This is a genomic window from Dongia sp. agr-C8, assembly GCF_054658695.1.
On record NZ_BAAGHZ010000003.1, the window covers coordinates 1 to 218,789 of the forward strand.

Here is a 218,789-nt window from a genome sequence, read left to right on the forward strand (position 1 = left end):
ATCCACCCGATGTGCGCCGCGCCGTCCCCGCGGCAGCAACGGCTCAATCCGAGCCCACTCCGCATCGCTCAGCCAAGTGATCCCCTTCATTCCAAGCCTCCAGCTGTTTGGAAGCTTGAATCACAATATCAATAATCAGGGAATCCCCAATTGAGTACGGACCCTAGCCCTCCGAAACCGGACGCGGCCGGAGCGCGCGGACGAAATCCGCGAACACCATCAGCTTGTCGACCCGCGCGTCGCTGCCGCAGGGCAGGATCACCGCCTCGATGAACAGGAAGTCCTTGTGCGGGCCGACGTAAGGCGGGCGCAAGAAGCGGGGGGCCGCATGCTCGACCACCCAGGCCTGATGCGCCCAGATCACGCTGTCCGCGCGCTGGTAGGCGACGCTCGACATGCGCACGCCGGTGAGATCCTGCATCAGGTGCATCCGTATCTTCGAACCGATCAGGCGATAGACGAAGTCGAGCGGCTCGCGCAGCACGTCGAAGAGGATGATGTTCGGAATGAGCCGCGGGACCTCCAGCGGCGGGTCGAAATCGCTGCGTGACGGCAAGGCGCGGTCGCGCTTGCGGGCCAGCCAATAGGCATGCCCCGCGCGGACGATTTCCGACTGGATGTCTTCGACCTTGTCCACGGCATATCCTGCCGTCCCCCGATCGACTATGCCGGAGAACGGCGGCTTTGTCAGCCGACGCTCAGCGCGCGCTCAGCCGACCCTGGGCACGCGCAAGGTGAACCGGGCGCCGCCGCCCGGATTGTCATCGACCAGCAGCTGCCCATGGTGGGCCGCGGCGATGCGATGGGTGATGGCGAGGCCCAGGCCGGCGCCGCCGGATTGCCGGCGGTCGGCGCGCCAGAAACGCTGGAACAGCAGCATGCGCTGCTCCTCGGGGATGCCGGGGCCGCGGTCCGACACCGAGACGCCGCCGCTCGGATCGACCTCGATCTCGACCTCGGTGCCGGGCGGCGTGAATTTCAGCGCGTTCTCGACCAGGTTGCGCAAGGCCTGATAGAGCGCATCGCGGTTGCCGCGCACCGGCACCGGATGCTCGGCGTTGAGCACGGCCACGTTGCGCCCGGCCTTCACGGCGAGCGGGGCCATCAGGATGGCGACTTCGGCGGCGATCTCCGAGAGGTCGGCCTGCTCGTCCGGTCGGATGGTCAAGGCTTCCAGTTGCGCCACCACCAGCAGCTGGCCGACCAGCTTGGTCATCCGCTCGACGTCGGCGCGCAAGGCGGCGGTCCGCGCCGGGTCCTGCATGCTGTCGAGATGCGCGGCGAGAATCGCCAGCGGCGTCCTGAGCTCATGCGCGGCGTCGGCCAGGAAGTCGCGCTGCGCCTGGAAGCCGCGGTCCAGGCGCTCCAGCGCGCCGTTGACCGCCTCCACCGCACCCAGCAACTCCTTCGGCAGATCGTCGGTCGGCAGGCGCACGCCGGTCTGCGCCGGATTGATCGCGCGCGCATAGCGCATCAGCCGTTCCAGCGGCTTCATCGCCCCGCGCAAGGTGAAGATCAGCGCGAGGATCAACACCAGCAGCATCGGCAGGGTGACCGGGAGATATTCGCCCAGCCACTCGTAGAACAAAGCGTCGAGCGCGGTCGAGGTGCGCGAGATCCGCCGCGTCACCTGCATGACCAGGGTGTCGCCGTTGATCTCGAACAGCTCGGAGAGGCTGCATTGGCGGTTGCGCGGGCGGGCGCGCTGCGGCCGCTCCTTACCCGCCAGGCGGCAGCTTTCGGTGACCTCGTCGATGGCCGGAGTTTCGATCGCCTGCAACTCGTCGGCATGGCGGCCGCCGGACAGCTTCACCGAGCCGTCCAGCGAGCGCACCATGTAGCCGATGCTGGGCGAGAGCATAGTCTCGTCCACTGTCACCCGGCCACCGTTATCGACGGCGACGGCGAGCTTCAGGGCGTGCAGGTCATCGATCAGCACGTCGAACGGAATCTCTTCCGAATCGGTGTGGTAGATCAGGAAGACCACCATGCCCGCGACCACGAAGAAGGCCACGAACACGGCGCAGAGCCGAAGGATCAGACGTGCTTGCAGCGAGGCGCGGTTGGAGCCCATGGCGCCCAATGTAGCGCCCGGGCCCGAGGACGGCGACCGGTTCAAGAGGTTTTCGGCGCGCGGAGTCGTCCCCCGCGCGCCAATCCCGTCAGCAACCACCGGGTCCGATCACCCGCGGTCCATGGCCATGTAGCCGACGCCCCGCACGGTGTGGAGCTGGATGTCGGCGCCGACCGAAATCAGCTTCTTGCGGAGCCGGGAAACCAGCACCTCCAGCGCGTTGGAGCCGACGTCGTCGTTGAAGCCGTAGAGCCCGTCCTCAATCGCGTTGCGGCTGACCACCTTGCCCGGCCGGCGCAGCAGGATCTCGAGCAGGGTGACTTCACGCCGGGTGAGCGAGACCGGCTTGCCGGCGACGGTGAGGTTGGGGCCGGTGGTGTCGAGGGTGACGTTGCCGAGGGTGAGCTCGACACCGAGCGCGGCGCCGGGGCGGCGCAGCAGGGCCTTCACCCGTGCGATCAGCTCTTCCATGGCGAAGGGCTTCACCATGTAGTCGTCGGCGCCGCCGTTGAGGCCGCCGACCCGGTCGTTGAGCGCATCGCGCGCGGTCAGGATCAAGACCGGGGTCTGGTCGCCGCGGGTGCGCATGGACTTCACGAGGCCGAGGCCGTCGCCGTCGGGCAGGCCGAGATCCATGATGGTGGCGTCGAATTTCACGCCGGCCAGGGCTGCGTCGGCATCCTGCGCGCTGGCGCAGCGATCGACGGTGAAGCCGCTGTCGTGCAAAGCCTTTTCCAGGAATTCCGAGAGACGATCGTTGTCTTCAACCAGCAGGAGCCGCATGTTTTTCCTAACTCCGATATATAACTGCCCCGCCGGTGCGCCCCGCACCGTCTCGATGTCCCGGCCGTCTCCCTCTCAAGGGGTCCGCGACCGGCCGTTCGAACCCGTGAACTGGCTGTAAGCTAACCGTCGTGCCTGACAGAATCCTTACGCGCTTTTCACATAGCCGGCCGGACCGGGCCGCACCCCAGGCGGCGCGCCCGATGCCTTCTTAACCTTTTGATTATGCAGACTCTTCCAATCGATCCCCTGCTTCCGCAGATCCGCGAGGCCTTGGCCCGGCGGGTCAATCTGGTGCTGTCAGCCCCGCCCGGGGCGGGCAAAACCACCCGGGTGCCGCCCGCCTTGCTGTCAGCGGCCTGGGCGGAGCAAGGCAGCCGGATCATCCTGCTCCAGCCACGCCGGCTGGCGGCCCGGGCGGCGGCCCAGCGCATGGCGGAGCAGCTGGGGGAAGCGGTGGGCGAGACCGTCGGCTACCGGGTCCGGCTGGACCGGCGGGTCGGGCCGAAGACCCGGATCGAAAGCGTCACCACCGGCCTCTTCCTGCGGCAGCTGCAGGGCGATCCCGAGCTCAAAGGCGTCGCCGCGATCCTGTTCGACGAGTTTCATGAGCGCACGCTCGACGCCGATCTCGCCCTCGCGCTGGCGCTGGAATCGCAACAGAGCCTGCGGCCCGATCTCAGGCTGGTGGTGATGTCGGCGACGCTCGACACCGCCGCGATCGCCGCCCTGCTGCCGGATGCCGAGACTCTTGCCAGCGAAGGCCGGACCTTTCCGGTCGAGACCCGGCATCTCGGCGACGGATCGGGACGCATGGTCGAGCGGATCGAGGACCGCGTCGTCAAAGCGGTGCTGCAGGCCATGCGGGAGGAGACCGGCGACGCGCTGGTCTTCCTGCCCGGCCTCGCCGAGATTCGGCGCGTGCAAACCGGCTTGGCAGAGCGACTGGCGCCAGATGACTTCGCGATCCTGCCCTTGCACGGCGACCTGCCGCTGGCCGAGCAGGACCTCGCGCTGAAGCCCGATCCCAAGGGCCGGCGCAAGATCGTGCTCGCGACCTCGATTGCCGAGACTTCGCTCACCATCGACGGCATCCGGCTGGTGGTCGACAGCGGGCAGAAGCGGCTGCCGCAATTCGATCCCACGACGGGGATGACGCGTCTCGGCACGGCGCGGGTTTCGCTCGCCGCGGCCAACCAGCGGCGCGGCCGCGCCGGACGCACCGCGCCCGGGATCTGCTATCGGCTGTGGAGCGAGGCCGGCGAACGCGCCTTCGCGCCCTATGACCCGCCGGAGATTCTCTCCGCCGATCTGACGCCTTTCGCGCTCGAGCTCGGCACCTGGGGCACCACCGATCCCAGGCAACTGGCGCTGCTCGATCCGCCGCCGGAGGCGCCGCTCGCCCAGGCGCGCGATCTGCTGCGCCGGCTGGGCGCGCTGGACACGCAGCACCGCGCGACGGCACATGGCAAGGCGATGGGCGAGCTCGGTACCCATCCGCGGCTCGCGCATATGATGCTGAAGGCGAAGGACCAGGGGTTGGGCTCGCTGGCCTGCGATCTCGCGGCCTTGCTCTCGGAGCGCGACCTGGTGAAGGGCCGCGCCGAGGACGCCGATCTGCGGCATCGGCTCGACCTGCTGCATGGCGAGGGGAGCTCCGAGCGCGGCGCGCGCGACCGGGTGCGCCGCTCAGCCGAAGCCTGGCGCAAGCAGCTCGGCATTGCGCTCGATCGCAATCCCTCGCGCGCCGCCGTCGGTGCGGTGGTGGCGCTGGCCTATCCCGATCGCCTGGCGCAACGTCGCGGCGGGCCGGGGCAGTATCGTCTCTCCAACGGCAAGGGCGCGCGGCTCGCCGAGACGGACCCGCTGGCCCGCGAAGACTTCCTGGCGGTCGCGGCGCTCGACGGCGACCGGCGCGAGGCGCGGGTCTTCCTCGCCGCGCCGCTGACCCTGGCGGAGCTCGAAAGCGACTTCGCCGAGGCGATCGAGACGGTCGAGGCGATCGCCTGGAATGCCCGCAGCGAAAGCGTGGAGGCGAAATCCGAGCGGCGGCTCTGGTCGCTGGTGCTGGAGGAGCGCGCCTTGGCGACAGCGTCGGGCGAGGCGGTCGTCGCGGCGATGATCGCCGGCATCCGCGCGATGGGTCTCGCCGCCTTGCCCTGGACGCCGGAGATCGAGGCCTGGCGCCAGCGCATCGCCTTTCTGCGCGCGGCCGAAGGCGAGGCCGGCGCATGGCCCGACCTCGGCGACGCCGCGCTGCTGGCCGGTCTCGAAGACTGGCTGGCACCTTTTCTTTCCGGGATCACGCGCCGCAGCCATCTCAGCCGCGTCGACCTCAAGGCGGCGCTGGAAGCCCGGCTCGACTGGAAGCTGAAGAAGAAGCTGGACGAGGCGGCGCCGACCCATGTCGCCGTGCCCTCCGGCTCGCGGATCGCGATCGATTACAGCGATCCCGCCGCGCCGGTGCTGGCGGTGCGGCTGCAGGAGATGTTCGGCGCGGTCGATACGCCGCGGCTTGCCGGCGGCCGCGTGCCGCTGTTGCTGCATCTGCTGTCGCCGGCGCGGCGGCCGGTGCAGGTCACGCGCGATCTCGCCAGCTTCTGGAAGAACGGCTATGCCGCCGTGCGCGCCGATCTCCGCGGCCAGTATCCGAAGCACTTCTGGCCGGAGGATCCGCTGCAGGCGGAGCCCACGGCAAGGGCGAAACCGCGGCCGCGGTAGATTGGATAGAATCTTTTCGGGGCTCCCAGCCTCCCCCGAAGCCCCCGCGGACGAATGTCCGCATTCGCGGACGGGGGAGGGGCGCACCGCGCTTGCCTCTTCCTCCCCGCCGACGCATCTCGGCCTTCGCCGACGGGCTTCGGGGGAGGTGAGGTGGGGGTGCCATAGACTCGATGCGGCTTAGAGTCCCGCCTGGTCCTTCAGGTCGCCATACTCGCCGGGTGGATTCACGAAAGGCGCGAAATGGGCCTGGCCGGCGACCTCGCGGTCATGGCCGAGCGCCCAATGCACCGAGGGAAAGGCGAGCTCCTTCCAGGGAATCTCGTCGAAGGTGAACATCCCGACTTCCGCGCTCTCGGGCCCCGGCGCGATGCCGGGCGCGGCCAGATGCGCGCGGTAGATCAGCTGCACCTGGCTCAAGCGCGGGATGGAGTAGACGGCCAGCAAAGCCTCGATCGCGATCTTCGCATTCGCTTCCTCGAAGGCTTCGCGCATCGCGCCTTCCATCGTGGTCTCATGCTGCTCCATGAAACCGGCGGGCAGGGTCCAGAAGCCCTTGCGCGGGTTGATCGCGCGGCGGCAGAGCAGGATCTTGCCGCCATCATGCACCACCGAGCCGACGACGATCTTCGGATTCTCGTAGTTGATGAAGCCGCAATCGACGCAAACCAGGCGCTCGAGGCTGTCGCCCTCGGGAATGGAGCGCTTGAAATTGCCCTTCGCCTGAGAAGCGTCGTCGCTCATTGTCTCTTCAGGGCGGCGACGCCGGGCAGGTCCTTGCCCTCCAGCCATTCCAGGAAGGCACCGCCCGCGGTCGAGACATAGGAGAAGTCGTCGACCGCGCCGGCATGGGCGAGCGCCGCGACCGTGTCGCCGCCGCCCGCGACCGAGAGCAACGATTTCGACACGGTGAGCGCGGCGGCGGCCTTCGCAGCCGCGGTCGTGCCCTGGTCGAAGGGCGGCGTCTCGAAGGCGCCGACCGGGCCGTTCCAGACCAGGGTCTTGCAGGTCTTCAGGAGATCGCCGATCTCCGCCGCGGATTTCGGCCCGATGTCGAGGATCATCTGGTCCGCCGGAACCGCGTTGATATCGACGGTCTTGGTGGCGACGCCGGCCTTGAACTCGCCGGCTGTCACCGCGTCCACCGGCAGCACGATGCGGCAATTCTTCTGCTTCGCCTGCGCGACGATCTTGCGCGCGGTCTCCGCCATGTCGCGCTCGGCCAGCGACTTGCCGACTTCCTTGCCCTCGGCGAAGAGGAAGGTGTTGGCCATGCCGCCGCCGATCACCAGGAGGTCGACCTTGCCGACCAGATTGCCGAGCAGGTCGAGCTTGGTCGAAACCTTGGCGCCGCCGACGATCGCCATCACCGGGCGCTTCGGGTTGCCGAGCGCGGCGCCCAGGTGGTCGAGCTCCGCCTGCATCAGGCGCCCAGCGACCGCGGGCAGGAGATGCGCGATGCCTTCAGTCGAGGCATGGGCGCGGTGCGCACACGAGAATGCGTCGTTCACGTAAATATCCGCCAGCGCGGCCAGCGCCTTGGCGAAGCCGGCGTCATTCGCCTCCTCCGCATCGTGGAAGCGGAGATTCTCCAGCAACAGGACGTCGCCGTCCTTCAGCTTGCCGACCGCCGCCTGGGCCGGCGCGCCGATGCAGTCGTCGGCGAAGGCGACCGGACGGCCGAGCGCTTTCGCCAGCGGCGCGACCAGCGGCTGCAGCGAGAATTCCGGCGCGCGCTTGCCCTTGGGCCGGCCGAAATGCGCCATCACGATCACCTTGGCACCCTTGCCGACCAGTTCCTTCAACGTGGCCGCGGACCGGTCGATGCGCGTCGAATCGGTGACCTTGCCGTCCTTCATGGGGACATTGAGGTCGAGGCGCACGATCGCGCGCTTGCCACGAAAGTCGAGGTCGTCGAGGGTGCGGAATTCGCTCATGGTCGCTCGGTTCCTGGGTGGATATCCATCTGGCCGGAAGGGACAAGCATCGCCCTGGGCCAAGTGCCATAGACGGCGGTAGATTGCAACCGCGCCACTCTGAAAGCTAAGATTCGCCCGTCATGGGGAGTATTTGATGGCGTTTCGCTCCGCGTTGATCACCGGTGCCTCCAGCGGCATCGGCGAGGCTTTCGCCCGCGGCCTGCCGCGCACGACGGCCTTGCTGCTGGCCGGGCGCGACCGCGATCGCCTGAGCAAGCTGGCCCAGGAGCTGACCTCGCCGGGCCGCGTGGTCCGGATCGTCACCGCCGATCTTTCGGATGACCAGGAGCGCGGCGCCGCGATCGCGGCGGCGGAGAGCGCCGCGGTCGACCTCGTGGTCAACAATGCCGGCATCGGCCGGCTCGGCCGGGTGATCGAGAACACGCCGGAGCGGGAATCGGAGATCGTGAAGGTGAACGCGCTGACCCCGGTCGAGATCTGCCGCGCGCTCATCCCGGGAATGCTGCGCCGCGCCGAGGCGCGGCAGAACGAGCCGGGCGCCCGCGCCGGAATCATCAACGTCTCCAGCGCCGCGGCTTTCGGCCCGATGCCGTACTTCGCCACCTATGCCGCCAGCAAGGCCTTCCTGTTGCATTACACCGAGGCGCTGGCGGAAGAACTCTCCGACCGGCCGATCGACATCCTGGCACTCTGCCCCGGCGCCACCAAGACGCGCTTCTTCGAACGCGCCGGCATCGAGCATCTCGGCTTCACCATGCACGAGCCGGACCGCGTGGTGCGCGAGGGGCTGCAGGCGCTCGGCCACCGCACAGTGCATATCGTCGGCCCCGGCAACTATCTCGCCACCGCCGCGATGCGGTTTCTGCCCCGGCGCATGGTCACCGCCGCGGTCGAAAGCGTGACAAGGAAGTGGAGCTGAGCGGCGGCGCTCAATCCAACGGATAGAACGCGATCTGCTCGGGGTTGAGGCCGGTCGGTTGCTCCGGTGGCTTGCCGTCGAATTCCAGCGGGCGGTAGACGCTGGCGCCGATGATGCCGTCACCGAGCGCGCCGTCTTCCGCCAGCGGCATCATGATCCGCTCGCCGGAGAAGTTGCGGTTGACCCGGCTGTAGATGAGACCGGTGCCGCGCAGGAAGGCCGGCTCGGTGACGATGCGCCGGTGCCAGGGGAAGAAGACCTGGTAGACCTCGGGCGTGAAGAACTCGGTCATATTGAGGCCGCGCGGCGACTTGCCGAAGGCGCGCACGATCTCCTCGCCGGCAAGCCGGCCGGTGAATGTGTCGGTGGCGCGGTCGTATTTCCATGACCAGACGTAGCGCAGGTTGCGGCCGATCGCGACCGGGTCGATGTCGCCCCAGGCCGGCATGCGGCGCGTGCCGCGCGCGTGGTCCCAGTGGCCGGCGATGGCCCGCAGCTCCGGCGCCGTGATGCTTTCGAAGAAGGCCTGGAAGCTCATGGCGCCCCGTCCGGGTCAAGGGGATAGAAGGCGACCTGCTCCGGCGTGAAGTCCGGACCGAGCGGAAGATTCTCGTTCGCGGGCGGCAGCGCGGTGTAGAAGGTGCCGCCGATGATGCCGTCGCCGGTCACGCCGTCTTCCGACAGCGGCAGGCTGATCCGCTCGCCGGCCATCGTGTAGCCCATCTGCGCAAACACCATGCCGGTGCCGTGAAAGAAGCAGGGCTCGGTCACCACGCGGCGGTGCCGCGGGAACACCAGGGCATAGACATCCGGCGTGTAGAACTCGGCCATCTGCATGCCGCGCAAGGACTTGCCGAAGGCACGGTCGATCTCCTCGCCGGCGAGGCGCCCGAGGAAACTGTCCGCTGCACGATCGTATTTCCAGGCCCAGACATAGCGCAGATGCCGGCCGATTCCGACCGGATCGATGTCGCGGAAGGCCGGCATGCGTCGGCCGCCACGCGCCGCCGCCCATTGCCGGGCGAGAGCGCGCAACGGCTCGGACTGGATGGACTGGAAGAAGGCCTCGAAGCTCATTGCCGGAGGTATGGCATGGCGGACCGGAAAATGCACCCCGGGGCCGGGCGGAAGGACGGGGCCAAATCGGTGAGTGACTTCTGTTTCAGAAGTCACTAGGATGGACCGATGCGCTGGGACGAGATCGACGATTCGCTTTGCGGACTGGCCCGCACGCTCGGCGTGATCGGCGACCGCTGGACCATGCTGGTGCTGCGCGAATGCTTCCTCGGCACGCGGCGCTACGACGAGTTCCAGCTGAACCTGGGCGCGGCGCCGCATATCGTCGCCGCGCGCCTCAGGAAGCTGGTCGAGCACAAGGTGCTGGAGAAGCGGCGCTACCAGGACCATCCGCCGCGCTATGAATACCGGCTGACCGAGCGCGGCCTCGAGCTCTATCCGGCCTTCATCGCGCTGATCGGCTGGGGCGAGAAATGGCTGAAGTCGCCCCAGGGCCCGGCCACGATCCGCACCCACAAGAGCTGCAACCACCGCCTCCACGTCGTCACCACCTGCGCCGCCTGCGGCGAGGCGATCACCGCGCGCGACGTCAAGGCGGCGATGACCCCGCGCTTTGCCGCCGAACGCGCCAAGCGCCTGGCCGCGGCAAAGAAAGCGAGCGCATGATGTCCCGCTTCAGCACGCCCTCTTTCATCACGCCGGGTCGCGTCGTCGCGGCCGGCGCCATCGTCTCGCTGATCGGCTATGGCGTGCGCGCCGATTTCGGCCTGTTCCAGGACCCGATGCTGGAGACCCGCGGCTGGAGCCGCGAGACTTTTGCGCTGGCGCTCGCCATCCAGAACCTGATGTGGGGCTTGGGCCAGCCTTTCGCCGGCGCCATCGCCGACCGCTACGGCGCCGGCCGGGTGCTGGTGGGCGGCGCCTTGCTCTATGCCGCGGGCATCGCGCTGGGCGCCGTGGTTGGAGGTTCCTTCGCCCTGCATCTGACGCTCGGCGTCATGACCGGGCTCGGGCTTTCGGGCGCGTCGATGTTCATCGTGCTCGGCGCCTTCGGCCGGCTGCTGCCGCCCGAAAGACGGGCCTGGGCCTCGGGTGTCGCCACCGCGGCGGGGTCGCTCGGCCAGTTCCTGTTCGCGCCGGTCGGCCAGGGCTTCATCGCCGCCTGGGGCTGGCCGGTGGCCCTGATGCTGCTCGCAGCGGCCGCCTTGCCGATCATTCCGGTCGCCTTCGCCTTGCGCAGCCGCAGCGAGCCCGCTGCGATGCCGCAAGCGGAGCAGAGCCTCGGCGCTGCCCTGCGCGAAGCCTCGATGCACCGGAGCTACTGGCTGCTCATTGCCGGCTTCTTCGTCTGCGGCTTTCACCTCGCCTTCATCCAGGTGCATATGCCGGCCTATATCGCCGGCTTCGGCTTGAGCCCCGCCGTCGGCGCCTGGGCGATCGGCTTCGTCGGGCTGTTCAACACGATCGGCGCCTATGCGGCCGGCGTGCTCGCCGGGCGCCGCAGCAAGAAGAACCTGCTCGCGGCGATCTATCTCGGCCGCGCGGCGGTCATTGCGCTCTTCGTGCTCACCCCCGTCTCGGTGCCAAGCGTGCTCGCCTTCTCCGCCGCCATGGGATTGCTCTGGCTTTCGACCGTGCCGCCGACCTCGGGCCTGGTCGCGCTGATGTTCGGGCCGCGCTACATGTCGATGCTGTTCGGCGTGGTCTTCTTCAGCCACCAGATCGGCGCCTTCATCGGCGTCTGGCTGGGCGGCTGGGCCTATGACGCCTATGGCTCCTATGCCCTGGTCTGGTGGATCAGCGTCGGGCTCGGCGTCGCCTCCGCCGCCTTGCATTGGCCGATCGCCGAACGGCCGGCGCGGACGGCGCTGCAAGTTGTCTGATGGGGCCGATCACCGCTTTGCCCTGAAGCTGCTGGCCTGGATCGCCGGGATCTGGCTCGCCGGGATGGCGCTGCTCATCGAAGCCGCCGCGCTGCCACCCGAAGCCAGCGGCAGCGTGATCGTGCTCTATCCGATCGGCACCAACAGCGCGGCGGCGGTGGCGGCGAGCGCTGCTGCAGGTGCGAAGCTGGTCTCGGCATCCTGGTTCGACAATGTGCTGGTGGTGGCGGACGATGCACCGGGTCTCGCCGGGCGCTTGGAAGAGCAAGGCGCGCTTGCGGTGTTCGAGAACATGTCCTTCGCCAGCTTCAGCTTCGCCGGCTGTATCGGCGCGACGGCGCGCGGAAATTAACCATTAATTTGCCTTCAGTTGGCGAGGATGGGAGACTTGGCCTTCCGCCATCGCTCCCGGGGGAGAGTTGGACGGCGGAACACGGAGACTGCATGGATTCCGCCGCGCCGTCCTATCCCTGGCTGAAGCATTATCCGTCCGAGGTCGACTGGGCGGCGCCGTTGCATGCCAAGCCGGTCTTCGCGCTGCTGGAGGAATCCGCGGCGCTGTTTCCCGAGAACGACTGCATCGAGTTCCAGGACAAGCGCCTGAGCTATGCCGAGGTCAAGGCCCTCTCCGACCGCGCGGCCAAGGGGCTGATCGCGGCGGGCTTCAAGCCCGGCATGAAGCTCGGCCTGTTCCTGCCGAACTGCCCCTGGTTCGTCGTCTTCTACTATGCGGGCCTCAAGGCCGGCGGCGTGATCGTCAATTTCAACCCGCTCTACGTCGAGCCGGAGATCGCGCGCCAGATCGAGGATTCCGAAACCGACTTCATGGTGACGCTCGATCTTGGCATTCTGCTGCCGAAGATCACGCACCAGATCGGGACCACGCGGCTGAAACACGTCGTCGTCTGCCCGATGGCCGAGCAGCTGCCCTTCCCGCAGAACTACCTGTTCCCGATCGTGATGCGGAAGTCGATCGCGCATATGCCCGAGGACAGGGGCTGCATCGCAATGAAGGACCTGATCGACAACGACGGCAAGATCGAGCTGCCGCTGATCGATCCCAAGACCACGCTCGCGGTGCTGCAATATACCGGCGGCACCACCGGCGTGCCCAAGGGCGCCGCGCTCAGCCACGCCAACATCTATATCAACGCCCGGCAGATCCAGCTCTGGTTCCATGCGCTGGACAAGCCGGAGACCAGGATCGTCGGCGTGCTGCCGCTGTTCCATGCCTTCGCCATGACCTGCGTGATGAACCTGGCCTTGGCCTTCGGCGCCTGCATGCTGCTGGAGCCGCGCTTCGAGGCGCTGAAGCTGCTGCGCCTCATTGCCCGCAAGCGCCCGAATGCGATGGCCGGCGTGCCGACGCTCTACAACGCGCTGCTGAACACGCCGGGCGCGGAGAATTTCGATCTCTCCTCGCTGGAGATCTGCATTTCCGGCGGCGCGCCCCTGCCGCGCGAGGTCGCCAAGGCCTTCAAGACCAAGACCGGCGCCGCCCTGCTCGAAGGCTATGGCTTGAGCGAGACCTCGCCGGTCACCTGCATCAACCCGCCGGCGCTGGGCTCCAAGCCGGGCTCGATCGGCCTGCCGGTCCCGGGCACGATCTGCGAGATCGTCTCGCTCGAGGACCGCAAGACCCTGCTGCCGACCGGAGAGACCGGGGAGATCTGCTTCCGCGGCCCGCAGGTGATGCTTGGCTATTGGAACAAGCCCGAGGCCACCGCCGAAGTGATCATCGACGGCCGGCTCCACACCGGCGATGTCGGGCATATCGACGAAGAGGGCTATGTCTTCATCACCGACCGCTTGAAGGAGATGATCAACTGCTCCGGCTTCAAGGTCTATCCGCGTCTCGTGGAGGAGGCGATCTACCAGCATCCCGCGGTCCGGGAATGCGCCGTGATCGGCGTGCCCGATGCCTATCGCGGCCAGACCGTGAAGGCGATCGTGGCGCTCAAGGCCGACGCAAGCCTGGGCGAGGAACAGCTCGCGCATTTCCTGGAAGACAAGCTCTCGAAGATCGAGAGGCCGACCCAATATGAATTCCGCGCCGATCTGCCGAAGACCGCCGTCGGCAAGATCCAGAAGAAGATTCTGATCGATGAAGCCGCGGCCGCCTATGCCGCCGCGAAGGAGAAAGCATGAAAGAGGCCGTCATCGCCGGCTATGTCCGGTCGCCCTTCCACTTCGCCAACAAGGGCGATCTCAGCAGGGTCCGACCGGACGACCTGACCGCCGCCGTGGTCAAGGCGCTGATCGCCAAGACCGGCATCGACGCGAAGGAGGTCGAGGACCTGCTGCTCGGCTGCGCCTTTCCCGAGGGCGAGCAGGGTTTGAACGTCGCGCGGCTGATCGCGCTCATCGCTGACTTGCCGCAATCGGTGGCGGGCGCCACGATCAACCGCTTCTGCGGTTCCTCGATGCAGGCGATCCACTCGGCGGCCGGCGCGATTGCACTCGGCGCCGGTGAAGCCTTCATCTGCGCCGGAGTCGAAAGCATGAGCCGGGTGCCGATGATGGGCTTCAACCCGATGCCCAACCCGGCGCTGAGCGACCGCCTGCCCGCCGCCTATATCTCGATGGGCACCACGGCGGAGAATGTCGCGAAGAAATACGGCATCAGCCGCCAGGAGCAGGACGCCTTCGCGGTCGAAAGCCAGGCCAAGGCCACGGCGGCGCGCCAGGCCGGCAAGCTCACCGAGGAGATCACCCCGATCCAGAACGGCAAGGACCAGGTGGTGAGCGACGGCTGTATCCGCGAGGGCACCACGCTCGAAGCCCTGGCCGGGCTGAAGCCGGCTTTCGACGAGAAGGGCGTGGTCACCGCCGGCACTTCCTCGCCGCTGACCGATGGCGCCGCCGCCTGTCTCGTGACCTCGGCGGACTATGCCAAGGCGCATGGCTTGAAGGTGCTGGCCAAGGTGAAGAGCATTGCCGTCGCCGGCTGCGCGCCGGAGATCATGGGCATCGGCCCGGTCGCCGCCACGCAGAAGGCGCTGAAGCGCGCCGGGCTCACCATCAACGACGTAGACGTGATCGAACTCAATGAGGCCTTCGCCGCCCAGGCCTTGGCCTGCATGCGCGACCTCAGGATCGATCCGGCGAAGGTCAATCTCGACGGCGGCGCCATCGCGCTCGGTCACCCCTTGGGGGCCACCGGCGCGCGCATCACCGGCAAGGCCGCGGCCTTGCTGAAGCGCGAAGGCAAGCAGTTCGCGCTCTCGACCCAATGCATCGGCGGCGGCCAGGGCATCGCGACGATCCTGGAGGCGGTGTGATGGCCACTCCCTTTTCGTCGTGCCCGGGCTTGACCCGGGCATCTCACGCCGCATGGGCACCAGACCCGCGGGTCGAGCCCGCGGGTGACAGCGTATGGAAGGAGGCGGTGTGATGACCATCGAGAAGGCCGCCGTCATCGGCGCCGGGCTGATGGGCAGTGGCATCGCCGCGCAGATCGCCAATGCCGGGGTCCCGGTGCTGCTGCTGGACATCGTGCCCAAGGATGCAACGGATCGCAGCGCCATCGCCAAGGGTGCGATCGACAAGCTGTTGAAGGCCGACCCGGCGCCGCTGATGTCGAAGGCGGCGGCGAAGCTGATCACGCCCGGCAATATCGAGGATGATCTCGCGCAGCTGAAGGACGTCGACTGGATCGTCGAGGCGGTGATCGAGAAGCTCGACGTCAAACAGAGCCTCTATCGCAAGATCGAGCCCTTCCGGAAGAAAGGCTCGGTGGTCTCCTCCAACACCTCGACCATCCCGCTGCAGACCCTGGTCAAGGACGAGCCCGAGAGCCTGCAGCGCGACTTCGTCATCACCCATTTCTTCAACCCGCCGCGCTACATGCGCCTGCTGGAGGTGCTGGGCGGCGCCAAGACCCGGCTGGATGCCGTGGCGGCGGTCAGCGATTTCGGCGACCGGCGCCTCGGCAAGGCGATCATCGCCGCCAAGGACACGCCGGGCTTTGTCGCCAACCGGATCGGTGTCTTCTGGATGCAGGCCGCGGTCAACGCGGCGCTCGACCTCGGCCTCACGGTCGAGGAGGCGGATGCGATCATGGGCCGGCCGATCGGCGCGCCGAAGACCGGCATCTTCGGCCTGCTGGATCTGGTCGGCCTCGACCTGCAGCCGCATGTCGACAAGTCGATGCGCGAAGCGCTGAAGCCGGACGACCCCTACCAGACCGTCCGCCGCGACTTCCCGCTGATGCAGAAGATGATCGACGACGGCTATACGGGGCGCAAAGGCAAAGGCGGTTTCTATCGCCTGCAAAGGAACGGCGCGGAGAAGATCAAGGAATCGATCGATCTCAAGACCGGCGAATACCATGTCTCCGACAAAGCGCGGCTTGAATCCGCCGACGCGGCCAAGGGCGGCTTGAAGGTCCTGGTCACCCATAAGGACAAGGGCGGGCAATATGCCTGGGCGGTGCTGTCGAAGCTGCTGAGCTACGCCGCCTCTCTGGTGCCGGAGATTTCCGACGACGTCGCCAATGTCGATCTCGCCATGCGCACCGGCTTCAACTGGAAGCGCGGTCCATTCGAGATGATCGATCAGCTCGGCGCCGCCTGGTTCGCCGAGAAGCTCGCCGCCGAGAAGATGCCGGTGCCGCCGCTGCTGAAGCTCGCGGCGGAGAAAGGCGGTTTCTACCGGGTCGAGGGCGGCCGGCTGCAGTTCCTCGGCACCGACGGCGGCTATCATGATCTCAAGCGCGCCGCGGGCGTGTTGCTGCTCGCCGACATCAAGCGCGCGTCGAAGCCGATCCTGAGGAACGGCTCGGCCAGCTTGTGGGATATCGGCGACGGCGTCGCCTGCCTCGAGTTCCACAGCAAGATGAACTCGATCGACCCCGACACGCTGGACATGGTGAAGAAGTCGGTCGCCCATGTCGGCAAGAGCATGAAGGCGCTGGTCGTGCACAACGAGGCCGACAATTTCTCGGTCGGCGCCAATATCGGCTTGGCCCTCTTCGCCGCCAACATCGCCATGTGGCCGATGATCGAGGACCTGATCGGCCAGGGCCAGGCCGCCTATAAGGCTGTGAAGTTCGCACCCTTCCCGGTGATCGGCGCGCCCTCCGGCATGGCCTTGGGCGGCGGCTGCGAAATTCTGCTGCACTGCGCCGCCGTCCAGGCGCATGCCGAGACCTATATGGGCCTGGTCGAGGTCGGCGTCGGTTTGATCCCCGGCTGGGGCGGCTGCAAGGAGCTGCTGCTGCGCAACCAGCCCGGCCCGAAGGATCCCAAGGGACCGATGCCGCCGGTCGTCGCGGCCTTCGAGACCATCTCGCTCGCCAAGGTCGCGAAGTCGGCGGCGGAGGCGAAGGAGCTCAAACTGCTGCGGCCGAGCGACGGCATCACCATGAACCGCGACCGGCTGCTGTTCGATGCGAAGCAGCGCGCCCTGGCCATGCTCGCTGCAGGATACAAGGCGCCGGAACCGCAGGAGCTGCGCCTGCCGGGACCGACGGCGAAGACCGCGCTGCAACTCGCCGTCGACGGCTTCCGGCTGCAAGGCAAGGCCCTGCCCCATGACGTCACGGTCTCGAACGCGCTGGCGGATGTGCTTTCCGGCGGCGCCACGGATTTCACCGCTGTGGTGACGGAAGACCAGATCCAGAAGCTGGAGAAGAAGGCGTTCATGAGCCTGCTCCGCACCGGCCCGACGCTCGCCCGCATGGAGCACATGCTGACCACCAACAAGCCGCTGAGGAATTGAGCGTGGCGCCCTTGCTGGTGACTCGCACCCCCACCCTAACCCTCCCCCGATTCGGGGGAGGGAACTGCACCGAGCTCCTCCTTCCCCCTCCCCCGAATCGGGGGAGGGCCGGGGTGGGGGTACGACGCATCGTTCGGAGTTAGATCATGCCCGCCTACAAAGCCCCGCTCCGCGAGATCAAGTTCGTGCTCTACGAGCTGCTGAAGGCCGACTCGCTTTCCAACACCGTACCGGCCTATGCCGAGGCGACGCCGGAGACGATCGACGCCATCCTCGAAGCGGCCGGGCAGTTCTGCGAGGAGGAGCTGCAGCCGCTCAATCATTCCGGCGACGAGGAAGGCTGCCATTTCGACAACGGCGTGGTGACCACGCCGAAGGGCTTCAAGGAAGCCTATGCCAAGTTCGTCGAGGCCGGCTGGCCCGGCCTGCCCTGCGATCCGGATTACGGCGGCCAAGGGCTGCCGAAGCTGATCAACTTCGCGGTCGAGGAGATGATCTGCTCGGCCAATCTCTCCTTCGGCATGTATCCCGGGCTTTCCAACGGCAACTACAACGCCATCCATGCCCATGGCTCGGATGAACAGAAGGCGCTCTATCTGCCGAAGCTGGTCTCCGGCGAATGGTCGGGGACGATGTGCCTGACCGAGCCGCATTGCGGCACCGATCTGGGTCTGTGCAAGACCCGCGCCGAGGCCAATCCGGACGGCTCCTACAATCTCTTCGGCACCAAGATCTTCATCTCGGCCGGCGAGCATGACCTGACCTCGAACATCATCCACCTGGTCCTGGCGCGAGTGCCGGACGCGCCGGCGGGAATCCGCGGCATCTCGCTCTTCGTCTGCCCGAAATTCCTGGCGACGGCCGATGGCGGCGTGGGGCCGCGCAACAAGGTCGCCTGCGGCTCGATCGAGAAGAAGATGGGGATCAAGGCCTCCTCGACCTGCGTCATCAATTTCGACGGTGCGCAAGCCTGGCTGGTCGGCAAGCCGAACAAGGGCATGTCGGCGATGTTCACCATGATGAACACCGCGCGGCTCGCCGTCGGCATGCAGGGGCTGGGCATCGCCGAGGCCGCCTACCAGGGCGCCGTCACCTATGCGCGCGACCGGCTGCAGATGCGGGCCCTTTCCGGCGCCAAGTTCCCGGAGAAGCCGGCCGATCCGATCATCGTCCATCCCGACGTGCGCCGCATGCTGCTGAAGATGCGCGCCCTCACCGAGGCCTCCCGCGCCCTCTCCTACTGGATGGGCATGGAGCTCGACATCGCGTCGCATCACCCGGATCCGGAGCGCCGCGCGGCAGCCGACGATCTGGTGGCGCTGCTGACGCCGATCGTGAAGGCGTTCCTGACCGATCACGGTTTCGACGCCGCCAATCTCGGCGTGCAGGTGTTCGGTGGCCACGGCTATATCCGCGAATGGGGCATGGAACAGCTGGTCCGCGACGCCCGGATCACGCAGATCTATGAAGGCACCAACGGCATCCAGGCACTGGACCTGGTGGGGCGCAAGCTCGGCACCGGGGTGGGGCGGATGGCGCGCCGCTTCTTCCACCCGGTCTCGGAATACATCGAGGCCACGAGCGAGAAGGCGGAGCTGCAGGAATTCGTCCTGCCGACCGCAAAGGCCTTTGCGAAGCTGCAGCAGGCGACCGCCTGGCTGGCGCAAGCCGGCATGGCCGATCCCGAGGAAGCGGGCGCCGCCGCGACCGATTACCTGCGGCTCTTTGCGCTGACGGCATTGGCTTACATGTGGTGCCGCATGGCCGAGATCGCGCTGGAGAAGAAAGGCGGCGACGAAGCCGCCTTCTACGAAGCGAAGCTCGCCGCCGCGCGTTTCTTCATGGCGCGGCTGCTGCCGGAGACCAACAGCTTGTTCACCATGCTGACCGCCGGCAAGTCGACCCTGATGGCGCTTCCGGCGGAGGCGTTTTGAGGGGTCGCTCGGCTCGACCGCATCTTACTCCGCCGCCCGGCCTTCTTTCCACGGCACTTGCGGAAACTCGCGGGCGGCTTCGTTGCGCTCCCAGTCGAACATGTAGTCGCGGGTGATCGGCACGGTGTTGATGCCGCGCGCCATCTGGATCTGGAACACCATGTTGTAGTCGTAGCGGAAGGAGAGCTCGCTGCCGATCAGGTAGAATTCCCACATCCGGCAGAAGCGCTCGTCGTAGAGCTTCTTGATCTCCTCGCGGTGCTTGTCGAAATTCGCGCGCCAGGCCTTGATCGTCTCGGCGTAATGCAGCCGCAGGATCTCGATATCCGTCACCCAGAGCCCGGTCTTCTCGATCCAGGGCGTTACTTCCGACAAAGCCGGGCTGTAGCCGCCGGGGAAGATGTATTTGCGGAGCCAGGGATTGGTGTAGCCCGGCCCGTCGCGGCGGCCGATCGCGTGCAGCAGCGCCGCGCCGGCGGGCTTCAGCAGCTTCTCGACCTGCTGGAAGAACTCGGGATAATGCTTGATCCCGACATGCTCGAACATGCCGACCGAGACGATGCGGTCGAAGCGCTCCGGCACCAGGCGGTAATCCTGCAGGCGGAACTCGACCTGGCCCTCCAGCCCGGCATCCTTGGCGCGTTGCTGGGCGACCTCGAGCTGCTCCTTGGAGAGGGTCACGCCGATGACCTTCACGCCGGCGGTCTTGGCGAGATAGATGCCAAGCGCGCCCCAGCCGCAACCGATGTCGAGCACCAGTTGGCCCGGCTCCAGCATGAGCTTCGAGGCGATATGGCGCATCTTGGCCTGCTGCGCCTCGCCCAGCGTGATGTTGAGCTTCGGCCAATAAGCGCAGGAATACTGCAGGCTCTCATCGAGGAAGAGCGAGAACAGCTTGCGGCTGAGGTCATAATGGTGCGCGACGTTCTCGCGCGCCCGACCGACCGGATTGTTCTGGTGCCACCAGCGCAAGACCCGGTTGAGCCCGTTGCTCAGCGCCTGGGTCCAGGCGCCGCTCAACTCATTGGTGTTGGCGAGCCCGATATCCATCAGGTCGTAGAGCGTGCCCTGCTCGATGGTGAGCCGGCCGTCCATATAGGCCTCGCCCACCTTGAGCCAGGGATTGAGCCCGATCTCCCAGCCGATCCGCGCGTCATTCAGGCGCAAAGTCACCTCCGGCGTGCCCGCGCCGTAGGAGGTCTTGCGGCCGTGGTGATCGATCAAATGGATGCGGCCCTGTTTCAGGCCGTGCTTCAGCAGGGTTCCGAACATTTCCCCATCATCCCCAAGATGGATAAGCGCCCTTGGGTGAAACACTAATTTAACCAAATCCGGCGCGTCAACGTGCCAGCCATGCGCCCCGCTCCAGGCTGATAACGGGTTGATGCAAGGGCGGTTTCCAGGATTCGAAACCTGGAATTCCGGGCGAGCGGGCAAATAAAACCCCCGGGGCCAACGGCTTGACACCGGCCGCCGAAACCCGCACAGATGCGCCCGCAATCGACGTTTTGGCTGGTCTTGGCGGCCCGGCAGTCCCCGCCGGCGGTTCTTCAAGCTTCCCATCACTGGTTGTTTGTGTGTGGACCATGCCGTGTCGCATGGTTGTTTCAAGCTTGAGGAGGCCGTTATGGCTCAGGGTACTGTGAAGTGGTTCAACTCCGTGAAGGGCTTTGGTTTCATCCGCCCGTCCGACGGATCCAGCGACGTGTTCGTGCATGTGACCGCGGTCGAGCGGGCCGGCATGAGCGGCTTGGCCGAAGGCCAGAAGGTCAGCTATGACCTCGCCACCGAGCGTGGCAAGACCGCCGCGGTCAATCTGAAGGCGATCTAAGCCCGACCGAGTGCTTCAAACGGGCGGTCGCCTTCCGGCGGCCGCCCGTTTTCTATTGGGGCGCGGCCGCCCGTATTCTTTTTCGGAGGCGGATGCCGGACTGATGCGCGAAGCCGAACTGCTGCAGCGCCTGCTCTATCGCGACGGGCTCTGCCTGATCATCGACAAGCCAGCGGGCCTGCCGGTCCATGCCGGCCCCGGCGGCGGCGACAACCTCGAAAAGCATCTCGACGCCTTGCGCTTCGGCCTGCCGCATCCGCCCGGGCTCGCGCATCGGCTCGACCGCGACACCAGCGGCTGCCTGGTGCTGGGCCGCCACCGCAAGGCGCTGTCGCGGCTCGGCAAGCTGTTCCAGAGCGGCGGGGTCGAGAAGACCTATTGGGCGGTGACCGCCGGCGTGCCGGCGGAAGCGCAAGGCGTCATCGACCGGCCGCTGAAGAAGGTCACCAACCGGACGGGCGGCTGGAAGATGGTGATCGATCCGGAAGGCCAGGCCTCGGTCACCGAATATCGCGTGCTCGGGACGGGTGACGGCCCCTCCGGTGGAAAGCTGGCCTGGATCGCGTGCCATCCGAAGACCGGCCGCACGCACCAGATCCGCGTGCACCTGGCGGCACTCGGCGCGCCGCTGCTGGGCGACCCGCAATACGGCGACAAGACGCCGGGCGAGCGGCCGCTGCATCTCCTCTCCCGCGCGGTCTCGTTCAAGCTCTATCCGAACAAGCCGCCGGTCAGCGCCGAGGCGCCGGTGCCGCCGCATATGCGCGCCGCGCTCAAAGCCTGCGGCTGGCGCGAGACGGTCAGTTGAACGGCGGCTGCTCGACCGGCTGCATATTGCGCTCGCGCTTGATCCGGTCATAGGCGTCGTTGACCGCCATCGCCCGCCGGGTGGCGAGCTCGACGAAATCCTGCGGCAGGCCGAGCGCCTGGATGTGGTCGGGATGCACCGAGGCGATGGCGCGGCGATAGGCGTCGTGCACTTCCTTGTCGCTCGCCTTCGCCGAGACGTCGATGATGTCGTAAGGATCCTTGGTCGCCGTGCGCTCGGCCGCGAACAGCTCGGTCAGGCGCTTGATGGCGTGCTTCTTGTAGATGACGATGGTGCCGTCGGTGGTTTCGAACGGAATGAACATCCGCTCGTCGTTCAGCATGTCGATGACGCGCATGTCGGGCGCCACGAAGACGAACAGGGTCTGCACCTTGCCGTCATCGAGCTCGACTTCGACCGCGTATTTGTTGCGCGCCTTCTTCTGCCCTGGGCTGAACATGGCGAGATACTAGACCGGCGTGCCGTTGCGGGTCATCCCGATTTGCAGAGAATTCGCACAAATTTTTCCGCTAAGTGCTTCATCGGTCTCACCGAATCGACAAACGTCACCGATCCAACGCTTGAATTTTCGGCGCGCCGTGGCGATAGTTCCAGCGACCGATAGATTATCGCACAACGATATTATGCCCAAGAACACCAGGCCGCACCCCAACGAGGTTGCGGATGTCCGGCTCTCACAGGATGCTCTGCGTCGCCTCTATCAGTTCCACTCCGCCTATGTTGCCGGCCGCCAGGGCGGGCGGCGCGCGATGCTGCGCCGCTGCAATCTCGGCGGGCTGGATTTCAGCCATATGAATTTCAGCGACGCGATCTTCATCGACTGCGACTTCACGTCGATCGAAGCCCGCGGCGCAAAGTTCACCGGCTCGATCCTGCGCAGCGCCCGGTTCGACAAGGCCGACCTGACGGCAGCGGACTTCGCCCGCGCCGATCTGCGCGGCGCCTCCTTCCTGGACGCACAGCTGGTCGATGCCGTGCTCGACCGGGTCGATCTCCGGATGGATTCCGAATCCGGCGATGAGAACGGCAGCTCGTTCAAGGGCGCCAATCTGACGCGGGTGAACTTCGCGGAAGCGAAAATGCGCAACGCCGACTTCTCCGGCGCGCTGCTGTCCGCGACCAACCTGATGGCCGCGGATCTGCGCGGCGCCAACTTCGCGCATGCCGAGATCAGCGACGCGGTGGTCGCCGGTGCGCATATGGGGGACACCGATTTCTCCGGCGCCATCATCGCCGGCAATATGAGCACGCGGCTGGACGTGTTGCGGATGAAGGGGCCGGAGTTCCGCCGCCTGAAGCCCGAGGACGTGGCACGGATGGTGAGCGACCACGCGATCTGGGTGAAGAGCCAGGGCAGCGAAGGCGCCCGCGCCGACTTCTCCTGCGCCGACCTGACGGCGGCCGATTTCTCCGGCCAGAATCTCTGCCTCGCCGATCTTTCCGGGGCGCTCCTGGCGGAAGCGCAGATGAGCGCCGCCCTGCTGATTGCCGCGAACTTCCGCGGCGCCAACCTGACCCGCGCCAACCTCGCGCATGCCGATCTGCGCGGCGCGAATTTCCAGGATACGCATCGCCGGGACATCGACCTCAGCAACACCAAGGTCGGGCCGATTCCCGGCCTTCCTCTCGCGACCCGCGGACTGTCCTAGGCTACCAGCAAAGCCCGACATAGCGGCCGCCCGCCTGCGCCGCGGCGGGCAGGCGCACGAGGTCGATCACGGTCTGCTCGGGCCGCAGCTTCGGGAAGGAGGCGCCGCCGAGATCGGAATGGGTGACGACGATGGTGTCGCCGTGGCGTGCCACCGCGTTCAGGTCGTCGGTCAGCCGCTCGGAGAGATGGGGGATATGCTGCTGGATATAAGAGAGGTTCGAGCCCATCAGCTTGGCGTAGTTGACGTTGGCGTCGAAGATCTTCAGGTCATAGCCCTTGCCGAACAGCCGCTCGGCCAGGCCAACCGCCGGGCTCTCGCGCAAGTCGTCGGTGCCGGCCTTGAAGGAGAGGCCGATCAGCCCGACCTTGCGGCTGCCGGCATTCATCACCAGCTCGGCCACGTTCTGGATGCTGAGCTCGTTCGATTCCGAGAGCGCGTTCAGCATCGGCAAATGGAGATCGCGGGCGCGCGCCCGGTAGCGCAACGCCCGGAGATCCTTCGGCAGGCAGGAGCCGCCATAGGCGAAGCCTGGTTTGAGGTAGGCGGTCGAGATGTTCAGCCTGCGGTCGGCGCAGACGATCTCCATCACCTTGTGGCTGTCGATGCCATGGGCCTTGCAGAGCGCGCCGATCTCGTTGGCGAACACCACCTTGGTCGCGTGCCAGGCATTGTTGGCGTATTTGACCGCCTCGGCGGTGCCGAGGTCGGTGACGTGAACTTGGCCGGGCACGTCCTTGTTGATCTCCTTCAAGACGCGCTCGGTCTCCGGGTCGGCGACGCCGAAGATCACGGCGCCGGCCTCGCGATAGTCGCGGATCGCCGAGCCTTCGCGCAGGAATTCCGGGAAGATGGCGAGACCGAAATCGCTGTCGGCGCGTTTGCCGGAGCTCCGCTCCAAGGCGGGCTTCACCACCTCGGCCATCGAGCCCGGCAGCATGGTGGAGCGGATGATGACCACATGGAAGTCGCTCTTCTTCGCCAGTGCCGCGCCGATGCTCTCGCAGACCCGTTCCACCTGGGCGAGATCGAGATTGCCGTTCCCGAGGCTGGGCGTGCCGACGCAGACCAGCGAGGCGGCACTGCCCATGACCGCCTCGGACGCGCTGGTGGTGGCGCGCAGCTTGCCGCTGCGGGCCCCTTCGCGCACCAGCTCGGCGAGGCCGGTCTCGACGATCGGCGCGACACCGTCGTTGATCATCTTGACCTTGGCGGGATTGGTATCGACCGCGACGACGTCATGGCCGTCGCCCGCCAGGCAAGCGGCGGAGACGGCACCGACATAGCCGATGCCAAAGACCGAAATGCGCATAGAGACCCCGAGAACGAGACGTTGAGATGATATTCGACGCGCGGCGGAGGCCTGTCTAGAAGGCATTCTTCCCGAAGACGCAGGCGGCGCTGGTCATGGCCAGGATCTTCAGGTCGAGCCAGAGCGACCAGTGGTCGATGTAATAGAGATCATAGGCGATCCGCGACTTCAGCGCCTCGGCGGTGCTGACCGCGCCGCGATGCCCCTTCACCTGCGCCAAGCCGGTAATGCCGGGTTTCACCCGATGGCGGAACGCGTATTCGGCGACGATCTCGTAGTTCAGCCGGTCGTCGACCCGCATCTGCAGCGGGAGCGGGCGCGGCCCCACCAGCGACATGTCGCCCTTGAGGACATTGATCAGCTGCGGCAGCTCGTCGAGGCTGGTCCGCCGCAGCAGGGCACCGAACGGGGTCACGCGCGGATCGTTGCGCTCGGTCTGGCGCCGGCCGCTCGGATCGTGCAGCGCCGTGCGCATGGTGCGGAACTTCAGCACCCGGAAAACCCGGTTGCCGAGACCGTGGCGCTCCTGCCGGAAGAATACCGGGCCGCTGCCGGAGAGCTTAACGCCCAAAGCCAGCATCAGCAGCAGCGGCGCCAGCAGGAGCAGCAGCAGCGCGGCCAGCGAGCGGTCGAACAGGTCCTTGATGAAGCGCTGCGAGGCGCGCAGCGGCCGTTGCGCCAGCGAGCGCATCTGCAGGCCGGCCATCTCCGAAGTTGTGGAATCCGGCACGCGGAAGCCGACCAGGTCCGGCGCGAGCGCGATATCGACCGGCAGCTGCTTCAACCGCTGCAGGATCGCGAGCAGCCGCTCCTCGGCGTGGTGCGGCAGCGCGATGATGATCTTGTCGATCGGCGCCCGGCGATAGTATTCGATGAGATCCTCGGTCGTGCCGCAGATGAGATGCGAAAGTCCCACCCGGTCCGGCCCGCGGCCGCGGCGGTCGTCGAACAGGCCGACCACCTGCACCACGTCGTCGGCATTGGCTTCGAGCCAGTTCACCAGCCGCTGTGCCGGCTCGCCCGAGCCGACGATCGCGACGCGATGCCCGGTAAGGCTCGCCTGCCGCCAGTGCTGCACCACGGGTCGCGCCAGGATCTGCAGCGCCAGCGCGCCGCCGCCGCTCCAGGTCGCCCAGGCCAACAGCCAGGAGGTGACCGGATGCGCTGCCGGCGCGTCGCCGGTGAGCACGCGGCAGATCAGCAGCAAGGCGAGGACCGGACCGGCGGTCCCGATCAGACTGAGCGCGACCTGCGCCGGCATCGAGCGGCGCATGATCTTCAGGCCGTCATGGATGTCGAAGGCGCGGGCCGCCGCGAAGAAGAAGGCGGTCGCGAGGCAGAGCGCGAGCCCGGTCTGCATGGTTGCCGGGCTGTCCGCCGTCAGCAGGCCGGCGCGATTCGCGAGCAGCAGACCCGGAATTGCGAACAGCGCGATATCGAGCACCAGGAACAGCAGGCCGAGGATCGGCGGTTCGATATAGAAGCGCGCGGACGGTGCCCCGGCGGCGTCTCCCACCCGACGCTTCTGCGCCGCCTGAAGAAACCACCCATCCATCCCAACCCACTCCCCGATCCAATGCGCCGAAGCCCCATGGCGGCTTGATCTTCGGCAAAATCCCGGCCGCGCGACTGACTGAGCCAGCTTCCACTGGCTAACGATTTAGAGCATGACGTTCACGCCGAGTGTGATCGTCGCGTGAACGAAACTCGCATACCATAATGTATCGCATCGTGGAATCCGTCTCTGGTGGCCTCCCCGCCCGGATGCGACGCGCCTATTCTGCCCGCGAAGACACACGGGCGAGGCGCGCTGTTCCTGCGCCTCCCCGGACGGAATTCCATCCGTCGGAAGCGCGTGTTTTCGTTAAGGAATCTGCGGCAAAACGGGTACAAATGAGCGCCGCCGACCGGGAGCGCGTCCCGGATGATCAGCTTGGGGAGAGATGAGCTTGAGTGCTTTGCCTTCGGTTCGGGAATTGCTGGCCGCGGTCTTCCGCAATGTGCGGTGGATCGCGCTCGCATTGATCGCACCGCCGGTGGTCGCCGTCATCCTGGCCTTCACCCTGCCAAAGGTCTACCAGGCGGACGCGAAGCTGTTGATCAAGCCGGGCCGCGAGTTCATGCCGGCCGCGAGCATGGGCCAGAACGAGTTCGCCCTGCCCTCCTCCTCCATGGCCGAGATCGTGAAATCCGAGGTCGAGATCCTGAACAGCAAGGATCTGGCCGAATCGACCCTGAAGAAGGTGTCGGTCGGCAGCCTCTACCCCGATCTCGCCGCGGCCCCGGAAGACGTGGCGCTCGAGCGCGCGGTCATGCGCTTCGAATCCCAGCTCCGGGTCGATCCGATCGACCTTTCGACCGTGGTCAACGTCGGGTTCCGGAGCAAGGATCCGGAGATCGCCACCCGGGTGCTGACGGCGCTGCTGACCGATTTCCAGGCGCGTCACGTCAACGTCTACAGCACGGGGCAGATCCAGCCGATCCAGGAGCAGATCGCCGCCAAGCAGAAGGATCTCGAGGCGCTCGACGCCAAGCGCATCGCCTACCAGAACCAGACCGGGGCTTTCTCGATTCCCGAGCAGCGCGCCAGCCTGATCACCCAGCGCGCCGCGGTGCAGACCCTGCTGCATGACGCCGAGATCAAGGAAAGCGCCTTGGAGCAGCAGGTCGCCTTCCTGAAAAAAAGCAAGGCCAACACGCCGAAGATGGCGGCGCTCGAGAGCGAGACCGATCCTTCGTCGCAGACCTCGAGCGAGGCCCTGCAGCAGTTGATGGCGCTCCGCCAGAAGGAGCAGGAGATGCTGGAGCGCTACCAGCCGACCGCGCCCGCCATGGTGCAGATCCGCGCGCAGATCGCCCAGGCCGAGCAGTTCGTGAAGCAGGCGCAATCGCCGAGCTCGACCAAGACCCGGACCGGCGCCAACCCGCTGCTGGCCTCGATCGACCAGCAGCTGCTGACCGCACAATCGGAGTTGACGCCGATCACCTCGCAGATCGAGGGTTACAAGAGCCAGATCGCCAATTTCGACGACCAGCTGAAGCAGCTCCAGGCGAGCGAGCTCGAGGTCAACAACCTGGAGCGCCAGATCCAGAGCCTGACCGCCGACCTGCAGACTCTGCGCACCAACCTGGAGCAGGCGCGGCTGGCCGAAAACATGGACCAGGCCAAGGTCTCCAGCGTCTCGATCATCGATGCGCCGCGACTGGAGCCCCGGCCGGTCTTCCCGAAGAAGACCTTCTTCGGCCTGGCCGGCGTCGCGATCGGCTTGGTGATCGCCGGGCTGATCGCGCTGATGTCGCTCTCCTTCGGCAACACGATCATCACCGTCGAGGGCGCGGAACGGATCTTCAGTGTCCCCGTCGTCGCGGCCCTGCCCGATCTGAAGCCACTGCCGGCGAAGTAGGCCGGCTTCTCCAGAAACGAGGCTCGATTGGACTTCGGTTGGTATCTCCGCCGGCTGCGCCGGATGTCGCTCGCCGAGATCGCCTGGCGCGCACGCACGGCCGCGATCCAGCAGGCCTGGCGCTTCGCCACGCCTAGGGGGCCCGCCGTTGGCAGCATCGCCTGGAGCGGCGCCAAGCTGCCCGCCCTGGTCGACGTGGGTCCGAGCGCCAGGCAGGGCGTGCTGCGCGCAGCGCAGGAGATCCTGGCCGGGCGCTGGAATATGTTCGGGCACAACTTCGACACCGCCACCGCCGATCCGGACTGGCATCGCGACGTCCGCACCGGCATCCGCTCCGATCCTCGGCGATATTGCTTCGCCGTGCCCTATCGCGACCCGGGGCAGGTCGGCACGGTCAAATATGTCTGGGAGCCGTCGCGGCTCCATCATGTCACGGTCCTGGCCGCCGCCTACCGGCTCTCCGGCGAGACGCGTTTCGCGCAACACGCGGCGACGCATCTCCGATCCTGGTGGCGCGCCAATCCGCCGCTCCAGGGCATCCACTGGCTGAGCGGGATCGAGATCGGCATGCGGCTGATCGCCTTCGTCTGGACCCGGCGGTTGCTGGGCGATTGGCCAGGCGTCGCCGATCTCTTCGAGCGCAATCCCGATTTCCTGCTGCAGCTGCATCACCACGAGCGCTGGCTGGCGGTGCTGCACAGCCGCGGATCCTCCGCCAACAACCACCTGATCGCCGAGGCCGCCGGCCTCTTCGTCGCCGCCACCGCCTTCTCCGGCACGCCGCTGCAGACGCGCTGGGCGGGCCTCGCCGCCGGCATCCTGGAACAGGAAGCCATCACCCAGACCTTCGCCGACGGCCTCAACCGGGAACTGGCCTTCGGCTATCACGGCTATGTCCTCGGGCTGTTTCTGCTGGCGGCGGCGGAAGGCGAGGCCGCCGGGCGGCCGCTCTCCGACGATTTCCGGCGCGTGGCAACACGGATGGCGGATGCGCTGGCCGCGAATCTCGGACCCGGCCTCGAGGCGCCGCGCCAAGGCGACGGCGACGACGCCGTCGCGCTGATGGTGGATGCGCCGGAGACGGGGCCATGGCCGCCGCTGCTGGAGCTCGCCGCGGCCCTGCTCGGGGCTTGCGACTGGTGGCCGAAGGTTTCGGGCGGTTCTGTCCTGGCGTCGGTCGTGGCGCCGCTTGTCGTCCATCGGCATCGCGGCGAGCTTCGACCCGGCAAACGCCCGAACCATTTCAAGGAGGCGGGCATCACCTTCCTGCGCACCGCCGACGACGCGATCTCGGCCCGCGTCGATCATGGACCGCATGGCTTTCTTTCGACCGCGGCCCATGGGCATGCCGATGCGCTTGCTTTCGAGCTCTGGATCGGCGGCCGGCCGGTGCTGGTCGATCCCGGCACCTATTGCTACCAGGGCGAACCGGCGTGGCGGCGCTATTTCCGCTCGACCCTGGCGCATAACACGCTGGAGATCGCGGGCGTCGATCAGGCGCTGCAAGCCGGTCCCTTCCTCTGGTCCACGCAGCCGACGACCTGGGTCGAGGCGATGAGCGGCATCGAGGCCGGCGATCGGGCGGAACTCACCGCCGCCCATGACGGCTATCGCCGCCTCGCGGCCAAGGTCACGCATTTCCGCAGCTTCGCCCTGGATCGGCCGGCGGAGACTCTCGTCATCATCGACCGGATCGAGGCTGCGGCGCCGGTGCCGGTGCGCCTCGCCTTTCACCTGCATCCCAGCGTGCAGGTGGCGCTCGCCGGCCATCGGGCGGCTCTCCATTGGCCGGGCGGTGCCGCGGTCATCGATCTGCCGGAGAAACTGTCATGGGCCTTGCACCGCGGCGAGGAGCGGCCGCCGCTCGGCTGGTTTTCGCCGGCATTCGGTGAGAAAATGCCGACCGCCGTGTTGATCGGATCGGGTGAGATGTCCGCAGGGGAAAGTCTCGAAACCAAGCTCGCGAACGGCGCTGCAGAAGCGCCGCGCGGCGCCAGTAGCTTTGGGAAGGTCTCCGCGTGAGCAAGAACCGCGTGCTGATCGTCGTCCAGAACCTGCCGGTGCCCTTCGACCGCCGGGTCTGGCTCGAGGCGACCACGCTGGCGAAGCACGGCTATCGGGTCAGCGTGATCTGCCCGAAGATGCGCGGCTTCAACGCCGGCCGCGAGACGCTCGAGGACATCGACATCCACCGCTATCCGCTGCCGATCGACGCCCAGGGCAAGCTGGGCTTCGTGCTGGAATTCCTCTGGTGCTTCCTGGCGACGGCGCTCTTGAGCCTGAAGGTGCAGATCGCGGGCCGCGGCTTCGACGTGCTGCACGTCTGCAATCCGCCGGAGACCTACTGGCCGCTGGCCTGGTTCTGGCGCGCCTTCGGCAAGCGCTTCATCTTCGACCATCACGATCTCTCGCCGGAAATGTTCGCGGTCAAGTTCGAGCGGCCGGCGACCCGCGAGGAAGGCGGCGCCCTGTTCAAGGCGCTGCTGTTCCTGGAGCGCATGACCTTCCAGGCGGCACAGATCGTCATCACCACGAACGAGAGCCACAAGCGCATCGCCGTCGAACGCGGCGGCAAGCGGGCGGAGGATGTGTTCATCGTCCGCTCCGGCCCCGATCTCTCGCGCTTCAAGGTCTACGAACCCGACCCGAAGTGGCGCCAGGGCAAGCCGTTCCTGATCGCCTATCTCGGCGAGATCTGCAAACAGGACGGCGTCGATCACCTGGTGCGCGCGGTGAAGATCCTGCGCGACGAGCTGAAGCGGACCGACGTGCATTGCATCTTCATGGGCGGCGGCCCGCACCAGAAGGCGATCGCCGACTATGCCGTCGAGATCGGCGTCCAGGAGATGTGCAGCTTCACCGGACGCGTCAGCGACGAAGATCTCTGCCGGGTGCTCTCGACCGCCGATATCGGCGTCGACCCCGATCCGAAGAATGCCTGGTCGGACCAGAGCACGATGAACAAGGTGATCGAATACATGTTCTTCGGCCTGCCGGTCCTCTCCTACGACCTGCACGAGACCCGCATCTCGGCCGGCGATGCCGGGATGTTCGTCACCGCCAACGACGAACGGGCCTTGGCGCAGGGCATCGCCGCCTTGCTGGACGATCCGGAGCGCCGCAAGCGGCTCGGCGCCGCCGGCCATGCGCGGGTGCGCGCCGTGCTGGCCTGGAACTATTCGGTGGCGCCGCTGCTCGCGGCCTATCGCGCGGTCTTCGGCGATCGCACGACTGTGGTCGCGCCATCGGAAGCCGCCAGCGCGGAGTCCGAGCCCTGATCCCCTTTCGCCTCTCCCTCGGCCATTGGTCGCCGGTCATCCGCCGCATCGACACCCCCGGCGAGATCGCGATCACCTTCGACGACGGGCCGGATCCCGCCACCACGCCGCATCTCATTGCGGCGCTCGCAGCGGCCGGCGCCCAGGCGACCTTCTTTCTCTGCGGCGTGCGCGTCGAGCGTCATCCGGATCTCGTGGCGGCCCTGGTCGCCGCGGGACACACGGTCTATGCCCATGGCTGGGATCACCAGCGCTACGGCCCGGCGCAAGCCGATGACGCCGCGCAGGCCATGGCGCGCACCGAGGCCCTGCTCGCAAGGCATCGGCCGACGCCGGCCACTTATCTCATCCGCCTGCCCTACAATGCCGGGCTGCGCGCCGCCGCGATCCACCGCGCGATGCGGCGCTTCCATCCCGATGTTCAATTCGCCTGGTGGAGCCACGCCATCGCCGATTATCGGATCGCCAGCCGGCCGCGACCGGAGGCAGAGATCCGCCAGGCCTGTGCGGAGACAACCGCGCGGCTGATGGAATCCCGCGACCTCGAAGGCGGCATCCTGCTGCTGCACGACGCCGCGATCACCGAGCCGCAGGAGAGCGCCATCGCTGCGACACTCCTGCTGCTGCCGGAAGTGCTCGCAGCGTTGCAGCAGCGCGGGTTGCGGGGCGTGAACTTGCAGCCCAAGCAGGCGACCTCGTCCACCGCACGCTTCATCTTCCGCTCGGCGGAGCCGGTGACGATCCAGCCTAGCTTTGCGGCATAGCCGCGCGCCAGCAGGCGGCGAGCTTTTCCATATATGGCGTGAAGTCGAGTTGCTGCGCGAAGCAGGCACGAGCATTGGCGCCGAGCTGGCGGCGCAATGCCGGATCGGCGATCAGGCGCTGCAACGCGCCGGCCAGGGCTTCCGCATCGCCGACCGGGATCATCAGCCCTTCGATGCCGTCATGCAGGATGTCCGGGGTCGACCCGACCGGCGTCGATATGACCGGCACGCCCCAGGCGAAAGCCTCGACCACGGCCATCGGCAGGCCCTCAGCCTCGGAAGGCAGGACCAGGACCGCCGCGCGGGATAGATGCGCATGCGCCTCGGGCTCGCCGAGCCAGCCGGGGAAGGTCACGCGCCCCGCCAGCCCCAGCCGTTCGACCTCGGCACGATAAGGCGCGGCATCGCCGTCGCCGGCGATCACCGCGCGCCAGTCCAACCCGCGCGCCGAGAGCAGGCCGAGGGCCTTGACCAGGACCGGCACGCCCTTGCGTTCGCCCAACCGGCCAAGAAAGAGAATCTCAGGCGGCACCGCTTCCGGCGCCCGCGGCGGCCGGGCGGCGCTGGCATTCGGCAGCACCAGGATGCGCGCATCGGGGAGATGGAAGGTCTCGGCGACGAAGTTCCGCCAGACGCTGCCGAGCACGATGACGCGCGCGGCGTCGCGGAACATGCGGTCGATCTGCGCGCGCTGAAGGGTGCCGACGCCGCGGTGGTATTCGTGGAACAGCGCGCCGTGCAGATGGATGACCGTGGCATGGCCCAGCCGGGTCGCGAGCCCGGTGAGGAACAGCTTGCGCAAGGTGCTGCCCATCGAGGCGAGGTTGACATGGCAAAGGCAGCGCCCGCGCGTCAGCCGATACCAGATGAGCGCGAGCGCCGCGGCGGCGCAGTAGAACGGCGAGAGCAGAATGTGCCCCTGGCCGCGGGTGGTGAGGAACTTGACCTCGAGATCGGGTGCCGCAGTGGCAGAGCGGCGGCGGATCTCGTCCATCAGGCGGTCGATCCCGCCCATGCCGCCGCGCCCGAGCGGCGTCAGGACCAGCACAGTCTGGCGCGCGCTCATGCGCGCGCGAGATTGCTGATGAAGACCGGCGCCTTGCCGTTGGCCAAGCGGTGCGGCGTGTCACGCACCTCGACCCGCACCTTCACCGTGCGCGGCGCCCGCTGATAGAAGTTGTGGCGGATCACTTCCAGGGTGTTCTCGGAGAACTTCCCGTTCGGCACCACCACCACCACCGCGGCGTCGAGCGACTCCTGGATGAGCTGCACCGTCGCCGCGCCGGTCACGCCGAGCGGAACTTGGTCCATGGTGTAGATCCGCGAGCCGTCGGCCAGCAGGAAATAGTCGGTGGTCCGGCCTTCGATGCCGAAGAAGGGATCGAGGCCGAGGGCAATGCGCTCCAGCTGTTCGGCGGAGATTCCCCCCGGCAGGAGCGCGATGTCGTCGGTGTCGTAGCGGCGCAGCGGCTGGCAGCGATTCCAGAAGCTGGTGCCGAGGATGCGGTAGCGCCCTTCCTCGATCTTCAGCAGCTCGGGCAATCCATAGGGAAAGATGAAGCGGTAGAGTCCGTCTTCAGTCGAGTAGGCGGCGCAGACCCGCTCGGCCATGCCGTAATAGTCGATCAGCGCGGCGCCGAAGCAATGCTTCACCCGCGCGCGCAGCCCCGGTCGGAGCATCTCCGACGAGGTGATCACCAGCTTCAACCCGAACGGCGCGCCGCGCTCGCTGGCGAGGTCGGTCAGCAGTTCGAGACTGCTGGGCAAGGCCAGCAGGACATCGGGGCGGAACTCCTTTAGCGCCCGCGCGAAATCCGGGTAGCGCTTGGCATTGAGATGCATCGAGGAGAGCACCAGCCGCTGCGGCCCGGACTGGCGCCAGAACGGCGGGGTCTCGTCATTCGGGTCCTTGATGCGGTCGATCCGGAGCACCGCGATCTTGGCGCGCGGCAGATCGATCCCGGCCTTGGCGGCCAGGTGATCGATCATCGCCTGTTCCATGGTCAGCGACTGCAAGGTGCGCACCAGCCGGAGCGGGACGCCGGTCGAGCCGCCGGTGGCGGCATGGGCGACCGGCAGCCAGCTGCGCGCCTGAAACGCGTCGGCGCGGCTCTGCAAAGTTTCCTTGACCAGGATCGGCTGCTCGCTGAGCGGCTGTTCGAGATTGCAGCCGGCATAGCCCGGCAGCGACTCCGCCCAGGCCCGGTTGCGCGCCAGCAGTTCTGCCGCCATGGCACGGCGCTCGGCGAGGGTCGCACTCTCGCCCTCGGCCAGCAGCCGGCGAAAGCGCCGGTAATAGAGCGGATTTCTTCGGATCAGGCGATCCGCCAGCGGAATGCTTTTTACGAAGGCACTCATCCATCCACCCTTACCGAGCGGCTCCCCCCGGAGCGCCGACCACCGGGCGCCGCCACTCGCCCGATAATCCGGTGAGAGATATAGTCACTTAGTCCTGCGCCGCACGCCGAAAATGCGGTCGGTGACGAAAAACTGATCGGCCTCACACGCTGGAACGGTTCCGGCCCGCGCCGCGCCTACTGCGGCTCGGGTGCCGGAGCGGAGAACAGAGGCGCCGCGGGACGATTCTCGTTGGTCTTCAGCGACCGCACGAAGACCACGTCGCCCGGCAGCATCGGTATGTCGTTGGCCGTGTTCACGCCCTGCAGCGCGTCCTGGAGGTTGACCACGGTGACCAGCGGCTTGCCGCCGGTCGAGTGGCGCACGATCGTGACGTTGCGGATATCGGCGGTCGGCAGGAAGCCGCCGGCCTGGCTGATGATCTGCAGCAGCCGCGCATTGCCGATCAGCGGGATCTGCGCCGGATTGCGGACCTCGCCCTGGACCACGACGGCGCTGGCGCCGAAAGTCTTCACGATGACGGCGAGGTCGGGGTTCTTCAACTCCTTGGTGTAGATCTTCTTCAGCTCCTCGGCGGCCTGGTCGGGCGTCATGCCGGCGATGGGGAAGTCGCCCACCAGCGAGAGCTGGATCTTGCCGTCGGGCCGGACCGGCACCGAGGTCGCGTTGTATTCCGGCGTGTAGAAGAAGGTGATGTCGAGCGTGTCGCCCGGCTGGATCTGATAGCCCTGGCTCTTGACCCGATCATATTCGGCGTTGAATTGGTTAATCGTGTTGGTCTTCACCTTCGGCGCGCAGGCGCCGACACCCAACATCAGAACCGCCAAGACCAGAACAATCGCTTGCCGCATTCGAGCGCCTCGCTCTCCGTGCATCAGGGTTAATGGAGGTTGTCGCCTTTTCCTCCACCCGGTCCTTTTGCACGCGAAGCCCTCGTTGCACAAGCAGGTGGCGGAAGACCGCGGGGCAGGCCTTGTCAGGAACCTGCCATGCGCGGGTGCAGGTTTTCACATTTCCCGCCGTTTCACCAGAACCTCGCAGACCGTCACGCCATCATGCCAACGCCCCTGACATTGGGGCTTCCGCGCGTGGGAAGTGCACCACCGGCGCGCTGCACCATGGTGATAGAAAAGGGGATTAGGGCGGGTTTCGGAGGTCGGTTTCTTGACGCCAATTCTGCGCTTCGTTAGAAACCTGAGGCTCCTTACTGTCGTTCCGGAGTTCCTTGCATCCGCCGGTGTCCATGATCGAACTTGGAACTTCGCCGCTCTCGAGTCAGGCGCCGGCATGTTTTTGTTCCTGAAACAGATCCCCGCCGCCGAACGGCTGATCAAGCGGAATCCCTTTTTCTACTCTGAATTTCGCGACGCCCTCGAGCAGATGGAGGACGCCGACCTCGAGACGCGGCGTGCCATGGCGGAAAAGCTGCGCGCCCGGGTCGCGCGCTGGGCCGCAAGGCTGCCGGGCTATCGCGATTATAATTTCGCGCGGCCGTTCGGCGAATGGCCGCTGTTGTCCAAAGCCCGGCTGCAGAACGAAGCCGGAGATTTCCAGCGCCGCACCCTGGTCCCCCAGGTCGATGTGGCGACCAGTGGAACCACCGGCCAGCCGCTGCGTTTGAAGCGTTCGATCCAGTCCCTGGCAGTTGAGCAGGCGATGTTCGATTGGATGGCCGCGAAAGTCGGCCTCGATTACGGCAACAGCCGGATCGCCGTGCTGCGCGGCGACGAGGTGAAAGACCCGAACGATCCCGCGCCGCCCTATTGGGTCGATGTCGGGCGCAACAAGGTCGTCTTCTCCTCGGTGCATCTCACCAACCGGACCTTTCCGCATTACGAGCGCAAGCTGCAGGAATTCCAGCCGGAGATCCTGACCTGCTATCCGAGCAGCCTCGAGTTGTTGACGCATCTTGCCGAGCCCAGGAACTCCTCGATCCGCTTCAAGCTCTGCATCACCTCGTCGGAGACCTTGGGCACCGGCCTGCGCGAACGCGTGAAGCGCGTCTTCGGCGCGCCGCTGCTGGACTATTACGGCCAGACCGAGCGCAGCTGCGCCGCCTATTCGCTCGAGGACGGGGTCTACCGGTTCATTTTCCCCTACGCCTATCCGGAGCTCATTCCCGGGCCGGACGGCAAGTGCAGCATCGTCGGCACGCCGTTCTGGAATCGCGCCCAGCCGCTGCTGCGCTATGACATCGGCGACATCGCGGTGCTGCCTGAGCAAGCCGCGGAGAGCGAAGGCGAGCGGGAGAAGATCTCGCTCGGCCTCTCGACCTTCAACGGCATCGAAGGCCGCCGCTCGGATTGCCTGAAGCTTGCCGATGGATCGCGGGTCTTCGGCCTCGACCGCGTGCCCTCCGGCGTCGATGGCGCGGCCTCGGTGCAGATCGTGCAGCTCGACCCGGCCGCGGTGCTGATGGTGGTGGTGCCGAATGCCCAGTACAGCGAGGAGACGCTGGCGATCCTCAAGCGCAAATTCTATCTCAAGGTCCCGCACAACGTGGACCTGCGGATCGACATCCGCGAATCTCCCTACCGGCTGGCCAGCGGCAAGGCGCCGGTTTTCATCAGCCAAGTACAAGAAACTGCTTGCTGATTTCTCTTTTGTGCAGTGCAATAGACTGCATTCAGTAGCGCCTGTAAACTTGCTCACCACCCTTCATCCCGACCGGAAAGGATGACCGTGTCCGAACCCAATCCGCGCCAGACCGTCCGCCCCGTGCCGCCCGTCATTCCGGTGATCCTCGCTGGCGGCGCCGGCAACAGGCTCTGGCCGCTCTCCCGCCAGGAATACCCGAAGCAGCTGATCGCGCTGATCGGCGACCGCTCGCTGGTCCAGGATACGGCGCTGCGCTTCGCCGATCGCAGCCGCTTTGCGGCACCGCTGGTCATCACCAGCGAGGCGATCCGCTTCACCATCGCCGACCAGCTGCAGGCGGTGGACGTGGCGCCGCTGGCGCTGGTGCTGGAGCCGGTCGGCCGCGGCACCGCGCCCGCCGTCGCGATCGCGGCCTTGCTGGCGCTCGAGGAGCATGCCGATGCGACGATCGTGGTGGCGCCCTCCGATCATTCGATCCGCGACGTCGCGGCCTTGCATGGCGCGCTCGACATCGCGGTGGCCGCGGCGCGGCAAGGCCTGCTGGTGACCTTCTCGATTCCGCCGTCACGGCCGGAGACCGGCTATGGCTATATGGAGCACGGCGCCGGCGTGGCGGGCGTCGACGGCGCCTTCCGGGTCGCCTCCTTCGTCGAGAAGCCGGATGCCGCGCGCGCCGAGGCGATGCTGCGGGGCGGCCGGCATTTCTGGAACAGCGGCATGTTCGTGTTCGGCGCCGCCTTCTTCCTCGCCGAGCTGGCGCGCCACGCGCCGGAGATCCTGGAAGCCGCCAAGGCGTCGCTCGCCGGCCGCACCTCGGACCTCGACTTCCTGCGCCTGGATGCCGAGGCTTTCGCCAAGAGCCCGTCGGATTCGATCGACTATGCCGTCATGGAGCGCACCGATCGCGCCGCCACTGTGCCTTTGCGCGCCGGCTGGTCCGACGTCGGCGCCTGGTCGGAGCTCTGGGCCATCTCGGAACGCGATCAAGACGGCAACGCGATGCGCGGCGACGTGGTGGTCGAGGATGCGAAGAACTGCCTGGTTGTGAGCGACCGCCAGCTGACCACGCTGGTCGGCGTCGAGAATCTGGCCGTCGTCGTCACCGACGATGCGGTGCTGGTCTCCGATCTCGCCAAGGCCCAGGACGTGAAGAAGCTGGTTGCGAAGCTGAAGGAGGCCAATCGCGACGAAGTGCAGAACCACAAGGTCGTGCATCGGCCCTGGGGCTTCTACCAGGGCCTGCACGACGGCGACGGATTCCAGGTGAAGCGCCTGACTGTGAAGCCGGGCGGCCGGCTTTCGCTGCAGAAGCACTTCAAGCGTTCGGAGCATTGGACGGTGGTCGATGGCATCGCCACGGTCACGGTCGGCGACAAGACCTTCCCGCTCGCGGCCAACGAGGGCGCCTATATCCCGGTCGGGACGCAGCACCGCCTGGAGAACAAGACCGACAAGATGATGACCCTGATCGAGGTCCAGTGCGGCTCCTACCTCGGCGAGGATGACATCGTTCGGCTCGACGACGTCTACGGCCGCAAGGACGAGGCGCCCGCCAAGGCCTAAGTTTCCTGGGGCCTAGGCGAAGCGCGCGAGGCGCCGCTTCACGACGCTGCGCAAGTTCATCGCGTCGAGCGCCAGCAGCACGGCGCCGTAGACCGCGCCGCCGCCGATCACAGCGGCCATGAGCGACAGGAGATCGTCGCGCCCATAGAACGGCCAGAGGAAGAGCGCCATTGCCAGCACGGCGACGGCGGTCTTCGCGGCATCGCGCCAGGCGATCGGCATCGCCATCACCGAACGCGCCGCCCAAGCCGCCGCCGCGAGGCCGATCGCGCCCGCGATCAGGTTGGCGATGGCGACGCCGACCGCGCCATAGCGCGGGATCAGCAGAATCTCGAGCAGCAGGTTGACCGCGGCGGTGACCGCGACCACCGCCAGCAGCCGGTGCGTCTTGTGGCCGAGCTGGAAAGCGTGGTCGAGGTAGTTGGCGCGGAAGCCGAAGAAGAAGGCGGCCAGCGCCATCCAGGCGGTCATGCTGGCGACCGGCCCGACATAGTCCGGGCCGACGAAGAGCTTGGCCAAGGTGGGCGAGACCATCGCCGCACCGACCGATGCCGGCAGCAGCAGCGCCAGAAGCAAAGTGCTGTTGCGCGAGAGCTGCCGTTCCAAGGCCGCCGCGTCGCCGCTTTCGACCGCGCGCACCGCGAGCGAATAGGTGGCGGAGCCGATCCCGGCGCCGATGGTGATGATCGTGGTCTGCGCCAGCTGGTAGGCCGCGGTGTAGAAGCCGACCGCGTCGGTGCCGATCATGAACTCCAGCAGGAAGCGGTCGGCCGCGAAGGACGCCGCGCCCAGCGCCCGCACCAAGGCCATCGCCCAGCCGAAGACGAAGAGCCGGCGCGCCATGTCCATGTCGAAGCGCTTCGGCAGCAGGCTCCAATGCGGGATGCGGAACAGCAGCCCGGCGACCAGCATTGCCAGGAAGCTGCTGGCCAGCACCGGATAGGCGCTGTGCCAGGCCCAGGCGGCGGCCAGGCCGAAGGCCAGGATCAGGATGTTGCGGATGAGATTCATCCAGAAATATCGCTTCGGGTTGAACCGCGCGACCTGGACCCGCGCCGCCAGCTCGAACCAGGCATAGGCCCAGCAGCCCGGCAGCGAAATCGCGATCAGCCATTCGTACTCGCGGTCCGGCGCGCCGAAGATCGCGGCGCCGATCAGCAGCACCGGCGGCACGATCACCAGGCTGGCGAGACAGAGAAGCAGGAAGGTCTGCACCACGGTCGGCATGAAGCGCGGGTCTTCGGCATTGGCCTGGAAGAAGCGCATGAAGCTCAGGCCGTGCCAGTCGAAGAAGATGCCCGCCACCAGCACGACGATGGTGAGCCCGAGGCCGTAGAGACCGAAGGCGTGCGGCGTCAGCAGCCAGGTCAGCGCCATGCCGGTGACGAAGCCGAGGCCGCTCGGCACCACCCGGCTCAGGATGTAGATGGCGCTGTCGCGGAGCATGAAGGGGTGGGTTTCTTTCTCGAGCGCAGGGCTGCGGTGCGGCGGGACGTAGGATACGCCCTAGTCATTGAGATCTAAGGCGAATTTCCACGATGGTGTGCAGATCGCCACTTTGGCCGTGATCCGTCGGCCGACCCCGCTTGCAGTATCGAAATTTTCATTGTTTTCCAGCAAGGTCGGTTTCGAAGTCATTATTTCGCAAACGCACACCGCGATTGGCCAAGCCGGGTCGAACGGATATAAAGCTTTTCACAATGGCAATCAAAGTAAGCCGGGGCAGTACGCCGAGGGGAAGGTTCGCGTGAGTAGTCAGAGCAAGCGCGTCCTGGTCACCGGCGGCGCCGGCTTCCTCGGGTCGCATCTTTGCGAACGGCTGCTCGCCGACGGCGCCGAGGTGCTGTGCGTCGACAATTTCTTCACCGGCCGGCGCTCCAACGTCACGCATCTCCTCAGCAACCCGCTGTTCGAGCTGATGCGCCACGACGTCACCTTCCCGCTCTATGTCGAGGTGGACGAGATCTACAATCTCGCCTGCCCGGCCTCGCCGATCCACTACCAGCTGGACCCGGTCCAGACCACCAAGACCAGCGTCCATGGCGCGATCAACATGCTGGGCCTGGCCAAGCGCGTGCGCGCAACCATCTTCCAGGCCTCGACCAGCGAGGTCTACGGCGACCCCAGCGTCCATCCGCAGCCGGAAACCTATTGGGGCAATGTCAACCCGATCGGCCCCCGGAGCTGCTACGACGAGGGCAAGCGCTGCGCCGAGACCCTGTTCTTCGACTATCACCGCCAGCATGGCCTCAAGATCAAGGTCGGGCGGATCTTCAACACCTACGGCCCGCGCATGCATCCGCAGGACGGCCGCGTGGTCTCCAACTTCATCATGCAGGCGCTGCAGGGCCGGCCGATCACGCTTTACGGCGACGGCGCGCAGACCCGCTCCTTCTGCTATGTCGATGACCTGATCGAGGGCTTCGTGCGCCTGATGGCGACCGATCCGGCGGTGACCGGCCCGGTCAATCTCGGCAATCCGAACGAGTTCACCATCCGCCAGCTGGCTGACGTGATTCGCGAAGTCGTCGGCAATGCGGTGCCGATCGTCGAGCTGCCTTTGCCGAAGGACGATCCCAAGCAGCGCAAGCCCGATATCACGCTGGCCCGCCAACTGCTGGATTGGGAGCCGACGGTGCAGCTCCGCCAGGGGATCGCGGCGACCGTCGCCTATTTCGACCAGCTGCTCTCGGCGAAGCTCGACCGGTCGCAGCCGCCGGAATTGCGGCAGGTGATCTAGCATGGCCGACGAGACCCATCTGCCGATGACCCAGGGCGCCGGCGCCAACCAGGTGGCGACCACGGCCGGCGCGCAGCTGCCGCAGTTCCGCGAACGCCACACCATCATCGAGAAGAAGATGGTGGATCGCGAGGCGCTGAGCGATATCGGCCGCCACCTCTTGAGCGTCACCGCCGCGGTCAATGCCTATGCCATCGAGAAAGGCTCGGTGATCCTGGCGATCTACGCGTCGCAGGCCGGCGAAGGCGCCTCGATCGCCGCCCGGGAGCTGGCGGTGTCGGTCTGCCGCTCGCCGACCAATTCGGTGCTGCTGATCGACGGCAATACCGGCCCAGCCGATCAGTGCAAGCATTTCGGCCTGACCTCGTCGGAGACGCTTTGGGCGGCCGCCCGCGGTGCGCCGATCCGCACCGTGCGGCTGACGGTGCCGCGGGGCGGCGCCTTCGACCTGGCCGCCCTGCCGATCGACGGCGCCAATGATCCCAGCGAAATCGATCTCCGCCTGCTGCCGTCGCTGTTCAACCGGCTGCGCAATGTCTTCAACATCGTCATCATCGACTGCCCGCCGGTGATGACCGGCGCCAGCTATGTCAGCGCCTCGGGCCTCGCCGATTCCTGCCTGCTGGTGGTCGAGGCGGGCCGCACCCGCATTCCGGTGGTGAAGCGGGCGATGGAAGAGATCGAGGCCGCCGGCGGCAAGCTCCAGGGCGTGGTGCTGAACCGACGCAAGCACTACATTCCGTCCTGGATCTACCGCCACCTGTAGCGGATTCCGCGTTCATGGCCAGTCCCGTCGCAACGGCGCCTCTCCCCGGCGCGGAAGCTGAATCCTCGCCCGCACTGCATCCGAGGCTGGCGCAGCCGGAGCTCTCCGTCGTCATCAAGGCGCTGAACGAGGCGGAGAAAATCGAGGCCTGTTTGCGCTCGGTGATGGCGGCGACCGATCCCGCGACCACCGAGATCATCGTCGCCGACAGCCTCTCCGAGGACGCGACGGTGGCCGTCGCTTCGCGCTTTCCGGTCAAGGTGGTGCAGCTCGCGCGGGTCGAGGACCGCGGCTGCGGCAGCGCCGCCCAGCTCGGCTTCCAATATGCGCGCGGCAAGCGCCTGCTGCTGCTCGACGGCGACATGGAGCTCGACCCCGGCTTCCTGCCGGAAGCGCATGCCGCGCTCGATGCCGACCCCAAGCTCGCCGGCGTCGCCGGCATGGTGGTGGACCGGGTGATGACCCTGGAGTTCCGCCGCCGCAAGGGCAGGCAATCCGGCAGCGACACGCCGGGCATCCACGACCACCTCAACGGCGGCGGCCTGTTCCGCATGGAAGCGCTGCGCCCGTTCGGCTATTTCACCGACCGCAATCTCCATGCCTGCGAGGAGCTGGAGCTCGGCATCCGCCTGACCGCGGCCGGCTGGAAGCTGCGCCGGCTGGACCGGCCGTCGGTCTATCACTACGGGCATTCTACCGCCGCCTTCCCGCTGCTGTTCCGGCGCTGGAAGACCCGCTACCTGCACGGCCATGGCGAGATCGTGCGGGCGAAGCTCGGCACCAAGCTCTTGCGGCGCTCGATGCGCGGCGCCTGGCTCTATTGCGGCGTGATCCTGTGGTGGCTGGCGCTGATCGGGTTGCTGGCCGGCGCCTTCTTCTCGCCGCTGCTGGAGATCTTCAGTGCGGTGCTGGCGCTGGTGCTGGCCGTGCCGATCCTGGCGCAATGCTGGCGCAAGCGCAGCGCGGTGATGGGCCTCTATTCGGTTGCGCTCATCAATTTCCACGCCGCGGGCATGATCGTGGGTTTTCTGACCCCACGCATAGACCCTCGGCAGCCGATCGACAGCATCGTCCGGCATCCTGAATCGTGATGTCGGAGTTCCAGCCGGACGAAATCGCGAAGCTGCAATCCGCCGGCACCAGCCTGGCGGGCCGGATCGCGACCGGCGCCGGCATCGCCACGCTGTTTCGCCGTCCGGTCGGCCGGCTCTGGCCGGAGATCGTGTCGGATACCGACCTTCGCCTCGCGATCGACGGCTACCTGGTTCATGACGGCAGGTTCCGGGTCGGCAGTGACGATGAAGCCCGCAGCGTCGCGCGCGCCTTTCGCGCCGACCCGGCAATGTTCATGGCCGGGATCGACAATGGCTGCTGCAACCTCGTGGCCCATGACGACGCGCGCAAGATCACCGTCATCGCCAACGACCCCACCGGTTGCCTGCCGCTCTATATCCATGTCGGCCGCGACAGCGTCACTTTCGCCAACGACTTTCCCGGGCTGCAGGCGATCTCGCCGCCGCTCGAACGCGATCCGCTGGGCTGCGCCGAGCTCTACTGGTTCGGCTACCAGATCGGCAACCGCACCATCTTCCGCGACGTCTTTCGCACCCCGCCGGGATCGATCCTGACCGTAGACTGGCGCGACGGCCGGATCGCGACCGAAACCTGGGCCAGACCGGCGACACCGCCGGCCCCGGCCGATGACGATGAACTTTGCGAGGTCGCCGCCGCGCTGATCGACGCGATGCGCACCGCCTGCCGCCGTCTCCACGTGCCGGAGCGGAACTACGGCATCAAGCTCAGCGGCGGCATGGACAGCCGGCTGATTGCAGGAAGCTGGCAGGATCCCGGCCTGCGCGCTTTCACCTATGCGGCGCCGCATACGATCGAGGAGCGGATCACCGGGCGGCTCGCCCGGGCGCTGGCGATCCCGCTCGAAACCGTGACCGTCGAAGGCGACTTCTTCTCCGGACTGCACGCCCCGCTCTACCCGAAGCATGCGCTGGCCGAGTTCTTCCACCAGGCGCTGACGCCGTCGATGCGGGAGGCCGGCATCGATTGCGCGCTCGACGGTCTCGCCGGCGACGTGCTGTTCGGCGGCCTCGCGCTGAAGCGCAAGGGCGGCTTGCGCGCCGCCATCCGGAATGTCTTCGGCATGGCGGGGCCGTCGCTCGGCACCGATGTGTCGAATGCGGAAGCCGCCGAGATCATCTTCAACCAGATCCGCGTGCCGGACGGCAGCCTGCCGGTCCTCACGGCCGGGGCGAGACAGGCGATCGAGGCATTGAAGCCAGAGGCGCTCGACGACATCGCCCGCGAGTTCCCGAACTGCGAGCCCGGCCTGCACTTCGACCGCCGCTACATCCGTTTTGCGATCCGCAACCGGATGCGCCGCGACGTGGCCTTGCAGGGTTCGCTTTGCCGACCGGAGGTGGAGACGATCTATCCCTTCCTCGACCGCGACGTTCAGGCGGTGGCGGCGCGGATCAGCAGCGCCCAGGCCGCCGGCAAGCGGTTCTATCGCCGGCTCTATCGCGAGCAGCTGCCCCGGATCGCGGGCGTGCCGCTCGATGATTCGCTGCTGCCGCCGGGCGCGCCCAACGCCGCGCATGTCTTCGCCCGCATCCTGCGCTACGGGCTCGAGACCGCGGGCTTTCGCGCAGCGTTGATCGCGGGGCGGAATCTCCGCTTCGGCCGGGTGAATGCGGTGCAATGGCCGCGCTGGATCGCCTTCGATCGCGACTTCATCGCCGGGATTCGCCGCTTCATGCAAACCACCGAGGCCTTCGATGCGGCCGGCTTCGACGCGGCGATCGAGCGGGTGCGCCGGGGTGCGCCGCTCGGCGGCAGCCGCATCATGCTGACCGCGAGCTACTGCGGGCTCGATAAAATCTTCGACAAATCAGCCGCTTAGAAGCGCTCGCGGGCTTGTGACCACCGTCACTGGATATCCGCCGCGGCAATACCAAAATCAAGTGTGTCGGGCGGTGTGCGCCGCCCGGCAGAGTGAGTGTTCCCTAAGTTTGCGATTGACTGTGAGGGTTTGGTGAAGGGGTCTCTGGAAGGACCCTGAAGCGCAAATCCCCGCCGGCGGGCATCAGCCCCCGATCGCCCGCCGGCGATCTTTTCCTTCCCCCTGAAATTCGAAATGCTGCCGCGCTGTGGAGGATGCCTCCACGTCACGAGGCGTCATGCCAAGACGAGTTTGCAGCGGTGTTACGGCTTCACCGCCACCAGCGCGAAGCCTTCCGGCAGGCTGGCGCCGTCGAGCTTCAGCGCGTCGCCTTCGAGCGGGATCTCGATCTTGGTCTTTTCGTCCAGCGTGAGGCGCACGGTGAGGCCGGTGAAGAGCTTCGCCGGGTCGTCGTCCTTGCGGTCGATGAAGACGCGGTCGGTGCCGTCCGGCTGGTCCTTCGAGACCAGCTCGAGCTTCGGCGCCCAGTCCAGCGCGGCATCGCTTTCGATCAGCGCCGTCGGCATGGTCACCAGGACCCGCTGCAGCGGCTTGGTCGTGGTCGCGTAGGAAATGACGATCTGCGCGTTCTCGGCACCCTTCAGCACGGTATCGTCCGCCGCGGTCGGCGCGGCGTGATAGGCGAGGATGCGCTCGTTCTTCCAGCCGCCCTGGGCGCCCAGGGTCGCCCATTGGCCGGATTCGCCGGCGCCGGTCGCGTTGAAGAGATAGGCGCCGTTCTCCAGGCTGTAGACGGCATAGGTCGGCTGTTCGACACAGCAGCCATAGCGCGTGACGGTGAGATAGGGACCGCTGGCCTTCGCCTCGTTGCCATCGGCCTCGATGGTGAACTTCGCCGCGCTCTTGCCGTCCTTGGTCATCGGGAAGGCGGTCACCTTCACCTGGGCCGAGACCGGCTCCGGTTCGGCTTCCAGACCTTCCTTGCTCTCATGCGCCTCTTCGATCAGCAGCAGCTGATAGAGGATCTCCGGCCCGCCGAGGGTCGAGGCCATGATGTTGGTCTCATAGCGCCGGTTGGTGATCGCGATGTCGAAGACATCGCCCTTTGCGGTGATCTTGATGTCCGAGGGCGCCTGTTCCTTGACCAGGTCCTCGGCGAGAGCCGGGACCGAGAGCATCAGGACGGAAGCGAGCAGGCTGGCCCGGAAAGCGGAAGAGCGCGACATGATAGTCCCCGAAAGTGGAATGCCCCGTTGGGTCGCGGGACCATCTCACTTCGTTCAAGGGGCTGCAAGCTGACCGCCCGGCTAATGCATGGCCCGGTGATCCGCGTCACTCCGTTGGGATTCAGCGGCCGAAGGCGTCTTCCAGGCCGAACTTGACGTAGGCGCCGCGCAGATAGACCGGCCGGAGGTAGGGCAGCGGGAAGCGCGGCGGCTGCCGGCGCAGCATCTTCGGCGCTTCCGGATTCCCGGCGCCGATCAGCCGGGCGATGGCGCGGCCGGACCAGGTGCCGAATGCAACGCCGTTGCCGTGATAGGCCAGCGCATAATAGGTCCCCGGCTCGTCCTCCCAGGCGCCGACATGCGGCACGAGATCCATCGCCAGGCAGACGAAGCCCGACCAGCGGTGGGTGATCTCGACCGCGCTCCAGGCCGGGTAGTAGCGCCGGAACGCCGCCTCGATCCGCGCCGACTGCTTCGCCAGCGCGCCCGGCTCCGCCGAGACGCCGCCGCGCCCGCCGAACATGAAGCGGCCATCGGGCAGCAGGCGGAAGTAATGCAGCAGGTTCAGGAGATCATAACTCGGCGCGGTCGAGGTCCAGCCGGCCTCGTTGCGCTCTGCTTCGGTCAGCGGGCGCGTCACCACGATCGAGGAGAGCGCCGGCAGCAGGCGACCGCCGAACTCCGGATGCAGATCTTCGGGCGTGTAGCCATTGGTCGCGATCAGCACCTTCGCCGCGCGCAGGCTGCCCTGCGGCGTGGTGAGCCGGTGGCCATAGGTCTCGCGCTTCCAGCCGATGACGGGACTCTGCGAGGTGAGGATCGCACCGCGCGCAGCGGCGGCGCGGGCGAGGCCGGTCACGTATTTGTAAGGGTTGAGGCCGAAGCCGACCTCGCCGGCGACGCCGCCGTGGAAATGCGGCCCGGTCAGGCCGCGCGCCCTCAGGCCGTCGCGATCGAGCAGCGTGGATTTCGCGCCGAAGGCATTGGCCATGAACTTCGCTTCCGTGGCGAGCTCGGCCACCATCGACTCGCGGTGCGCCAGCGCGACGTCGCCGGCGCCGGTACGATCGGCGTCGATGCCTTCCACTGCCAGCAGGTCCGCCACCAGCCCGACCGAATCCGCCTGGGCCTGGTAGAAGGCGCGCGCCTCCTCCAGCCCGTAGGTGGTGATGATCTTCTTCCAGCCGAGCTTCGAGCCACCCATGCAGCAGAAGCCGCCGTTGCGCCCGGAAGCGCCCCAGCCGGGGTGGGCGCGTTCCAGCACCACTGCCTTGATGCCGAAATCCTTGGCAAGGTGGTAGGCGGCGGAAAGCCCGGTGTAGCCGCCGCCGATGATCGCGACTTCGGTCTCGACCTCGCCCTGCAGCGGCGCGTAATCGGCGGGCGAAGACGCGACGGAATCGCGCCACCAGCTCGGCGCCGGCGTCGAAGGATCGAGCGCGGTCGGGTGGTAGAGGTGCTTCATTTCTCTTCCCGCGTCATCGCCGGGCCCAGCGGACGAATGTCCGCATTCGCGGACGGGGCCGGCGATCTTTCTCCGGCGGCGCGAGATGCCCGGGTCAAGCCCGGGCATGACGAGCTTGGAGTCATCGAATCATATAGACCTTGCGCACGGTCTCGTGGACGCGGCAGGTGCCTTTCCAGTCCTTCGGGAAGAAGGCGATGGTGTCCGGCTTGATCTCGATGACTTCGCCGCTCTCATGGGTGTAGGTGCAACGGCCCAGCAGAAAGTGGCAGAACTCGTCGCGGGTGACGTGGCAGTTCCAGTAGCCCGGGGTGCAGACCCAGATGCCGGTCTCGTTCTCGCCGTTCGGCCCCTTCGAGAGCAGCACGCCCGAGGTCATGGACTGGCCCTCGATCATGGTCGGCACCGGGCCCCAATCCTTCAAGGGTGCCGCGGTCTTCGGGTCGTAGAGAACAGGCGTGGTCACGGTTTCAAACTCCTAGCGCAGCATATAGGCATTGCGGATGGTCTCATGGACGGTGCAGACGCCCGACCAGCCCGCGGTGAAATGAACACAGGTACCGGGGCGGACCTCAATGACCTCTCCATCATCGCGCACATAGGTCGCACGGCCGGCGATGAAATGACAGAACTCATCGCGCGGAATCTTGAGCGGCCATTTGCCCGGCGTGCAGACCCAGAGGCCCGTCTCCGGCGAATTGCCGCCGACCGATGGATCCGGCCGCTTGTAGAGCAGGCGGCCGGAGGATTTCGACACCCCTTCGATGGCATCCGGCTGGACGCCCCAGTCGGCGAGGTCGTCGAAAGTGGTCGCGTCGGTGATATGCGGGGCGGAGGACGCGAGGTTGGTCACGGCTTGTAGGTCCCCGTGGTCGCGATCTCGGCCAGGATCTTGGCCGCCTTGTCGGTACCCTTGGCGGCCTGCATGTGCTTCGACACGTCGGCGAGCTTGGCGGCCATGGCCTTGTCCTTCAGCAGGCGGTCGATCATCGCGGCCAGCTCAGCTTCAGTCCAGGTATAGCGCGGCAGCTGGTCGCCATAGCCGGTGTCGTGGATGCGCGCGGCATTGTCGAGCCCGTCCCAGCAGAACGGCATGATGATCGCGGGCTTGGCGAAGAACAAAGCCTCGTTGAAGCTGTTGTTGCCGCCGTGGTGGATGAAGAGATCGACATGCGGAATGACGGCCGGCTGCGGATACCAGCTTTCCAGATGCACGTTGCCCGGCACGTCGCTGTATTCGCCGATATAGTCGCCGACATTCATCAGGAAGCGATAGGGCAGCTTGGCGAAGGCCGTGATCAGCCGCTTGTAGAGATCGACATCGGCCGCGCCCAGCGAGCCATAGGATACATAGATCAGCGGCTTGTCGTTGTTGACCTTGAACTGCGGCACCTCGTACTGGCCCTCGTCGCGCACGCAGCCTTCGAGATACTGGAACTGCTTCGGATCCAGCGGCATGCGTCGCTTGAAGGCGAGCGGCTTCGGGTAGAGCAGCAGGTTCATATGCGGCGAGGCCTCGAAGAACTGGCCGAGCGGATAGGGTTCGTGGCCCACTTTCGCCAGGAACTCGTTGAATCGCGCATGGACCGGCTTCACCAGCTCCAGGAAGCGGTCTTCGAAAGCCTTGAAGCCCGCCTTGTCGTTCTCGTGGCAGCCGGAGAGATGCGGCGGGATGTCGGGATCGGGGATCTCGTTTTCCGAGCAGGAGATGATCCGCCCCCAGGGACAGCCGGCGCGCTTGATCGCGGGAAAGAGAATCACGTTGTCGACCGCGACCAGGTCCGGCTTGATCCGCTGCAGATGCGCGTTCAACCCGTCCTCGGCGATGATTGCGCTGTCGACGATTGCTTCCCAGACCGGGATCACATAGGTCGGCAGCTGCTCGATCGGCGAGAGGCGGAAATGCGGCTGCTTCTCGGCGATGAAGTTGGCCCAGAACTTGGCGATCTCCTCGTCGGACATGCCGCCCGACATATCGACCAGGTTCTCCTCGAAGCCATACTTCGCGAAGACGCCCTTGAAGCCCTTGTCGCAGACGAAGACCGGGTTGTGGCCCTCGGCTTTCAGCTTCTGCGCGATGCCGACGCAGTTGAGAGCCGGGCCGAAGGCGGCCTCCGGAAACAGCACGATCGTCTTACCCATTCGGTCTCCCCTTTGGCCCGCCCCGGCTGATTCCCTGGCGGGCCGCCACAATAGTCGAATGCTGCGTCATTTCACCAGCAGGCGCGCATGCTCCGCGGCCCAGCTGCAATGGACCTGACGGCCATTTTCCACGCCCGCCGCCAGCCGGTGCGCCGCCGGCAGCCGCGCCACCAGCGGCAAGCCGCTGCCCGCCAGCGCCAGATGCACGATCATGTCCTGGCCCATATAGGCGGAGCCGATCACCTCGGCCGCCAGGGTGCCGGGCTGCGCGGTCTCGGACAGGATCACCCGCTCCGGCCGCACCGCGAGGCTGGCGGCGGTGCCTTCCGGCAAGGCATCGAGGCCCTGCACAGGCAGCGCCCCGAGTCCGCGGACCTCGAAAGCGCCGCCGCGACGATGGCCCTCGAAGAAATTCATCTGCCCGACGAAATCCGCGACGAAGCGGCTCTCCGGCCGTTCGTAGAGATCCCGCGGCTTGCCCAGTTGCGCGATCCGGCACTGGTCCAAGAGCGCGATCCTATCGGCCATGGTGAGGGCTTCCTCCTGGTCATGGGTCACGACCAGGAAGGCGATGCCGGTTTCCTGTTGCAGCCGTTTGAGCTCGATCTGCATCTTCTCGCGCAGCTTCTTGTCCAGCGCACCCAGGGGCTCGTCGAGCAGCAGCAGCTTCGGCCGTTTGACCAGGGCGCGGGCCAAGGCGACGCGCTGCTTCTGTCCGCCGGAGAGCTGATGCGGCTTGCGCGCGGCCTGGTCTATCAATTGGACGAGACCCAGCGCCTGCTCGACCCGCGCCTTCAGCCCGACGCCGCGCAGGCCTTCCATCTCCAGGCCGTAGGCGACATTGGCGAAGACCGTCATATGTGGGAACAGCGCATAGGACTGGAACATGAGATTGATCGGCCGCTTGTTCGGCTTCACCGCGGTGATGTCGATTCCGTCGAGGCGGATGGCGCCGCGGTCAGGATGCTCGAAGCCGGCGATCAGCCGCAGCAAGGTTGTCTTGCCGCAGCCGGAGGGCCCGAGCAGGGCGAAGAACTCGTTCGGCGCCACGCCAAGGTCGATGCCGTCCACGGCGCGGATGGTGCCGAAGCTCTTGGCGACGCTGGAAATCTCCAGAACCGCACTCATGCCTCGGCCTCGCGGTTGAGACGCTGCGAGAGAAACACCAGCACGAAGGAGACTCCCAGGACGATGGTGGCAACGGCGTTGATCTCCGGCGTCACCCCGAAGCGGATCATGGCGTAGATCTGCATCGGGAAGGTGGTTGAGCTGGAGCCGGCGCCCGCGGTGAAATAGGCGATGATGAACTCATCGATCGAGAGCGTGAAAGCGAGGAGCGCGGCGGCGATCACGCCGGGCGCGATCACCGGCAAGGTCACGCGGCGGAAGGTGGTGAACTGGTTGGCGCCGAGGTCGATCGAGGCTTCGACGATGGATCGGTCGAAATGCTTGAACCGCGTCCGCACCACGGTGCAGACGAAGGCGATATTGAAGACCGCGTGGGCGAGGATGATGGAATGCAGCCCCAGGGTCATCTTCAACAGCGAGAAGAAGGAGAGCAAGGCGATCGCCAGCACGATGTCCGGGATGATCATCGGCGCCGCGACCAGCGCCTCGAGCGCGGGATGCGGCCGGCGCTCCTCCATGCCCATCGCCAGCAAGGTGCCGATCACGGTGGAGATGATCGTGGAGACTAAGGCGACGATCAGCGAGTTCTGCACGGCGGACAGGATCTTGGCGTTGGCGGCGAGCTTGCCGTACCACTCGGTCGAGAAGCCGGTCCAGGCGGTCGGCAATCCGGCGCGGTTGAAGGAGAGCACGATCAGCACGACGATCGGGCCGTAGAGGAAGAGATAGACCAGGCCGAGATGCGCCTGCAGCCAGCGCTGCGCCGTGTTCATGCCCGCGCCTCTTCGTTGCCGCCGGCACGATGCACGAAGATCGCCTGCAAGGTCAGCAGCAGCATCATCAGGGCGACCAGCAGGAAGGCGAGGGTCGCGCCGAACGGCCAGTCCCGGGCGGTCAGGAATTGGTCGTAGATCAGGTTGCCGAGCATGGTCCGCTTGCCGCCACCGAGAAGATCCGGCGTCACAAAGTTGCCGATCGAGAGCACGAAGACGAAGACCGAGCCCGCGGCGATGCCGGGGAGCGTCAGCGGCAAGGTGATGCGCAGGAAGGTGCGCAGGCCGTCGGCGCCGAGATCGGTGGAGGCCTCGGCAAGCTCCGGCCCCAGCTTCGAGATCGAGGAATAGAGCGCCAAGATCATGAACGGCACATAGCCATAGACCAAGCCGGTCACGATGGCGAAGTCGTTGTAGAGCAGCGGCAAGGGCTCGGCGATCACGCCCATGTTGGCGAGTGCGCTGTTGATCAGGCCTTCGCGGTTCAGCAGCACGATCCAGGCATAGGTGCGGATGAGATAGTTGCTCCAGAACGGCATCATCACCAGGATCAGCAGCGGGATCTGCCGCGATTTCGGCGACTTGGCGATGCAATAGGCGGCGGGATAGCCGAGCAGCAGCGAGACCAGCACGGCGGTCAGCGCAATCCGCGCCGAATAGAGGAAGATGCCGGCGTAGAGCGGATCGGCGGCGCGGACGAAATTCTCCGTGGTGAAGGTGTAGTCGATCCCGCCATAGACCCCGCGCTCGAAGAAGCCGAGCACGAAGATCAGCGCGCAAGGGAGGATCAGCAGCGCGGTCAACCAGGCGAGGCCGGGGCCGAGGAGAAGTGCGCGGCGGGAGGTCATCGCATAATCCGGCACGAGACCCCCGGGTCAAGCCCGGGGGTGACGCATTCCTTTGGGTCGTCATTGCCGGGCTTTACCCGGCAATCTCTCACCAAGTGTCTCAATTCGAGGACGTGATCTCGGTCACCGTCTTCGACCAGAGCTTCTGCGCGTCGCCGAGGTCGCGCATCTGCTCGAACTTCAAGAGCTCCGCCGGCGTGATGCCGAGGTTCGGGTATTGCTGGACCAGCTTCGGGTCGAGGCCGTCCATCGCCGCCTTGTTCGGCACCTTGTAGAGGATGTTCTCGGCGACCCAGCGATGCACCTCGGGGCGGAGGATGTAGTTGATGAAGGACTGCGCCGCGTCCTTGTGCTCGCTGGCCGCGGTCACCACCATGGCATCGACCCACATGTCGCTGCCTTCCTTGGCGATCGCGTATTTGATCGCCGGGTTCTCGGCGATGCCGTAGTTGCACCAGCCGTCCCAGGCCTCCACCAGCAGCGCCTCGCCGGAGACCAGCTTCGAATAAAAGGTGGTGTCGTCATAGGCGAGCAGGGTCTTCTTGGTCTCGATCAGCAGCTGCTTGGCCTTGGCGACCTCGTCCTCCTTCGGCGTGTTGATCGAATAGCCGAGCGAGAGCAGCGCCGGGACCATCAGCCAGCGATCGGTCGCCAGCATGGTGGTCTTGCCCTTCACCGTGTCGTTGGGCTTCAGGAGGTCGTTCCAGCTGGTCGGCTCGGTGCCGACCTTGTCGCTGCGATAGCACAAACCCGTCGTGCCCCAGGAATAGGGCACCGAGAATTTCAGGCCCGGATCATGCGGCAGCTGCATTGCTTCCGGATAGAAATTCGAGAGATTGGGGATCTTGCTGTGGTCGAGGTCCGCCACCAGTCCCAGCTTGTGCAAAGCCTCGGCGAAGGGCGAGGAGACGAACAGCACGTCATAGCCCTTGCCACCAGAGGCCGTGACCTTGCCCATGATCTCTTCATTGGTGGCATGGACCGAAAGCTCGGCCTGGATGCCGGTTTCCTTGGTAAAGTTCGCCAGCAGTTCCGGCGGCATATAGGCGTCCCAGTTGGAGATGACGATCTTCTCCTGGGCCGATGCGGCGCTCGCGGCGAATGTGAACGCGACCGCGACGGCCGCGCCGAAGTGATGCTTTTTCATAATTCTCGTCCCTGTCTTGCTGCCCCGTTTGGTTCTTCCGCGCCGTCCCCGGAGCCGGAGGCCGCGCGCTGTTGTCAGCATTATTGCCGGCGGTGAAAATCGACACAAGAGTTTCACATCCGCCGCGGCACGGCGCGCCGGATTCCCGTGGCGGAACTTGCCCTTAGTAGATCGGCGGGGTGATCGCCCAGATCACGCGGGTGGTCTGCTTGCTGGCGCTCTCGAAGCGATGCCGCCGGGTGCTCTTGAAGCGGAAGGAATCGCCCTCTTTCAGGATATAGGCCTGGTCTTCGATCCAGAGCTTCATCGCCCCGGCGATGACGACACCCGCCTCCTCGCCCTTGTGCACGTAATGCTCGGCGCCCGAGGTGCCGCCGGGATCGAGGGTCACCAGCAGCAACTGGAGCGTGCCCGGCATCATCGGGGTCAGCAGTTCCTTGTGGCAGCCGTGCTTGGAAAGATTGAGCGTCGGCCGCGCCTTCCGCCGCAGGATGGTGCCGAGCTCCGACGCCGGCGGCAGCGCGCGGGTCTGGAACAGATCGGCGATCGGCACCTTCAGGCATTCGCTCAAACGCTGGAGCGAACGCACCGAGGGCGAACGCACGCCGCGCTCGATCTGGCTGAGATTGCCGATCGAGAGATCGGACCGCTCGGCGAGCTGCGCCAGCGACAGCTTCTGCGCCCGGCGCAGGGCGCGGATCTGCTGGCCCAGCCAGAGATCCTGGGCGCTGCCCGCGCGCGCGGCATCACGCGGCGCCCTGCGCCCGTTCGGGCGCTGCTCCTCGCCGTTGATCGTGACGACGGTTTCGCTGCGTTCCATCCCTCGGGCATAGCACAGGGCCGCGCATCCGGGCAAACGCTGACAAACGTCATGGTTGTCGAGCTGTATATTGGTCAATCGTCGAAGATTGTCAGCGCGCCGCAATCGGAATCGGCGACGAAGATCGCCATGATCTCCGCGGTGTCGGTCGGGCTGGGATTCTCGACCATGCTGTGGATGGTGCCCGGCGGCTCGAACCAGGTGCCGCCGATGCCGAAGCTGCCGACCGGCCCGTCATTCAGCTGAGAGCGCAGCGTGCCCTTGGTGACGTAAGCCGTGACCGAGCCTGGATGCCGATGCCGCGGCGTGAAGGCGTTGGGCGTGAACTCGACCAGCAATGTCGTGATCGACTTCCCCGGCACATTGGGCAGCTTCTCGCAGGCGATCGGATGCTGCACCGCGCGCGGTCGCGCCATGGCGTTGCTCTGTGCGCCGGACATCTCAACTGTGTGGCGGAGAGGCGGCCGCATCGCGCCGGTGACGGCGCGGCCACCGATCAGGACGGTGAGGCCGATGAGTGCGGCCGCAGCGATCGGCCAAGCCGAACGCGCGGGATCAAGAGCCGGTTCGAATCGTTGTTCCACTGACATGCCCCTCTCCTTATCTGCCAACCTAAGACGGATCGGTTCCGCCGCTTGTGACGGCTGCGGGCGCTTCGACTTTAACGCCTCGTTTACCATCACGGCCCTCGCTCGCACCGAGATGTGCGGAGTCTTCGGCCGAGCCGTCGACCGGCCACGTCATGTGATGTAGCTTAAGAACCTATCGGGAATCCCAGGCTGCAACCCATCGCGCCCGTATCATGGTGCAAGACCGAGGCATCTTCCTGTCGATCATGCCGGCGAGCCGAGGGGAGCGCCGGCTGGCGCTCACCATCCTCGCCGTCTCGCTCGGCGTCTTCGCGCTCTGCGTGCCCTTCGCGAAGACCGCGCTCAAGCCCATCGACGCCTTCATCCCGGCCTATGAATCCGCGGTCACGATCAACGACCTGATCACCACCGTCCTGCTGTTCGGCCAGTTCACCCTCCTCGGCAAGCGCGGACTCAAATACCTCGCCTGCGGCTATCTCTTCACCAGCCTGATGGCCTTCTGCCATCTGCTCTCCTTCCCCGGCCTGCTGACGCCGGCCGGATTCTTGAGCGGCGGCACGCAGACCACGGTCTGGCTCTACATGTTCTGGCATGCCGGCTTCCCGCTGATGGTGCTGGCCTATGCGCTCAAGGGCGATGCGGAGACGGACGGATCCGGCGTGCCGCGGGCGGTCGGCGCGGTTCTGGCAACGGTGGTCGCGATCGTCGTCACCACCACGCTCGGCCATGACCTGATGCCAGTCTTGCTGCAGATCGCCGAGGGCGCACCGCCCACTTACACCTTGGCCTATCGTGTCATCGTCGGCGCCATCGCCGGCTTGAGCCTGTTCGCATTGCTGGCGCTGTGGCGCCGAAAGGCGCGTTCGGTGCTCGACATCTGGTTGATGGTGACGATGTGCGCCTGGGTCTTCGACATCGCCCTCAGCGCCATGCTGAACCAGCGCCGCTTCGATCTAGGCTTTTATGCCGGCCGGATCTACGGCCTGATGGCGGCCAGCTTCATCCTGCTGGTGCTGCTGCTGGAGACGCGCGCGCTGTTCGCCCGCCTCGCCGGCTCGCTGGAGCGGCGCAACGCCGCCTTGCGTGAGAGCCAGGAACGGCTGCGGCAGCTGAACGAGACCCTGGAGCAGCGCGTCGAAGAGCGAAGCCGCGCGCTCGAGGCCGAGGTCGCCGAGCGCCAGCGCATCCATGAATCCATGCGCGAGACCCAGAAGCTGGAGGCGATCGGCCAGATGGCGGGCGGCATCGCCCATGACTTCAACAACCTGCTCACCGTGGTCATGGGCAATGCCGGCTTCCTCGAGGACCGGCTGGCGCCGGGGCTTGAACGCCAGGCTGCCGGCACCATCACCCGCGCCGCCGAGCGCGGCGCGCGGCTGGTGCGCCAGATCCTCGCCTTCTCGCGCCGGCAGGCGGTGAAGCCCGAGGTGATCGCGCTCAACGAGCGCTCGACCGAGCTGGTGGACATGCTGCGCCGCTCGACGCGCGGCGATATCCGCATCGTCGCCGATTTCGCCGCCGACCTCTGGCCGTTCGAATGCGACGCGGCGGAGCTCGAGCTGGCGCTCATGAACCTCTGCGTCAATGCCCGCGACGCCATGCCCTCGGGCGGCCTGGTGCGCGTCCATGCCTGCAACTGCCCCGGCGGCGCCGCACCCGATGCCGCCGCACCGGGCAACCGCGTCGGCGGCCTGGTGCCGAATGCCGACGGCACGCCGCTCGGCGATCATGTCCGGATCTCGGTGACGGATAGCGGGACCGGCATCGCACCCGAGGCGCTGGCCAAGGTCTTCGAGCCCTTCTTCACCACCAAGGAGGTCGGCAAGGGCACCGGTCTCGGCTTGAGCCAGGTCTACGGCTTCGCCCAGCAGGCGCGCGGCGCCGCCGAGATCACGAGCGCAATCGGTATCGGCACCACCGTCTCGATCATCCTGCCGCGCTGCACCGCGGCGGCCGAGGTCGAGGCGGCCGACCGCAAGGCTGGCAGCGATGCGGCCGCGCCCGGCACCGGCACGGTGCTGCTGGTGGAGGACGACGAGGACGTTGCCGCCGCCGCCATGACCATCCTCGGCATGATCGGCTACAAGGCGCAGCATGTGCCGAATGCCGGGACCGCTCTGGCGCTGCTGATCGGCGGCGCGCGCTTCGATCTCATGCTCTCCGACATCGTGATGCCCGGCGGCATGAGCGGCTTCGAGCTGGCGCAGAAGGTGCGCCAGCATTTCCCCTGGCTGCCGATCCTGCTCTCGACCGGCTATGCCAAGCCCGCCGCCGAGGTCCACCAGGCCGGCTTCGAGATCATCGCCAAGCCCTATAACGCCGCGTCGCTGCTCGACGCCGTCACCCGCGCCAGGCAGAACGCCGCCGGCGCGAGCGCGGAGATGGCTTAGCCGACGGCGTACACAGTCTGCGCTGCCGCGTGCCGCGTGCCGGCAAACGCCGGTCATGGCTCACGAGCCTGCGGGCTCGCGACGGCGGGTGCTAGGCCGCCAGTGAGGCCTCGAACAGCGCGCCGGGAATGCGCAGCCGCACCGTGGTGCCTTGGCCCGGCGTGCTCTCGATGTCCAGACTGCCGCCGAGGAGCAGCATGATGCGGTGAGCGAGGTAGAGTCCGAGGCCCGAGCCTTCGTGCCGGCGATCGAGCCCGCCGCGCACCTGGGAAAAGGCCGAGGTCACGTGCTTCAACGCCGCCGGCGCGATGCCGATGCCGTCATCGACGACCTCGAAGACAATGGCGTTGTCGGCCGAGGGCGCGGCCCGCAGCAGGATGTCGCCCTTCGGCCCGGTGAATTTGATCGCGTTGGAGAGGAGCTTCGCGATGACCTTGGCCAGCGCCTGGCGGTCGGATTGGATCGCCTCGGCGCCGGGCAGGACCTCGAAACGCAGCTGCTTCTCGCCGCAGGCCTCGGACTCGCGCGCGGCGAAGCAGCAGGCGCCGAGCAGGCTGCGCACCTCCACCACATCGGGCCGGATCTCGTATTGCTCGGCCTCGATGCGGGTGATGTCGATGATATCGTTGACCAGTTCCAGCAGGCGCTTGCCGCCGCTGTGGATGTCGCGGGCATATTCCACGTATTTCGGATTGCCGACCGCGCCCAGGCTCTGGTCGCCGATCATGGTCGAGAAGCCGATGATCGCGGAGAGCGGCGTCCGGAGTTCGTGGCTGATTCGCGCCAGGAACTCGTTCTTCGCCGCGGTCGCCGCCTGCAGCTCGCGCAACGTCGCATCGCGCGCCGATTCCATGGCGCGCTTGGCGCTCTCGTCGCGGAAGGTGACGATCCAGAAGGACTGTTCGTCACCGTTGCCCGCGCCGGACTGCGAACGGGTGATGGAGACCGCCAGGCCGAGCGCGCGGCCGCTCGGGGTTTCGACGGTGATTTCCGCCGCCGCGTCGGGCGCCAGGACCAGGCCCTTGAGGACCGTCTCGACCTTGTGTCCCGCCAGTGCGGAACGCGCCGTCTCGAACATGCGGGCGGCGGCGCCGTTGGCGACCAGGATGCAGCCCTCCTCGCTGGCGATCAGGATGCCGTCGGAGCTGTCGTTGAACACGCCCTCCATCAGCGCTTTCTGGCGCGCGGCCGAGGCGCGGTGCAACATGGCCGCGCGGGCATGGCGGCGCGCAGCCTGGATCAGCGAGAGCAAGGACCAGCCGGCGATGGCCGCCAGCCAGGGTGCGACGGCGAGCGAGACCGCGAAGGCGATCTGCAGCAGGCTGCCCAGTCCGAGCACGGCGAGCGCGGCGATGCCGGCGACCATGCGGGGCCGGCGCAGGCCGCGGGCGTCGAGCCAGATGCCTGCGATCATGAGGATGCCGAGGCCGAGCAGGGTCCAGATCCGGCCCGCGGGCACGATCATGCGGCCGCCGGCGACGCTGGAATAGGCCAGCGCCTGAACCTCGACGCCGGCAAGCATGGTGTATCTCGGCACGGCGAAGCGGTCGCCGAGTTCGAGAGCGGTGGCGCCGACCAACACCTTCTTGCCCTGGACCAGCGCGGGATCGAAGCGGCCCAGCATGATGTCGATGTACGAAAGCCGCGGGATCGAGCGCGGATCGATGCCGTAGTCGATCATGAATGCATTGGGTCCGGCGACGCGGGATCCGGCAAGCGCCAGAGCCATCGACCTCGGGCTGTTCGACAGCCGATCTTCGATCAGCCGATAGTGACGCAGCTTGCCGTCCTGATCGCCGATCATGTTGACGGAAGCGACCTCGGCATGCGCCTGCAAAGCCGGCAGTGGCCGGTTGACGACATAACCGTCGCCGCTCGGCTGCGCAAAGGAGACCAGCACCACCGGCGTGGCCGATTGTGCCATGGCCTCGGCAAGCGCCGCATCGGCGCTTGGTGACGATTGCCCGCTGAAGTCCACGTCGAAGGCGATCTTCGCGGCGCCGGCTTGCGCAAGACGCTGGATCAGCGCCGCATGATAGGCGCGCGACCAAGGCCACTTGTTCAGCTTCTGCAGGCTCTTGGCGTCGATCTCGACCAGGATGAGATCGCCGGCCGCCGGCCGCGACCAGAGTGAGTAGTTGAGATCGCCGAGCAGGCGATCGGCCTGCGTGAATGCCCCCGCGATCGTCAGCAGCGCCAGCGCCGGCCCGAAGCAGAAGCATGCCAGGCCGCGCCAGGAAAGCGCGGCCCAGGATCGAAGCTTCAGAACCGGATGGGCAGGTTCAGGCATGGCCCTGACGCGATACCCCAGCGTCGACGGTGGGCCTAACTGTTCTTGCCCTTGCCGGCAGGCTTGCTGTTGCTGCCATTCCCGCCGCCGTTGCCGTTGTTGCCGTTCCCGTTGTTGCCATTCCCGTTGTTGCCGTTCCCGTTGTTGCCATTGCCGTGACCGCTGTTTCCATTGCCTCCGCCGTTGTTACCATTGCCGGAATTACCATTGCCCCCGCCGCTTCCGTTGCCGTTGCCGGAATTGCCGCCACCTTTGCCGTTGCTGGAATTGCCGCTGCTGTTGCCGTCGTCACCGGAGCCGCCGGAGGCATTGTTGCTTGCCGGGGCCTCGGACGCGGCCTTGCCCGGCGCATTGCCGACATCGACGCCGCGATCGCGGGTCTCGACCGCGCCGCGCTGACCGGCACCGACAGAAGCGGAAGCGCCGGTGCGGCGGTTCTTCGCCTCGACGCGGCCTTCGCTCACGGTGACGGAGCTCTTCGATTGGCTGGCATCGACCGAGAAGGTCGTGCCCTTGACCACGGTCGCGAGCAGGGGCGCATCGACCTGGAAATGTGGCACCTTCTCCTTGGTCACATGGTATTCGACATGGCCGTAAGGCTGCTCGATCAACGTCGTCGAGGTCGGCTGCGGGTTGACGATCTCGATCCGGCTGTTCTCGGCCATGGTGACGAGGTCCTCGCCGCGGGTCAGCACCAGCGCGCCGCCTTCACCCGTGGTGAGGCGATCGCCGGGAGTGACATTGGCGCCCATGACGACGGTGACGGGCGCATCGCCCTTGCCGTGATCGACGAAGGCGTTGTTCGCCACCACCACCGACCATCCGGTGGTCTGGCTCGCCATCAGCGTGGGCGCGCAGAGCGCGGCGAATGCGAGAGCCACGGCGACGAGCGGATACAGGCGGGTATGGCGACGATGCATCTCTGAATCCTTGGCTATTCGCTCGAAACCGGGTGCCGCGTTCCGGCGACCGCTGCGATTCCGACAACAGCAGGCAATTTGTCCCACCAATCGCTAAAGCAGACTTAATTCCCGGGGCCGAAAAACCCGAATAACGGGCTGAAATGACGCTATAAATTTGGTCTGCATTTTAGCGATCGGGCTCCCGTCTCCCCAAGCCGCAAGCCGCCTGCTATGACAAGCCCATGGGATTGCTGGACAGAGTCATCACCCCGGGCATCGACCGCGCCGCCCTTGCCGAGCTTCGCGCGCAGGAGGAGGTCGCGTTCAGCGCACGCACCCCGAAATCCCGCGCCTGGCTGGAAGCGGCGCGGGCCAGCATGCCGAATGGCGTGCCGGTGGCCTGGATGGCGGGGCTCTACCGGCACAATTCGATCGTCGCCGCCGGCGGCGAGAGTGCCTTCTTCCGTGACATCGACGGCAACCGATATTGCGACTTCAACGTCTGCGACCTCGCGATGACCATGGGCTATGGCCCGAAGCCGATCGTCGAGGCGGTCAGCCGCGCGGTCGCGAACGGCGCGCACTTCCTGCTGGCCGTGGAAGACACCCGCTCGGTCACCGAGGAACTGGCGCGGCGGGTCGGGCTGCCGGCCTGGCAGTTCACCCTCTCCGCCTCGGCGGCGAATACCGAGGTCATGCGGATCGCCCGCTTCATCACCGGCCGCGCCAAGATCCTGATCTTCGACGGCCAGTATCACGGCCATATCGACGAATCGCTGGTGACCCAGCGCGGCGATGAAACGGTGCCGATCCAACCGGGCATCTCGGCGCGGATCGCCCGGGATTCGATCATCGTGCCGTTCAACGATCTCGCCGCCGCCGAGGCCGCCCTGAAGGCCCACGAGATCGCGCTGGTCATCACCGAGCCCGCGCTCACCAACTGCCTGCTGGTCGCGCCGAAGCCGGGCTTTCTCGAAGGCCTGCGCGCGCTCTCGACGCAATATGGCGCCCTGCTCTGTCTCGACGAGGCCCATACCTTCCAGTTCGCCTATGGCGGTCTCACCGGCAGCCGCAAGCTCGAATGCGATTTCGTGACCCTCGGCAAGGGCCTCGGCACCGGCGTCTCCTTCGCGCTCTACGGCATGACCCGCGCGATCGCCGACGTGATGGAGAAGCACCTCGACAGCGATATCGGCCTCGACATCGGGTCGAAGGGCCTGGCGACCGGCGGCACGACCTATGGCAGCGCGATTGCCGTGGCCGCGGCGAAGGCGGCCCTGGAACAGGTGCTGACGCCCGAGAACTATGCGCGGGTCGATCGCCTCGGCCGGACGCTGGCGGACGGGCTCGAGACCGTGTTCCGAAGACACGGGCTCGACTGGTGCGCCTTCCACCTCGGCCCGCGCTCCGGCTATTGCCTGAAACCGCAGTTCCCGACCAATGCCGAGGAAGCCTCCGAATCGATGGACATCGAGATGATCGACACGCGCCGCGTCTTCATGGCCAACCGCGGGGTCTGGGATGCGGTCGTCTCGGCCGGGCCGCAGGTCTCGTTTGCCCACGGCGCCGAAGACATCGCCCGCTATGTGAGCCTCGCCGACGATTTTCTTTCCGAGATCGTGCGGTAGACCATGATTGACCGACGGCCGCCCATGACCAGCAACGAGTTCGACCTGATCATCATCGGCGCCGGCGCGGCCGGGATCGCCGCGGCCCATGCGGCGCGCGATGCGGGCCTGAACGCGATCGTGCTGGAGGCGCAGGATCGGGTCGGCGGCCGGGCCTTCACCGATTTCGAGAGCTTCAGCCAGCCCTTCGACCACGGCTGCCAGTGGCTGCATGCCGCCAGCATCAACCCGCTGCGCCCGATCTGCGACCGCCTCGGCTTCCGCTATCGCCGCGGCGAGATCGATTTCCGGATCCATGACGGTCATTGGTGGCTGAACGATTCGATCGCGGCCGAATATGCCGCGATGTATACCGCGACCTACGAGCGGATCCACGAGACCGGAGAGGCCGGCGAGGATGTGTCCTGCGAGAGCTGCATCGATCCGGCGAGCCGCTGGGCCCAGCTCTTCCGCCAGAGCTTCGCGCCCTATATCTCGACGGAACCCCGGAACGCCTCGACGCTCAATCTGGCGCGCTATCGCGACACCGGCGAGAACTGGCCGGTGGAAGACGGGCTCGGCGCGCTGGTGAAGACCTTGGCCGAGGAGGTTCGGCGCGGGATCGAGATCCGCGTCTCCTGCCCGGTGAAATCGATCGACTGGGGCAGCGAGGCCGTCATGGTCGGCACGCTTGACGGCATGCTGTTCGCTAAGGCCGCGCTGGTGACGGTCTCGACCGCGGTGCTGGCCGGCGAGCGGTTGAAGTTCTTCCCGCTGCTGCCCGACTGGAAGCACGAGGCGATCGCCAAGCTGCCGCTGGGCTACGCCGAGAAGGTCGCCTTCGAGTTCGCAGGCGATCCCTTCGTCGGGCTGGAGTCGCATTTCGCGATGATGGATTGGCCCGACGCGCCGATGGGCTCGTTCCACATCCATCCCTTCGACCGGCCGATGGCGACGCTCTATCTCGGCGGCGTGCAATGCCGGGACCTGGCGCTGGCCGGCGAGGCGGCGATGCTCGACTACGGCCGCGAGACGGTGGCCAAACTGTTCGGCGCCGACGTCCTCAAGGACATCCGCCGGGTGAAGGCGACGAGCTGGACTACAAATGCCTGCATCGGCGGCGCCTATTCGGTGCTGGTTCCGGGCGGGGGCGAGGCCCGCGCCGCGCTGGCGCGGCCGATCGACGACAAGCTGTTCTTCGCCGGCGAGGCAACCTCGCCCGACGCTTTCCAGACTGCGCACGGCGCCTGGCAGTCGGGCCTTGATGCGATGAAGCAGATCCTGGCGACGGCGCAATTCGCCCGCTAAAGGGCCGCGCGCTAATCGTCGAGGCGGTCCAGCAGGGCGGCGAAGACCGGGCGGATCCGGCGCAGTTCCTCGATATGCGCGGTCGAGAGCTTGGTCAGCAGGCGCCGGCCCTTGGGGGTCAGCGCCAGCAGTACCTTGCGCCGGTCGGCGGCATCAGGCTGACGGGCCACCAGGTCGAGCTCCACCAGGCGATCGACCAGTTCCACCGTCGAATGGTGCTTCAGCAGCAGGCGCTCGGCCAGGAAGCCGACCGTGACCGACTGCCCTTCCGGCGCTCCGATGATCGACAGCATGGCCTGATGCTGCTGCGGCGTGAGCCCGACGCCCTTGGCGGCGCTGCCGCTGAACTCCAGGAACTGGCGCAGGGCATAGCGGAAATTGGCCAGGGCCCGATAATCCGCGGCCTGCGGCTTGCCCCGATCGGCCGCAGTCCCCTTCCCCTTGATCTCCGTCATCTCGCGGCCCGACTCTTTCCAATGCGCCATAAAACCCCGGCCCGGCCTTGCGTTGCAATGGTGGAAATTGGGGTACGGCCTTGCCGCAGCGGCCATTTCAAATTATATCGCATTACGATATAAATGTCCCGGAGCCGAGGCGCGACCATGCAACACCCCGCCGACACGCTGCGCGACTTCAGCACCGACCGCCGCCTCCTGCTGCTCGCCGCCATGGCGCTGGCGATCGGCTCGGCCGGGGCGGGCGCCGCCTGGGCGTTGACCCGGCTGATCGCGGTCGCCACCAACCTCGCCTATTACGGCCGGCTCTCCGCGGCGCCGGTCTCGATCGCCGGCAACCAGCTCGGGTACTGGGCGGTTCTGATGCCGGTGGCAGGCTGCCTGATCATCGGCCTGATGGCGCGTTACGGTTCGGAGAAGATCCGGGGCCACGGCATCCCGGAGGCGATGGAGGCGATCCTGATCGGCCGCTCCCGGATCCAGCCCAAGGTCGCGGTCTTGAAGCCGCTCTCCTCGGCGATCTCGATCGGCAGCGGCGGTCCGTTCGGCGCCGAGGGTCCGATCATCATGACCGGCGGCGCGATCGGCTCGCTGTTCGCCCAGCTCTTCCATCTCACCAATCAGGAGCGCAAGACGCTGCTGGTGGCCGGCGCCGCCGCCGGCATGTCGGCGACCTTCGGGACGCCGATCGCCGCCATGCTGCTGGCGGTCGAGCTGCTGCTGTTCGAGTGGAAGCCGCGCAGCTTCGTGCCCGTCGCCATCGCCGCCGCGGTGGCCGCGGCATGGCGGCCCTATCTGCTGGCCGGTGGAGTCCTGTTCCCGATGCCGGAAAGCGGCGCGCTGGATCCCTTCGGCCTGGGCCTCGCGGCGGCGCTCGGCATCGGCGCGGGACTTGCCTCGGGTCTCCTCACCGCGATGGTCTATGGCTGCGAGGATTTCTTCCAGCGCCTGCCGATCCATTGGATGTGGTGGCCGGCCTTCGGCGGCCTGGTCATCGGCCTCGGCGGACTGATCGATCCCCGGGCGCTCGGCGTCGGCTATGACAATATCCAGGCGCTGCTCGACGGCGACATGGATGCCCAATCCGCCTTCATCCTGATCGTGGTGAAGGCGGTGATCTGGGCGGTGGCTTTGGGTTCCGGCACTTCGGGCGGCGTGCTGGCACCGCTGCTGATCATGGGCGGCGCGCTCGGCGCCATAACGGGCGACATACTCCCCCTGAGCCCCGCTGGCGCCAATGGGGATGGCCTCTGGGCCCTGGTCGGCATGGCGGCGATGATGGGCGGCACCATGCGCTCGCCGCTGACCTCGATGATCTTCGCGCTGGAGCTGACCCACAACATCGGCGCCTTCCTGCCGCTCGCCGTCGGCTGCACCATGGCGCATGCCACCACGGTGCTGCTCCTGAAACGCTCGATCCTGACCGAGAAGGTGGCGCGGCGCGGGCATCACGTGCTGCGGGAGTACATCGTCGATCCCTTCGAGATCATGCGGGTCGGCGAGATCATGGCCCGGCCGGTCGACACCCTGCCGGCGCAGATGAAGATCGGCGAGGCGATGGCCTTCTTCACCGCGCCGGAATCGCCGCCCCGGCACAAGAGCTATCCCGTGGTGGACGCGCAGAACCGGGTGGTCGCCATGGTCTCGCGCGCCGACGCGCTGCGCTGGACCATGGAAGGCTGGGACAGCGAGAAGACGCTGGGCGAGCAGCTGCTCGGCCAGAACCTCATCGTCGGCCATGCAGACGAGCTGGCCGGCGCGCTGGCCGACCGGATGGCGGAAAGCGAGACCGGCCGGGTGCCGATCCTCGATCGCAGCGACGGCAGCGCGGTCGGCCTGGTGGCCCGCCGCGACCTGCTGCGGGTACGCGCCGAGGTGATCCGGCATGAGCGCGAACGCGCGCGGCTGATCCGGCTGCGCAACAATCCGGAGCGCATGAAGGGCGCGGCACGGCCGTAGAAGCAGAAGAGACAGCTTCGCCATGCCCGCTACCCCCCAAGTCCGCGGGCATCCATGGGTCTAAACCCGACCGCTAAAGAAGCCCATGGGTCTCCGCCCCGGTCCCCTGTCGAGCCGGGTGCGGAGACGGCGACCCCCATGCGGCTGCTCGGAATCAGCATTAGCCCTCTCTTAACGATCTCCCCGGCAAGCTTCTGCGTTTTTTCGGGGAGATCGGGGTCATGAACCGCAGCGCGCGGGCAAGCGAGGAGCGAGGCGAAGCAAGGCGGCTGCTGCCGCTGCGGATCTCGTCGCTGATCCTGATCTTCGCCGCGGTGCTGATCGCGGTCTTCACCTGCGCCATGCTTTATGTCGGCCGGCTCTCGTCCCAGGAGGCTGACCAGCAGGCCCGGGCCAGCGAGGTCAATCTCTTCCGCCACGTGCTGGCCAGCCGCTTCATCATGCTGGCGCGCGACCAGACCCAGGAATCGATCTGGGATGAATCGGTCCGCAACATCAGCCTCGACTTCGACCCGGACTTCGTCACCGACGAGACGGTGACGGCGCTCTGGTACAACTACGGCCTCGACCGCACCCTGCTGGTCGGCCCCGGCTACAAGCTGCTGGCCTATGCGCGCGGCAGCGAGGTCGATTTCAGCCCGACCGCCTTCACCCTCGACGCCGACCTGCAGGCGCTGATCGACCAGGCGGTCGCGCAATACATGAAGAACCGCATCACCATCAAAGGCGGCTTCAGCGCCCGCGCGGCGACGGTCGGTGACCGCGCCATCATGCTGAGCGAGATCGGCGAGATCTTCTCCGGCGCGTTCCAGACCATCGAGGGCAAGCCGGCGCTGGTAAGCGCCACCGCCATCGTGCCCTATGAAAACGAGGTCGCGCTGCCCGACGGACCGCCTGTGATCCTGGTCAACGCCAAGTTCATCGACACCGACGAGGTCTCCTATCTCCGCAGCCAACTCGGCTTCCAGTCGTTGGATTTCGTCGCCGCCGGCGGCGGCGACGCCCTCTCCGGCACGCGTGAGGACATCAAGACCCTGAGCGGCGAGGTGGTCGGCACCTTCGTCTGGCAGAATCCGGCGCCCGGCGCGCATATCTGGTCGGTGATCCTGCCGATCGTGGCGGTGATCGGCGGGCTGGTGGCGATCGCGGCCCTCTTCATGGCGCAGCGGCTGGGCAAGATGTCCAATCAGCTCGAGACCAGCGAGCGCCGCACCCGGCACATGTCGCGGCATGACGCCTTGACCGGCCTCGCCAACCGTCTTGCCTTCGGCGAGGCGCTGGAGGAAGCGGTGGCGGGCCTGCCCGACAAGGCCTTCGCGGTGATCGCCTGCGACCTCGACCGCTTCAAGGCGGTCAACGACAGCTTCGGCCATGCGGCCGGCGACACGGTCATCCGCAACGTCGCCGAGCGGCTCGCCAAGGAAGTCGGCGAGAGCGGCGTGGTCAGCCGCACCGGCGGCGACGAGTTCATCATCCTCATTCATGCCTTCACCGATAAGCGCCGCCTGAACCTGCTCTGCTCCGGCATCATCGACGCGATCCTGAAGCCGATCCGCTTGGACGGCGGGCAGCAGACCGATGTCGGTGTCAGCCTCGGCGTCGCCCAGGCGCCGCTCTGCGGCATCACCGGCTCGGCGGTGATGCGCGCCGCCGACGAGGCGCTCTATGCCGCCAAGCAGATGGGTCGCGGCCGCGCGGTCTTCGCCGAAGCGCTGGAGACGCCGGAGGATCCCGAAGCCACGCCGATCAAGGCGGCGGAGTAGCAAAGCAGACGCCCTCGGGCTGTCTGTGTGCATTAAGCGATTGTTTCGGCGGAGAAATCTGGCTTTCGAGCGGTTCTAGATTTTTTTCTTTGTCTGCGTCCGGTCTGCGATGCGGTGCACAAAAAGCCGCTACCTCCTTCACCACGCCGGCAACGAATCGTACTCTTTTTGTTCGCCCCGATCAACGCCGGCGGGCTTCGCGAAGTTTCCGCAATCTCGCCACAGAAGCGGCCCGTTGCCGGGCGATAACGCGAGCGGCAGGCTTCCTGCCGCCTTCTCCCAACATTCAAGGAAACCCCATGATCAACCGGCGAAGCTTCGGCCTTCTCGCGGGCGCCTCTCTCACGATGCTGGCACTCGCGCCGCGCCGGCCCGCGCTGGCGGACGCGGCCAGCCTGCGCGCGGCGATCGACGCCGCGGTGAAGCCGGTGATGGCGCAGTACGGCATTCCGGGCATGGCGGTCGGGGTGACGATCGACGGGCGGCGGCATTTCGCGGAATTCGGCAGCGCCTCGCCGCAGCAGAAGATCCCGGTGACGAACGCGACGTTGTTCGAGCTGGGTTCGATCAGCAAGACCTTCACCGCCACGCTCGCCACCCTGGCCGAGATCGACGGCAAGCTGACGCTCAGCGACACGGTGGGCGATCATGTCGCCGAGCTCAAAGGGAGTCCGATCGGCGCCGTGCGACTCGTCGATCTCGGCACGCATACGGCGGGCGGCTTCCCGCTGCAGCTCCCGGAGAGTGTGAAGACCGAGGCGGAGCTCATGGCATGGTATCGCGCCTGGAAGCCGAAATACCCAGCGGGCACGATGCGGGTCTATGCCAACCCGAGCGTGGCGCTGCTCGGCATCGCCGCGGCCCGTGCCATGGGCGAGAGCTTCACCCAGCTCGCCGATGGCCGCCTGTTTCCGTCGCTCGGCCTCAAGCGCACCTTCGTCAACCTGCGCGACGCCAAGGCCTATGCCTGGGGCACCAGCAAGAATGGCAAGCCGGTGCGTGCGGGCCGCGGACCGATCGCCGCCGAGGCCTGGGGCGTGGTCTCAACCAGCGACGACATGCTCCGCTATCTCGAGGTTGAGATGGGCATTGCGCGAGATGTGCCGGAGCCGCTCGCCCGCGCCGTCGCCGCGACCCATACCGGCTATTACCGCGCGGGACCGTTCATCCAGAGCCTGATCTGGGAGCAGTATCCGGCGCCGGTCGCGCGCGACGACATGCTGCGCGGCAACTCGACCCAGCTGATGGGCGCCAATCCCAACCCCGCGACGCCGATCGACCCGCCGATGCCGCCGCGCGCCGACGTCATCTTCAACAAGACCGGCTCGACCGGCGGCTTCGGCGCCTATCTTTTCGCCGCGCCGGCGCAGAAGCTCGGCATCGCGCTGCTGGCGAACCGGTTCTATCCGAATGAGGTTCGGACGAGGATGGCTTGGTCGGTGATGGAGGAGATGGTCGGGCGCATCAAGAACTAATCGAACGCCGCCACCATCGTTTCGATCGGCAGGAACAGCATGCGGCTGTCGGCGGGGCGCTCGATGAATTCCGCGCAGGCGAGGTAGAAGCGTGATGCCAGGGCGATGCGGCGCAGCGCATCCGCCAGCATGTCGGCGCCGAGGCCCCGGCCGGCATGATCGCGGCTGACCGCGAGCCGGCCAGAGATCGAGACGGGGATCACGTCCGGCGCATTGCGACGGACCTTGCCAGGGGCCGCGGCCCGTCCTTGGTCATGGCGACGAATACCACCACGTATACACACACTGCACTGTCAATACACGATAGCCGCACCCTATCGCCGCTTCCCCACCTCACGCGCCACGTCCAGGAAGGCGCGCAGCGCCGGGGGGACTTTGCGGTGGCCGGGGTAGTAGACGGCGACGCTCTCGGCGTATTGCAGCCAGGGGGCGAGGACTTCGCGCAACTGCCGAGCCTTCAGCGCCGGGGCGGCGGCGGGCGCGAGGACATAGGCGATACCCAAGCCCCGCACGGCGGCGTCAACCATCAGGTCTTCGTCGTCGAGCACGACGGCGGCGGGAACGTCGAGGGTGAGCGCCTGGCCGGCGCGCTCGAATTCCCAGCGGTAGAGCTTGCCGCCCGGCAGGCGGTGGCCGATGCAGCGATGATGCCGGAGGTCGTCCGGCGTCTTCGGGATGCCGGCCCGTTTCAGATAGGCCGGCGACGCCACGCAGAGGAAGCGCAGCGGCGCGCCCAGCGGGACGGCGATCATGTCGCGCGGGACCGAGCCCAGGAGGCGGACGCCGGCATCGAAGCCGCCGGAGACGATGTCGATGAGCTTGCCTTCGGCGACGAGATCGACGGTGACGTCGGGATGTCGCTCGGCCATCGCCGGCAGCACGCTGCGAACCAGCAGCGCCGCCGCCAGGCGTGGGGCGTTGATGCGGACGGTGCCGGCGATCTTGCCGCGGAAGGATGCGACACCGTCGAGCGCGTCGTCGACCGCGGCGAGCGCGGGCTGCAGATTCCCGAGCAGGCGGAAGCCGGCCTCGGTCGGCGCGACGCTGCGGGTGGTGCGGTTCAGCAGCCGCACGCCCAGCCGCTCCTCCAGCCCGCGCATCGCGTGGCTGAGGGTCGAGGGCGCGGTGCCGAGCTCGTCGGCCGCCCCGCGGAAGCTGCGGTGGGTGGCGACCGCCACGAAGGCGGTAAGGTCGTTGAGCGAGGGCCTGGGCATTGCTGTGGATTTTGCAGTAGCTTGTGCGGATTTCAACGCCTAATCGGCGGAATGCGGAGAGGCTATTTCTGCCTTCTCTCCGGCACGGCATAAGAAGGACCCAAGCCCATGTCACAGATTTCCAAACGCGACGCGATCTTCCCGGCGAACCGGCATGCGCTCTATGACCTGCACCGCTATTCGGCGGCGATCCGCTCCGGCGACCTGTTGTTCGTGTCGGGACAGGTCGGCAGCCGTGCCGACGGCTCGCCGGAGCCGGTCTTCGCCGACCAGGTGCGGCGGGCCTTCGCCAACCTGCGCGACGTGCTGGCGGCGGCGGGCTGCACGTTCGACGACGTGGTCGATGTCACCAGCTTCCACACCGATCCCGCGACACAGTTCGAGACCTTCATGGCAGTGCGCGCCGAGGAGATCGGCGTGCCGCCCTATCCGAACTGGACCGCGGTCGGCGTCAACTGGCTGGCCGGGTTCGACTTCGAGATCAAGGTGGTGGCTCGGATTCCGGCGACCTCCGCTCCGACATCCTCCGCCTAGAGCGGAGGAGCTTACTTGCGCAAGCGGCTGTCGAGGCTGAAGGCACCCGGGCCGGCGAAGACGAAGTAGAGGAAGACGAAGCAGTAGAGGATCGCCGCGTCGCCGCCGTTGTTGACCGGAAAGAAGTTCTGGCTCGCATGCGCCATGAAGTAGGCGACGGCCATCGTGCCGGAGGCGAGGAAGGCGGCGGGGCGGGTGAAGAGACCGAGCGCGATCAGCGCGCCGCAGACCAGCTCGATGATGCCGGCGAAGGCCGCCGGGCTGGCGAAGGTCAAACCGTATCCCGCCATCTCTCCCGCCGGAAAGGAGAGGAACTTCTGCGTCCCATGGGCCAGGAACAGCAGTCCCGACATGATGCGAAGAAGGCCGTGCATCTTGGGGGCGTGGGCGGCGAGCTGGCTGCTCATCATCGTCGGGCTCCTGTCGTCGGACTGGAGGCGACTCGGCGGCGCCGCGTCGCCAGGATACCCTACCTAATTGATTCGCAATTGCCGTGGCAAGCAACCTGACGGCCAGCGCCAGAGTGAGACCGCCGCACAGTTTCGCTCAGGGAAAGCTTTGCTTCGCCTTGCCTTCGGCCAGGGTCTCCCCGCCAGCGTCGAGGGCCTTGACGATGAACTCGTAGGTGTGGCTCTCGCCGCCCGGCGGGCAGGGCCCGTTATAGCCGTCCGTCAGCGCGCCCTTCGGGATGATGCCGGAGGGATCGGCGGGCACGGTGCCGCCGCCGTGGTTCCAGCTGCCCTTGTTGCGGTCGCGCAGGCGCACCTTGAAGCTCACCGTGCCGGCCGGCGCGTTGCCGACCCGGATCTCCGGCGAGTTGTGCGAGCAGCGGTCGCCGGCGTCGAATTTGAAGGTGACGGCAAGGTCGGCGGCGCGCGCGGCAGGGGCTGATAGGGCCGTGCAAGCCAGCGCGAGGCCGATGGCGGCGATCGACAGTCTCAGCATGATCTCCTCCCCGTTCCGCCGATACGTTGACGGGTCGGAGGGCGATCGCGCTTTGATTCAGCGCAAAGCCGGGAGCGCCGTGCCGGTTACTTCCCGAGCTGGCGGACGTCGGCGAGCTTGCCGGTGATCGCCGCGGCCGCGGCCATCGCGGGGCTCAAGAGATGCGTGCGGCCGCCGCGGCCCTGGCGGCCTTCGAAGTTGCGGTTCGAGGTCGAGGCGCAGCGCTCGCCGGGCTTCAGCTTGTCGGGATTCATCGCCAAGCACATCGAGCAACCGGGCTCGCGCCATTCGAAGCCGGCTTCAATGAAGATCTTGTCCAGGCCCTCGGCTTCGGCCTGCTGCTTCACCAGACCGGAGCCGGGGACAACCATCGCGTTGACGTTGGACGCCACCTTCTTGCCCTGGGCGATCTTCGCGACCTCGCGCAGATCCTCGATGCGGCCGTTGGTGCAGGAACCGATGAAGACGCGGTCGATCGCGACGTCGGTCAGCTGGGTGCCGGGCTTGAGGCCCATGTAATCCAGCGCGCGTTCCATGGCGCGGCGCTTGTTCTCGTCGGCGACGTCGCCGGGGTTCGGCACCTTGCCGGTGATCGGCAGCACGTCCTCCGGGCTGGTACCCCAGGTGACTTGCGGCGCGATGTCGGCGGTCGAGAGCTTGATCTCGGTGTCGTATTTGGCGCCGGGATCGCTGGGCAGGGTCTTCCAATAGGAGACCGCCTGCTCATAGGCGCCGGCTTTCGGGGCCATCGGGCGGCCCTTCAGGTAATCGAAGGTGACCTGGTCGGGAGCGATCAGGCCGGCGCGGGCGCCGCCCTCGATCGACATGTTGCAGACCGTCATGCGGCCTTCCATCGAGAGGCCGCGGATCGCGTCGCCCGCATATTCGATGACGTAGCCGGTGCCGCCCGCGGTGCCGATCTTGCCGATGATCGCCAGCACGATGTCCTTGGCCGTGCAGCCGAAGCCCAAGCTGCCGTTCACCTGGATCAGCATGTTCTTGGCCGGGCGCTGGATCAGCGTCTGGGTGGCGAGCACATGCTCGACTTCCGAGGTGCCGATGCCGAAGGCGAGCGCGCCGAAGGCGCCGTGGGTCGCGGTGTGGGAGTCGCCGCAGACGATGGTCATGCCGGGCTGGGTCAGGCCCTGCTCCGGGCCGATGATGTGGACGATGCCCTGGCGGATGTCGTCCATCGAGAAATACGGCACGCCGAAGTCGCGGCAGTTCTGCTCCAGGGTCTCGACCTGGATCCGGCTCTCCTCCTCGGTGATGCCCTTGGAGCGGTCGGTGGTCGGCACATTGTGGTCGGCGACCGCGAGCGTCGCCTGCGGCCGGTGCACCTTGCGGCCGGCATTGCGCAGCCCTTCGAAGGCCTGGGGACTCGTCACCTCATGCACGAGGTGGCGATCGATGTAGATGAGGCACGTCCCGTCATCCTGACGGTGCACCAGATGGTTTTCCCAGATCTTGTCGAAGAGCGTTTTCGGCATGGCAGTTGGGTCCAGAAGTTACTCGGATAGAGCCTTCGACCCCTCACCCCAGCCCTCTCCCGCAGGGGGAGAGGGGGATTCTCTTCGCTGCGGCGCCAGACGGACCAGAAAGGCTACCGCAACAGCGTCCCCTCTCCCCTTGCGGGAGAGGGACAGGGTGAGGGGTCGATGACTGCCTCAGTATTGATCGCCGACCGAAACGGTCAACGCCGCTCACAGCACTGCTGCCATGAGCGGAGCGCGTTACTCGCCGCTCGCCTGGGTGTTGTCCACGCGCTCGGAAATGCGGGCGGCCTTGCCGCGGCGGCCGCGGAGATAATAGAGCTTGGCGCGGCGGACGTCGCCGGAGCGCACCACCTCGACCGAGGTCAGGCGCGGCGAGTAGAGCGGGAAAATACGCTCGACGCCCTCGCCGTAGGAGATCTTGCGCACGGTGAACGAGGAGTTCAGGCCGGCATTCTTGCGGGCGATGCAGACGCCCTCGAAGGCCTGCACGCGCTCGCGGTCGCCTTCGACGACCTTCACGTTGACCTTCAGGGTGTCGCCGGGACGGAAGTCCGGCAGCTTCGCGGTTTCCTTCAGCTTGGCGACCTGCGCCGCTTCGATCTTCGTCAGGGTGGTCATTTCAGTCTTCCTTTCGTCTCGAACTCTTTTGTCTCAATGGTCTCTGTTTCTCATAGGCGGCCCATAGATCGGGCCGCCGCAATTTCGTCGCCGCTTCGGCCTGCGCCAGACGCCAGGCCCTGATCTTCTCGTGGTGGCCGGAGAGCAGCACCTCCGGCACCGTCCGCCCGTTCCATTCCGCGGGCCGCGTGTAATGCGGGTACTCCAAGAGGCCCCGCTCGAAACTCTCCTCCTCCAGCGTCTCCTCGGCGCCCATGACGCCGGGCAGAAGGCGGACGCAGGCATCGATCATCGCCAGTGCCGCCGGCTCGCCGCCCGAGAGGACGATGTCGCCGAGGCTGATCTCGAGCAGGCCGCGGGCTTCGATCACCCGCTCGTCGAGCCCCTCGTAGCGGCCGCAGACCAGAACCATCCCCGGCCCCGCGGCCCAGTCCCGCACCAGCGCCTGCTCGACCCGCTGGCCGCGCGGCGTGAGATAGATGGCCGGGCCCAATCCGTCCTGCGTCGCCGCTGCCAGCGCCGCATCGACCACATCCGGCCGCATCACCATCCCCGCCCCGCCGCCGAACGGCGTGTCATCGACGGTCTTGTGCTTGTCGGTGGCGAAGCTCCGGATGTCCGAAGTCTCCAGCCGCCACAAACCCTTCTCCAAGGCCTTGCCCGCGAGGCTCTGCCCCAGCGGGCCCGGAAACATCTCCGGGAAAAGGGTCAGCACCCGCGCCGTCCAGGGCCGACGCTGCTCAGTCACCTCCCTCTTCCTCCGCATCGCGGGCCGGGGTGACGAAGAAGTCTTCAGGCAGATCGACGACGATCTTCGACGCCGCGAGATCCACGACCGGGACGAAGCGGTCGGCGAAGGGCAATTCGAAATCGCCTTCCGGACCGCCGGCGATCGCGATGATCGCACCGGCGCCGTAGTCGGCGAGATCGACGACCTTGCCCAAGTTCCGCCCCGAGCGATCCTCGACCTTGAGGCCGATCAGATCGTGGGCATAGAACTCGGACTCGTCCTCGATCGCCGGCAGGGCCTCGCGCGGCGCGTAGAGCCGCTTGCCCTTCAGCGCCTCAGCGGCGTTGCGATCGGCGATGCCGTCGATCTTCGCAATCACGATCGTGTCCTTTGCCGCCTTCTGGCTGAGCTTCAGGTCGAAGCGGCGGCCGTCATCGTCGTAGAGCGGACCATAGGTGGCGATCGCCAGGGGATCGGCGGTGAAGGATTTCACCTTCACCTCGCCCCTGACGCCATGCACACCGGCGATCGCGCCCAACAGGATCATCTGCCTCTTGTCCTTCATCGCTCCGGATGAAAGGGCTTAGCTGGCCGGCGCTTCGGCGGCCTTGCCGGCGGCCTCGGCCGCGGCCTTGGCGCGCTCCTGAGCCTTCGCCTTCGGCTTGTCCTGCTTGGTCTGCTCGTGGCGCTTCGGCGCCTCCATCAGGCCGGCCTTGTGGAAGAAGTGCTGCACGCGCTCGCTGGGCGTCGCGCCCTTGGAGATCCAGTACTTGGCGCGCTCGGCGTCGAGCACGACGCGCAGCGGGTCTTCCTTGGTGAGCATCGGGTTGTAGGAGCCGATGCGCTCGACGAACTTGCCGTCACGGGCGAAGCGGCTCTCGGCCACGACGATCCGGTAGAACGGGCGCTTCTTGGCGCCGCCGCGGGCCAGACGAATCTTCAACGACATGGTTATTAGTCTCCTTTGGGAATCGAAACGTTGTGTTCAGGGTTCGGGATGGTGACTGCAGGCTTCGATCTTGTTGCCGTCGGGATCGAAGGCGAAGGCACCGTAGTAGTTCGGGTGATAGTGGGGACGCAGGCCCGGCTTGCCGTTGTCCTTGCCGCCGGCCTTCAAGGCCGCGGCGTGGAAAGCGTCGATATCGGCGCGGCGCTTGGCTTCGAAGCAGATATGCGCGCCGCCCTGAGCGTTCGCATGCGCATCGAGGCGCTCCGGCACGCCGATCCAGAAACGGGGGTGGTCGCTGCCGATCTCGCCATAGCCATGGGCGACGACACCCTCGCCGGGAATGTCCACGGTGAAGATGCAGGTGCAGCCGATGGTCGCCAGCACGTCGTCGTAAAAGCGTTTCGCGCGGGCGAGATCGGAGACGCCGACCGAGAGATGATCGATCATCGCAGCCCGCCCATTCCGCCGCCACCCAGGCCGCCGCCACCCATACCTCCCATGCCACCCTTCATCAGGGCGCCGAGGCCGTGGCGCATCAGGCCCTTCTGGCCGAGCTTGGAGACCTGCTTCAGCATGCGCTGCATTTCCTGATGCTGCTTCAGGAGCTTGTTCACTTCCTGCACGCTGGTGCCGGAGCCGGCGGCGACGCGGTTCTTGCGCGAGGCCTTGATGAGATCGGGGTTGCGGCGCTCCTTCGGCGTCATCGAGGAGATGATGGCGAGCGAGCGCTTCACATGCTTCTCGTCCACCTTGCCTTCGAGCTGCTTCTGCATCTTGCCGATGCCGGGCAGCATGCCCATGACGCCGGCGAGGCCGCCCATCTTCTGCAGCTGCTTCAGCTGCGAGGCCATGTCGTCGAGATCGAACTGGCCCTTCTGCATCTTCTTGGCGAGACGCTCGGCCTCCTCGGCCTCGGTCGTCTCGATCGCCTTCTCGACCAGGCTGACGATGTCGCCCATGCCGAGGATGCGGCCGGCCAGGCGGTCGGCGTGGAAGTCCTCGATCGCGTCCAGCTTCTCGCCGGTGCCCAGCAACTTGATCGGCGCGCCGGAAATCTGGCGCATGGAAAGCGCGGCACCGCCGCGCGCGTCGCCGTCGATGCGGGTCAAGACGATACCGGTGACGCCGACCTTCTCGCGGAACGACTTGGCGACGGTGACCGCGTCCTGACCGGTCATCGCGTCGGCGACCAGCAGGCTCTCATGCGGATGCACGGCGTCGCTGACCGCCTTCACCTCGGCCATCAACTCCTCGTCGATGGCGAGGCGGCCGGCAGTGTCGAGGATGACGACGTCGAAGCCTTCGAGGCGGCCCATCTGCATCGCCCGCTTGGCGATGGCAACCGGCGGCTCGCCGGGAACGATCGGCAGCGTCTTCACCATGGTCTGCTCGCCCAAGACGGCGAGCTGCTGCTGGGCGGCCGGACGGCGCACGTCGAGCGACGCCATCAGGACTTTCTTGTTCTGCTTCTCGGTGAGGCGCTTCGCGAGCTTCGCGGTGGTCGTGGTCTTGCCCGAACCTTGCAGGCCCAGCATCAGAATGGGAACCGGCGAAGGCGCGTTGAGCGAGATGCCGGGTTCTTGGCTCTCGCCTGCGGAAAGGGTGCGCGCGAGCTCGTCATGGACGAGCTTCACCACCATCTGGCCCGGCGTCACCGATTTGACGACCTTCTCGCCGACCGCGCCGACGCGGACGCGGTCGATGAAATCCTTCACCACCGGGAGCGCGACGTCGGCTTCGAGCAGGGCGACGCGGACTTCGCGCAGGGCCTCGTCGACATCAGCTTCCGACAGCGCGCCGCGCCGGGTCAGCTTGTCGAAGACACCACTCAGTCGTTCGGAGAGTTTCTCGAACATGCGCCTTTGAATCCGGGGCCAATTGCCCAAAACACGAATGCGCCCGCGCACGAAACTCGTGGACGGACGGAGCCCCTCGGGGCCAGCGGCCTAACAATTCCTGGGTTAAGCGGGGCGGAAACTAGGGGTTCGGGCGGCGGAAGTCAACCGCGGCAGGCGCGACAGAAAGACGTTATGGCGCAACGTCTTACCGCTGGTGCCAGATCATCCAGGCGGGCCAGCCGGAATTGACCGGCTCGGCATCCTCAGGCGAGGCAGGGAGCGTCTGCGCCGGGCGGGCGCCGCTGGGGTACTGACCGCCGGTGCTCAACACCGTCCCGTTCTCCCCCGTCGCGCCGTTGGCGAGATTTTCCAGCACTTCATCGGGGTCGCTGTACTGGCTTTGGGCACCGGGTCCGGGCGCGGGAGTGTCGGAGAAGGCCAGGGCGGCAGCGCTGGCGAGCCCCAGGGCAAGCGCGGAAAACAGGGCGAAAGCGGTCATTCGTATCTTGCAAAACTCCGAGTCCGAACCCCGGGCGCCTCACACCGCGAGCCACCGGCCGGCGCGGATCGTCGCAGCGACAGCTAACTAACTCCTTACAGTATCGAGATTTTCCGAATCTTAACCCGAAAAGGGTTGCATGGCCGCAGAACGTGCGCTGATGATGGCCCCAGTCGAATCCCAGGGGAGCTGGCAGCGGCGCGCAAGACCGGTCCAGCGGGAGACGGAAAAATGAGACCATGGTTGTTTGGCGCCCTGCTCGTTGGGGGTGCCCTTGGCCTTCAGACAGGGATGGCAAGCGCGGAAGACCTGCGCGATCAGCCCCTGGCCGAAATCCAGCAGCTGGCCGATGCCGGCCGGGCCGACGCGCAGCGCGAACTCGGCATCCGCTACGGCCAGGGCACCGGCCTGGAGCAGGACTACCGCAACGCGCGCTCATGGGCGAGCAAGGCCGCGAGCCAGGGCGATCCCTGGGCGATGCGCATCATGGGCCTGATCTATCTCGAAGGGCTCGGCGTCGATGCCGACAAATGGCGCGCGGTCGATTACTTCAAGCGCTCGGCCGATGCCGGCGACCTCTATGCGCAATACAACCTCGCGGTCATCTATTACGAAGGCACGCTGACCCAGCAGAGCTACGACAAGGCGATCGCCTGGTACAAGCGCGCCGCCGACCAGGGCAACACCATGGCCCAGCACAATCTCGGCCTGATGTACGCCAACGGCATCGGCACCGCGACCGATCGCGTCGAGGCCTATAAGTGGTTCATGCTGTCGGGTTCCGGCGACGCAATCGCCGCCACCACCGAGATGCAGGCGATCGCCCCGCGGATGACCAAGACCGAGATCGCCTCGGCCCAGGAGCGCGCCGAGCTTTGGCGCGCGAACCTGGAATGGGTGCCGTAGGCGGCGCTTCTCCGTTTCAACAACACCGTCTCCCGGCACTGGGTGCCGGGATCCACGCCTGGGCGGCTGAAGAAGGAAAGGCGTGGATCCCGTGACCAAGTCACGGGATGACGACCCCACTTATCAGCAACAGTGAGCCCTACGCCGCCGGCAGACGCGTCTGCGTGGTGGCGAGCGCGGTGCCGGTCGTGCGTGGCTGCGGCGGGGCGCGGCGCAGCGTGTGCAGTTCCATCTTCGCGTCGTCGAGGTCGCGCTTCACGGCGCGGAGCTGGCGGCGCTGGTTTGCGCCGGTGAACCACATCACCAGGACGCCGAAGCAGAAGCCGAACAGGATCAAGAGCAGGGTCAGCAGGAAGACCGGCACCGCGAAGTCCCAGGGCAAGGGCCAGAGATTGAGCGCCACCTCCTGGCGGTTCATCACCGCGAAGGCGGTGACGATGGCGATGATCGGAAGCGTCACGATCCAGGCGAAACGGCGCATGTCGATTCCTGCCCGATTGAACTCTGCCCACGCGGTCTAAATGCGGCGTGCCGGGATGGCAAGCTTAACCATGCCGCAGGTGGCTGCCGCATTCTACAGCCGGGGCTTGTCGAAGGGCTGGAGGCTATTCGCCGCCGGCAACCGGCGGCTTGCTCGCGGCCGGCCCTGATTCCGGTGCCTTCGCCGGCGTGGCCGTCTCGATCTTCGAGTTGAGGCGATCGCGTAACTCTTTGCCGGTCTTGAAGAAAGGCACAACCTTCTGATCGACCGCGACGGTCTCGCCGGTGCGGGGGTTGCGGCCCTTGCGGGCATCGCGCTGTTTCACCGAGAAGGCGCCGAAGCCGCGCAGCTCGACCCGATCGCGCTTTGCCAAGGCGTTGGTGATCTCTTCGAAGATCGTGGTGACGATCCGCTCGACATCGCGATGATAAAGATGCGGATTAAGCTCCCCGATCCGCAGAATTAGTTCGGATTTCGTCATCCTGTCCCCGCACGCCCGCCGCGTGAGGCAAAAAACTTGCCCGCGACCGGCCTTCCCCTGGTCACCCCGGGGGGCCGACCCCAGGAGTTTCAAAAGCGTGCCAAGGGAATCGAGCGCCGTCAAGGATAAGTCGCTCATTTTAATACGTTTTTTGGGCCTGGATCCGATTCCCCCGGATTCAGGCAGAAAAAAGGGCCGGAAGGGATGCCCTTCCGGCCCAAACACGCACTATTTTGTAATTTTGTTGCTGAGTGAGAGGCTTAAGCCGCCGGCCTCACTCCTCGTCCTTCTTGCCCTTCTTGCCCTTGGCCAGGGCCGCACCAAGGATGTCGCCCAGGCTGGCGCCGGAATCGGACGAGCCGAACTCCGCCATCGCTTGCTTGTCCTCTTCGACCTCGCGGGCCTTGATCGAGAGCGAGACCTTGCGGGTCTTGGCATCGATCTGGGTGATCTTGGCATCGACCTTCTCGCCGACGGCGAAACGGTCCGGACGCTGCTCGCTGCGCTCGCGGCTCAAGTCGTTCTTCTTGATGAAGCCGGTGAGGCCGTCGCCGACCGAGACCTCGACGCCGCCCTCGTTGATGGCGGTGACGGTGCAGGTCACGACCTCGCCCTTCTTCAGGGCGGTCGAGGCTTCAGCGAAGTTGTCCTTCTTCAGCTGCTTGATGCCGAGGCTGATGCGCTCCTTCTCGACATCGACGTCGAGCAGCTTCACCCGCACCATGTCGCCCTTCTTGAAGTCCTGCACCGCTTCCTCGCCCGGGCGCTCCCAGTCGAGGTCGGAGAGGTGGACCATGCCGTCGATCTCCGGCGTCAGGCCGACGAACAGGCCGAACTCGGTGATGTTCTTCACCTCGCCCTCGAGCTCGCTGCCAACCGGATGCTTGTCGAGGAAGCCCGACCACGGATTCTCCATGCACTGCTTCAAGCCGAGCGAGATGCGGCGCTTCACCGGATCGACGTCCAGCACCATCACTTCGACTTCCTGCGAGGTCGAGACGATCTTGCCCGGATGGACGTTCTTCTTGGTCCAGCTCATTTCCGAGACGTGGACGAGACCCTCGATGCCCGGCTCCAGCTCCACGAAGGCGCCGTAATCGGTGATGTTGGTGACGCGGCCCTTGAAGCGGCTGCCCACCGGATACTTTGCCTGCACGCCCTCCCAGGGATCCGCCTCGAGCTGCTTCATGCCGAGCGAGATACGCTGGGTCTCCGGGTTGAAGCGCACGACCTGGACGTTGACGGTCTGGCCGATGTGCAAGGCTTCCGACGGGTGGTTGATGCGGCGCCAAGCGATATCGGTGACGTGCAGCAGGCCATCGACACCGCCGAGGTCGACGAAGGCGCCGTAATCGGTGATGTTCTTCACCACGCCTTGCAGGACCTGGCCTTCCTTGAGGTTCGCAACCAGCTCGTTGCGGGCCTCGGCGCGGCTCTCCTCGAGCACGGCGCGGCGGGAGACCACGATGTTGCCGCGGGCGCGGTCCATCTTCAGGATCTGGAACGGCTGCGGCGTGCCCATCAGCGGGCCGACGTCGCGCACCGGACGGATGTCCACCTGCGAGCCCGGAAGGAAGGCCACGGCGCCGTTGAGGTCAACCGTGAAGCCGCCCTTCACGCGGCCGAAGATCACGCCGTTGACGCGCTGGTTGTCCTTGAACTGCTTCTCGAGCTGGGTCCAGGCCTCCTCGCGGCGCGCCTTGTCGCGCGACAGCATGGCTTCGCCGTTCTTGTCTTCCATGCGCTCGAGATAGACGTCGACGACGTCGCCGACCTTGAGCTCGGCCTTCTGGCCGGGCAGCGCGAATTCCTTCACCGCGACGCGGCCTTCGGACTTCAGGCCGACATCGACCAGGGCGAACTCGCCGTCGATCGAGACGACGGTGCCGGAGAGGACGCTGCCTTCGAGACCCTGGGCGGCGCCCAAGGTTTCCTCGAGCAACGCGGCGAAGCTCTCGCTCTCGACGCGCTCCTTGGTGACGCGGGCGGCTGCAGATTTAGCCATGTGGTATCAGTTCCTTTCAAAAACTATTCAGGCCAACCGGTTGTGTCCGGCGGTCTTGAATGGTGGATGCACGACGTGCGGGATTGCACGCCGGTGCGGGTTCAGATTTTGCGCGCGATGTAATCTTGGGCGAGGCGAAACACCTGATCGGCATCCAGTGCCGAAGTGTCGATGATCAGGGCGTCTTCCGCCGGCCGCATGGGAGCTGTCGAACGGGCCGTATCCCGGGCGTCCCGCTCCCGCATATCCTCCAAAACTCGCGCGTATATAGCGGCCTCGCCCTTCTCTTGCAACTCCTTGAATCGGCGCATCGCCCGGGCTTCGTCGGAGGCGGTGATGAAGAGCTTAACCATTGCGTCCGGGAGTACCACGGTGCCGATGTCCCGCCCGTCCAGCACCGCCCCCCGCTTGCCCGCCGGGGGGTGGGCGGCGAAATCCCGCTGCCAGTCCAGCAGCGCCGCCCGGACCGCGGGGATGGCGGCCACCTTGGAGGCAAGCCGGCCGGTGGCCTCGGCCCGGAGCTCGGGATCGGTCAGCAGCTCGGGGCGGAGCCGTTGCGCCGCCGCGACCGCCTCGGTCTCCGGCAGGTTGTCGCGCAGCAGGGTCAGGGCGGTGCCCCGGTAGAGCGACCCGGAGTCCAGATAGGCGAGGTTGTATTGCGCTGCGAGGCGCCGGGCGAGCGTGCCCTTGCCGGCTGCCGCGGGGCCGTCGATGGCGATGGTAAGAGTCATCGATTCTGGAGCCGGATGCCGGTGCCGATGCCGTTCATCAAATCGACGAAGGTCGGGAAACTGGTGTCGATCGGCGAACCGTCGTCGATGCTGACCGGCCGCTTTGCCGCGAGCCCCAGGATCAGGAAGGACATCGCCGGGCGGTGGTCGAGATTGACTGCGATCTCGGCACCGCCGGCCGGCGGCTTGCCATTGCCCTTGACGCTGAGCCAATCGGGACCTTCGGTGACCTCGACGCCGCAGGCCTTCAAACCGCGCGCCATGGCGCCGAGGCGGTCGCTCTCCTTCACGCGGAGCTCGCCGAGGCCCAGCATCCGGGTCTCGCCCTCGGCATAGGCGGCGATCACCGAGAGGATAGGGTATTCGTCGATCATCGAGGGCGCTCGCTCCGGCGGCACGGTGACGCCCTTCAAGCTGCCGTGCTTTACCTTGAGATCGCCGACCCGGTCGCCGCCTTCCACCCGCTCGTTCTCGACGGTGATGTCGGCGCCCATCTCCAGCAGGGTCTCGATGAGGCCGATCCGGTGCGGGTTGAGGCAGACGTTCTCGATCGTGAGCTCGGAGCCCGGCACCACCAGCGCCGCGGCGATCGGGAAGGCCGCGGAGGACGGGTCGCCCGGCACCACGATCTTGCGGCCGGTGATCTCCGGCTGGCCGATCAGCGAGACGGCGCGGCCCTCCTTGGTCTGCTCGACGGTCAATTGCGCGCCGAAGCCCTTCAGCATCAGTTCGGTGTGATCGCGGGTCGGCTCGGGCTCGATCACCGTGGTCACGCCGGCGGTGTTGAGACCGGCGAGCAGGATCGCGGATTTCACCTGCGCCGAGGCCACGGGGAGCTTGTAGGTGATCGGCAGCGGATCCTTGGTGCCGATGACCGCGAGCGGCGGACGGCCGCCGCTCCGAGACACGATCTGCGCCCCCATCAGCCTCAGGGGGTCCGAGACGCGCGCCATGGGGCGCGAGCGCAGGCTCGCATCGCCGGTGAAGAAGGTCACCATCGGGTATGCAGCCACCAGGCCCATCAGCAGCCGCGTGCCGGTGCCGGCATTGCCGAGGTCCAGCACCTCGGCCGCCTCGCGCAGGCCGCCGATGCCGCGCCCGCGGGCACGCCAGACGCCGTCCGAGCCGCGGGTCGCCTCGCCGCCCAAGAGGCGCATGGCCTCGGCGGTGCGCAGCACGTCCTCGCCTTCCAGCAAGCCGTGAATCTCGGTCTCGCCCAGCGCCAGGGCGCCCAGCATCAGCGAGCGGTGGGAGATCGACTTGTCGCCGGGCACGCGAATCCGGCCCCTGAGACCTTTCGAAGCGGTTCCGGACTGGAGCGGCCGGGGGAGAGAATGGGACTTGCTCATGGGCTCTTATGTCAGCTGCGGCCTTCAAGGCGCGCCTCTCTAGCATAAAGGCCGGGCGGGATGGAAATTCGGAACCGCGACACCGGCGGCATTTTGCCGGTTTTTTTGCCGCCATCCCCCATTGGCCATCCCGTGTTGACAGCGCCATTGTCACATGGCAAACGGCACCCCGACCCGCGGGGGTGCGGCGCCTCGAAACCGGCCTCCCCGAAATCGAATATGGAGAGGCCGAAGTGACCAAACCGGAATGGGGCACGAAGCGCACCTGCCAGAGCTGCGGCGCCCACTTCTACGATCTCCGGAAAGACCCGATCGTCTGCCCGAAATGCGGCGCCACCTATGACCCGGAGGCGATCCTGAAGAGCCGCCGCCGCGCGCCGGAGAAGGTCGTGGCGGTGAAGCCGGTGAAGGAGCCGGAGCTTCCCGATCCCGAAACCGATGTGGAGACCGATGACGCCGCGGAGGAGACCGACGACGTGATCGAGGATACCTCCGAGCTCGGCGAGGACGACGCCGATATTCCGGAGACGATCGAGCCGGAGGAGGAAGGGGAGCGCTGAGCGCTTCCCGGTCCGCCGGCGGATTTCGCTTGAAATGCCGGCGGGTCGCTTCTAGCTTCCAGCCGCTTTTACGCCCCCGGGTCCCAGACCGTCCGCGGGCATCGAGTTCGGGCCCATAGCTCAGCTGGGAGAGCGCCACAATGGCATTGTGGAGGTCAGCGGTTCGATCCCGCTTGGGTCCACCAGACGAAACCCCCGCTAGCAGGCAACTGCGGCGGGGGTTTTTTCTTTGGCTCAATGACTCCGGCTCAGGCTGCGGGATCCACACGGCCACACACGATGTTGTGGAGGTTCCCACCGCATATTCAGCGAATTTTAGGAATTCGGTGCTACAACGCTTCCATGTCACGAGAGATGGAACCCAACGATCCGTTGGCCGAACCCCTGGCCGAGGAGCGCGGCGGCAAAGGCCGGCGCTCGGTCGTGTTTCGCGTGCTGGACTTGATCCAGCTGGTCGCGGCCTCACCGCAGCCGATGACCCTGGCCGAGATCGGCACGCAGTTGAAGCTGCCGAAGCCGACCGTGCATCGGCTCTGCGTGCGGCTGGAAGAATCGAAATATCTGACCCGCGAGCCCGGGCGCTATCGCTATCGGGTGGGACCCGCGACCGAGCGGCTCGCCTTCAACGCGATCCGGCGCGGCTCGGCCAGCGTGCAATGGCGCGCGATCCTCGAGAAGCTGGTCGATGAGATCCGCGAGACCTGCAACTTCACCGCGCTGGCCGGCAACGAGGTCGTCTATGTCGAGCGCGTGGAATCGCGCTGGCCGTTGCGCATCCATCTCGAGACCGGGTCGCGGGTGCCGATCCACTGCACCGCGAGCGGCAAGCTGTTCCTGGCGATGATGGAGCCGGAGCGCCGGCGCCGCCTGCTGGACACCCTCAATCTCTCCGCGCTGACCGAGAAGACCATCACCTCGCGCAGCCGGCTGGAGACCGAGCTCGCCGAGACTGCGAGCCGCGGCTACGGCACCGACGACGAGGAATTCATCCTCGGCCTTGTCGCGATCGCCGTGCCGGTCACCGATCCCAAGGGGCGGCTGATCGGCGCCGTGGCCTGCCACGCGGCGAAGGCGCGGCTCGACCTCACCCAGGCGCTGCAGCACCTGCCGCGCCTGCGCGGCGCCGCACTGGATATCGGCCGCACGCTGGACTGACGCGTCGGGAGACCCGCGGGTCAAGCCCCCGGGTGACGAGCAGCAAGTCCCTTTAGAAGCTAAGCGCCGCCGGCGCTGAGGCGCGCTTCCGCGAAGCAATCGCGCAGGTCCTGCGCCGCGTCGGCGTAGCTTTCGACCGTCAGCAGGCGGTTGATCGTCGCGCCGTCCTCCGAGAGCGGCAGGATGACCCGCAGATAGGCGCTGCGCCGGGTCTCGCACTCGATCAGCAGCCGGTGCGCCATCGGCGCGCGGCAGGTAAGCGCATCGCAATAGAGGCGATGAATGAGCGCGCCGTAGGCCGGCGGCTCGAGATCCAGCGCACGCTTGTTGGTGAGTTCGGCGCCGTGGATCTTGAACAGGCCGGTGCCGGCGAGGCGGAAGCGGAAGTCGATCGGATCGGTGCTGACATCGACCAGCATCACCCGTGGCAACAGCGGCGCAATCTCGACCGGATCGATGTCGGCGCGGGTCGGCGCCAGACGCCCGGCGCATTTGCCAAACCAGTAGTCGAGGGCGAATTTGAGATCGGCATCGAGATCCGGATCGTCGAGCCGCAGTTGCATCGCGTCCAGCTGGGGCGCCGCGCCGCGCCGGCGGCCGGCGGCGAAATACCCGTCCAGACGGATCGCGCCGGCCTGTCCCGGCTTCGCCGCCTCGGGCTTGCCGGCTTCAACTTTTGCCGCGCCTGCCGATGTCGCCCCCATCGCGCTTCCTTGTTGGGCCCCGTTTTTCGCCCTTGGGCTTTACCCTCGGGGGCCGCGTCTGGACTTAGCGGGGCGCAACCTTACACGCGGCGATGGCAATGTCTACCCTGGCTGACGGCTGCGCTTCCCCGCAAAGATGCCGCCAAAGAGGCCGGGAAGCTGCCTCGCATATTGTATCCCGCCACAACCTAAAAATGATCTTCTGTGCCCATTCGCGGCGGGAACCGCCGCCGGGGCGCCAAGCTCAAGCGACAGCAGGCTTTTTTTCAACAAAAGGACGATTTTCTGCTGTGGATAGGCTTGTGGAAAGAGTGTGAATGACTTCTGGGATTGCGAGCGTGCCCCGGGTCACACGCCCGGGGAACAGGGAGCCGCTTGAAAAGTTAATTTCTCGGACCATTTACTGTTCATGGCGCCGGGCCCGGACTTCCGGGCGGGGCCGCCGCGATGGGCCGGAAGCGGGCATTGCGGGTTGCTCTAGAAGCTCGCTCGCATGGAGGGGCAGTAATGTCGAGACTATCGCTCTTCAACAGCCCATTGCTCTTGGGCTTCGATCATTTCGAACGCACCCTCGACCGGATCTCGAAGACCGGCGCCGAGGGCTATCCGCCTTACAACATCGAGCAGGTGAGCGACGAGGCCTTGCGGATCACGCTGGCCGTCGCCGGTTTCGCAATCGAGGACCTCGAGATCCAGATCGAGGACAACCAGCTCGTGGTGCGCGGCCGCCAGAAGGATGATTCCGACCGGATCTACCTGCATCGCGGCATCGCGGCGCGGCAGTTCCAGCGCAGCTTCGTGCTGGCCGAAGGGATCGAAGTGACCGGTGCCAGCCTTGATAACGGTCTGCTTTCGATCGACCTCGCGCGACCCAAGGTGGAACCCCAGGTCCGCAGCGTGCCGATCAAGAAGGCAGCGCAGCGGACGAGTGACCGGCCCAACGGAAAACCGGCGGCTGGCCCCGCGGAGATCGCGGTGACCGGCAGCGCCAAGAGCTGAACGCGGCAAACGCAATCGGAAGAACGACAGGAGTGAGGGGACGCCCCCCTTGGGGCATCCCAGGAGAAACAGCCATGGTATCGCTTGAACAGATCCGCAAGATCACGACCGAAGACCTGCTTTCGTTGGGCGTGAAGGACGTCGCCTATCTGAAGGACGTCGAGGTCGATGGCAGCACCGCCGTCGGCATCTTCGCCGCCAACGGCCAGCAGCTCGCCCTGCTGCCCGACCGCAACGCGGCGATCGCCGCCGCCGTCGAGAACGGCCTCGCCCCGGTCACGCTGCACTAAGCGCCGCATTCCCGGATACGGCTATCGGCATCAGGGCGGATAGCCGTATTTGTTCGGTCCGTCGCTGCCCCGTGCCAGGATCAGATAGAGCGTCGCAATCAGCGGCACGACTCCCATGGACTGCGAATAGCCGATGCTCCACTGCCCGCTCGAGCTGCCGCTCCAATGGATCGAAATGCCGCCGAAGAGCAGCATGGGCAAGAGAAACATCCAAAGATAATGCCAGCCGGGCAGGTCGAGGTCGTGCAGCCGCTTCACGACCAGCGCGAAGACGGCCCACGTCCAGAACGCCCCGATCACTACGACCGCGATCACCGCCGCCCCGCTTGGGTGTCGCGCGTTGCTGACGGCCGGGATCGCGAGCAGGGAGACGACCGGAATGATGATGATCCAAAGAACCAGCGTGTAGAGAAAGAACCGCCAGCGGCGGATCCGGCCGCTGAGAGCGAAATAGCCTTCCAGCATGATTCTCTAATACCGCGCTTCCCCTGTCCCGCGCGAATGCGGGGATGGCGGAGCTTAGCAAAAACGCGCGCGAAGGTAGAGTGGCAACTACACCCCTCAATGGGCGTCTTGCAGCTTCTCCATCTCTTCTTCGTATTCGTCCCGGCTGATGATGCCGGCATCCAGCGCGCGCTTGAGATCCGCGGCCGATTGCTCGGGGGGCACCATGCGGTTGTGCACGGTGGTGCTGGAGCCGCAGGAGGCGAGCAGCAGGGCGGTCGCGAGCAGCGCCGTTGCAGCTATCGCGATCGAGGTATGGGATCTCCTCATCGTCCGCCTCAGTCCTCGTCGAGGATCTTCTGGCGCTGCTTTTCGTATTCGCGCTCGCTGATCGCGCCCGCGTCATAGGCCTTCTTCAAGTCGATCAGCGCCTGGCCCTTGCTGACCGTGGTGTTGTTCACGGTCGAATCGGCGCCGCCACCGCCGCAGCCCGGCAGCATCAGCAGGCTGCTCAACGCAATTGCGATGATCGAAGTCCGGCTCAGCATCGCCTGCTCCCGCCCTGTAGTGCGACAGGGGGAATCTACGCCGGCCGCCGGCCCGGCCCAGATGGACCATGGTCCAAGGTTCGAAGCGGGCTCGCGCGGCTCAGCGTTCGCCGTAATCGTTGGGCCCATCGGTTCCCGGCCAGAGCAGCAGGAACAGGCTGACGCCGAGCGAGATCACGCCGCCGAGGATAGTCGCGGTGAGACCTGGAACCTGCATCCCACTCTTGGTCAGTGCCGCGCCAAGCCCGTTGCAGATCGCGGGCACCACGATCATCCAGGCGTAGTGCCAAGCGGAGAGATTGACGTCATGCAGCCGCTTCGCGGCGAGGCAGAAGCCGCCCCAGATGCCCATCGCGACCAGGATGACGATAATCGCGATGGTGACGCCCCGCGCGTCGGTCGCATTGCGCAGCGGCAGCAGCAGGACCAGGCCGAGCACCACCAGTACGGCGACCAGCAGCATCGAATAGCCGAAATAGGCCAGCCGCCCCATGCGGCCGCCCCATGAGAACAACGCGAACAGCATCGACACCCCCGAGGTTTCCCCGGGCCGCAATCTATCAAAGATTGCAGAGGCGATACAGTGAAGTTGCGAAGACCCGTGCGGTCAGGCGGCGTGACTGTGGGCGCGGTCGGTGAGGAGCGCGTAGATCGCTTCCGCCTGGTCGGCGCCGCGGAGCTTCTCGCAGATGCCGCGGTCGCGGAGCAGGCGGGACACGCGGGCCAGGGCCTTCAGGTGGTCGGCGCCGGCGCCTTCCGGGGCCAGCAGCAGGAAGATCAGGTCGACCGGCTGCTCGTCGATTGCCTCGAAGTCGACTGCATGGTCGAGCCGGGCGAACAGGCCGAACATCTGCTTCACGTCGGCGAGCTTGCCATGCGGAATGGCGATGCCGTTGCCGACACCGGTGGTGCCGAGGCGCTCGCGCTCCAGCAGCACGTCGAAGATCTGGCGCTCATGCACGCCGGTGATCTCGGCGGCGCGGCGCGCCAAGTCCTGCAGCGCCTGCTTCTTGCTCGAGACCTTGAGGCGCGGCATGACCTGCGCCGGTGACGACAGTAGATCCTCGATCTCCATGATCCCTCGTGCTCCATTCGGCTGGCGCCGATCCCATGACTGTGTCGGATCGGCGTGGCGGGAGGTTCGTCGCGATCTAGCTTCGCGCCGGCGATCCGACCCTGCGGGGCTCCGCGACCTCCGGCTTCGACGCCGGATCAACCCAACCGATATTGCCGTCGTTGCGGCGGTAAACCATGTTCAGCCCCCCATGCGCGCGATTATGGAACAGCATCGCCTGTGTCTCGGCGAGGTCGAGGCGCATGACCGCCTCGCCGACGGTGAGAGTGGGAATGTCCGCTTCGAGCTCGGCGACGATCAGCGCCGCATGGCCGTTGGCCTGGTCGGCGCCACCGCTGTCCTGCGTCGCCTCGTCGCCCATGTCCGGCGCCAGCACGAACTGCTTGGCGGCGTAGGAATCGGTCTCGGCGCGATGATGATCGCGCAGGCGGCGCTTGTGCCGGCGCAGGCGCTTGGAGATGGTCTCGGCCGCGATGTCGAAGGCGGCATAGGCGTCGCCGCCGTCGTCTTCCGCCTGCATGAGAATGCCGCGGCCGACGTGAACCGAGATCGCGCAATGAAACCGGTAGCCCTGCTTGGAGAAGGTCACGGTGGCTTCGATCGGGTTCGAGAAGAATTTCTCGAACATCCGGTTCAGAGCTTCGGCGACGTAGGTGCGCAACGCTTCACCAACGTCGATGCCTTTGCCGTTGACGGTCAGGTTCATCGCTTCTCGTCCGCTTGCCAATGATGGTTCGATGTGGGGAACTTCTCTATGGGGACCACGGGCGCCTCCAGGGTGAGCGCCGGACAAGTCCGCGGCAGCACCGTTTCCGCGTGCCGCCTCTCCATTGTCGCTGGGCACATTGCAGTCAAGGCTCGAACGCGCCCCCGCAAAACGGCCGGGACCATAGGAACCGTTCCCGGCGAAGTCAATACCGCCCCAGTCTCTTCGGGGTATCCTCGGGAGGATGCCCCTGGAAAACATGTGGCGATGATCAGGCCGAACGCAAGGCTTTCTCGCGCCGGCGCTGGACCGACGAAGGTATTTTCAACGATTCTCGATACTTAGCGACCGTCCGCCGGGCGATATCCACGCCCTGGCCCTGCAGGATGGAGACCAGCTTGTCGTCGGAGAGGATATCGTTCGCCGGCTCCGAATCGATCAGTTCCTTGATCCGGGACCGGACCGCCTCGGCGGAGTGGCTGTCCGCCCCGTTGGCGCCCTGAATCGCGGCGCTGAAGAAGTAGCGAAGCTCGAACAGGCCGCGCGGAGTCGCCATGTACTTGTTCGTCGTCACCCGGCTGACCGTGCTCTCATGCATGCCGATCGCCTCGGCGATGTCGCGGCGAATGAGCGGCTTCAGGTGCTGCACGCCGTGCAGCAGGAACATCTCCTGCTGGCGGATGATCTCGGAGGCGACCTTCATGATCGTGGTCGCGCGCTGATGCAGGGTCTTCACCAGCCAGTTCGCGGCGGCCAGGCGATCGCTGATGTATTCCTTCTCCGCCTTGCTCGAGGCCTTGGACGAGACCAGCGTGTGGTACTGCTGGTTGACCAGGAGGCGCGGCAGGGTGTCGGCGTTGAGCTCCACCGACCAGGAGCCGTCGGACCGGCGATTGACCAGGATGTCGGGGATGACGGTCTCGACCTCCGCGGTCTCGAAGGCGAGGCCGGGCTTCGGGTTCAGGGCGCGGATCTCGGTCACCATGTCGGCGAGATCTTCCGCGTCCACGCCGCACAGCTTCATCAGCTGGTTGCGATCGTGCTTCGCCAGCAGGTCGAGATGGGCGAGCATGCATTGCATCGCCGGATCCAGTCGGTCGCGCTCCTTGAGCTGCAGACCGAGGCATTCGGCGAGATCGCGGGCGAAGACGCCGCAGGGCTCGAACTGCTGCAGCTTGGCCAGCGTCGAATCGACCAGCGCCGGGGGACAGCCCAGACGCTCGGCAAGGTGCGCGAGATCGCCGCTGATGTAGCCGGCGGGGTCGAGCATGTCGATGATCTGCAGCCCGATGATGCGCTCGGTCGGATCGGTGACGTCGAGGTGGAGCTGCGCCTCCAGATGCTCGCGCAGAGTCTCGGGGCGCTGCGCGGTCTGCTCGATGCCGTATTCGCCGTCGCCGAAATCGCTGCGGCCGCCGGTGCCGCGCCAGGCGCCGTCATAGAGATCGCCGCCGGCCATGCTTTCCTGCGGCGCGCTCGAATAGGTGTTCTCGTAATCGGTATCGAGCGGCGAATTCTTCTCGTCGGGCATCGACTCCCGCGCGTTGTACTCGGCGGTGTCGAGCATGCGGTCGGAGGTCTCGGCAGAAGATTCCGCGTTGTCGGAAAAATCTTCCGCTCGCTCGGCAGAATTTTCTCCACTACGGTCGTCGTCGCCCCGATCGAGCAAGGGATTCTGCTCGAGCTCGGTTTCGACATAAGCGACGAGATCCTGGTTCGACAATTCCAGCAGCTTGATGGCCTGCTGGAGCTGCGGCGTCATCACCAGGGTTTGTGCCTGCCGGAGATCTATCCTCTGCGTAACGGCCATGAGGCCACGGTACTACAGGGAGAATCTTTCTCCAAGGTAAACACGCCGCACCTGCGGGTCGCGGACGATCTCCCTGGGCGTGCCCTCGCGAAGGACATGGCCCTCGTGGAGAATGTAAGCGCGATCGACGATTTCCAGCGTGTCGCGCACGTTGTGGTCGGTGATGAGCACGCCGATGCCGCGGTCCTTGAGGTGCGTGACGATGTCGCGCACGTCGCCGACCGCGATCGGATCGATGCCGGCCAGCGGCTCATCCAGCAGAACGTAGTTCGGCCGCATGGCAACGCAGCGCGCAATTTCCACGCGACGGCGCTCGCCGCCGGACAGCGCCATCGCCGGCGTGCGCCGCAGATGCTCGATCGAAAACTCGGCCAGCAGGCGATCGACCAGCGGCTTGCGCTTCGACCGGTCGCGCTCGGTCACTTCGAGCACGGTCATGATATTGTCTTCGACCGACATGCCGCGGAAGACCGAGGCTTCCTGCGGCAGGTAGCCGATGCCGCCGCGGGCGCGCTGATACATCGGGAGGTCGGTGACCTCCTCGCCGTCGAGATAGATGGCGCCGGCATCGGCCTTGATCAAGCCGGTGATGACATAAAAGCAGGTGGTCTTGCCGGCGCCGTTCGGACCCAGCAGGCCCACGACCTCGCCGCGCTGCACGCCGATCGAGACGTCGCGCACGACCGGCCGCCCCTTGTATTGCTTGCCGATGTGATAGGCGACCAGACCCTCGACGCCGCGCGGGTCGACGGTGACGCCGTTCACGTGGATGAGCGGATGGCCGTCGGCCGCCTTGGTGAAAGGCATCGGTTCGGGCGCATTGCCGTTGAGGCCCACGCCGCCGCCGGCCGGCGCGGCTTCGACCGCGACGCTCTCGTCGGCCGCGGGCCCCGGGGCGTGGGCGCGATTCATTGCACCGTCGCCGTGCTGTCGAGGGCCAGCGTGTCGCTGCCGCCCGGCGCGGCATTGGTGGACGGCGCCGGGACTTCCGAACCCTGATTGGAATTCTGCTTCGGCTGGATCGTGGTGCGCACGCGCTGGCCTTCGGCCGGCAGCAGGCGGCTGATCCCCTTCGCCATGTCGATCTCGGCGCGGGCGCCGCGGAACACGTTCTTGTTCTGGGTCAAGACCACGTTGCCGGTCAAAACGGCGATCTTGGTCGCCGGATCGTAGACCGCGCGCTGGCAGGTCGCGACCTCCTTGCCGGTGTCGATCTTGACGTTGCCCTCGGCCTTGACCTGGAAAGCCTCGCGCTTACCCTCGGCATTCTTGCGGAAATAACTGGTCACCTGGTCGCCGTCGATCTTGGTGCGGTCGCTCTTCAGGATGACAACGTCGCCCTTGGCGACCAGCGCATCCTGGTCCTGCCAGTATTCCAGCGCATCCCGCGCCGTCACCGTCTGCTCGGCGCTCACGATCTTCAAGCCGGAGCCGGTCATCACCAGCAGCCGCTTCGCCTGATCGTATTCGGCGCGATCGCCGTAGGCCGTCTGCGACGGGCTCATGATCCTGACCGCGCCCTCGGCGGTGACATGGTCGATCTGGTTGCCGCCGCTGCTATAGGTCGCGATCAGCCTGTCGGCATGGAGCTCCGACGTGCCCTGGACCGCGACCGCGTTGCCGCTCGCGGTGTAGGTCTGGGCCTCGCGGTTCCACTCGATGCCGTTGTCGGCACTGATCTCGATCGGCTGCGAGCCGCCGAAATCGAAGGCACTGCCGGAGGATTGGTCCTGCGCGAGGACGCCGAGCGGCGCGGCGAAGGCGAGTAGCACTGCCAGCGCGAGAAGGCGGAGCGGATTCATGATCCGCCTCCGGATTTCTTCGGGAAGAGCTTCAGGTAGGAGCGGCCGGTGAAGAGGATGGTCTTGCCGTCGTCCCTGATCTCGAAGCCCTGCGCCGCCAGCTGGCCGTCGGCGTTCTGGCCCTCGACCGGCTGGTTGCCGCTGGCCCAGTCGTTCTTCAGATCGACGGTGGCCGCGTCGGTCTCGAAGGAGAGACCGGTGTCGTGGAACAGGGTTACGTTGCCGCTCAAGTCCACCGTGCCCTGGTCGCGGTGAAAGACGCCGTTATCCGCCGTCAGCGCCACCCAGGCGCCGTCGCTCATGGTCATGTCGGCCATCAGCTTCTGCAGATTGATGACGTTGTCGGGCTCGTCCGCCGCCACGACCGGGGCCGGCGGGGCCGCCGGGGCGGATTCACCTTCGCCGTCGGCATCGCCCGTCGCGGCCGGCGGCTCGATCTTCTGCGGCTGCGAGGCGGATTCAGCGGTGATCGAATAGGGCCGGTTGCTGGCATCGACGCCGTTATACTGAACCTTCTGCACCTTCACATCGGAGGCGCTTTGCGAAGGCGTGTTGGTCTTCTCGCCCACCACCTCGATCGGATGCACGACCGGCACCTGGCGCGACCAGTAGGCGATGTAGGCGACGCAGGCGACCGCGATCAGCGGCAGGCCGATCTTCAGTGCGTTGATCAGGCCCTTGTTGCGCTTGCGCTTGAAGACGCGGCGGGGCGCGGACAGTTCGGGGATGTCGGTGCGATCCGCCATCCCTCAGGCCACTCCCGCTTTCAGGCAATCGTGCAGCCGGACGATGCCGGCGGGCTTCATCCCATCGCAGACGAACAGGCTGGTGATCGAGCGCTCGTTCATCACCCGCACCGCCTCTGCGGCCAGCGCGTTGGCGCGGATGGTGAGCGGACCCTTGGTCATCACGTCGCCGACCCGCTCGCTCAAGAGATCCGGGCCCATGTGGCGGCGCAAGTCGCCGTCGGTCACGATCCCCACCAGATCGCCGGCCTCGTCGATGACGCCGACGCAGCCGAAGGTCTTTGCGGTCATGATCAGGAGGGCATGCGACATCACGTCGTCGGCGCCGATCAGCGGCACCTCGTCGCCGACATGCATCAGATTGCCGACCCGGATCAGGATCTGGCCGAGCTTGCCGCCCGGGTGCAGGGCGTGGAAATCCTCGACGGAGAAACCCTTCCGCTCGAAGAGGCCGATCGCCAATGCATCGCCGAGGGCCAGCATCATGGTCGTCGAGGTGGTGGGTGCGAGACCCATTGCACCCGCTTCCGCGGTCTTGGGCAAGGCGAGGGTCACGTCGGCGGCGTTGCCGAGCGCACTTTCCGCCTTCATCGTGATGCCGATCACAGGGATATTCCAGCGCCGGGCGAAGCCCAGCATGTCGGAGAGCTCGGCGGTCTCGCCGGAATTGCTCAAGGCCAGCACCGCGTCCTTCGAGGTCACCATGCCGAGATCACCGTGGCTCGCCTCGGCGGGATGGACGAATTGCGAGGGCGTGCCGGTCGAGGACAGGGTCGCCGCGATCTTGCGCGCGATATGCCCGGACTTGCCCATCCCGGTGACGATGACGCGGCCGGTGACCGCGGCGAGGATATCGAGCGCCTTGAGGAGTTCCCCATCCAGACTGTCGGCGAGGCGGCGCAACGCGTCCGCCTCTTGGAGCAGCACGCGCTTTGCCGCGGCGAGGTCGTCGCGCCCGGCTCCGCCGAGCGACGCCGGTCCGCCGGTCGACAGCGGCGCCTCCGGCGCTCTCGATGCTTCAGCGCTAGCGGCGGCGTTCGGCACTTTGTTCATCCAATCGATTCCTAGCCCTCGCCCCCAAGGGTCTCCGCCCTCGCCCGATGGGCGCGTCCCGGGGGCCAATTTTCTCAGATATCCCTCGAAAACAGAAGGGATTTCCCAGCTCCGCCCCGGCCTATACCCGGAACCTCTCCGGAGCATGACAGGCCGCCCAACCTGTGGGCCATACAGGGTTAATTACGCTTCATCGCGACCAGCCCGGCGGGCCGCCGCAACCTCAGTGCGCGAAGATGTCCGGCTCTTCCCAGCCGAGCAGGTCGAGCTCGCCCCGAGTCGGCAGGAACTCGAAGCAGGCGGCGGCGAGCGCGGTCCGGCCTTCGCGCGCCAGCAACGGGTCCAGCTTCGCCTTCAGCTTATGGAGGTGCAGCACGTCCGAGGCGGCGTAGCGCAGCTGGTCCTCATTGAGGTCGGGGCTGCCCCAATCCGAGGATTGCTGCTGCTTGGACAGTTCGACGTCGAGCAGCTCCTTGCACAGGTCCTTCAACCCGTGCCGGTCGGTATAGCTTCGCGTCATCTTCGACGCGATCTTGGTGCAATAGACCGGCGCGACGCGCACGCCCAGATAGGCCTTCAAGGCCGCGACGTCGAAGCGGGCGAAATGGAAGATCTTCAGTACATTCGGGTCTTCCAGCATCGCTTTCAGCCGCGGCGCGTGGTGGAATTTGCCTGGCTCGGTCTTCGGGATCTGCACCAGGTGGCTGACGCCGTCGCCCGACGACATCTGCACCAGACACAGCCGGTCCCGGACCGGATTGAGGCCCATGGTCTCGGTGTCGACCGCGACCGAGCGGCCGAGATCGAGCCCCTCGGGCAGATCGCCTTTGTAGAGATGGATGCTCATTGCGTTACCCCGAAGGTTCCGCCCGTCCGGCGGTGGCCGAAAGTTTCCCCGATTCGGCGCGGGATCGGTCCGGTATAGATCATCGGAGCGATGGTGCCCAGGAGAGGACTCGAACCTCCACGACCTTGCGGCCACTGGCACCTGAAGCCAGCGCGTCTACCAATTCCGCCACCTGGGCACAGGCCGTTCGGTCGCCCGGAGCGCCCGGGCGTTTTGGCCGGCGCATTCTGTCCAGAAACGTTCTGAAGTCAATCATTAAAGCAGGCACCGAAGCGGGGATTTTTTCGTCCCTGCGACCGCGTGGAAGCCTTGCCCTGCAGGCGTTTACAAACCGGCATCCTTGGCACATATCTAGCCCTTATTCGGTAAAGGGATGGGGGCGAAGATGCGCGGCGAACTGGTAACGGTGTTCGGCGGCTCCGGCTTCATTGGCCGCTATGTGGTGCGGCGCCTGGCCCGAGAAGGCTGGCTGGTGCGCGTCGCGGTGCGGCGACCGGACGAGGCCTTGTTCTGCAAGACCGCCGGCCATGTCGGCCAGGTCGTGCCGGTCGCTGCCAATCTGCGCGACCCGGCCTCGGTGCGCGCCGCGATTTCCGGCGCTGCCGCCGTGGTCAACCTGGTCGGCATCCTGTTCCCGGCCGGGCCACAGCGCTTCGAGGCCGTGCACGCCGAGGGCGCGGCGAACGTCGCCGCCGCGGCCGCGGCCGCCGGGGTACGGGCGCTGGTGCAGGTCTCGGCGATCGGCGCCGACAGCCAATCCCCCGCCGCCTATGCGCGTTCCAAGGCCGCCGGCGAAGCCGGCGTCGCCAAGGCCTTCCCCGGCGCGACCATCCTGCGGCCCAGCATCGTGTTCGGGCCGGAGGACGACTTCTTCAACCGCTTCGCCAAGATGGCGCTGCTCTTGCCCGGCCTGCCGCTGATCGGCGGGGGCACCACGCGGTTCCAGCCAGTCTATGTGCTGGACGTCGCGGAAGCCATCGCCCGGGCGGTCGAGCACCCGGAAGCCCATGCCGGCAAGACCTATGAGCTCGGCGGCCCCAGGATCTACAGCTTCCGCGAATTGATGACGCTGATGCTCAGCGAGATCGGGCGCAAGCGCTGCCTCTGCTCCATTCCTTTCGCGATTGCCGCGCTGAAGGGTGCGTTCTTTCAGTCGATCCCCTTCATCAAGCCGCCCTTGACCGCCGACCAGGTGAAGCTGTTGAAACGCGACAATGTCGTGGGACCGCAGGCCGCGGGCTTCAAGGAGCTCGGCATCACGCCGACCGCGCTCGAGCCGATCCTGCCGACCTATCTCGATCGCTATCGCCCGCAGGGCTTCTACAGCCGCGTACAATGAGTCGTCATGCCCGGACTTGATCCGGGCATCTGGCGCCATTCGGCCCGAGATTGCCGGGTCAAGCCCGGCAATGACGCATGAGTTCTAGGAGCAGACCAATTCCGGCATGCGGTAGAGCGCGTAAATCAGCGCGCCGCCGAGGGCCACCCGGTAGAGCGCGAAGGGCGTGAAGCTGCCGCGGCGCACCCAGTACATCAGGAAGGCGATCGCCAGGAAGCCGACGATGCCGCTGATCGTGGCGGTAATGAGCGCGCGTTCGTCATCCACCATCTGCCGCGCGGCGATGCCGAGCCAGAAGCTGTAGAGCGCCGAAGCCAGCATCCAGGGAATCGAGAGCAGCAGCGCGAAACGCGCCGCATCGGGGCGCTCGTAACCGAGCGAGCGTGCGACCGTGATCACGATGCCGATGCGGCTGACGCCCGGCAGCACGGCCAGGCCCTGGAACACGCCGATGATCAGCGCCTGCACCAGGTTCATCTGGTGCAGGCGCCGCACCGTGAGCCCGGCCTGGTCCGCGACATAGAGCACCACGCCGAAGGCGACCAGCAGCACGGCGATGTAGATCGGCTCCCGGATCGTCACGTCGAGGAAGCCGCGCAGGCCGAAGGTGATAACGAAGGCCGGCAGCGAGGCGACCAGCAGGTAGAGGAGCAAGGCGCCGCCGGGGTCGCGCTTGCCTCGCAGGATCCGGAGCAGGCTGCGGGCCATCTGCAGGACATCCCGCCAGAGATAGACCAGCAGAGCCAGCAGCAGGCCGATGAAGCCTGCGGCGGCCGTCATGTGGTCGACGGCCGTCCAGCAGAACAGGCGTGCGAGCAGTACGACATGGGCTTCCGGATCGATGGGCAGGACCTCCGACACACTTCGGAGGATCGCCATGATCAAGATGTCGGCATTCGGCACTGACGCGTCTCAATCTGTAGGGGTCCGGACTTATAACATCGCGAATCGGCGTATTCACGCATCCAAATTAGTCCCATTTTGGTACTAATTATGCTGCTGACCGCCGCTGCTTCGCATCCCGTCACTCCAACAGGGACAATCGTTCGTAAGAATAGGTCATAATTTTTGTCCTATTGATCATTTTCCACTCGATGGGGCCGGGAATTTCGGTTAATTGTTCCCGACCGCGCGGCAGCCTGCCCTGTGCGCGGGATTGGCTTGCTCTTATGAGCCCATCGGCCGGGATGGAACGGGACCGCACATGGCCGAGAAGCTGCTGAAATTCGTCAATTTGCAGAGGGCGATGCCGGAGAAGCGGGATTCCTCCGCCCGGCGCAGCGATTTCGGCGAGATCTATGCCGAGTTCGCCGCCCCGGCCGCGGCGGCCCAGGCCAGCCGCTGCTCTCAATGCGGCGTGCCCTTCTGCCAAGTGCACTGCCCGCTCTCCAACAACATCCCGGACTGGCTGAAACTCACGGCGGAAGGGCGGCTGGAAGAGGCCCATGAGATGTCCTCCGCCACCAACACCTTTCCGGAGATCTGCGGCCGGATCTGCCCGCAGGACCGGCTCTGCGAAGGCAATTGCGTGATCGAACAGTCCGGCCACGGCACGGTGACGATCGGCGCGATCGAGAAATACATCACCGACACCGCCTTCGACATGGGCTGGGTCAAGCCGGCGAAGCCGGCGCGGGAACGCAAGGAATCGGTCGGCATCATCGGCGCCGGGCCGGCGGGCCTCGCCGCCGCCGATCTCCTGCGCCGCAAGGGCTACCAGGTGACGGTCTATGAACGGCACGACCGGATCGGCGGCCTGCTGATCTACGGCATCCCGAATTTCAAGCTCGAGAAGCCGATCGTGCTGCGCCGCGCTGAGCTGCTCCAGGAATCTGGCGTTACCTTCAAGACCAACTTCGAGATCGGCCGCGATGCGAGCCTCGACGAATTGCGCAAGCGGCACGATGCGCTGCTGATCGCGACCGGCGTCTACAAGGCGCGCGAGCTGCAGGCGCCGGGCTCTGGCGCGAAGAACATCGTCCCCGCGCTCGATTACCTGATCGCCAGCAACCGCAAGGGTCTCGGCGATTCCGTGCCGGCGTTCGACTCCGGTGCGCTCAATGCCGAGGGCAAGAGCGTGGTCGTCATCGGCGGCGGCGACACGGCGATGGATTGCGTCCGCACCGCGGTGCGCCAAGGCGCGAAGTCGGTGAAGTGCCTCTACCGCCGCGACCGCGCCAACATGCCGGGCTCGCAGCGCGAGGTCGCCAATGCCGAGGAAGAAGGCGTCGAGTTCCTCTGGCAGTCGCTGCCGCATTCCTTCCTGGACGACGCGCAGGGCAAGGTGCGCGCGGTCAGGACCACCCGCATCCATCTCGGGCCGCCCGATGCCACCGGCCGCCAGGTGCCGACGCCGATCGAGGGCTCCGACTTTGACGTCGAAGCGGACCTGGTGGTGAAGGCCCTGGGATTCGATGCCGAGGACCTGCCGAAGCTGTTCGACTCGCCGGCCTTGGCGGTGACGGCGGCCGGCACGATCAAGATCGACTGGCGCAGCCTGATGACGGCAATCCCCGGCGTGTTCGCAGCCGGGGATATTGTGCGTGGCGCTTCCCTGGTAGTCTGGGGAATCCGCGACGGGAGGGACGCCGCCATGAGCATCGACAACTACCTTTCGAAGGCGTTGCAGCATGCGGCTGCAGAATGATGCGGCGCCGTGCGATCCTCGCCTGGTTCCGACCCGTGTTCGGACCGGCGATGGCCTGCGGCCTCGCCGTCGCGGTCGTACTGCTCGCCTGCAGGGCCGAGGCCGCCGACATCGACCGCGAGCGCGCCAATGCCGCGCGGGCCTTGGCGCAACGCTATTGGCGCGAGGCCGGGCTCGACAAGCTGCCGGCGAGCTATGACCGCGCGCGTTTCGAGAAGGCGGTGGGCGGCGAGGACGATCCCTACAACATCGTCGCCGCGATCGCCGTGGCGACCCTGACCTCCAATCCGGAGCGCAAGGAGAGCGTGCTGCGCTATCTCAACGAGGCGCTGCTGCCCTATGCCCGGGCGCATAAGGAGCAGTATCTCTGCCTGGTTTCGGAGATCTTCTACAACTCGAGCTCCTCGAACAGCGAGTTGCAGGGGCTCTCCAAGGGCAAGAACACCAACGAAGGCGTGGCCATCGCCTTCATCGACTACGCCTATTTCCTGATCAAGACCGAGCGGGAACGCGACAAGCTGGGGCTGGTGCTGCCCGGCAACAGCGGCATCCCGGAAGCGGTCGCGAGTTTCAAGAAGACCCTGAGCCAGGATGGCGGCGCCATGATCCCCGAAGGCGCCGTCAAGCTCGGCTGCAGTCGATAGCCTCAACTCCCAGGACCCGTGTCATGAGCGCATCCGAAACCGAGCTCTATCGCCAGAACCTTGCCCACCTCCAGGCGCACGGCCTCTATGACCCGGCCGACGAGCATGATGCCTGCGGCGTCGGCCTGATTGCCACGCTGGACGGCAAGCCGCGGCGCGAAGTGGTGCTGAAGGGCGTCGAGGCCTTGAAAGCGGTCTGGCATCGCGGCGCCGTGGATGCGGACGGCAAGACCGGCGACGGCGCCGGCATCCATGTGCAGATCCCGCATGCCTTCTTCGAGGATTTCATCCGCAAGGGCGGCCAGGAGATCGGCCCGGCGAAGTTCGCGGTCGGCCAGATCTTCCTGCCACGCACCGATCTCGGCAAGCAGGAGCGCTGCCGGGTCATCGTCGAGCGCGAGATCCTGAACTACGGTTACACGATCTATGGCTGGCGCCAGGTGCCGGTGAATATCGGCGTGATCGGCGAGAAGGCGAACGCGAGCCGTCCCGAGATCGAGCAGATCATGATCGCCAACAACCGCGGCGTCAGCGAGGAGCAGTTCGAGACCGACCTCTACATCATCCGCCGCCATATCGAGAAGGCGTCGCTCGACGAGCATATCACCGAGCTCTACATCTGCTCGCTCTCCTGCCGCTCGGTCATCTACAAGGGCATGTTCCTCGCCGAGCAGCTCGACAGCTTCTATCCGGACCTCACCGACGAGCGTTTCGAATCGAATTTCGCGATCTATCACCAGCGCTATTCGACCAACACCTTCCCGACCTGGAGCCTCGCCCAGCCGTTCCGCGTCATCGCCCATAACGGCGAGATCAACACTTTGCGCGGCAACGTCAATTGGATGCGCGCCCATGAGACCCGGCTCTATTCCGCGGTCTATGGCGAGCATATGGCGGAGCTGAAGCCGGTCATCCAGCCGTCGGGCTCGGATTCGGCGGCGCTCGACAACGTGTTCGAGATCCTGACCACCTCGGAGCGCTCGCTGCCGATGGTGAAATGCCTGCTCATCCCCGACGTCTGGGACGGCCGCACCGCGATGCCGCAGCCGATCCGCGACATGTTCAGCTATTGCAACTCGGTGATGGAGCCCTGGGACGGGCCGGCCGCGATCTGCGGCTTCGCCGGCAACTGGGTGATCGCCGCCATGGACCGCAACGGCCTCCGGCCGCTGCGCTATGCGATCACCGAGGACGGCTTGCTGGTCGCCGGCTCCGAAGCCGGCATGGTCAAGCTCAACGAGAGCACGATCCGGGTGAAGGGCCGCTTGGGGCCCGGCCAGATGCTGGCGCTCGATCTCTCGCAAGGCAAGTTCTACGGCAACGACGAGATCATGGCCGATCTCGCTTCCGGCGAGGATTACGGCGCCTGGGTGAAGAACATCACCGTGATCGACGACCTCATCAAGCGGCGTCGCGGCGAGCCGGCGATCTTCGAGAAGGACTACCTGCGCCGCCGCCAGGTGGCCGCGGGCCTCTCGCTGGAGGACCTGGAGCTGGTGCTCCAGCCGATGGTCGAGGAGGCCAAGGAAGCCGTCGTCTCCATGGGCGACGACACGCCGCTGGCCGTGCTCTCCGAGCATTACCGCGGCTTGCAGCATTTCTTCCGGCAGAATTTCAGCCAGGTCACCAACCCGCCGATCGATTCGCTCCGCGAGAAGCGGGTGATGAGCCTGAAGACCCGGCTCGGCAATCTCGGCAACGTGATGGACCAGGACGAGGGGCAGTGCAAACTGCTGCAGCTCGACTCCCCCGTCCTCACCACCGCCGAGTTCCAGGCGATGGGCGCCTATATGGGCAAGAGCGGCGCCGAGATCGACTGCACCTTCGACGTGAACGGCGGCGACAACGCGCTGCGCGACGCGATCCAGTCGATCCGCCGCCAGGCCGAGGACGCGGTGCGCGGCGGCGCCACCCATCTGATCCTGACCGACGAGAAGGTCTCGGCCACGCGCGCGGCGATCCCGACCATCCTGGTCACCGGGGCCGTTCATGTGCATCTGCTGCGCCAGCAGCTCCGCACCTTCACCTCGCTCAACGTGCGGTCGGGCGAATGTCTCGACGTGCATCATTTCGCGGTGCTGATCGGCGTCGGCGCGACCACGGTCAACGCCTATGTCGCGGAGGCCGCGATCGAGGACCGGCGCGCCCGCGGGTTGTTCGGCGAGATGACGCTCGACCAGTGCCTCGACCATTACCGCAAGGCGGTTGACCAGGGCCTCTTGAAGGTCATGTCCAAGATGGGCATCGCGGTCATCTCCTCCTATCGCGGCGGCGCCAATTTCGAGGCGCTCGGCCTGTCGCGCACCTTGGTCGCCGAATACTTCCCGTCGATGGCCTCGCGCATCTCGGGCATCGGCATGACCGGCATCCAGCGCCGGGTGCTGGCCTTGCATGCTCGCGCCTGGTCGGAGGACTTCGTGGCTTTGCCGGTCGGCGGCTTCTACAAGTTCCGAAAGTCCGGCGAGACCCATGCCTGGGCCGCCGAGCTCATCCACATGCTGCAGAGCGCGGTCGCCTCCGAATCCTACCAGACCTTCAAGAAGTATTCGGAAGGCGTGTTCAAGGCGCCGCCGGTCGCGATCCGCGACCTGCTGGATTTCGTGCCGACCGGCAACCAGGTGCAGATCGACGAGGTCGAGAGCATCACCGAATTGCGCAAGCGCTTCGTGACGCCGGGCATGTCGCTGGGTGCACTGGGACCTGAGGCCCATGGCACGCTCAACATCGCCATGAACCGGATCGGCGCCAAGTCGGATTCCGGCGAGGGCGGCGAGTTCTCCTCGCGCTTCAAGCCGCGGCCCAACGGCGACAACGCGAACTCGGCGATCAAGCAGATCGCCTCGGGTCGCTTCGGCGTCACCGCGGAATACCTCACCAACTGCCGCGAGATCGAGATCAAGGTCGCGCAAGGGGCGAAGCCCGGAGAAGGCGGCCAGCTCCCCGGCTTCAAGGTGACCGTCGAGATCGCACAGCTCCGGCATGCGACGCCGGGTGTCTCGCTGATCTCGCCGCCGCCACATCACGACATCTATTCGATTGAGGACCTGGCGCAGCTGATCTATGACCTGAAGCAGATCAATCCCAAGGCCAAGGTCTGCGTTAAGCTGGTCGCGCGCTCGGGCATCGGCACCATCGCGGCGGGCGTCGCCAAGGCCAAGGCCGACGTGATCCTGGTCTCCGGCCATGTCGGCGGCACGGGCGCCTCGCCGCATACCTCGATCAAGTATGCCGGCGTGCCCTGGGAGATGGGCCTTTCCGAAGTCCATCAGGTTCTCACGCTCAACCGCCTGCGGCACCGGGTGAAGCTCCGCACCGACGGCGGCATCAAGACCGGCCGTGACGTCGTCATCGCCGCGATCCTCGGCGCCGAGGAGTTCGGCATCGGCACCGCCTCGCTGATCGCCATGGGCTGCATCATGGTGCGGCAGTGCCACAGCAACACCTGCCCGGTCGGCGTCTGCACGCAAGACCCGAAGCTGCGCGAGAAGTTCTCCGGCACGCCGGAGAAGGTGGTGAACCTCTTCAGCTTCATCGCCGAGGAAGTGCGCGAGATACTGGCCTATTTGGGTTATCGCACCTTGAACGAGGTGATCGGCCGCACTGAGCTGCTGGAGCAGGTCAGCCGCGGCGCCGCCGATCTCGACGATCTCGACCTGAACCCGATCCTGGCCCAGGCGGATGCCGGCGACCAGGCGCGCTATTGCACGCTGGAAGGCCGCAACGAGGTGCCGGACACGCTCGACGCGCAGATGATCAAGGATGCGACCGCCTTGTTCGAGGCCGGCGAGAAGATGCAGCTGCAGTACAATATCCGGAACACCTATCGGGCGATCGGCACGCGGCTCTCCTCGCATATCACCAAGAAGTTCGGGATGTTCGGGCTGAAGCCCGGCCATGTCACGGTGCGCCTGCGCGGCTCGGCCGGCCAGTCGCTCGGCGCCTTCGCGGTGCAGGGACTGAAGCTCGAAGTCTTCGGCGACGCCAACGACTATGTCGGCAAGGGCTTGAGCGGCGGCATGATCGTGGTGCGGCCGTTGCCGTCGAGCCCGCTGGTCACCAACCTGAACACCATTATCGGCAACACGGTGCTTTACGGCGCCACGGCGGGCAAGCTGTTCGCCGCGGGCCAGGCCGGCGAGCGTTTCGCCGTGCGCAATTCCGGCGCCGAGGTGGTGGTCGAGGGCTGCGGCTCCAACGGCTGCGAATACATGACCGGCGGCACCGCGGTGATCCTCGGCGGCGTCGGCGACAACTTCGCGGCCGGCATGTCGGGCGGCATGGCCTTCGTCTACGACGCGGCCGAGAACTTCGCCACGCATGTCAACGGCGAGAGCGTGGTCTGGCAGCGCCTGGAATCGGCGCATTGGGAAGCGCATCTGAAATCCCTGATCGCCGAACATGCCAAGGAGACGCAATCGAAGTTCGCCCAGCGCCTGCTGTCGGACTGGGCGCTGGAGCGCGGACGCTTCTGGCAGGTGGCGCCGAAGGAGATGGTCGGCAAGCTCGAGCATCCGCTGTCGGACAAACCGGCGAAGAAGCTTGCCGAGTGACCTCCCGCTCCGCGCCCGCGGCGTCATCGCTTTCGTCGTCGCGGGCCGTGGGGACGAAACGCGGGTCCTGCTGCTGGAACGGAAGACCGCGCCGGTCGGCGCCCGGTGCCCGGTTTCCGGCCGGATCGAGGCGGGCGAGAAAGCCTGGCAAACCGCCTTGCGCGAGATCGGCGAGGAGACCGGCCTGAACGAGGGCCGGCTCTACACCACGGGTGTCACCGACAGCTTCTACGATCCCGCCGCGAACACGATCGAGCTGATGCCGGTCTTCGTCTTCATGATCGCGCACGAAGAAGCCGTGACACTCGACGACGCCCAGAGCGGCCATGCCTGGCTGGACCTCGATACCGCCTTGGCGCAACTGACCTTCGCCGGACATAAGACGGCGCTGGAGGTCATCCGGCGCGACTTCCTCCGACGCGAACCTGATCCGCTGAAGCGCATCACGCCTTGAAATTGCCGCGTTCCTGCGTCACATAGCGGCCGGCATTTGGGGGCATCATGGCGAACGGCACGGCGCTTCTCTTCGATCTCGACGGCACGCTTACCGACACCGATCACCTGCATCTCGAGGCTTTCCGCATCCTGCTCCAGGACTTCGGCCGCTCGATCACGCTGGAGCATTACAAGGCGCGGATCATGGGGCATCCCAATGACGAGATCATGCGCGAGATGTTTCCGGACGAGACGCCGGAGCGGCGTATCGCCCTCTCCGATCGTAAAGAGCAGCTGTTCCGCGACCAGCTGGCGACCCTGACGCCGACGCCGGGGGTCATCGAGGTGTTGGACTGGGCCGATGCCAACGGCGTGCCCTATGCGGTCGTGACCAACGCACCGCGGGCCAATGCCGAGATGATGTTGCAGGGGCTCGGCCTCGACCGGCGCATGACCGAGCTCGTCATCGGCGACGAATTGGAGCGCGCCAAGCCCGATCCCCTGCCCTATCGCACCGGTCTGCAGCGGCTCGGCGCCACGGCCGAGCGGGCGCTGGCCTTCGAGGATTCGCTGCCCGGCATCCGGGCAGCCGCGGGCGCCGGGATCGCCACCTACGGCATCCGCACCGCGCATCCCGATGACGCGCTGCTGGGCTCCGGCGCGGTCGCGGCGATCACCGATTTCACCGATGCCGGATTGTGGGAGCGGCTGGAGGCGCTGCTTTAGCGATGCTGCCGCATCATCCCTTCTACTTCCTGCGCCATGGCGAGACCGACTGGAACAGGACGCGAAGGCTGCAGGGCCTGACCGACGTGCCGCTCAACGCCCGCGGCGAAGAACAGGCCGAGCTGGCACGCGCGGTCGCCGCCGGATTGGGCCTGAAGTCGATCGCGGTCAGCTCGCTCTCCCGCGCGCGGCGGACCGCGGAGATCGTCAACCGCGATCTCGGCCTGCTGATGACGCCTTACGATTCCCTGCGCGAGTTCGACGTCGGTCCCTACGAGGGCAGCACCGACGGCAGCTGGCTGGAGCACTGGTTCGCCGACGGCGCGGTCGAAGGCCCGGAAAGCTTCGGCGATTTCAGGAGGCGGGTGCTGGGCGGCATGATCGAGGCGCTCACCCTCGAACACCCGGTGCTGATCGTGGCACATGGCGGCGTGTTCTGGGCTCTGCAGCGGCTGCTCGGCTTCGCTGAACTCACCCATGCGCCCAACGCGGTGGTCGCGCGTTTCGAGCCTCCGGCCGCTTCCGGCGGTGCCTGGCGGATCACAATGCTCGGCTGATTTCCCCGTCATGCGCGGGCTTGACCCGCGCATCTTTCTCCGGTGGCACGAGATGGCCGGGTCACGCCCGGCCATGGCGATTTCATCATTCAGCGAGACGAGTCGCTAAAACTCGACTCGAATGCTTTTGCATAAACAAAGCTTCGCGACTCGGCGCGCATCCGCGTGTGCGTTCTTGGCTTGTGCTGCGGGGCTGCTGGCGGCACCATGATGGCGTATCGGACTCGGCGCCTGAGGAAAGCCCAGCTTGGAAGCGCAGGGACAAAAGATTCTGAAAGGCTTGGCCTTGGATGTCGGCGCGATGCGCCGGCTCGAGGAGCTGCATCGCAACTGGCGGCTCGGGCGCCCGCGCAGCCAGCGCATGATGCTGGCCGATTGCGACCTCCGGCGGCTCGACCTCAGCCTGATGGATTTCACCGACGCCTATTTCCTGCGCTGCAATTTCGAGCGCGCGAGCCTGCGTGGCGCCGTCTTCCGTGACGCGATTCTGACCGGCAGCAGCTTCGACGAGGCCGACCTGACCGGCGCCGTGTTCGAGCGCGCCGACCTGCGCGGCGCCGTGTTTCACGGCAGCGACATGACCCGCGCCTCTCTGAGCGCCGCGGACTTGCGCAAGGATTTCTCCCGCGGCACCGACGAGAACAGCGCGCCGGCCTGCCGCTTTCGGGGCGCCAGGCTGGAGCAGACGGCCTTCGTCGGGGCCAAGCTGATCAGCGTCGATTTCGCCGGCGCCTTTCTGCTGGAAGCGGATTTCTCCGGCGCCGATCTCCGGCGCACCAATTTCGCCTCGGCGCAGCTGCAGGGAATCCGTCTGGCCGGCGCCGAGCTGGAGGGCGCGGATTTCAGCGCCGCCGCGGCGGTGGATGAGTCGACCCGAGACCAGGTGCTGGCCGCTTCCTTGCCGGTCGGCTCGGCACCGAGGCTTCCAGTGAACGAGGTGCGCCGCCGCCTCGACGAGCATGCGCAATGGGTGGACAGCCTCGGTCGCACCGGTCACCGGCTCGACCTGGAAGGCTTCGACCTGTCCGGTTTCGACTTTCGCGGGGTCAACCTGGCCGCGGCCCGGCTGGTGCGCTGCCTGCTGTCGCGCGCCAACCTCAAGGACGCATGGCTGCTCGCCACCGATCTGAAAGGCGCCAATTTGTCGGAAGCCAATATGACGGCGGCCGATCTGCGTGGCGCGGATCTCAGCGATACCCATCAGCGCGGGCTGATCCTGCCCGGCGCGCGCACCGGGACAATACCGGGCCTGCCGCTGGCGACCCGCGGGTTGCGGGTCTAACGCGTCGGTGCCGGGCTTAACGGGTCCTCGTTAGCGCCGGCGGAACAGCAGGCTCGCCAACAGCAGGCCGCCGAGGCCGATCAAAATCGCCTGCCCGGGATTTTCCTTGGCATAACGGCCGGCCGACCTCGCCAAGCCCTGCGCCGCGTCAAGCGCTTCGCCGGCATGCTGCCGGGCGTAAGCGGCACCTTCGTTGAGCTTCTCCGAGGCCGCCTTGCGCGCGTCCCGGGTCGCCTCGTCGATCCGCTCGCCGGCGTGGTGGATGGTCTCGCGGGCGGATTCCATGCCGTTGCCCATCTTGCTGGTGGTCGTGCTCATGATTCGCCTCTCTTCTTCGCATCTTCCTTGCTGCGGTCGGTGCCGGGGTCGATCCCCGCTGGCTCATGCGCGTGATCGATGCTGGCGGGATTCTCCGGCATCGTTCCCGGCTTGCCTCTGCCCGTCATTTCCGGGCGCTTCGGTGAATGTCCCGGCATCTCGGGCTTCTTCTGGGTCGGCTGGGCGGACATCCGCGCCTCCTGGATCGCATTACCTCAGGAACAAGCGCCGCAATGGACATCGGTTGCGTCGCCTTCCCGAATCCGCGGGCGCGCGGACTGGCGAAGCGGCATTCGCGCTGCTATGTTCCGCCGCGAATCATGCGATGCCTCCTTCATCATCCGCTGCAGCCGCAATCCCGCCTTATTCGCCTGCAATTGGCGGAAAAGAAGCTCGACGCCGATTTCGTGGTCGAGCGGCCCTGGGACCGGCGCGACGACTTCCTCAGGATCAATCCGGCCGGCGAGGTGCCGGTGCTGATCGACGACAACGGCACCGCGATCTGCGGCTTCACGCCTGTCCTCGAATACTTGGAGGAGGCCTATCCCGACACGGCCGGCGCCGGCGTGCCGCTGCTCGGCCGGACCCTGCAGGATCGCGCCGAGGTGCGACGGCTGATCAACTGGTTCGACGGCAAGTTCGAGCGTGAGGTCACCCGCAACCTGCTGCATGAGAAGATCTTCAAGCGCTTCATGCCGAATGCCGGCGGCGGCCCGGATTCCAGCGCCATCCGCGCCGGCAAGGCCAATATCGCGATCCACCTGCAATACATCGCCTGGCTGACCGAGCGGCGCGCCTGGCTGGCCGGCCCGGCACTCAGCCTCGCCGACCTGATGGCGGCGGCGCAGCTTTCAGCGATCGACTATCTGGGCGACGTGCCCTGGGACGATCACGAGGGCGCCAAGGACTGGTATGCGCGGCTGAAATCGCGGCCGAGCTTCCGCTCGCTGCTCGCCGACAATCTCCCCGGCGCGCCGCCCCCGCCGCATTACGCGGACCTGGATTTCTAGTTCGCCTGCACGTCGATCGCCGCCAGGCCAGTGCGTGCGTTTTCGGCGGCGTAGGAATCCGGGGCGACTTCGAGCAGCTTCAGCCAGTCGGCGCGGGCGCCGTCCTTGTCGCCGGCCTCGGCACGCTGCGTACCGCGCTCAAGCAGCGCATCCGGGTCGTTGGGATCGGCTTTCAGGGCCATTTCGACGTTGTCCCTGGCAAGGTCCAGCTGACCAAGCCCGCGATAGGCCCGCGCCCGCAGGGTGAGGATTCCCCCTCGGTCGGAGGTGAGATCATAGGCAGCGTTGAGATCGTCCAGCGCTTCGAAATACTTCTTCTGGTCCCCGTAGATCGTGGCGCGCAGGACCAGCAGTTCCACGCTGTCCTTGTTGAGCTTCAAACCTTGCGCGATGTCGTTCAAGGCGAGATCGGGCTTGCCGAACTCCTTCCAAGCCACGGCCGCCTGAAAGAACAGTTGCGCCATCAACGGTGCCTTGACCTGCGACATGGTCTGGGCAATGCGCTCGAGCTCCATCGCCGCGTCGTCGTACTGTTTCAGTCCCATATAGGATTTGGCCACGCAGTGCCGCGCGGCATCGCCACCGCCGGCCTTCTCCCATTCCATGGCCTGTTTCAGGGCCGCCTTCGGGGTCTTGTCCGCGGCCTTCATGCAGGCCTGGTACTTCTTCTCCAGAGCCGCCTGGTCGTCGCCCTGCGCGCGTGCCAGGCCGGGGACAACAAGGAGGGCGAGCAGCAAGGCGATCGGAAGACGGCGCATGGCGTTCAGAGACATGTCCTTGTCAGGGTCGGGCCAGCCGGATATTGAGCAGCGGCGTGAAGATCAAGGGCGCCCGCCTAAAATGCAAGCCGGAAGGACATGACGCAAAAGCCGCACCTGTTCTGCTTCGGCCTTGGCTATACCGCCCTGGCGCTGGCCCGCGTCCTGGTTGGGCAGGGCTGGCGCGTGACCGGAACCTGTCGCCATGGCTCCAACAGCGATGAAGCGCGCGCGCTCGGTCTCGAAATCGTGATCTTCGACCGCGATCACCCGATCGCCGATCTCGACCAGCGCCTGGCCGGCGTCACCCATCTCCTGAGCTCGGTGCCGCCGGGCGCGCAGGGCGATCCGGTGCTGCTGGCGCACGGCGCCGCGATCGCCAAGGCCGCGCCGCGGCTGCAATGGATCGGCTACCTCTCGACCACCGGCGTCTATGGCGACCGGCAGGGCGGCTGGGTCGATGAATCGAGCCCGCTCACCCCCAGCGGCGAGCGCGGCCAGCGCCGGCTCGATGCCGAGACCGCCTGGCTGGCATTGCCGCAGCCGGCGCATCTCTTCCGCCTGGCGGGGATCTACGGACCGGGCCGCTCGGTGCTCGACACCATCCGCGCGGGCAAGGCGCGGCGCGTACTGAAGCCCGGCCAGGTGTTCAGCCGGATCCACCGCGACGACATCGTGCAGATCCTGCTCGCCTCCTTCGCGCGGCCCAATCCGGGTGCGGCCTACAATGTCTGTGACGATGACGCCGCCGACCCGGCCGAGGTCACGGCCTATGCCTGCAAGCTCTTGAACGTGGCGGCGCCGCCGGAAGTGCCGTTTGCCGAAGCCGAGCTTTCGCCGATGGCGCGCAGCTTCTACGATGACAACAAGCGGGTGCGGAACGACCGCATCAAGCGCGAGCTCGGCGTCACGCTGAAATTTCCGGACTACCGCGCCGGATTGACGGCGCTGCTTGCCGCGGAAAGCGCAACCAGCTCATCGACCACGGCGTAGAGCCGCCGCAGATCCTGCGGCCGCGACAGGCGGTGATCGCCGTCCTTGATCAGCTGCAACACGACGTCCGGTGATTGCAATCTGGACTGCAGCCGCAGCGAGACCGCATGCGGCACGTCCCGGTCCTTGAGACCGTGCAGCAGCCGGACCGGCACATCGATGGCGACCGTGCGGTTGAGCAACAGATGCTTGCGCCCGTCTTCGATGAGCGCCCGGGTGATAACGTATGGCTCGGGCGAATAGTCCGAAGGCTGCTCCAGTTTTCCATCTTTCAACAGGCGGGCGCGCTCTTCCTCCGGCAGATTCCACCAGATCAGATGCTCGGTGAAATCAGGTGCGGGCGCCAGGCCGATCAACCCCTTGATTCGCTCGGGCCTTGCCAGCGCCAGCAGCAGCATGATCCAGCCGCCCATGCTGGAGCCGACCAGGATCTGCGGGCCTTCGGTCAGGCGATCGAAGGCCGCCAGCGCGTCGGCGAACCACCGGGAAATGGTTCCGTCGAGGAAATCGCCGCTCGACTCCCCATGACCCGAATAGTCGAAGCGCAGGAAGGCAAGGCCTCGTGCGTGGCAGAAATCGTCGAGCGCGGAAGCCTTTGTCCCGGCCATGTCCGACTTGAAGCCGCTCAAGAAAACGATTCCGGGGGATTTCGTACCGTCTCCCGACGCGAAACGTCGGCGATAGGCAAGAAAGCAACCGTGTTCGATCTGCAACTGTGCGATGCCCGACTCGCCTTTTCGTGTGGGCTCGGGATCGATTTGCAATGGATTGGTCTCCGGCATCCCGGTAAAATACCTGACCAGCGAAATTCAGCACCATGTCAATCGACAGCGCCACCGGAACCACCGCTTTGAGCAGCCGCGGCTCGGCCAAGCGGCCGGCGCGCGCCGCCACCGTCCTGCATTTGCTGCGCCGACTCGACCAGAGCGGCGAGGCCCGCATGGCCATCGAGTTCGCCGCTGCGCTGAACGACATCGGCGGACGCTCGGCCATCGCCTATCACGCGGCCTCGGCGACGCACGAGTTGCAGCGCCACGGCATCCAGCCGATCGAGGTGAAGCTCGGCGGCCGCGCGCCGTTCAGCGGCTTCGGCGCGGCGAAGCGCCTCGCGAAACTGGTCGCCGAAAGCGATGTCGAGATTCTCCACGCGCATGGCCTCGATTTGCTGCTGATCGCGCGCGCCGCGGCGGCGGAGGCCGGCGTGAAGCTGATGATCGGTTTCTATGAAGACGCGGCGCGGGTCGCGCGCCTCTCCAAGCGCCAGCGCGCAGCACTCGAAAGCGCCGACGAGGTCACCGTGCTCTCCGAACTGGCCGGGCGCGAATTGGTCGACGCCATCCCGAACCTCAGGGATCGCGTGACGGTGATTCCCTTCGGCATCGATTTCAGCCGCTTCGATTCAGCCCAGGTCTCGGCGCACCGGGTGATCCAGCAGGCGCAGCTCTGGCGCGTCCCGGATGATCGCCCGGTGGTGATGCTGCCTGGGCGCTTCGCCAAGAACCGCGGCCACAGCGTGCTGGTCGAGGCGTTGAGCCTGATCCGCGACGTCGATCTTCGCTGCATCATGGTCGGCCCCGATGCCGAGGGCCCGGCCTTCCGCCACCAGCTCGGCAAGGAGATCGCCGTCCAGGGCCTCTCCGACCGCGTGCTGCTGGCCGAGGAATGCCGCGACATGCCGGCGGCGCTGATGCTGGCGGACGCGGTGGTGACGCCCTATCTCGAGCCCGGCGCGCATAATCGCGCGGTGATCGAAGCTCTGGCGCTGGGCCGGCCGGTGGTCGCCAGCGATTTCCCGGTGATGCGCGACCTGCTCAGCGGGAACGAGATGGCCTGGCTCGCCCCGCCGGGCGACGCGATGGCGCTCTCCTGGGCGATCCGCGAGGCGCTCGGCCTCGCGATCGACCGGCGCGAAGAGCTCAGCCGGCATATCATCGATATTATGCGCGAGCATCGCAGCCGCGAGCGCATGTGCGGCGCCGCGCTCGACATCTATCAGCGCCTGCGTCCGGGCGCCGCGGTCGCGGCCTAGAGTCAGCTGCGCGTCAGCCTATCTGAAACATTCCGAATCATTCGGTGATGCTGCACTGCGTGCGGCTGTGACGGCGCGCACGATGTCTCGTCATCGTCAAGCCGGCGCCGCATTCGCGCCGCATTCGATGATTAATCTCTCGCGCATGGTTGATCACGCCTTTGCGTGGAAACCAATGCAGGCCGGGGTCGTTGAGACCGGACTGCAGCGACCCTCGGACCGGTGGGGATGGTGTGCCGATCCGAGGTCAATCGAGACGACGATCGAGAGTGGGAGATTTGAAGATGACCATCGCCGCCAACCTGCACCGCACCCGCTTCTTCTTCCTGCACCACGGCGAGACCGAGTGGGATCGCGACGGCAAGCTCGCCGGCCGTATCAATGCGCCGCTGAACGGTCGAGGTCTTGCCCAGGCACGCCGCGCCGGCGAGATGTTGCGCCACGCCGGCATCCGCACCATCTGCACCAGCCCGCAGGACCGCGCCATGATGACCGCGGAGATCGTCGCGGCGCAGATCCATGCGCCGATCGTGACCATCGACGGCCTCAAGGATTGCTGCTTCGGCGACCATGACGGCGCCGCGGCCGGCGACTGGTTCACCGAATGGCGCCTCGGCGTGACGCCGGACGGCGCGGAATCGCTGAAGCGCTTCCGCCAGCGCGGCATCACCGCCATGAACGCGGCGCTGGCCCATCACGGCCCGGTCCTGGTCGTCGCCCATCCCGGCATCTACGCCGCCTTCCTGGAAGCGGCCGGCATGGCCGAGACCGGCGACTGGCTGACCGAGCATGCCGCCGCGCCGATCTTCCATCAGCCGCGCCACGCCACCCGCTGGCACACCGAGACGCTGGCCGCCTGAACCACCCCGACTTGACCATCCGCGGCGCTCTCCCGATATAGTTGCCATTCGAGGCAGCCTTTCGGGGGAGCGCAGCCATGGGCTGGCATATCGCACAGATCAACGTCGCCACCGCCGTCGAGGCGCTGGACCATCCCCAGCTCGCCGACTTCGTGGCACAGCTGGATGAGGTGAATGCGCTGGCCGACGGCAGCCCCGGCTTCGTCTGGCGGCTGCAGAGCGACAGCGGCAACGCCACCGACATCAAGGCCAGCGCCGACCCCAAGTTCATCGTCAACATGTCGGTCTGGTCGAGCGTCGAGAGCCTGTTCGACTTCGCCTATAAGAGCGCCCACCGCCTGGTGATGGCCCGCCGCCGCGAATGGTTCCAGCGCCCCGAAGGCGCCTACCAGGTGCTGTGGTGGGTCCCCGAAGGGCATACGCCGTCGGTCGAGGAAGGCCTCGCGAAGCTGGCGAAGTTGAACGCCGAGGGGCCGACCCCGGAAGCCTTCACCTTCAAAGCCCGCTTCCCGCAGCCGGACAAGATCGGCGACCCGGAGGACATGCAGCCGGAGCCCTACTGCGTCGGGTGGGAGTAAGCGGTGTGGACATGCCCGGTACGGCAGGAGCACCAACGGCATCCCGCATCGCGAACGCACTGATCACCGATGCGCGGCCTGTTCGAGGAACCAACTTTGTCATCTTGATCGGGATCTGGCCGGTCAGGAAATTCTATGGTGGTCTCTGGGTCGGCGGCCGCCTCAGTCTATTTCCCGATCGGTTGGAGTTTTCAGCCAACGACCTGAACCGCCGGATGACCGAAGGGGTTCTGGATCTGACCATCCCCCTTGATTCCATACGGGCAGTGCAAAGGCGATTCGGGATCGTTACCGGCATCATCGACGTCATCACCGATACCGGGCCAAACTCATTCCGTTGCTACGGCGCGGCTAGATTCACCGAAATGCTGCGATCGTGCCTCAAAGAGGCGCGGCCGGAGGGCTCATCCACCCCCCTTCCTTGACACCCCCCTGAATCCCACTAAATTCCCGGATTCCGGCCGTTTGGGCCGGTTTTTCGTGTTTGAGGATGCTTTTCAATGCCGACGATCACCCTGCCGAATGGGGACAAGCGCCCCTTTGATCGGCCGGTTTCCGGGGCGGAACTGGCCGCTTCGATCGGTCCCGGCCTGGCCAAGGCGGCGCTGGCGGTCAGCGTCGATGGCGAGGTGAAGGACCTTTCGCATGTCATCGAGCGTGACGCGAAAGTGGCGATCGTCACCAAGACCAGCACCGAGGCTCTCGAATTGCTGCGCCACGACTGCGCGCATGTTCTGGCGGAAGCGGTGCAGGAGCTCTTCCCCGGGACCCAGATCACCTTCGGGCCGGCGATCGAGACCGGCTTCTATTACGACTTCTTCAGGAACGCGCCGTTCACGCCGGAAGACTTCACGGCGATCGAGGCGAAGATGAAGGAGATCGTCGATCGCGACGAGAAGATCACGCGCGAGATCTGGACCCGCGACCAGGCCGTGAAGTGGTTCGAAGACCATGGCGAGCGCTTCAAGGCCGAATGGGTCACGCAGATCCCGGCCGACGAGGAGATCTCGATCTACCGCCAAGGCCAGTGGCTGGACATGTGCACCGGCCCGCATCTGCCGTCGACGGGCAAGCTCGGCAAGGCGTTCAAGCTGCTCCGGGTCTCCGGCGCTTATTGGCGCGGCGATCCGAAGAACCCGCAGCTGCAGCGCATCTACGGCACGGTCTTCGCCGACGAGAAGCAGCTGAAAGATCATCTCCACCAGCTGGAAGAGGCGGAGAAACGCGACCATCGCCGCCTCGGGCGCGAGATGGGCCTGTTCCACCAGCAGGAGGAAGCGGTCGGCGCCATCTTCTGGCATCCGAAGGGCTGGCGGCTCTATCGCAAGCTGGAAAACTACCTGCGCCAGCGCCTCGACAAGGCCGGCTACCAGGAGGTGAAGACGCCGCAGATCCTGGACCGGAGCCTATGGGAGCGTTCGGGCCATTGGGAGAAGTTCCGCGAGGCGATGTTCATCGTGCAGGACGGCGACGACAAGACGCTCGCCGTGAAGCCGATGAATTGTCCCGGCCATATCCAGATCTTCCGCCAGGGGCTGAAGAGCTATCGCGACCTGCCGCTGCGCTTCTCGGAATACGGCTCCTGCCATCGCAACGAGCCTTCGGGCGCGCTGCACGGCATCATGCGGGTGCGCGCCTTCACCCAGGACGACGCGCATATCTTCTGCACCGACGACCAGATCGGCGCCGAGTGCAAGAATTTCTGCGACCTCTTGCTCTCGGTCTACAAGGACTTCGGCTTCACCGACGTGAAGGTGAAGCTCTCCGACCGCCCGGAAGTGCGCGCCGGCTCCGACGAGGTCTGGGACCGCGCCGAGGCGACCTTGAAGGAAGCGACGGCGGCGGCCGGAGTCGAGTTCTCGATCAATCCCGGCGAGGGCGCGTTCTACGGCCCGAAGCTGGAGTTCGTGCTCCGCGACACGATCGGCCGCGACTGGCAGTGCGGCACCTTCCAGGTGGACTACGTGCTGCCCGAGCGGCTGGACGCCTCCTACGTCGGCGAGGACGGGGCCAAGCACCGGCCGGTCATGCTGCACCGCGCGATCTTCGGCTCCATGGAGCGCTTCATCGGCATCCTGATCGAGCATTATGCCGGCAAGTTCCCGCTCTGGCTCTCGCCACTGCAGGTCGTGGTCTGCACCATCGTTTCGGAGGCCGACGACTATGCCCGCAAGGTCCAGGCCGAACTGGAGAAGGCCGGGCTGGCTGTCGAGCTCGACCTCCGCAACGAGAAGATCGGCTACAAGGTCCGTGAGCATAGCCTGGCCAAGGTCCCGGTCGTGCTGGCCGTCGGCAAGCGCGACCAGGAGGGCGGCACTGTTGCACTGCGGTATCTCGGCGAGGAGAGCCAAAAGGTGGTCCCGCTCGGCGAAGCGGTGCGGACCCTGGCTGAGCAAGCGCGCTCACCCTTGGAAAATACTCATTGAGGACGCAAGGACCCGAATTGCGAGTCCTATCGGACATCTGCCATAATGCGGGCTGGATGACGTCCTTTGAGTGACATCGTTTGAGCGCCGCCACCCGTCGGGCCTGAGACCTCTCAGGACCCGCGGCGAGCGGCGTTTTATTTTTTGGCAAAACCGAAACAGGAGCAGACCATAGCCAGACCACCGGAGAAAGATAACGCGCCGAGCCGAGAGTCCGGTCCGCGCGTGAACGGAATGATCAACATTCCCCAGGTTCGCCTGGTGCTCGAAGACGGCACCATGCACGGGGTCATTTCGACCCGCGAGGCCATTTCCATGGCCCAGGAGATCGGCCTGGATCTCGTCGAAATCTCGCCGACGGCGAGCCCGCCGGTCGCCAAGATCCTCGATTACGGCAAGTACAAGTACGAGGCTCAGAAGCGCAAGAACGAGGCCCGCAAGAAGCAGAAGGTCATCGAGGTCAAGGAGATCAAGATGCGCCCCGGCATCGACACGCATGACTATGACGTGAAGATGCGCGCGGTGCACCGCTTCCTCGAGGAAGGCGACAAGGTGAAGGTCACCATGCGCTTCCGCGGTCGCGAGATGGTGCACCAGGAAATCGGCATGAAGGTGCTGGACAAGGTGCGCGCCGATCTTGACGCGGTCGCCAAGGTGGAATCCCACCCGCGGCTCGAAGGCCGCCAGATGGTCATGGTGGTGGCGCCGAAGTGAGCGCCACCATTGCCTAGCGCATGCGTTAGGCAGATATGAACGATCCGCGCCCGCCTTCGGAACCAGAAGACGACCAGAACCCGCGCCTCCCGGCGCGGGTCTTCGGCCAGGCGGTCGATGCCGGCTTCACGCCGGCGCCGCCGCCCACCCTGCCGCAAACGCCCACCCTGCTTGAGGAACTGCGGCCCTGGACCGGGCCGGAGACGCAGCGGCAGACCTTCTCACCGCCGGTTTTTGGCGCCCTCAGCATCATCTTTGGCGTGACCGCCTTCTACAAGGCGACCCTGCTGCTGGCGCCCTTGGCGCTGATCGCGGGCCTGCTGGCCTGCCTGAAGCGGCAATGGGGCTGGGGCCTGATCGGCATCGTCTCGGCGATCGCGGCGCTGGCGATCGACCCTTATTTCTGGGGTCTGGCGGGTGTGCTTTGGCTGGCGCGGGTGCTGGGGCTCTTGGGTTAGCGGCGACCCGCTGGAAAATCGTTGTAAAATAACCGCTTAGTTTAGCCTGCGGCAGATGGCCACCGCGGCCTCGCATTGCCATCATGCGCGTGCAAACACTTGTTTCCCGGGACCTCAGTCGCTATAACCCCGCGTCCCCTGCCCAGAGCGGTGGGAAAGGCGGCTACGGCTCAGGATAGGGCATGCCCAGGCCGCCGATGAGCAACCCGTACCCGAAGGAAGCAAAATGCCCAAGATGAAGACCAAGAGCGGCGCCAAGAAGCGCTTCTCTCTGACCGCGACCGGCAAAGTCAAATTCAAGCCGGCCAACAAGAAGCACGGGATGTCCAAGCGCCCGACCGACATGCGCCAGCAGAGCCGGCGCATGGAAGTCATGGCCGAGCCCGACGCCAAGAAGGTCCGTCGGTTCTTTATCCCGAACGGCCTCTAAGCAACGCGGATCTAGAGAGGAGCACCAGAAATGGCTCGTACCAAGCGGGGCGTCACTTCGCACGCCCGTCACAAGAAAATCGTCGACATGGCCAAGGGCTATGTCGGCCGCGCCGGCACCAACTACCGGATCGCGATCGAGAAGGTCGAAAAGGGCCTGCAGTATGCGTATCGCGACCGTCGCGCCAAGAAGCGCAACTTCCGCGGTCTGTGGATCCAGCGCATCAATGCCGGCGTGCGCGAGCACGGCCTGACCTACTCGCAGTTCATGAACGGCATCAAGAAGGCCGGCATCGAGATCGACCGCAAGGTCCTCGCCGAGCTGGCCGGCCATGAGCCGGCGGCCTTTGCGCAGCTCTGCCGCCAGGCCCAAGAGGCGCTCGTAAAGTAAGGCCGGGACAAGTGGCCCCGGCCCGTCTCGCCCTGATCCTCGTCGTCGCGGTTGCGGCCTTGACCGGCTGCGACCGCTACGCCGACGACATCGACGCGGTGAAGCGCGCCGAGAGCGTCATTCCCGGCAAGAACAACGAAGCGCTGGCGGTCGAGATCGCCGGCGCCCGCGGCACCGTGGAATGGAAGGCCGGCCCGGCCCCGAAATACGAAAGCGCGGACATCGTCGGCGTCCAGGCGGTGGTCAAGCGGATCGGCGCCAACGGCAACCGCCACGAAGTCGAGCTCGAGTTCATCAACAACCGGCAGACCAAGAAGGTGGCCTTCGACGGCGCCATTGTGGACGGCAAGAAGCAGGACATGCTGTCCGGCGCTCTGGCTCTCTTTTTGATGCAACTCGAATAGCCAGTTTCTCAATCTGTTGACGCAGGTGGGGGAGGCCGGTTATCCGGACCTCCCCTATTCTTTTGGGCCCTGTTCTTTTTTTGGGGTTATGAGCGGGATCATGCAGAATCTGACCGAGCTGGAAAGCAAGTGGAAGGGCGCCGCCGAGACGGCCGCCACCGTGGACGCCCTGGAGGCGATCCGCGTCGAGGCGCTCGGCAAGAAGGGCGAGATCACCGGGCTGATGAAGACGCTCGGGACCCTGGCCCCGGAAGAGCGCAAGAGCTTCGGCCAGCAATTGAACCTGGTGAAGGACGCCGTCACCGCCGCGATCGAGACCCGCAAGGCGGCGCTCGGCGACGCGGCGATCGAGGCCCGGCTCGCCACCGAGAGGCTGGACATGACCCTGCCCGCCCGCCCGGGCGAGGTCGGCCGCATCCACCCGATCAGCCAGACCATCGACGAGATCATCGCGATCTTCGGCGAGATGGGCTTCGGCGTCCGCGAAGGCTCGGACATCGAGGATGACTTCCACAATTTCGAGGCGCTGAACATCCCGAAGGACCATCCGGCGCGGCAGATGCAGGACACCTTCTACCTGCCGGCCAAGCCCGACGGCAGCCAGATGGTGCTGCGCACCCATACCTCGCCGGTGCAGATCCGCACCATGATGAGCGAGAAGCCGCCGCTGCGCGTGATCTGCCCGGGCCGCACCTATCGCGTCGACAGCGACATGACCCATTCGCCGATGTTCCACCAGGTCGAAGGCCTGGTGATCGACGAGAGCACGCATATGGGACATCTCAAAGGCTGCCTGCAGGATTTCTGCCGCGCCTTCTTCGGCATCGACGACTTGAAGCTGCGTTTCCGCCCGAGCTACTTCCCTTTCACCGAACCCTCGGCGGAAGTCGATATCGGCTGCGACCGATCCGGCCGCGAGCTGAAGCTCGGGGTCGGCAACGACTGGCTGGAGATCCTGGGCTGCGGCATGGTGCATCCCAAGGTGCTGAAGAATTGCGGCCTCGATCCCGAGAAATATCAGGGCTTCGCCTTCGGCATGGGGATCGAGCGCATCGCCATGCTGAAATACGGGATCCCGGACTTGCGCACCTTCTATGACGCCGATCTCCGCTGGCTGAAGCATTACGGCTTCCTGCCCTTGGACGTGCCTTCCGTCGTGGGAGGGCTGACGCGATGAAGTTCACGCTTTCCTGGCTGAAGACCCATCTCGACACGCGCGCCGACGCGGCCGAGATCGCCAAGGCGCTGACCGCGCTCGGCCTCGAGGTCGAAGGCATCGACGATCCCGCGAAGGCGCTGGCGCCCTTCGTCGTTGGCTACGTGGCCGAAGCGAAGCCGCATCCGAATGCCGACCGTCTCCGCGTCTGCCGGGTCGATACCGGCAAGGGCGCGGTGCAGGTGGTCTGCGGCGCGCCCAACGCGCGGACCGGCATGAAGGGCGTGTTCGCGCCGCCGGGCACCCATATCCCCGGCACCGGTCTCGACTTGAAGGCCGGCAATATCCGCGGCGAGGCCTCGAACGGCATGCTCTGCTCGGCCCGCGAGCTGGGCTTGGGCCAGGACCATGACGGCATCATCGAGCTGCCCGAGGACGCGCCGATCGGCATGAGCTTCGCGAAGTATCGCAATCTCGACGACCCGGTCATCGAGATCAAGGTGACGCCGGACCGCGCCGATTGCCTCGGCGTGCGCGGCATCGCCCGCGATCTCGCGGCGGCCGGCGTCGGCACGTTGAAGCCCTTCGCGCCGACCCATCTCTCGGGCACTTTCAAGAGCCCGATCCAGTGGCGGATCGATCCCTCCGCGGCGACCGGCTGCCCCTATGTCGCCGGCCGCTATTTCAAGGGCGTGAAGAACGGCCCGAGCCCGCAATGGCTGCAGGACCGCCTGACCTCGATCGGTCTCCGGCCGATCTCGGCGCTGGTCGATATCACCAATTTCGTGACCTATGACCTGGGCCGCCCGCTGCACGTCTTCGACGCGAAGAAGGTGGCGGGCGATCCGACCATGCGCGCGGCGAAGGACGGCGAGAGCGTGCTCGCGCTCGACGGCAAGACCTACGCGCTCGAAGCCGGCATGATCGTCATCGCCGACAGCCGCGGCCCCGAGGCGATCGGCGGCATCATGGGCGGTGAGGAATCCGGGTGCTCGCTCGAGACCACCGATGTCTTCCTCGAGGTCGCCTTGTTCGACCCGATCCAAGTGGCGCGCACCGGGCGCAAGCTCGGTATCCTCTCGGATGCGCGCTATCGCTTCGAGCGCGGCGTCGATCCGAAATCCGCCGGCTGGGGCGTCGATGTCGCCACCCAGCTGATCCTCGAGCTCTGCGGCGGCGAGGCCAGCGAAGTGACCGCGGCGGGCACGATGCCGAAGGGCACGCGCACGATCACCTATCGCCCGGCCCGGGTCGAATCACTCGGCGGCTGCGTCGTCGGCACCGAGAAGCAGCGGCAGTTCCTGCAGGCGCTCGGCTTCACGGTCATCCCGGCCAGCGCCGCCTGGCAGGTGACGACGCCTACCTGGCGCGCCGATGTCGAAGGCGAAGCCGATCTCGTCGAAGAGGTGCTGCGGGTCAACGGCTTCGACCAGATCGCGCCGGTTTCCATGCCGCGCAACGGCGCCTTGCCGAAGACGGCGGTGACGCCGGCGCAGAAGCGGGTCCAGGTGGCGAAGCGGATCCTGGCCAACCGCGGCATCGAGGAAGCGGTCACCTTCAGCTTCATGCCGGGCACGGTCGCTGCGCTCTTCGCCGGCGACAATGCGCTGATTCCGCTGGCCAACCCGATCAGCGCCGATCTCGACGTGATGCGACCCTCGATCCTCGGCAACTTGCTGCAGGCGGCCGGCCGCAACGCCGCGCGCGGGATTCCCGATGCGGCGATGTACGAGGTCGGCCCCGCCTACGCCAACGACACGCCGAAGGGCCAGCTCACCGTCGCGACCGGTATCCGGTCCGGCGCCTACAGCGAGCGGCATTGGAGCGGCAAGCCGCGCAACGTCGACGCCTTCGACGCCAAGGGCGACGCGGTCGCCCTGCTGGAAGCGCTCGGTGCCCCGGTCGAGAATCTGCAGGCGACCTCGGACGCGCCGGGCTATTTCCATCCCGGCCGTTCGGCCTCGCTGCGCCTTGGGCCCAATGTCCTCGCGGTCTTCGGCGAGATTCACCCGAAGGTCATGAAGGCGCTCGATCTCAAAGGTCCGGCGGTCGGCTTCGAAGTCTTCCTCGACCGCGTGCCGATGCCGCGTGCCAAGGGCACGGCGCGGCCCTTGCTCGATGCCTCCAGCTTCCAGCCGCTGGCGCGCGATTTCGCCTTCGTGGTCGCGAGCGAGGTCTCGGCCGAGAAGCTGATCAAGGCGGCGAAGCAGGCCGACAAGATCCTCATCACCGAGGTTTCGATCTTCGATGTGTTCGAAGGCGGCAGCCTGGGTGAGGGCAAGAAGTCGGTCGCCCTCTCGGTCACCCTGCAGCCCAAAGAGAAGACCCTGACCGACGCCGAGATCGAAGCCGTCTCCGCCAAGGTCGTCGCCGCGGTCAACAAGGCGACCGGCGGCGAGCTCCGGAAGTAGGAGAACGAGCATGCGATTTCGCGGCGCGGCATTGATCTCGCTTGTTCTGATCCTAGCCGGTTGCGCAGCACAGAGCCGCCCAAGCCCCGAAATTCCCATCACCGGCCGGGTGATCGGGTCCGGCGAGGTATTCAGGGGGTATTTCAAGGGCTCCATAAGCAGCAGCGGAACCGTCATGCTTTCAAGATCAGGCGGCGCTACCTGCACCGGCGACTATTCGAACGCCAGCCCTGGGCTTGGCGGCACGGTTGCTTTGACCTGCGATGACGGCCGCAAGGCTGATATCCTCCTCAACCAAAATAGGTACGGCAAGCTCTTCGGCGTCGGAGCTGTCGGCGACGATTCCTTCGTAATCGAGGAGTAACGCCCAAAGGGCTTCGGCACGATTGGGGATGATCTCTTCCGAGTGAACTGAGGCGAGCAACGAAGACGGCGCCCGGGAATCCGGGATGCCTTCCATTATCACCCAAAGTTCAGGCCGCCTTGCGCCGGCGGGCGGCGAAGCCGAGCACACCCAGCGCCGAGAGGAAGAGCGGGAGCGCCGCGGGGATCGGCGTCGTCGCCACCGCCACATTGGCGCTGATCGTGGCGCCGAGGGCGAATTCGGTCGCGCTCGGGTCGAGGATGCCGAACACCCGCAGCCAGTAGCTGCCGGCGAGCGACACCAGGTGATAGGGGGTCTGCGTCGCCTGGTCGAAGCCGGTCGGCTCCAGCACCGCGGTGGCGCCGCTCGGAAAAACGCCGCCGCCGACCGAGCCGGAGGTCGACCAAGTGGCATCCGGGCCGGTGTCGATCAGGTTGGGATTCGGGTTGGCCGGATCGGTGTAGAGCGCGGCAAGGTCGGCGCCGGTGAAGAGGCTGTTGTCCGGACCGGAGGGCGCCGCGTCATAGAACTGCATGTGCAGTTCCGAGAAGGCCGAGCCGCCGGTCGGACCGACGGTCGCCGTGATGGTGCTGTCCTGGCTGATCGAGAACTCGAAGAGGTAGTCGAAATAGTCGCCCGAGCTGGTGGCGCCGCTGCTGCCCAGGGCGGGCGGTGCCGCAACCGACACGGAAGTGCTCCCCACGAGATTGTAAGGTCCGTTGACGATCGACGTGATCGGCAGCGTGTCCGCTGCCGCCGGACTGAAGATGCCGGCCAGGGCCAGCGCGCCACCGGCGATCAACCCCATATGCGTGCGATTCATACCCTGCCCCTCTGTCGGTCCGTCACGGCGCCGATGCCGGTGTGCGACAAGGGTAAGCGGAGCCCGGACCCCGACGCGCCACGCATCTCATGGTCTCGCCGGGGCAATTCGTGACATCCGCTGCGTTGCGATCGCGGTTAACCGTGTTCGCTCGACAGAGCCTCGGACAGGAATGATAGTCTATGCAGGGGGCGCATCGGGACAGGTCGGGACATGACGGCGGAGCATCTCGCAGCGGGCGATGCCGGGGGCGATCGCGAGGGATCCGGCCGGCGGCTGAACGGCTGGAAGGAGATCGGCGCCTTCTTCCAGAAGAACGAGCGCACGGTGAAGCGCTGGGAGCAGCGCGGCCTGCCGGTGCACCGCCTGCCCGGCGGCGCGAATACCGCCGTGTTCGCCTATACCGGCGAGCTGGAAGCCTGGCTGAAGGGAAGTCGCGGCGCGGCGCCCACCAAGGACCCACCGTCGTCGGAACAGCGCCCGGCGGAAGCGCCGACCGAACCCAAGTTGCAAGCCTGGTATCGCCGGCCAGTCGCGGTGGCGGCGACGCTCGGGCTCGTCGTGGCGCTCGGACTGGCCTTGGCTATGGGTCCGCTCGCCCTGATGCGCGGCGGCGCGAATGAATCGGCTTCATCACGGCATCAACCGCCGGCCGAGGCGGCGCAGCTCTATCTCTCCGGCCTTTATCACTGGAACACGCGCACGGCCGAGGGCTTGCAGCAGTCGCTCGACGAGTTTCGCCGCGCGATCGCCCTCGACCCGGACTATGCCGCGGCCCATGCCGGGCTCGGCAACGCCTATAACCTGCTGGCGCAATATGGCGTGATGAAGCCCGGCGACGCATATCCGCAGGCCCGGGCGGCGGCGGAGAGGGCGATCGCGCTCGACCCCGAGCTCGCCGACGGCTACAGCGCGCTGGCCTTCGCGCTGTTCTACGGCTTCAAGGATCTGCGCCGGTCGGAGACGCTGTTCCAGCGAGCCCTGGCGCTCGATCCCAGTTCCGGCCGGACCTTCCATTGGTATGCGCTGGTGATGATGCATACCGGCAAGTTCGAGGAGCCGCTGCGCGCCATCACCCGGGCGCAGGAGCTCGACCCCCAGTCGCATGCGGTCCGCGCCAACCGCGGCCTCATCCTGTTTTATGCCGGGCGCAGCGCGGAGGCGATCGAGCTGCTGAGCGATCTCACGCGGAGCGCGCCCGGCTTCCTCGCGCCGCATTACTATCTCGCGACCATCTATCTCGACCAGCAGCGCTACGACGATTACCTCCGCGAATCGCTGAAGGCCGCGGAGATCGAAGGCAATGCCGCGCTCAAGGCCGAGATCGAGGCCGGCGCCGCGGGCTATCGCGCCGGCGGCGCAAAGGGTCTGTTCGCCGCGATTCTCGCCGTGCAGAAGAGCGAGCTGGCGGCCGGGCGCGAGACCGCCTTCAACGTCGCGCGGACCGCGGCCCTGCTCGGCGACCGCGACGCCGCCCTGGCCTCGCTGGAACAGTCGCTCGCTGGCGGCGAGCCCGATCTGCTGGGTATCCGGATCGATCGCTCGTTCCGGTCGCTGCGCGAAGATGCGCGGTTCCAGAAGCTCGCCGACACCGTGCTGGACTTGCGCTAGGACAAGCGCGACGCAGAGACAGAAGCGGCGTCCCGCCCATCGGGACGCCGCTCTGGCAGGACCAGCCGTGTATCAGGCCGCGGCGGCGGGTGCCGCGGTCTTCCGGCGCCAGCCCACGAAGCCGAACAGGCCCAGCGCGCTCGCAAAGAGCGGCAGGGCCGCCGGGATCGGCGTGGCGGCGACGGCGGTCGCTGCGATGGTCCCGCTGATCCCCGTCAGCATGTGGCCGCTGTTGATGTTCCCCGGAAGCAGGCCGAAGAGGCGCAGATAGTAGGTGCCGGCCGCCAGGCTCAGGGTGCTCAACGCGCCGCCGTTGGTGCTGCCCAGCGCCAGCAGGCCAGCCGTGTTGGTGAGGCTGAGCGGCGCGGCATTGGCATCGGTCAGCGAACTGCCCGCCGGCACCTGACCGGAGATCGGCGAGCTATCGAACAGCGCCGCGTAAGCGTTGAAGGCATAGGGCCCGTCGGGCGTCGCGGTGGTGGTGACGGTGACATCGCTGGCATCGGTCAGCGTGAAGGAGAAGACGTAGTCGTAATAGGTCTTGCCGCCGCCGAAGCTGGCGACATTGACGCCGGTGGCGCCGGCGCCAAAGTTCAAGTCCGGATCCGCCGCCGCAATCGAACCCAGCGCATTGATCGTGCTGGTCCCGGTCACGGTCGTGGCGCCGGCGGGCGAGGCCAGCGCCAGCATCACGGCGCCGACCAGGGCGCCCCAAAAAGCTATCTTCATGTCCGCTCCGTCTACTCAAAACTCGTGCGCGCCGGCCCGACCTGGGCGACGCAACGAATACGAGACGCGGTTGCGCGTTATTCCTTTGTTAACCACGATTCGGGGGCAGCGGGTAATTTCGTCCGCCCAAATAGCTGGCAGGAAATGTCAAAAGGGCTAAGGGCGGATGATTGTCTTCAGCCGGGCACTACCACCGGAGATCAGCCGCTGATAGGCCTCCGGCACGGCGTCGAGGCCGATCGGATCTTCGACCAGGCGCGACAGCGGTGCTTCGAGTTCCTGCAGCAGCCGCACCGCCGCTGGCAACTCGTCGCGGAAGGCGGAGCAGCCCTTGAGTTCCAACTCGCGCTCGACCACGGCAATGGCATTGATCGATGCGGCGCCAGCCGGGATGCCGACCAAGGCGATGCGGGCCGCGGGGCCGGCCAGGGCGATCAGCTTGCCAAGAACCGCGGGGACGCCGGTCGCCTCGATGGCGCAGTCGAAGGGCTGGCCGATCCACACCGCATCGAGCTCGACCGGAACGGCACCGGTGACCTCCTCAACGAGGGCGCGCCGCGCTTGATTGCGCTCGGCGAACAACACCGGGCCGAAGCCTTGGTGTTTCAACAGCAGGCAGGCCAGCCCGCCGACCGGGCCGGCGCCAGCCACCAGCACCGGCTTGCCCGAAACGGGCTCGGCGCGCTTGATCGCGTGCAGGGCGACGGCGAGAGGCTCGCTCAGCGCCGCCACCTGCGGCGGCACGGCGGCATCGACCTTCAGCAAGCCGCGGGCCGGCAGCACCACTTCCTCGGCGAAGCCGCCGTCGCAGACCTCGCCGACATAACCGAGCTTCAGGCAGAGGTTGGGGCGCCCCGCTGCGCATTGTTCGCAGCTTCCACAGGGCGCGCGGGAATCGGCGACCACGCGGTCGCCAGGTGCGAAGTCGGAGACGCCGGCACCGATCGCCAGCACCTCCCCGGTGAACTCATGGCCCGGCGTCACCGGAAGCTGCGCGATCCACTGGCCGGTCTTGAAGTTGTGGAGGTCCGAGCCGCAGATCCCCGCCGCCAGCACCTTCAGATGCACCGCGCCTGCGCCGGGTGCCGAAGGCGGCGCGATGTCCTCGACCGTCAGCTTGCCGATGCCGTGAAAGCGGACTGCGCGCATGATCGACCTTTCCTCGCGAAAGCGGAGCGGATCATGCCACCTTTCGCTGCCGCGCGGGAATGGTCATGGCGGCGACGCCGGCGATGACGCAGAGCAACCCGCCCAACGCGCTCGGCGCGAGGCTTTCGCCGAGGAACAGCACGCCGATTGCGACGCCGATCGGCACCCGGAGATAGGCCTGCGATGTCGTGCCGATCGATCCCAGCGTATGCAGCAGCCGGAAATAGATGGTGAAGGCGAGCGCAGTCGAGAAGACCGAGAGGCCGAGCAGCGCCAGGATGGAATCGCGCGACGGCGCCAGGATCCAGGGCTGCTCGAAGACGAGGCTGGCCGGGATCAGGATCGCGGCGCCGCAGAGCATCGAGCCGGCCGCGGGCAGCAGCGGATCGAGGCCCTTGAATCGCTTGCCGAAGATCGCCGCACCCGCATAGCAGATCGTGGCGGCGACGATCGCGAGCTGTGCCAGGAGCTCATGGCCGAGTCCGCCCAGGGCCTCGACGCCGACGATCAGGCCGATGCCGGTGATGCCGGCGATGACGCCGAAGAGTTTCCGCCAGGTGAGCGGCTCATGCCGGGTGATCAGGGCGGTAAGAAGAAACACGAAGATCGGCGAGGTCGAGTTGAGGATGGTCGCCAAGCCCGCATCGACCGTCTTCTCGGCCCAGGCGATCAGGGTGAAGGGCACCACGCTGTTCAAGCAGGCCTGGAACAGGAACTTCCGCCAGGTGGCGCCATCGCGCGGCAGGCTGAGGCCGCGCAGGCGCATCACGGCGAGCAGCAGGAAGCCGGCGATCAACGTCCGCGCCGCAATGAAGGTGATCGGCGGGATGGTCTCGACGCCGACGCGGATGAAACTGTAGGAGGCGCCCCAAAGCGTCGCCAGGACGAGGAGCAGCGCCAGTTCGAGGGCGAGATTGGGTGTGGTCGCGTTCACGATGCGCGTTGATACACAAAGAATGCGGTGGGGTCAGTGGGAGACTGTTCGATCGAGACCGAAGCGTTGTTTCGCACCCCCACCCTAACCCTCCCCCGGATCGGGGGAGGGGATTGCACCGAGCCTGCCTTCTCCCTCCCCCGATTCGGGGGAGGGCCGGGGTGGGGGTGCGAATCCGCGTCGCCACTGACAAATCACTGAAAAAGCTGCCTTTTCGCCGGTTGCGCGGAACCGTTCCAGCCCCTATCTTGCGCCGCACTCAGGAACCGACGCAGCCGACATGACCGACCTCGCGCATATTCGCAACTTCTCCATCATCGCCCATATCGACCACGGCAAGTCCACCCTCGCTGACCGGCTGATCCAGGCCTGCGGGGGCCTCTCCAGCCGCGAGATGAAGGAACAGGTGCTCGATAACATGGAGATCGAGCGCGAGCGCGGCATCACCATCAAGGCGCAGACCGTGCGCCTCAGCTACAAGGCGAAGAACGGCGAGACCTATCAGCTGAACCTGATGGACACGCCGGGCCATGTAGACTTCGCCTATGAGGTCTCGCGCTGCCTCGCCGCCTGCGAGGGCTCGCTGCTGGTGGTCGACGCATCGCAAGGCGTGGAAGCGCAGACGCTGGCCAATGTCTACCAGGCGATCGAGAACCACCACGAGATCGTGCCGGTTCTCAACAAGATCGACCTGCCCGCCGCGGAGCCCGATCGGGTCAAGACCCAGATCGAGGATGTGATCGGCATCGACGCCTCGGAAGCGGTCGAGATCTCGGCCAAGACCGGCATCAACATCGAGGGCGTGCTGGAGGCGATCGTCCACCGCCTGCCCGCTCCCAAGGGCGATGCCAGTGCGCCGCTCAAAGCGCTGCTGATCGACTCCTGGTACGACGTCTATCTCGGCGTCGTGATCCTGGTGCGCGTCATCGACGGCGTGATGAAGGCGAAGCAGAAGATCACCATGATGTCGAACGGCTCGGTCTACGAGATCGAGCGGGTCGGCGTCTTCACGCCGAAGAACGAGACCCTGCCCGAGCTGACGCCGGGCGAAGTCGGCTTCTTCACCGCCAGCATCAAGGCCGTGGCCGACGTCGCGGTCGGCGACACCATCACCGAGGAGAAGCGCCCGACCGCGAGCGCCGTCACCGGCTTCAAGCCCAGCGTGCCGGTGGTGTTCTGCGGCCTGTTCCCGGTCGATGCCAACGATTTCGAGACCCTGCGCGAGGCGATGGGCAAGCTGCATTTGAACGATGCCAGCTTCCATTTCGAAATGGAGACCAGCGCGGCTTTGGGTTTCGGCTTCCGCTGCGGCTTCCTGGGGTTGCTGCATCTCGAGATCATCCAGGAGCGGCTGGAGCGCGAGTTCAACCTCGACCTCATCACCACGGCGCCGAGCGTCGTCTATAAGATCCACAAGACCGACGGCACGATGATCGAGCTGCACAACCCGGCCGATTTCCCGGACGTGGTGCATATCGACCATATGGAAGAGCCCTGGATCAAGGCGACCATCCTGGTGCCGGACGAGTATCTGGGCTCGATCCTGAAGCTCTGCGAAGGCCGGCGCGGCGTGCAGATCGACCTCACCTATGCCGGCTCGCGCGCGATGCTGACCTATCGCCTGCCGCTGAACGAAGTGGTGTTCGATTTCTACGACCGCTTGAAGTCGGTCTCCCGCGGCTATGCCAGCTTCGACTATCACCTCGACGGCTACGAGGAAGGCGACCTGGTGAAGCTGAACATCATGGTCAACGGCGATCCGGTGGATGCGCTCTCCTGCATCGTGCACAAGTCACAGGCCGAAGCGCGCGGCCGCACCTTGTGCGAGAAGCTGAAGGACCTGATCCCGCGGCAGCTGTTCAAGATCGCGATCCAGGCGGCGATCGGCGGCAAGGTGATCGCCCGCGAGACGGTGAGTGCCTTGCGCAAGGACGTGACCGCGAAATGCTACGGCGGCGATATCAGCCGCAAGCGCAAGCTCCTCGACAAGCAGAAGGAGGGCAAGAAGAAGATGCGCCAGTACGGGAATGTCGAAATCCCGCAAAGCGCCTTCATCGCCGCCCTCAAGATGCACGAATAGGCGCCGGCGTCACACCCATCCTTCCTCCGAGCCGCGCTTGAGCTGCTGCTCGCTATCGGCTTAGCCGAGCCCGTGGCGCTTCGTTATCTGCAAAGCCACGCGTCGCTCGGCTCCAAGACCCGGCCTTCGTCGCCGCCCTATGATCCCAGTGCGGCCTTTCCGTGGGGATATGGGATAGGTCTTGCACGGAGCATTGCATGAAGACGACTGCCCTTGTCGGCTACTCCGCAGCGACTGCGCTCGCTCTGCTGAGCGGGGCCGTCGTGACCGTTTCGGTCCGCGCCGCTCCTGCCGATGATGATCCATGCGCCCAAGTGGATTGCGCGGCGCTCGACATCGGTCCGCTGGCCGCGGGTCCGGCCGCTCCGGCGGATTCATCCGGTTCATCCAGCTCATCCGGCTCCTCGAGCTCGTCGAGCTCAGATCGGCGGGGCAACTCGAACGGATCAACCACCAGCTCGTCCGGCGGCTCATCGGGCGGATCGAGCTCCGGTGCTTCCGACGGCACCAGCGGCGGCACCTCTGGCGGCACGAGCGGCGGCACCTCGGGCGGGACCAGCGGTGGCACCTCCGGTGGCACCAGCGGCGGTACCTCTGGCGGCACGAGCGGCGGCACCTCGGGCGGGACCAGCGGTGGCACCTCGGGGACGTCGGGCCAATCGAGCGGCACGTCCGGTCAGACCAGCGGCGGCACCTCTGGCGGCACCAGTGGCGGGACCTCGGGGCAGACCAGCGGCGGCACTTCGGGCGGGACCAGCGGTGGCACCTCGGGGACGTCGGGCCAATCGAGCGGCACGTCCGGTCAGACCAGCGGCGGCACCTCTGGCGGCACGAGCGGCGGGACCTCGGGGCAGACCAGCGGCGGCACTTCGGGCGGGACCAGCGGTGGCACCTCGGGGACGTCGGGCCAATCGAGCGGCACGTCCGGTCAGACCAGCGGCGGCACCTCTGGCGGCACGAGCGGCGGGACCTCGGGGCAGACCAGCGGCGGCACTTCGGGCGGGACCAGCGGTGGCACCTCGGGGACGTCGGGCCAATCGAGCGGCACGTCCGGTCAGACCAGCGGCGGCACATCGGGTCAGACCAGCGGCGGCACCTCGGGCGGCACCAGCGGCGGCACCTCGGGCGGCACCAGCGGCGGCACCTCGGGCGGCACCAGCGGCGGCACGTCCGGTACGTCGGGCCAGTCGAGCGGCACTTCCGGCCAGACGAGCGGTGGCACTTCAGGTGGCACCAGCGGTGGCACGTCGGGTGGCACCAGCGGCGGAACCTCGGGTCAGACCAGCGGCGGCACCTCGGGTGGCACCAGCGGCGGCACGTCTGGTACGTCGGGCCAGTCGAGCGGGACTTCCGGTCAGACGAGCGGTGGCACGTCGGGTGGCACCAGCGGCGGCACTTCGGGAGCGGGAGGCTGACGTGTTTCCGGCTGCAGACGGTCCATACCCGGCAGCAGGGATCCAATGAGACTGGTTTTTGAGCAGGAGGCCGGTTCCAGCAAGATCAGGGGGCTGGACGCGATCGAAGCTGCATCCACCCCGCATGGGCGACCCCGATCGGCCAGCGGTCTCTTGACCGGCGCATCGGGCGTGGTCGCCGCCCTCCTCAGCGCGTTCATGCTGCGGGGCTGGACGGAAACCGGTCCCGTCAAGACGCTCGCCGTGTTGTTCACGACCGCGGCGACGATGATCGCCGTGGATCTCATCGTCTATCGGGTGCAGCGCAATGCCGGAAGGGAAATGGCCCGGCCGTCGGTGCGTCCTCTCGACCTGCTCCGGGTCGTCCAGAAGCTCGTCGGCTTCTGGCTGGTGATTGGGGCGATCGCGGCTTTGTACGGGCTGATCCCGGAATACCAGGATGCGTTCTACGCGCCGTTCAAGCAGGCCGCGCTGCTATTGCTGCCGGCGCTTCTAATCGCGTCACCGTTCTACATCGCCTATGTGGACCGCCGGCAGGACGATCCGATCGATGCCTATGCCCAGCTCGCCATGCTGCTGGGCGGGATTCGGCCGGCGGATTGGGGTCCGCTGAAGACCCTGGCGCGGGGCTGGCTGGTCAAAGCCTTCTTCATTCCGCTGATGTTCGTCTATGTGAACAACGACCTCGTGCTGTTGTGGTCCACGCCGGCGATCGCGTCGCTCGACTTCAAGAACATCTATGAGCGGCTCTACGATCTCATGTTCCTGCTGGATGTGCTGCTCGCCACGATCACCTATACGCTGACGCTGCGAATCCTGGACAACCACGTGCGCAGCGTCGAACCGACCATCGGCGGGTGGATCATCTGCCTGATCTGCTATCGACCCCTGGTCGACGCCCAGGCGCCATACATTCAGTACGAAGTGGACAAGCTGTATTGGGGCGATGTGTTCGCGCCCTATCCGCTGCTCTACATGCTATGGGGCAGTGCGATCCTCTTGCTGGTCTTCGTCTATGTCTGGTCGACCGCGGCTTTCGGCCTGCGCTTCTCCAATCTGACGCACCGCGGCATCATCACCCATGGGCCGTATCGTTGGATGAAGCACCCGGCCTATCTTTCCAAGAACCTGAGCTGGTGGATGATCTCCGTCCCCTTCATCGCCGGCGCCGGGTGGGCGACGGCGCTCCAGTCCTGCCTCATGCTGGGTGCAGCGAACCTGATCTACTATCTGCGCGCCAAGACCGAAGAGCGGCATCTCGCGGCCGACCCGGTCTATCGCGAGTACCAGGCCTACATCGCGTCAAACGGACTGTTGGCGCGCCTGTTCGGTGTCGTGCCGGGGAATCGTGCCGACGTATCCGGTCGCTAGGCTATGCCGCGCCGGTCCGCCGCCTGCTGCGAACTTCGGTCGGCGTGCAGCCATAGCGCCGCCGGAACATCCGGTTGAAATGCGAGACGTCCGAGAAGCCGCAATCGAATGCAACGCTGCTGACCGATCGGCCGGACGAGTCCGGATCGCTGAGCGCCTCATGCGCGGCTTCGAGCCGCCGCTCCGTCACATACTCGGTGAAGGTGGCGCCGCTCTCCTCGAACATCCGCTGCACCGAGCGGGCGGTGACGCCGTGCCGCGCCGCCACCGCGTGGACCGACAGGCCCGGATGACGGCAGGATCTGCGGATGTCGTCCTGCATCACGCGGAGCCGCGCCGCCGCCAGGCCGCGCTGCCGCGCCAGCGCCGCGGCGTCGCGTGTCGCCCCCAGGGTCAGCGACAGCAGATCGCAGAGATGATTGGTGGCGGTGCGCTGCAGCGCCGGGTCGTTCGCGCCATGGCCTTCTTGCGCGATATCGAGATAGCGCAGCAGCATGCGCAACGCGGGATTGGCCGCCGGCACGCGGCGCGCGAACAGCGCCCCGATGTCCGGGACCAGCGGCGCCAGAACCGGTTTTGGCAATGCGAGGGCGACATAGCGGCACTCGCCCGCGAACGAAAGGCCCCCGACGTCGCAATGGCTGAACAGCACGCCATCGCCCGGCTCGATGTCGGTGCTGCGGCCGAGCTGGGCGGCGCGCGACCGGCAGGACAGCACCCAGACAAAGGACACGTTGTCGTTGGTCACCAGGCCGCGAAGGGAGTTGCCCTGGTCGACCTGGGACGTCGTGGCGCGCAGCACGCCGAACTGCGCGGAGCGAAAGATCGTCGCGCTTGCGCGAAACCCCTCGCGAATCCGGGGCACGATGTCGAGCTTCAGAAGCGTGCGGGCAAATTCCTCGCGCCATGCGGCGACGCGTTCGCGTTCCCGGAACGCTTCCGTGGAGAAGCGCAGCACCTGCGCATTGCCAGGGGCGGGACCGGAAGTTCCCGCGCCGACGCCCGCCATTTCGCACCTCTTCCCAAGCGAACCTGAGCCGCGACCCGGAGCTTGCACTCAGCCTAGCGCATTTCCTGTGCAACCGAGAGTCCGAACTTCGCGATCTGCAAAGCCGCGCGTCGCTGCAATCCAAGACCCGGGCCGCTGGTTGCCTATAGTCATCTGCATAAGGATGTGAACGCGCCGGAGAGACGCCGGCCAAGCACAAGTCCGGAGTGTGAATCATGATCCAACCAGCGCCGCGCTCGATTGCCCGCGCCCTTGCCATGCTTCTGGTCGCCGCGGCACTCGGCGGCGGTCTCCCGAGCGTCGCGCGGGCTTCCTCGGTCCTGCTGCTGCCCGACGCGACCTACTACAATTCCGTGCTGGTGACCGAGCCCAACGGCTTCCAGCATTTCCAGAGCACGGATCAGGCGACGCCCGGGCTCACGATCGCCGGCGGGAATCCCGGCTATGTGCCCCCGCAAACCTGGACCGTGACGACCGTCAATCATTACGAGTCCCCCCGGCTCGAGGCGCATGTGGTCGTGGACAGCGGCACCGCGGGGGCCGCGGGGTCGAACCTGACCTACTACGTCGCCTTTGCAGGCCCCGACGGCACCATCCCGGTCACGATCCGGGCGGCAGGCAGAACGAACCTGGGGACATTCGACAGCGACTATGTCGGTCTCCGCCGGGAGAACGTGGTCGACGCAACCCTCATCATGAACGAGTACCCCTCGGGGGATGAGGTGCTCTCCCTGAACGCGGAAAGCGATCTCAGCAACAACCAGGAAGCACACCTGTTCTCGCTGGATCAGCAGTACATGCTCAAGGCCAACACGGTCTATCAAGTGATCATGTACGCGACCGTCTATGCGGCTTACGGCCGTCTCGGCGACGCCTTTGTCGATCCCACCTTCACCGCACCGGCCGGATATTCGGTCTTGACCAGCGCCGGCATCGGCAATGGCGCCGTGGCCACCACGCCCATTCCCGGCGCCCTGCCGCTCTTTGCCAGCGGCCTCGGCGCCCTCGGCCTGTTCATCGGCCGGCGCCGGAAACAAGCGCCGACGCGCCCCCGCCTGATCGCGGCCACGAAATCCCTGACCTAGACCGGGCGCAGACCCGGGGCCTTTGCGCAGGCCGGCTCACGGCGCGATATCGCTTGCAGCGGCGGCGCAAGCGTGGTGGTTGTAGGCCTCAACCATGAAAGGGCCGCCGATGGGACGCACGCCGAACTATCGTTTCGACCGCATGCAGCGGGACAAGGCCAAGGCCGAGAAGAAGGCCGAGAAGGCCGCCGCCAAGGAAGCCAAGCGCCTCGCCGAAGGCGGCGCGCCGGCCGAGCCGGGCGACGCGCCGGCCGAATCGCCGGCCGACAAGGAATGACGCGTCCGATCATGGCCGCCGAAACCCGATCGCCGCGGCTCGCCGTGCTGATCGACGCCGACAACACGTCGCCCCGGATCGCGGCCGGGCTGTTCGAGGAAGTCGCCAAGATGGGCGAAGCGAGCGTGCGGCGCATCTACGGCGATTTCTCCAGCACGCGGCTGAAATCCTGGGCCGATCTCTTGAACAAGTATGCGATCGTGCCGCAGCAGAATTTCGCCTACACCACCGGCAAGAACGCCTCGGACATCGCGCTGGTGATCGACGCGATGGACCTGCTCTACAGCGGGCGGTTCGACGCCTTCTGCCTGGTCTCCTCGGACAGCGACTTCACGCGGCTCGCCGCGCGGATCCGCGAGCAGGGCGTCGATGTCTACGGCTTCGGCGCCAAGAAGACGCCGGAGAGCTTCCGCCAGGCCTGCCGCCGCTTCATCTACACGGAGAACCTGGCGCCGGAGGCGCCGGGGAACCTGGTGCCCGTGGCGGCGGCGCCGGATCGCGCCGCGCCGGAAGCGGCGAAGTCGTCGCTGGAGCCCGCCGCCGCCGCGGTGCCGCTGCTCAGCCGGGTGATCGCGCAGATGTCGGACGAGGACGGCTGGGTCAACCTGCGCGGCGTCGGCAACCGCCTCGCCAACCTGGCGCCGGATTTCGACCCGCGCACTTACGGCGCGGCCAAGCTCGGCGACCTGGTGACCAAGACCAAGGCCTTCGAGATCAAGCGCCATGCCGGCGGCGACATGCTGCTCCGCCCCAAGGCGCAAGCCGCAGCGCCGCTGCCCCATGCGGCAAAGACCGCCGCCGAGGTCGACGACACCGACGGCGTCGCGCGCACCACCGCCCGCCGGGGCACGCGGCGCCGTTCGCGCTGAGCCAGGCGGGCCGGGATGGCGCTCGTCGTCTACAACGGCGCGGAGATCGCGCTCGAGCCCTACGGCAACGGCGAGAGCGGCGTGACGGCAGTGGCGGTGCGCGAGGACTTCATGATCCTGCGCTTCCGCAACCGCGCGCGGGACACCTATGTCTACAACCGCGAGAAGCCCGGGCCGGAGCAGCTGGAGCGGATGAAGTGGATCCTGCACAAGGGCGCGGGTCTCACCACCTATGTCAACCGATACGTCCGCGACTATGCGGAGCGGATCGGCTAACTCGCCAGCGGCTTGCGCGACCGGCGACCCGTAGGCAGTTCGGAACCCCGTTCGCATCGCGCGCGTGAACAGCGCGCGGAACAGCGCCTCCGCCCGCTGCAAGCCTTCGTCGCTCAGCACGACCGATTTCGCCTTGTTGGCAGGGTCGGCGATCATGCGCTTGCGGTGCAGCCGTGCCAGCGCCTCCCAATCATGGCCCTTCCAGGCCCGCCGCCCGTCGTGGACCGTCAGCCACAGCAAAGCGAGAACGGCGTCGTCGATCTTGTCGGTGTCCGTTTCCATCTTGCTCATTCTTTGCGGAACTCCCTTCAGAGGATCGATATCGTCCTTCGATCCTGACCATGCACTGTCCATGCAGACAGCGGCGAGAGGCACAGATGTCCCTGCCACGAAAGCATGCAATGAACGCATGTCTTGCTCCTCGCGTCACGCGGAGACCGAATGATTCTTTTTCCTGGTCGGGGTCCTGTCGGGGTTGGGCGATTCTGTCGGGGTCCGGTCGGGGTTGCGTGATTCTGTCGGGGTCCGGTCGGGGTCGACCGATCAGTCTCGCGTTTCGAGAGAGCGGGAAGCGGAACTCACAATGTCAAACAGCGCCGTCGCATGAACCGCGATGGCGGCGGCCGGACCGCTTGAAGCGGATTCCGCGGCACCTTTACGCCCCCGGCGGCGAAAGGCCTGCCAACCCCAAGCGATTGCAGCGTTATCTCCGGCGGGCGCGGCCGGCCTCATCCTGCTGGGGTAAAGGGCCTGTAAAGGTTCCGCGTAGGATCCGGAGCAAAAACCGCGTGGCATTCGCCGGTGCACGGCCGTCTTCCGATCAGCCGTTGCGAAAGAGATTATAGTGTATTTTGCGCGCTCTCACAAACATCGGCGCGAGAAAACCCGCCGATCGGGCATGCGCCGAATTCGACGCGCGCGTTAGCCCGCGGCGGGTGAATGCAGCGGTCGATCATGCTCGGCGTTGTACAGTCAACTCTGAGCTGGAATGGCGAATTCAGTATCGTGTCTCCGGAACTCGCTCATGGATTGCGGCGCGCGGCGTATCATCTTCACGGCCCGGCCGGAGACCTACGCGGACTTGCACATGATCTGCGCCTTCACCTGGTGGCCCGCCGTCAATGACAAGGGCACCGGCCGGCTGCTCTGCAACAACGGGAAGAACGGCGACATGACTTACGACCGCACCGACCCAAAGCACATCAAGACCGTGACCAAGCTGGACAACGGCGGCCGGTTCGAGTTCGTCCTGCATGAGTACAGAAACTTTCCAAGCACGGAGCCGCTTCCGATGTGACGGCGCGGTTGGCGCCAGATACGCCACGAGCGAGACGCCACGGATTCAAGTAGCCCGAATTCAGTAGTGATCAATGAGGGTGGTCAGCACTGCAAGCCGTTCGCGCTCTATCGAACGTCACGCCGGTCGCCTCGTCTGTGGAATGGCTAGTCTTTCGTGGGCTTGCGCTGCGATCGCCTGTATTTGCGCATGAAGCTGCGGCGCTCTTTATCGGCTGCCGTCAGAAATCGGCGAAGAGTTCCGAATGCCCCAAATGGTATGGTAACGGTCACCTCAGACTCTCCTCGACCCACGCTTTCCCAGTAGGACAGAGTGATCGACCCGCCGAGTGATCTTCTCTCGATCATGACAGCATCCGTCACTCGCCGGGGATCTCCGTTGCTGGAAGCGCCGAGCCGGTAGACTTGCGTATTAGGAAGCTGCCTCCTGTTGGTCATGGATCATCTCATCGTCACTTTCAGCCTCAACCCTGCCACACCGACTAATCTAGTCGATAGTGAACTCGCGCCGTTCCCAACCGAAACCATGGGCCATCATGATCTTCCGGCGCGCTGTTTGGAGTAAACCGTGCATGGCTGTAAGGCACCTTATTGGTGTCGGCCGCTGGTGCCGAGTGCACCATTTCTGCGGTAGTGAGCGCTCGGATGTAGCTAGATGCGCCTTTGTCGCAGTAGGCAATTGCTGCATTCATCACCGATTGACCTTTGTCCGTCGCATAAAGAAGGGTGAAGCCTGGCTTTAGAAGCGCCTGACCAATGTAAGGCTTAGTGCGTTCGTTGTATTCGACATGCAGACCAAGATCAGAATCTGTGATTATGGCATACTTTGCTTCTGGCGTGTGATCAGGTCCAGCAACCGCCGCATGCTGTAATGCGTACCATCCAAGATTCTCAGCCTTGTCCGGCACGTTGTGAAACTCGAAGAATCCGAGCGCGCGAAAGAGAGTGGCGTCTGAATTTATCTTCTTGCATTGCGCGACGCACGCAACGGAAATACGACGATCAAAAAGCAATTCTTTCGGCGTGTTGGTGTCGATCGCGAAAACGACATCATACGCTTGTAGATGATGATCCAAGGCAGCTTGAAGGTCCTGTGAAACTACAGGGTGCTCGGTAGGTATTCGGACGAGAACTTTCTCGCCCTTCTCACGTTCACGCGACATCTCATGCCAACTTCTCACTGGGTTTAGCACCTGATCGCCATCAAAGAACGTTGGCGTCCCATCGTTTGATATTTGCACGCGTGTCGGGCGCACCCGTTTGCCAAAATCAAACCTCACCGACTCAAAGACCGGCTTGCGCTTCATGCAGCAATCTCTGAATTTTCGCCCGCTCTGGCACGGGCAAGGCTTCTTGCCGAGCGATTTCTTGGTCACTTGGCTAGACCCGTATCTCTTTCATTTCGCACCCCTATTGGGATCGTAACTACTCCGGGGGTCAGACATCAGCAGGATCCGTTGGGGACCTGCTCGCCCAACAAATCTCATGTTACATGCGAGCTAGCGAATAAATGAGGACTGTTGTTGGTGCTAAGATACTTCAACGAGACTGTGCTCGACTGCTGATCTATATTCTCGCCATACCGAGTTATAACAAATCGCTCGCCCACCGGTACAAACCGCTCATCCGCCGCGGCCGCTTCAGCGTCGTGCTTGACACCCGTGCGGCTGATCCCGAACACTCTCCGGCATGCCCAGTCGGCCGGGGAGAAATGGTCGGCGGGCGGGAGGGAGTTGGGGCTTTGCGGGCGGCCTCGGTTCGATGAAAAAGACACCGCGAACGGTTCCTGGGTTTTGTTGCGGGGCGGTTATCGGGTCTCGCGCTCGGCAGGGCCGCTGCTTCCTCCTCTGGTGAAGTTTGGGCGATTGCGTTTGGGCGCTCTCGTTGCGCGTCGTGGTCCACGGATTCCTTTCGTGCGGCGGAGGGAAAGGCGTGGAACCCGGAGGCAGATCCCCGGATCAAGTCCGGGGATGACGACAAGGTAGCGGGAGAGAGGACAGGCCTTCTGCGAATGCCCGGCTGATGGATGTTTCGGCGCCGCGCCTGCCTCACGCGCCGCGCCCTTTGGGAGGAGATGCTGCCATGGCTGAGCACACCAACAATTATCCGAAGCTCCACAACGCGATGTGGCCGGGCGTGGTCGGCAAGGGGGCGCCGGGGGCGGAGCCGTTTATCGGGCTCGATACCTTGCTGGAGCTCACCGCCAAGGCCGATGTCGATGGGGTGAAGTTCGACGGGGTCGATCTCTGGCTCGCCGATCCGCATGTCTCGATCGACAGCTCGAAGGACGACATCAAGCGCGTGGTCGACAAGATCGCGGGCTATGGGCTGAAGATCGGCTCATTCGTGGCGCCGATCTGGGGCGGGGCCGGCGGCGGGTCGGCGATGGGCTCCAAGGAGGAGCGCGCGAAGTTCGTCGAAGCGGTGCGCAAGGCCTGCGTGATCGGCAAGTGGATGCGCGACATGGGGATCCGCCCGACCGGCGGGGTGCGGATCGATTCCTCCTCCAGCGTCACCGACTGGGAGAAGGATCCGGCCGGCAACACCCGCAAGATCGCCGAGACCTTCCGCGAGGCCGGCAAGGTCGCGCAGGACCATGGCGAGTATCTGTTCGCCGAGGGCGAGATCTGCTGGGGCGGGATGCAGTCCTGGCGGAAGAATGTCGATCTGCTGGAGGAGGTCGGCATGCCGGGCGTGGTCGGCTATCAGGCCGACATGGCGCATTCGATGCTGTTCACTTTGGGCTACAACTCGGAAGAGGACCGGCTGCTGCCCAAGGATTATGACTGGAAGGACAAGGCGCAGCTCGATGCCGCCTATAAGAAGGTCGCCGATGCGCTGCGGCCCTGGACCTATGACTTCCACGTGGCGCAGAACGACGGCACGGTGTTCGGCTCCGGCGATCATGAGAAGACCGGGCGGCACGTCCAGGCCACCGATCCCAACGGCAAGCTCGATATCGCCAAGCATGCCGGCTACTGGCTGCGCGACGACCAGGGCGCGCTGACGAAGAAGATCCGGCACTTGAGCTGGGACGGCTGCATGTTCCCCAATGCGGTGATGATGCAGCAGCAGACCTGGAACGACGTGCTGGGCGCCATGCTGAAGGTGCGCGATGCGCATGGGTGGAGGGAGTAGGCACAACCGTCAACGACCTCTCCTCAGCCGTCACCCGCGGGCTTGACCCGCGGGTCTCGTGGGGAGTTCGCACCGGATGGAGATCCCCGGGTCAAGCCCGGGGATGACGAGCGAAAGGGCGGGAGTTCGCTCTTGAGAGAGATGGCCGGGTCAAGCCCGGCCATGACGCGTCGGAAAAAGTCAGGGAAGAAATCACGTGGCCAAGAAGCAGCTGAATATCGGGATCATCGGCGGCGGGTTCATGGGGCGGACGCATTCCAATGCGTTCCGCCAGGCGCCGGAATTCTTTGCGCTGGACTACCAGCCGGTCTTGAAGGCGGTCTGCACGCGCTCGGCCGAGGGGGCGGCGAAGTTCGCCGCCAACTGGGGCTTCGAGAGCTCGGAGAGCGACTGGCGGAAGCTGATCGAGCGCAAGGACATCGACCTGATCGACATTGCCTCGCCCAACGACACGCATGAGGAGATCGCCGTTGCCGCCGCCAAGGCCGGCAAGATGGTGATGTGCGAGAAGCCGCTGGGCCGCACCGCGGCCGAGGCCGAGCGCATGGTGGCCGCGGTCGAGGCGGCCAAGGTGCCGAACATGGTCTGGTACAATTACCGCCGGGTGCCGGCGGTGACCTTGGCCAAGAAGCTGATCGACGAGGGGCGGCTGGGGAAGATCTTCCACTACCGCGCCAAGTTCCTGCAGGACTGGACTATCTCCGCCGACGTGCCGCAGGGCGGCACCGGCACCTGGCGGCTGGATGCCAGCGTCGCCGGGAGCGGCGTCACCGGCGACCTGCTGGCGCATTGCATCGACACGGCGATGTGGCTGAACGGCGGGATCGAGACGGTGACCGGCGCCACCGAGACTTTCGTCAAGCAGCGCAAGCATGCGACGACCGGCCAGGTGGCGGAGGTGAAGATCGACGACGCCAGCATGTTCCTGTCGCGGTTCAAGAACGGCTCGCTCGGCATGTTCGAGGCGACGCGTTATGCCCGCGGGCACAAGGCGCTTTACACCCTGGAGATCAACGGCGAGAAGGCCTCGATCTTCTGGGACCTGCACGATCTCCACCGGCTGCAATGGTTCGACCACAAGGATGAGGGGCAGCTGCGCGGCTGGCGCTCGATCCACATCACCGACGGCGACCATCCCTATATGGGCCATTGGTGGGTGCCGGGGCTGCAGATCGGCTATGAGCATACCTTCATCCACCAGGCGGCGGATTTCATCGAGGGCCTCAGCAGCGGCAAGGCGGCGGCGCCGACCTTCCGCGATGCGCTGGCGACGGAGTATGTGACGGATGCGGTGCTGAAGAGCGCGGCTTCGAAGCAGTGGGAGACGGTGAAGGGGTGAGTTTGGTCGGAGAGACCGAGCGACCCCTCACCCCGGCCCTCTCCCTCAAGGGGAGAGGGGGACGTTGTCCGCGCTCCGCGCGTAAGTGATCAGAGCTGTCTGTAACAGCAGTGAGTAACACACCCCTCTCCCCCTGAGGGAGAGGGGGGTGAGGGGTCGACGGATTCATCCGAGTTGGGGGAAACGATGGCAGACACGGACAACCGCACGCCGGAGCAGCGCCTGAGGGATCTCGGCATCGCTTTGCCGCCGGCGCCGGGCGCCGCGGGCGACTATCTGCCTTACATCATCACCGGCAACCTGCTGATGACCTCGGGGCAGATGCCGTGGCGCGACGGCGTGCTGCAGTTCAAGGGGAAGATCGGCGGGGAGCTTACGCTCGAGCAAGGCTATCAGGCGTTTCGCTTGAGCACGCTCAACGCGATCGCGCAGGTGCGGAAGGCGCTGGACGGAAATCTGGATCGCGTGCAGAGAATCCTGCGGCTGGAAGGGACGTTCGGCTGCGCGCCAGGCTTCACCGATCACCCGAAGGCGCTGAACGGCGCCTCGCATATCGTCAACGAGGTGTTCGGGCCGCGCGGGTTGCACACCCGGATGGTGCAGGCAAACAACGAGATGCCGCTGGACTGCGCGACCTTGGTGGTGCTCACCGCGGAGATCAGCTAGGATACCCGCGAAACGGGAGATCCTATCATGCAAACGGCGGCGCCGACCCAGCCGGCCCTGCAAATTCGCCGCTTTCTGGCCAGCCTGGCGGCCGGCGTCTTGGCGGTGGTTGCGGTTATTGGGTATCAGAAGTGGATGGAGCGCAAAGCGACCGAGGAGGCACTGGCGACGGTCGCGTTTCGTATCCAACCCATGGCCGAGGACGTCGCGGCGGGCAGTTGCAGCATTCTAGCCTGGATCGACCACCTTCAGCACAAGCGGGGTCAGTCGCTGACGCCTGACCTGATCCTTTCCGACGCACGCGCGCCCTGGCAGAACACCAGTTCGATGTCGTCCTTTGTGACGTCGCTGCAAAATGAGATGCGAGAGGCGCGGGGTGCGGAGGCGCGCGCCGTCCAGGAGCAACTGACCTCGCTGGGCTTTGCCAGCCGCGATCTGCAGGACTCGGTCAACGACCTGCTGACCGCCCTCATCGCCGTCGACACGGGACGGCCCGCATCGGCGATTTCGAGTTTCGAGTCGGCGCGGGAACAGGCGAAGAAGGCAGTGGCCAACGCGCAAGAAGCCGGCAACCAGATTGCCGGCTGCGAAGACCGCTGAACGGCGAAAGATTTAGCTGCGCTGGCTGTGGTCCGGGCCGTGGGGGATGACGGCTTGCGCGGTGCCGAGGCAGAGGGTGTAGGCGATGGCGGCGACCACCGCGGTCATCACCCAGGCCGCGATCATGAACCGCGGCAGTGCCAGCCTGAAGCCCCGCATGTGACCTCCCCGATTCCAATCGGTCCCGACGTCACATCAGCTTAGGCGATGATTGTGAAAACTTCGTAACGGTTGGGCGGTCGGGGCCGCTGAAGCGGCGCGATTCGCACAATCCGGTGCGAGATCGCGTAGAATCTAGAGCTGCTTCGCCATCTCGCGCAGGTTGGCCTCGAAGACCTCCGGGGGTTGGCCGCCGGAGATCAGGTATTTGCGGTTGACGATGATCGCCGGGACCGAGTTGATGCCGGCCGAGAGCCACGCCTGCTCCTCCTGCCGCACGTCGGCGGCGTAGCGGTCGGAGGCAAGGATCGCGCGCGCTTCATTCGGGTCGAGGCCGACTTCCTGCGCCGCCGCGACCAGCACCTCGGGGTCGGCGATGTTGCGGGCGTCGGTGAAATAGGCGCGCAGCAGCGCGTGCTTCAATGCCGGCTGCTGCGCCGGATGGGCGACGCCGGCCCAATGCAGCAAGCGGTGCGCGTCGAAAGTGTTGTAGATCCGCTCCTGCGGATTCATGGTGAAGCCGACCGCGGCCGCGCGCTGGCGGATGTGCTCGCGCGACGCGGCGAATTCCTGCTTCGAGCGGCCGTATTTCTTCGCCAGATGCTCGTCGCGGTCCTCGCCCTCCGGCGCCATGTCGGGGTTGAGCTCGAAGGGCTGGAACTGGATCTCCGCCTCGACCTCGCCCTCCAGGCGTTGCAGCGCGGTCTCGAGACTGGCGAGGCCGACGGCGCACCAGGGGCACACCACGTCGGAGACGAAATCGATCTGCATTTTCTTGGCCGCCATTGCGGGCTCCTCTTTGTCGCTGCGGCTAATATGGCCGAAACACGCGATTACGCCAGCGCCTCGGCTATGCGATGCAGGGCGGCCAGGGTTGCGCCTTCCTTGACCGTGTCGGTGAAACTGGGCCAGGTCGAGAGCTTGACCACGACCATGTCGTGCTCCCAGGAAATCCAGATCAGCTGGCCGAAGACGCCGACGCACATCAAGGTTCGCGATTGCGGGTCCTCGAGCCAGAACTGGTTCTTGTAGGAGCCCTGGGGCAGGATCTCCCAGTATTGCGGGCCGTGGCGGCCGCCGTTGCGCGCGGCCTCGATCCAGGCCGACGGCACGATCCCGGCGCCGTTCTCCAGGATCATCTGGCCGAAGCGGCCGTAGTCGCGGAGCGTGGCGTTGAAGCCGCCGCAGGCCAGCGCATAGCCGGCGGAATCGACGGTGAAATTGGCGCTCTCCTCGACGCCGAGCTTCTGCCAGATCTCCTCGGAGACCAGCTGCGGCAACCGCTTCTCCGTGACGCGCTCCATGCAGAAGGCGATCACGTCGGTCTCGATCGAGCGGTAGTTGAATGCCGCGCCATGCGGGCGCTCGAGGGTCTTCAAGCTGAGGATCAGTTCCCAGATATGCGCCGGCCATTGGAAGTCCGGGTCGCTGCCGGGCGGGATCGGCTTCCAGCCGCAGGCGACGTCCATCTGCCCGACCTCGCAATAGCGGTCGGTGTAATCCTCGCTGAACTTGACGCCGCTGCGCATGTCGAGGACCTGCTGCAGGGTGGCACCCTGGTAGGCGGTGCCGGCGAGCTCCGGGAGATAGTCGGTCACCCGCTTCTCGGGATCGAGCAGGCCGCGGCCGACCAGGATGCCGCAGACCGCCGAGGTCACCGACTTCGCCATCGATTGCGAGAGATGCAGCGAACGCGCGGTCATGCCGTTGTAATAGCGCTCGATCCGGATGCTGCCGCCCTTCAGCACCAGCAGGCCGTCGGTGAAGGTTTCCTCGAGCAGGCCGGCGAGCGTGGTCCGGCCGCCGCTGCAGCTTATGATTTCGAGCGCGTCGAGGTCGCGTTCGTCGCGCGGCAGCTTCCGCGCGTGGCCGCCGCCGCGCCAGACCTCCCGGGTCGGCACCAGCTCGCGGATATGCTGGAAGGCCCAGCGGTTCCAGGGCGGCCGGTCCCAGTCGAGCTTCGGCACGATCAGGGACGGCGGCGATCCTTCCATGATGGCGGGACGCGGCTCGGCGTTCTTGTAGGATGGCATCAGAGCTCTGATCCCTTCAGACTGTAGTCATGGCGGTGGTCGCCGATCAGCCAGAGGATCTTGTCGAAGACCTGGAACGGGCTGGCGGTCGAGACGGCGCGGCCGGCCTCGGCGATGAGATGGATGATCTCCGGCCGGCAGCGGGTGTAGAGCGCGGCATGCGACTGGATGAAATCCTTGTAGTACCAGTGATCGACCAGCTTCTTGTCGCTGAAGTCCCAGCGCACATAGCCGTCATGGTCGTCGTAGCGCCGCTCCTCGACGATGCGTTCGTAGGGTGTCTCGAGCTGGACCGCTTTCAGGAGCTTCACCAGGAAGGCGATGCCGTTGACGGTCGCGCTGTCATAGACCGGCGCCGCTTCCGGAAAGCGGGCCCAGAGCAGGCGCGAGGTCAGCACCATGAAGCTGCGGCTCTTGTCGTCCCTGGCGACCGCGGCGCGCAAGGTGTCGAAGGCCGAGGAGAGCTCGGCGGCGTCCAGCCGGTCCAGGACCGGCAGAACCTGCCGCGCCAGGTGATCGGCCGAGGCCGGGCCGGTGCGGTGATAGGAGAGCCATTCCGCGAGCAGGGTGGCGCGTTCCTCGACCGGGCGGTCCTGGGCCGCGGCGGCCTTGATCGCCGCCTGGTCGCGCTGGAAGGAACCGGCCTTGAGATTGGCGGGGTCGAGCAGCGCCGCCGCCGCCTGGAAATAGCGCCGCACCAGTTGTGCCCAGACCGTCGAATCCATCACCCCAGTCCCCGAACCATCCCGTATTAACACTTTAGTCTCCGATTCGATCGCTGGCACGGGCTTTGCGACATCTGCGAAGCGACGGCATGAAGGGCAGATTTTGCCCGCTCCAAGGTTAATGAGGCAGGACAATGTCAGGGATCGGCGGATTGAGCTTCGGGATGGTGACCACCCCATCCTTGCGCCCGTCTTCAGGGATGACCCAGGCCGGCTTGGACGACGACGGCAAGGCCGGCAACGCGGCGGTCGATGAATTCCTGGCCTATATGAAGAAGTCGCTGGCCGAGCGCATGGCCGATGCCTGGCTCGCGGCCCATGGCCTCGACCGCGCGAAACTGAAGGCGATGAAGCCCGACGAGCGCGAGGCGGTGCTGAAGCAGATGGCCGAGGAGCTGAAACAACAATTGCAGCAGGCCACCGCCGCCGCCAAGTCCGCGCGCAAGACCGAAGCGGCCTGATTCACCATTGGCCGATTCATCATTTGGGGCGATTCCGTGATTTGACAGGGCGCCACGGCTGCGCCAGCGTAAGGCCAAAGATTTCCCGGGGGCTTTACAGTGGCAGAACGGTTGGCGGCGCGGCGCGGCGTTTGGCGCCGGCTCGGCTTTCTCCTCTTCCTGTTCGCGATGCTCGGCGCGGCTCTGTGGTCGGCTTCGGCGCAGGCCGATGATTTCGCGCTGCCCAAGGCCAAGACCGCCGATCTCCCGAAGCTCACCCTGCATGTCAGCCAGTATCACGTGGTCCATGCCAAGCCCGGCATGGAGGTCGAGCTGCTCGACATCGACGACGCGCCGCTCGGCGTCGGCCTCTCGCGCGAGGATTTCTGCACGGCGGCACTCCAGGGCACGGTCGAGGTCTCCGGCGTGCTCTACAGCGTCGCCGGCAAGGGCGGCGACAGCCTGGTCGACTGCGCCCTGCCGGAATTCTCCTGCCCGCGCTGCGCCGCCTTCGATCTCGGCAGCAACCGCTTCGTCAGGCTGACCAGCTCGGACGGGCTCGGCGCCAAGGCCTACGGCCTGGTCCCCTATCGCACCATCGCGGTCAAGTCCGGCCGGCTGAAACTCGGCACCGTGGTCTATATCCCGGCGGCGCGCGGCCTGAAGCTGCCGAACGGCCAGAAGCATGACGGCTATTTCCTGGTCGCCGATATCGGCGCGATGGGCGACAACCAGATCGACCTCTACACCGGCAGCAAGCCGCTGAAGTGGAAGATCCTCGGCAGCGGCACAAGGCACAGCCGCAGCGTCGCCGCCTATGTCATCACCGACCCCGCGGTGGTGAAGCCGCTGAAAGCCGCCCACAGCGCTTCCGCCAAGGCCGCTTTCGCCGAATAACGGGTCGGCATCATCCGGGAACCGAAGCGACCAGCCCCCGTTTCGAAGGGGGACGGACTCGCCTGAGGTCGACATGCATTTCATCGAGAATCACACTGGGAGTTCGGGCGTCGAATCCGTCGAGATCGGCGACCGTTCGATCACGGTGCGCTTCGCCGAGGGCGGGACCTATCTCTACGACCAGGTGAAGCCGGGCAAAGTGCATGTGGCGCAGATGATCGCACTGGCCCGCGCCGGCGCCGGCCTCGGCACCTATATCCGCCAGCAGGTCCGCAACAACTACGCCCGCAAGATCGACTGAGGGCCATGGTGGTCCTGGGGTGATCCAGGGCCGGCTGCGCGCCGTAGAGGGTGCGTGGCATGGCGCCGACCTGGATGATCATGAAAACCCTTGTCCTCCCCTATCTCGTTTCCGGACTGAGCTTTCTGGCGCTGGACGCGGTCTGGCTCAGCCTCATGGGGACGACCCTCTATCGCGCCCAGCTCGGCAACCTGGTGCTGGAGAAGTTCCTGCTGGCGCCCGCCATCGCCTTCTATCTGATTTATCCGGTCGGGATCGCGGTCTTCGCGGTCGGGCCGGCCTTGCAGGCCGCCTCCGGCGCCGTCGCGCTGGGATATGGCCTGCTGCTCGGCTTCCTAGCCTACGCGACCTATAACCTGACCAACATGGCCACCCTGCGCGGCTGGTCGCCGCTGGTGACCGCGGCCGACCTCGGCTGGGGTTCCTTCGCGACCGGCGCCGCCGCCCTGGCCTGCTTCTGGATCCTGCGCCTGCTGGGCAAGGGCTGACCGGTGACCCCGCCGCAGGTCGTCTGGATCACCGGCGGCGGCTCGGGGATCGGGCGCGCGCTGGCGCGGTCGCTTGCCGGCGACGGGCATGTGGTGGCGATCAGTGGCCGGAACGAAGCCGCGCTCACCGAGACCGCGACCGCCGCCCCAGAGGCGATCCACTGTCACCCGCTGGATGTCACCGACGGCGCCGCGGCCGCGCTTGTGGTCGCGGCCATCGAGACCGGGCTCGGGCCGATCGACATCGCCGTGCTCAACGCCGGCACCTACACGCCGATTTGGGTGGAGGGGTTCGACGCGCAGGTCTTTCGGCGCATGATCGAGACCAACCTGATCGGCGCCGGCAACACGATCGCGCCCTTGCTCGATCGCATGCGCCGCCGCGGCCGCGGGACCATCGTCATCGTCGCCTCGGTCGCCGGCTATGCCGGGCTGCCGGGTGCCGCCGCCTACGGCGCTTCCAAGGCAGCGCTGATCAACATGGCCGAGGCGCTCTATCCCGACGCAAGGCGATATGGCATCCGCATCGCCGTGGTCTGCCCCGGATTCGTCGAGACGCCGCTGACCGCGCAGAACGATTTCGCGATGCCGTTCCTGATGTCGGTGGACGAGGCTTGCCGGCGAATCCGCCGCGGCCTCGAAACCGGGCGTTTCGAGATCGCCTTTCCGCGGCGCTTCGTGCTGCTGCTGAAGCTCGCGCGGTTGCTGCCCTATAGCCTCTATTTCAGGCTGACGGCGCGGATGCTGTCATGAGCGCCGCTCAAGCTGCAGGTGCACGACGTCGATCTTGCCGAGGCTGAAGCCGACCTCGCAGTAGCGCAGGTAATAGTCCCACATGCGGCGGAACCGTTCGTCGAAACCGAGCGACTGGATCGCGGGCCAGTTCTCGCGGAAGCGCTCGCCCCAGAGCCGCAAGGTCCGGGCATAGTCGCTGCCGAAGCCGTCGTTCGACAGCACCGAAAGGCCGGCGCGCTGCGCCAAGGTCTCGAGGATCTGCCGCGTCGGCAGCATGCCGCCGGGGAAGATGTAGCGCTGGATGAAGTCCGCCGACTTGCGGTAGGACGCATAGCGGTCCTCGGAGATGGTGATGATCTGCAGCGCCGCCTTGGCGCCGGTCGCCATCCGGTCGCGCAGCACCTGGAAATAGACCGGCCAGTTGCGCTCGCCCACCGCCTCGAACATCTCGATCGACACCACGGCGTCGTATTCGCCGGTGCTGTCGCGATAATCCTGCAGGCGGATATCGGCCTTGTCGGCGAGGCCGGCGCGGGCGATCCGCTCGCGGGCGAAGCGATACTGCGCGTCGGAGATGGTGAGGCTGACCGGGCGGGCTTCAAGCTCGCCGGCCGCCATTTCGGCAAAGCCGCCCCAGCCGCAGCCGACCTCGAGCACCCGGCTACCCCGCTCGATACCGGCGAGCTCGGCGATGCGGCGATATTTCCGGCTCTGCGCCGCGGCGAGATCCTCGCTGTCCTCCGCAAAGCGCGCCGAGGAATAGGTCATCGTCTCGTCCAGCCACAGCCGGTAGAAGTCGTTGCCGAGATCGTAATGCGCGGCGATGTTGCGCCGGCTGCCCCTGCGGGTATTGGGCCGCAGCAGATGCGCCAGGCGGTTGACCACGCGCATGATGCCGAAGCCGGCGAGCTTCTTGTCCAGCACATGCTGGTTGAGCGAGGCAAGCCGCAGCAGCGCGTCCACATCGTCCACGCCGATCTCGCCCGAGAGATAGGCTTCGGCAAAGCCGAGCTCGCCGCCGAAGGCCATGCGCCGCAACGCCGCCCAGGTCTTGATGTCCAGCGCGACCTTGGGTCCCGCGGCCTGGCCGCGGTAATGCCGCGCCAGCCCATTCGGAAAACGGATCGACACTTCGCCGATCTCGAGCTGCGCGCAGCAACGGTGGAGGAATGCCGACCACAGGCCGCCGAGATCGGCACCGGTGGTCTCGGGAACGGAAGGCACCGGCGCCCGGTCGTCGGTCATTCTGGGCCTCAGGTTTCCAGTTTGGATTGGAGTTCGATCCCTCCAGTATTGCGCGTGTCGAGCCGAAGCGGAACGCCTTTGATCAGCAAACGGAAAGCTTCCCAGTGGATGGCCGCGATCACCTTGAGGGTCATCAGCGGATAGCGCAAAGCGAGGCCCAGGAGCGCCCGGTCCGACAGCCCGGCGCGCCGGCCGGCGAAGCCGGCCCGGAACAGCTTTCCGCCGCTATCCTGTTGATCGATATGGATGGAGACCCGATCCGCGGGCGGCAGGACCTGGAACCGGTAGCCGCCGCTCACGTCGTTGAAGGGGGATACATAGAAGGCCTTGCGGCAGCTCTGCCGCACCGCACCCTCCCCGCCCCCTTCGCCGTCATGGGGGAGAACATAGGCGTGGCGCTCTCCGAAGGTGTTGCTGACCTCGTAGATCACGGCCGCGAGACCGCCCTCGGCGCGGTGGCAGAAATAGACCGAGAGCGGGTTGAAGACGTAACCCAGGATCCGCGGATAGCAGAGCAGCGTGACCCGGCCGCCGGGGATGGCGATCCCGACGCCGGCGAGACGCTCGTCCACCCAGGCGCGCAGCGAAGCCGCGCGATCGCTGCCGTGGTCGCGGTCCATGAAGCTGAAGAGATTCCAGCGGTTGTGGCTGAACAGGGCAAGCCCTCGGTCGAGCGCGGGCAGTTCGTCGAGATCGAGCAGCAGGCTGAACACCCGGTAGCGGAAGGCATGAACCCGGGGCCGCAGACGCTTGTGATAGACCGTCCCCTCGTAGACGCCCGAGTGATAGACCCCTCGGCGCATGTCCGGCCCGGCGCTCACGCGGCGACCGGTTCGCGGGCCGCCGTGGGGAGAATGCAGATCCGGCCGGATTCCTCCGACACCTGCCAGGGCCGCCGCACGCCGCCCAAGGCCTCCGCCACCGCCAGCCCGGCCTGCAAGCCATCCTCGTGGAAGCCGGCCCCGAAATAGGCGCCGCAGAACCAGAGCCCGCCTTCGCCCTGCAGCCGCCAGAGCTGTGACTGGGCCGCCACCGCGCGACCGTCGAACATCGGGTGCGTATAGTCGAATACCGCGAACACGCTCTCCGCCCGCGGCAGGGTGGTGGGATTGAGCGTCACGAAGACGTCGCGGTCGAGCTCCAGCTGCTGCAAGCGGTTCATCCAATAGCTCACCGTCACCGGCCGGCTGGGGTCGGGCGTCTCGATCACGTTCCAGCTCGACCAGGCGCGGCGCGACACCGGCATCAGGCGCGGGTCGCTGTGCAGGATGGCGCGATTCGACTGATAGCGGAAGGCACCGAGCAGCCAGTTCTGGATCGCAGTCCGCCGCGCCAGGAGGCGCAGTGCCTGGTCGGCGTGACAGGCCAACACCACGGCATCGTAGCGATGGCGGGTGCCGTCGGAGTCGATGAGAACCGGGGCAGCGCCGGCGCCATCGGCCTCGACCGCGACGATGTCGCTGTTCAGGCGAAGATCGATCGGCGCATCGGCCAGCAAGGCCCGCACATAGGTCGTCGAGCCGCCGGCGACGGTGCGCCAGACCGGCCGGTCGCGGAATTTGAGCAGGCCGTGATTGGCGCAGAAGCGGGCGAAGGATTCGAAGGGATAGTCCAGCATGTCGCGCGGCGGCGCCGACCAGATCGCCGCGCACATCGGCAGCAGATGATCGGCGACGAAGGCCCGGCCGTAGCCGCCATGGGCCAGGAACTCGCCGAGGCTGCGCATCGCCCATTCCGGCCGGCGCGCCTGCAGCGGCGCCTCGCGGTAGAAGCGGGCGATGTCGCGCAACATGCTCCAGAAGCGCGGGCGCAACAGGTTGCTGCGCCGTGCCAGCAGGCCATCCAGCGTGCTGCCGGAATACTCGAAGGCTCCGCCATTCATCGACACGGCGAGCGACATCTCGGTCGCAATGGTCGGCACGTCCAGATGGCGGAACAACGCCGTCAGGTTCGGATAGGTCTGCTCGTTGAAGACGATGAAGCCGGTATCGACCGGCACCCCACCCATCGCCGGCGGCAGGGTGACGGTGTTGCTGTGCCCACCCGGCCGGGAATCGCTTTCATAGAGCGTCACCCGGTGGCGGCGCGCCAGCAACCAGGCCGCCGAGAGTCCGCTGATGCCGCTGCCGATGACCGCGATCCGCTTGCCGCCGGATCCGCCGGTTGACCGCGGCGCAAGACCGGGACCAAATGGGCTCGCGCCCGCCGAAATATCGTTCAGGGTCACAGTGCCGACCGCCTCCACCCAGAGAATTCATCTTCCCACTACGGTGCCTCTCAAGCCTTGGATCACCGGGCCTCGGATCACCGCGCGGGACGGTGATCCAAAGCTGGCCGGGCGGCGTATTCACCGGCATGCAAGTCGCCTTGGCACAGAGTCCCGGCCCGATCTTCCTGCGAGTCACCCCGCGGCCGTCGCGGCGGGCCGTCATGGGTAGCGAGGCACCCATGCCGGAGTCGAGCGATGCGGGACGGATGACGGCGCTGCTGCTGCGGGTCGCCGCCGCGGACCGCGCGGCCTTCGCCGAGCTCTACGGCCATTACGGCCCGCGCCTCAGGGTCTATATGCGCAAGCTCGGCGCCGATGCCGCGGCGTCGGAGGACTTGGTCCAGGAGGCGATGGCCGCGGTCTGGAACAAGGCCCGGCTGTTCGATCCCGCCAAGGCCAATGCCAGCACCTGGATCTTCACCATCGCCCGCAACCGCCGTATCGACCTGATACGCCGGGAGCGTCGACCGGAGATCGATGCCGAGGATCCGAGCCTGCAAGCCGAGGCGCCGGACTCCCCGGAGGAGACGATGATCACGCGCCGCAACGCGGCAGCGATCCGCGCCGCTTTGGCCGAACTGCCGCCGGACCAGGCCGAGGTGATCCGGATGTCCTTCTTCGAGGACCGGCCGCACGGCGCCATCGCCGCCGCGCTCGGCGTGCCGCTGGGAACGGTGAAGTCGCGGCTGCGGCTTGCCTTCCGCCGGTTCCGCAAAGCCCTTGGAGAGACTGAATGAGCCCGCAACATCACCCGGCAGAGGAATTCCTGCTGCAATACGCCTCGGGTGCGGCCACCGAGCCTTTTGCGCTGCTGGTCGCGGCCCATTTGGCCGATTGCGCGGAATGCCGCGCCGCCGTGGCGCAGGCGGAGGCGATCGGCGGTGCGCTGCTGGACGGCCTGGCTTCGGAGCCCGCTTCCTCCGCCTCCCTCGACGGCGATGTCACGAAGATCCTTGCACGGGCGGCCCGCCAGCCGCAGGCCGAGCTTCCGCCGCCGGACTCAGACCTGGTGGCGCCGCTGCGGACCTACCTCAGCGACTTCGATTCCGTCGCCTGGCGTTCGCTCGGCCCCGGCATCCAGCATTGCGTGCTCGCCAGGGACAAGCATGGCGCGGTCGCGCGCCTGTTGCGGATCGCGCCCGGTCGCGGCGTCTTCGCGCACAGCCATGCCGGCAGCGAGATGACCCTGGTGCTGGCGGGCAGCTATCGGTCCGGTGGCACGCAGTTCCGGCCGGGCGACGTCGAATGCGCGGACGAAGACACCACCCACCAGCCGGTTGCCGATCCCGGGGACACCTGCGTCTGCCTTGCGGTCACCGACGCCCCGCTGCGCTTCCGCAACCTGCTGGGCCGCCTGATGCAGCCCTTCATCCGGATCTGAGCGCCCGGCCGGTTCGGCCACCTTCCGCGATCCCGCGCCGGCCTGTGGACAGCATGCACCGATTCCTGGCGACCGCCTCCCTGCTGCTGGCCATCGGACTTAGCGCCTGCCGACCGGTGGATGCGCTCAATGCCTTGACCACCGACAACGGCTACCGGCTGAGCGCCGGCCTGCGCTACGGCGAGATCGAGCGCCAGGCGCTCGACGTCTACCGCCCGGAGAAGCCGCGCGCGGACCCGGCGCCGGTCGTGGTGTTCTTTTACGGCGGCTATTGGAACAGCGGCGAGCGGGGCGACTACCGCTTCATCGGGCAGCTGCTGGCATCGCAAGGCTTCGTCGTCGTCATCCCCGACTACCGCCTCTACCCGGCGGTTCGGTTTCCGGCGTTCCTGGAAGACGGTGCGGGCGCCTTGCGCTGGACCCATGACCGGGTCGCCGGCTATGGCGGCGATCCGCGGCGGATATTCCTGATGGGCCATTCCGCCGGGGCCTATAACGCGATGATGCTGGCCTTGGACCGGCGCTGGGCTTCCGCCGCCGGGTTCGACGCCGACGGACTCTGCGGCATCGTCGGCCTGGCGGGCCCCTATGACTTCGACTTCGACACCGAGCTCCTGCGCGGCGTGTTCGGCACCGCCAGGGACCGGGCAGAGGCCTTGCCGATTACCCATGCCGGGAATCCCAGCCCGCCGGTCCTGCTGGTCACGGGCGATGCCGACCAGACGGTCGATCCTGCCAACAGTGTCCGCCTGGAACGCCGCCTGGCGGCGGCCGGCAATCCGGTCCGCCGGCTCGATTATCCCGGCCTGGACCATACCGACGTGTTGCTGCAATTCTCCAGCTTCTGGACCGCGGACAACCCGATGCGCCGCGCGGTGATCGATTTCCTTTCCCACTGTCCTCGCCGCCCGGTCCCCTAGCCGTTAAGCGCCTCGCGCAGCTTGGCGGCGAGGTCGGCCTTGCGGAAGGGCTTGGTGATGAGCTGCACGCCATCGTCCAGCGCGCCGTTGTGCAGGATCGCGTTGCGGGTGTAGCCCGACATGTAGAGCACCCGGAGGCCGGCCTGGCGCTGCTGCGCCGAGCGGGCCAGCGCCGCGCCGTTCATGCCGCGCGGCAAGACCACGTCGGTGAACAGCAGGTCGACCCGGCCGACCCGCTCCAGCGCCTCGAGGGCGCTCGGCCCGTCGATCGCGGAGATGGTCTGGTAGCCGAGGCTCTCGACCATGCCGAGGACCAGCTTGCGGACGTCTGGATCGTCCTCGACCACCAGGATCACCTCGCCCTTGTGGTCCAGGTCGAGCGGCGTCTCGTGCGGCGCCGGTTCGGCCTCCGGCTTGTCGGCGAAGCGCGGCAGATAGAGCCGGACCGTGGTGCCGTGGCCGGGCTCGCTGTAGACCTTGATATGGCCGCCGGACTGCTTGACGAAGCCATAAACCATGGAGAGCCCGAGCCCGCTGCCCTGGCCGACCGGCTTGGTGGTGAAAAAGGGTTCGAAGACGCGCTCGATCACCTCCTTGTTCATGCCGGCGCCGGTGTCGGTGATCGCAATCATCACATAGGGGCCGGGCTTGACCTCGATGTTGTGGTCGGCATAGGCGGCGTCGAGCTGGGTATTCTCGGCCTCGATCGAGAGCGTGCCGCCGTTCGGCATCGCGTCCCGCGCATTGACCGCGAGGTTGAGCATCGCATGCTCGAGCTCGTTCTGGTCGATCCGGGTCGGCCAGAGGCCGGGTGCCATATGGGTCCTGACCTCGATGGTCTCGCCGAGCGCGCGGCGCAGCAGGTCGGACATGCCGGCGATCAGCACGGCGATGTCGACCGGCTTCGGGGCCAAAGGCTGCTGGCGCGAGTAGGCGAGCAGGCGCTTGGTCAAGGAGGCGCCGCGCTCGGCGGCGCGCAAGGCATAGTCGATCATCTCGGCGAGCTTCGGGTCGCCCTTCACCTTCTCGTGCACCAGCTCGATATTGCCCTGGATGATGGCCAGGAGATTGTTGAAGTCATGGGCGATGCCGCCGGTCAGCTGGCCGATCGCTTCCATCTTCTGCGCCTGGCGGAGCTGCTCCTCGGCGATGTTGCGCTGGGTGACGTCCAGCACCACGGCCAGGCGCGCGTTATGGCCCTCGATCGTGATCTCGTGGGTGAAGATGTCGACCGTGATGACCTCGCCGTTCTTGCGGCGGTGCCGCCAGTTGCTGCTCTGCTCATAGGCGCCGACGCCCTGCTCCAGGACCGACATCAGCCTGGCGACCTCCTCCGGCGGGCGGATGTCGGGCAGGCGCATCTTCAGGAACTCGTCGCGGGTATAGCCGTAGTTGGTGATCGCGGCGTCGTTCACCTCGAGGAATTCGAGGCTGTCGCGGTCGTAGATCCACATCGGCAGCGGGTTGCTGAGGAAGAGGTGGCGGAACTGCTCGCGGCTCTTCAAGAGCTCGACCTCGGTGGCGCGGCGCTGGGCGACTTCGCGCTCCAGCGCCGCGGTGCGTTCCTGGACCCGGCGCTCCAGCGCCTCGGTCATGTCCTTCAAGGTCGCGGTTGCGGAACGGTGCTCGCCGAGCTCCTTCTCCAGCAGCAGGTTGAGGCTCTTGAGCTGCTGCGGCCCGGGCAGCGCCAGCGCCTTCGGCATCAGGTCCCAGAGCATGACGGCGGTCAGGATCGAGGCGACCGCCGTCACCGCCTTGACCAGGCCGGCCATGCCGTAGTCCGGGTTCCACAGGGTCCAGACGTCGAAGACATGCGTGGTGCCGCAGGCGACAATGAAGATGCAGAACAGCACGAAGACCCAGCGGAAGGCGATGTCGCGCCGCTTGATCACGAAATAGGCCAGTGCCAACGGGATCGAGAAATAGGCGAGTGCGATCGCGGCGTCGGAGACCGTGTAGAGAATGAGCAGGTCCGACTGCCAGAGCAGGCATTGCCCATGCGGGGCAAATTGCTGGGTGTCGAAGAAGGCGCTGAGAAAGTTCATCCGAGCCTCGCGGGACGGCATTCCGGCCGGCCGGCGGAGCCACGAGGTGCGAGTGTCGGGGCGCGCCGGAAGGTCCTGGCCCCATAGTCTCTTTGGAGATTGATAGAAATCAAGTTACCCGGCGGAAAATCCGCCGGGTAACTCACGTTGGGTTGGCCGGGGACGCGTGGAAAGGCGGAGGGCCGGTCAGCGCTCCACCACCTTCGGCCGGCCGAAGATGAAGAACAGCAGCCCGAGGGCGCCGAAGAAGGACCAGGCCGGCGCCACCAGCAGCGGCGAGATGCCGAGATTCCAGAGCGGGCTCCAGACATGCTCGGTGATCAGCGACTGCACGATGTTGAGGCTGCGGGCGCTGACCAGCAACCAGAGGCTGCCCATGGTGATGTCCGGGGCGCCATAGGTGTTCATGACACTGAGCCAGAACTCGGCGGCGCCGAACATCAGGGCCGCGGCCAGCATCACCATGCCAATGATCCGTCTTACCGTCATGGGAGGGACTCCTCTGCCGAATTGCCTGCAGGAGGAGGCTACGCCGATGGACCGCGGCTGTCACGCGCAAATGGACGCTAAGCCATTGATTTATTTGGATAAAAACTGTAGAAAACTGCTTATAAACCTAACAAATAAATCGCAAACTCACCCCCCATGGGGTGGTTTTGGATGGGTTGCACCTCGATTGAGGCTCGGATAGTTTCCGCGCGCGCAGGAGGGGTGGCCGAGTGGCTTAAGGCACACGCTTGGAAAGCGTGCATAGGTGAAAGCCTATCGCGGGTTCGAATCCCGCCTCCTCCGCCATCCTACGCCCCTTCGGGGCTTCAGGTGGCCCATCCACCTGAGGCCCGTAGGGCGAAGGGTGGTCTCCCGAAGCCTTGGCGTGGGGAGACTGGTGCCGCTTGGTCCGCTATTTTTCCCTCCCGCGGTCACAGGCGGGATGGGGGTGGCCACCGTGTGGTGCGTCTACTTTCTCGCAATGGCGACAACTACGTCGGCTCAACCGACGATCTCAGTCGACGATTCGGCGCGCAATCCCGCGGCGAAGTGACGTCCACCAAGGCTTACCTGCCGGTGGCGCTCAAGTCCTATGTTGCCGTACCGAGCAAAGTCCACGCGCGGCAGCTCGAGGTCCATTTCAAGTCCGGCTCGGGCGAGGCTTTCGCCAAGAAGCGCTTGCTGCGCTGAAGGACGCGCTCACCCCGCGCTGTATTGGCGGGTGGCTTCCGGGTCGTCCGTGGCGAAGGGCAGCGACTGGAGCTCGTCCCAGAGTGCTGCGGGGATCTTCCATTCGGCCCAGGCGAGCGTCTCCTTCACCCGTTCCGGCTTGCTGACGCCGCAGATCGTCGACGTGATGCGCGGGTCGCGCATCGAGAATTGCAGCGCCGCCGCTCCCGGCGGGACGCCGTGCCGGGCGCAGACCGCCTCGACCCGCTTCACCGGGCTCAGCACTTCGTCGCTGGCCTGCTGGTAGACATAGCGCTTGAACGAGTCCGAGCCCTTGGCCAGCACGCCGCCGGCATAGGGCGCGGCGTTGAGGACCGCGATCCCCTTCTGCGCGGCGAAGGCGATCATCGGCTCGGCGTTGCGGTTCACCAGGGTGAAGCGGTTATGGGTGATGAGGGCGTCGAATTCCCAATCCTTCAGGAGCGGCATCATCACCGCGAGCGTGCCGGCCGCGAGGCCGATCGCGTCGCACAGCCCTTCTTCCTTCATCTTGACGAGGGCGGGCAGCGCGCCGTCCTTGCCGGTCACCTCGGCGAGCGAGCGGGCATGCTCCGGATCGTGCAGGTGCAGCAGATGCACGCGGTCGAGATGGAGTGCCTTCAGGCTCTCTTCCAGCGAGCGGCGGGCCTCGCCAGCGTCGAATTTGTTGGTCTTGGGGTCGCGGTCGAGCTTGGTCGAGATCACGAAACCCTTCGGCAACCCGCCGCGTTCGCGGATCACGTCGCCGATCCGCTCCTCGCTGCGGCCGAAGCCGTAGATCCGGGAGGTGTCGAGGAAATTGACGCTGCTGTCGAAGATCGTCCGCACCGTGTCATGGGCGCGCTCGAGCGGGACCTCATAGCCGTAGGTGTCCGGCATGCTCGAGAGAGAGGAAGTGCCGAAACAGATCTTCGAAACGTCGAGCTTCATGCGTCCCATGCGTGTTCCCCTGGCGAAATGTTGGCGGGAGGATAGCGCAGAGCGAAGAAGCCTACCAGCGATGCGACATGAAATAGGCGGCCGTGATCGCGATGTTGCCACCGATCAGCGCGAGGCCGATGATGAAGGTGCCGACGGTCGGGCCGATGACGGCGAACATCACCACCACGATCAGGGCCACCGCGGCATGCAGCGCGCCCCAGAACAGCAGGCGGCTGAAATCGTGCCAGAGACGTTGGCGGTCGGCGAGCATCTCCTCGTCCGTGGTCATGCATGCACCTCCTGCAGAGAACCTCCAGCCTCTGCGGGGTCAACCCGATGATGTCGAACCTGTTCCGAGCGGTCAGAGTGCCTGGCCGACCTGCTCGAAGAATCGGAGCAGGCGGAGATCCATCGGATCATCGACCGGCAGGGCCTGGGACGAGAATTTCGCGATCACCAGCTTGTCCTCGGGGTCGATGTAGAGCCATTGGCCGTGGATGCCGATGCCGGTCCAGGCGCCATGCGCATTGCCGGTGAGGTACCATTTGCTGCGGTAGCGGCCGTTCGGCAGCAGGCTCGCCATGTCGCCGCGCTGCCAGGCGGCGCGGTCGCCGTTGGTGAGGATGTCTTCGATCCAGGGCTTCGGCACGATGCCCTGGCCGCCCAGGCGCAGCATCTCACCGAAGCGGGCGAGATCGCGGAGCGTGGTGCAGATGCCGCCGGCCGAACGCGCGGCGCCGGCCTTGTCGATGGTGACGTATGCGTCGTGCGCGGCGCCCATCGGCTTCCAGATGAGCTCGGAAAGCAGCTCCGCATAGGGCCGGCCCGCGGCGCGCTCGATGATCCAGCCGAGGAGATCGGAATTCGGCGAGACGTAGTGGAAGCTTTCGCCATGCGGCGCCTGGCCGCGCGGCAGCGTGGTCAGGAATTGGTGCAGGCCGGGCGTCTGCGCCGGATCGGCGACGGGATTCCAACCCATCGCCTCGCGGTAGCGGGCGAAGGCGCCCTGGGGATCGAGGTAGCTTTCATCGAAATCGATGCTGACGGTCATGTCGAGCACATGCCGCACCGTCGCGTCGGCATAGGCCGAGCCCGCGACCTCGGGGATGTATCGCGCGACCGGCGCGTCCGGGTCGAGCTTGCCCTGCCCGGCCAGAATGCCGGCCAGGATGGCCGAGATCGATTTCGAGATCGAGAAGATGATATGCGGCGAGTCCGGCGAAAGCCCGTTCGCATACCATTCGTAGATCAGGCTGCCCCCGCGCAAGACCAGGAAGCCGTCGGTCTCGGTCTCGCGCAGCACCTGGTCGATGCTGAGGCCGTCGGGCAGCGCGTTCGGCACCGCCAAATCCTCGGGCAGCGGCTTCGACCGCGCGGGGTCGGTCGGGATCATCGCGACCGGGACCAGCTCGGAAACATGGTGGAAGGCCCAGCGATTCCAGGGCGAGCGGCGCCAGTTGGCGAGCGTGACGGTCTCGGTAGAATCCATGATGGTCGGCTTTCAGGCGAGGTAGGGCGCGTCTTCGCGCATTTCGATGAGGGTCGGCCGATCGGCCGCGAAGGCATCCTGCAAGGCCCGCTCGAAATCGGCAAGGCTGTTCGGCTGCTCGGTGCGGCAACCGAAGGCCTTCCCGATCGCGATGTAATCCGGGTTGAGCTGGTTGACGCCGATGGTCGGGATGTTGCGCGCCTTCATGCCGTCGCGGATCTGCGCCAGGCTGTCGTTGTTCCAGAGCAGGACGGCGAGCGGCAGCTTCTGCTCCACTGCGGTGCCGAGCTCCTGCAGGGTGAAGAGGAAGCCGCCGTCGCCCATCAGCGCAACCACCGGCCGCTTCGGCGCCGCCAGTTGGCCGCCGATTGCCGCCGGCAGGGCGAAGCCGAGGGTGCCGTAGCCGGCCGGGAAGAACCAGGTCTTCGGGTCGAAGGCGGGATAGAAGCCGTAGCCGGTATAGGCGAGCTGGGTCATGTCGGTGAAGACCATGCCGTCCCGCGGCACCGCGCGGCGGAGCGCTTCGAGCACCTTCACATGTTTCTGCTCCAGGGCGGTGAGCTTCGCGCGCTCGGCGGCGCGGCACTCGGCGATCTCGTTGCCGCCCTTGAATCCCGAGGTTGCCGCGCCGAGCTTGTCGAGGGCGGCGCCGATCGCGGCGAGGGTCACCTTGGCATCGGCGCGGATCGCGACCGCGCTGTCGTAGTCACGCGCCAGCACGGTGGGATCGAGGTCAATGCGGATCAGCTGGCCGCCCAGGGTGAGCGGGCTTTCAAGCCAGACATCGGGCTCGGCCAGTTCGGTGCCGACGGCGAGGACGAGATCGGCGGTGCCGAGGAAATCCTGGGTCGCCGGGCGGTCCAGCGTGACCTCGAAAGCCAGCGGATGATCGTCGGGGATGACGCCCTTGCCGGCGATGGTCGGAATGACCGCGGCGCCGATCTTCTCGGCGACGGCGACCAGTTCCTGCGCGGCGCCGACGCTGCCGCCGCCGGCAATGATGACCGGGCGTTTGGCTTTGCCGAGCAGGCGGGCCGCGTCCTCCGCCGCCTTCGGGTCGCAGAGCGGCAGCGGCGGCGCAACGCGGGCTTTCGCTTCTCTTCCGTCCGGCTGCTTGAACACGTCGAGCGGAATCGAGATGTGGCAGGGCCGCGGCCGCTCGGTGGCGAAGAGCGCGAAGGCGCGGTGCACCAGTTCGCGCACCTGGTCGGGATTCTGCGCCACCGCTGAGAAGGCGGTGATCGGCTCGGTGACCCCCGCCTGGTCGCGGATCTCATGCAGCATGCCGCGGCCCATGCCGAGATCCTTGGTCGCGGCGACGCTGGAGATGACCAGCATTGGCTGGGAATCGGAATAGGCCTGGCCGATCGGCGTCGCGGCATTGGTGACGCCGGGGCCGCTGATGATCAGGCAGACGCCGGGCTTGCCGGAGACTCTTGCATAGCCGTCGGCCATGAAGCCGGCGCCCTGCTCGTGGCGCACGCCGATATGCCGGATGCCGGCGCCGTCGAGGCCGCGATAGGCTTCCAGCGTGTGCACGCCGGGCATGCCGAACACGGTGTCGACGCCATAGGCGTTCAGCAACTTCATCAGCGCCGCGCCGGAAGCAATTTCCTTGGTCATATCCATCAATCCTTCAAAGCCTGCGCGAGGCCGGTATAGAGCGAGCCGGTTTCGTCGACCACGACCATCCAGTCACAGCCGAGCTCCTGGGCGAAGCTGCGTTCCGGCCGGGTCCAGGCCGGCATGATCCAGGGCTTGCCCGCCGCCTTCGCCGCGGCGGCGATGCGCCGGAGGTCGCGCTTGTCTTCCTCGGTGTTCTTGTAGGCGCCGCGGCCGGAGCTGAGAGACAGGTCGCTGGTGCCGGGGAAGCAGCCATCGACCGTCGGCAGCGCCAGGATCTTCTCCACGTCGGCGCAGGCCTCCTTCGACTCGATCATCGGGAAGCATTTGACTCGGCGGTTCTCGCTCTCATACCAGGCCTGGTTGACGCCGCCGTATTTCGCGGTGCGGGTGCCGGCGAAGCTGCGCAGGCCGAGGGGAGGATACTTGGCTGCGGCGCAGACCTCGCGCGCATGCTCGACGCCGAGGATATGCGGGATGATCACGCCATCGACGCCCATGTCGAGGGCCTGCTGGATCGGCACCACCGATGGTCCCAGCACCTTGGCATAGACCTCGCAGCCCAGGGCCTTGATGTAGGCGATCAGGCGGTCGGTGGGCTCGAGATCGAACAGCCCATGCTCGATGTCGAGCAGGAATTTCGAATAGCCAAGATCCCGGGCGATCTCGACGAAGATATGGTTTGGCGTGGTCAGCCAGACCGCGAGCTTGCTGGGATCGTCAGCCATGCACAGCTCCATCCAGCTTGTTGCGTTCGGCGATCATCTTGTCGATATCGACCAGGTCCTGCAGCTTCTTGCCGGCTCTGAGCTTGGCCAGCCATTCGCCCTCATCGGCCTGGTCGGCGAGCGCGGTCCTGGTGGCGCCGGCGACTTCATCGGGCGGCAGGGCCACGATGCCGCAATCATCGGCCAGCACCGCGTCGCCGGGGTTGACGGCGACGCCACCGCAGGAGACCGGGAGATTGAACGCGCCACCGAGGTTCAAGAGCTTGGTGGTGATCTGCGAGACGCCGCGGGCCCAGGTCGGAACGCCCTGCGCGCGGATCTCGGTGGGATCGGTCACCATGCCGTCGATGATGATCCCGGTCGCCTGGCGGATTTTCGCCACCGCCGCCATGAAGCCTCCCCAGCAGGCATGGCGGTCGTCGCCGGCGCGATCGACCACCAGCACGTCGCCCGGCCGCAGCCGGTCCATGGCGTAATAGAGCAGCGTCGAGTCAGGCCCGGGGATCGACAGCGTCACCGCCGTGCCGGCGATGCGGCGGCCGTCGAGGATCGGCCGCAAGGCGGGTGCCATAAAGCGATCGTGCAGATAATGGCCGATCGTCGCGACCTCCACCTTCTGCAGCTCGGTCATGGCATCGGCCGGCAGTTGCGGCGGCATCTCTTGGATCCGGTATGACTTGAAACTCATTTCGCTCACTCGGTGAGAACGCGGATGTCGGCAGTGCAAACGTAGAGGCTGCAGCGGTCGCCATGCGCGATGTCGGGGATATGGCGCCCGCTGTTTTGGATGCGGACAAAGACGGTCTCGCCGGAATCGAGCCGGACCTGATAGCGCCGGTCGGTGCCGATATAGATCGATTCCTGCAAAACGCCGTCGAGCTTCAGCAGCGGCGCCCGGGCGTTCTCATAAGGCGCGAAAGAGAGAGCCTCCGGACGGAAGGCCAAGGTCGCATCGCTGCCGGCTGCAAGATTCGCCGGCAGCTCGATTGCCGTGGCCTTGAGGAAGTTCATTTCGCCGATGAAGCCGGCACCGAACAAAGTGGTCGGCCGCTCGTAGATGCCGATCGGGTCATCGACCTGCAGCACCCGGCCCTTGTGCATGACCGCGATCCGGTCGCTCATGGTGAGCGCTTCTTCCTGGTCGTGGGTCACGAAGATGAAGGTGATGCCGAGCCGGCGCTGCATATGCTTCAGCTCGATCTGCATCTCCTTGCGGAGCTTCAGGTCCAGCGCGCCGAGCGGCTCGTCGAGCAGCAGCACCGCCGGCCGGTTCACCAGGGCGCGCGCCAAGGCGACGCGCTGCTGCTGGCCGCCGGAGAGCGCCGAGGGCTTGCGGGCGATCATGTGCTCCATCTGCACCAGCTTCAGCGCCTCTTCGACCCGTTGCTGGCGCTCCGGCTTGGCGACGCCCTTGACGTCGAGGCCGAAGCCGACATTGTCGCCGACGTTCAAGTGCGGGAACAGCGCATAGGACTGGAAGACGGTGTTGACCGGCCGCAAATGCGCCGGAATGCCGTTCATGCTCTGGCCGCGGATCAGCAGGTCGCCGGCGGTCGGCTGCTCGAAGCCGGCGATCATGCGCAGGGTCGTGGTCTTGCCGCAGCCCGAAGGCCCCAGCAAGGTGAAGAACTCGCCGTTGCCGATCGCGAGGTTGATGTCGGAAACCGCGTTGATCTCGGCCGAGGCCCCGGCGGTGCCGAAGCTCTTGGAGACGTTGCGCAGCTCGACGGCGGTATCGGTCATCAGAATTCGATCCAGAAAGCCGAAGAAAGGCGGCGGGGCGCGGGAGGATGCGCCCCGCCGTCAGGTATGGATGGTCACTCGGTGGCCTTCACCTTGGTCCAGCCGTCCTGGTAGTGTTTCATCGCATCACCGAGATCGAGGATGAAGTCGGCCTTGGCCAGCTTGTCGGCCGGCGGGAAGACTGCGGCGTTCTCGGCAAGCTCCTTCGGCAGCAGTTCTTTCGACTTCTCGACGGCGCTCGCCACCTTGGTGAGGGTCGTGACCTTGGCGGCGACTTCCGGCTTCAGGATGTAGTCCAGGAACTTGTAGGCGGCGTCGATGTTCTTCGCCCCCTTCGGGATCGAGAAGCCATCCACCCACATCGTGCCGCCTTCATCGGGCAGCACGTAATGCACTTTCGGATTCTGCTCGATCGCCTGCAGCACGTTGCCGCTCCAGGCCTCGACGATGCAGGCCTCGCCGGAGGAGACCAGGTCGGCGAAGTTGGTGCTGTTATAGCCGGCCAGCAGCGGCTTCTGGTCGATCAGGGTCTGGGTCGCCTTGGCGATCTCGTCGGCGTTGGTGGTGTTGGCCTTGAAGCCGTTCACCTGCAACCCGGCGATATAGGCCGCCAGCATGTTGTCCAGCATGTAGATGCGGCCCTTGTACTGCGGGTCCCAGAGCGATTTCCAGGAGCTGATCGGCTCCTTCACGCAGTCGGCGTTGTAGGCGAAACCGGTGGTGCCCCAGATGAAGGGAATGCTGACCTTGTTGCCGGGATCGAAGGAGATCTCCTGGAACACCTTGCTGAGGTTGCTCCGATTCGGGATCTTGGCATGGTCGAGCGGTTCGACCAGCCCCTTCTTCTCCAGGATCTGCACCGCGTATTGCGAGGGCTCGATCAGGTCGTAGCCTGCGGCGCCGGCTTCCAGCTTGGCGATCAGCGATTCGTTGGAGTCGAAGGTGTCGAGCGTCACCTTGATTCCGGTTTCCTTGGAGAAATCGTCCAGGATCGCCTGCGGGACCTCATCGGCCCAGGCATAGATATGCAGCTCTTGCGACCCCTTCGATTGCATGAAGAGGTAGCCGCCGGCCACCACCACGGCGGCGACGACGATCCCGGCCAACACTTTCTTGTTCATGATCCACCCTTTCTTCCTAACGGAAAGCCCCTTGACGTTACTTCTTCACAATGAGCGACAGGTGCCGCCCCATCACGACCACGACGACGAAGACGTTGAGCAGCACCATCAGCGCGCCCAGGGCGTTGATCTCCGGCGTGATGCCAAGTTTCAGCATCGAGTAGATCCTGAGCGGCAGCGGCGTGGTGCCGACCCCCGAGGTGAAGGTCGACATCACGAAATTGTCGAAGGACAAGGTCGCCGCCAGCAGGAAGGCGGTGACGATCGGCGGCAGCAGCAGCGGGAAGGTCACCCGCCAGAAGGCCTGCCATTCGTCGGCGCCGAGATCCGCCGCCGCCTCCTCCAGCCTCTTGTCGAGCGAAGCCGCCGCGGAACGCACGATCAGGGTGGCGAAGGGCACCGAGATCAGCACATGGCTGACGATCATGGTGAAATAGCCGAGCGTCACGTTCATCGCCACCATGAAGACCAGCAAGGCGACCGCCAGCACGATTTCCGGCAGCACCATCGGCGCCAGCAGCAGGGTGGCCAGCGCGTCGCGGCCGGGAAAGCGCCGGCGCACGATGGCGAGCGCGGTCAGCGCACCGATCGCCGTGCTGACCAGCGCGGAGACGAAGGCGATGACGGCACTGACCTGCAGCGCCTGCCGCAGGCCGCGGTCCTGGAACACCTCGCCATACCAGTCGAGGGTGAAGCCGCTCCAGACCACGGTCGAGCGCGAGGCGTTGAAGGAATAGATCACCAGCACCACGATCGGCAGGAACAGGAACAGATAGGCGAGCAGGGTGACGGCGGGCGAGATCCGGCCGAGCAGATGATGTTCGACCCAGATCCGGGTCTTCTGCCGGCGCGTGAGGGCGGAGTCGGTCATGCCCGCGGTCATGCTCTGGCCGCTTCGACGCGGCGGAGCGCGCGCATGTAGAGGAGGATGCCGAGCGAGGAGAAGATCAGCAGCACGACCGAAACCGCCGAGCCGAGAGGCATGTTGCGGAAGTCGAGGAAGAGCTGGACGATGAGGTTGCCGACGATGATGCTCTTGCCGCCGCCGAGCAGCACCGGGATGGCGAAGACACCCATCGAGGGCACGAAGACAAAGAGGCAGGCCGCCATCACGCCTGGTAGCGAGAGCGGCAGGGTCACGCGCCGGAAATTCTGCAATGGCCCGGCGCCGAGATCGCGGCCGGCCTCCAGCAGCGCCCGGTCGATCGGCTGCAAGGCAGCGTAGATCGGAAACACCGCCGAGGGCAGGAAGGCGTAGACCAGCCCGACCAGAACCGCGCCGTAGGTGCCGAGCATCCGGGCCGGCTCGTCCAGGATGGAGCTGGTGAGGACCGCATTGATCATCCCGTTGCGGCCCAGGAGCACGACCCAGGCGGAGATGCGAATGAGGAAGTCGATCCAGAACGGGATCAGCATCAGGATCAGCAGGACCGGCGCCCAGCGGCCCGCCCGGAAGGCGATGAAATAGGCGATCGGATAGGCCGCGAGGACGCAGAGTACCGTGTTCCAGAAGGCGAGCTTCACCGAGTTCCAGAAGATCGGCACGTAGAGCGGCTGGAACAGCTCGCGGTAGGAGTCGAGCGTGAAGCCCGGCACGATTCCGCCATAGGCATCGCGACCGGCGAAGCTGTAGCCGATCACGATAATCATCGGCACGATCAGGAAGACGGCGATTAGCACGGTCGAAGGCGCCAGCATCAGCAGGGTGACGATGAAGCCGCGCCGATTCGCCATGTCAGGCCTCGGCCGATTGTTTGGGCGAATCGGCATTGCGCGTCTGGGGCGCGATTCCGATCATGACCATGGGATCGAACTCGAGATGCCGGCGCATCGCGCGCTCGGCCAGATCGGGATCACCCGCCGTGATGGCATCGAATACCGCGACGAAGTTCGCGATCTCGTCCTTCACCAGGGTGATCGGGATCTTCGAGAGATAGAGGGTGCGGACCGAAAGGCCGTAGAAGCGCGTCAAGTTCGCGGCGAGGTAGCGATTCCCGGAAGCTGCGGCGATCAGCCCATGGAAGCGCTCATCGATCGCGAGATTCCAGGCGGGATCGCGGTTGTCCGCCGCGATCCCGGCGCGGGCTTCATCCAGCAATGCGCGCTGCGCCGCCAAAGCCTCCGGCGTCGCGCGCTCAGCGGCCAGCCTTGCGGCCTGGATCTCCATGGCGAGGCGCGCTTCGAAGATCTGGAACATCTCGGCCGCGGAGATCGTGGTGACGAAATAGCCGCGCCGCGGCACGACCTCGATCAGGTCTTCATGCGCCAGGCGCTGCAACGCCTCGCGCAGCGGCGTGCGGCCGACCCCGAGGCGCTCCATCTCGGCCGCCTCCTCGATCAGCGCCCCGGGCTTGAGCGCGCCGTGGATCACCAGCTCCCGCAGCCGCTCGTAAGCCGTATCGCTCTGCCGTATTCCCGATTTTGCCACGTTAAACTATTGTTTTTACTTTAATATATTAATAGTATGTCATAAATATATGCGCGTGCGCAAGCAGCCCGCGCGATCAACCGGGAGGTGCCGCAGGCCTATTCTTCCGGCTCGGCGATGAATTGCAGCGGATAGCCCTTGGACTGGGCCATGTCGGTGGCGCGGGTCGCCTTGGTCTCAGCGATGTCCTTGGTGAAGACCGCGACCACGCAGAGGCCCTTGGTATGCGCCGTGTACATCACCGCATGGGCCTGGTCCTCGGTCATGCGGAACTCGGCTTTGAGCACGCGCACCACGAATTCCCGCGGCGTGTAGTCGTCGTTCAGCAGGATGACCTTGTAGAGCCGCGGCTTCTCGACCTTGAGCTCCGGCTTGATGACCGGTTTGACGGTGAAGTCAGGCATCGGACGACCTCTGGGGACTCCCGTTACGCCATTCCCCCAAATCGCGCTTCCGCAGCCTAGTTCCATTGCGCGGCGATGTCACCTGTGCGGGCCGTCACAGTCCTGACGGCGGCTGTCACAAGACCCGGCCCGGCTCCGTCTTTCGGGGCAAGACACCAACCCAAACCAAAGGAGACTTGAGATGAAAGCCCGCCTGAACGCCTATACCGCCGCCCCCGAGACCATGAAGGCGGTCGCCGCGATCGAGCCCATCATCGCCGCCAGTGGCCTGGAGCATTCCTTGATCGAACTGGTGAAGACCCGCGCCTCACAGATCAACGGCTGCGCCTATTGCATCCACATGCACACCAAGGACGCCCGCGCCCATGGCGAGACCGAGGAACGGCTCTACCTGCTCGACGCCTGGCGGGAATCCCCGCTCTACACCGAGCGCGAGCGCGCCGCCCTGGCCTGGACCGAGGCGCTCACGCTGATCGCCGAGACCCATGCGCCGAACGAGGTCTACGAAGAGGTTCGCAAGCATTTCAACGAGGCCGAAACCGCCAACCTCACCACTCTGATCGGCGTGATCAACACCTGGAACCGGATCGCCATTGGCTTGCGCTATTTGCATCCGGTGAAGGCTAGGGCCGCTTAAGGAGAATGAATATGACACGCGAGTCCAAGATCCTCGCCGCCCTGGCGCTCGGCGCCGCCGCCTTGTTCTCCGGCTTCAGCGCGTCCGCGAGCGACGATGCGAATGCGCAGCAGATCTTCGCCAAGCTGCTGCCGAACGTGCCGGGCAAGGCGATGAGCGCGGTGGTGGTGAACTACGCGCCCGGCGGCAAGTCGGGGGCGCATCATCACGCCGGCAGCGTTTTTGCCTACGTTCTCACAGGGTCGATCCGCTCGCAGGTTTCGGGCGACGACGAAGCCAAGGTCTACAAAGCCGGCGAATCCTTCTTCGAGCCGCCGGGATCGAGCCACTTGGTCAGCGAGAATGCCAGCGCCACCGAGCCGGCATCGCTGATCGCGATCTTCATCGCCGATGAGGGCGCCGCGCTCACCGAACCGGGCGAAGCCAAGTAGCTACCTCCGTTCAGCGAACTTGACCACGCCGCGGTCGTTGTCGGCCTCGCCGTCGAAGATGGTGAAATAGCCGTTCATCAGCGGCAGGCCGAGGATCGCGAAGCCCGGCTCGCCTTGCGTCAAGGCGAGCTGGGCGAGGCCAGGCTTCGGCGCGTTCACCTGCCAATAGTCCTGCGGGCGGACCTTCAGGACCACGTCGGTCTTGCCCAGGCCCTGCAGGATGAAGGTGAGGTCCGGCCATTTCCCGAGATTGAGTCCATCCATCGGCACGCAAGGGTGCTTCTTGCGCGCGAGCGCCGCCTGCATCAGGCGCTGCTGGTCCGGTCTGAAGCGCGAGATCACGGCTTTGAGCAGGAGCGGACCGAGATCGATGCTGGTCGTGCCACTGTCGACAATCGAGTTCGAAGGATAGCCCGCCGGCGGCTGCTGATGCACGCTAAGCGGCGCGGTTTCGCCGACGATGATGGCCTTCAGGTTGGTGTTGTACCATTGCTCGGCCAGCACCTTCGCGGTCTGGAATTTCCCAGTATAGAACTCGCGGCATTGCGTGCCGCCGCCCAGCACCATCCAGCCCTGGTTCAGCGGATCGTCCGCCGGATTCCGGCTCGCTCGGTGGATACAGGAGCGCAAGGTGTAGAAGCCGAAGATGTCGGAGACGACCTTCAGTTGATCGAGGTGCCGCAGATAGGGCGTGATCTGGGTGTAGCGCCCTTCGCGGACCTTGGTGCTGCTGTAGCGATTGGCCGTGGTGTCCAGTGGCATCTCCCAGGCCTCGTCCAGCGGCGCATAGGCCAAGCCGAGAATGCCGTCGGTGCGGCCGAACATGCCCTTGGACTGCTCGGTGGCGAGCGCCAGATTGATGTTCTGCGCGGTGATGCGCTTGCCCTTGCGGCCGACCGCGACCGCGGTCTTAATCACGCCGCCCGACCAATGCGCGCCGTCGGAATAGCTCATGTATTGCGCGAAGCGGGTGGTGCGGTCGCCGGCCGCCAGGTCGGGTTGGTACTTGCGGCCGTCGATGGCGAAGACCGCACTGCCGCTGTCCAGCAGCACGTGCATCGGTTTCTGCCGTGGTCCCACCAGGATCATGCCGGTATAGGCGCCGTCGGCATGGACGTTGGTGATCGGGATCCGCGCGACCCGCCCCATGGGCGCACCTATCCGCGGCCCCCGCTAACCACGACCGACAAAGGGCATCTTGGTCGCCATCACGGTCATCGTCAGTACATTGGCCTCAAGCGGCAGGCTGGCCATATGGAGGACGGAGCTCGCCACATGCGCCACGTCGAAGGTCGGCTCGGTCTTGACCGAAAGGTCGGCCTGCAGCACGCCCTTGGTCATCGCCTGCGCCATCGGGGTGAGCGTGTTGCCGATGTCGATCTGGCCGCAGGCGATGTTGTATTTCCGCCCGTCGAGCGCAGTCGACTTGGTAAGGCCGTGTACAGCATGCTTCGACGCCGTATAGGGCGCCGAGTTCGGTCGCGGCGCCGTCGCCGAAATCGAGCCGTTGTTGATGATGCGGCCGCCCTGCGGGTTCTGGTCCTTCATGATCTTGAAGGCTTCCTGGGTGCAGTAGAAGACGCCACTGATATTGGTATCGACCACGGCCTTCCACTGTTCCGGCGTCAGTTCTTCCAGGTTGATCGCCGGGGCGATGGTGCCGGCGTTGTTGAACAGCACGTCCAGCCGCCCGAAGGCCGCCTTCACCTGGGCGAAGAGGGCGGCGACCGACTTCGGATCGGTGACGTCGGCCGGGATGGCGATCGCAGGCTTACCCGCCTCCGCCACCACCTCGTTCAGCGGCTCGGCGCGGCGGCCGGTGACAGCCAGGCGATAGCCCGCCTTGGCGAATGCGAGGGCGACCGCGCGGCCGATGCCGCTGCCCGCGCCGGTGACGAGCACGACCTTGCCTTGATCACTCATGGTTGGACTTTCTGTGCCTGTGGGATTCGGTCGGGCACGCTAGCGGATGGTGCTGCCCCTGCCAAGACCGAGCGCTAGATCTGAAACGCTCCGGCTGCATCAATCCCCTCCCCAACCTTCCCCCAATCTTGGGGGAAGGGAAGAGTGAGGCTGTCTAGCGCCGCAGCCGTTCAAAAGAGTCCCTTCCACCGAGATCGGGGGAGGGCTAGGGCGGGGGTTGATGCCGCCGCGGTGCTTTAGATTCAGCGCTAGATCTACCCAGCTCAAGCCGTCTTCGCCGCCTTGACGCCGAGCTCTTCCTCCATCGCCGCGCGCATCCTGTATTTCTGGACCTTGCCGGTGACGGTGGTCGGGAAGGCGTCCACGAAGCGGACGTAGCGCGGGATCTTCTGGTGGGCGATCTGACCGCGGCAGAATTCCTGGACTTCCGTCTCGGTCAGGGTCTCTCCGGCGCGCAGGCGCACCCAGGCGCAGAGCTCCTCGCCATATTTGGCGTCGGCGACGCCGAAGACCTGCACGTCCTGGATCTTCGGGTGGCGGTAGAGATATTCCTCGACCTCGCGCGGGTAGACATTCTCGCCGCCGCGGATCACCAGATCCTTGATCCGGCCGACGATGTTGCAGTAGCCGGCCTCGTCGATGGTGGCGAGGTCGCCGGTATGCATCCAGCGCCCGGCGTCGATCGCCTCGGCGGTCTTGTCGGCTTGCGCCCAGTAGCCGCGCATCACCGAATAACCGCGGGTGCAGAGCTCGCCCTTTTCGCCGCGCGGCAGGATCCGGCCCTCGGCGTCAATGATCTTCACTTCGACATGCGGGTGGACCCGGCCGATGGTGGAGACGCGTCGCTCGATCGGGTCATCGACCGCGCTCTGGAAGCTGACCGGGCTGGTCTCGGTCATGCCGTAGCAGATGGTCATCTCGCGGACATTCATCACCGCCATGACCTTCTTCATGAGCTCGATCGGACAGGGCGAGCCGGCCATGATGCCGGTGCGCAAGCTCGCCATCGAGAATTCCTTGAAGCGGGCATGCTCGAGCTGGGCAATGAACATGGTCGGCACGCCGTAGACCGCGGTGCAGCCCTCGCCAGAGATCGCCTCCAGGCTGGTCAGCGGGTCGAAGCCCTCGCCCGGATAGACCATGGCGGCGCCGGTGGTGACGGCAGCGAGATTGCCCATCACCATGCCGAAGCAATGGTAGAGCGGTACCGAGATGCAGATCTTGTCCTCCGGCGTCAGCGCGCAGCCGCGACCGACGAAATAGCCGTTGTTGAGAATGTTGTGATGGGTGAGGGTGACGCCCTTCGGGTTGCCGGTGGTGCCGCTGGTGAACTGGATGTTGATCGGGTCGTCGAATTGCAGGGTGTCGGCGAGGCGTTTCAGCTCCGCACGCTGGATATCTCCGCCGCGTTTGGGGACGTCGGCGAACGGGATGGTGCCCGGATTGTTGCCGGCGATCTGGATCACCATGCGCAGGCTCGGCAGCTTGGCGGCTTTGAGTGCGCCGGGTTTGGCACCGGCGAGCTCGGGCGCCAGGGTGTTCAGCATGCCGATATAGTCGCTGGTCTTGAATTGCGTCGCGGTGACGATCGCCGCGCAGCCCACGAGATTGAGCGCATATTCGAGCTCGGTCAGGCGATAGGCGGGATTGATCGTGACCAGGATCAGCCCGGCCTTGGCCGCGGCGAACTGGGTCAGCGCCCATTCGGCACGGTTCAAGGACCAGATGCCGATCCGCTCGCCGGGTTTCAGCCCGAGTGCCAGCAGGCCGGCCGCGAAGGCGTCGGCCTCGTCGCGGAGTTGCTTCCAGCTCCAGCGCGTGCCGGTGCCGCGATCGATTAGCGCCGGCCGATCGGGCCAGGCATGGGCAGCATCGTCCAGCGCCTGGCCGATGGTCTTGCCGAGCAGCGGCGTATCGCTGATGCCGCTGACATAACTCATCGCTTGCGTCATCGCATCCTCCCGTTAGAGGCGCCCCGTCTGCTGCGGGGCTTGAGCGGAAACCATACTACGCCCTGGCGGCGAGCGCCTGTGCGACCTTGGATGCAGGCGCGCGGTTGAGCTGCTGCAGCACGTTGCGGCCGGTCTTGGCCAGCCGGTCGAGATCGATGCCGGTCGCGATGCCCATGCCGTTCAGCATGTAAACGACATCCTCGGTCGCGACGTTCCCGGAGGCGCCCTTGGCATAGGGACAGCCGCCGAGGCCCGCGACCGAGCTGTCGACCACGGCGATCCCGAGCTCCAGCGCCGCCAGGATGTTGGCCAGGGCCTGGCCGTAGGTGTCGTGGAAATGCACGGCGAGCTGCTTCATCGGCACGTGCTTGGCCACGGCCTCGATCATGCGTTTGGCCTTGAGCGGCGTACCGGTGCCGATCGTGTCTCCCAAGGAGATTTCCTCGCAGCCCATGTCGAAGAGCGCTTTGGCGACGCGCGCGACGGCTTCCGGCGCGATCTCGCCTTCATAGGGACAGCCGAGCACGCAGGAGACATAGCCCCGGACCCGCCGCTCCTGCTCCAGGGCGCGCGCCGCCACCGGGCGGAAGCGGTCGAGGCTTTCGGCGATCGAGCAGTTGATGTTCTTCTTGCTGAAGCTCTCCGAGGCGGCGGCGAAGATCGAGATGTCCTTGGCGTTGGCGGCCTCGGCCGCCTCAAGGCCTTGCAGGTTCGGCACCAGGACCGGATAGCGCACGCCGTCTCGTCTCTTCAGGCCCGCCAGCACCGCGGCGGTATCCGCCATCTGCGGCACCCATTTCGGCGAGACGAAGCTCCCCGCTTCCACCGTCCTGATACCCGCCTCGACCAGGCCTTCGATCAGTGCGATCCGCGCGGCGACCGAGACGGGTGTGGGCTCGTTCTGCAAGCCGTCGCGCGGGCCGACTTCGACGATGCGGACGGAAGACGGCAGGCTCATGCCTCCTCCAGCACCAGGAGCTCGGCGCCGTCGGTCACCTGGTCGCCGGCGGCGAAATGCACGGCCTTCACCTTGCCGTCGCGCGGCGCCTTCACCGCATGCTCCATTTTCATCGCCTCGACGATGGCGAGCACCGCGCCTTTGCTGACCGCCACGCCGGCCACGACCAGAACCTTGGTCACGGTGCCTGGCATCGGCGCCAGGATCTTCCCGGTGGTCGCGGCATGGGATCCCGAGGGACGTCGCGGGTCGATCAAGGTCAGGCGATGCGTGGCGCCGTCGAGGAAGACCAGGCATTCCGTGTCGCGGCGCACCACGCGGCCCTTGCAGCGCGTTCCGCCGATGCGCGCCGCGGCCGCGCCGTCCACGTCCAAGGTCGCATCGGCCTCGACCGTGCCGTCCGGCAGGTCCAGGGCATAGCCCGACGCGCGGTAATGTGCGCGCAAGCTCAGCACCGCCTCGCCATGCTGGAAGACGAGGTCGGCATAGGCGTCGCGGTTCAACCGCCAGCCGGGCAGCCGCGCCCAGGGCGAATGCGGATCGCCGGACTGCGTGACGGCGTCGCGCTCGCCGGCGCGCAACACCGCGAGCGCTGCCAGCGCCAGTGCGTTGACCGGCAGCGGCGGCGCTTCCGGCAGCAGCTCGGCACGATGGCGCTCGATAAAGCCGGTATCGACCTTGCCGGCGGCGAAGTCCTGCTGGCGCAGGATCGCCTGCAGGAAATCGAGATTGGTGGCAAGGCCGCCGACTTCCGTTGCTGCGAGCGCACGGCGCAGGCGCGCGATGGCTTCGGCGCGGTCGGCGCCGTGGGTGACGAGCTTCGCGATCATCGGGTCGTAGTGGATCGAGACCGCGTCGCCGGCGCGGATGCCTGAGTCGACGCGCGCGTCGTCGGGGAAACGAAGATGATGCAGGGCGCCGGTCTGCGGCAGGAATTCCCGGGCCGGGTCCTCGGCGTAGAGGCGGACTTCCATCGCATGGCCCTGGATCGCGAGCTCGCTTTGCGTCTTCGGCAGCTTCTCGCCGCGCGCGATGCGGATCTGCCACTCGACGAGATCGAGGCCGGTGATCGCCTCGGTCACCGGATGCTCGACCTGGAGCCGGGTGTTCATCTCCATGAAGTAGAAGTTTTCGCCTTCCACGATGAACTCGACCGTGCCGGCACCGACATAACCGACCGCGCGCCCGGCTTCGACCGCGGCCTTACCGATGGCGGCCCGCCGTTCCGCCGAGAGGCCCGGCGCCGGCGCTTCCTCGATCACCTTCTGGTGCCGGCGCTGGATCGAGCAGTCGCGCTCGAACAGGTGGATGATGTTGCCGTGGCTGTCGCCGAAGATCTGCGCCTCGATGTGGCGCGGCTGGGTCAGGTACTTCTCGATCAACACGCGGTCGTCGGCGAAGGCGTTCTTCGCTTCGCGCTGGGCGGATTCCAGCGCGTCCTTGAACTCAGCGGCGCTGGTGGCGACCTTCATGCCTTTGCCGCCGCCGCCGGCCGATGCCTTGATCAGCACCGGATAGCCGATCTTGTCGGCGGCTGTTTGCAGGACTTTCAGCGACTGGTCGGCGCCGTGATAACCGGGCACCAGCGGCACGCCGGCTTTCTCCATCAGCGCCTTGGCTTCGCTCTTCGAGCCCATGGCGCGGATCGCAGAGGCCGGCGGGCCGATGAAGATCACACCCGACTTGGCGCAGGCTTCGGCGAAGGTCGCATTCTCCGAGAGGAAGCCGTAGCCGGGATGGATCGCGTCGGCGCCGCTTTCCTTGGCGGCTTTGAGGATGTTCGCCTGGTTGAGATAGCTTTCGCGCGGGGGTGCTGCGCCGATCTCATAGGCGGCATCGGCCAGGGCAACGTGCAGCGCGTTGCGGTCGGCCTCGGAATAGACCGCGACGCTGCGGATGCCCATGCGTCTCAGCGTGCGGATGATCCGGCAGGCGATCTCGCCGCGGTTGGCGATGAGGACGGTGTCGATCGCCCTCATTGCACCCAGCCCGGCTTGCGCTTCTCGAGGAAGGCGGCGACGCCTTCCTTGCCCTCGGCGCCGGCACGGATCGCAGCGATGCGTTTCGCGGTGTCTTCGATGATCTCGGGGCTGGGGGTCTGGTCCACTGCGCGCACCAGCAGCTTGGCGGCCGATAGTGCATGCGGCCCCGCCTTGCGGATCGCGTCCAGCCAGTGGTCGACGCAAGGGTCGAGCTCGTCCGCGGCAACGACTTCGTGGACGAGGTTCATGGCCAGGGCCTGCTCGGCCGAGAAGCGCTCGGCGGTCAGGAACCAGCGCCGCGCCTGTCGCGCGCCCATGGCGCGGATGAGGTACGGACTGATCACGGCGGGGATCAAGCCCAAGCGTACTTCCGTCACCGCGAATTCAGCTTCCGTCACCGCCACGGCAAGATCCGCACAGGCGATCAGCCCGATCGCGCCGGCGAAGGCGTTGCCATGCACCCGCGCGATCACCGGCTTCGGGCAGGTGTCGATGGTGTGGAGCAACAGAGCGAGGCGGCTGGCGTCGGCCAGGTTCTCCGCCTCGTCGAAGCCCGCCATACGCTTCATCCAATTCAAGTCGGCGCCGGCGGAGAAGCTCTTGCCGTTGCCGCGCAGCACCACGGCGCGGACGCTGTCGTCTTCGGCAGCGGCGGTGAAAGCGTCGGTCAGCTCGGCGATCAGCGCCTCGTCGAAGGCGTTGTGCACGTCCGGCCGGTTCAGGGTCAGCGTGGTGACGCCGTTCTGGGTTTCTACGATCAGGCTCACGCTCTAAACCTCACATGCGGAACACGCCGAAGCGTGTCTCCTCTGCCGGTGCATTCAGGCTCGCGGACAAAGCGAGGCCGAGCACGTTGCGGGTCTCGGCTGGATCGATGAGGCCATCGTCCCAGAGTCGCGCGGTCGCGTAATAGGCGTCGCTCTGGCGCTCGTATTGCGCGGCGATCGGCGCCTTGAAGCTCGCCTCTTCTTCCATCGACCATTTGCCGCCCTTGGCCTCGATGCCGTCGCGCTTCACCTGGGCGAGCACGTTGGCGGCCTGCTCGCCGCCCATGACGGCGATGCGGGCATTGGGCCACATCCAGAGGAAGCGCGGGTCATAGGCCCGGCCGCACATGCCGTAATTGCCGGCGCCGAAGCTGTTGCCGATGATGACCGTGAACTTCGGCACCGCGGCGCAGGAAACCGCAGTCACCATCTTGGCGCCGTCCTTGGCGATGCCGCCGCTCTCGTATTTCCGCCCGACCATGAAGCCGGTGATATTCTGCAGAAACACGAGCGGGATGCCGCGCTGGCTGCAGAGCTCGATGAAATGCGCGCCCTTCAGCGAGGATTCCGAGAACAGCACGCCGTTGTTGGCGACGATGCCGACCGGATAGCCCCAGATATACGCGAAGCCCGTCACCAAGGTCGCCCCGTAGAGCGGCTTGAACTCGTCAAACTCCGAGGCATCGACGATCCGGGCGATGATCTCGCGGACGTCGTAAGGCTGGCGGGGATCGGCGGAAACGATGCCGTAGATCTCCGCCGGATCATAGAGCGGCGCACGCGGCTCCCGCACTTCGAGGCCATGGCGCTTCACACGGTTGAGATTGGCGACGATCGATCGAGCCTGGCCGAGCGCCTGCGCGTCGTTCTCCGCCATGTAATCGGAGACGCCGGAGGTGCGGGTGTGCACCTCGGCGCCGCCGAGATCTTCGGCGGTCACCACCTCGCCGGTCGCGGCCTTCACCAGCGGCGGGCCGCCGAGGAAGATGGTGGCCTGGTTCTTCACCATGATGGTCTGGTCGGCCATGGCGGGGACGTAGGCGCCGCCCGCGGTGCAGCTGCCCATCACCACGGCGATCTGCGGGATGCCGGCGGCAGACATCTGGGCCTGGTTGTAGAAGATGCGGCCGAAATGCTCGCGGTCGGGAAAGACCTCGTCCTGGTTCGGCAGGTTGGCGCCGCCGGAATCCACCAGATAGATGCAGGGAAGATGATTGGCCTGCGCGATCGCCTGGGCGCGCAGGTGTTTCTTCACCGTCATCGGATAATAGGTGCCGCCCTTGACCGTCGCGTCATGGGCCAGGATCAGGCATTCGCGGCCCGAGACCCGGCCGATGCCGGTGATCATCCCGGCGCAGGGCACCTCGTCCTCATACATGCCCCAGGCGGCGAGTTGCGAAAGTTCCAGGAAGGGCGAGCCGGTATCGATCAGGGTCCGCACACGATCGCGGGGCAGCAGCTTGCCGCGCTTCAAATGCCGCTCGCGCGCCGTGGCGCCGCCGCCTTCGGCGACCTTGTCGACATTCCGCTTGAGGGTCGCCACCGCCTGCGCGAGCGCCTCGTGGTTCTGGCGAAAGCTCTCCGATCGCCGGTCCAGACTGGTTTCCAAACGCGCCATAGGCTCTCCCTGAATCGGCGCATCCTAGCGGTCTGCCGCCGCGAAAGTCACGCTGCGCCGCAGCAATTGCGAAATATTGCGTCCCGCCCGCCCCGCGAAACAACAAAGCGTCCGGCGGGTTGATGGAATACGCAAGGACCTTTGCGGGCTTCGTGATTAGATTGCGGAGAAATCGGCAAAGGCCCCTGCGACTCGGAGAGCGCGCAACCCATGCTCATTTCCCCCATCCGCGATGGCGTTCGGTTGGACGACGTCTACACCAAGACCAGCGGCCGCGTTCTCATGAGCGGGATCCAGGCCCTGGTCCGCCTTCCCATGGTGCAGAAGCGCCGCGACCAGGCCGCCGGCCTCAACACCGGCGGCTTTATTTCCGGCTATCGCGGCTCGCCGCTCGGCGGCTATGACACCGCCTTGGCCAAGGCGAAGAAGTTCCTGAGCGCGCATGACGTGATCGCGCAGCCGGCGGTGAACGAAGACCTGGCGGCGACCGCGATCTGGGGCACGCAGCAGGTGGGACTCTGGCCCGGCGCCACCAAGGACGGTGTGTTCGGCATCTGGTACGGCAAGGGCCCCGGCGTGGACCGCTCCGGCGACGTGCTGAAACACGCCAATGCCGCCGGCACCGCGAAGCACGGCGGCGTGCTTTGCCTCGCCGGCGACGATCACGGCGCCAAGTCCTCCTCGATCCCGCACCAGTCGGACCATGCCTTCATGTCGGCGGTGATCCCGGTGCTCTATCCGTCCAGCGTGCATGAATTCGTGCGCATGGGCCTGCTCGGCCTCGCGATGTCGCGCTATTCCGGTTGCTGGGTGGCGATGAAGGTGCTGTCGGACACGATCGAGTCCAATGCCGTGGTCGATCTCGACCAGGAGCAATGTTCCTTCGTCGAGCCGCCGAACTTCGTGATCCCCAATGGCGGATTGCATATCCGCTGGCCGGATGACCGCTGGTCGCAGGACCATCGGCTGCAGACCTACAAGGCCTATGCCGCGATCGAGTTCGGCAGCGTCAATGGCGTCGACCGCTTGATCATCGATGCCAAGCGCCCGCGCTTCGGCATCGTCGCTTCGGGAAAAGCGTATGAGGATGTGCGCGAGGCGCTGCAGCAGCTCGGCATCGACCGGGAGACCGGCGAGGCGATCGGCCTACGTCTGTTCAAGGTCGGCATGCCCTGGCCGCTGGCGCCGCACGGCATCCGGCAGTTCTCCGAGGGGCTGGAAGAGGTCCTGATCATCGAGGAACGGCGCGAGATCATCGAGAACCAGATCAAGCAGGCGCTGTTCAACTGGAAGACCGACGTTCGCCCCCGCATCGTCGGCAAGTTCGACGAGAAGGAAGTGCCCTTCCTGCCGCTCGACCGCGAGCTTTCGGAAAGCCTGGTCGCGCAGGCGATCGTCGCGCGGCTGATGAAAATGAGCATCCCGGACGACATCAAGGCGCGGCTGCAGGAGCGCCTCGCCTGGTTCACCGAACGCGAGCAGCGCCTGAAAGGCTATACGCCGATCGTCAACCGGATGCCGCATTACTGCCCGGGCTGTCCGCACAACACCTCGACCAAGGTGATCGAGGGCAGCCGCGCCGCCGCCGGCATCGGCTGCCACTTCATGGTGCAGTGGATGGACCGCCGCACCGAGACCTTCACCCATATGGGCGCGGAAGGCATCACCTGGATGGGCATCTCGCCCTTCACCACGGAGAAGCATCTCTTCACCAACCTCGGCGACGGCACCTATTTCCACAGCGGCATCCTCGCGATCCGCCAGGCGGTCGCCGCCAAGATCAACATCACCTACAAGCTGCTCTACAACCAAGCCGTGGCGATGACCGGCGGCCAGCAGGTCGATGGCGAGCTCTCGCTCGGCCAGCTGGTGCAGCAGATCCGCGCCGAGGGCGTGCAGCACATCACCGTCTTGAGCGACGATGTCGATGCGCTGCCGGTGGCCGAGTTTCCCGCCGGCGTCACGGTCTTCCCGCGTGAGCATATGGACCGCGCGATGGAGGAGTTCCGGGAGATCGAGGGCTGTTCGGTCATCGTCTATGACCAGGGTTGCGCCGCGGAGCTCCGCCGGAAACGCCATCGCAACCTGGCGCCGGAGCCCGAGGAGCGGGTCTTCATCAACAAGGCGGTCTGCGAGGGCTGCGGCGACTGCTCGGTGCAGAGCAACTGCATCGCGATCGAGCCCGCCGAAACGCCGCTCGGCCGCAAGCGCGAGATCAACCAGTCGGCCTGCAATGTCGATCTCTCCTGCCTGAAGGGTTTCTGCCCCTCCTTCGTCACCATCAGGGGTGCCAAGCCGCGCAAGGGCGAAGGCGTCGTGCTCGCGGACGCGGACCTGCCGGAACCGCCGGTGCCGCCGGTCCTGGATACGCCCTTCAACATCGCGGTGACCGGCATTGGGGGCACGGGCGTCTTGACCATCGGCGGCATCATCGGCATGGCGGCGCATCTCGACCAGAAGGCCGCCATGGTGCTGGAGGTCGCGGGCCTGGCGCAGAAGGGCGGCGCGGTCATCTCGCATATCCGCCTCTGCAGCGATCCCGACCACATCTCGACGCCGCGCATCGCGGGTGGCAGTGCGGACCTGCTGCTGGCGGCGGATTCGGTGGTGGCAATCTCGCGGGAGAGCATGGAGATGCTCTCAGCCACGCGCACCGCGGCGATCGTCAACGGGCATAATGCGCCGGTCTCCGCCTTCGTGCGCGACCGCGACTTCGACTTCCGCCAGGACGCGGTCCGGCAGGCGATCAAGGATTCGGTGAAGCCGGGCCTGCGGATCGTCGATTTCCACCGCTTCGCCACCAAGGTGATCGGCGACGCCATCGCCGCCAACATGATGATGGTCGGCTATGCCTGGCAGCTCGGGCTGCTGCCCTTGTCGGAAGCGGCGCTGATGCGGGCGATCGAGATGAACGGCGTCGCCATCGCCATGAACAAGACCGCCTTCCGCTGGGGCCGCGTCGCCGCCGCCGACCCGGAGCGGGTCGCCGAACTGCTGGTCCCGGCCAAGGACGAGCGGGCCGTCGCTGACATGACCCTGGACGAGATCATTTCGCACCGGGCGCAGCATCTGACCGCCTATCAGCATGCTGCCCTGGCGGAGAAATATCGCGCGGCGGTGTCGCGGATCCGCGCCGTCGAGGGCAAGCTCGGCAGCGAGGCGCTGACCCGCGCTGTCGCGATCAATTATGCCAAGGTGCTGGCCTATAAGGATGAGTATGAGGTCGCGCGCCTGCTGACTGATCCGGTTTTCGAGCGGGAGCTGAAGGAGACCTTCGAAGGTGACGGCAAACTCAGCTTCCATCTGGCGCCGCCGCTGATCTCGAAGGAAGACCCGGATCTCGGCCGACCGAAGAAGAAGCGGTTCGGCGAGGGGATGCGGATTCCGCTGAAGTGGGTGGCGCGGATGAAAGGCTTGCGCGGAACCGGGCTCGACTTCTTCGGTAAGACCGAGGAACGGCAGCGCGAGCGCGGGCTCATCAAGACCTATGAGGCGATGCTGGATGAGGTCGCGGGGTCGCTCAGCGCCGAGAACAAGTTCGCCGCGATCGCGCTGGCCTCGGCGCCGGACCAGGTCCGGGGCTTCGGGCCAGTGAAGATGGCGGCCTTCGATAAGTTCGATGCGCAATGGCCGCAGCTGCAGGCGCGCTATCGCGGAGTTCGCAAGGAGGCGACCGCCTCTGCTAAGGTCGAGAAGCAGCCGGCGCTTTAAGGGGAGAACCATGCGCAATTCGGGAAGCACGCTCGATTTCGATCTGGGCGACATGGTCGGCGCGCTGCGCAACCAGGTCGAAGCCTTCGCGGCCAAGGAGATCGCGCCGCGCGCGGCGGAGATCGATGCCAAGAACGAATTCCCGATGGATCTCTGGAAGAAGTTCGGCGATCTCGGCGTACTCGGGATCACGGTCGAGGAGGAATATGGCGGCGCCGGGCTCGGCTATCTCGAACATACCGTCGCCATGGAGGAGATCTCTCGCGCCTCGGCCTCGGTCGGCCTCTCCTATGGCGCGCATTCCAATCTCTGCGTCAACCAGATCCGCCGCAACGGCAATGCCGAGCAGAAGCAGCGTTACCTGCCCAAGCTGATTGACGGCACGAATGTCGGCGCCCTTGCGATGAGCGAGCCGGGATCGGGTTCCGACGTCGTTTCGATGAAACTGAAAGCCGAGAAGAAGGGCGACCGCTACGTCCTCAACGGCAACAAGATGTGGATCACCAACGGGCCGGATGCCGACGTGCTGGTGGTCTATGCCAAGACCGACCCGGCGGCCGGATCCAAGGGCATCACCGCCTTCCTGATCGAGAAGTCCTTCAAGGGATTCTCGACGGCGCAAAAGCTGGACAAGCTCGGCATGCGCGGTTCCAACACCTGCGAGCTGGTGTTCCGGGACTGTGAGGTGCCGGAAGAGAACGTGCTGGGCGAGGTCGGCAAGGGTGTCCGGGTGCTGATGTCCGGGCTCGACTACGAGCGCGCGGTTCTGGCGGCGGGTCCGATCGGCATCATGCAGGCGGCGCTCGATGTCGCCATCCCCTATGTGCATGAGAGGAAGCAGTTCGGCGCTTCGATCGGCACCTTCCAGCTGGTGCAGGGCAAGCTCGCCGACATGTACACGACACTCAATGCGAGCCGCGCCTATGTCTATGCGGTGGCCAAGGCCTGCGACCGGGGCCAGACCAGCCGCAAGGACGCGGCGGGCGCCATCCTGTTCGCGGCGGAAGCCGCGACGCGCGTTGCCCTGGATGCGATCCAGCTCCTCGGCGGCAACGGCTACATCAACGACTACCCGACCGGACGGCTGCTGCGCGATGCGAAGCTCTACGAGATCGGCGCCGGCACCTCGGAGATCCGCCGCATGCTGATCGGCCGCGAGCTGTTCGAGGAGACGGCTTAGGCACGCTTCCAGGCCCCGGGCAGCAGGGCGCAGGCCAGCGCGATCTTCACCACCTCGGCCAGCAGGAAGGGGACCAGGCCGTTGACGATCGCGGCCTGAAAGCCGATCAGGGTTGAAAGCCAGGCGACCCCGCAGACAAAGATCGCGACGTCGCCGGCGATGAAGATCGCCACGGCGCTGGCGACGCTGCGGCCCATGCCGCGATTGGCGAGATGGCCGACCAGGCCGGCCGCGATCAGGAAGCCGAAGAGATAGCCGGCGGTGGGTCCGGCGAGGATGGCGAGACCGCCGCCCGCGGCGAAGAACGGCAGCCCGACCGCGCCTTCCACCAGATAGGCGGCGACCGTCGCGAGCGCGAGGTTGCGGCCGTAGACGGCGCCGATCATCAGCACGACGAAAGTCTGCATAGTCATCGGTACCGGCCAGAACGGTACCTTCACATGCGCCGAGACGGCAAGCAGCAGGCCGCCGGCGATGACCAGTGCGGCCTGCTTGACGAGGGTGGTGCTGGCGCCGGACCAGATCTTGTCGGCAAGGGTCAACTGCATCGGTATTGCTTCCTTCTCAAGTCAATTCAACGCGGCGCGGACCTTGTTCAGCAGCGCCTCGCGGTCGTGGCGCGCCTGCAGCGCGCCGTTCATGTCCACCTTCACGAACTTCGCGGGTGTGTGCGGCTGCAACTGGCCGATCAGGTCCATGTCGGCGGAGATCACGGTGCCGACCATGAAATAGCCGCCGCCGGAGACCGCGTCGCGGTGCAGCACGATCGGTTCGGTGCCGCCCGGCACCTGGATCGAGCCATAGGGATAGCAGGCATCGACGATGTTCGAGGGATCGCTGCCGGCGCCGAAGGGCTGTTTCCTGGGCACGAACTCCAATGGCTTGCCGCCCTTGAAGCGGTAGCCGATGCGGTCGGCCTCCGGCGCCACTTTCCAGGTGTCGGCGAAGAATTGCACGCCGGCGCCCTCGGTGATGCGGTGCCAGTAGAGGCCGGGCAGCATGCGCAGTTCGGCCGGGTTGCCGGGCAGGCGGCGGAGACTGGCGGGAATGCTGCGGCCTTCCTTCGCGCTATGGGCGGCGGCGCCGACTTTGAGCGAGTCACCTGCGGCGAGCTTGCGGCCTTCATGACCGCCGAGCGCGCCCAAGGTGTAGGTCGAGCGCGAGCCGAGCACGACCGGCACGTCGATGCCGCCCTGGACCGCGATATAGGCGCGGGCACCGCTCTTCAGGAAATCGAAGCCGAGGGTCTGGCCGGCCTTGACCTTAAAGGCGGTCCAGGTCGGCTGCACCGCGCCATCGACCTTCGGCGGCAGCTCGGCGCCGGTAACGGCGACGATGGCGTCCGCGGAGAATTGCAGTTCCGGCCCCATGAAGACCGCTTCGAGCACCGCGGCGCCCTCCTCGTTGCCGACCAGCATGTTGGCCGCGCGGAGCGAGAAGCGATCCATGCCGCCGGAAAGCGGGATGCCGAGATGGTAGTAGCCGGGACGGCCGAGGTCCTGGACCGTGGTGGAAAGCCCGGGGTTGACGACCTTAATTGCCATAGAGGACCCCCATGAGCTTCTTGTTGGTGCCGTCGATGTCCTTCTGGAACTCGTCCAAGGAGAAGGTGACGTCGCGGATCAGCGGCGTGAACTTGCCGGTCTCGACATCGGCGACCGCCGCGTCATAGGCGGCCCGGTCGATCGGCTTCCATTTCACGATGTCGCCCGGGCGGAAGAAGACCATGAAGTCGCGGAGATACTTGATCTTCTGCTGCGGGTCGTAGATCGGCATCGGCGTGATGCCGAACATCTGGTAGCCGCCGGCGCCGCGCACCGAGTAGATGCAGCCGAAGCAGCCGCCATGGCCGACGGTCAATTTCGGGGTGTCGGTGCGGGGGCGGAGATATTTCGGCACCTCGATCTGCCGCTTGCGGTCGACCATCTGGTAGAGGAAGGGCAGGCCGGCGACGAAACCCACCATGGAGACGAACCAGGGCGCGCCGGAATGCGCCTTGATGAAGCCGTCGACGCCGTCGAGGTTGTTGATGCGCGCGGCGTATTCGATATCGGTGCTCTTCGGATCCTGGTGGCGCTCCCTGAACTTCATCAAAGTCTCGTGGGTCCAGGGATCGTTGTAGAGGACCGGGATCTCGACAATGCGGGTTTTGATGCTGGACTCCGCCTTCTCGGCGGCACCCTCCAGGCGCTTCAGCTCGGCCAGCATGTCGTCCGGCGCGATCACGTCGGGATCGAATTTGATCTGGAAGGAGGCATTGGCCGGGCAGATCTCGGTCACGCCCTTGATCCGGCTTTCCTTCACCGCCGTGGTCATCGAGAGGCTCTTGAAGAAGGCCTCCAGCGACATCTCCTCGTCCACCTCGACGAAGATATGCTCGTCGCCGCCAAAGGAATATCGGGTCTTCATGATCGCCCCACCTCCGCCTCTTCTTATTCCGCAGCCAGTTTCGTTGCGTTCGATTCGAGCCAGCCTTCCAGCCAGCGCGTGTGGAAGTCCGCCTTGGCCACCGCCGGGTCGCCTGCCAGCGCCAGATGCAGCGGCCGCGTGGTCTTCACGCCGCCGATCTCCAATTCATGGAGCGCGCGCGTGAGGCGCGCGATGGCCGCCGGCCGATCCTCGTCCCAGACGATCAGCTTGCCGAGCAGCGAATCGTAAAAGGGCGGGATCGTGTAGCCGGCGTAAAGCAAAGTGTCGAAGCGCACGCCGTTGCCGCCGGGCACGCGCAGGGTCGCGACCGTGCCGGGGCCGGGCATGAAGTTCTGCGCCGGATCCTCGGCATTGATGCGGACCTCGATGGCGTGGCCGTGCATCCTGATGTCGCTCTGCTTCAGTCTCAGTTTCTCGCCGCCGGCGATCTTCAGCATCTCGCGCACGAGATCGACGCCGGTGATGAACTCGGTCACCGGATGCTCGACCTGGATGCGGGTGTTCATCTCGATGAAATAGAAGTCGCCGCTGGCGTCGTCGTAGAGGTACTCGAGCGTGCCGGCGCCGCTGTAATGGACCGATTGCGCGAGATCGACCGCCGAGGCGCAGAGCCGGGCGCGGACCGAAGCCGGGAGGCTGACTGAGGGCGCCTCTTCCCAGACCTTCTGCCGGCGGCGCTGCAGCGAGCATTCGCGCTCGAAGCAATGCACCGCGCGATGGCCGTCGCCGAGGATCTGAACCTCGATATGGCGGGCGCGCTCGATCACCTTCTCGAGATAGAGCCCGCCATCGCCGAAGGCCGCTAGCGCCTCGGCTTTTGCCTGGGGCACCAGGCGCTCGAACTCCTCCTGGTTTGCGGCGATGCGGATGCCGCGGCCGCCGCCACCGGCTGCTGCCTTGATCATGATCGGGAAACCAGTGTCGGCGATGACGCGGCGCGCCGTCTCCAGGTCGTCGACGCGACCGTCGCTGCCGGGCACGGTCGGCACACCGGCGCGCATCGCCGCCTCGCGCGCCGCCACCTTGTCGCCCATCATGCGGATCGCGTTGGCGCTGGGGCCGACGAAGATCAGGCCGGCGACCGCGCAGGCATCGGCGAACTCGGCATTCTCGGCCAGGAAGCCGTAGCCGGGATGGACCGCGTCGGCGCCCGTCTTCTGGGCGGCGTCGATGATCGCCGGGATGTTGAGATAGGACTTGGCAGCCTGCGGCGGCCCGATCGCGATCGCCTCGTCGGCCAGCTTCACCGCCAGCGATTCGGCATCGGCGGTCGAGTGGACCTGCACCGTCGCGATCCCGAGCTCGCGCGCCGCGCGGATGATGCGGACCGCGATCTCGCCGCGATTGGCGATGAGGAGCTTCTTTATCGGCATGTCACGCGAGGTCGGCGAGCGGCTGGCCGGCCATGACGGCATCTTCGTTCTCGACCAGGAATTTCGCGATCTTGCCGGATTCAATCGCCTTCACCTCGTTGAAGGACTTCATCACCTCTACGAGGCCGATGACATCTCCGACGGCGACGGCATCGCCTTCGTTCTTGTAAACCGGCTGGTCGGGCGACGGCCGGCGGTAGAAGGTGCCGGGCAGCGGCGACAGGATCTGTTTGGCCATTCTTTACATCCCCTCAGAGAAATTGAGTTTGTGGCACCCCCACCCCAACCCTCCCCCGAAGTCGGGGGAGGGAGTCACAGGCGCGATGCAAAGCCCTCCCCCATCTTTCGGGGAGGGTTGGGAGGGGGTGCCGCGTGATAGCTGCATGCGAGTTACGCCGCGCTCAGGTACGGCTTGATCGCCGCGCGGACGGCCTGGCAGAGCTCGACCGCGTTCGGCGTGTCGGAATGGACGCAGATCGTGTCGGAGCCGACTGCGATGTCCTTGCCGCCCACGCTCTTCACCTTGCCTTCCTGGATGGCCCGGATCGCCTTGGCGGCGGCTTCCGTGGCGTCCTTGGCGTCGTGCTCGCGGGTGATGATCAGGCCGCCGTCGTCATTGTAGTCGAGATCGACGTAGAACTCGGCGATCATCTTATGGCCGCGTTCCTTGTAGATCTTCTCATGCAAGGTGTTGATCATGCCCATGAGCGGCACCTTGAAGACGTCGGCGGCATCGGCGACGGCATGCGCGGCATGTTCCATCCGCGCCGCCATGCCGTAGAGCGAGCCATGCGGCTTGATGTGGTAGAGCGTCATGCCCTCGGCCTCGAGAAAGCCCTTCAGTGCGCCGACCTGGTAGATGATGCAGTTGGCAAGCTCTTCGCGGCTGATCTTCATCTCGCGGCGGCCGAAGCCCTGGAGATCGGGCAGCGAGGGATGGGCGCCGACCTTGACGCCGTTCTTCTTCGCGCTCTGCACGGTCTTGCGCATGTGGTTGAAGTCGGAGGCGTGGAAGCCGCAGGCCACGTTGGCGACGGTGATCAGCGGCATAATGGCGTCGTCGTCGCCCATCTTGTAGAGGCCGAAGCTTTCGCCCATGTCGCAGTTGATCAATGCCATTTGTTCTTTCCTCCCTCAAGCCTTGCGGCCGATCAGCCGGCGGCGGAACTCGTCGGCGAAAGCGGCGAAGATCAGGATTGCGCCGGTGACGCCGATCTGCAGATAAGAGTTCACACCGGAAAGGTTCATGCCGTTCTCGATCACGCCGAAGAACACCGCGCCCAGCACGACATAGGGCACGCTGCCAGTGCCGCCGCGCAAGGATACGCCGGCGATGACGCAGGCGGCGATCGATTGCAGCGGCATGCTGGTGCCGATATTGGCCTCGCCGGTCTCCATCCGCGCGGTCAGCAGCAGGCCGGCGATGCTGGTCAGGCCCGCGCAGACCGCATAGGCCATGAACAGAGTGAGGCGGGTGTGGACACCCGACAGCGCCGCCGCCTTCAGGTTGCCGCCGACGGCGTAGAAATGGCGGCCGAGCCGGGTCCAGTTCAGCAGCAGATAGGCGGCGACGGCGATGATGACGGCGACCCAAACCGGCGCCTTCAGGCCCCAGAAGCCGCCGCTGCCGAAGGTGTCGGCAAACTCATAAGGGATGCCGCGCACCGGCGTGCCGGAGGTGAGATAGAGCGCGGCGCAGAAGCCGACCGAGGCCATGCCCAGGGTGACGATGAAGGGCGAGACGCCCAGGAGCGCGACGCCGACGCCGTTGACCACGCCGACCGCGAGGCCGCAGAGAAAGCCGATCGGCGCGCCGACGGCGATCGCCAGCCAGGGCTGGTCCGGATAGGCCGCCGCCACCCCCGCCATGCCGAGCGCGCTGGTGACGGAGGTGACGGCGAGGATCGAACCGACCGAGAGGTCGAAACCGGCGGTCAGCATGACGATCATCTGGCCGAGCGCAACGATGGTGAGATAGCTGGTCTGCCGCAGTACATTGGCGATGTTGTTGAAGGTAAAGAAATTGTCCGAGAGCAGGGAGAACAGCACGAGCGCGATGACCAGCAGGATCGGCAGCACGCCGATGCTGAGGAACAGCCGCACCAAGAGCTGGGTCTTGGCCTGCTGCTCGGATGGGATGGCCTGTTGCATCGTCATGCGGCTCTCTCGAAGAAATGGCTGAGGACGCGGTCCTCGGTGATCTGGCTACCCTGCAGCTCAACCTGGACCGAGCCGCGGAACATCACATAGGCGCGGTTGCACAGGTGCAGCACTTCCGGCAGGTCGGAGGAGATCAGCAGCACCCCGGCACCGGCCTCGCAGAGATCGGCGATCAGGCGGTAGATCGCGACCCGGGTCGAGACATCGACGCCGACGGTCGGCTCGTCGAAGACGAACAGCTTCACGTCCCGGGTCAGCATCTTGGCGATCAGCACCTTCTGCTGGTTGCCGCCGGAGAAAGCCGCCATCTCGCGCTGGAGATCGAAGGGGTGCAGCTTCAGCTGCTCGGCCAGCCGCGAGACGGTGTCCTTCTCGCGCCGGCGCTTCAGGAAGATGTTGCCGGAGAATTGCGGCAGGTGCAGCGAAGGCAATGAGGTGTTCTCGATGGCGCTCCGCGCCAGGACCAGGCCTTCCTTGTGGCGGTCCGGCGGCAGGTAGCTGAAACCCGCATCCAGCATGCGGCGGGTCTTCCAGCCGGTTACATCCGTGCCGTCGAACATCACTCGGCCCTTGGCCACCGGCAGGAGCCCATAGCAGGCGCGGGCAACCTCGGACTTGCCGCAGCCGACCAGGCCGGCAATGCCGACGATCTCGCCGGACTTCACCTCGAGGCTGACGTCGCGGACGCTGTTGTCGGCGGTGGTCAGGCGTTCGATCGAGAGCAGGGTCCTCGCCGGCGCATAGTTCACCTTGGGGAAGACCTGGGAGATCGGGCGGCCGGACATCATCTGGATGAGCGTCGCTTCGTCGGCGGCATGAGCATCGACCAGCCCGACCTTGCGGCCGTCACGGAGGACGGTGACGCGGTCGGCGATGCGGCGGAGCTCGATCATGCGATGGGTGATGTAGATGATGCCGACGCCGCGCGCCTTAGCCTGATGGATGAGCGAGAACAGGCTCTCGGTTTCCTTCTCGGTCAGCGATGCGGTCGGCTCGTCGAGAATCAGGACCGAGAGATCGGATCGGAAGGCCTTGGCGATCTCGACCATCTGCTGCTCGGCCCGGGAAAGCGCCTGCACCCGCCGGTCGGCGTCCAGGGGGAAGCCCAGGCGCTCCAGGAGCGCGCGGGCGCGCTTCAATTCGTTGCGGCGATCGAGGAAGCCGTGGCGCGTCGGCTCGTCGCCGAGGAAGAGGTTCTCGGCCACGGTCAGTTGCGGCACCAGGGAGAATTCCTGGAACACCGCGGAGATGCCGCGCGAACGGGCCGCGCCGACATCGGCGAGGCTGAGCGGCTCGCCGCGGAAACGAATCTCGCCGCGGGTCGGCGTATTGGCGCCGGCGAGGATCGAGATCAGCGTCGACTTGCCGGCGCCGTTCTCGCCGAACAGGGCGTGGACCTCGCCGGCGCGCAATTCGAAATCGACATCGACCAGCGCGTCGACACCGGGATAGTGCTTGGACAGGCCTTTGGTCTGAATGAGCAGCGACCCGGCGCCGCCAGCGGGGGCGGCGCCGGGCTGCTTGGCAATCGCGTCAGGGTTGGGCGCGATCACGGGACGCGACTACTCGACCGAGAATTCCGGCTTGAAGCCGTCCGGCGCCAGCGAGGAATCTCGGTCGAAGCTGTTCACGTTGTTGGAGTCGATCACGTAGAGCGCCGGCCCGACGTGCTTCTGGAACTCCTTGCCTTCCAGGATGCGAACCGCCTGATCGACGGCGACCCGGCCCTGGATGACCGCGGAGTCGGTCGGCGCCGCCAGGATACGACCGCGCTTGATGCCTTCATAGACGCCCGGGGTGAAGTAGTAGGAGAGGATCTTCACCTTGTCCTCGAGGCCGCGGTCGCGGACCAGCTGCATTGCCGCTTCCGCCGTGACCGCGGTGCCGACGATGTAGTTGATGTCGGGATGCGCGGTCAGCGCGTCTTCCAGAAGCGCCAGCTGGGCTTCCTTGCCGGTGTCACCGTATTTGGTGTCCACCACCTCGATCGCGCCCGCCTTCACGGCCTCGGTGAAGCCGGTATTGCCGGCCTCGACCCAGCCGGCGCCCGCGGGTCCGGGAAACCAGGCGACCTTCGCCGCGGTGCCGCCCTTCGGGTGCAGCTTCACCAGGTATTCGCCGGTCTTGCCGCCCATTTCGCCGAAGGAAACCAGCGATTTGGCCGAGAGCTTGTCGGAGGAGATGCCGTTGATCACGTCGATCACCGGGATCTTCTTGTCGGCGAGCTGGCCGACCAGGCCGTTCAAGCCGTCGAAGGAGATGGCGCCGATGATCACCGCCTGCGCGCCGCCGGCGACGCAGTTCTCGATCTGGCTGATCTGCTTGTTGAGCTCGGTGTAGCCGCCGGCTTCCAGCACCTGCATCGAGACGCCGGTGCGCTTGGCCTCGGCGATCACGCCGTAATCGACCGCCAGCCAGTAGTCGTCCTTCATATGCGGGAAGGAGACGCAGAGCTTGTGCTTCGCCGCGGCCTTCTCGACCGGGACGTAATCCATCGAGTGCCGCGCACTCGCCATGTCGAAGCTGTCCCAGACCTCGATTTTGTAAGGGTACCAGTCGGCCGCCAGCGCGACGGCGCTCGCCGAAACCAGGACAGCGGCACCCGCTGCCAATTGCAGTGAGAATTTCATGTTCGACTCCCTTGCCCTTCCCTGTGGGGACACGCGTCCCCATGACCCGGCTGCCTTTGCCGGAATCCGTCGCGGCGTTGTGCACCGCCGCATTTGTCACGATTTGGCGGGACCGGCTGGATATTTGTAAAGGGCGATATTTTGAAATAGGATTTCGGAAAATCCGAAACCTCGAACGAGCGGCGCGGCGCGGCTTTTCCGCGCTCGCCGGGGTGAGTCTGGAATGAGTTTAAATCTCCGTCAGATCCGTTATTTCGTCGCGGCCGCCGAAGCCGGCAAGGTCGTCGCCGCGGCCTCGGCGGTCGGCATCTCGCCCTCGGCGATCACCGAGGCGATCCAGGATCTTGAGGAAACCGTCGGCACGCCCTTGGTCACGCGCCATCGCGACGGGATCAGGGTGACCTATGACGGCTACGTCTTCCTGCAGCATTGCCGGAACATTCTCTCGGCGCTGACCGCTGCGACCTCGGCGGTGGGCCAGCACCGGCCGCGCGTCGCCGGCCGTTTGTCGATCGGCGTCACCATCACGGTTGCCGGCTATTTCCTGGCCGCACCCCTGGCGCGGTTCCGGCGCAGCTTCCCGGAGGTCGAAGTCACGATCCGGGAGCTCGGGCGCAATGTGATCGAGAGGCAGCTGGCGCAGGGCCAGCTCGATATCGGTATCGTGCTGGTTTCGAACCTGGAGCATGGCGACGCGCTGGAGACGCAGACCCTGGCGAAATCTCGGCGGCGGCTTTGGACCGCTACCGGCCATCCGCTGCTTTCGAAACCGCGCGTGACGCTGAAGGATGTCGCCCGGGAGCCCTATATCCAGCTCTCGATCGACGAGGCGGCGGCCACCACCCTCACCTATTGGTCCAAGTACAAGCTGAAGCCCAATGTCATCTTCCAGACCGATTCCGTCGAGGCGGTGCGCAGCCTCGTCGCCACCGGCACCGGCATCACGATCTTGTCCGACATGGTCTATCGGCCCTGGTCGCTGGAAGGCGACAAGCTGGAATCCCGCGAGATCGCCGCGGCAATTCCCACCATGGATGTCGGCTTGGCCTGGTCGCGCCAGGCGACACGGCCCGCGCCGGCGCAGGCCTTCATCGAGTTCTGCCGGATGGAATTCCTCTCCGGCAATCCGCGCTCGATGACTCTTTGAGAGACGACTGCGCCGCAGCATTGGTTCGGCGTTGACTCGCTCTCGCCTGAATCGATAGCGTTCTGCGTCTGCTGGTATGATAGGTAGACCAGGAATGCTTTCGGGGGCTCGCTACCCAACGGTGCGGCGGCGCCGGCTCTATGAGGATGTCGCCTCGGGGCTGGAGGCGATGATCCGCGACGGCGCGCTGTCGCCCGGAGATGCCCTGCCCTCCGAACGCGAGCTCACCCAGCAATTCGGCGTCGGGCGGACCGCGGTGCGCGAGGCCCTGTTCCACCTGCAGAAGCTGGGCGTCATCGAGCTGAAATCCGGCGAGCGGGCCAAGGTCACGCGCCCGACCCCCGAAGTGATGATGGAAGGCCTGGCGGGCGCCGCGCGCCACATGCTGGCCGAGCCCGACGGGGTGCGGAAGTTCCAGGATGCGCGCACCTTCTTCGAGATCGGCCTGGCGCGGCATGCGGCGAAACACGCGACCGAATCCGATATCCGGGCGCTGGCCGACGCGCTCGACCACAACCGGCAGTGCATCGGCGACCTCGCCAAGTTCGAGCGGAGTGACGTGGCGTTTCATTACGTGCTGGCGCTGATTCCGCAGAATCCGATCTTCACCGCCATGCATTCGGCGATCGCCGAGTGGCTGGTCGAGCAGCGGCATGTGACGCTCGCCTATCCGGGGCAGAACAAGATCGCCTACCGCGCCCATAAGGCGATCTACGAGGCGATCGCCGCGCGCGACGCCGACCGCGCCGAGCGGGTGATCAAGGCGCATCTCGACCAGGTCTCCAGCGCCTATTGGCGCGCGGTCACCGAGAACGGCGGGGAGACGCGGAAGTGAGCTTCGTGATCGTCGTCGATTTCAAGGTGAAGCCGGGCCAGATGGCCGCCTTCCGCAAGCTGATCGACGACAATGCGCGCGCTTCCGTGCGCGACGAGCCGGGCTGCAGCCGCTTCGACGTCTGCGCCGACCGCAAGGATCAAGAGCGCATCCTGCTCTACGAAATCTACGACGATCGCGCCGCCTTCGATGCGCATCTGAAGACCCGGCATTTCGCGGTCTTCAACGAGGCGAGTGGGCCGCTGGTCGCCGACAAGACCGTCGCCGAATACGACCTGGTCTGCGAAGGATCAGCCGCGTAAGCGGCCAAGAAATCCGGCGTCAAACGACGCTGAAAAGGGAGGGATGGATCATGAGCGACCGCGGCCTCAAGGCCATGGCCGGCAAGAAGAAGGCGAAGTTCGGGCATTTCGTCGTCGAGTTCGCGACCCCGGGGATCGGCCATATCCTGAAATCCGCCGGCTGCGACTTCGTGCTGTTCGACCTCGAGCATTCCGGCTTCGGCTTCGAGACGGTGAAGAGCGCGCTGCGCTATTTCGAGGCGGCCGATCTGCCCGCGATCGTGCGCGCGCCGTCGAAGGAATATCACCACATCGCCCGCGCCTGCGACATGGGCGCCGAGGGCGTGATGCTGCCGATGGTGAGCGGCGCCAAGGAGGCGCGGCATATCCTCGACTGCATGAAATACACGCCGGACGGCAAGCGCGGCGTGGCTCTGCAGGTGGCGCATGACCGCTACCGACCGGGCGCCGTGAGCGATAAGTTCAAGGCGGCCAACGCCCGCACAACCCTCTTTTGCCAGATCGAGACCGCGGAAGGCGTCAAGAACGCCGACGAGATGGCGCGGATGGACGGCGTCGATTGCCTCTGGGTCGGGCATTTCGACCTCTCGGTCTCGCTGGGGATTCCGGGGCAGTTCGACCATCCGAAATTCCTGAAAGCCATCGACACCGTCGCCAATGCCACCGCGAAGCACGGCAAGTCGCTGGGCCGCCTGGTGCCCAATGTCGAAACCGGTATCGAGCTCAGCTCGCGTTGGGGTTTCGACTTCATCTGCTATTCCGGCGACGTCTGGGTGCTGCACAACGCGCTGCAGGAGGCGGTGGCCAAGCTCCGCGCCGGCTGCAAGGGGAAGAAGAAGAAATGACGGCTCCTTTCCGCGTCGCGCTCTCCGGCGATTTCAAGAAGGCGGATGGCTCGCCGACCTTCCCGGATTTCGACGTCCAGCCGCTGATCAATACGAAGAATGTCGAGGTGGCCTATATCGGCGCCGACAGCCCGTTGAAGGCGGAGGAACTGGCGGATTTCGACGCGCTGATCCTGCTGGTGCCGCGTTTCGGCAAGGAGAGCATCCATCCCAATGGCCGGCTCTCGGTCGTGGCGCGATTCGGGGTCGGCTATGACAGCGTCGACGTGCAAGCCTGCACCGAGGCCGGGATCGCTCTGGCGATCACGCCGGATGGCGTGCGGCGGCCGGTCGCGGTCTCGATCATCGCCTTCATGCTGGCGCTGACCGGCAAGCTGCTGATCAAGGACCGGCTGACCCGCGAAGGCCCCGACGGCTTCAACCGCCGCGGCCAGCATATGGGCGTCGGCCTTGTCGGCCGGACCCTGGGTGCGGTCGGGATCGGCAACATCGGCGCCGAGCTCTTCCGGATGGCCAGGCCCTTCGACATGAAGTTCATCGCCCACGATCCTTTCGCCGACAAGGCCGTCGCCAAGGAGTTGGGCATCGAGCTGGTCAGCCTGGAGGACGTGTTCCGCCGGTCGGATGTCCTTTCGGTCAACTGCCCGCTGACACCGGAGACGCATCACCTGGTGAACGCCGAACGCTTGGCGCTGATGAAGCCGACCGCCTATCTCATCAACACAGCGCGCGGGCCGATCGTCGACCAGAAGGCGCTGACCCAAGTGCTGCAGGAGCGGAAGATCGCCGGCGCCGGGCTTGACGTCTTCGAGGTCGAGCCGGTGCCGGCCGACGAGCCGCTCCTGAAGCTGGACAACGTGATCGTGGCACCGCACGCTCTGTGCTGGACCGATCAGTGTTTCGCCGGAAACGGCGCCGCCGACGTGAAGGCGGTGCTGGACGTGATGAAGGGCCAGGTGCCGCGCGGCGTGGTCAATCGCGCGGTCCTGGATGATCCGCGCTTCAAGGCGCGGCTGGAGGCATTCAAGGCCCGCTACGGCGCTTGAAGACGCCGACAGGCCTTTTGAGGGGAGAATCTCGCCGCAGCGATAAGCGGCGCGATCGCGGCGGACGCAGGCGCGTCTCGCCAAACACTGGGAGGGTGCTATGAGTCTCGTCAAGAAGATGACATGGGCGGGCGCCGTTGCGGGCCTCGCTCTCGCGGCCTGGTCGCAGGCGGCCAGCGCGCAAAGCGCAGCCGAGACCGCGGTCAAGGCGGCGCAGCAATACAAGGGCACGACCATCAACATCGTCTGGGAAGCGGGCCTGCAATCGCTGGACCCGAAGAACTTCTCCGGACCCTTGTGGGAGAAGCTCACCGGCATTCACGTCAACGTGGTCGAGGTGCAGACCGCGGAGATGTTCACCAAGATCATGCAGGAATACCGCGCCGGAACCGGCGCCTATGACGCCTTGAACGTCATCCCGGCCTGGATGCCCGACCTCGCGCAGGCGGGCGCGCTCGAAGTGCTCGATCCCTATGTCGAGAAATACGGCTACGCAAAAGAGCTCGAGACGATCGCGCCGATCTATCGCGACAACCAGATGAAGGTGAACGGGAAGATCTACGGCTTCCCGGACGACGGCGACGTCTTCGTCATGTACTACCGCAAGGACATCTTCGACGATCCGAAGAACAAGGAAGAGTACAAGGCGAAGACCGGCAAGGATCTCGCCGTGCCGACCAACTGGGCGGATTTCGCCTCCGTCGGCCAGTTCCTGACCGACAAGCTGCAGCCCAACACCTACGGCGCCGCGTTCTTCCGCCAGCCACCCTACACCATGTTCATGTTCGAGGAGCGCTTCCGCACCGAAGGCGGCAAGTTCTTCGACGCGGACACGATGAAAGCGACGATCAACTCGGATGTGGGCGTGAAGGTCCTCACCGACATGCGGAACGAGAACAAGTTCATGCCGCCGGGCGTGGAGCAGTTCGGCTTCGTCGAGAACCTGGCCGCCTTCATGGCCGGGCAGACCGCGATGACCATCTCCTGGCCGCCCTATGGCCGCTGGGCCGCGGGCTACGGCACGGACGAGGAGGCGCTGAACTGGGTGCCGAAATCCACCATCGCCGGCAAGGTCGGCTACGCCCTGCCGCCGGGAGGCCATCCGGAGCTGGCCGCGGGCTTCGCGCTCTCGGTCGCCTCGACCTCGAAGAACAAGGACGCCGCCTATCTTTTCATCCAGTGGCTGAACTCGGAAGAGATCAGCAATCAGCGGGTGAAGCTGCCGACCGCGCTGCGCGATCCGTTCCGGACCGCGCAGTACACCGATCCCGGCTATCTGGCGCTCTGGCCCGATGCCAAGGATTACCTGAAGACGCTGAAGGACGCCTCTGAAGTCGGCCTGCTGGACCTCTCGCTGTTGCAGACCGACAAGTACGAAGAGGTGCTGCGCCAGTCGATCGGCAAGCTCTGGGCCGGCGAAGACCCGAAGGCGATCTTGGACAAGGCCGCGGCCGATTGGGACGCGATCACGGCCGAGATCGGCGTCGACAAGCAGAAGGCGGTCTACGCGGATTGGGCGGCGAAGTCCGGCGCCTATCCGAAGTGATCGTCTGAGTTTTGAATTGATGCAGCGAGTCTGCGGCACCCCCACCCCAACCCTCCCCCGAAGGCGGGGGAGGGAGTTTAAACGAGCCCTCCCCCATCTTTGGGAGAGGGTTGGGTGGGGGTGCCGCCGCTCGAACGCATCAAGCAAAGTCGCATCATGACCACCACCATCGACTCCGCCGCGCCGACCCGCGCGCCGGACCGGCATTTCAAATACTGGATCATCGCGCCGGCGATCTTCCTGCTGCTGCTGGTCGGCCTGTTTCCGCTGATCTACTCGCTGATTGTCAGCTTCCAGCATCTCACCATGACCGAGGCCGACACTTCCTTCGTGGGCCTGAAGAACTACGCGCATCTCTTTGTCGACACCCGGCTCTGGGAATCGCTGCTGCACACCTTGATCATCACGGTGATTGCGCTGCCGCTGGAGCTCATTTTCGGCATGCTGATGGCGCAGCTCTTCCTCGAGCCGATGCCGGGGCGGCAGGTCTTTGTCTCGCTGCTGATGCTCCCGGTGGTGATCTCGCCGATCGTGGCGGGTGCCATCTGGCGGCTGCTGCTCGACAACCGCTATGGTCCGATCAACCAGATCCTCGGCTGGTTCGCCGGCCAGCCGGTGACCCTGCTCTGGAACATCAACCCGAACCTGGTCTACCCGGCGATCATCTTCTGCGAGATCTGGCAGTGGACGCCGTTCATGTTCCTGATCCTGCTGGCCGCGCTCTCCAATGTCGACAAATCGCTGACCGAGGCAGCGGAGATCGACGGCGCCGGCTATTGGCGGGTCTTCGTCAAGATCGTGTTGCCTGCGATCTGGCCGGTGATGGCGATCGCGCTTCTGATCCGCGGCCTCGATCTCGTCCGCATCTTCGACATCATCTGGTCGCTGACCTCGGGCGGCCCTGGCACCATGACCGAAACCATCTCGATCTACACCTATGTCCAGGGCTTCCAGCAATTCGAGACCAGCTACACGGCAGCCATCGCCTTCCTGGTCATCGCGCTGCTGACGGTGATCGTCACCTGGGCGATCCGGCGCATGGGGCTCGCGAAATGAGCGCCGTGGAGATGCGTCCGCTGATGCAGCGCCCGGCCACCCGGCTGGCAATTCGCTATGCGATCGCCATCCTGCTGACGGTGCTGTTCGTCTTTCCGATCTACTGGCTGTTCATGATCTCGTTCAAGACGCCGGCCGAGATCTTTGCCTTCCCGCCGAAATGGTATGCTTCGCATTTCCAGTTCGGGAACTATGTCGGGCTGTTCAAGGACGGCGACGCAGTCTCGGTGCTGAACAGCCTGATCCTGGCCGGCACCAGCACGGTCATCGCCATGGTGCTCGGCACCATGGCCGCCTACAGCCTGGTGCGATTCAAGACCGGCGGCGAGAATCTCGCGGTCTGGATCATCTCCCAGCGCATGGTGCCGCCGATCGCGATCATCTTCCCGGTGTTCCTGCTCTACGTTTTCTTCGGCTGGGTCGATACCTATCACGGCCTCATCATCCTCTACACCGCCTTCAACCTGCCCTATGTGATTTGGATGATGCGCGGCTATATCGAGGACATCCCGCTGGAGCTGGAGGAGAGCGCGCTGGTCGATGGCTGGACCCGCTGGCAGGTGTTATGGCGCGTGGTGTTCCCGATGGCGCGGACCGGCCTGTTCGCGACTGCGGTCTTCACCTTCGTCTTCGCCTGGAACGACTTCATCTTCGCCCTGGTGCTGACCCGCACCGAGGTCATCACCTATACGGTGCAGGTCACGCATTACTTCGGCGGCCAGTCCAACTTCTGGGCCAAGATCGCCGCCATGTCGGTGCTCGGCACCGCACCGGTCTTCGTCGCAGTCGCCTTCATGCAGCGCTACCTGGTGCGCGGCATCTCGATGGGCGCGGTTAAGGGATAGCCATGTCCGATCTCAAGATCACCAAGCTCCACAAGCGCTACGGTCTGGTGCCCGCCGTGCGCGGCATCGATCTCGAGGTGCCGTCGGGCGAGTTCACCGTGCTGGTCGGGCCTTCGGGCTGCGGCAAGTCCACCTTGCTGCGCATGATTGCCGGTCTGGAGGACATCACCGAAGGCATGATCGAGATCGGCGGGCGCGTGGTCAACCACGTCCGGCCGCGCGACCGCGACATCGCCATGGTGTTCCAGAACTACGCGCTCTATCCCTATATGAACGTGTTCGAGAACATCGCCTTCGGCCTGCGGGCGCGGAAGACGCCGAGGGACGAAATCGAGAAGCGCGTCCGCCGCGCGGCGGAGATGCTGGCGATCACCAACCTGCTGGACCGGCTGCCGCGGCAACTTTCCGGCGGCCAGCGCCAGCGGGTTGCGATCGGCCGCGCCATCGTGCGCAATGCCAAGCTGTTCCTGTTCGACGAGCCCCTGTCGAATCTCGACGCCCAGCTTCGCGACGAGATGCGCTCGGAGATCAAGCGGCTGCACCAGGAGCTGGGCACGACCATGATCTATGTGACCCATGACCAGATCGAGGCGATGACCCTGGCCGACCGGATCGTGCTGCTGAAAGACGGGCTGATCGAGCAGGCCGGGACGCCGCTCGACCTCTACGAGCGGCCGGCGACGCGTTTCGTGGCGGGATTCCTGGGCTCGCCGAAGATGAACTTCATCCCGGCGGAATATGTGCGCGACGGTTCGAGTGCCGCGGTGAAATTCGTCGACGGTTCCACCCTCGCGCTGCGCAGCGGGCCGGATGTCGCCAACCACCCGGTTGTCTTCGGCATCAGGCCGCAGCATTTCAGCCGCGATCCCGGCAGCCTCTCCGGCCAGGCCGTCAAGGTGAAGGCGACGGTCGAGCTGTTGCAGCCGACCGGCTCCCGCGCTTTCATCACCTTCCCGCTGGGCGGCATGGCCGTCATGGCGGAGCTGGCCAGCCATGACGTGCAAGGCCCCGGCGAGAGCCTGGACCTCTATATGGATATCGGCCGGGCCGTGTTGATCGACCCGGTGACCGGCCGGGTGCTCTGAAATCCGAGGAGAAGAAGATGGCCGCCGCGAAACTCTCTCGCAACATCAGGCTGACCGGCACGGAATCGGTCGATCCCAAGAGCAAGACCCTGCGCGCCGGCGCCTTGAGCGTCGAGTTCGGCAACGGCGCGCTGCGCTACATTCGGGTCGGCGATGTCGAGGTGATCCGCGCCATCGCCTTCCTGGTGCGCGACCGGAACTGGGGCACCTTCAGCCCCGAGATCAGCAATCTGAAACTCAGCCAGAAGAAGGACGGCTTCGCGGTCCGCTATCACGCCCGCTGCGGCGACGCTTCGGCGACCATCGCCTATGACGCGACCATCACCTGCAACGCGGCGGGCGACCTCGATTTCGAGGCGACCGCGACGCCGGAGCAGGACTTCACCACCAACCGCACCGGCTTCGTCGTGCTGCACCCGCTGAAGGGCGTCGCCGGATTCCCGGTCGAGGTCGAATACACCTCGGGCAAGAAGCAGAAGAGCAAGTTCCCGGCGCTGGTCAATCCCGCCTGCCCCTTCACCGACATCCGCGCGCTGAAGCATAAGGTGATGGACGGACTTTCTGTCACTTGCCGGATGGAAGGCTATGCCTTCGAGATGGAGGACCATCGCAACTGGTCCGACGCCTCGTTCAAGACCTATGTACGGCCGCTGGGCGAACCCTGGCCGTACACCATGCCGGCGGGCAAGTCCTTCACCCAGAAAGTCTCGCTGCGCTTCACCGGCAAGATGCCGCGGCCGAAGAAGGCCGGGGCGGCGAAGAAGATCGACGTGACGCTCGGCCGTGCCGGCGGCGCGATGCCGGAACTGGGCGTCGCCGTGCCGATGGAAGAAGCGGCCGCATCCGTTGCAGCTGCGGGTGCGATCAGGGCGGCGGGGCCGAAGCATCTGGTCTGCCATGTCGATGCCCGCGAGTCGGATATCATTGGGCCGATGCGGAACTTCAAGCGCCTCGCCGATGCGACCGGCGCCGCGGTGATCCTGGAAGTGCTGCTGCCGGGGAAGGCGCCGGCGGAGCAGGAACTGGCACGCGTGGCCGCCGCCGCGAGAGAGGCGGGCATCAAGCCGGTTGCGGTCTCGACTTCGCCGGCCGTCGATCTCAAGGGGACATTGCCGGGCAGCAAATTCCCGGACGCCCCCAGCTTCGCCGAGCAGGCGGCCGCGGTGAAGAAGCTCTTCCCCGGTTCGCATGCCGGCGGCGGCATGTTCTCCTTTTTCACCGAACTCAACCGCAAGCGGCCGCCGGCGGGGGTGCTGGATTACGTGACCCATACGACCAGCCCGATCGTCCATGCGGCCGATGACGTCTCGGTGATGGAAACCCTGGAAGCACATCCCTATCAGATCAAGACCACGCGCAGTTTCATGGGCAAGACGCCCTATCACCTCGGCCCCAGCACGATCCCGGCGCGCAACAACCCCTATGGCGCCGCTTCGGTCGACAACCCGAACAACGAGCGGGTCTGTCTCTCCAAGATCGACCCGCGGCAGCGCGGCATCTTCGGCGCGGCCTGGAGTGTCGGCTATCTGAGTGCCTGGGCCAAGGGCGGGGTGCAGGTGGTGACTCTCGGCGCCACCACCGGTCCGGCGGGCATGGTCTACGCCAAGACCGCGCATGCGCAGCCCTATTTCGACGATCTCAAAGGCACGGCGGTCTATCCGGTCTATCACCTGATCAAGGATTTGGCGGCGGCGGACGGGGCGAAGCTGATCGCGACCGAGATCGGCGATGTGGGCAAGGTCGCGGCGCTCGCCTACAAGGGCAAGGCCGGCCCGGTGCTCTGGCTGGCGAACTTGACGGCACAGCCGCAGACGGTGAAGGTCTCGGGCTTCGACGGTGCGGCCGACATGGTGGTGCTCGACGAAGGCAGCTTCGTGAAGGCGACGACGGACTTGGCCTTCCTCGCGAAATCGGGCAAGAAGAACAAGAAGGTCGGCACAGTCGCCCTTCGTCCCTATGCCGTGACCCGCATCGCCGCAACGAAGTAATGCCCCTTATCCTCGGCTGTATCGCCGACGACCTCACCGGCGCGACCGATCTCGCCAACACGCTGGCGCGGCGCGGCATGTCCGTCGTGCAGACCATCGGCGTTCCTGCGCCCGGCACGGCTTTGCCCGATGCCGAAGCGATTGTGGTCGCGCTGAAGTCGCGCACCATTCCGGCGCGGGAAGCCGTCGCACTCTCGCTGCAGGCCTGCCGATGGCTCAAGACCGCCCGCGCGCGGCAGTTCTATTTCAAATACTGCTCGACCTTCGATTCGACCGACAAAGGCAATATCGGCCCGGTTGCCGACGCGCTGGTCGAGGAACTCGACGCCGGTTTGACCACGGTATGCCCGGCTTTCCCGGAGACCGGGCGCACCATCTATATGGGCCATCTCTTCGTCGGCAACCTGCTGCTGTCGGATTCGCCGATGCAGCACCACCCGCTGACACCGATGAAGGATGCGAATCTCGTGCGCGTGCTGTCGCGCCAGACCCCGGCGCGGGTCGATCTGGTGCCGATCACCACGGTCCGCCAGGGCGCCTCCTCGATCAGCGCCAGCTTTGGTTACCTCACGCGCAAGCTGGTACGCTATGCCGTCGTGGATGCGATCGAGGACGAGGACCTGATGACCCTCGGCGCCGCCTGCGCCGAGATGAAGCTGGTGACCGGCGGGTCGGGCGCGGCAATCGGCCTGCCGGCGAATTTCCGCCAGGCAGGACTGATCCCCGCGCGCGAGGCCGTAGCGCCCTTGCCCAAGGTCGGCGGCCTCGGTGCGGTGGTCGCGGGCAGCAGCTCGCAGGCGACCATGGGCCAGATCGCGACGATGCGCGCGCAGCATCCCGCCTTGGCGCTGGAACCGCTGAAGCTCGCCGAGAATTTCGAGCAGGGCGTCGCGACAGTGCTGGACTGGGCGAAGGCGGAGCTCCGGCGCGGCCCGGTTCTGGTCCATGCCGGCGGCACGCCGCAGGAGGTCAAGGTCGTGCAGGACAAGCTCGGCCGCGAACGCGCCGGCGAATTGGTCGAGCAGGCGCTGGCCCGGATCGCGCAAGGCCTGGTCGAAGCCGGCGTGCGGCGGCTGGTGGTCGCGGGCGGCGAGACCTCTGGCGCGGTGGTGCAGGGCCTGGGCGTGAAGGCGCTGCAGATCGGCCCGCAGATCGATCCCGGCGTGCCGGCCTGCCTCGCCATAGGAACCCCGCAATTGGCGCTGGCATTGAAGTCGGGGAATTTCGGCAGCGAGGACTTCTTCGTGAAGGCGCTGGAGGCGCTGCAATGAGTGAGGAGAGCAAGGCGCGCGACTCGCTGGCCGCTTTCGGCCGCTCGATGTTCGAGCGCGGGCTTTCCTTCGGCAGCGCCGGCAATCTCTCGATGCGGATCGACGGCGGCTGGCTGATGACGCCGACCAATGTCTCGCTGGGACGCCTGGATCCCGCGCGGCTTTCCAAGCTCGACGACAACGGCAAGCATGTCGGCGGCGACGCGCCGACCAAGGAGAGCCTGCTGCATATCGCGATGTACGGCGCGCGCAAGTCCGCCGGCGCCGTGGTGCATCTGCATTCGACGCATTCGGTCGCGGTCTCGGTGCTGGACGGGCTCGACCCCGACGATGCGCTGCCGCCGATCACCGCCTATTACGTAATGCGGGTGGGCAAGCTGAAGCTGCTGCCCTACTTCCCGCCGGGCGACCCGACCCTGGCCGATGCGGTCGGCGCGGTCGCCGCGGAGCATTCCAGCGTGCTGCTCGCCAACCACGGCCCGATCGTCGCCGGCACCTCGCTCGAGGCTGCGGTCAACGCGATCGAGGAGCTCGAGGAGACCGCCAAGCTCTATCTGCTGCTGCAAGGCCATGCGACCCGCTTTCTCAGCCGGGAACAGGTCGCGGCTTTGGTGGCGAAGTATCCGATTCCGTAACCAAGAGCGCGCAGCTTTCTCCAGTTGGGACCAGATCGCCGGGTCAAGCCCGGCGATGACGAGGAAAACGAAATGCCCCGCTTAGCCGCCAATCTTTCGATGATGTTTCCCGAGCATGAGTTCCTGGACCGCTTCGCGGCGGCGCGCAAATGCGGATTCGAGGCGGTGGAGTTTCTGTTTCCCTATGCGTATTCCAAGAAAGAGATCGCCGCGCGCCTGGCCGGCGCCGGCTTGCAACAAGTGCTGTTCAACACCGCGCAAGGCGATTGGGAGAAGGGCGACCGCGGCATCGGCGCCGTGCCGGGTCGGGAGGCGGAGTTCCGCGCGGCGATCGAGGAAGCGCTCGACTATGCCGATACGCTGGATTGCCCACGGCTGCACGTGATGGCGGGTCTCACTTCGGCCGGTGCCAATCTCGATACTTTTGCTGCCAATCTCGCCTGGGCGGCGCCGATCGCGAAGCAGGCGGGCGTCCAGTTGATGCTCGAGCCGCTGAACCCGGTGGATTTTCCGGGCTATGCGAACAGCAGCATCGACACCGCCTTGCAAACCATGGCGAAGGCGGCGTCGGACAATGTGTTCCTGCAATACGATGCCTATCATCTGCAGATGAGTCAGGGAAAGCTGTTCCAGACTTTCCGCGAGCATCAGAGGATCATCCGCCATGTGCAAATCGCCGGCGTGCCCGGCCGCAACGAGCCGGATTCGACCCAGGAGATCAATTTCCCGGCCTTGTTCACCCTGCTCGACGAGCTCGGCTATGCCGGCTGGGTCAGCGGCGAATACCGGCCGCGTGGCAAGACCACCGACGGACTCGGCTGGGCGAAGCCCTGGCTCAAGGCCTGATTGGATTCAGAGGGACGCAATATTCGGAGTGCCGCGTCGCGCGGCGGCGCCTAGGTGTTTCCGCAAGGAGACGTCATGCCGAAGCAAATCGTCGACCGTATTGCCGGACTGAATTGGGATGGCATCGCCGCCGATTTGGATGCGCGCGGCAATGCCACGACGGGGCCGATTCTCACCCCCGAGGAATGCGCCGGGCTGGCCGCGCTCTATGACCAGGAGGGCCTGTTCCGCAGCCGCGTCGTGATGGCACGGCATGGCTTCGGCAGCGGCGAGTACAAATACTTCGCCGCACCCTTGCCCGAGATCGTCGCTGCCCTGCGCACATCTCTCTACCCGCATCTGGCCGGGACGGCCAACCGCTGGCAGGGGCTGACCGGCGGGAACGCCTATCCCGCACGGCACGCCGATTACTTGAAGCTCTGCCATGCCGCCGGCCAGGCACGGCCGACCCCTTTGCTGCTGAAATACGAAACCGGGGACTACAACTGCCTGCACCAGGATCTCTATGGGGACCTCGCCTTCCCGCTTCAGGCGACCATCCTGCTGAGCGACCCGGACCATGACTTCAGCGGCGGCGAGTTCCTGCTGACCGAGCAGCGGCCGCGCATGCAGTCGCGCGGCGAAGCCCTGGCTCTGCAGCAAGGCGAGGCGGTTGTGTTCGCGGTCAACCAGCGACCGATCCAGGGGAAGCGCGGCATCTACCGGGTGACGCTGCGCCATGGAGTCAGCCGGGTGAAGAGCGGCCGGCGCTTCACCCTCGGCATCATCTTCCACGATGCCCGGTAACCCGCGACCTTTGGCCCAGGTGCATCGTCGCGCGATATAGAGTAGCATCGACGCCATGACCGAGATTCAGATCGGTGGCCGACGCTATAGCGGTCCGGCCTTTTTCAGCTTCGCCTTTCGGCCGTTCTTCTTCAGCGGCGCCTTGTTCGCGGGCATCGCCATTCCGGCTTGGGCATGCCTCTTCACCGGGCAGCTGGTGATCGCCGGCGATCCTCTGCGCTGGCATGCCCATGAGATGCTGTTCGGCTTCCTCGGCGCCATCATCGGCGGCTTCCTGCTCACGGCAATTCCGAACTGGACCGGGCGGCTGCCGGTCTCCGGCGCGCCGCTCGCCGGATTGCTGGGACTGTGGCTGCTGGGTCGTTTCGGCGCGGCGCTGCAGGCGACCGGCGTGATCTCGCCGGAAACCGGGATCGTGCTCGACCTGCTCTACTGGCTGGCGCTTTCGGGCACGGCCTTCCGCGAGGTCATCGCCGGCAGCAACAAGCGCAACCTGCCGGTGGTGGCGATGATCGCGGGCTTCGCTCTCGCCGACGTCGTCTCCTTCCTGCCCGATTGGACTTCCGTCGATCCGATGCTGGGGGTGCATCTCGCCATCGCGCTGGCCGCCACCCTGATCTCGCTGATCGGCGGGCGGATCACGCCGAGCTTCACCCGCAACTGGCTCGCCAAGGAGAAGGGCGAGCCCTTTCCGGCACCCTTCGGCCTGATCGACAAGGCCGCGGTCGCGGCAACGCTGATCGCCATGCTGGCCTGGGCCATCTTCCCGGAGGCGGCCTGGGCCGGCGGCCTGCTGCTGGTCGCCGCCGTGATCCAGGCGATCCGGCTGGCGCGCTGGCAGGGGCAGCGGACTCTCCAGGAGCCGCTCGTCGTCATCCTGCACCTCGGCTACCTCTGGCTGGTGGTCGGGCTGCTGGCCCTGGGCGCTTCGGCCATCGCGCCCGAGCGGATCATGGCGACGGCGGCGCTGCATGCGCTGACCGCGGGCGCCGTCGGCACGATGACCCTGGCGGTGATGACGCGGGCCAGCCTCGGCCATACCGGCCGGCCGCTCGTGGCCGACCGCGGCACCCAGGCGATCTATGCCCTGGTCATTCTCGGCGCCATCATCCGCGTTCTCGCCCCCTGGCTGCCGACCGATTATCCGGAGACCGTTGCCGTGGCGGGCCTGCTCTGGGCCGGCGGATTCCTGCTCTTTGCGGTGAAGTACGGGCGGTATCTGTTCTCGGCCCGCGCCTAGGGTTGCCTGACCCCGCCGGTTGGGCTAGTTCCTGCGCCAAGCAACGCCAGGAACGGAACCCACCATGACAAGCCAATGCCGCCGGCTGGACGGCCGCTTCGCCCTGATCACCGGTGCTTCGCGCGGGATCGGGCGCGCCATCGCCGAGCGCTTCGCCGCGGAAGGCGCCACCGTCGCCATCAACTATGCCGGCTCGAAGGCCGCCGCGGAGGATGTGCTGGGATCGGTGCAGGCGATCTCCGCCGAGAGCGGCTTCGCAGGCCGCCAGCATCGCGTCGTCCAGGCCGATGTCGGCAAGGCCGAGGCGATCGAGGCGATGTTCACGGACGTGCTCGGCGCCTGGGGCAAACTCGACATCCTGGTCAACAATGCCGGCATCCAGACCGAGGCGCCGAGCGAATCCTACCCGCTCAGCGATTACGAGCGGGTCATCGCCGTGAACCTCACCGGCGCCCTGCTCTGCTCCCAGGCGGCCTTGCGGCACTTCCTCGGCCGCAAGCGCGGCGTGATCCTCAACTGCTCCAGCGTGCATGAGATCATCCCGAAGCCGGGCTATATCGCCTATTCGATCAGCAAGGGCGGGATGGAGAACATGACCCGGACGCTGGCGCTGGAATATGCCGACAAGGGCATCCGGGTGAACGCAGTCGGGCCGGGCGCGGTCGATACCGACATGAACGCGCGCTGGATCAACGACCCGAAGATGCGGGCCGACGTCGAATCGCATATCCCGATGGGGCGGTCCGCATCGGCAGAAGAGATGGCTTCGGTCTTCGCCTTCCTGGCTTCCGACGATGCCAGCTACATCACCGGCCAGACCATCTTCGCCTGCGGCGGGCTGACGCTGTTCGGCGACTTCAAGAAGAACTGGTCGTCTTAATTGGAATCGTCATGCCCGGGCTTGACCCGGGCATCTGGTGCCATTGGGCGCGAGATTGCCGGGTCAGGCCCGGCAATGACGAGGAGAATAATTAGCGAAGCATCCGCTTCACCGCGGTCGCGACGCCACGCAGTTCCGCAAGACCGCGCAGCCGGCCGATGGCCGAGTAGCCGGGGTTCACCGACTTGTCGATGTCGTCCAGCATCTGGTGGCCGTGATCCGGGCGCATCGGGATTTCCTTGTCGTCGCGGCCGATGCTCTCGCGCTTCTTCTCTTCCTTCAGAACCTCGGTGATGACGCCGACCATGTCGACATCGCCGTCGAGGTGGTCAGCCTCAAAGAAGCTCTCCGGGTCGTCCTCCCGCTTGGTGGCGCGCAGGTGGAGGAAATGGATGCGCGAAGCAAACTCTTTCGCCATGGCGACGAGATCGTTGTCGGGCCGCACGCCGTAGCAGCCGGTGCAGAAGGTGAGGCCGTTGTTCGGGCTGTCGACCCGGTTCAGGATCCAGCGCGCGTCCTCTTGCGTGCTGACGATACGCGGCAGGCCTAAGAGCGGGCGCGGCGGGTCGTCCGGATGGATGGCAAGCCGCACGCCCGCTTCCTCCGCGATCGGCGTCATCGCATCGAGGAACTCACCCAACCGGTCGCGGAACTCGTCCTTGGTGACGCCGCGATACTTGTCGAGCGCCGCGCGCAGCATCTCGATCGTATAGCTCTCCTCGGCGCCGGGCAGACCGGCGATGATGGTGCGGGTCAGCTTCTCGCGCTGGTCCGGGGTCATCGCCTCGTAGCAGAGCCTCGCGGCTTCGATCCGTTCCGGTGTGTATTCCGCGGCGGCATGCTGGCGCCGCAGGATGAAGAGGTCGAAGGCGGCGAACTCGTTGGCGTCGAAGCGCAGCGAGAGCGAGCCGTCCGGCATCTTGTAGAAGAGATCGGTGCGGGTCCAGTCGATCACCGGCATGAAATTGTAGCAGACCGTGTCGATGCCGTTGGCGGCCAGGGCGCGGATCGACTGGCCGTAGGCTTCGAGATGTTTCTTCCAGTCGCCGGTCCGGGTCTTGATCTCCTCGGAGATCGGGATGCTTTCGACCACCGACCAGCGCATGCCGCCGGCCTTCACCTCGGCATTGCGCCTGGCGATGTCGTCCACAGCCCAGGCCGTTCCGTTCGGCACGTGATGCAGGGCCGTCACGATGCCGGTCGCCCCGGCCTGCCGCACATGCTGCAACGGCACCTTGTCCTTCGGCCCGAACCAGCGCCAGGTCTCTTCCACTGAAACTACTCCGTACTTACCAGGGCATCAGCCCCATTTGCCTCTTGCCGAGCTCGGTGAGGTCGGCAGGCGTCGCGCGGCCCTCGAAATCGACCTCGTAGTCCTCGGCCGAGAAGTCGGGCGCGCTCCGGCCGGTGAGGAAGGCGTCCTTCTGCTTCTGAAGATAGGCAGCGTTCTTGGCGCAGTAGGGCGCGGCGGCGATGTAGATCACGTTGCTGTAGCCCTGGCCGCGATGCTCGTCCTCGACCGCATGCACGATGTCGGGATGCCAGAACACGGTGTCGCCGGGCTCGACATGCGGGATCGAGGACAAAGCCGGGGTGAGCAGCGGGTGCCATTCCGGCTCGATCGAGAAGGCGCGCGCCGGCTCGGCGCCGCAGAGCATGTCTTCCGGCACGTCATCCATCAGCGGGCGCAAAAGCAGGTAGACCATCGCCTTGGTGATCGGCATGACCTGGAGCGTGCCGTCGTTGGGACCCTGCGGGGTCAGTGCGGTCCAGCCCTGGAAGCTGCGGAACATGCTGCAGACCGCGGGCGACGGGATCTCGTCGGTCTCGGCGCGGCCGGCGCCGTCGAAAGGCTCATAGGCGCGCCAGTTGCCGGAGAAGACATGGCGAAAGACATGCTGATACTCGTCGTCCAGCCACCGCTCGACCGAGCCCGCATCCATATGCGGCGAGAGGCCGAGGGTCTTGTCGCCGGGCTCGCGACGGCGGATGCGGTCGGCATAGAGCGTCTCGCGGTCGGGATCGAAGTATTTCTTGCCCTCGCCCTCGAATTTCCACAGCCGGTTCATGAAGGCGCGGGTGCGCGCCGAGTGCGGATGGGTGCGGGCCTGCATCTGCGGCTTCGACCAGTAGATGCCGAAGATCTGCGGCTTGTCGGATTTCAGCTTGCTGAAATACTCGTCCTTCACCTTCGGCGCCGGGCGGCGCTCGGTATAGCGATTCTTCGCGAGATACTCCCCGAGCTCGTCGTTCCAGGCGATGGCTTCGGCCTTGGGATAGACACCGCGCACCACGGCGACGCCGCGGCGACGCAGCTCCGCCTTGGCCGCCTCGGTCACCTTCTCATCGATGATGTCCTGGTATTCGATGATCGGCACGGTGTTGCCGCCCTTGACGCGGGCATTGGCCACGACCTCGACCTCGCGTTTGAGGTCGTCCTCGACCTCGGCCATGATCTTCTTAAGATCCGGAAGCTTGGCGCGCATGGCCCGCTTCGTGGTCTTGATGCTCTCGCCGATATTGTCGATGCGAATGTTCAGCATGTCTCACCTCACCTGAGGAATGCGCGTCAACCGATCCGGTTGCCGCTGGCGGGATCGAACAGGACCGCCTTGTCCATATTGAATGCGAAATGCGCGACCTGGCCCGGCCGCAAATCCGTATCGGCGCGCATCCGGGCCGTGATTTCCTGCCCGGCAATCCGGGTCACCACGAAGGTGTCGGAGCCGGCCGGCTCGACGATCTCGACCGGCGCGTCGACGCCGGCCACGGTCCTGGCGTTGCGATCGATGCTTTGGAGATCGCCGACCGCTTCCGGCCTGACCCCGAGGATGACCGCATCGCCGTCCCTGAGTAGGCCGATATTGGCGCCGGTCGGCGCCGCCAGGGTGACCGGCGGCGCACCGTCGGCCGCGAAGGCGATTGCGGCACCGCTGCCGTTCTTGACCACGCGGCCTTTCAGCAGGTTCATCGACGGCGAACCCATGAAGTCCGCGACGAACAGGTTGGCCGGCGTGTTGTAGATCTCGCTCGGGCTGCCCACTTGCTGCACCTCGCCGTCCTTCAGCACGGCGATGCGGGTCGCCAAGGTCATGGCCTCGATCTGGTCGTGGGTCACATAGACGGTGGTGGTGCCAGTCTGCTGGTGCAGGCGCTTGATTTCGACCCGCATGTCGATCCGGAGCTTGGCGTCGAGATTCGAGAGCGGCTCGTCGAACAGGAAGACGCGCGGCTGGCGCACCAGCGCCCGGCCCATGGCGACGCGCTGGCGCTGGCCGCCGGAGAGCTGGCTGGGGCGCCGGTCGAGCAGATGCTCGATCTGCAAGGTCTTGGCGACGCTCGCCACCGCCTTGTCGCGCTCGTCCTTCGGTACCTTCCGCATTTCCATGCCGAAGGCGATGTTTTCCGCCACCGACATGTTGGGATAGAGGGCGTAGGACTGGAACACCATGGCGATATCGCGCTTCGAAGGATGCAGGCCGTTGACCGGCTGCCCGTCGATCAGGATCTCGCCGGCGCTGACCGACTCCAGGCCGGCGATGGTGTTGAGCAAGGTGGACTTGCCGCAACCGGACGGGCCGACCAGCACCAGGAAGCCGCCCTTGTCGAGCGTCAGGTTGATGTTCTTCAGGACATCCACCGCGCCGAAGCGCTTGCTCAGTCCGTTGATCTCCAGAGCCGTCGCCATGGTCATCCCTTCACCGCGCCCGCCATCAGGCCGCGCACGAAGTAGCGGCCGGCGAGGATATAGACGATCAACGTCGGCGCCGCGGCGATGATCGCGGCCGCCATGTTGACATTGTATTCGACGACACCCGTCGAGGTGTTCACCAGGTTGTTGAGCGCTACCGTCATCGGCGCGTGATCCCCCGCGGCAAAGGTCGAGCCGAACAGGAAGTCGTTCCAGATGTTGGTGAACTGGTAGATCACGGTGACGATCACGATCGGCATCGAGTTCGGCAGCATGATGCGCCGGAAGATCTGGAAGAAGCTGGCGCCGTCCACCATGGCGGCCTTCACCAGCTCGGTCGGAAAGGCTTCGTAGTAGTTGCGGAAGAACAGCGTGGTGAAGCCGAGCCCGTAGACCACATGCACCAACACCAGGTTGACGATCGGGTTGCCGAAGCCGAAGGAATAGCCGGTGAGATCGCGCAGCGTGTTGCCGAAGCTGCCGAGATGGCCGAGGATCACCGCCATCGGGATGATGATCGACTGGAAGGGGATGAAGCAGGCGAACAGCATCATGCCGAAGACCAGGTTGTGGCCGGGGAAGCGCCACTTGGTCAGCACGAAGCCGTTCAGGGCGCCGAGCAGGGTCGAGATCGCGACCGCCGGGATCACCATCTTGATCGAGTTCAGGAAGTAGCCGCTGATGCCGGTCGTCTCCGAGACGCCGATCCGCGCCTCGCTCCAGGCCTGGATCCAGGGATAGAAGGTGAGCTCCTGCGGCAGCGCGAACATGTTTCCGCCGGTGACCTCATTGAGCGGCTTCAATGAAGTCATCACCATGACGCCCAGCGGCAGGATGTAGACCACGGCGAAGAGCAGCAGCAGCCCATAGATGACGATGCGCGTTACCATCGAGTGCCGGGTCGGCTCGGCCACCGAAGCGACGGTTGGATCGATCGCGGTCATGAGCGTTTCTGCCGCAGTTCGGAGTAGAGATAGGGGACCATGATCGCCGCGATCGTCATCAGCATGATGACCGCGCTGGTCGAGCCCACTGCCATCTGGTTCCGGGTGAAGGTGAAGGAATACATGAAGGTCGAGGGCAGCTCGGCGGCCCCGCCCGGATTCTTGCCGGTGACCGACAGCACTAGGTCGTAGGACTTGATGGCGAGATGGGTGAGGATGATGATCGCCGACAGGAACACCGGGCGCATCATCGGGATGATGATCCGGCGATAGGTGGCGAAGGTCGAGGCGCCATCGATCTGCGCCGCCTTGATGATCTCGCCGTCGACGCCGCGCAGGCCCGCCAGGAACATTGCCATGACGAAGCCCGAGGACTGCCAGATGCCGGCGATGGCCACGCAATAGATCATCTTCGACGGCGTCACCACCCAGTCGAAGCTGAAGCCCAGCCAGCCCCAGTCATGGACCGCCTTCTCGAGGCCGATGCGCGGATCGAGGAACAGCTTCCAGGCGGTGCCGGTGACGATGAAGGAGAGCGCCAGCGGATAGAGATAGATCGGCCGCAGGATTCCTTCGCCGCGGATCTTCTGATCGAGCAGGATCGCCAGCAGCAGGCCGAGCACCAGGCAGAAGGCCACGTAGAGCACGCCGAAGATCGCCATGTTGACGATCGCCGTATGCCAGTTCGACGGCGGATCGCTGGCAAAGGTCCAGTTCCAAAGCCGCTCATAGTTGGTCCAGCCCACCAGCTTCGTCGAGGCGAAGGCCTTCGAATTGGTGAAGCTCAGGAACACCGTCCACAGGTTGAAGCCGTAGACGAAGATCAGCACTAGCACGAAGGACGGCGCCAGCACGATGCGCGGCAGCCAGGCCTGGGCCTCCGCCCGCAGCGATCCGGGCTGCGGGTTGTCAATGAGTGCGGAATTGGCCAAAGCAGTTTTCATCGGCGCCTATCGCGGCAACGTCGGGGAGAGGACCCTCCCCCACGCGCATGGGAGGCACCCACGCATGGGGGAGGGCCGTACCGGTTTACTTCGCGGCGTCGATGGCCGCGAGCAGTTCCTTCACCGCGTCATCGGAGGACTTGATCTCGCCGTGGAAGAACTTGGTGACCACGTCGTGATAGGCCCCGGCGATGGCCGGCGGCTGGGCATAGTTCTGCGCCATCGAGCCGACGAAGTTACCGGCGGCGTTGGCAGCCTTGACGTCGGCGATGCCCTTCTTGCCGCAAATGTCGAAGTCGGTGTCGGGCACGTCCATGCGCGCCGGCACCGAGCCCTTCACCACATTGAACGCCGACTGGAAGCTCGGGCTCATGGTGGCGTCGGCCAGCGCCAGCTGCGCCGCCTTGCGGTCGGCGGAGACGTCGAACATGGCGAACATGTCGGTGTTGTAGATCACCGCGCCGTCGGTGCCGGGGAAGCGGTAGCAGAGGAAGTCGGTGCCCGCGACCTTCTTGGCGGCGTTGAACTCGCCCTTGGCCCAGTCGCCCATCACCTGCACCAGCGCCTCGCCGTTGATGACCATGGCGGTCGCGAGGTTCCAGTCGCGGCCGGCATAGTTGGGATCGGTGTAGTCGCGGAGCTTGGCGAGGTTGTCGAATGCCTTCTTCATCGTGTCCGAGGTCAGGGCCGACTCATCGAGGTCGACGAAAGCCTTCTTGTAGAAGTCGATGCCGCCGGTCGAGGCGACCACCGAATCGAACATGGTCGCTTCCTGCCAGGGCTGGCCGCCCAGGGCCAGCGGAATCACGCCCGCCTTCTTCGCCTTGTCGAGCAGGGCGATGAAGTCGTCGAAGGTCTTCGGCTCGGTGCCGCCGATCTTCTCCATCACCGCCTTGTTGATCCAGACCCAGTTGACCGAGTGGATGTTGACCGGGACCGCACCCCACTTGCCGTCGGTGGTGGTGAACTTCTGCAGCGCCGCGGGGATCGACTTGTCCCAGCCTTCCTTGGTCGCGAGCTCGGTGATGTCGCCGAGCTTGCCGGCCTCGGCATAATCGAGCGCGAAGTAGCCGAGGATCTGCGAAGCGGTCGGCGGATTGCCGGCCGCCACCATCGCCTTCAGGGTGGTCATCGCGGCCTCGCCGCCACCGCCCGCGACCGGCACGTCCTTCCAGGCATAGCCTTCCTTGGCGAGATCCTGCTTCAGCACGTTCAGCGCCGCGGCCTCGCCGCCCGAGGTCCACCAGTGCAGCATCTGCACTTCCTTGATGTCCTCGGCCTGGGCTGCTGCGCCCGCGAGCGACATGGCCGCAACGCCGGCCAGCAACATCGTCCGAAACTGAATCATAGATCCTCCCTACGGATTCTTCTCACTTGCCGGAAGCGGTCCGACGCCGTCTTTGAAATTCGCCTCAAGTCAAATCGCTCTGCAGCAGGATCCTTTCCACATGCTCCAGGTGCTCGCGCATCGCGCGGCGCGCCGCCTCGGCATCGTGCCGCGCCAGCGCCGCCACGATCACCGCATGATCGTCGACCGTCATGGGATCGTTGCCGGACAGGTTGGTGTGCCGGTTGAGCGCATCGAAGATCGGGGTCAACATATGCGTCCACAACCCGTCGACCAGATGCGCCAGCACCGCGTTGCGAGTCGCTTCCGCAAGGCGCAGGTGAAAGACGCGGTCGGCCGGCCGGCTGTCGCGACCGGCCTCGATGTCGGCGCGCATATCCGCAATCGCCTGCTCGAGCTGCTTCAGGTCTGCGGGCTGGATCGCGGTCGCGGCCATGTAGGCGATCTCGCCTTCGAGCATCTTGCGCGCGGCGATGAGATCGAACGGGCTCGGCCCCTGGTCCGGCAGCGAGGCCAAGGCGCGATCGGCGCCCTGCCGCGTCGATTTGACGAAGGCGCCGGCGCCGCCGCGCACCTCCACGAGGCCGGCGATCTCCAGCGCGATCATCGCCTCGCGCACCACCGGGCGGCTGACGCCGAGTTTCTTGGAGAGTTCGCGTTCGGGCGGCAGGCGGTCGCCCTCGCGGAACTCGCCGCGGTCGATGAGACCGCCGAGCTGCTCGGCCACCTGCTGATAGAGGCGTTGGGACTCAACAACCTGAAACGGCATTCGCCGTCCTTTTTCTCTCCCTGACGGGGCGAACCCTGCGCCCTGGGGTCGAGATTGGTCAACTGGAAAAGTGGCCTTACCAATTAATTCAGGAGACGCCGGCCTTTCGCATACGCAGCATGAGGCAGCGGCTTCCTTGACCGCGGTGGATTCCCTCGGGCAGGGTGAAAAACACCCTCGGAATCCAGGGGCCGGAGCGATTCATGACCGAGCAGCGCAGCGGTTTCATCTTCCGGCCCGAGGTCGAGACCCGGGCGCCCGCTGAACAAAATGCCCGGGATCGCGTGGCCTATCGGCGGCAGATCGCCTATCTCTTCGAGCATTCGGGGTTTCACCGTGCCAAATTGCGCGCGGCCGGCTTCGGCGGCGCCGATGCCGTTGGCGATCTCGAATGCATCGCCCAACTGCCCTTCACCGAGAAGGACGAGATCCGCGCCAGCCAGGCAGCGTCGCCGCCCTTCGGCAACCACTGCGCCGCGCCACCGGAAGCGATCGTCCGCATCTATTCGACCAGCGGCACGACCGGCGAGCCCTGCTACATGCCGCTCACCGCCAAGGACCTCGCGATGTGGATCGAGATCTCCTCGCGTTCCTACACCGCGACCGGGTTGCGGCGCGGGCTGCGCATGGTCTCGACCTACAACGCCGGCCCCTTCGTCGCCGGCGCGGCGATCGATGCCTTCGGCAATATCGGCGCCTGTCATATCCCGGTCGGCACCGGCAACACCGAGCGCCTGGCCCGCGCGATG

216 protein-coding genes, 3 tRNA genes and 1 pseudogene (1 of these 220 running past the window's edge) are annotated in these 218,789 nt (G+C 66.1%); 102 read left to right on the forward strand and 118 right to left on the reverse strand.

What is annotated here, in order from left to right; translation table 11 throughout:
* Window positions 1-163: 163 nt before the first annotated feature.
* The 3 genes from ACYQ4T_RS14120 to ACYQ4T_RS14130 form a co-directional block, all read right to left on the reverse strand.
* The gene (locus tag ACYQ4T_RS14120) at window positions 164-637 is read right to left on the reverse strand and encodes a PAS domain-containing protein (protein WP_459855211.1); all 474 of its coding nucleotides are present in this window, start codon (window positions 635-637) and stop codon (window positions 164-166) included.
* A 72-nt stretch (window positions 638-709) separates the two neighbouring features.
* Entirely contained in the window at window positions 710-2,119 is a 1,410-nt protein-coding gene (locus tag ACYQ4T_RS14125) for a sensor histidine kinase (protein WP_459855213.1), read from the reverse strand.
* Window positions 2,120-2,182: 63 nt separating this feature from the next.
* Window positions 2,183-2,857: a response regulator gene (locus tag ACYQ4T_RS14130; RefSeq protein ID WP_395022121.1), complete on the reverse strand. Its 675-nt coding sequence runs from the start codon at window positions 2,855-2,857 to the stop codon at window positions 2,183-2,185.
* Between the two features lie 225 nt (window positions 2,858-3,082).
* Here ACYQ4T_RS14130 and hrpB point away from each other — a divergent pair, with 225 nt between their 5' ends.
* Complete coding sequence (gene hrpB, locus ACYQ4T_RS14135; RefSeq protein ID WP_459855217.1) at window positions 3,083-5,578, forward strand: ATP-dependent helicase HrpB; 2,496 nt, start codon at window positions 3,083-3,085, stop codon at window positions 5,576-5,578.
* A gap of 180 nt (window positions 5,579-5,758) precedes the next feature.
* Here the strand turns inward: hrpB and ACYQ4T_RS14140 are convergent, their stop codons facing one another.
* Both ACYQ4T_RS14140 and ACYQ4T_RS14145 read right to left on the reverse strand, forming a co-directional pair.
* Window positions 5,759-6,322 (reverse strand): NUDIX hydrolase, encoded by a 564-nt coding sequence (locus ACYQ4T_RS14140; protein ID WP_459855220.1) that lies wholly within the window; start codon window positions 6,320-6,322, stop codon window positions 5,759-5,761.
* Complete coding sequence (locus ACYQ4T_RS14145; protein WP_459855223.1) at window positions 6,319-7,515, reverse strand: phosphoglycerate kinase; 1,197 nt, start codon at window positions 7,513-7,515, stop codon at window positions 6,319-6,321. The genes ACYQ4T_RS14140 and ACYQ4T_RS14145 overlap by 4 nt, the downstream gene beginning before the upstream one ends.
* Window positions 7,516-7,651: 136 nt before the next feature.
* On the opposite strand from ACYQ4T_RS14145, the gene ACYQ4T_RS14150 reads away from it, so the two are divergent.
* Window positions 7,652-8,437: an SDR family NAD(P)-dependent oxidoreductase gene (locus ACYQ4T_RS14150; protein WP_459855225.1), complete on the forward strand. Its 786-nt coding sequence runs from the start codon at window positions 7,652-7,654 to the stop codon at window positions 8,435-8,437.
* 10 nt (window positions 8,438-8,447) lie between these two features.
* Here ACYQ4T_RS14150 and ACYQ4T_RS14155 read toward each other — a convergent pair whose 3' ends face one another.
* Window positions 8,448-8,975: a PAS domain-containing protein gene (locus tag ACYQ4T_RS14155; RefSeq protein ID WP_459855227.1), complete on the reverse strand. Its 528-nt coding sequence runs from the start codon at window positions 8,973-8,975 to the stop codon at window positions 8,448-8,450.
* On the reverse strand, window positions 8,972-9,514 hold the full coding sequence (locus tag ACYQ4T_RS14160; protein WP_459855229.1) for a PAS domain-containing protein: 543 nt from the start codon (window positions 9,512-9,514) through the stop codon (window positions 8,972-8,974). Before ACYQ4T_RS14160 ends, ACYQ4T_RS14155 begins: the two co-directional genes overlap by 4 nt.
* Before the next feature lie 108 nt (window positions 9,515-9,622).
* On the opposite strand from ACYQ4T_RS14160, the gene ACYQ4T_RS14165 reads away from it, so the two are divergent.
* The 7 genes from ACYQ4T_RS14165 (at window position 9,623) to ACYQ4T_RS14195 (ending at window position 18,992) form a co-directional block, all read left to right on the forward strand.
* Window positions 9,623-10,120, forward strand: coding sequence for a winged helix-turn-helix transcriptional regulator (locus tag ACYQ4T_RS14165; protein ID WP_459855232.1), 498 nt, complete (start codon window positions 9,623-9,625; stop codon window positions 10,118-10,120).
* The gene (locus ACYQ4T_RS14170) at window positions 10,117-11,337 is read left to right on the forward strand and encodes an MFS transporter (RefSeq protein ID WP_459855235.1); all 1,221 of its coding nucleotides are present in this window, start codon (window positions 10,117-10,119) and stop codon (window positions 11,335-11,337) included. The genes ACYQ4T_RS14165 and ACYQ4T_RS14170 overlap by 4 nt, the downstream gene beginning before the upstream one ends.
* Window positions 11,330-11,689, forward strand: coding sequence for a hypothetical protein (locus tag ACYQ4T_RS14175; protein ID WP_459855238.1), 360 nt, complete (start codon window positions 11,330-11,332; stop codon window positions 11,687-11,689). The genes ACYQ4T_RS14170 and ACYQ4T_RS14175 overlap by 8 nt, the downstream gene beginning before the upstream one ends.
* A 92-nt stretch (window positions 11,690-11,781) precedes the next feature.
* Window positions 11,782-13,485, forward strand: coding sequence for a long-chain-fatty-acid--CoA ligase (locus tag ACYQ4T_RS14180; RefSeq protein ID WP_459855240.1), 1,704 nt, complete (start codon window positions 11,782-11,784; stop codon window positions 13,483-13,485).
* Window positions 13,482-14,618 (forward strand): thiolase family protein, encoded by a 1,137-nt coding sequence (locus tag ACYQ4T_RS14185; protein WP_459855243.1) that lies wholly within the window; start codon window positions 13,482-13,484, stop codon window positions 14,616-14,618. The genes ACYQ4T_RS14180 and ACYQ4T_RS14185 overlap by 4 nt, the downstream gene beginning before the upstream one ends.
* Before the next feature lie 112 nt (window positions 14,619-14,730).
* Window positions 14,731-17,058, forward strand: coding sequence for a 3-hydroxyacyl-CoA dehydrogenase NAD-binding domain-containing protein (locus tag ACYQ4T_RS14190; RefSeq protein WP_459855246.1), 2,328 nt, complete (start codon window positions 14,731-14,733; stop codon window positions 17,056-17,058).
* Window positions 17,059-17,204: 146 nt separating this feature from the next.
* Window positions 17,205-18,992, forward strand: a complete 1,788-nt coding sequence (locus ACYQ4T_RS14195) for an acyl-CoA dehydrogenase C-terminal domain-containing protein (protein ID WP_459855248.1) — start codon at window positions 17,205-17,207, stop codon at window positions 18,990-18,992.
* A gap of 24 nt (window positions 18,993-19,016) precedes the next feature.
* On the opposite strand, the gene ACYQ4T_RS14200 is transcribed toward ACYQ4T_RS14195, so the two are convergent.
* The gene (locus tag ACYQ4T_RS14200) at window positions 19,017-20,264 is read right to left on the reverse strand and encodes a class I SAM-dependent methyltransferase (protein WP_459855251.1); all 1,248 of its coding nucleotides are present in this window, start codon (window positions 20,262-20,264) and stop codon (window positions 19,017-19,019) included.
* 355 nt (window positions 20,265-20,619) lie between these two features.
* Between ACYQ4T_RS14200 and ACYQ4T_RS14205 the strand changes: the two genes are divergently transcribed.
* Window positions 20,620-20,823: a cold-shock protein gene (locus ACYQ4T_RS14205; RefSeq protein ID WP_395022142.1), complete on the forward strand. Its 204-nt coding sequence runs from the start codon at window positions 20,620-20,622 to the stop codon at window positions 20,821-20,823.
* Window positions 20,824-20,926: 103 nt separating this feature from the next.
* Window positions 20,927-21,631: an RluA family pseudouridine synthase gene (locus tag ACYQ4T_RS14210; protein ID WP_459855254.1), complete on the forward strand. Its 705-nt coding sequence runs from the start codon at window positions 20,927-20,929 to the stop codon at window positions 21,629-21,631.
* Here ACYQ4T_RS14210 and ACYQ4T_RS14215 read toward each other — a convergent pair.
* Window positions 21,624-22,091 (reverse strand): J domain-containing protein, encoded by a 468-nt coding sequence (locus tag ACYQ4T_RS14215; RefSeq protein WP_459855257.1) that lies wholly within the window; start codon window positions 22,089-22,091, stop codon window positions 21,624-21,626. The two genes, ACYQ4T_RS14210 and ACYQ4T_RS14215, sit on opposite strands and share 8 nt — an antisense overlap.
* Window positions 22,092-22,275: 184 nt before the next feature.
* On the opposite strand from ACYQ4T_RS14215, the gene ACYQ4T_RS14220 reads away from it, so the two are divergent.
* Window positions 22,276-23,301 carry a pentapeptide repeat-containing protein gene (locus tag ACYQ4T_RS14220; RefSeq protein ID WP_459855259.1) on the forward strand — a complete coding sequence of 342 codons (1,026 nt, stop codon included), beginning with the start codon at window positions 22,276-22,278 and terminating at the stop codon, window positions 23,299-23,301.
* Between the two features lies 1 nt (window position 23,302).
* On the opposite strand, the gene ACYQ4T_RS14225 is transcribed toward ACYQ4T_RS14220, so the two are convergent.
* Both ACYQ4T_RS14225 and ACYQ4T_RS14230 read right to left on the reverse strand, forming a co-directional pair.
* A complete protein-coding gene (locus ACYQ4T_RS14225) occupies window positions 23,303-24,613 on the reverse strand; it encodes a nucleotide sugar dehydrogenase (protein WP_459855261.1) in 1,311 nt (436 codons plus the stop codon).
* Between the two features lie 55 nt (window positions 24,614-24,668).
* Entirely contained in the window at window positions 24,669-26,168 is a 1,500-nt protein-coding gene (locus tag ACYQ4T_RS14230) for an exopolysaccharide biosynthesis polyprenyl glycosylphosphotransferase (protein ID WP_459855264.1), read from the reverse strand.
* 394 nt (window positions 26,169-26,562) lie between these two features.
* On the opposite strand from ACYQ4T_RS14230, the gene ACYQ4T_RS14235 reads away from it, so the two are divergent.
* From ACYQ4T_RS14235 to ACYQ4T_RS14250, 4 genes are all read left to right on the forward strand, one after another.
* Window positions 26,563-28,017: a GumC family protein gene (locus tag ACYQ4T_RS14235; RefSeq protein WP_459855266.1), complete on the forward strand. Its 1,455-nt coding sequence runs from the start codon at window positions 26,563-26,565 to the stop codon at window positions 28,015-28,017.
* Window positions 28,018-28,044: 27 nt separating this feature from the next.
* Window positions 28,045-30,039 carry a heparinase II/III family protein gene (locus ACYQ4T_RS14240; protein WP_459855268.1) on the forward strand — a complete coding sequence of 665 codons (1,995 nt, stop codon included), beginning with the start codon at window positions 28,045-28,047 and terminating at the stop codon, window positions 30,037-30,039.
* Window positions 30,036-31,295, forward strand: a complete 1,260-nt coding sequence (locus ACYQ4T_RS14245) for a glycosyltransferase family 4 protein (RefSeq protein WP_459855270.1) — start codon at window positions 30,036-30,038, stop codon at window positions 31,293-31,295. Before ACYQ4T_RS14240 ends, ACYQ4T_RS14245 begins: the two co-directional genes overlap by 4 nt.
* A 65-nt stretch (window positions 31,296-31,360) precedes the next feature.
* Window positions 31,361-32,059 (forward strand): polysaccharide deacetylase family protein, encoded by a 699-nt coding sequence (locus ACYQ4T_RS14250; protein WP_459858001.1) that lies wholly within the window; start codon window positions 31,361-31,363, stop codon window positions 32,057-32,059.
* Here ACYQ4T_RS14250 and ACYQ4T_RS14255 read toward each other — a convergent pair.
* The 3 genes from ACYQ4T_RS14255 to ACYQ4T_RS14265 form a co-directional block, all read right to left on the reverse strand.
* Complete coding sequence (locus ACYQ4T_RS14255; RefSeq protein WP_459855272.1) at window positions 32,043-33,125, reverse strand: glycosyltransferase family 4 protein; 1,083 nt, start codon at window positions 33,123-33,125, stop codon at window positions 32,043-32,045. The two genes, ACYQ4T_RS14250 and ACYQ4T_RS14255, sit on opposite strands and share 17 nt — an antisense overlap.
* Window positions 33,122-34,417 carry a hypothetical protein gene (locus ACYQ4T_RS14260; protein WP_459855274.1) on the reverse strand — a complete coding sequence of 432 codons (1,296 nt, stop codon included), beginning with the start codon at window positions 34,415-34,417 and terminating at the stop codon, window positions 33,122-33,124. Before ACYQ4T_RS14260 ends, ACYQ4T_RS14255 begins: the two co-directional genes overlap by 4 nt.
* A gap of 176 nt (window positions 34,418-34,593) precedes the next feature.
* On the reverse strand, window positions 34,594-35,268 hold the full coding sequence (locus ACYQ4T_RS14265; RefSeq protein WP_459855276.1) for a polysaccharide biosynthesis/export family protein: 675 nt from the start codon (window positions 35,266-35,268) through the stop codon (window positions 34,594-34,596).
* 436 nt (window positions 35,269-35,704) lie between these two features.
* Between ACYQ4T_RS14265 and ACYQ4T_RS14270 the strand changes: the two genes are divergently transcribed.
* The gene (locus ACYQ4T_RS14270; protein WP_459855278.1) at window positions 35,705-37,012 is read left to right on the forward strand and encodes an acyl-CoA synthetase family protein; all 1,308 of its coding nucleotides are present in this window, start codon (window positions 35,705-35,707) and stop codon (window positions 37,010-37,012) included.
* Between the two features lie 87 nt (window positions 37,013-37,099).
* Window positions 37,100-38,578, forward strand: coding sequence for a mannose-1-phosphate guanylyltransferase/mannose-6-phosphate isomerase (locus ACYQ4T_RS14275; protein ID WP_459855281.1), 1,479 nt, complete (start codon window positions 37,100-37,102; stop codon window positions 38,576-38,578).
* A 12-nt stretch (window positions 38,579-38,590) separates the two neighbouring features.
* Here the strand turns inward: ACYQ4T_RS14275 and ACYQ4T_RS14280 are convergent, their stop codons facing one another.
* Entirely contained in the window at window positions 38,591-40,024 is a 1,434-nt protein-coding gene (locus tag ACYQ4T_RS14280; RefSeq protein ID WP_459855283.1) for an oligosaccharide flippase family protein, read from the reverse strand.
* Window positions 40,025-40,325: 301 nt separating this feature from the next.
* Between ACYQ4T_RS14280 and ACYQ4T_RS14285 the strand changes: the two genes are divergently transcribed.
* The 4 genes from ACYQ4T_RS14285 to ACYQ4T_RS14300 are packed head-to-tail and all read left to right on the forward strand — an operon-like array spanning window position 40,326 to window position 44,998.
* Window positions 40,326-41,318 carry a UDP-glucuronic acid decarboxylase family protein gene (locus ACYQ4T_RS14285; RefSeq protein ID WP_459855285.1) on the forward strand — a complete coding sequence of 331 codons (993 nt, stop codon included), beginning with the start codon at window positions 40,326-40,328 and terminating at the stop codon, window positions 41,316-41,318.
* A 1-nt stretch (window position 41,319) separates the two neighbouring features.
* Window positions 41,320-42,084, forward strand: a complete 765-nt coding sequence (locus tag ACYQ4T_RS14290) for a P-loop NTPase family protein (protein ID WP_459855288.1) — start codon at window positions 41,320-41,322, stop codon at window positions 42,082-42,084.
* Between the two features lie 14 nt (window positions 42,085-42,098).
* The gene (locus ACYQ4T_RS14295; protein WP_459855290.1) at window positions 42,099-43,175 is read left to right on the forward strand and encodes a glycosyltransferase family 2 protein; all 1,077 of its coding nucleotides are present in this window, start codon (window positions 42,099-42,101) and stop codon (window positions 43,173-43,175) included.
* Window positions 43,175-44,998, forward strand: a complete 1,824-nt coding sequence (locus tag ACYQ4T_RS14300; RefSeq protein WP_459855293.1) for an asparagine synthase-related protein — start codon at window positions 43,175-43,177, stop codon at window positions 44,996-44,998. The genes ACYQ4T_RS14295 and ACYQ4T_RS14300 overlap by 1 nt, the downstream gene beginning before the upstream one ends.
* 302 nt (window positions 44,999-45,300) lie before the next feature.
* On the opposite strand, the gene ACYQ4T_RS14305 is transcribed toward ACYQ4T_RS14300, so the two are convergent.
* The 11 genes from ACYQ4T_RS14305 to ACYQ4T_RS14355 form a co-directional block, all read right to left on the reverse strand.
* Complete coding sequence (locus ACYQ4T_RS14305) at window positions 45,301-46,224, reverse strand: hypothetical protein (protein ID WP_459855296.1); 924 nt, start codon at window positions 46,222-46,224, stop codon at window positions 45,301-45,303.
* A gap of 121 nt (window positions 46,225-46,345) precedes the next feature.
* Window positions 46,346-47,689, reverse strand: coding sequence for an NAD(P)/FAD-dependent oxidoreductase (locus ACYQ4T_RS14310; protein WP_459855298.1), 1,344 nt, complete (start codon window positions 47,687-47,689; stop codon window positions 46,346-46,348).
* 121 nt (window positions 47,690-47,810) lie between these two features.
* Window positions 47,811-48,155, reverse strand: a complete 345-nt coding sequence (locus tag ACYQ4T_RS14315; protein WP_459855301.1) for a cupin domain-containing protein — start codon at window positions 48,153-48,155, stop codon at window positions 47,811-47,813.
* A 12-nt stretch (window positions 48,156-48,167) separates the two neighbouring features.
* Entirely contained in the window at window positions 48,168-48,542 is a 375-nt protein-coding gene (locus ACYQ4T_RS14320; RefSeq protein WP_459855304.1) for a cupin domain-containing protein, read from the reverse strand.
* Window positions 48,539-49,831 (reverse strand): nucleotide disphospho-sugar-binding domain-containing protein, encoded by a 1,293-nt coding sequence (locus ACYQ4T_RS14325; RefSeq protein WP_459855307.1) that lies wholly within the window; start codon window positions 49,829-49,831, stop codon window positions 48,539-48,541. The genes ACYQ4T_RS14320 and ACYQ4T_RS14325 overlap by 4 nt, the downstream gene beginning before the upstream one ends.
* A 66-nt stretch (window positions 49,832-49,897) precedes the next feature.
* The gene (locus ACYQ4T_RS14330) at window positions 49,898-50,959 is read right to left on the reverse strand and encodes an ABC transporter ATP-binding protein (RefSeq protein WP_459855310.1); all 1,062 of its coding nucleotides are present in this window, start codon (window positions 50,957-50,959) and stop codon (window positions 49,898-49,900) included.
* Window positions 50,956-51,732 (reverse strand): ABC transporter permease, encoded by a 777-nt coding sequence (locus ACYQ4T_RS14335; protein ID WP_459855313.1) that lies wholly within the window; start codon window positions 51,730-51,732, stop codon window positions 50,956-50,958. Before ACYQ4T_RS14335 ends, ACYQ4T_RS14330 begins: the two co-directional genes overlap by 4 nt.
* Window positions 51,729-52,580, reverse strand: coding sequence for an ABC transporter permease (locus ACYQ4T_RS14340; RefSeq protein ID WP_459855316.1), 852 nt, complete (start codon window positions 52,578-52,580; stop codon window positions 51,729-51,731). Before ACYQ4T_RS14340 ends, ACYQ4T_RS14335 begins: the two co-directional genes overlap by 4 nt.
* A gap of 100 nt (window positions 52,581-52,680) precedes the next feature.
* Window positions 52,681-53,727 (reverse strand): polyamine ABC transporter substrate-binding protein, encoded by a 1,047-nt coding sequence (locus ACYQ4T_RS14345; RefSeq protein WP_459855319.1) that lies wholly within the window; start codon window positions 53,725-53,727, stop codon window positions 52,681-52,683.
* 163 nt (window positions 53,728-53,890) lie between these two features.
* Entirely contained in the window at window positions 53,891-54,547 is a 657-nt protein-coding gene (locus ACYQ4T_RS14350) for a cupin domain-containing protein (protein WP_459855322.1), read from the reverse strand.
* Between the two features lie 74 nt (window positions 54,548-54,621).
* Window positions 54,622-55,137 carry a cupin domain-containing protein gene (locus ACYQ4T_RS14355; RefSeq protein WP_459855324.1) on the reverse strand — a complete coding sequence of 172 codons (516 nt, stop codon included), beginning with the start codon at window positions 55,135-55,137 and terminating at the stop codon, window positions 54,622-54,624.
* Between the two features lie 212 nt (window positions 55,138-55,349).
* Here ACYQ4T_RS14355 and ACYQ4T_RS14360 point away from each other — a divergent pair, with 212 nt between their 5' ends.
* A complete protein-coding gene (locus ACYQ4T_RS14360) occupies window positions 55,350-57,527 on the forward strand; it encodes an MASE4 domain-containing protein (RefSeq protein ID WP_459855327.1) in 2,178 nt (725 codons plus the stop codon).
* Window positions 57,528-57,618: 91 nt separating this feature from the next.
* Here the strand turns inward: ACYQ4T_RS14360 and ACYQ4T_RS14365 are convergent, their stop codons facing one another.
* Window positions 57,619-59,817 carry a CHASE2 domain-containing protein gene (locus tag ACYQ4T_RS14365; protein ID WP_459855329.1) on the reverse strand — a complete coding sequence of 733 codons (2,199 nt, stop codon included), beginning with the start codon at window positions 59,815-59,817 and terminating at the stop codon, window positions 57,619-57,621.
* Between the two features lie 35 nt (window positions 59,818-59,852).
* On the reverse strand, window positions 59,853-60,737 hold the full coding sequence (locus ACYQ4T_RS14370) for a FecR domain-containing protein (RefSeq protein WP_459855331.1): 885 nt from the start codon (window positions 60,735-60,737) through the stop codon (window positions 59,853-59,855).
* A gap of 224 nt (window positions 60,738-60,961) precedes the next feature.
* Here ACYQ4T_RS14370 and ACYQ4T_RS14375 point away from each other — a divergent pair, with 224 nt between their 5' ends.
* Window positions 60,962-62,347 (forward strand): aminotransferase class III-fold pyridoxal phosphate-dependent enzyme, encoded by a 1,386-nt coding sequence (locus ACYQ4T_RS14375; protein WP_459855333.1) that lies wholly within the window; start codon window positions 60,962-60,964, stop codon window positions 62,345-62,347.
* A gap of 24 nt (window positions 62,348-62,371) precedes the next feature.
* Window positions 62,372-63,634 carry a flavin monoamine oxidase family protein gene (locus tag ACYQ4T_RS14380; protein ID WP_459855335.1) on the forward strand — a complete coding sequence of 421 codons (1,263 nt, stop codon included), beginning with the start codon at window positions 62,372-62,374 and terminating at the stop codon, window positions 63,632-63,634.
* A gap of 11 nt (window positions 63,635-63,645) precedes the next feature.
* On the opposite strand, the gene ACYQ4T_RS14385 is transcribed toward ACYQ4T_RS14380, so the two are convergent.
* Entirely contained in the window at window positions 63,646-64,089 is a 444-nt protein-coding gene (locus ACYQ4T_RS14385; protein ID WP_459855337.1) for a MarR family winged helix-turn-helix transcriptional regulator, read from the reverse strand.
* Between the two features lie 147 nt (window positions 64,090-64,236).
* On the opposite strand from ACYQ4T_RS14385, the gene ACYQ4T_RS14390 reads away from it, so the two are divergent.
* The 3 genes from ACYQ4T_RS14390 (at window position 64,237) to ampC (ending at window position 69,286) form a co-directional block, all read left to right on the forward strand.
* The gene (locus ACYQ4T_RS14390; RefSeq protein ID WP_459855339.1) at window positions 64,237-66,048 is read left to right on the forward strand and encodes a chloride channel protein; all 1,812 of its coding nucleotides are present in this window, start codon (window positions 64,237-64,239) and stop codon (window positions 66,046-66,048) included.
* A 221-nt stretch (window positions 66,049-66,269) separates the two neighbouring features.
* Window positions 66,270-67,811, forward strand: coding sequence for a diguanylate cyclase domain-containing protein (locus tag ACYQ4T_RS14395; RefSeq protein ID WP_459855341.1), 1,542 nt, complete (start codon window positions 66,270-66,272; stop codon window positions 67,809-67,811).
* 299 nt (window positions 67,812-68,110) lie between these two features.
* The gene (gene ampC / locus ACYQ4T_RS14400) at window positions 68,111-69,286 is read left to right on the forward strand and encodes a class C beta-lactamase (protein WP_459855343.1); all 1,176 of its coding nucleotides are present in this window, start codon (window positions 68,111-68,113) and stop codon (window positions 69,284-69,286) included.
* On the opposite strand, the gene ACYQ4T_RS14405 is transcribed toward ampC, so the two are convergent.
* Both ACYQ4T_RS14405 and ACYQ4T_RS14410 read right to left on the reverse strand, forming a co-directional pair.
* On the reverse strand, window positions 69,283-69,489 hold the full coding sequence (locus tag ACYQ4T_RS14405; protein WP_459855345.1) for a hypothetical protein: 207 nt from the start codon (window positions 69,487-69,489) through the stop codon (window positions 69,283-69,285). The genes ampC and ACYQ4T_RS14405 overlap by 4 nt on opposite strands.
* A gap of 111 nt (window positions 69,490-69,600) precedes the next feature.
* Window positions 69,601-70,500 (reverse strand): LysR family transcriptional regulator, encoded by a 900-nt coding sequence (locus tag ACYQ4T_RS14410; protein WP_459855348.1) that lies wholly within the window; start codon window positions 70,498-70,500, stop codon window positions 69,601-69,603.
* A gap of 108 nt (window positions 70,501-70,608) precedes the next feature.
* Between ACYQ4T_RS14410 and ACYQ4T_RS14415 the strand changes: the two genes are divergently transcribed.
* On the forward strand, window positions 70,609-71,034 hold the full coding sequence (locus tag ACYQ4T_RS14415) for a RidA family protein (RefSeq protein WP_459855350.1): 426 nt from the start codon (window positions 70,609-70,611) through the stop codon (window positions 71,032-71,034).
* Window positions 71,035-71,045: 11 nt separating this feature from the next.
* Here ACYQ4T_RS14415 and ACYQ4T_RS14420 read toward each other — a convergent pair whose 3' ends face one another.
* From ACYQ4T_RS14420 to ACYQ4T_RS14465, 10 genes are all read right to left on the reverse strand, one after another.
* Entirely contained in the window at window positions 71,046-71,444 is a 399-nt protein-coding gene (locus tag ACYQ4T_RS14420) for a DoxX family protein (RefSeq protein ID WP_459855352.1), read from the reverse strand.
* Between the two features lie 136 nt (window positions 71,445-71,580).
* On the reverse strand, window positions 71,581-71,979 hold the full coding sequence (locus tag ACYQ4T_RS14425) for a YbhB/YbcL family Raf kinase inhibitor-like protein (RefSeq protein ID WP_459855354.1): 399 nt from the start codon (window positions 71,977-71,979) through the stop codon (window positions 71,581-71,583).
* A gap of 86 nt (window positions 71,980-72,065) precedes the next feature.
* A complete protein-coding gene (gene leuC, locus ACYQ4T_RS14430) occupies window positions 72,066-73,469 on the reverse strand; it encodes a 3-isopropylmalate dehydratase large subunit (RefSeq protein WP_459855356.1) in 1,404 nt (467 codons plus the stop codon).
* Between the two features lie 243 nt (window positions 73,470-73,712).
* On the reverse strand, window positions 73,713-74,093 hold the full coding sequence (rplS, locus tag ACYQ4T_RS14435; RefSeq protein WP_459855358.1) for a 50S ribosomal protein L19: 381 nt from the start codon (window positions 74,091-74,093) through the stop codon (window positions 73,713-73,715).
* A gap of 1 nt (window position 74,094) precedes the next feature.
* Window positions 74,095-74,841, reverse strand: a complete 747-nt coding sequence (gene trmD / locus ACYQ4T_RS14440; RefSeq protein WP_459855360.1) for a tRNA (guanosine(37)-N1)-methyltransferase TrmD — start codon at window positions 74,839-74,841, stop codon at window positions 74,095-74,097.
* On the reverse strand, window positions 74,834-75,370 hold the full coding sequence (gene rimM, locus ACYQ4T_RS14445) for a ribosome maturation factor RimM (protein WP_459855362.1): 537 nt from the start codon (window positions 75,368-75,370) through the stop codon (window positions 74,834-74,836). The genes trmD and rimM overlap by 8 nt, the downstream gene beginning before the upstream one ends.
* Window positions 75,371-75,406: 36 nt before the next feature.
* Window positions 75,407-75,772: a 30S ribosomal protein S16 gene (rpsP, locus tag ACYQ4T_RS14450; RefSeq protein ID WP_459855364.1), complete on the reverse strand. Its 366-nt coding sequence runs from the start codon at window positions 75,770-75,772 to the stop codon at window positions 75,407-75,409.
* A 36-nt stretch (window positions 75,773-75,808) separates the two neighbouring features.
* Window positions 75,809-76,219: a VOC family protein gene (locus tag ACYQ4T_RS14455; RefSeq protein WP_459855366.1), complete on the reverse strand. Its 411-nt coding sequence runs from the start codon at window positions 76,217-76,219 to the stop codon at window positions 75,809-75,811.
* Entirely contained in the window at window positions 76,216-77,628 is a 1,413-nt protein-coding gene (gene ffh / locus ACYQ4T_RS14460; protein ID WP_459855368.1) for a signal recognition particle protein, read from the reverse strand. The genes ACYQ4T_RS14455 and ffh overlap by 4 nt, the downstream gene beginning before the upstream one ends.
* A gap of 187 nt (window positions 77,629-77,815) precedes the next feature.
* The gene (locus ACYQ4T_RS14465) at window positions 77,816-78,109 is read right to left on the reverse strand and encodes a hypothetical protein (protein WP_459855370.1); all 294 of its coding nucleotides are present in this window, start codon (window positions 78,107-78,109) and stop codon (window positions 77,816-77,818) included.
* Window positions 78,110-78,400: 291 nt separating this feature from the next.
* Here ACYQ4T_RS14465 and ACYQ4T_RS14470 point away from each other — a divergent pair, with 291 nt between their 5' ends.
* Window positions 78,401-79,015 (forward strand): tetratricopeptide repeat protein, encoded by a 615-nt coding sequence (locus tag ACYQ4T_RS14470; RefSeq protein WP_459855372.1) that lies wholly within the window; start codon window positions 78,401-78,403, stop codon window positions 79,013-79,015.
* A 139-nt stretch (window positions 79,016-79,154) separates the two neighbouring features.
* Here ACYQ4T_RS14470 and ACYQ4T_RS14475 read toward each other — a convergent pair whose 3' ends face one another.
* The 5 genes from ACYQ4T_RS14475 to aroA form a co-directional block, all read right to left on the reverse strand.
* Window positions 79,155-79,496: a LapA family protein gene (locus tag ACYQ4T_RS14475; RefSeq protein WP_459855374.1), complete on the reverse strand. Its 342-nt coding sequence runs from the start codon at window positions 79,494-79,496 to the stop codon at window positions 79,155-79,157.
* A gap of 124 nt (window positions 79,497-79,620) precedes the next feature.
* Complete coding sequence (ihfB, locus tag ACYQ4T_RS14480) at window positions 79,621-79,977, reverse strand: integration host factor subunit beta (RefSeq protein WP_459858003.1); 357 nt, start codon at window positions 79,975-79,977, stop codon at window positions 79,621-79,623.
* Window positions 79,978-80,251: 274 nt separating this feature from the next.
* Window positions 80,252-81,982, reverse strand: coding sequence for a 30S ribosomal protein S1 (rpsA, locus tag ACYQ4T_RS14485; RefSeq protein WP_459855376.1), 1,731 nt, complete (start codon window positions 81,980-81,982; stop codon window positions 80,252-80,254).
* A gap of 101 nt (window positions 81,983-82,083) precedes the next feature.
* Complete coding sequence (gene cmk / locus ACYQ4T_RS14490) at window positions 82,084-82,713, reverse strand: (d)CMP kinase (protein WP_459855378.1); 630 nt, start codon at window positions 82,711-82,713, stop codon at window positions 82,084-82,086.
* On the reverse strand, window positions 82,710-84,062 hold the full coding sequence (gene aroA, locus ACYQ4T_RS14495) for a 3-phosphoshikimate 1-carboxyvinyltransferase (RefSeq protein ID WP_459855380.1): 1,353 nt from the start codon (window positions 84,060-84,062) through the stop codon (window positions 82,710-82,712). Before aroA ends, cmk begins: the two co-directional genes overlap by 4 nt.
* A gap of 233 nt (window positions 84,063-84,295) precedes the next feature.
* On the opposite strand from aroA, the gene ACYQ4T_RS14500 reads away from it, so the two are divergent.
* From ACYQ4T_RS14500 to ACYQ4T_RS14510, 3 genes are all read left to right on the forward strand, one after another.
* Complete coding sequence (locus ACYQ4T_RS14500; RefSeq protein WP_459855382.1) at window positions 84,296-84,622, forward strand: TIGR02300 family protein; 327 nt, start codon at window positions 84,296-84,298, stop codon at window positions 84,620-84,622.
* Between the two features lie 109 nt (window positions 84,623-84,731).
* Window positions 84,732-84,807: transfer RNA gene (locus tag ACYQ4T_RS14505), tRNA-Ala, on the forward strand.
* A gap of 187 nt (window positions 84,808-84,994) precedes the next feature.
* Entirely contained in the window at window positions 84,995-85,777 is a 783-nt protein-coding gene (locus tag ACYQ4T_RS14510; RefSeq protein ID WP_459855384.1) for an IclR family transcriptional regulator, read from the forward strand.
* Between the two features lie 59 nt (window positions 85,778-85,836).
* Here ACYQ4T_RS14510 and ACYQ4T_RS14515 read toward each other — a convergent pair whose 3' ends face one another.
* Entirely contained in the window at window positions 85,837-86,481 is a 645-nt protein-coding gene (locus ACYQ4T_RS14515) for a PAS domain-containing protein (protein WP_459855386.1), read from the reverse strand.
* Between the two features lie 507 nt (window positions 86,482-86,988).
* Here ACYQ4T_RS14515 and ACYQ4T_RS14520 point away from each other — a divergent pair.
* Both ACYQ4T_RS14520 and ACYQ4T_RS14525 read left to right on the forward strand, forming a co-directional pair.
* Window positions 86,989-87,480, forward strand: coding sequence for an Hsp20 family protein (locus ACYQ4T_RS14520; RefSeq protein WP_459855388.1), 492 nt, complete (start codon window positions 86,989-86,991; stop codon window positions 87,478-87,480).
* A gap of 74 nt (window positions 87,481-87,554) precedes the next feature.
* On the forward strand, window positions 87,555-87,770 hold the full coding sequence (locus tag ACYQ4T_RS14525) for a DUF1150 family protein (protein ID WP_395021459.1): 216 nt from the start codon (window positions 87,555-87,557) through the stop codon (window positions 87,768-87,770).
* 30 nt (window positions 87,771-87,800) lie between these two features.
* Here the strand turns inward: ACYQ4T_RS14525 and ACYQ4T_RS14530 are convergent, their stop codons facing one another.
* The 13 genes from ACYQ4T_RS14530 to ACYQ4T_RS14590 form a co-directional block, all read right to left on the reverse strand.
* Window positions 87,801-88,235 (reverse strand): DUF805 domain-containing protein, encoded by a 435-nt coding sequence (locus ACYQ4T_RS14530; protein WP_459855390.1) that lies wholly within the window; start codon window positions 88,233-88,235, stop codon window positions 87,801-87,803.
* Window positions 88,236-88,331: 96 nt separating this feature from the next.
* Window positions 88,332-88,544, reverse strand: a complete 213-nt coding sequence (locus ACYQ4T_RS14535; protein ID WP_459855392.1) for an SHOCT domain-containing protein — start codon at window positions 88,542-88,544, stop codon at window positions 88,332-88,334.
* A gap of 8 nt (window positions 88,545-88,552) precedes the next feature.
* The gene (locus ACYQ4T_RS14540) at window positions 88,553-88,762 is read right to left on the reverse strand and encodes an SHOCT domain-containing protein (RefSeq protein ID WP_459855394.1); all 210 of its coding nucleotides are present in this window, start codon (window positions 88,760-88,762) and stop codon (window positions 88,553-88,555) included.
* Window positions 88,763-88,862: 100 nt separating this feature from the next.
* Window positions 88,863-89,288 (reverse strand): DUF805 domain-containing protein, encoded by a 426-nt coding sequence (locus ACYQ4T_RS14545; protein WP_459855397.1) that lies wholly within the window; start codon window positions 89,286-89,288, stop codon window positions 88,863-88,865.
* An 81-nt stretch (window positions 89,289-89,369) separates the two neighbouring features.
* Window positions 89,370-89,837, reverse strand: coding sequence for a PTS IIA-like nitrogen regulatory protein PtsN (ptsN, locus tag ACYQ4T_RS14550; protein WP_459855400.1), 468 nt, complete (start codon window positions 89,835-89,837; stop codon window positions 89,370-89,372).
* Window positions 89,838-89,913: 76 nt separating this feature from the next.
* Window positions 89,914-90,543, reverse strand: coding sequence for a ribosome hibernation-promoting factor, HPF/YfiA family (gene hpf / locus ACYQ4T_RS14555; protein ID WP_459855402.1), 630 nt, complete (start codon window positions 90,541-90,543; stop codon window positions 89,914-89,916).
* Between the two features lie 271 nt (window positions 90,544-90,814).
* The gene (gene rpoN / locus ACYQ4T_RS14560; protein WP_459855405.1) at window positions 90,815-92,353 is read right to left on the reverse strand and encodes an RNA polymerase factor sigma-54; all 1,539 of its coding nucleotides are present in this window, start codon (window positions 92,351-92,353) and stop codon (window positions 90,815-90,817) included.
* 12 nt (window positions 92,354-92,365) lie between these two features.
* On the reverse strand, window positions 92,366-93,160 hold the full coding sequence (gene lptB, locus ACYQ4T_RS14565) for an LPS export ABC transporter ATP-binding protein (RefSeq protein ID WP_459858005.1): 795 nt from the start codon (window positions 93,158-93,160) through the stop codon (window positions 92,366-92,368).
* A 101-nt stretch (window positions 93,161-93,261) separates the two neighbouring features.
* Complete coding sequence (locus ACYQ4T_RS14570) at window positions 93,262-94,155, reverse strand: LptA/OstA family protein (RefSeq protein WP_459855408.1); 894 nt, start codon at window positions 94,153-94,155, stop codon at window positions 93,262-93,264.
* Window positions 94,152-94,901: an LPS export ABC transporter periplasmic protein LptC gene (gene lptC / locus ACYQ4T_RS14575; RefSeq protein ID WP_459855410.1), complete on the reverse strand. Its 750-nt coding sequence runs from the start codon at window positions 94,899-94,901 to the stop codon at window positions 94,152-94,154. The genes ACYQ4T_RS14570 and lptC overlap by 4 nt, the downstream gene beginning before the upstream one ends.
* 3 nt (window positions 94,902-94,904) lie before the next feature.
* Entirely contained in the window at window positions 94,905-95,954 is a 1,050-nt protein-coding gene (locus tag ACYQ4T_RS14580; protein WP_459855412.1) for a KpsF/GutQ family sugar-phosphate isomerase, read from the reverse strand.
* 223 nt (window positions 95,955-96,177) lie between these two features.
* Window positions 96,178-96,801 (reverse strand): ribonuclease D, encoded by a 624-nt coding sequence (locus ACYQ4T_RS14585; protein WP_459855413.1) that lies wholly within the window; start codon window positions 96,799-96,801, stop codon window positions 96,178-96,180.
* A gap of 91 nt (window positions 96,802-96,892) precedes the next feature.
* A tRNA-Leu gene (locus ACYQ4T_RS14590) sits at window positions 96,893-96,979 on the reverse strand.
* A 207-nt stretch (window positions 96,980-97,186) separates the two neighbouring features.
* Here ACYQ4T_RS14590 and ACYQ4T_RS14595 point away from each other — a divergent pair.
* The gene (locus ACYQ4T_RS14595) at window positions 97,187-98,140 is read left to right on the forward strand and encodes a complex I NDUFA9 subunit family protein (RefSeq protein ID WP_459855416.1); all 954 of its coding nucleotides are present in this window, start codon (window positions 97,187-97,189) and stop codon (window positions 98,138-98,140) included.
* A gap of 84 nt (window positions 98,141-98,224) precedes the next feature.
* On the opposite strand, the gene ACYQ4T_RS14600 is transcribed toward ACYQ4T_RS14595, so the two are convergent.
* Window positions 98,225-99,019 carry an undecaprenyl-diphosphate phosphatase gene (locus ACYQ4T_RS14600; RefSeq protein WP_459855419.1) on the reverse strand — a complete coding sequence of 265 codons (795 nt, stop codon included), beginning with the start codon at window positions 99,017-99,019 and terminating at the stop codon, window positions 98,225-98,227.
* A gap of 325 nt (window positions 99,020-99,344) precedes the next feature.
* Between ACYQ4T_RS14600 and ACYQ4T_RS14605 the strand changes: the two genes are divergently transcribed.
* From ACYQ4T_RS14605 to ACYQ4T_RS14635, 7 genes are all read left to right on the forward strand, one after another.
* The gene (locus ACYQ4T_RS14605; protein WP_459855422.1) at window positions 99,345-100,787 is read left to right on the forward strand and encodes an NAD(P)-dependent oxidoreductase; all 1,443 of its coding nucleotides are present in this window, start codon (window positions 99,345-99,347) and stop codon (window positions 100,785-100,787) included.
* Window positions 100,784-101,431: a hypothetical protein gene (locus tag ACYQ4T_RS14610; RefSeq protein WP_459855425.1), complete on the forward strand. Its 648-nt coding sequence runs from the start codon at window positions 100,784-100,786 to the stop codon at window positions 101,429-101,431. The genes ACYQ4T_RS14605 and ACYQ4T_RS14610 overlap by 4 nt, the downstream gene beginning before the upstream one ends.
* A 23-nt stretch (window positions 101,432-101,454) precedes the next feature.
* The gene (gene gltB, locus ACYQ4T_RS14615) at window positions 101,455-105,981 is read left to right on the forward strand and encodes a glutamate synthase large subunit (RefSeq protein ID WP_459855428.1); all 4,527 of its coding nucleotides are present in this window, start codon (window positions 101,455-101,457) and stop codon (window positions 105,979-105,981) included.
* Window positions 105,971-106,435 carry an NUDIX domain-containing protein gene (locus tag ACYQ4T_RS14620; RefSeq protein WP_459855430.1) on the forward strand — a complete coding sequence of 155 codons (465 nt, stop codon included), beginning with the start codon at window positions 105,971-105,973 and terminating at the stop codon, window positions 106,433-106,435. Before gltB ends, ACYQ4T_RS14620 begins: the two co-directional genes overlap by 11 nt.
* 47 nt (window positions 106,436-106,482) lie before the next feature.
* A complete protein-coding gene (locus ACYQ4T_RS14625; protein WP_459855433.1) occupies window positions 106,483-107,142 on the forward strand; it encodes an HAD family hydrolase in 660 nt (219 codons plus the stop codon).
* Between the two features lie 2 nt (window positions 107,143-107,144).
* A complete protein-coding gene (locus tag ACYQ4T_RS14630; RefSeq protein WP_459855436.1) occupies window positions 107,145-107,699 on the forward strand; it encodes a histidine phosphatase family protein in 555 nt (184 codons plus the stop codon).
* A gap of 247 nt (window positions 107,700-107,946) precedes the next feature.
* Entirely contained in the window at window positions 107,947-108,981 is a 1,035-nt protein-coding gene (locus tag ACYQ4T_RS14635) for a pentapeptide repeat-containing protein (protein ID WP_459855438.1), read from the forward strand.
* A 30-nt stretch (window positions 108,982-109,011) separates the two neighbouring features.
* Here ACYQ4T_RS14635 and ACYQ4T_RS14640 read toward each other — a convergent pair whose 3' ends face one another.
* Entirely contained in the window at window positions 109,012-109,299 is a 288-nt protein-coding gene (locus ACYQ4T_RS14640) for a hypothetical protein (protein ID WP_459855441.1), read from the reverse strand.
* Window positions 109,296-109,490 (reverse strand): hypothetical protein, encoded by a 195-nt coding sequence (locus ACYQ4T_RS14645; protein ID WP_459855444.1) that lies wholly within the window; start codon window positions 109,488-109,490, stop codon window positions 109,296-109,298. The genes ACYQ4T_RS14640 and ACYQ4T_RS14645 overlap by 4 nt, the downstream gene beginning before the upstream one ends.
* Before the next feature lie 129 nt (window positions 109,491-109,619).
* On the opposite strand from ACYQ4T_RS14645, the gene ACYQ4T_RS14650 reads away from it, so the two are divergent.
* The gene (locus ACYQ4T_RS14650) at window positions 109,620-110,309 is read left to right on the forward strand and encodes a glutathione S-transferase family protein (RefSeq protein WP_459855447.1); all 690 of its coding nucleotides are present in this window, start codon (window positions 109,620-109,622) and stop codon (window positions 110,307-110,309) included.
* Here ACYQ4T_RS14650 and ACYQ4T_RS14655 read toward each other — a convergent pair.
* The gene (locus ACYQ4T_RS14655) at window positions 110,306-111,067 is read right to left on the reverse strand and encodes a tetratricopeptide repeat protein (protein WP_459855449.1); all 762 of its coding nucleotides are present in this window, start codon (window positions 111,065-111,067) and stop codon (window positions 110,306-110,308) included. The genes ACYQ4T_RS14650 and ACYQ4T_RS14655 overlap by 4 nt on opposite strands.
* 99 nt (window positions 111,068-111,166) lie before the next feature.
* Here ACYQ4T_RS14655 and ACYQ4T_RS14660 point away from each other — a divergent pair, with 99 nt between their 5' ends.
* Window positions 111,167-112,060, forward strand: a complete 894-nt coding sequence (locus ACYQ4T_RS14660) for an SDR family oxidoreductase (protein WP_459855452.1) — start codon at window positions 111,167-111,169, stop codon at window positions 112,058-112,060.
* On the opposite strand, the gene ACYQ4T_RS14665 is transcribed toward ACYQ4T_RS14660, so the two are convergent.
* Window positions 111,994-112,842, reverse strand: coding sequence for an alpha/beta hydrolase (locus ACYQ4T_RS14665; RefSeq protein ID WP_459855454.1), 849 nt, complete (start codon window positions 112,840-112,842; stop codon window positions 111,994-111,996). The two genes, ACYQ4T_RS14660 and ACYQ4T_RS14665, sit on opposite strands and share 67 nt — an antisense overlap.
* Before the next feature lie 35 nt (window positions 112,843-112,877).
* Here ACYQ4T_RS14665 and ACYQ4T_RS14670 point away from each other — a divergent pair, with 35 nt between their 5' ends.
* The 13 genes from ACYQ4T_RS14670 (at window position 112,878) to ACYQ4T_RS14730 (ending at window position 124,280) form a co-directional block, all read left to right on the forward strand.
* On the forward strand, window positions 112,878-114,089 hold the full coding sequence (locus tag ACYQ4T_RS14670) for a glycosyltransferase family 4 protein (RefSeq protein WP_459855457.1): 1,212 nt from the start codon (window positions 112,878-112,880) through the stop codon (window positions 114,087-114,089).
* A 284-nt stretch (window positions 114,090-114,373) separates the two neighbouring features.
* Window positions 114,374-114,949, forward strand: a complete 576-nt coding sequence (locus ACYQ4T_RS14675; protein ID WP_459855459.1) for a histidine phosphatase family protein — start codon at window positions 114,374-114,376, stop codon at window positions 114,947-114,949.
* Window positions 114,950-115,026: 77 nt separating this feature from the next.
* Window positions 115,027-115,527: a DUF3291 domain-containing protein gene (locus ACYQ4T_RS14680; RefSeq protein WP_459855461.1), complete on the forward strand. Its 501-nt coding sequence runs from the start codon at window positions 115,027-115,029 to the stop codon at window positions 115,525-115,527.
* Window positions 115,528-115,538: 11 nt separating this feature from the next.
* Entirely contained in the window at window positions 115,539-115,952 is a 414-nt protein-coding gene (locus ACYQ4T_RS14685) for a hypothetical protein (RefSeq protein ID WP_459855463.1), read from the forward strand.
* A 75-nt stretch (window positions 115,953-116,027) separates the two neighbouring features.
* Complete coding sequence (thrS, locus tag ACYQ4T_RS14690; RefSeq protein ID WP_459855465.1) at window positions 116,028-117,953, forward strand: threonine--tRNA ligase; 1,926 nt, start codon at window positions 116,028-116,030, stop codon at window positions 117,951-117,953.
* A gap of 171 nt (window positions 117,954-118,124) precedes the next feature.
* A complete protein-coding gene (gene infC / locus ACYQ4T_RS14695) occupies window positions 118,125-118,667 on the forward strand; it encodes a translation initiation factor IF-3 (protein WP_459858007.1) in 543 nt (180 codons plus the stop codon).
* Window positions 118,668-118,702: 35 nt separating this feature from the next.
* A complete protein-coding gene (locus ACYQ4T_RS14700; protein ID WP_459855468.1) occupies window positions 118,703-119,125 on the forward strand; it encodes a hypothetical protein in 423 nt (140 codons plus the stop codon).
* A 226-nt stretch (window positions 119,126-119,351) separates the two neighbouring features.
* Window positions 119,352-119,555: a 50S ribosomal protein L35 gene (rpmI, locus tag ACYQ4T_RS14705; protein ID WP_395021510.1), complete on the forward strand. Its 204-nt coding sequence runs from the start codon at window positions 119,352-119,354 to the stop codon at window positions 119,553-119,555.
* A gap of 30 nt (window positions 119,556-119,585) precedes the next feature.
* Window positions 119,586-119,945: a 50S ribosomal protein L20 gene (gene rplT / locus ACYQ4T_RS14710; RefSeq protein ID WP_395021512.1), complete on the forward strand. Its 360-nt coding sequence runs from the start codon at window positions 119,586-119,588 to the stop codon at window positions 119,943-119,945.
* Window positions 119,946-119,956: 11 nt separating this feature from the next.
* Complete coding sequence (locus tag ACYQ4T_RS14715) at window positions 119,957-120,349, forward strand: hypothetical protein (RefSeq protein WP_459855471.1); 393 nt, start codon at window positions 119,957-119,959, stop codon at window positions 120,347-120,349.
* A 100-nt stretch (window positions 120,350-120,449) separates the two neighbouring features.
* Window positions 120,450-121,526, forward strand: coding sequence for a phenylalanine--tRNA ligase subunit alpha (gene pheS / locus ACYQ4T_RS14720; protein WP_459855474.1), 1,077 nt, complete (start codon window positions 120,450-120,452; stop codon window positions 121,524-121,526).
* Window positions 121,523-123,916, forward strand: coding sequence for a phenylalanine--tRNA ligase subunit beta (gene pheT / locus ACYQ4T_RS14725; RefSeq protein ID WP_459855476.1), 2,394 nt, complete (start codon window positions 121,523-121,525; stop codon window positions 123,914-123,916). The genes pheS and pheT overlap by 4 nt, the downstream gene beginning before the upstream one ends.
* A gap of 10 nt (window positions 123,917-123,926) precedes the next feature.
* On the forward strand, window positions 123,927-124,280 hold the full coding sequence (locus ACYQ4T_RS14730; RefSeq protein WP_459855478.1) for a hypothetical protein: 354 nt from the start codon (window positions 123,927-123,929) through the stop codon (window positions 124,278-124,280).
* 109 nt (window positions 124,281-124,389) lie between these two features.
* On the opposite strand, the gene ACYQ4T_RS14735 is transcribed toward ACYQ4T_RS14730, so the two are convergent.
* Entirely contained in the window at window positions 124,390-125,103 is a 714-nt protein-coding gene (locus tag ACYQ4T_RS14735; RefSeq protein ID WP_459855481.1) for a hypothetical protein, read from the reverse strand.
* 213 nt (window positions 125,104-125,316) lie between these two features.
* On the opposite strand from ACYQ4T_RS14735, the gene ACYQ4T_RS14740 reads away from it, so the two are divergent.
* The gene (locus ACYQ4T_RS14740) at window positions 125,317-126,714 is read left to right on the forward strand and encodes a tetratricopeptide repeat protein (RefSeq protein ID WP_459855483.1); all 1,398 of its coding nucleotides are present in this window, start codon (window positions 125,317-125,319) and stop codon (window positions 126,712-126,714) included.
* 72 nt (window positions 126,715-126,786) lie between these two features.
* On the opposite strand, the gene ACYQ4T_RS14745 is transcribed toward ACYQ4T_RS14740, so the two are convergent.
* The 3 genes from ACYQ4T_RS14745 to ACYQ4T_RS14755 form a co-directional block, all read right to left on the reverse strand.
* Entirely contained in the window at window positions 126,787-127,443 is a 657-nt protein-coding gene (locus ACYQ4T_RS14745) for a hypothetical protein (RefSeq protein WP_459855485.1), read from the reverse strand.
* A 156-nt stretch (window positions 127,444-127,599) separates the two neighbouring features.
* Window positions 127,600-128,592 (reverse strand): zinc-dependent alcohol dehydrogenase, encoded by a 993-nt coding sequence (locus tag ACYQ4T_RS14750; RefSeq protein ID WP_459855487.1) that lies wholly within the window; start codon window positions 128,590-128,592, stop codon window positions 127,600-127,602.
* Between the two features lie 31 nt (window positions 128,593-128,623).
* Window positions 128,624-129,526 carry a DMT family transporter gene (locus ACYQ4T_RS14755; protein WP_459855490.1) on the reverse strand — a complete coding sequence of 301 codons (903 nt, stop codon included), beginning with the start codon at window positions 129,524-129,526 and terminating at the stop codon, window positions 128,624-128,626.
* A 280-nt stretch (window positions 129,527-129,806) separates the two neighbouring features.
* Here ACYQ4T_RS14755 and lepA point away from each other — a divergent pair, with 280 nt between their 5' ends.
* Window positions 129,807-131,606: a translation elongation factor 4 gene (gene lepA, locus ACYQ4T_RS14760; RefSeq protein ID WP_459855493.1), complete on the forward strand. Its 1,800-nt coding sequence runs from the start codon at window positions 129,807-129,809 to the stop codon at window positions 131,604-131,606.
* 220 nt (window positions 131,607-131,826) lie between these two features.
* On the opposite strand, the gene ACYQ4T_RS14765 is transcribed toward lepA, so the two are convergent.
* On the reverse strand, window positions 131,827-132,276 hold the full coding sequence (locus ACYQ4T_RS14765) for a hypothetical protein (RefSeq protein ID WP_459855495.1): 450 nt from the start codon (window positions 132,274-132,276) through the stop codon (window positions 131,827-131,829).
* Between the two features lie 408 nt (window positions 132,277-132,684).
* Complete coding sequence (locus ACYQ4T_RS14770; RefSeq protein ID WP_459855498.1) at window positions 132,685-132,864, reverse strand: hypothetical protein; 180 nt, start codon at window positions 132,862-132,864, stop codon at window positions 132,685-132,687.
* Window positions 132,865-133,066: 202 nt separating this feature from the next.
* Between ACYQ4T_RS14770 and ACYQ4T_RS14775 the strand changes: the two genes are divergently transcribed.
* On the forward strand, window positions 133,067-134,392 hold the full coding sequence (locus ACYQ4T_RS14775; RefSeq protein WP_459855499.1) for a methyltransferase family protein: 1,326 nt from the start codon (window positions 133,067-133,069) through the stop codon (window positions 134,390-134,392).
* Between the two features lies 1 nt (window position 134,393).
* Here the strand turns inward: ACYQ4T_RS14775 and ACYQ4T_RS14780 are convergent, their stop codons facing one another.
* On the reverse strand, window positions 134,394-135,401 hold the full coding sequence (locus ACYQ4T_RS14780; protein WP_459855501.1) for a helix-turn-helix transcriptional regulator: 1,008 nt from the start codon (window positions 135,399-135,401) through the stop codon (window positions 134,394-134,396).
* Between the two features lie 215 nt (window positions 135,402-135,616).
* On the opposite strand from ACYQ4T_RS14780, the gene ACYQ4T_RS14785 reads away from it, so the two are divergent.
* The 4 genes from ACYQ4T_RS14785 to ACYQ4T_RS14800 all read left to right on the forward strand — a co-directional run bounded on the left by ACYQ4T_RS14785 (window position 135,617) and on the right by ACYQ4T_RS14800 (window position 137,908).
* Window positions 135,617-136,486, forward strand: a complete 870-nt coding sequence (locus tag ACYQ4T_RS14785; protein WP_459855503.1) for a hypothetical protein — start codon at window positions 135,617-135,619, stop codon at window positions 136,484-136,486.
* A 109-nt stretch (window positions 136,487-136,595) separates the two neighbouring features.
* A complete protein-coding gene (locus ACYQ4T_RS14790) occupies window positions 136,596-136,763 on the forward strand; it encodes a hypothetical protein (RefSeq protein WP_459855504.1) in 168 nt (55 codons plus the stop codon).
* 11 nt (window positions 136,764-136,774) lie between these two features.
* Complete coding sequence (locus ACYQ4T_RS14795; RefSeq protein ID WP_459855506.1) at window positions 136,775-137,632, forward strand: NYN domain-containing protein; 858 nt, start codon at window positions 136,775-136,777, stop codon at window positions 137,630-137,632.
* Window positions 137,633-137,647: 15 nt separating this feature from the next.
* A complete protein-coding gene (locus ACYQ4T_RS14800; RefSeq protein ID WP_459855508.1) occupies window positions 137,648-137,908 on the forward strand; it encodes a hypothetical protein in 261 nt (86 codons plus the stop codon).
* A gap of 72 nt (window positions 137,909-137,980) precedes the next feature.
* On the opposite strand, the pseudogene ACYQ4T_RS14805 reads toward ACYQ4T_RS14800, so the two are convergent.
* Window positions 137,981-138,319 (reverse strand): annotated as a pseudogene (locus ACYQ4T_RS14805) (DUF6429 family protein); the annotation flags it as partial.
* Window positions 138,320-138,932: 613 nt separating this feature from the next.
* Between ACYQ4T_RS14805 and ACYQ4T_RS14810 the strand changes: the two are divergent.
* Window positions 138,933-139,205, forward strand: coding sequence for a hypothetical protein (locus ACYQ4T_RS14810; protein WP_459855511.1), 273 nt, complete (start codon window positions 138,933-138,935; stop codon window positions 139,203-139,205).
* A 481-nt stretch (window positions 139,206-139,686) separates the two neighbouring features.
* On the opposite strand, the gene ACYQ4T_RS14815 is transcribed toward ACYQ4T_RS14810, so the two are convergent.
* Entirely contained in the window at window positions 139,687-140,580 is an 894-nt protein-coding gene (locus tag ACYQ4T_RS14815; protein WP_459855514.1) for a YecA family protein, read from the reverse strand.
* Between the two features lie 706 nt (window positions 140,581-141,286).
* On the opposite strand from ACYQ4T_RS14815, the gene ACYQ4T_RS14820 reads away from it, so the two are divergent.
* The 4 genes from ACYQ4T_RS14820 (at window position 141,287) to ACYQ4T_RS14835 (ending at window position 144,947) form a co-directional block, all read left to right on the forward strand.
* Entirely contained in the window at window positions 141,287-142,342 is a 1,056-nt protein-coding gene (locus ACYQ4T_RS14820; RefSeq protein WP_459855517.1) for a TIM barrel protein, read from the forward strand.
* Between the two features lie 196 nt (window positions 142,343-142,538).
* Window positions 142,539-143,681, forward strand: a complete 1,143-nt coding sequence (locus ACYQ4T_RS14825; RefSeq protein WP_459855519.1) for a Gfo/Idh/MocA family protein — start codon at window positions 142,539-142,541, stop codon at window positions 143,679-143,681.
* 186 nt (window positions 143,682-143,867) lie between these two features.
* Complete coding sequence (locus ACYQ4T_RS14830) at window positions 143,868-144,347, forward strand: RidA family protein (RefSeq protein WP_459855522.1); 480 nt, start codon at window positions 143,868-143,870, stop codon at window positions 144,345-144,347.
* A gap of 27 nt (window positions 144,348-144,374) precedes the next feature.
* Window positions 144,375-144,947 (forward strand): hypothetical protein, encoded by a 573-nt coding sequence (locus tag ACYQ4T_RS14835; RefSeq protein WP_459855524.1) that lies wholly within the window; start codon window positions 144,375-144,377, stop codon window positions 144,945-144,947.
* A gap of 12 nt (window positions 144,948-144,959) precedes the next feature.
* Here ACYQ4T_RS14835 and ACYQ4T_RS14840 read toward each other — a convergent pair whose 3' ends face one another.
* The 4 genes from ACYQ4T_RS14840 to ACYQ4T_RS14855 form a co-directional block, all read right to left on the reverse strand.
* On the reverse strand, window positions 144,960-145,106 hold the full coding sequence (locus ACYQ4T_RS14840) for a hypothetical protein (protein ID WP_459855526.1): 147 nt from the start codon (window positions 145,104-145,106) through the stop codon (window positions 144,960-144,962).
* 135 nt (window positions 145,107-145,241) lie between these two features.
* Window positions 145,242-145,892 (reverse strand): DsbA family oxidoreductase, encoded by a 651-nt coding sequence (locus ACYQ4T_RS14845; protein ID WP_459855528.1) that lies wholly within the window; start codon window positions 145,890-145,892, stop codon window positions 145,242-145,244.
* Between the two features lie 47 nt (window positions 145,893-145,939).
* Window positions 145,940-147,139 carry a serine hydrolase domain-containing protein gene (locus ACYQ4T_RS14850; protein ID WP_459855530.1) on the reverse strand — a complete coding sequence of 400 codons (1,200 nt, stop codon included), beginning with the start codon at window positions 147,137-147,139 and terminating at the stop codon, window positions 145,940-145,942.
* Window positions 147,139-147,864 (reverse strand): hypothetical protein, encoded by a 726-nt coding sequence (locus ACYQ4T_RS14855; protein WP_459855532.1) that lies wholly within the window; start codon window positions 147,862-147,864, stop codon window positions 147,139-147,141. The genes ACYQ4T_RS14850 and ACYQ4T_RS14855 overlap by 1 nt, the downstream gene beginning before the upstream one ends.
* A gap of 164 nt (window positions 147,865-148,028) precedes the next feature.
* Here ACYQ4T_RS14855 and ACYQ4T_RS14860 point away from each other — a divergent pair, with 164 nt between their 5' ends.
* The 5 genes from ACYQ4T_RS14860 to ACYQ4T_RS14880 all read left to right on the forward strand — a co-directional run bounded on the left by ACYQ4T_RS14860 (window position 148,029) and on the right by ACYQ4T_RS14880 (window position 150,743).
* Window positions 148,029-148,325: a hypothetical protein gene (locus tag ACYQ4T_RS14860; protein WP_459855534.1), complete on the forward strand. Its 297-nt coding sequence runs from the start codon at window positions 148,029-148,031 to the stop codon at window positions 148,323-148,325.
* A 99-nt stretch (window positions 148,326-148,424) separates the two neighbouring features.
* The gene (locus ACYQ4T_RS14865) at window positions 148,425-149,201 is read left to right on the forward strand and encodes a hypothetical protein (protein ID WP_459855536.1); all 777 of its coding nucleotides are present in this window, start codon (window positions 148,425-148,427) and stop codon (window positions 149,199-149,201) included.
* Between the two features lie 73 nt (window positions 149,202-149,274).
* On the forward strand, window positions 149,275-149,502 hold the full coding sequence (locus ACYQ4T_RS14870; RefSeq protein ID WP_459855538.1) for a hypothetical protein: 228 nt from the start codon (window positions 149,275-149,277) through the stop codon (window positions 149,500-149,502).
* Between the two features lie 80 nt (window positions 149,503-149,582).
* Window positions 149,583-149,990, forward strand: a complete 408-nt coding sequence (locus ACYQ4T_RS14875) for a DUF2177 family protein (protein ID WP_459855539.1) — start codon at window positions 149,583-149,585, stop codon at window positions 149,988-149,990.
* A 3-nt stretch (window positions 149,991-149,993) separates the two neighbouring features.
* Entirely contained in the window at window positions 149,994-150,743 is a 750-nt protein-coding gene (locus ACYQ4T_RS14880; protein ID WP_459855541.1) for an SDR family NAD(P)-dependent oxidoreductase, read from the forward strand.
* On the opposite strand, the gene ACYQ4T_RS14885 is transcribed toward ACYQ4T_RS14880, so the two are convergent.
* Genes ACYQ4T_RS14885 through ACYQ4T_RS14895 form a run of 3 tightly spaced genes read right to left on the reverse strand, consistent with a single transcriptional unit; the run spans window position 150,738 to window position 154,197 of the window.
* Window positions 150,738-151,970: a class I SAM-dependent methyltransferase gene (locus tag ACYQ4T_RS14885; protein WP_459855543.1), complete on the reverse strand. Its 1,233-nt coding sequence runs from the start codon at window positions 151,968-151,970 to the stop codon at window positions 150,738-150,740. The two genes, ACYQ4T_RS14880 and ACYQ4T_RS14885, sit on opposite strands and share 6 nt — an antisense overlap.
* An 8-nt stretch (window positions 151,971-151,978) precedes the next feature.
* The gene (locus tag ACYQ4T_RS14890; RefSeq protein WP_459855545.1) at window positions 151,979-152,773 is read right to left on the reverse strand and encodes a DUF1365 domain-containing protein; all 795 of its coding nucleotides are present in this window, start codon (window positions 152,771-152,773) and stop codon (window positions 151,979-151,981) included.
* A 14-nt stretch (window positions 152,774-152,787) separates the two neighbouring features.
* The gene (locus tag ACYQ4T_RS14895; RefSeq protein ID WP_459855547.1) at window positions 152,788-154,197 is read right to left on the reverse strand and encodes an NAD(P)/FAD-dependent oxidoreductase; all 1,410 of its coding nucleotides are present in this window, start codon (window positions 154,195-154,197) and stop codon (window positions 152,788-152,790) included.
* Between the two features lie 221 nt (window positions 154,198-154,418).
* Between ACYQ4T_RS14895 and ACYQ4T_RS14900 the strand changes: the two genes are divergently transcribed.
* Genes ACYQ4T_RS14900 through ACYQ4T_RS14910 form a run of 3 tightly spaced genes read left to right on the forward strand, consistent with a single transcriptional unit; the run spans window position 154,419 to window position 156,540 of the window.
* Window positions 154,419-154,976 carry a sigma-70 family RNA polymerase sigma factor gene (locus tag ACYQ4T_RS14900; RefSeq protein WP_459855549.1) on the forward strand — a complete coding sequence of 186 codons (558 nt, stop codon included), beginning with the start codon at window positions 154,419-154,421 and terminating at the stop codon, window positions 154,974-154,976.
* Window positions 154,973-155,620: a ChrR family anti-sigma-E factor gene (locus ACYQ4T_RS14905; protein WP_459855551.1), complete on the forward strand. Its 648-nt coding sequence runs from the start codon at window positions 154,973-154,975 to the stop codon at window positions 155,618-155,620. The genes ACYQ4T_RS14900 and ACYQ4T_RS14905 overlap by 4 nt, the downstream gene beginning before the upstream one ends.
* 53 nt (window positions 155,621-155,673) lie before the next feature.
* Window positions 155,674-156,540 carry an alpha/beta hydrolase gene (locus ACYQ4T_RS14910; protein ID WP_459855554.1) on the forward strand — a complete coding sequence of 289 codons (867 nt, stop codon included), beginning with the start codon at window positions 155,674-155,676 and terminating at the stop codon, window positions 156,538-156,540.
* Here the strand turns inward: ACYQ4T_RS14910 and ACYQ4T_RS14915 are convergent.
* Window positions 156,537-158,585 (reverse strand): hybrid sensor histidine kinase/response regulator, encoded by a 2,049-nt coding sequence (locus tag ACYQ4T_RS14915; RefSeq protein ID WP_459855556.1) that lies wholly within the window; start codon window positions 158,583-158,585, stop codon window positions 156,537-156,539. The genes ACYQ4T_RS14910 and ACYQ4T_RS14915 overlap by 4 nt on opposite strands.
* A 186-nt stretch (window positions 158,586-158,771) precedes the next feature.
* The gene (locus ACYQ4T_RS14920; protein ID WP_459855558.1) at window positions 158,772-159,074 is read right to left on the reverse strand and encodes a hypothetical protein; all 303 of its coding nucleotides are present in this window, start codon (window positions 159,072-159,074) and stop codon (window positions 158,772-158,774) included.
* A gap of 216 nt (window positions 159,075-159,290) precedes the next feature.
* On the opposite strand from ACYQ4T_RS14920, the gene ACYQ4T_RS14925 reads away from it, so the two are divergent.
* Together ACYQ4T_RS14925 and ACYQ4T_RS14930 are read left to right on the forward strand one after the other, a co-directional pair.
* Window positions 159,291-159,380: transfer RNA gene (locus tag ACYQ4T_RS14925), tRNA-Ser, on the forward strand.
* 156 nt (window positions 159,381-159,536) lie between these two features.
* Window positions 159,537-159,764, forward strand: coding sequence for a GIY-YIG nuclease family protein (locus ACYQ4T_RS14930; protein WP_459855560.1), 228 nt, complete (start codon window positions 159,537-159,539; stop codon window positions 159,762-159,764).
* 9 nt (window positions 159,765-159,773) lie between these two features.
* Here the strand turns inward: ACYQ4T_RS14930 and ACYQ4T_RS14935 are convergent, their stop codons facing one another.
* From ACYQ4T_RS14935 to clpS, 12 genes are all read right to left on the reverse strand, one after another.
* Window positions 159,774-160,721 (reverse strand): aldo/keto reductase, encoded by a 948-nt coding sequence (locus ACYQ4T_RS14935; protein ID WP_459855561.1) that lies wholly within the window; start codon window positions 160,719-160,721, stop codon window positions 159,774-159,776.
* 52 nt (window positions 160,722-160,773) lie between these two features.
* Complete coding sequence (locus ACYQ4T_RS14940; RefSeq protein ID WP_459855563.1) at window positions 160,774-160,992, reverse strand: hypothetical protein; 219 nt, start codon at window positions 160,990-160,992, stop codon at window positions 160,774-160,776.
* 72 nt (window positions 160,993-161,064) lie between these two features.
* A complete protein-coding gene (locus tag ACYQ4T_RS14945; RefSeq protein ID WP_459855566.1) occupies window positions 161,065-162,192 on the reverse strand; it encodes a serine hydrolase domain-containing protein in 1,128 nt (375 codons plus the stop codon).
* A gap of 12 nt (window positions 162,193-162,204) precedes the next feature.
* Entirely contained in the window at window positions 162,205-163,815 is a 1,611-nt protein-coding gene (locus tag ACYQ4T_RS14950) for a 5-guanidino-2-oxopentanoate decarboxylase (protein ID WP_459855568.1), read from the reverse strand.
* Window positions 163,816-163,820: 5 nt separating this feature from the next.
* Window positions 163,821-164,543 carry an HpcH/HpaI aldolase family protein gene (locus ACYQ4T_RS14955; protein ID WP_459855570.1) on the reverse strand — a complete coding sequence of 241 codons (723 nt, stop codon included), beginning with the start codon at window positions 164,541-164,543 and terminating at the stop codon, window positions 163,821-163,823.
* Window positions 164,536-165,231, reverse strand: coding sequence for an RraA family protein (locus tag ACYQ4T_RS14960; RefSeq protein WP_459855572.1), 696 nt, complete (start codon window positions 165,229-165,231; stop codon window positions 164,536-164,538). The genes ACYQ4T_RS14955 and ACYQ4T_RS14960 overlap by 8 nt, the downstream gene beginning before the upstream one ends.
* A 5-nt stretch (window positions 165,232-165,236) precedes the next feature.
* Window positions 165,237-166,286 carry an ABC transporter ATP-binding protein gene (locus tag ACYQ4T_RS14965; RefSeq protein ID WP_459855574.1) on the reverse strand — a complete coding sequence of 350 codons (1,050 nt, stop codon included), beginning with the start codon at window positions 166,284-166,286 and terminating at the stop codon, window positions 165,237-165,239.
* 74 nt (window positions 166,287-166,360) lie between these two features.
* Window positions 166,361-167,407: a polyamine ABC transporter substrate-binding protein gene (locus ACYQ4T_RS14970; RefSeq protein ID WP_459855576.1), complete on the reverse strand. Its 1,047-nt coding sequence runs from the start codon at window positions 167,405-167,407 to the stop codon at window positions 166,361-166,363.
* Between the two features lie 37 nt (window positions 167,408-167,444).
* Window positions 167,445-168,278, reverse strand: coding sequence for an ABC transporter permease (locus ACYQ4T_RS14975; RefSeq protein WP_459855577.1), 834 nt, complete (start codon window positions 168,276-168,278; stop codon window positions 167,445-167,447).
* Between the two features lie 8 nt (window positions 168,279-168,286).
* Window positions 168,287-169,141 (reverse strand): ABC transporter permease, encoded by an 855-nt coding sequence (locus tag ACYQ4T_RS14980; RefSeq protein WP_459855579.1) that lies wholly within the window; start codon window positions 169,139-169,141, stop codon window positions 168,287-168,289.
* A 1-nt stretch (window position 169,142) separates the two neighbouring features.
* Window positions 169,143-169,835, reverse strand: coding sequence for a GntR family transcriptional regulator (locus tag ACYQ4T_RS14985; RefSeq protein ID WP_459855581.1), 693 nt, complete (start codon window positions 169,833-169,835; stop codon window positions 169,143-169,145).
* Between the two features lie 98 nt (window positions 169,836-169,933).
* Window positions 169,934-170,239, reverse strand: a complete 306-nt coding sequence (gene clpS / locus ACYQ4T_RS14990) for an ATP-dependent Clp protease adapter ClpS (protein ID WP_459855583.1) — start codon at window positions 170,237-170,239, stop codon at window positions 169,934-169,936.
* A 181-nt stretch (window positions 170,240-170,420) separates the two neighbouring features.
* Here clpS and ACYQ4T_RS14995 point away from each other — a divergent pair, with 181 nt between their 5' ends.
* Both ACYQ4T_RS14995 and ACYQ4T_RS15000 read left to right on the forward strand, forming a co-directional pair.
* Complete coding sequence (locus tag ACYQ4T_RS14995) at window positions 170,421-170,876, forward strand: carboxymuconolactone decarboxylase family protein (protein ID WP_459855584.1); 456 nt, start codon at window positions 170,421-170,423, stop codon at window positions 170,874-170,876.
* A gap of 11 nt (window positions 170,877-170,887) precedes the next feature.
* Window positions 170,888-171,307, forward strand: a complete 420-nt coding sequence (locus tag ACYQ4T_RS15000) for a cupin domain-containing protein (protein ID WP_459855586.1) — start codon at window positions 170,888-170,890, stop codon at window positions 171,305-171,307.
* On the opposite strand, the gene ACYQ4T_RS15005 is transcribed toward ACYQ4T_RS15000, so the two are convergent.
* The 7 genes from ACYQ4T_RS15005 to ACYQ4T_RS15035 all read right to left on the reverse strand — a co-directional run bounded on the left by ACYQ4T_RS15005 (window position 171,308) and on the right by ACYQ4T_RS15035 (window position 180,507).
* On the reverse strand, window positions 171,308-172,456 hold the full coding sequence (locus ACYQ4T_RS15005) for a pepsin-like aspartic protease (RefSeq protein ID WP_459855588.1): 1,149 nt from the start codon (window positions 172,454-172,456) through the stop codon (window positions 171,308-171,310). It abuts the gene before it with no gap.
* Between the two features lie 24 nt (window positions 172,457-172,480).
* A complete protein-coding gene (locus tag ACYQ4T_RS15010) occupies window positions 172,481-173,230 on the reverse strand; it encodes an SDR family oxidoreductase (protein WP_459855590.1) in 750 nt (249 codons plus the stop codon).
* A gap of 263 nt (window positions 173,231-173,493) precedes the next feature.
* Window positions 173,494-175,182, reverse strand: coding sequence for an AMP-binding protein (locus tag ACYQ4T_RS15015; RefSeq protein WP_459855592.1), 1,689 nt, complete (start codon window positions 175,180-175,182; stop codon window positions 173,494-173,496).
* Between the two features lie 55 nt (window positions 175,183-175,237).
* On the reverse strand, window positions 175,238-176,140 hold the full coding sequence (locus ACYQ4T_RS15020; RefSeq protein WP_459855594.1) for a hydroxymethylglutaryl-CoA lyase: 903 nt from the start codon (window positions 176,138-176,140) through the stop codon (window positions 175,238-175,240).
* A complete protein-coding gene (locus ACYQ4T_RS15025; RefSeq protein ID WP_459855596.1) occupies window positions 176,137-178,119 on the reverse strand; it encodes an acetyl/propionyl/methylcrotonyl-CoA carboxylase subunit alpha in 1,983 nt (660 codons plus the stop codon). Before ACYQ4T_RS15025 ends, ACYQ4T_RS15020 begins: the two co-directional genes overlap by 4 nt.
* The gene (locus tag ACYQ4T_RS15030) at window positions 178,116-178,889 is read right to left on the reverse strand and encodes an enoyl-CoA hydratase/isomerase family protein (protein WP_459855598.1); all 774 of its coding nucleotides are present in this window, start codon (window positions 178,887-178,889) and stop codon (window positions 178,116-178,118) included. Before ACYQ4T_RS15030 ends, ACYQ4T_RS15025 begins: the two co-directional genes overlap by 4 nt.
* Window positions 178,890-178,899: 10 nt before the next feature.
* Window positions 178,900-180,507: a carboxyl transferase domain-containing protein gene (locus ACYQ4T_RS15035; RefSeq protein WP_459855600.1), complete on the reverse strand. Its 1,608-nt coding sequence runs from the start codon at window positions 180,505-180,507 to the stop codon at window positions 178,900-178,902.
* A 210-nt stretch (window positions 180,508-180,717) separates the two neighbouring features.
* On the opposite strand from ACYQ4T_RS15035, the gene ACYQ4T_RS15040 reads away from it, so the two are divergent.
* Window positions 180,718-184,218 carry an indolepyruvate ferredoxin oxidoreductase family protein gene (locus ACYQ4T_RS15040; protein ID WP_459855602.1) on the forward strand — a complete coding sequence of 1,167 codons (3,501 nt, stop codon included), beginning with the start codon at window positions 180,718-180,720 and terminating at the stop codon, window positions 184,216-184,218.
* Between the two features lie 10 nt (window positions 184,219-184,228).
* Window positions 184,229-185,398 carry an isovaleryl-CoA dehydrogenase gene (locus ACYQ4T_RS15045; RefSeq protein WP_459855605.1) on the forward strand — a complete coding sequence of 390 codons (1,170 nt, stop codon included), beginning with the start codon at window positions 184,229-184,231 and terminating at the stop codon, window positions 185,396-185,398.
* Here the strand turns inward: ACYQ4T_RS15045 and ACYQ4T_RS15050 are convergent.
* From ACYQ4T_RS15050 to torT, 9 genes are all read right to left on the reverse strand, one after another.
* Window positions 185,395-185,946, reverse strand: a complete 552-nt coding sequence (locus tag ACYQ4T_RS15050; protein ID WP_459855607.1) for a biotin transporter BioY — start codon at window positions 185,944-185,946, stop codon at window positions 185,395-185,397. The two genes, ACYQ4T_RS15045 and ACYQ4T_RS15050, sit on opposite strands and share 4 nt — an antisense overlap.
* A gap of 21 nt (window positions 185,947-185,967) precedes the next feature.
* On the reverse strand, window positions 185,968-186,942 hold the full coding sequence (locus ACYQ4T_RS15055; protein ID WP_459855610.1) for a 5-oxoprolinase subunit C family protein: 975 nt from the start codon (window positions 186,940-186,942) through the stop codon (window positions 185,968-185,970).
* Window positions 186,932-187,807: a 5-oxoprolinase subunit B family protein gene (locus ACYQ4T_RS15060; protein WP_459855612.1), complete on the reverse strand. Its 876-nt coding sequence runs from the start codon at window positions 187,805-187,807 to the stop codon at window positions 186,932-186,934. The genes ACYQ4T_RS15055 and ACYQ4T_RS15060 overlap by 11 nt, the downstream gene beginning before the upstream one ends.
* A 23-nt stretch (window positions 187,808-187,830) precedes the next feature.
* Window positions 187,831-189,243, reverse strand: a complete 1,413-nt coding sequence (locus ACYQ4T_RS15065) for an acetyl-CoA carboxylase biotin carboxylase subunit (RefSeq protein ID WP_459855614.1) — start codon at window positions 189,241-189,243, stop codon at window positions 187,831-187,833.
* Window positions 189,203-189,439, reverse strand: a complete 237-nt coding sequence (locus tag ACYQ4T_RS15070) for an acetyl-CoA carboxylase (protein WP_459855617.1) — start codon at window positions 189,437-189,439, stop codon at window positions 189,203-189,205. The genes ACYQ4T_RS15065 and ACYQ4T_RS15070 overlap by 41 nt, the downstream gene beginning before the upstream one ends.
* Before the next feature lie 152 nt (window positions 189,440-189,591).
* Entirely contained in the window at window positions 189,592-190,320 is a 729-nt protein-coding gene (pxpA, locus tag ACYQ4T_RS15075; protein ID WP_459855620.1) for a 5-oxoprolinase subunit PxpA, read from the reverse strand.
* Between the two features lie 15 nt (window positions 190,321-190,335).
* A complete protein-coding gene (locus ACYQ4T_RS15080; protein ID WP_459855622.1) occupies window positions 190,336-191,358 on the reverse strand; it encodes an ABC transporter permease in 1,023 nt (340 codons plus the stop codon).
* Window positions 191,355-192,914 carry a sugar ABC transporter ATP-binding protein gene (locus ACYQ4T_RS15085; RefSeq protein ID WP_459855624.1) on the reverse strand — a complete coding sequence of 520 codons (1,560 nt, stop codon included), beginning with the start codon at window positions 192,912-192,914 and terminating at the stop codon, window positions 191,355-191,357. The genes ACYQ4T_RS15080 and ACYQ4T_RS15085 overlap by 4 nt, the downstream gene beginning before the upstream one ends.
* 9 nt (window positions 192,915-192,923) lie before the next feature.
* Window positions 192,924-193,991: a TMAO reductase system periplasmic protein TorT gene (gene torT / locus ACYQ4T_RS15090; protein ID WP_459855627.1), complete on the reverse strand. Its 1,068-nt coding sequence runs from the start codon at window positions 193,989-193,991 to the stop codon at window positions 192,924-192,926.
* A gap of 41 nt (window positions 193,992-194,032) precedes the next feature.
* Here torT and ACYQ4T_RS15095 point away from each other — a divergent pair, with 41 nt between their 5' ends.
* The 17 genes from ACYQ4T_RS15095 (at window position 194,033) to ACYQ4T_RS15175 (ending at window position 210,344) form a co-directional block, all read left to right on the forward strand.
* Window positions 194,033-194,218 carry a hypothetical protein gene (locus ACYQ4T_RS15095; protein WP_459855629.1) on the forward strand — a complete coding sequence of 62 codons (186 nt, stop codon included), beginning with the start codon at window positions 194,033-194,035 and terminating at the stop codon, window positions 194,216-194,218.
* Window positions 194,215-195,138, forward strand: a complete 924-nt coding sequence (locus ACYQ4T_RS15100; RefSeq protein ID WP_459855631.1) for a LysR substrate-binding domain-containing protein — start codon at window positions 194,215-194,217, stop codon at window positions 195,136-195,138. Before ACYQ4T_RS15095 ends, ACYQ4T_RS15100 begins: the two co-directional genes overlap by 4 nt.
* Before the next feature lie 94 nt (window positions 195,139-195,232).
* Window positions 195,233-195,973, forward strand: coding sequence for a transcriptional regulator NanR (gene nanR / locus ACYQ4T_RS15105; RefSeq protein WP_459855633.1), 741 nt, complete (start codon window positions 195,233-195,235; stop codon window positions 195,971-195,973).
* Window positions 195,970-196,275 carry a putative quinol monooxygenase gene (locus ACYQ4T_RS15110; protein WP_459855635.1) on the forward strand — a complete coding sequence of 102 codons (306 nt, stop codon included), beginning with the start codon at window positions 195,970-195,972 and terminating at the stop codon, window positions 196,273-196,275. Before nanR ends, ACYQ4T_RS15110 begins: the two co-directional genes overlap by 4 nt.
* 50 nt (window positions 196,276-196,325) lie before the next feature.
* Entirely contained in the window at window positions 196,326-197,120 is a 795-nt protein-coding gene (locus ACYQ4T_RS15115) for an HpcH/HpaI aldolase family protein (RefSeq protein ID WP_459855638.1), read from the forward strand.
* Window positions 197,117-198,166 carry an NAD(P)-dependent oxidoreductase gene (locus ACYQ4T_RS15120; RefSeq protein WP_459855640.1) on the forward strand — a complete coding sequence of 350 codons (1,050 nt, stop codon included), beginning with the start codon at window positions 197,117-197,119 and terminating at the stop codon, window positions 198,164-198,166. The genes ACYQ4T_RS15115 and ACYQ4T_RS15120 overlap by 4 nt, the downstream gene beginning before the upstream one ends.
* 100 nt (window positions 198,167-198,266) lie before the next feature.
* Window positions 198,267-199,712, forward strand: a complete 1,446-nt coding sequence (locus ACYQ4T_RS15125) for an ABC transporter substrate-binding protein (RefSeq protein ID WP_459855642.1) — start codon at window positions 198,267-198,269, stop codon at window positions 199,710-199,712.
* A 156-nt stretch (window positions 199,713-199,868) separates the two neighbouring features.
* Complete coding sequence (locus ACYQ4T_RS15130; RefSeq protein ID WP_459855644.1) at window positions 199,869-200,768, forward strand: carbohydrate ABC transporter permease; 900 nt, start codon at window positions 199,869-199,871, stop codon at window positions 200,766-200,768.
* Window positions 200,765-201,613 carry a carbohydrate ABC transporter permease gene (locus ACYQ4T_RS15135; protein ID WP_459855647.1) on the forward strand — a complete coding sequence of 283 codons (849 nt, stop codon included), beginning with the start codon at window positions 200,765-200,767 and terminating at the stop codon, window positions 201,611-201,613. The genes ACYQ4T_RS15130 and ACYQ4T_RS15135 overlap by 4 nt, the downstream gene beginning before the upstream one ends.
* 2 nt (window positions 201,614-201,615) lie before the next feature.
* Window positions 201,616-202,698, forward strand: a complete 1,083-nt coding sequence (locus ACYQ4T_RS15140; protein ID WP_459855650.1) for an ABC transporter ATP-binding protein — start codon at window positions 201,616-201,618, stop codon at window positions 202,696-202,698.
* 17 nt (window positions 202,699-202,715) lie between these two features.
* Complete coding sequence (locus tag ACYQ4T_RS15145; RefSeq protein ID WP_459855653.1) at window positions 202,716-204,686, forward strand: hypothetical protein; 1,971 nt, start codon at window positions 202,716-202,718, stop codon at window positions 204,684-204,686.
* Window positions 204,686-205,957, forward strand: a complete 1,272-nt coding sequence (gene otnK, locus ACYQ4T_RS15150; protein WP_459855656.1) for a 3-oxo-tetronate kinase — start codon at window positions 204,686-204,688, stop codon at window positions 205,955-205,957. Before ACYQ4T_RS15145 ends, otnK begins: the two co-directional genes overlap by 1 nt.
* The gene (gene otnC, locus ACYQ4T_RS15155) at window positions 205,954-206,592 is read left to right on the forward strand and encodes a 3-oxo-tetronate 4-phosphate decarboxylase (protein ID WP_459855658.1); all 639 of its coding nucleotides are present in this window, start codon (window positions 205,954-205,956) and stop codon (window positions 206,590-206,592) included. Before otnK ends, otnC begins: the two co-directional genes overlap by 4 nt.
* Window positions 206,593-206,664: 72 nt before the next feature.
* Window positions 206,665-207,438 (forward strand): 2-oxo-tetronate isomerase, encoded by a 774-nt coding sequence (gene otnI / locus ACYQ4T_RS15160; protein WP_459855660.1) that lies wholly within the window; start codon window positions 206,665-206,667, stop codon window positions 207,436-207,438.
* A 75-nt stretch (window positions 207,439-207,513) separates the two neighbouring features.
* Window positions 207,514-208,224, forward strand: a complete 711-nt coding sequence (locus ACYQ4T_RS15165) for a 2OG-Fe(II) oxygenase (protein ID WP_459855663.1) — start codon at window positions 207,514-207,516, stop codon at window positions 208,222-208,224.
* Window positions 208,225-208,279: 55 nt separating this feature from the next.
* Window positions 208,280-209,464, forward strand: coding sequence for an NnrS family protein (locus ACYQ4T_RS15170; RefSeq protein WP_459855666.1), 1,185 nt, complete (start codon window positions 208,280-208,282; stop codon window positions 209,462-209,464).
* 64 nt (window positions 209,465-209,528) lie between these two features.
* On the forward strand, window positions 209,529-210,344 hold the full coding sequence (locus ACYQ4T_RS15175; RefSeq protein WP_459855668.1) for an SDR family oxidoreductase: 816 nt from the start codon (window positions 209,529-209,531) through the stop codon (window positions 210,342-210,344).
* 91 nt (window positions 210,345-210,435) lie between these two features.
* Here the strand turns inward: ACYQ4T_RS15175 and uxuA are convergent, their stop codons facing one another.
* The 7 genes from uxuA to ACYQ4T_RS15210 form a co-directional block, all read right to left on the reverse strand.
* Window positions 210,436-211,617, reverse strand: coding sequence for a mannonate dehydratase (gene uxuA / locus ACYQ4T_RS15180; protein WP_459855671.1), 1,182 nt, complete (start codon window positions 211,615-211,617; stop codon window positions 210,436-210,438).
* A 16-nt stretch (window positions 211,618-211,633) separates the two neighbouring features.
* Window positions 211,634-212,887, reverse strand: a complete 1,254-nt coding sequence (locus ACYQ4T_RS15185; RefSeq protein ID WP_459855674.1) for a DUF1479 domain-containing protein — start codon at window positions 212,885-212,887, stop codon at window positions 211,634-211,636.
* 26 nt (window positions 212,888-212,913) lie between these two features.
* On the reverse strand, window positions 212,914-214,032 hold the full coding sequence (locus ACYQ4T_RS15190) for an ABC transporter ATP-binding protein (RefSeq protein WP_459855676.1): 1,119 nt from the start codon (window positions 214,030-214,032) through the stop codon (window positions 212,914-212,916).
* Between the two features lie 2 nt (window positions 214,033-214,034).
* Entirely contained in the window at window positions 214,035-214,979 is a 945-nt protein-coding gene (locus ACYQ4T_RS15195; protein WP_459855678.1) for a carbohydrate ABC transporter permease, read from the reverse strand.
* On the reverse strand, window positions 214,976-215,923 hold the full coding sequence (locus ACYQ4T_RS15200; RefSeq protein ID WP_459855681.1) for a carbohydrate ABC transporter permease: 948 nt from the start codon (window positions 215,921-215,923) through the stop codon (window positions 214,976-214,978). Before ACYQ4T_RS15200 ends, ACYQ4T_RS15195 begins: the two co-directional genes overlap by 4 nt.
* Window positions 215,924-216,008: 85 nt before the next feature.
* Window positions 216,009-217,271 (reverse strand): ABC transporter substrate-binding protein, encoded by a 1,263-nt coding sequence (locus tag ACYQ4T_RS15205; protein ID WP_459855684.1) that lies wholly within the window; start codon window positions 217,269-217,271, stop codon window positions 216,009-216,011.
* Window positions 217,272-217,335: 64 nt separating this feature from the next.
* Window positions 217,336-218,040, reverse strand: coding sequence for a FadR/GntR family transcriptional regulator (locus ACYQ4T_RS15210; protein WP_459855687.1), 705 nt, complete (start codon window positions 218,038-218,040; stop codon window positions 217,336-217,338).
* Window positions 218,041-218,243: 203 nt separating this feature from the next.
* Between ACYQ4T_RS15210 and ACYQ4T_RS15215 the strand changes: the two genes are divergently transcribed.
* Window positions 218,244-218,789: the start of a phenylacetate--CoA ligase family protein gene (locus tag ACYQ4T_RS15215; protein WP_459855690.1), read on the forward strand. The gene runs 795 nt beyond the window's last position; only the first 546 of its 1,341 coding nucleotides appear in the window; it begins with the start codon at window positions 218,244-218,246; the stop codon falls past the right edge of the window.

Excerpts from the sequence above, each read along its gene's own strand:
- ACYQ4T_RS14910 (WP_459855554.1), top strand. The coding sequence starts at position 155,674 with ATGCACCGATTCCTGGCGACCGCCTCCCTGCTGCTGGCCATCGGACTT.
- lptC (WP_459855410.1), bottom strand. The coding sequence starts at position 94,901 with ATGGCGGATCGCACCGACATCCCCGAACTGTCCGCGCCCCGCCGCGTC.
- pxpA (WP_459855620.1), bottom strand. The coding sequence starts at position 190,320 with ATGGCATTGATCAACTGCGACATGGGCGAAAGCTTCGGCCTCTACAAG.
- ACYQ4T_RS14210 (WP_459855254.1), top strand. The coding sequence starts at position 20,927 with ATGCGCGAAGCCGAACTGCTGCAGCGCCTGCTCTATCGCGACGGGCTC.
- ACYQ4T_RS14675 (WP_459855459.1), top strand. The coding sequence starts at position 114,374 with ATGACCATCGCCGCCAACCTGCACCGCACCCGCTTCTTCTTCCTGCAC.
- ACYQ4T_RS14810 (WP_459855511.1), top strand. The coding sequence starts at position 138,933 with ATGGATTGCGGCGCGCGGCGTATCATCTTCACGGCCCGGCCGGAGACC.
- ACYQ4T_RS14595 (WP_459855416.1), top strand. The coding sequence starts at position 97,187 with ATGCGCGGCGAACTGGTAACGGTGTTCGGCGGCTCCGGCTTCATTGGC.
- ACYQ4T_RS14290 (WP_459855288.1), top strand. The coding sequence starts at position 41,320 with ATGGCCGACGAGACCCATCTGCCGATGACCCAGGGCGCCGGCGCCAAC.
- ACYQ4T_RS14610 (WP_459855425.1), top strand. The coding sequence starts at position 100,784 with ATGATGCGGCGCCGTGCGATCCTCGCCTGGTTCCGACCCGTGTTCGGA.
- ACYQ4T_RS14945 (WP_459855566.1), bottom strand. The coding sequence starts at position 162,192 with ATGGATTCTACCGAGACCGTCACGCTCGCCAACTGGCGCCGCTCGCCC.
- ACYQ4T_RS14870 (WP_459855538.1), top strand. The coding sequence starts at position 149,275 with ATGCATTTCATCGAGAATCACACTGGGAGTTCGGGCGTCGAATCCGTC.
- ACYQ4T_RS14890 (WP_459855545.1), bottom strand. The coding sequence starts at position 152,773 with ATGCGCCGAGGGGTCTATCACTCGGGCGTCTACGAGGGGACGGTCTAT.
- ACYQ4T_RS14420 (WP_459855352.1), bottom strand. The coding sequence starts at position 71,444 with ATGATGAGCAGCCAGCTCGCCGCCCACGCCCCCAAGATGCACGGCCTT.
- ACYQ4T_RS14525 (WP_395021459.1), top strand. The coding sequence starts at position 87,555 with ATGGTATCGCTTGAACAGATCCGCAAGATCACGACCGAAGACCTGCTT.
- ACYQ4T_RS14820 (WP_459855517.1), top strand. The coding sequence starts at position 141,287 with ATGGCTGAGCACACCAACAATTATCCGAAGCTCCACAACGCGATGTGG.
- ACYQ4T_RS14350 (WP_459855322.1), bottom strand. The coding sequence starts at position 54,547 with ATGGAACGCAGCGAAACCGTCGTCACGATCAACGGCGAGGAGCAGCGC.
- ACYQ4T_RS14775 (WP_459855499.1), top strand. The coding sequence starts at position 133,067 with ATGAGACTGGTTTTTGAGCAGGAGGCCGGTTCCAGCAAGATCAGGGGG.
- ACYQ4T_RS14470 (WP_459855372.1), top strand. The coding sequence starts at position 78,401 with ATGGCAAGCGCGGAAGACCTGCGCGATCAGCCCCTGGCCGAAATCCAG.
- rpsA (WP_459855376.1), bottom strand. The coding sequence starts at position 81,982 with ATGGCTAAATCTGCAGCCGCCCGCGTCACCAAGGAGCGCGTCGAGAGC.
- pheS (WP_459855474.1), top strand. The coding sequence starts at position 120,450 with ATGCAGAATCTGACCGAGCTGGAAAGCAAGTGGAAGGGCGCCGCCGAG.
- ACYQ4T_RS14360 (WP_459855327.1), top strand. The coding sequence starts at position 55,350 with ATGGTGCAAGACCGAGGCATCTTCCTGTCGATCATGCCGGCGAGCCGA.
- ACYQ4T_RS14840 (WP_459855526.1), bottom strand. The coding sequence starts at position 145,106 with ATGCGGGGCTTCAGGCTGGCACTGCCGCGGTTCATGATCGCGGCCTGG.
- ACYQ4T_RS14220 (WP_459855259.1), top strand. The coding sequence starts at position 22,276 with ATGCCCAAGAACACCAGGCCGCACCCCAACGAGGTTGCGGATGTCCGG.
- ACYQ4T_RS14900 (WP_459855549.1), top strand. The coding sequence starts at position 154,419 with ATGCCGGAGTCGAGCGATGCGGGACGGATGACGGCGCTGCTGCTGCGG.
- ACYQ4T_RS14265 (WP_459855276.1), bottom strand. The coding sequence starts at position 35,268 with ATGCGGCAAGCGATTGTTCTGGTCTTGGCGGTTCTGATGTTGGGTGTC.
- ACYQ4T_RS14685 (WP_459855463.1), top strand. The coding sequence starts at position 115,539 with ATGCCCGGTACGGCAGGAGCACCAACGGCATCCCGCATCGCGAACGCA.
- ACYQ4T_RS15190 (WP_459855676.1), bottom strand. The coding sequence starts at position 214,032 with ATGGCGACGGCTCTGGAGATCAACGGACTGAGCAAGCGCTTCGGCGCG.
- ACYQ4T_RS15055 (WP_459855610.1), bottom strand. The coding sequence starts at position 186,942 with ATGGCAATTAAGGTCGTCAACCCCGGGCTTTCCACCACGGTCCAGGAC.
- ACYQ4T_RS14475 (WP_459855374.1), bottom strand. The coding sequence starts at position 79,496 with ATGCGCCGTTTCGCCTGGATCGTGACGCTTCCGATCATCGCCATCGTC.
- ffh (WP_459855368.1), bottom strand. The coding sequence starts at position 77,628 with ATGTTCGAGAAACTCTCCGAACGACTGAGTGGTGTCTTCGACAAGCTG.
- thrS (WP_459855465.1), top strand. The coding sequence starts at position 116,028 with ATGCCGACGATCACCCTGCCGAATGGGGACAAGCGCCCCTTTGATCGG.
- ACYQ4T_RS14330 (WP_459855310.1), bottom strand. The coding sequence starts at position 50,959 with ATGAGTGCGGTTCTGGAGATTTCCAGCGTCGCCAAGAGCTTCGGCACC.
- ACYQ4T_RS15145 (WP_459855653.1), top strand. The coding sequence starts at position 202,716 with ATGGCCGCCGCGAAACTCTCTCGCAACATCAGGCTGACCGGCACGGAA.
- ACYQ4T_RS14975 (WP_459855577.1), bottom strand. The coding sequence starts at position 168,278 with ATGACCGACTCCGCCCTCACGCGCCGGCAGAAGACCCGGATCTGGGTC.
- ACYQ4T_RS15185 (WP_459855674.1), bottom strand. The coding sequence starts at position 212,887 with ATGCTGAACATTCGCATCGACAATATCGGCGAGAGCATCAAGACCACG.
- rpoN (WP_459855405.1), bottom strand. The coding sequence starts at position 92,353 with ATGGCCGTTACGCAGAGGATAGATCTCCGGCAGGCACAAACCCTGGTG.
- ACYQ4T_RS14570 (WP_459855408.1), bottom strand. The coding sequence starts at position 94,155 with ATGAATCCGCTCCGCCTTCTCGCGCTGGCAGTGCTACTCGCCTTCGCC.
- lepA (WP_459855493.1), top strand. The coding sequence starts at position 129,807 with ATGACCGACCTCGCGCATATTCGCAACTTCTCCATCATCGCCCATATC.
- ACYQ4T_RS14535 (WP_459855392.1), bottom strand. The coding sequence starts at position 88,544 with ATGAGGAGATCCCATACCTCGATCGCGATAGCTGCAACGGCGCTGCTC.
- ACYQ4T_RS14455 (WP_459855366.1), bottom strand. The coding sequence starts at position 76,219 with ATGATCGATCATCTCTCGGTCGGCGTCTCCGATCTCGCCCGCGCGAAA.
- ACYQ4T_RS15210 (WP_459855687.1), bottom strand. The coding sequence starts at position 218,040 with ATGCCGTTTCAGGTTGTTGAGTCCCAACGCCTCTATCAGCAGGTGGCC.
- ACYQ4T_RS14915 (WP_459855556.1), bottom strand. The coding sequence starts at position 158,585 with ATGAACTTTCTCAGCGCCTTCTTCGACACCCAGCAATTTGCCCCGCAT.
- ACYQ4T_RS15095 (WP_459855629.1), top strand. The coding sequence starts at position 194,033 with ATGACCCGGCTGCCTTTGCCGGAATCCGTCGCGGCGTTGTGCACCGCC.
- ACYQ4T_RS14960 (WP_459855572.1), bottom strand. The coding sequence starts at position 165,231 with ATGAGTTTCAAGTCATACCGGATCCAAGAGATGCCGCCGCAACTGCCG.
- ACYQ4T_RS14625 (WP_459855433.1), top strand. The coding sequence starts at position 106,483 with ATGGCGAACGGCACGGCGCTTCTCTTCGATCTCGACGGCACGCTTACC.
- ACYQ4T_RS14530 (WP_459855390.1), bottom strand. The coding sequence starts at position 88,235 with ATGCTGGAAGGCTATTTCGCTCTCAGCGGCCGGATCCGCCGCTGGCGG.
- ACYQ4T_RS14885 (WP_459855543.1), bottom strand. The coding sequence starts at position 151,970 with ATGACCGACGACCGGGCGCCGGTGCCTTCCGTTCCCGAGACCACCGGT.
- ACYQ4T_RS14545 (WP_459855397.1), bottom strand. The coding sequence starts at position 89,288 with ATGCTGTTCGCGTTGTTCTCATGGGGCGGCCGCATGGGGCGGCTGGCC.
- torT (WP_459855627.1), bottom strand. The coding sequence starts at position 193,991 with ATGAAATTCTCACTGCAATTGGCAGCGGGTGCCGCTGTCCTGGTTTCG.
- ACYQ4T_RS14325 (WP_459855307.1), bottom strand. The coding sequence starts at position 49,831 with ATGGGTAAGACGATCGTGCTGTTTCCGGAGGCCGCCTTCGGCCCGGCT.
- ACYQ4T_RS14280 (WP_459855283.1), bottom strand. The coding sequence starts at position 40,024 with ATGCTCCGCGACAGCGCCATCTACATCCTGAGCCGGGTGGTGCCGAGC.
- ACYQ4T_RS15000 (WP_459855586.1), top strand. The coding sequence starts at position 170,888 with ATGACACGCGAGTCCAAGATCCTCGCCGCCCTGGCGCTCGGCGCCGCC.
- rpmI (WP_395021510.1), top strand. The coding sequence starts at position 119,352 with ATGCCCAAGATGAAGACCAAGAGCGGCGCCAAGAAGCGCTTCTCTCTG.
- ACYQ4T_RS14140 (WP_459855220.1), bottom strand. The coding sequence starts at position 6,322 with ATGAGCGACGACGCTTCTCAGGCGAAGGGCAATTTCAAGCGCTCCATT.
- ACYQ4T_RS14920 (WP_459855558.1), bottom strand. The coding sequence starts at position 159,074 with ATGACGGTAAGACGGATCATTGGCATGGTGATGCTGGCCGCGGCCCTG.
- ACYQ4T_RS14390 (WP_459855339.1), top strand. The coding sequence starts at position 64,237 with ATGCAACACCCCGCCGACACGCTGCGCGACTTCAGCACCGACCGCCGC.
- ACYQ4T_RS14970 (WP_459855576.1), bottom strand. The coding sequence starts at position 167,407 with ATGAACAAGAAAGTGTTGGCCGGGATCGTCGTCGCCGCCGTGGTGGTG.
- ACYQ4T_RS14830 (WP_459855522.1), top strand. The coding sequence starts at position 143,868 with ATGGCAGACACGGACAACCGCACGCCGGAGCAGCGCCTGAGGGATCTC.
- ACYQ4T_RS15140 (WP_459855650.1), top strand. The coding sequence starts at position 201,616 with ATGTCCGATCTCAAGATCACCAAGCTCCACAAGCGCTACGGTCTGGTG.
- cmk (WP_459855378.1), bottom strand. The coding sequence starts at position 82,713 with ATGACTCTTACCATCGCCATCGACGGCCCCGCGGCAGCCGGCAAGGGC.
- ACYQ4T_RS14665 (WP_459855454.1), bottom strand. The coding sequence starts at position 112,842 with ATGCCGGAGACCAATCCATTGCAAATCGATCCCGAGCCCACACGAAAA.
- ACYQ4T_RS14950 (WP_459855568.1), bottom strand. The coding sequence starts at position 163,815 with ATGACCAAGGAAATTGCTTCCGGCGCGGCGCTGATGAAGTTGCTGAAC.
- ACYQ4T_RS14605 (WP_459855422.1), top strand. The coding sequence starts at position 99,345 with ATGGCCGAGAAGCTGCTGAAATTCGTCAATTTGCAGAGGGCGATGCCG.
- ACYQ4T_RS14845 (WP_459855528.1), bottom strand. The coding sequence starts at position 145,892 with ATGGCGGCCAAGAAAATGCAGATCGATTTCGTCTCCGACGTGGTGTGC.
- ACYQ4T_RS14215 (WP_459855257.1), bottom strand. The coding sequence starts at position 22,091 with ATGTTCAGCCCAGGGCAGAAGAAGGCGCGCAACAAATACGCGGTCGAA.
- ACYQ4T_RS14335 (WP_459855313.1), bottom strand. The coding sequence starts at position 51,732 with ATGAACACGGCGCAGCGCTGGCTGCAGGCGCATCTCGGCCTGGTCTAT.
- ACYQ4T_RS15175 (WP_459855668.1), top strand. The coding sequence starts at position 209,529 with ATGACAAGCCAATGCCGCCGGCTGGACGGCCGCTTCGCCCTGATCACC.
- ACYQ4T_RS14410 (WP_459855348.1), bottom strand. The coding sequence starts at position 70,500 with ATGCCCAGGCCCTCGCTCAACGACCTTACCGCCTTCGTGGCGGTCGCC.
- ACYQ4T_RS15070 (WP_459855617.1), bottom strand. The coding sequence starts at position 189,439 with ATGGCCAAACAGATCCTGTCGCCGCTGCCCGGCACCTTCTACCGCCGG.
- ACYQ4T_RS14520 (WP_459855388.1), top strand. The coding sequence starts at position 86,989 with ATGTCGAGACTATCGCTCTTCAACAGCCCATTGCTCTTGGGCTTCGAT.
- ACYQ4T_RS14850 (WP_459855530.1), bottom strand. The coding sequence starts at position 147,139 with ATGCCATCCTACAAGAACGCCGAGCCGCGTCCCGCCATCATGGAAGGA.
- ACYQ4T_RS14700 (WP_459855468.1), top strand. The coding sequence starts at position 118,703 with ATGAACGATCCGCGCCCGCCTTCGGAACCAGAAGACGACCAGAACCCG.
- ihfB (WP_459858003.1), bottom strand. The coding sequence starts at position 79,977 with ATGACGAAATCCGAACTAATTCTGCGGATCGGGGAGCTTAATCCGCAT.
- ACYQ4T_RS14415 (WP_459855350.1), top strand. The coding sequence starts at position 70,609 with ATGTCACAGATTTCCAAACGCGACGCGATCTTCCCGGCGAACCGGCAT.
- ACYQ4T_RS14340 (WP_459855316.1), bottom strand. The coding sequence starts at position 52,580 with ATGACCTCCCGCCGCGCACTTCTCCTCGGCCCCGGCCTCGCCTGGTTG.
- ACYQ4T_RS14185 (WP_459855243.1), top strand. The coding sequence starts at position 13,482 with ATGAAAGAGGCCGTCATCGCCGGCTATGTCCGGTCGCCCTTCCACTTC.
- ACYQ4T_RS14980 (WP_459855579.1), bottom strand. The coding sequence starts at position 169,141 with ATGGCGAATCGGCGCGGCTTCATCGTCACCCTGCTGATGCTGGCGCCT.
- ACYQ4T_RS15065 (WP_459855614.1), bottom strand. The coding sequence starts at position 189,243 with ATGCCGTCATGGCCGGCCAGCCGCTCGCCGACCTCGCGTGACATGCCG.
- ACYQ4T_RS14660 (WP_459855452.1), top strand. The coding sequence starts at position 111,167 with ATGACGCAAAAGCCGCACCTGTTCTGCTTCGGCCTTGGCTATACCGCC.
- ACYQ4T_RS14260 (WP_459855274.1), bottom strand. The coding sequence starts at position 34,417 with ATGAGTGCCTTCGTAAAAAGCATTCCGCTGGCGGATCGCCTGATCCGA.
- ACYQ4T_RS14515 (WP_459855386.1), bottom strand. The coding sequence starts at position 86,481 with ATGGGGGCGACATCGGCAGGCGCGGCAAAAGTTGAAGCCGGCAAGCCC.
- ACYQ4T_RS14345 (WP_459855319.1), bottom strand. The coding sequence starts at position 53,727 with ATGAAAAAGCATCACTTCGGCGCGGCCGTCGCGGTCGCGTTCACATTC.
- ACYQ4T_RS14195 (WP_459855248.1), top strand. The coding sequence starts at position 17,205 with ATGCCCGCCTACAAAGCCCCGCTCCGCGAGATCAAGTTCGTGCTCTAC.
- ACYQ4T_RS14940 (WP_459855563.1), bottom strand. The coding sequence starts at position 160,992 with ATGACCACGGACGAGGAGATGCTCGCCGACCGCCAACGTCTCTGGCAC.
- ACYQ4T_RS14800 (WP_459855508.1), top strand. The coding sequence starts at position 137,648 with ATGGCGCTCGTCGTCTACAACGGCGCGGAGATCGCGCTCGAGCCCTAC.
- otnC (WP_459855658.1), top strand. The coding sequence starts at position 205,954 with ATGAGTGAGGAGAGCAAGGCGCGCGACTCGCTGGCCGCTTTCGGCCGC.
- ACYQ4T_RS14935 (WP_459855561.1), bottom strand. The coding sequence starts at position 160,721 with ATGGGACGCATGAAGCTCGACGTTTCGAAGATCTGTTTCGGCACTTCC.
- ACYQ4T_RS14540 (WP_459855394.1), bottom strand. The coding sequence starts at position 88,762 with ATGCTGAGCCGGACTTCGATCATCGCAATTGCGTTGAGCAGCCTGCTG.
- ACYQ4T_RS14380 (WP_459855335.1), top strand. The coding sequence starts at position 62,372 with ATGACCAGCAACGAGTTCGACCTGATCATCATCGGCGCCGGCGCGGCC.
- ACYQ4T_RS14790 (WP_459855504.1), top strand. The coding sequence starts at position 136,596 with ATGGGACGCACGCCGAACTATCGTTTCGACCGCATGCAGCGGGACAAG.
- ACYQ4T_RS15045 (WP_459855605.1), top strand. The coding sequence starts at position 184,229 with ATGCGCAATTCGGGAAGCACGCTCGATTTCGATCTGGGCGACATGGTC.
- ACYQ4T_RS14150 (WP_459855225.1), top strand. The coding sequence starts at position 7,652 with ATGGCGTTTCGCTCCGCGTTGATCACCGGTGCCTCCAGCGGCATCGGC.
- ACYQ4T_RS15020 (WP_459855594.1), bottom strand. The coding sequence starts at position 176,140 with ATGAGCCTGCCGTCTTCCGTCCGCATCGTCGAAGTCGGCCCGCGCGAC.
- ACYQ4T_RS14645 (WP_459855444.1), bottom strand. The coding sequence starts at position 109,490 with ATGTCCGCCCAGCCGACCCAGAAGAAGCCCGAGATGCCGGGACATTCA.
- ACYQ4T_RS14855 (WP_459855532.1), bottom strand. The coding sequence starts at position 147,864 with ATGGATTCGACGGTCTGGGCACAACTGGTGCGGCGCTATTTCCAGGCG.
- gltB (WP_459855428.1), top strand. The coding sequence starts at position 101,455 with ATGAGCGCATCCGAAACCGAGCTCTATCGCCAGAACCTTGCCCACCTC.
- ACYQ4T_RS14740 (WP_459855483.1), top strand. The coding sequence starts at position 125,317 with ATGACGGCGGAGCATCTCGCAGCGGGCGATGCCGGGGGCGATCGCGAG.
- ACYQ4T_RS14395 (WP_459855341.1), top strand. The coding sequence starts at position 66,270 with ATGAACCGCAGCGCGCGGGCAAGCGAGGAGCGAGGCGAAGCAAGGCGG.
- ACYQ4T_RS14370 (WP_459855331.1), bottom strand. The coding sequence starts at position 60,737 with ATGCATCGTCGCCATACCCGCCTGTATCCGCTCGTCGCCGTGGCTCTC.
- ACYQ4T_RS15050 (WP_459855607.1), bottom strand. The coding sequence starts at position 185,946 with ATGCAGTTGACCCTTGCCGACAAGATCTGGTCCGGCGCCAGCACCACC.
- ACYQ4T_RS14305 (WP_459855296.1), bottom strand. The coding sequence starts at position 46,224 with ATGTCGCGCTCTTCCGCTTTCCGGGCCAGCCTGCTCGCTTCCGTCCTG.
- ACYQ4T_RS14165 (WP_459855232.1), top strand. The coding sequence starts at position 9,623 with ATGCGCTGGGACGAGATCGACGATTCGCTTTGCGGACTGGCCCGCACG.
- otnK (WP_459855656.1), top strand. The coding sequence starts at position 204,686 with ATGCCCCTTATCCTCGGCTGTATCGCCGACGACCTCACCGGCGCGACC.
- pheT (WP_459855476.1), top strand. The coding sequence starts at position 121,523 with ATGAAGTTCACGCTTTCCTGGCTGAAGACCCATCTCGACACGCGCGCC.
- ACYQ4T_RS15170 (WP_459855666.1), top strand. The coding sequence starts at position 208,280 with ATGACCGAGATTCAGATCGGTGGCCGACGCTATAGCGGTCCGGCCTTT.
- ACYQ4T_RS14355 (WP_459855324.1), bottom strand. The coding sequence starts at position 55,137 with ATGTCAGTGGAACAACGATTCGAACCGGCTCTTGATCCCGCGCGTTCG.
- ACYQ4T_RS14155 (WP_459855227.1), bottom strand. The coding sequence starts at position 8,975 with ATGAGCTTCCAGGCCTTCTTCGAAAGCATCACGGCGCCGGAGCTGCGG.
- otnI (WP_459855660.1), top strand. The coding sequence starts at position 206,665 with ATGCCCCGCTTAGCCGCCAATCTTTCGATGATGTTTCCCGAGCATGAG.
- ptsN (WP_459855400.1), bottom strand. The coding sequence starts at position 89,837 with ATGGAGATCGAGGATCTACTGTCGTCACCGGCGCAGGTCATGCCGCGC.
- hrpB (WP_459855217.1), top strand. The coding sequence starts at position 3,083 with ATGCAGACTCTTCCAATCGATCCCCTGCTTCCGCAGATCCGCGAGGCC.
- ACYQ4T_RS15135 (WP_459855647.1), top strand. The coding sequence starts at position 200,765 with ATGAGCGCCGTGGAGATGCGTCCGCTGATGCAGCGCCCGGCCACCCGG.
- ACYQ4T_RS15080 (WP_459855622.1), bottom strand. The coding sequence starts at position 191,358 with ATGACGATGCAACAGGCCATCCCATCCGAGCAGCAGGCCAAGACCCAG.
- rplS (WP_459855358.1), bottom strand. The coding sequence starts at position 74,093 with ATGACCACCCTGACGAAGATCGAAGCGGCGCAGGTCGCCAAGCTGAAG.
- ACYQ4T_RS14785 (WP_459855503.1), top strand. The coding sequence starts at position 135,617 with ATGATCCAACCAGCGCCGCGCTCGATTGCCCGCGCCCTTGCCATGCTT.
- ACYQ4T_RS15120 (WP_459855640.1), top strand. The coding sequence starts at position 197,117 with ATGACGGCTCCTTTCCGCGTCGCGCTCTCCGGCGATTTCAAGAAGGCG.
- ACYQ4T_RS15195 (WP_459855678.1), bottom strand. The coding sequence starts at position 214,979 with ATGACCGCGATCGATCCAACCGTCGCTTCGGTGGCCGAGCCGACCCGG.
- clpS (WP_459855583.1), bottom strand. The coding sequence starts at position 170,239 with ATGCCTGACTTCACCGTCAAACCGGTCATCAAGCCGGAGCTCAAGGTC.
- ACYQ4T_RS14180 (WP_459855240.1), top strand. The coding sequence starts at position 11,782 with ATGGATTCCGCCGCGCCGTCCTATCCCTGGCTGAAGCATTATCCGTCC.
- ACYQ4T_RS14630 (WP_459855436.1), top strand. The coding sequence starts at position 107,145 with ATGCTGCCGCATCATCCCTTCTACTTCCTGCGCCATGGCGAGACCGAC.
- ACYQ4T_RS14255 (WP_459855272.1), bottom strand. The coding sequence starts at position 33,125 with ATGAGCGCGCGCCAGACTGTGCTGGTCCTGACGCCGCTCGGGCGCGGC.
- ACYQ4T_RS14955 (WP_459855570.1), bottom strand. The coding sequence starts at position 164,543 with ATGGCTGACGATCCCAGCAAGCTCGCGGTCTGGCTGACCACGCCAAAC.
- ACYQ4T_RS14465 (WP_459855370.1), bottom strand. The coding sequence starts at position 78,109 with ATGACCGCTTTCGCCCTGTTTTCCGCGCTTGCCCTGGGGCTCGCCAGC.
- ACYQ4T_RS15100 (WP_459855631.1), top strand. The coding sequence starts at position 194,215 with ATGAGTTTAAATCTCCGTCAGATCCGTTATTTCGTCGCGGCCGCCGAA.
- rplT (WP_395021512.1), top strand. The coding sequence starts at position 119,586 with ATGGCTCGTACCAAGCGGGGCGTCACTTCGCACGCCCGTCACAAGAAA.
- ACYQ4T_RS14385 (WP_459855337.1), bottom strand. The coding sequence starts at position 64,089 with ATGACGGAGATCAAGGGGAAGGGGACTGCGGCCGATCGGGGCAAGCCG.
- ACYQ4T_RS15165 (WP_459855663.1), top strand. The coding sequence starts at position 207,514 with ATGCCGAAGCAAATCGTCGACCGTATTGCCGGACTGAATTGGGATGGC.
- lptB (WP_459858005.1), bottom strand. The coding sequence starts at position 93,160 with ATGCCTTTCACCAAGGCGGCCGACGGCCATCCGCTCATCCACGTGAAC.
- ACYQ4T_RS14730 (WP_459855478.1), top strand. The coding sequence starts at position 123,927 with ATGCGATTTCGCGGCGCGGCATTGATCTCGCTTGTTCTGATCCTAGCC.
- ACYQ4T_RS14225 (WP_459855261.1), bottom strand. The coding sequence starts at position 24,613 with ATGCGCATTTCGGTCTTTGGCATCGGCTATGTCGGTGCCGTCTCCGCC.
- ACYQ4T_RS14995 (WP_459855584.1), top strand. The coding sequence starts at position 170,421 with ATGAAAGCCCGCCTGAACGCCTATACCGCCGCCCCCGAGACCATGAAG.
- ACYQ4T_RS14680 (WP_459855461.1), top strand. The coding sequence starts at position 115,027 with ATGGGCTGGCATATCGCACAGATCAACGTCGCCACCGCCGTCGAGGCG.
- ACYQ4T_RS14230 (WP_459855264.1), bottom strand. The coding sequence starts at position 26,168 with ATGGATGGGTGGTTTCTTCAGGCGGCGCAGAAGCGTCGGGTGGGAGAC.
- nanR (WP_459855633.1), top strand. The coding sequence starts at position 195,233 with ATGCTTTCGGGGGCTCGCTACCCAACGGTGCGGCGGCGCCGGCTCTAT.
- ACYQ4T_RS15130 (WP_459855644.1), top strand. The coding sequence starts at position 199,869 with ATGACCACCACCATCGACTCCGCCGCGCCGACCCGCGCGCCGGACCGG.
- ACYQ4T_RS14650 (WP_459855447.1), top strand. The coding sequence starts at position 109,620 with ATGCGATGCCTCCTTCATCATCCGCTGCAGCCGCAATCCCGCCTTATT.
- ACYQ4T_RS14735 (WP_459855481.1), bottom strand. The coding sequence starts at position 125,103 with ATGAATCGCACGCATATGGGGTTGATCGCCGGTGGCGCGCTGGCCCTG.
- ACYQ4T_RS14835 (WP_459855524.1), top strand. The coding sequence starts at position 144,375 with ATGCAAACGGCGGCGCCGACCCAGCCGGCCCTGCAAATTCGCCGCTTT.
- ACYQ4T_RS15015 (WP_459855592.1), bottom strand. The coding sequence starts at position 175,182 with ATGACGCAAGCGATGAGTTATGTCAGCGGCATCAGCGATACGCCGCTG.
- ACYQ4T_RS15205 (WP_459855684.1), bottom strand. The coding sequence starts at position 217,271 with ATGATTCAGTTTCGGACGATGTTGCTGGCCGGCGTTGCGGCCATGTCG.
- ACYQ4T_RS15025 (WP_459855596.1), bottom strand. The coding sequence starts at position 178,119 with ATGAGGGCGATCGACACCGTCCTCATCGCCAACCGCGGCGAGATCGCC.
- ACYQ4T_RS14600 (WP_459855419.1), bottom strand. The coding sequence starts at position 99,019 with ATGGCGATCCTCCGAAGTGTGTCGGAGGTCCTGCCCATCGATCCGGAA.
- ACYQ4T_RS14190 (WP_459855246.1), top strand. The coding sequence starts at position 14,731 with ATGACCATCGAGAAGGCCGCCGTCATCGGCGCCGGGCTGATGGGCAGT.
- ACYQ4T_RS14130 (WP_395022121.1), bottom strand. The coding sequence starts at position 2,857 with ATGCGGCTCCTGCTGGTTGAAGACAACGATCGTCTCTCGGAATTCCTG.
- ACYQ4T_RS14585 (WP_459855413.1), bottom strand. The coding sequence starts at position 96,801 with ATGAGCATCCATCTCTACAAAGGCGATCTGCCCGAGGGGCTCGATCTC.
- ACYQ4T_RS14170 (WP_459855235.1), top strand. The coding sequence starts at position 10,117 with ATGATGTCCCGCTTCAGCACGCCCTCTTTCATCACGCCGGGTCGCGTC.
- ACYQ4T_RS14875 (WP_459855539.1), top strand. The coding sequence starts at position 149,583 with ATGAAAACCCTTGTCCTCCCCTATCTCGTTTCCGGACTGAGCTTTCTG.
- ACYQ4T_RS14145 (WP_459855223.1), bottom strand. The coding sequence starts at position 7,515 with ATGAGCGAATTCCGCACCCTCGACGACCTCGACTTTCGTGGCAAGCGC.
- ACYQ4T_RS14905 (WP_459855551.1), top strand. The coding sequence starts at position 154,973 with ATGAGCCCGCAACATCACCCGGCAGAGGAATTCCTGCTGCAATACGCC.
- ACYQ4T_RS15125 (WP_459855642.1), top strand. The coding sequence starts at position 198,267 with ATGAGTCTCGTCAAGAAGATGACATGGGCGGGCGCCGTTGCGGGCCTC.
- ACYQ4T_RS14300 (WP_459855293.1), top strand. The coding sequence starts at position 43,175 with ATGTCGGAGTTCCAGCCGGACGAAATCGCGAAGCTGCAATCCGCCGGC.
- ACYQ4T_RS15040 (WP_459855602.1), top strand. The coding sequence starts at position 180,718 with ATGCTCATTTCCCCCATCCGCGATGGCGTTCGGTTGGACGACGTCTAC.
- ACYQ4T_RS14160 (WP_459855229.1), bottom strand. The coding sequence starts at position 9,514 with ATGAGCTTCGAGGCCTTCTTCCAGTCCATCCAGTCCGAGCCGTTGCGC.
- ACYQ4T_RS14745 (WP_459855485.1), bottom strand. The coding sequence starts at position 127,443 with ATGAAGATAGCTTTTTGGGGCGCCCTGGTCGGCGCCGTGATGCTGGCG.
- hpf (WP_459855402.1), bottom strand. The coding sequence starts at position 90,543 with ATGAACCTGACCGTCAACGGCAAAGGCATCGACGTTGGTGAAGCGTTG.
- ACYQ4T_RS14670 (WP_459855457.1), top strand. The coding sequence starts at position 112,878 with ATGTCAATCGACAGCGCCACCGGAACCACCGCTTTGAGCAGCCGCGGC.
- ACYQ4T_RS14200 (WP_459855251.1), bottom strand. The coding sequence starts at position 20,264 with ATGTTCGGAACCCTGCTGAAGCACGGCCTGAAACAGGGCCGCATCCAT.
- ACYQ4T_RS15010 (WP_459855590.1), bottom strand. The coding sequence starts at position 173,230 with ATGAGTGATCAAGGCAAGGTCGTGCTCGTCACCGGCGCGGGCAGCGGC.
- leuC (WP_459855356.1), bottom strand. The coding sequence starts at position 73,469 with ATGCCGAAAACGCTCTTCGACAAGATCTGGGAAAACCATCTGGTGCAC.
- ACYQ4T_RS14580 (WP_459855412.1), bottom strand. The coding sequence starts at position 95,954 with ATGAACAAAGTGCCGAACGCCGCCGCTAGCGCTGAAGCATCGAGAGCG.
- ACYQ4T_RS14795 (WP_459855506.1), top strand. The coding sequence starts at position 136,775 with ATGGCCGCCGAAACCCGATCGCCGCGGCTCGCCGTGCTGATCGACGCC.
- ampC (WP_459855343.1), top strand. The coding sequence starts at position 68,111 with ATGATCAACCGGCGAAGCTTCGGCCTTCTCGCGGGCGCCTCTCTCACG.
- ACYQ4T_RS14965 (WP_459855574.1), bottom strand. The coding sequence starts at position 166,286 with ATGACCGATACCGCCGTCGAGCTGCGCAACGTCTCCAAGAGCTTCGGC.
- rpsP (WP_459855364.1), bottom strand. The coding sequence starts at position 75,772 with ATGTCGTTGAAGATTCGTCTGGCCCGCGGCGGCGCCAAGAAGCGCCCG.
- ACYQ4T_RS14655 (WP_459855449.1), bottom strand. The coding sequence starts at position 111,067 with ATGCGCCGTCTTCCGATCGCCTTGCTGCTCGCCCTCCTTGTTGTCCCC.
- aroA (WP_459855380.1), bottom strand. The coding sequence starts at position 84,062 with ATGAGCAAGTCCCATTCTCTCCCCCGGCCGCTCCAGTCCGGAACCGCT.
- ACYQ4T_RS15035 (WP_459855600.1), bottom strand. The coding sequence starts at position 180,507 with ATGGCGCGTTTGGAAACCAGTCTGGACCGGCGATCGGAGAGCTTTCGC.
- ACYQ4T_RS14640 (WP_459855441.1), bottom strand. The coding sequence starts at position 109,299 with ATGAGCACGACCACCAGCAAGATGGGCAACGGCATGGAATCCGCCCGC.
- ACYQ4T_RS15060 (WP_459855612.1), bottom strand. The coding sequence starts at position 187,807 with ATGAAGACCCGATATTCCTTTGGCGGCGACGAGCATATCTTCGTCGAG.
- ACYQ4T_RS14310 (WP_459855298.1), bottom strand. The coding sequence starts at position 47,689 with ATGAAGCACCTCTACCACCCGACCGCGCTCGATCCTTCGACGCCGGCG.
- ACYQ4T_RS14780 (WP_459855501.1), bottom strand. The coding sequence starts at position 135,401 with ATGGCGGGCGTCGGCGCGGGAACTTCCGGTCCCGCCCCTGGCAATGCG.
- ACYQ4T_RS14860 (WP_459855534.1), top strand. The coding sequence starts at position 148,029 with ATGGTGACCACCCCATCCTTGCGCCCGTCTTCAGGGATGACCCAGGCC.
- ACYQ4T_RS14205 (WP_395022142.1), top strand. The coding sequence starts at position 20,620 with ATGGCTCAGGGTACTGTGAAGTGGTTCAACTCCGTGAAGGGCTTTGGT.
- ACYQ4T_RS14425 (WP_459855354.1), bottom strand. The coding sequence starts at position 71,979 with ATGCTGAGACTGTCGATCGCCGCCATCGGCCTCGCGCTGGCTTGCACG.
- ACYQ4T_RS14365 (WP_459855329.1), bottom strand. The coding sequence starts at position 59,817 with ATGCCTGAACCTGCCCATCCGGTTCTGAAGCTTCGATCCTGGGCCGCG.
- ACYQ4T_RS15115 (WP_459855638.1), top strand. The coding sequence starts at position 196,326 with ATGAGCGACCGCGGCCTCAAGGCCATGGCCGGCAAGAAGAAGGCGAAG.
- ACYQ4T_RS15005 (WP_459855588.1), bottom strand. The coding sequence starts at position 172,456 with ATGGGGCGGGTCGCGCGGATCCCGATCACCAACGTCCATGCCGACGGC.
- ACYQ4T_RS14295 (WP_459855290.1), top strand. The coding sequence starts at position 42,099 with ATGGCCAGTCCCGTCGCAACGGCGCCTCTCCCCGGCGCGGAAGCTGAA.
- ACYQ4T_RS15200 (WP_459855681.1), bottom strand. The coding sequence starts at position 215,923 with ATGAAAACTGCTTTGGCCAATTCCGCACTCATTGACAACCCGCAGCCC.
- ACYQ4T_RS14750 (WP_459855487.1), bottom strand. The coding sequence starts at position 128,592 with ATGCGCGCAGTCCGCTTTCACGGCATCGGCAAGCTGACGGTCGAGGAC.
- ACYQ4T_RS14270 (WP_459855278.1), top strand. The coding sequence starts at position 35,705 with ATGTTTTTGTTCCTGAAACAGATCCCCGCCGCCGAACGGCTGATCAAG.
- rimM (WP_459855362.1), bottom strand. The coding sequence starts at position 75,370 with ATGATCCTGTTGGGCGCGATCGCCGGTGTGCATGGCGTCAGGGGCGAG.
- ACYQ4T_RS14375 (WP_459855333.1), top strand. The coding sequence starts at position 60,962 with ATGGGATTGCTGGACAGAGTCATCACCCCGGGCATCGACCGCGCCGCC.